The sequence below is a fragment of the Citrobacter sp. Cf088 genome, from assembly GCF_030334295.1.
Classification (GTDB): Bacteria; Pseudomonadota; Gammaproteobacteria; order Enterobacterales; family Enterobacteriaceae; genus Citrobacter; species Citrobacter freundii.
This window is the reverse complement of record NZ_JAOWEE010000053.1, coordinates 745,595-976,280: the sequence shown is the minus strand read 5'-3', so window position 1 is coordinate 976,280 and position 230,686 is coordinate 745,595. Positions and strand designations below refer to the sequence as shown.

Genomic DNA, 230,686 nt, shown 5'->3' with positions numbered 1-230,686 from the left:
GCGCCGTTGCCAGCGGTATTCTGGATGAGCTGATTACCGCCGAACAGTTTGCCGCAGACGAAAAAGAACAGGTTGTGAGTCGTCTGCACGGTACGACTTCGCTACCGGAGATTGCTGCGTGCGGGTTACTGATTGAAGCGATCCCGGAGCGGCTCGAGCTCAAGCACGCGTTGTATGCGCAACTGGAAGGTCTGATCGCGCCTGAGGCCGTCATTGCCAGTAATACCAGCGGCCTGCCGCCGGATGCGCTGGCAGAAAAGCTCGTCCATCCTGAGCGGCTGCTCATCGCCCATTTCTGGCACCCGCCACATTTTATTCCGCTGGTCGAAATTGTCCCCGGCACCGCCACCAAAGCGGAATACCTGCGAGAGCTGCAACAGTTGCTGCTCTCGATGCAACTGGAAGCCGTCGTGCTCGATCGCGCCGCACCAGGGTTTGTCGGCAATCGACTGCAGTTTGCTTTGCTGCGTGAAGCGCTTCATATCGTTAAAAGCGGCATCGCCAGCGCAGAGGTGGTGGATCAGGTCATGCGCGCCTCGCTCGGACGTCGCTATGCGATGGTTGGTCCGCTGGAAGCGGCAGATATGACCGGGCTGTCTACGGTACAGGATATTTGTCGGCATCTGCTCCCGGAACTGGCAACCGGCAGCGAGATGATGTCGCTGGTCGCTGACAAGGTAGCCAACGGTGATACCGGTTTACGCAGCGGTCAGGGATTTTATCGCTGGGATGATTCGCGCAAGGATTACATCCAGCAACGCAGAGAGCATCAACTGCGTTTTGCCCTGAAACCATAACGTCTCTTTCTGTACCCCAATATAATAATAAGGAGTCATGATGAGTGTTTTAATCGCCCTGGCAGCGCTGGGCCTGCTGATGCTTGCAGCCTATCGCGGATACAGCGTCATCCTGTTTGCCCCCATCGCGGCATTAGGTGCTGTATTACTCACTGAACCCAGCGCCGTCGGCCCTGCTTTCACCGGCCTGTTTATGGAAAAAATGGTCGGTTTTGTGAAGCTTTACTTCCCGGTGTTCTTGCTGGGTGCAGTGTTTGGCAAGTTAATCGAGTTATCTGGATTCTCACGTTCCATTGTTGCCGCCGCTATCAACATCCTCGGCCGTCGTCACGCTATTCCGGTGATCGTGCTGGTGTGCGCGCTGTTAACCTACGGCGGGGTTTCGCTGTTCGTCGTGGCGTTTGCGGTGTATCCATTTGCTGCGGAGCTGTTCCGCCAGAGTAATATTCCTAAGCGCCTGATCCCGGCCACCGTTGCGCTGGGCGCATTCTCTTTCACCATGGATGCTCTGCCAGGCACGCCGCAGATCCAGAACATTATTCCGACCAGCTTCTTTGGGACTAACGCCTGGGCTGCGCCGTGGCTGGGGCTGATAGGCTCGCTGTTTATTATTTTCGTCGGTCTGGTTTATCTCGAACGTCAGCGTCGTAAAGCGCAGGCAAAGAATGAAGGCTATGGCACTGAACTGTTAAACGAGCCGGAAACGCCGGATAACATTAATCTGCCGAACCCGATCATCGCGATCTCTCCGCTGATCCTGGTTGGGGTATTTAACCTGCTGTTTACCCGCTGGATCCCACAGTGGTACGGCGCCACGCATCAACTTGAACTTCCGGGGCTTGCCAAACCGATTACCACCGAAGTCGGTAAAATCACCGCTATCTGGGCAGTGGAAGCGGCGCTGATTTCTGGGATCCTGCTGGTGGTGCTCTTCGGCTACCGCAACATTAAAGGTCGCCTGGCGGAAGGCAGCAGAACGGCGGTAGGCGGCGCGATCCTTGCGGCGATGAACACCGCGTCAGAGTACGGTTTTGGCGCAGTGATCGCCGCCCTGCCGGGCTTCCTTGTGCTGTCAAAAGCGCTGGCGGCTATTCCTGACCCGCTGCTCAATGAGGCTATCAGCATTACCACGCTTGCCGGGATCACCGGTTCGGCGTCTGGCGGGATGAGTATTGCGCTTGCCGCCATGTCTGACACTTTCATCGCTGCCGCACATGCCGCCAATATCCCACTTGAAGTCTTCCACCGCGTGGCATCTATGGCCAGCGGCGGTATGGACACCCTACCGCATAACGGCGCGGTCATTACCTTATTGGCTATCACCGGCCTTAGCCATCGTCAGGCGTATGGCGGAATTTTCGCTATTACCATCATTAAAAGTCTGGCCGTACTGTTTGTCATCGGCGTCTTCTACACCACCGGAATTGTTTAAGGAGAATCATCATGAACTTAACGGGAAAAACCGCCCTTGTTACCGGCTCGACCAGCGGTATCGGATTAGGTATCGCACAGGTGCTGGCGCAAGCTGGCGCCACCCTGATCCTCAACGGGTTTGGTGATGTTGATGCCGCCAAAGACGCTGTTGCGCAGTATGGCAAAACGCCAGGATATCATGGCGCGGATCTGAGCGATGAAGCGCAAATTGCCGACATGATGCGCTATGCAGAGAGCGAATTCGGCGGTGTGGATATTCTTATCAATAACGCCGGGATCCAGCATGTTTCACCGATAGAAACCTTCCCGGTTGATAAATGGAACGCGATTATCGCGATTAACCTCTCCTCCGTTTTTCACACCACGCGTCTGGCGCTTCCCGGTATGCGCGCGCGAAACTGGGGGCGCATCATTAATATCGCTTCTGTTCATGGCCTGGTGGCTTCAAAAGAGAAATCTGCGTACGTAGCAGCGAAGCACGGTGTGGTGGGATTAACCAAGACCATCGCGCTGGAAACCGCGCAGACGGAAATTACCTGCAATGCGCTGTGTCCCGGCTGGGTGCTAACGCCGCTGGTCCAGCAGCAGATCGATAAGCGTATTGCCGAAGGCACAGAGCCTGAGGCTGCCCGTGACGCCCTGCTGGCTGAAAAGCAGCCGTCGCGCGAATTCGTTACCCCAGAGCAGTTAGGGAATCTTGCGTTATTCTTATGTTCAGACGGTGCGGCGCAAGTGCGTGGCGTAGCGTGGAATATGGATGGCGGTTGGGTAGCGCAATAACATCATCAGGTGCCGGATAAGAACTGGTCACATCCGGCACGACTTTATTAAGACTTCAGTTTGTAATCCAGCGTTATTTCCGCTTTCAGAACCTGAGATACCGGGCATCCGGCTTTTGCTTTCTGGATGATGCCGTCAAACGTGGCGGCGTCTATCCCCGGCACGCTCACCTGGCTATGCAACGCGACTTTAGTGATCGCAAACCCGGCATCTACCTTATCCAGAGAAACATCGGCAGTGGTATCAATGGCATCTGGGGTAAACCCTGCTTCACCCAGCATCAGTGAAAGCGCCATCGAGAAGCAGGCTGCATGGGCCGCGCCAATCAACTCTTCAGGATTGGTACCTTTCTCACCTTCAAATCGTGTATTAAACCCATACGGTTGCTGATTCAACACGCCACTTTCGGTCGACACAGTGCCTTTGCCGCGCTTAATGTCGCCTTCCCAGTGTGCCTGACCTTTCTTATGGATAGTCATTACCGCTCTCCTGTGTTGTCGTCGGAGTTACTAGTATAGGACGCCCGGGAAAAAGCATGTTACATACGGGATAGTTCTCATTTGCCGCTTAAGCATTGACCTTTCAGATAAAATGACCGACCATCCAGAAAGCCGTTATGTTGAACATCGGCTTTATATCAGGTTGTATTTCGTCCGTTCTCATACGGGCTCGCCCTTGAAACCAGTAACAGGATTAAGGAGTTAGAATGAAATCGAACCGTCAGGCCCGTCATATTCTCGGACTGGACCACAAAATCTCAAATCAACGTAAAATCGTGACCGAAGGTGACAAAACCAACGTGGTCAACAATCCTACTGGAAGAAAGCGCCGCGCTGACGGCAAGTAGCCTTTCGCACGTCTGACTGAGTAACGAGATAAACACCATTGCAACCGCAGTGGTGTTTTTGCTTATAAAACCCCTTAACCCATTCACAATGCTTTATACTTCGCCCGTTTCCCTGGCGAACAGGCCACATACGATCATAAAGAGCGCCAGGGACGGTTATTCAAAAAAGAGTGAGTGACATGGAAAACGAAACTAAAAAACTGCGTTCCCTTTACATCCCTTACGCTGGCCCGGTACTGCTGGAATTCCCTTTACTGAATAAAGGGAGCGCCTTCAGTGTGGAAGAACGCCGTAACTTCAACCTGCTGGGGTTACTGCCAGAAGTCGTCGAAACGATTGAAGAACAGGCTGAACGCGCCTGGATCCAATATCAGGGCTTCAAAACCGAAATCGACAAACATATTTACCTGCGCAACATCCAGGACACCAACGAAACCCTGTTTTACCGACTGGTGCATAATCACCTGGATGAGATGATGCCAGTTATCTATACCCCAACGGTCGGCGCAGCCTGTGAGCGTTTCTCTGAGATTTATCGTCGTGCGCGCGGCGTGTTTATCTCTTATCAGAACCGCCACAATATGGACGATATCCTGCAAAACGTCCCTAACCACAATATCAAGGTCATCGTTGTCACCGATGGCGAACGTATTTTAGGTCTTGGCGATCAGGGGATCGGCGGGATGGGCATTCCAATCGGTAAACTGTCGCTGTATACCGCATGTGGCGGAATTAGCCCGGCCTATACACTTCCGGTGGTACTGGACGTGGGGACCAACAACCAGCAACTGCTGAACGATCCGCTGTATATGGGCTGGCGCAATCCGCGTATCACTGATGATGAATACTACGAATTCGTTGATGAATTCATCCAGGCCGTGAAGCATCGCTGGCCGGACGTGCTGTTGCAGTTTGAAGATTTCGCCCAGAAAAACGCTATGCCACTGCTGACCCGTTATCGCGATGAAATTTGCTCATTTAACGACGATATTCAGGGCACCGCGGCGGTTACCGTCGGTACGCTGATTGCGGCTAGCCGCGCGGCCGGAAGCCAACTGAGCGAACAAAACATCGTCTTCCTCGGCGCGGGTTCCGCCGGATGCGGGATCGCCGAGCAGATCATTGCGCAAATCCAGCGAGAAGGTTTAAGCGAAGAAGCGGCGCGTCAACGCGTATTCATGGTCGATCGCTTCGGCCTGTTAACCGACAAAATGCCGAACCTGCTCTCCTTCCAGACCAAACTGGTGCAAAAACGCGAAAATCTGCAGCACTGGGATACACAAGAAGATGTCCTGTCGTTGCTCGATGTGGTCCGCAACGTTAAACCTGACATCCTGATCGGGGTTTCCGGACAGGTTGGTCTGTTTACCGAAGAGATCATCCGCGAAATGCACAAGCATTGTCCGCGTCCGATCGTCATGCCGCTGTCTAACCCGACTTCTCGTGTAGAAGCCACGCCGCAGGATATCATCGCCTGGACCGAAGGTAACGCGCTGGTTGCGACCGGTAGCCCGTTTGCACCGGTAGTGTGGAAAGAGAAAACTTACCCGATCGCCCAGTGTAACAACGCCTATATCTTCCCGGGTATTGGCCTTGGCGTGATTGCTTCTGGCGCGTCGCGCATCACTGATGAAATGCTGATGTCGGCCAGTGAAACGCTGGCACAGTATTCACCGCTGGTGCTCAACGGTGAAGGACTGGTGCTACCGGAACTGAAAGATATTCAGACGGTTTCTCGTGCCATTGCCTTTGCCGTCGGTAAAATGGCCCAGCAGCAAGGTGTGGCGGTGAAAACCTCCGCCGAAGCGCTGCAACAGGCTATTGACGATAATTTCTGGCAGGCGGAATATCGCGACTACCGTCGTACTTCTATCTGACGGTTTGCCCGGCGGCACATTGCTGCCGGGCGTGCAAAGTTTGCGCGAAAGTGTAATTTGCGATTACACTTTCGCTACCGATCAACACTCTGAAAAACAAAAGGAGGATACTTATGCTGTACTGTGAACGTTTTATCGTTTCACATGCTTTTGGCGATCGCCAGTGCTCAAGCGTTATCGGTATCGTGCTGCGATAACTTCTGCTTGAGCGAAGCTAACTTCTAAATCCCCTTCTCTCGGGCTTACCGGGTTATCGTCAGCGATGTTTGACGAGGCGTTTTTACGCCTGTAACTCTTGAGTAAGCAACAATGAGCACATTACTAACCGCACAATCCTTACACGTTGATACGGCATTCGGCACGCTATTCGACGATCTTTCCTTTACCCTGAAAAAAGGCGACCGCATCGGGCTTATCGGTTACAACGGCTGCGGCAAAAGCACGCTGTTAAAACTGCTCGATGGCACGATTTCGCCCACCAGTGGAGCAATCGCGCAAGCGAATCACTGCCATCTCGCGCGTGTAGAACAACATCTACCTGACGATATATTGCCTCTTACACTGCAGGAAGCCGTTCTCGCTCAACTTCCTGAGCATGAGCGTGCGGCTCAACAATGGCGGGTTGAAGCGCTGCTTGCCGAAATGGGTTTCACACCAGAGAATTTATCTCTGACAGCGCAAACGTTGAGCGGTGGCCAGCACACACGCTTGCTATTAGCGCGGGCGTTGATGCGTAATCCTGACCTGCTGCTGCTGGATGAACCGGGTAACCATCTGGATTTGCCAACATTACTGTGGTTGGAGCAGTTTTTACAGAACTGGTCTGGCAGTTTTGTGGTGGTTTCCCACGACCCGCAGTTGCTGGACGCGGTGACTCACGGAACGTGGATCCTACGCGATCGCACTCTCCATGCCTTTGATCTACCTTGTAGCGCGGCACGTCAGGCGCTGGCAGAAAGAGACGTCAGCGATGCTCTGCGCCACAAGGCTGAGCAAAAAGAGATAGACCGGGTTACCGCCAGCGGCAAACGGCTGGCAACCTGGGGGCGGGTCTACGACAACGAAGATCTCTCCCGCAAGGCCAAGCAGATGGAAAAACAGGTGCAGCGCCTGAAAGAGGTGCAGACAGAAGTGACGGCAGGAAGTCAGTGGACACTAACATTGCAGGGTGATTCCCTGCGTGCAGATCGTTTGCTGGAGATGACCAGTCTGTCTGTAGCCCCTGCTCCCGACGCAGATACACTGTTTTCCATTGCCGGTATCCGGTTAAAAAGCGGCGATCGCGTGGCAATTGTCGGGCGTAATGGTTGCGGTAAATCATCGCTGTTAAGGCTTATCTGGCAACAGTTTCAGTCACCGCTGGCATCGACTTCACTGGTGTTGCACCCGCGAGTTACGCTGGGCTATTACGATCAGACGCTGCATCAGCTTGCCGATAACGATTCATTGTTTGACGCGCTGGAAGCGTTTGCCCCGCAGCCAGAGATTCGCAAGATGGCGCTGATTAGCGCGGGTTTTCCGTGGATTCGTCATACGCAGAGGGTCAGTACATTAAGCGGCGGTGAGCGCTCCCGGCTGCTGTTTGTGGGGCTGACGCTTGCGCGCTACAGTCTGCTGATGCTCGATGAACCGACCAACCATCTGGATATGGAAGGTAAAGAGGCGCTGGCAGAAACGCTACAAAGCTATAACGGCGGCGTGTTGCTGGTCAGTCACGACCGGCAGCTTATCAGCCAAAGCTGTAACCGGTTCTGGTTAATCGACAATGGCGAACTCAGTGAATGGCACGATCTGGAGGCGGTTAATGCGCGTATTAGGGAAACGTCCGCGGAGATAACCGTTCCCAAAACGGTGGTCGAAGCGAAAGCTGAAATAAGCTGTGACAGCGATGGATTGCTGGAACAACTCCTCGATCTGGAACAGCGTCTGGCCGACGATCTCGCCCGCAAGCCGAAACATCAAAAACCGCTGTTACAGGCGCAATGGCGTAAAGAGATTGAGCGTTTGAACTCACAACTGGAGTAATCTTTATTGCCGGATGGCGCAAGCTTATCCGGCCTACACCAGCAAAATGCGCGTGTAGGCCTGCCATCCGGCATACCATTTATTGCTGTGATTTTTTCTCTTTCCAGGCATCCCAGGCCTGTTTGATCTCTTGCTTTGCCGTAGCGGCGTCGTTGAAACCGTTTAATTCGACCTTCTTGCGCCCTTCCGGCAGATCTTTGTACACGCGGAAGAAAGATTCCAGACGTTGAACTTCAATCTTGGGCAGATCGCTCAATTCTTTGATGTTGTCATAAGTGGGGTCAATTTTACTGGCCGGCACGGCGACAATTTTGTCGTCCTTTTCACCGCCGTCGATCATCTTCAGGACGCCTATTGCGCGCAGCTTAATTAACGTCCCCGGGGCCAGCGGCGCACGAGTATAAAAGATAACATCCAGCGGGTCGCCGTCACCGGCTAAAGACTGGGTTAGTGAACCGTAGTTGGCGGGATAGGCAACCGGCATTGACTGGAAGCGATCGGCAACGATAAACCCGGTTTTGGCGTCGGTTTCATATTTAATCATTCCACCTGCCGGGATCTCGGTTACGGCATAAAACTCTTCCGGGTTATTCTCCGGCTGAGGAAATTCGAGGATGTTCTGCGCCTGAGCTGAAGCACAAAGAAACACGCTGACTGCGAGTAGTTTTTTCACCAGATGCATTGTCTTTTAACTCTTCTATTATCGGAAAGACAACACCTTACGTTCAGCAGATGACAGAAACATGACGTTTTTTTGGCAAAAAAATGGCGCTACCGATGTAGCGCCATTGCGTAGAGGGAACATCAGGGATTAGTTAACCCCTTCCTCGCTCTCTTTTTTCGCTTCTTGTCTTTCAACTTCGCGATACCAACGTGGGTGATGTTTCTTCGCCCAGCGACGGCTCACCTTCCCTTCAACCATGCCTTTAATCGAACCTTTCACCCAGAATGCCATATACATATGGATGAGGATGGCGTGCATCAGGATAATCCCCGCCGCCGCATGGATCAGCAGGCTATAGCGCACGACCTGCATTGGGAAGAACTGTGCAAAGTATGGACGCCAGATAATAATACCGGTAATCAGCAGCACGAAAATCATGCTCATGATCGACCAGAACATCATTTTCTGCCCGGCGTTGTACTTGCCCACATCCGCCACTTTGTGTTCATTGCCTTTCAGCACTTCCACAATGTTTTTCAGCCACGGAATATCTTTTTTATCCGGGATGTTGTGGTGCACAAAGCGCACAAACATGAACATTAGCGCGACGAAGATCAGTATGCCGAAGAACGGGTGCAAAATGCGTCCCATCTGCGGCGTACCGAAGGTTTGCGTCAGCCATTGCAGAGTCGGGAAGAAGAACGAAATCCCCGACAGCGCCACCAGGAAGAAGCAGATCACCACCGTCCAGTGACAGGCGCGGTCGATAAACTTCGTGCGCACAATCATTTTAGACTTACTCATGATGTTCCTCCTCGTCGTCGTCCACTTCCTTATTCGGACCGATACCAATGTAGTGGTAAATCAGCCCGGCGAAGGTGGCGATAAATCCGGCAGCGGCCAGCGGTTTCAGCGCCCCTTTCCACAGATTGATAGAGGTATCGATCTGCGGATCTTTCGGCAGGCCGTGATACAACTCCGGCTGGTTGGCATGATGCAGAACGTACATAACGTGCGTACCACCCACACCTTCCGGGTTGTAGAGACCGGCGTGTTCGAAACCGCGTGCTTTCAGTTTTGCCACACGCTGTTCGCCCATTTCCAGCATTTCCTGCTTGGTGCCGAAATGTATTGCCCCGGTCGGACAGGTCTTCACGCAGGCAGGTTCCTGCCCGACGCTGACCCGGTCGACACACAGCGTACATTTATACACGCGGTTATCCTCTTTATTGAGGCGCGGAATATTAAATGGACACCCGGCAATACAGTAGCCGCAGCCAATACAGTGTTCTGACTGGAAATCGACAATCCCGTTGGCGTACTGGATGATTGCCCCGGCAGACGGGCATGCCTTCAGGCAGCCCGGATCTTCACAGTGCATACAGCCGTCTTTACGAATCAGCCATTCCAGCTTGCCGTTCTGTTCGGTTTCGGTAAACCGCATCACCGTCCAGGACTTGGCGCTGAGATCGGCGGGGTTGTCATACACCCCGACGCAGTGGCCAACTTCATCGCGGATATCGTTCCACTCTGAGCATGCCACCTGACAGGCCTTGCAGCCTATACAGGTGGAAACGTCGATCAGTTTCGCGACCTCGGCTTTGTAATCACGGGCCTGAGGTGGCGGCGTGATGGAGTTTGTTGCGGACCGTTTGATGATGTCCTGCGTTTCCATAGACATATGTTCGCCTCCCTTACGCCTTCTCGATGTTAACTAAAAACGCTTTGTATTCCGGCGTTTGCGAGTTTGCATCACCGACATTCGGCGTCAGGGTGTTGGCGATAAAGCCTTTACGCGCGACTCCTTCAAAGCCCCAGTGGATTGGGATCCCAACCGTTTCAACCTGCTGACCGTTGACGTTCAGGGTACGCAGACGACGGGTCACCACGGCAACTGCGCGAATAAATCCACGTTTACTGCTAACTTTCACGTGATCGCCGTTGTTGATCCCTTTCGCTGCCGCCAGCGTTTCGCTGATTTCCACAAACTGCTCTGGCTGGGCAATCGCATTCAGCAATGCGTGCTTGGTCCAGGTATGGAAATGTTCGGTCAGACGATAGGTCGTCCCGACGTACGGGAAGTCCTGTTTCGTGCCCATACGGAGTTTATCCGCCTCGTACAGACGCGCTGCCGGGTTGGAGATCACATTCGGGTGCAGCGGGTTAGTACCCAGCGGCGTTTCCATCGGCTCGTAGTGTTCCGGGAACGGACCTTCCGCCATCTTATCGATAGCAAACAGACGCCCCAGCCCTTCCGGCTGCATGATAAATGGATTGGTGCCACTGCCCGGTGCCGCGGTATTGAAGTCCGGGATATCGTTACCCGTCCACTTCGTACCGTTCCACTGGATAAGCATGCGTTTTGGATCCCACGGTTTACCCTGTGGATCCGCCGAAGCGCGGTTATACAGCACGCGACGGTTCAGCGGCCATGCCCAGGCCCAGCCCAGCGTATTACCCAGACCTGACGGATCGGCGTTATCGCGATTGGCCATCTGGTTGCCCTGCTCGGTCCAGCTACCGGTATAAATCCAGCAGGATGATGACGTAGAACCATCATCGCGCAGCAACGCAAAGCTGTTGAGCAACTGACCTTTCTTCGCAACCAGTACACCGTTGGCATCATAGAGATCTTCCAGCGCATAGCCGTTGTTCTCTTTCGCCACTTCCTCTGAGTGCGGTTCGTCCGGCTGCTTATAGTTCCAGCTCATTTTCAGAACGGGTTCTACAGCTTTACCGCCTTCAGTGCGATACATGTCTCGCAGACGGTGGTAAATACCGGCCAGAATTTCGCCGTCGTTGCGGGCTTCGCCCGGTGCGTCCTGACCTTTCCAGTGCCACTGCAGCCAACGGCCGGAGTTGGCGATGGAGCCGTCCTCTTCCGCAAAGCAGGTAGAAGGCAAACGGAAGACTTCGGTCTGAATCGACGCAGGATCAACGTCGTTTGACTCGCCGTGGTTCTGCCAGAACGTTGAGGTTTCGGTCACCAGCGGATCGATAACCACCAGATACTTCAGTTTGCTGAGGCTCTGCACCACTTTGTTTTTGTCCGGGAAGGACGCAACAGGGTTAAAGCCCTGACAGATGTAGCCGGTGACTTTACCGCTATCCATCATGTTGAAGTATTTGATGACGTCGTAGGACTGATCCCACTTCGGCAGCCACTCAAAGCCCCAGTCGTTTTCTTTCTGTGCAGCATTGCCGTAGAAAGATTTCATCAAGCTGACGAAGAACTTCGGATAGTTGCCCCAGTAGTTAACCTGATCGGCCAATGTCGCTTTTGGCGTGTTCGCGGCCAGATAGGTTTGCAGGTCTGTCTGTTTCTCTGACGGCAGCGTCAGGTAGCCCGGCAGGCTGGTAGAGAGCAGACCTAAGTCGGTTAACCCTTGAATGTTGGAGTGACCGCGCAAGGCGTTGACACCGCCACCTGCCATCCCCATGTTGCCGAGCAGCAACTGGATCATCGCCATGGTGCGGATGTTCTGTGCCCCGACGGTATGCTGAGTCCAACCCAACGCATACAGGAACGTGGTGGTGCGATCGGCTGCGCTGGTGGAAGCCAGCACTTCGCAGACTTTCAGGAAGTCTTCTTTCGGCGTACCACAAATGTTTTCCACCACATCCGGCGTGTAGCGGGAAACGTGCTGTTTTAGCAGGTTCCAGACACAGCGAGGATGGCTTAACGTTTCATCGCGTTTCGCGTAGCCATTTTCATCGAACTGGTAGTTCCAGGACGATTTATCATATTGGCGTTTGTTTGCGTCATAACCGCTGAACAGACCGTCTTCGAAAGCAAAGTCATCCCGCACCAGCAGGCTGGCGTTGGTGTAATGCTTAACGTATTCAGCGTTGATTTTGTTGTTTTCAATCAGGTACAGCAAGACGCCGGACAGGAACGTAATGTCCGTGCCGGAACGAATTGGCGCATAGATATCCGCCACCGAAGCTGTACGTGTAAAACGAGGGTCAACAACAATCAGCGTGGCATCATTGTTGTTTTTTGCTTCCATCGCCCAGCGGAATCCCACCGGATGTGCTTCAGCGGCGTTACCGCCCATCACCATCACGACGTTAGCATTTTTAATATCAACCCAGTGGTTGGTCATCGCACCGCGACCAAATGTTGGAGCAAGACTTGCTACCGTTGGTCCGTGTCAGACGCGCGCCTGGTTGTCTACTGCCAGCATGCCGAGTGAGCGCACAAATTTTTGCGTCAGCATACCGGTTTCATTACTTGCCGCCGATGCACACAACATCCCAGTTGAAAGCCAGCGGTTTACCGTTACGCCCTGCTCATTCTTCTCGATAAAGTTGGCGTCACGGTCAGTTTTCATCAGCTTCGCGATACGGGTGAATGCTTCATCCCAGCTGATACGTTGCCATTTGTCGGAACCAGGGGCGCGATATTCCGGGTAACGCAGACGGTTTTCACTGTGCACGTAATCCAGTAATCCTGCGCCCTTAGGACATAATGCCCCGCGGCTCACCGGATGATCCGGATCCCCTTCAATATGGTAAATCGACTCTTTGGCGTTTTTTGCTCCATCTCCCAGGCTATACATTAATAGCCCGCAACCTACGGAACAGTATGTGCAGGTGTTTCGGATCTCTTTGGCGCGTAACAGCTTATAGTTTCGCGCCTGAGCCAGTGCCATTTTGGGTGCAAAACCCAAAGCGGCCACTGTTGTTCCCGCCATACCGCCCGCGCAGATTTTAAAAAATTGTCTGCGGCTGACGTCCATTGCTTTCCTCTTTTTTGCAGGGGTTCGTACATGAAATCTCTCAAATTGCGCCAGCGCAGCAGTCTGAAAGATGCCATGTACAACTTCGCGACGAAACTATCAGCTATATCCATATTTTTTTTGCGTCAAATCAATAACGAAACGGTTCCGCTACTAAATAGTGCACTTTGTTTAACCCTTGTACCCATAAGGGAGTATGGGAAAGGCAATTAATTAGCGCGCTACGGTATAAAAGTGCTATAAATTTCAGCTTAAATTTTTGCCAGTACCATGGACAGACAATCAGAATGACAAAACAAAAGGCAACGTTAATTGGGCTCATTGCCATCGTGCTCTGGAGCACGATGGTCGGACTCATGCGTGGGGTAAGTGAAGGACTGGGTCCTGCGGGCGGCGCAGCAATGATTTTTTCGTTAAGTGGTCTGTTGCTGATTTTTACCGTCGGCTTTCCGAATATCAGAAAAATTCCTGTGCGCTATTTAATCGCTGGTAGCGTGCTTTTTGTTACTTATGAAATATGTTTAGCGTTGGCTCTCGGTTATGCGGCTACTCGTCACCAGGCTATTGAAGTCGGTATGGTCAATTATCTCTGGCCGAGTTTGACGATATTGTTTGCTATTTTATTTAATGGTCAAAAAACAACCTGGCTGGTAATCCCTGGATTAATTATCGCATTGACCGGGGTTTGTTGGGTATTGGGTGGTGAAAACGGTCTTAACCTTGATGAAATTATCAGCAATGTTGCCAGCAGTCCGCTGAGCTATTTTCTCGCCTTTCTCGGCGCTTTTATCTGGGCAACGTATTGCACGGTGACCAATAAATATGCAAAAGGCTTTAACGGCATCACCGTGTTCGTTTTACTAACAGCCGCAAGTTTGTGGATTTACTATTTTATGACTCCGCAACCAAAAATGATTTTCAGCACTTCGGTGACTATTAAAATGTTCTCAGCGGCATTAACGTTAGGATTTGCCTATGCGGCGTGGAATATTGGCATTTTGCATGGCAACGTGACCATCATGGCCGTAGGATCCTATTTTACCCCTGTGCTCTCTTCTGCACTGGCTGCTGTGTTACTCAGTGCACCGCTTTCGCTATCTTTCTGGCAGGGCGCACTGATGGTTTGCGCGGGATCGCTACTTTGTTGGCTGGCAACGCGCCGCGCCTGAAAAAAAAGGCGGGTTTTATCACAAACAAATAAAACCCGGCTATACTTTAGACAAATTGATGAATAATAATTGTTCATTCCACTTGCGATTTATGTTCGTATTTGTTTAATTAAATGTTAAATATATGGTAATTAGTTAACACGCGAAAATATTATGCGGTTATCTATATCCCTTCATATGCATATATTACACATGCGAAACTAACGCTATTTAAATCATAGCCCTGACAATAGTCCCCTACGTAAATATACCCATTCAGATTTGTCACATATAAAGATTAATACAATCAGCTATATTATGTAGATCTGGATCACACAACTTCAAATATTTCGCAATATTATGAAACTTATTATTGAACTTATACCACTGCGTCATTTAAAAATAGTTTGCCATTGACGAACCCCTTCGTTTAGCAATGGTTTAGGAAACACACCAAGAAAAAATTATAAGGATTATTTAGAATGAAACTTAAATTAGTTGCAGTGGCAGTGACTAGCCTGTTGGCGGCAGGTGCGGTAAACGCAGCTGAGGTATATAACAAAGACGCAAACAAACTGGATATCTACGGAAAAGTTCACGCTCAGCACTACTTCTCTGACGACAACGGCAGCGATGGCGACAAAACCTACGCGCGTCTGGGCTTCAAAGGCGAAACTCAGATCAATGACCAGTTGGTTGGTTTCGGTCAGTGGGAATATGAATTCAAAGGCAACCGTTCTGAATCCCAGGGCTCTGAAGCAGACAAAACTCGTCTGGCATTCGCTGGTCTGAAATTCGCTGAATACGGTTCTTTCGACTACGGTCGTAACTACGGCGTGGCCTACGACATCGGCGCATGGACCGACGTTCTGCCAGAGTTCGGTGGCGATACCTGGACCCAGACTGACGTATTCATGACTGGCCGTACTACCGGCGTTGCAACCTACCGTAACACCGATTTCTTCGGTCTGGTTGAAGGTCTGAACTTTGCTGCTCAGTACCAGGGCAAAAACGACCGTTCTGACGTCAAAGAAGCTAACGGCGACGGTTTTGGTCTGTCTTCTACTTACGAGTATGAAGGCTTCGGCATTGGTGCAACCTATGCGAAATCTGACCGTACTGATTCTCAGAACAACCACATCGGTCAGTTCAAAGCTGACGGTAAAAACGCTGAAGTTTGGGCTGCTGGCCTGAAATATGATGCGAACAACATCTACCTGGCAACCACCTACTCCGAAACCCGCAACATGACCACCTATGGTTCTAAAGTTAACGGTATCGCAGATAAAGCACAGAACTTTGAAGTTGTTGCTCAGTACCAGTTCGACTTCGGTCTGCGTCCGTCCGTTGCTTACCTGAAATCCAAAGGTAAAGACATCAACGGTTACGGCGACCAGGATCTGGTTGAATACGTAGATCTGGGTGCTACCTACTACTTCAACAAAAACATGTCTACCTTCGTTGATTACAAAATCAACCTGCTGGATGACAATGCCTTCACCAATGCTGCCGGTGTAAGCACTGACAACATCGTTGCTGTTGGTCTGAACTACCAGTTCTAATTTTGTTGTAGTCTGAATACAAAGCCAGTCCTTTAAGGGCTGGCTTTTTCTCTTGATGTAGACTCGGTCATAAGGAGTATGCCGTGCAGACATTCACTGGTCGTTGTCTTTGCGGACAGAGTCATTTTACCGTTGACGTTGAAATGCTGGATGTCTATGCCTGCCACTGTACGCTGTGTCAGAAATGGTCAGGCGGCATCGCCATGTATCTGGAAGCCTGCGCTCACCCGCTGATGTCGCCAGAATCGGCAGAACCGTCGCACTTTCCTTCCTCAAATCGTGGTGAACGGTTCTTCTGTTCCGGCTGCGGATGCCCACTGTGGTTTACGTTGACGGACAGCGATCGCTACTTTATTCCATGGACACTTCTGGAACTTAATGAGGTAGATCGCCGCCGCCTGATATTAGCGGCAGAGATCTATACGGAAACACAGCCTGCGTTCTGGAGATTGACGGGGCAATACGCTCGACTGAGTGGGAAAGAAGTCGAAGAGATGGATTACCCCTGTCATTTAGCTCACTAGTTATTAACGTTGTACCTTTGCCAGACTGAACCACATTCCTATCGCTAATACGATAAGCATGCTGCCGGCGCTGCTTAAGGCCACGCTATGTGACCAGGTGAACGCTTCTCTGGCAGCCGTCAGCAATGCCTCACTCAGTGACGACGGGAGCGAGTGTGCCAGTTGTACCGCCTCCCCCATTGACGATGAGGCACGTTCCATTTCCTGCGCATTAAGTCCGGCTGGCGGCAGAATCGATGCAGAAAAGCTACGGCTCAACAGCAAACCAAAGATAGCGATCCCAAGTCCGGCTCCCAGTTCATAAGCCATTGTCTCGATGGCACCCGCGGCCGCGGCTTTTTCCGCAGGTGCTGCTGCCATGATAGCCGCTGTTGAAGCCAGAAGCGCACTGGCGGCGCTGAAGCCGAGCAAAGCCATCAAAATCCAGGCTTGTACCTGTTGACTACTGAAATCCGTCATCGCCAGACCGTAAAAGCTAACAGCGCTCAGCGCCATGCCCGCCGTTGCCACACAACGTAATCCCAGACGTGAAACCAACATACCGGCAATCGGTCCGCTGAAACCACTTGCCAGCATCACCGGCAGCATGAACAACCCTGCCTGATACGGTGTTAAGCCGTGGACAAACTGTAGCTCCTGAGCCATCAGTAACTCGAAACCCACCAGCGTTATCATCGCGGTCATCGCCATCACTACGCCACTTAAGATTATGCGATGCGTGAACAACCGCATATCAATCATCGGGCGGGCTGCCGCAAGCTGGATGCGGACAAACTGCCACAATAGCAAAGCGCCGGTTAACAGCGTCAGAGCGATAGCAACGGTCGCCGTATGCCCTTTCAGCGCGGTTTTGGCGCTGTATACCAGCAGCAGAATGGCGACAATCAGCATTATCGCATGACCAAAATTTAACGATTGATCGCGACGTCCAGCCTGGCGCGGCACTAAGCGTGCGGTTAAGGCCATTACCACCAGGACAATCGGTACATTAATTAAGAATACTGATCCCCAGTAGAAGTGCTCCAGTAGCATCCCGCCAACCAGTGGGCCAAACGCCGCACCGCCGGAACCAACCGCGGCCCAGACGCCGAGCGCCATATTACGATGCCGTTGCTCAGCGAAAGTGGCGCGAATCCCCGCAAGCGTTGCCGGCACAATCATCGCCGCGCCAATCGCCAACACGGCCCGGGTGACAATCAGCCAGCTGGCGCTATGAGCAAAAGCGGCCGCCAGCGATGCCAGACCAAACAAGCCTCCACCTAACAGCAGCAAGCGTTTAAAGCCAATGCGATCGCCCAGCGCCCCCATGGGCAACACCATACCGGCCATTACCAGAGAATAAATATCAATGATCCACAGCAGCTCGTTACCACTGGCACCCAGCGTCATACTCAGCGTGGGCGCGGCAACGTGCAGCACCGTTGCATCAATCGCAACAGGGATGTAGACCAGCACAATAATCACTAACGTTAACCACTGACGAAACATAAAACTCCCTTCAAAACTGAAACTGGACACACGTCCAGGTTCGGCGATCCTACGGAAATTTGAACGTATGTCCAACTTTTTGTTAGACTGCGTGCTAAACGGGTATGGGAGTAACGATGAGCTATCTAAATCGGGATGAACGTCGGGAATTGATTCTGCAGGCGGCAATGCGCGTCGCGCTTGAGGAAGGATTTGCCGCCATGACGGTGCGGCGTATTGCCACGGAAGCTCAGGTGTCAACCGGCCAGGTGCATCATCACTTTACGTCTGCCGGCGAGTTAAAATCCCTCGCTTTTGTGCAACTGATCCGTACTCTTCTGGATGCCGAACTGGTCAGCGCAAACGCCAGCTTCCGTGAACGGCTGCATGCCATGCTGGGCAGCGAAGATGGCGGGTTCGAACCCTATATAAAACTATGGCGTGAAGCGCAGGTTCTGGCGGATAAAGATCCGGAAATCAAAAGCGCTTACCTGCTGACCATGCGGATGTGGCACGAAGAAACCGCCGCTATCATCTCTCAGGGACAGAAAGCCGGTGAGTTTTCTTCACGCCCGGATGCTGCTGATGTGGCCTGGCGTTTAATTGCGTTGGTATGCGGTCTGGATGGCATCTATGTATTAGGCATTGAGGAAATGGCCGATCCTGCATTCGAACGCCACCTGGATCGTATGATTACGTTAGAGTTAGTTAATTGATGTTATAGATGAATTAATAATACATCTTTTATATTTACAATTGGTAACACTTAAGCAACGTGTAATTCCCTCATCACGCCGCGTTATTGCGCTTTTTTATCTATTCTTTCAGTCAATATTCCCAAAACTTTTCAATAGTTTCTAAAAGAACTCGCGCGGCGCTGTATGCGTTTATTTCTTTTTCATGAACGGCATGTGCATGGAGAATAATATGTCAGCATCAAATGAGAAAAATAATCGTTATCTTTTAACTGACTGGAAACCCGAAAATCCTGCCTTTTGGGAAAACAAAGGTAAGCACATTGCCCAAAGAAACCTCTGGATATCAGTGAGTTGCTTGCTGCTTGCGTTTTGCGTCTGGATGTTGTTCAGCGCTGTTGCTGTCAATCTGAATAAAATTGGTTTTAATTTTACCACCGATCAACTGTTTTTATTAACGGCATTACCTTCTCTTTCTGGTGCAATATTGCGCGTTCCCTACTCCTTTATGGTACCTATATTTGGGGGGCGCCGCTGGACCATTTTTAGCACCGTCATTCTGGTTATTCCCTGCGTCTGGCTCGGTTTTGCCGTGCAAAATACCGCTACTCCGTTTGGCGTATTTATTATCATTGCGCTGATGTGTGGGTTTGCTGGCGCTAACTTTGCCTCCAGCATGGGCAATATCAGTTTTTTCTTCCCCAAAGCGAAGCAAGGCAGCGCACTAGGCATTAACGGTGGCCTCGGCAACCTCGGTGTCAGCGTGATGCAGTTGATCGCGCCGCTGGTGATCTTTCTCCCCATTTTTACCTTCCTGGGCGTGCAGGGCGTACCACAAGCTGACGGATCGTTACTGTCACTGGCCAATGCCGCATGGATTTGGGTGCCGCTACTGCTGATAGCGACCGTGGCAGCGGGCATAGGAATGAACGACATTGCCAGTTCGAAGGCCTCAATTGCCTCCCAACTACCGGTCCTCAAGCGTTTTCATTTGTGGTTATTAAGTCTGCTGTATCTCGCCACCTTCGGTTCATTTATCGGTTTTTCAGCAGGCTTTGCCATGCTGGCGAAAACACAGTTCCCTGACGTGAATATTCTGCAACTGGCGTTCTTCGGGCCCTTCATCGGTGCGCTTGCGCGATCGGCGGGCGGTGTTATCTCTGACAAGTTTGGTGGTGTGCGGGTCACCTTAATTAACTTCATCTTTATGGCACTGTTCAGCGCCCTGCTGTTTCTCACTTTGCCCGGCTCGGGCGAAGGAAGCTTTATCGCGTTTTACCTGGTGTTTATGGGCTTGTTCCTGACCGCGGGTCTGGGCAGTGGTTCGACCTTCCAGATGATTGCGGTGATCTTTCGCAAAATCACCATTTACCGGGTGAAGCTGCACGGTGGTACTGAAGAACAGGCCCAGCGTGAGGCGGTAACCGATACCGCCGCCGCCCTGGGATTTATCTCCGCAATTGGCGCTGTCGGGGGCTTCTTTATCCCGAAAGCGTTCGGTTCATCGCTGGCGCTGACCGGATCTCCGGTAGGCGCCATGAAAATATTCCTTGTGTTCTACATCGTCTGCGTGCTGGTGACCTGGCTGGTTTACGGCCGTAAATCACAAAAAAAATAGTCATCTTTTGGCCTGTGTAGGCAACGTTATTCGAAGCAGGAGTTATGTCATGAGTAAACTGTTAGACCGCTTTCGCTACTTTAAACAAAAGGGCGATACGTTTGCCGAGGGGCATGGGCAAGTAATGCACACCAACCGGGACTGGGAAGACAGCTATCGTCAGCGCTGGCAGTTCGATAAAATTGTGCGATCTACCCACGGCGTTAACTGTACCGGCTCATGCAGCTGGAAAATCTACGTCAAAAACGGGCTGGTAACCTGGGAAACTCAGCAAACCGACTACCCGCGTACCCGCCCTGACCTGCCAAATCATGAGCCCCGTGGCTGCCCACGCGGCGCAAGTTACTCGTGGTATCTCTACAGCGCTAACCGCCTGAAATATCCACTGGTGCGTAAACGCTTAATCGAATTGTGGCGCGACGCCCTGTCCCGCCAGCCCGATCCGGTGCTGGCCTGGGAATCCATTATGAACGACCCGCAAAAATGCCAGAGCTACAAGCAGGTACGCGGGCGCGGTGGGTTTATCCGTTCCAACTGGAAAGAACTTAATCAACTGATTGCTGCTGCCAACGTCTGGACGGTGAAAACCTACGGCCCGGATCGTGTGGCCGGATTCTCTCCCATCCCCGCAATGTCGATGGTCTCCTATGCCGCAGGTACGCGCTATCTCTCGCTACTGGGCGGAACCTGTCTGAGCTTCTATGACTGGTACTGCGACTTACCGCCCGCGTCACCGATGACCTGGGGCGAGCAGACCGACGTTCCTGAATCCGCCGACTGGTATAACTCCAGCTATATCATCGCCTGGGGCTCTAACGTGCCGCAGACCCGTACCCCGGACGCGCACTTTTTTACTGAAGTTCGCTACAAAGGCACCAAGACAATTGCCATTACGCCAGACTACTCGGAAGTCGCCAAACTGTGCGACCAGTGGCTGGCACCGAAACAAGGGACAGACAGCGCGCTGGCAATGGCGATGGGCCACGTCATCCTGAAAGAGTTCCATCTCGACAATCCCAGCGATTATTTCCTCAATTACTGTCGTCGCTATACCGATATGCCGATGCTGGTGCTGCTGGATGCCCGCGAAGATGGCAGCTACGTGCCTGGGCGCATGATGCGCGCCTCAGACCTTGTCGATGGTCTGGGTGAAAGCAACAATCCAGAGTGGAAAACGGTGGCTTTCAACCGCGAGGGCGAACTGGTTGTCCCGAACGGATCTATCGGTTTTCGCTGGGGCGAGAAAGGCAAATGGAACCTGGAACCCCTGGCGGCTGGTGCTGAAACAGAGCTTTCCCTCTCGCTGCTTGGCCAGCATGATGACGTGACCGGCGTGGCATTCCCCTATTTTGGCGGCAACGAAAACCCACATTTTCGCAGTGTAAAACAAGAACCGGTGCTGATCCGTCGACTACCGGTAAAACATCTCACCCTCGCTGACGGTAGCCGTTGCCCGGTGGTGAGCGTCTATGATCTGGTGCTGGCGAATTACGGCCTCGATCGTGGTCTGGATGACGTTCATAGCGCACAAGATTACAGCGAAGTAAAAGCCTACACCCCGGCCTGGGGCGAGCAAATTACCGGTGTGCCACGCCGTCATATCGAACAAATCGCCCGTGAGTTTGCCGATACTGCGCACAAAACGCATGGCCGTTCGATGATCATCCTCGGGGCTGGCGTTAACCACTGGTATCACATGGATATGAACTACCGCGGGATGATTAACATCCTGGTGTTCTGTGGTTGCGTAGGACAAAGCGGCGGCGGCTGGGCGCACTATGTGGGTCAGGAGAAGCTGCGTCCTCAAACCGGTTGGTTGCCGCTGGCCTTTGCGCTGGACTGGAACCGTCCTCCGCGTCAGATGAACAGCACTTCGTTTTTCTACAACCACTCCAGTCAGTGGCGTTATGAAAAACTCACCGCGCAAGAACTCCTCTCTCCGCTGGCCGATGCGTCGAAGTTTAGCGGACATTTGATTGACTTTAACGTACGTGCTGAACGAATGGGCTGGCTACCCTCTGCGCCGCAGCTTAACCTTAACCCATTGACCGTCAAAGCGAAGGCAGAACAAGCTGGGTTATCTCCTGCGCAATACACTGCCCAAGCGCTGAAGTCGGGTGATATTCGTTTTGCCTGTGAGCAACCGGATAGCGGCAAAAACCACCCACGCAACCTCTTCGTCTGGCGCTCTAACCTGCTCGGTTCCTCCGGTAAAGGGCATGAATACATGCTCAAGTATTTACTGGGTACCGAAAGCGGGATCCAGGGGGAAGCGCTCGGTTCAAGTGAGGGTATTAAACCTGAAGAGGTTGAATGGCAGTCCGCGGCGATAGAGGGCAAGCTCGATCTGCTGGTCACGCTCGATTTCCGTATGTCCAGCACCTGTTTGTTCTCCGATATCGTTTTGCCAACCGCTACCTGGTATGAAAAAGACGATATGAATACCTCGGATATGCATCCGTTTATTCATCCGTTGTCCGCGGCGGTCGACCCGGCATGGGAATCGAAGAGTGACTGGGAAATTTATAAAGGCATCGCCAAAGTGTTCTCTGAGGTATGTGTGGGACATCTTGGGCAAGAGACGGATGTGGTGTTGCAACCACTGCAACACGACTCTCCGGCAGAGCTGGCGCAGCCGTTTGACATTCTGGACTGGCGCAAAGGCGAATGCGATCTCCTCCCGGGGAAAACGGCACCGAATATCGCCGTTGTGGAACGTGACTACCCCGCTACCTACGAACGCTTTACTTCACTCGGTCCGCTTATGGACAAGCTTGGAAATGGAGGGAAAGGCATTGCGTGGAATACCCAGGCGGAAGTCGATTTCCTCGGCATGCTGAACTACACCAAACGTGAAGGCCCGGCAAAAGGCCGACCGCTGATTGACACCGCACTGGATGCCTCTGAGGTGATCCTCGCCCTGGCGCCGGAAACCAACGGTCAGGTGGCGGTGAAAGCCTGGGAAGCGCTGGGGGCGATGACCGGACGCGACCATACGCATCTGGCGTTGAACAAAGAAGACGAAAAGATTCGTTTTCGCGATATCCAGGCGCAGCCGCGCAAAATCATCTCCAGTCCTACCTGGTCCGGCCTTGAAAGCGAACATGTCTCCTATAACGCAGGCTATACCAACGTCCACGAGTTGATCCCATGGCGTACCCTGTCCGGTCGCCAGCAGCTGTACCAGGATCACGCGTGGATGCGTGCGTTTGGTGAAAGTCTGGTGGCGTATCGTCCGCCTATTGATACCCGTAGCGTCAGCGAAATGCGCGAAGTTCCGCCTAACGGCTTCCCGGAAAAAGCCCTCAACTTCCTTACGCCGCATCAGAAATGGGGGATCCACTCTACCTACAGTGAAAACCTACTGATGCTGACGCTTTCGCGCGGCGGCCCCATTGTCTGGATCAGCGAGACCGATGCCAAAGAGCTGGGCATTGAGGATAACGACTGGATTGAAGCCTTCAACGCCAACGGTGCGCTCACCGCGCGTGCAGTGGTGAGTCAACGCGTGCCGCCGGGAATGACCATGATGTATCACGCTCAAGAGCGAATCATGAATATCCCAGGCTCGGAAGTCACCGGAATGCGTGGCGGGATCCATAACTCGGTCACCCGCGTCTGCCCGAAACCCACGCACATGATCGGCGGCTATGCGCAACTGGCATACAGCTTCAACTATTACGGGACGGTCGGCTCTAACCGCGATGAGTTCATCATGATTAGAAAAATGAAAAACATTAACTGGCTGGATGATGAAGGTCGCGATCAGGTACAGGAGGCGAAAAAATGAAAATACGCTCACAGGTAGGCATGGTTCTTAATCTGGATAAGTGCATCGGTTGCCACACCTGCTCCGTCACCTGTAAAAACGTCTGGACCGGGCGTGAAGGGATGGAATATGCGTGGTTTAACAACGTCGAGACTAAACCGGGGATTGGTTATCCGAAAAACTGGGAAGATCAGGAAGAGTGGCAAGGCGGCTGGGTTCGCGATGTCAACGGCAAGATAAGACCGCGTCTGGGCGGTAAGATGGGCGTGATCACCAAAATTTTCGCCAACCCGGTGATCCCGCAAATCGATGATTACTATGAACCGTTTACCTACGATTATCAGCATCTGCATAGCGCGCCGGAGAGCAAGAATCAGCCCACCGCGCGTCCGCGTTCGCTGATAGATGGTAAACGGATGGACAAGATTATCTGGGGTCCAAACTGGGAAGAACTGCTTGGCGGCGAATTTTCAAAACGTGCCCGCGACCGTAACTTCGAGAAGATGCAAAAGGAGATGTACGGTCAGTTCGAAAACACCTTCATGATGTATTTACCGCGCCTGTGCGAGCACTGTCTGAACCCAAGCTGTGTCGCCACCTGCCCGAGCGGTGCTATCTATAAGCGTGAAGAAGACGGCATTGTGCTGATCGACCAGGACAAATGTCGCGGTTGGCGCTTGTGCATCAGCGGCTGTCCGTACAAAAAAATCTACTTTAACTGGAAGAGCGGTAAGTCAGAGAAGTGCATTTTCTGCTACCCGCGTATTGAGTCCGGCCAGCCGACGGTGTGTTCAGAAACCTGCGTTGGGCGTATCCGTTATCTCGGGGTATTGCTGTACGACGCAGACCGTATCGAGGAAGCAGCGAGCACCGAGCATGAAACCGATCTCTACGAGCGTCAGTGCGATGTGTTCCTCAACCCGAACGATCCGGCGGTGATTGAAGAGGCGCTAAAACAAGGTATTCCACACAACGTCATCGAAGCAGCTCAGCGCTCGCCGGTTTACAAAATGGCGATGGACTGGAAGCTGGCGCTACCGCTGCACCCGGAGTATCGCACCCTGCCGATGGTCTGGTATGTGCCGCCATTGTCACCGATTCAGTCGGTCGCCGACGCGGGCGGACTGCCGCACAATGGCAACATTTTGCCTGCGGTTGAGTCGCTGCGAATTCCGGTTCAGTACCTCGCCAATATGCTCAGTGCGGGTGATACCGGTCCGGTGCTGAGGGCGCTCAAACGGATGATGGCCATGCGCCACTATATGCGTGCGCAAACCGTAGAAGGCGTCACGGACACCCGCGCGATTGAGGAAGTGGGTCTGAGCGTTGAGCAGGTCGAGGAGATGTATCGTTATCTGGCCATCGCCAACTATGAAGACCGTTTCGTGATCCCGACCAGTCACCGCGAAATGGCGCGTGATGCCTTCCCGGAGAAAAACGGCTGCGGCTTTACCTTCGGTGACGGCTGCCATGGCTCAGATACCAAATTCAACCTGTTTAACAGTAGCCGTATTGATGCCATCGACATCACCGAAGTGCGCGATAAAGCGGAGGGTGAATAATGCAAATCCTGAAGGTTATCGGCCTGCTGATGGAGTACCCCGACGAGCTGCTATGGGAGTGTAAAGACGACGCGCTGGCGCTTGTGGCCAGCGATGCCCCCACGCTGAATGATTTTAGCCAGGAGCTGCTCAATGCGCCGTTACTGGATAAACAAGCCGAATGGTGCGAAATATTCGACCGGGGTCGGGCCACCTCACTGCTGCTGTTTGAGCATGTGCACGCCGAGTCCCGTGACCGGGGCCAGGCGATGGTTGATTTGTTGGCGCAGTATGAAAAGGTCGGGCTGCAGCTAAACTGTCGCGAACTGCCGGATCACCTGCCTTTATATCTTGAGTACTTAAGCGTGTTACCTGAAGCTGAGGCCAAAGAAGGACTGCAGAACGTCGCACCAATTCTGGCGTTGCTTGGCGGGCGCTTAAAACAGCGCGATACGCCGTGGTATCAACTGTTTGATGCCCTGTTGCAGCTTGCCGGAAGCCCTCTTTCGAGTGACAGTGTCACTAAGCAGGTTGGCGCGGAAACACGCGACGATACCCGACAGGCGCTGGATGCAGTCTGGGAAGAGGAACAGGTGAAGTTTATTGAGGATAACGCCACCGCCTGTGACAGTTCACCGTTACAAAACTATCAACGACGCTTTAGCCAGGACGTGGCACCTCAGTATGTCGACGTCAGCGCGGGAGGCCCGAAATGATACAGTACCTGAACGTCTTTTTTTACGATATCTATCCGTACCTGTGCGGTACGGTGTTTATCCTCGGCAGTTGGCTACGCTACGACTATGGGCAATACACATGGCGCGCCTCTTCCAGCCAGATGCTGGACAAACGCGGTATGGTGTTGTGGTCAAACCTGTTCCACATCGGCATTCTGGGGATCTTTTTCGGTCACCTGTTTGGCATGTTAACGCCGCACTGGATGTATGCCTGGTTCCTGCCGATTGCGGTAAAGCAGCAGATGGCAATGATTGCCGGCGGACTTTGTGGCGTGCTCACACTGGTGGGTGGCGCTGGCCTGCTTGTGCGCAGGCTCACTAACCCGCGCATTCGCGCAACCTCCTCGACCGCCGATATTTTGATCCTCTGCGTTCTGCTGATTCAATGCATCCTCGGTTTAACCACTATCCCGTTCTCTGCACAGCATCCTGACGGCAGTGAAATGCTAAAACTGGTCGGTTGGGCGCAGTCGGTGGTGACCTTCCAGGGCGGTGCGTCTGCGCATCTGGATGGCGTGGCGTGGATTTTCCGTGTGCATCTGGTTCTGGGGATGACCATTTTCCTGCTGTTCCCGTTCACCCGACTGGTCCACGTGTGGAGTGCGCCGTTTGAGTACTTTACCCGCCGTTATCAGATAGTGCGTTCGCGTCGCTAATTTCCTCTGCTGCCCGGTAGCGCTAGCGCTTACCGGGCCTGGATCGCTATCCCGCTTTTTGTACGTTATGATGCTTCTCCATCCCAGGGAGAACGCTAATGAAACCACAGGTTTATCACGTCGATGCCTTTACTTCAGTACCCTTTCGCGGCAATTCAGCGGGAGTGGTGTTGCATGCTGACGGATTGAGCGAAGCACAGATGCAACTTATTGCTCGCGAGCTGCGTCATTCGGAAACCGCATTCCTGCTGACCAGTGACGACAGCGATGTTCGCATTCGTTATTTCACGCCGACGGTCGAAGTTCCTATCTGTGGACACGCTACCGTCGCCGCACATTATGTGCGCGCCAAGGTGCTGGGTCTGGGCAACAGCACCGTCTGGCAAACCTCGCTCGCCGGTCGTCATCGGGTCGATATTGAAGCAAGTGACAATGACTATCGCATCAGCCTTGAACAAGGCGTACCTGGATTCGAAGCTCCGCTGGAAGGTGCTGTACGTGCCGCGATAATCGATGCACTGCACCTGAGCGAAGACGATATGCTGCCCGGATTACCCATTCAGGTAGCCACTACCGGACACTCTAAAGTAATGATTGCGCTGAAGCCTGAGGTGGACCTCGACGCCCTTTCCCCGGATTTGCCTGCCCTGACCGCTATCAGCAAGCAAATTGGCTGTAACGGTTTCTTCCCTTTTCAAATTCGCAAGGGCGAAAACGCCACCGATGGCCGCATGTTCTCGCCTGCTATTGGTATTGTGGAAGATCCGGTTACCGGCAATGCCAACGGTCCAATGGGCGCGTGGCTGGTTCAACATGGGTTGATGCCGCATGACGGAAAAACGCTACGTGTTCAGGGGCATCAGGGCCGCGCGCTCGGGCGTGACGGTATTGTTGATGTGACGGTGGCTATCCGTGAAAACCTGCCGGAAAAAGTGACCATTACCGGTTCGGCAGTGATCCTGTTTCACGCCGAATGGGCGATAGATTTTTAATGGTTCCCGTAGGCCGGATAAGGCGATAACGCCGCATCCGGCATGACTTCCGATGCCCCTATTTCCCCGCCTCCGGATGCGTATCAAACGCCGCCATGACCGTCGCCAGCTCATCTTCGGTAAACCCATGCTTCACGTCATCTACGCCCAGTCCAAACTGTTCCTGCAGCAAGGCATACAGGCTGGCGACATCGGGCAGATTAATCTGCTCTATCGCCCGACCATCCTGATAACGGGTGAAATGAAAATTGGTCAACGTCAGCTTACCGCCGTCCGGAAGATGACGACACATCAGCAAATGATGACGAAAATGCGATTGTGGCCAGTGCGCGGACCAGAAATTGCCCATCAGATAATCGCTCTGGTGCTGCACGACCAGGTCAAAACGGTACATTGATTGCCAGTGATCGTGATGGCGGAACTGCAGGATCCAATCGTCCCCCTCCTGAACCAGACGATATTCGCCGTGTGGCGTTTGCTGCTCAATGTCGGCCTGCAGACGAATCGGCGCCGTCAGCGTTTGCCCGCCGAAGCCAACGTCGGCGATCCACTGCTCTCCCTGTAATTCAACCAGCAACAGACGATGCGTGCGCGGCGGCAGACTTGACGGATTTGCCAGTACCACACGACCGAGAAGGCTGCGTACGTTAAAACCGATTTCGCGTAACGCGCGCTCAAACACTCCATTCTGTTCAAAGCAATAACCGCCACGATGCGCCGTCACCAGCTTCTCTTCCAGCGACAAATCGTCAAGCTGCATCTCTCTTGGCAGTAATACATCCAGGTTTTCAAACGGAATCGCGCCGTTGTGCAGTAAATGCAGCGCTTTTAAAGTTTCAATGTCGACGCTGGCCGAATCTGACCAGCCAATACGGGCAAAATAAGCGGTTAAAAAAGGCGTCATAGGGAGTTCCTGTTCGATTAATGCAGTACTTATAACTCATTTTTAATTTTACGCCGTCGATTTTGTGCGTTGTTCCTCCAGACGAGGCGACAAAATCGCTAATACCGTTAATATCTATATCTATTGTGGTGTGTTATCTCTCAGCCCAGGAGCATCCATGAACCATTTCCGTTCAATCGAATTAAAACATGCCAGTCGGCTGCTTAACCACGGCCCTACGATACTGATCACCAGCCGGGATGAGCATACCGAGCGGCGCAATGTGATGGCGGCAGCATGGTCAATGCCGGTGGAATTTGAACCGCCGCGGATTGCAATTGTTGTTGATAAGACTGCCTGGTCGCGTGAACTGATTGAGCGTAGCGGCAAGTTCGGTATTGTTATTCCGGGCGTGGCCGCTACCAACTGGACTTACGCGGTGGGCAGCGTTTCCGGTCGCGTGGAAGATAAATTTAACTGCTACGGTATTCCGGTGGTAAAAGGTCCGGTGCTGGGATTACCGTTAATAGAAGCGAAATGCCTAGCCTGGATGGAGTGTCGTCTGCTGCCTGCAACGGCGGCACAGGAAAAATATGACACCCTGTTTGGGGAAGTGGTCTCGGCTGCCGCTGATGAGAGAGCTTTCGTGGAAGGACGCTGGCAGTTTGATGATGATAAACTCAATACCCTGCATCATCTTGGCGCCGGAACGTTTGTCACCAGCGGGAAACGCATAACAGCGGCTGAATAATACGGGCGCAATAATCGCCCGTTTTCTTTCACATGCTGTAGCCGGGTTTTTTAATCAGCCTCGTCATCTGTGGTGCGATTTCCGCATCCCATACCGCCTGCCAGGCATCCGGCTCAACTTCATTCAGCGCCACGCTCACTGAACTCTCTTTGCTTTGTAAATGACGAATAATGACTTCGGTAATATCCGTCGCCAGTGCGGCCTTCTCTTCTTCGTTCAAATCGCGAGGAAAACATTTGATATCAACGTGCGGCATGACAGGTTCCTTATTGTTTTGGGATGCAAGTAACTTATGCGGACTCTCTTCAACCAGGTGAAATCCGACATCAATAATATCGTCTTCACGTGGAATTTGTTCGATACGATCGGCAAACAGAGAGGCGACGCGTTGTCCAATGGCCCGTCGGAGTTCGCCCGCTGTTCCGGGATTTGCACTCCTGCGGAACAGCGTTTTTTTATTCAAATAATCTTATTGCTTTTCAGTACAGTACGCAGCCTCGGATGCTGACAAACTGCATCAGCGATAGCGCTAATATTCGGCGTGTTGTCCTGAAACCAGTCATGCCCAGGTCCCCAGCTGCGCATAACGGCAATATATACGTCCAGTAGTGTTAGCTGATCCCCGAATGCGTACGGCTCGGCGTTTAGCTGATCGTTCAGCCACATATAGAGGGATTTACGGTACTCAATGCAGTTCTTTTTCAACTGCGCCGGGGCGTCCGGTACCCAACGTTCTGGATAGTCGGCATAGGTAAACGTGGGATAGACATTTGCTACCAGCCATATCAACAGACGCTGAAACTGCTGGCGTTCGGCGTGTCCAACGGGTGGTGAAAGTTCAGGGCGACGATCGAGAATCATCAGCGCGATCGCCGCCGTTTCTGTCATCACACTGCCATTTTCCAGTACCAGCGTGGGCACCTGGCATAGTGGATTCATCGTCTTAAGCAACTCCCGCTGAGGGCCGTCACTGTCAAAACCGTCGACATTAATAAAATGATAAGGGATCTCCGCCAGTGTGAGCATCACTTCACTGATGGCCGATCCCCAGCCCGGTACCCCATAGACCTTAATCATGCTGCAATCCCCAAAGTTAAAACCCTAAGTGTAGAGCAGCATTCGGCAACCTATGCAGACATGATTATTACTTTCATAATAACAATGGTCGAATACCGGGGGAGAATAAGCCATGCGTTCCAGTATGTTTGAATATATGAACATTTTTGTACAGGTTGTTGAGCAAGGTGGATTTGCCAGAGCAGCAGACGTGTTACACCTGCACCGCCCTGCAGTGACCAAAGCTATCCAACATCTTGAAGACGATCTGGGAGCAAAGTTGCTTAACCGCACGACTCGTAAAGTGAGTCTGACAGAAGAAGGTGACGCTTTTTACCAACGCACAAAAATCCTGCTCAGTGACGTTGATGACATCATGGCTTCTTTCTCACCCACTCGCCCTCCGCGCGGAAAACTCAGGGTGAATGCCCCCCTGTCGCTGGCTCACTCGGTATTAGTCCCGGCCCTGAACGATTTCCAGTCGCGCTACCCGGATATTGAGATTGTCCTCACCTCCACCGACCGCAGAATCGATCTGCTTGCCGAAGGTATCGACTGCATGATTCGCATTGGCGAGTTACAAGACTCTTCTCTGATTTCACGGCGGCTTGGTGAGGTAAAAATGGTGACATGCGCGTCCCCGAATTATTTGCAAAAACACGGCGTACCGCAGACGCCAGAGGATTTATCCCGACATCAGGCAATTAACTTCTTCAGTGAACGTCATCGTGAAGCACTGGAATGGTCCTTCGTCCGTGAGGGTGAAACCGTGTCGTTTATCCCTACAGGTCACATCTGCGTTGATAACTCCGACATTCTTTTGACAGGCTGTTTATCCGGACTCGGTATCATCCACGGTGTGCACGCGGTACTGGCCCCCTGGATCCAGTCGGGCCAGCTCGTTGAGGTGCTGGCTGATTATGCCGGGGAATCAAAACCGGTTTCTGTGCTTTACCCCGACAGACGTCATCTTGCCCCCCGCGTTCGGGTGTTTATTGACTGGCTGTGTGCGCTTTTTACCGAGCAAAAATCGCGCCTACAGGGATTATTATAATCTGAGTAATAGTGAAGTTCCGCAACTGCGGTTTTTCACCCTCATCTGAGCCGTTAAATTGTGCAGACCCAATACAGAACAATTTACAGAGGTTTGCTATGTCTAAGGTCGTGGTTTTTAATCAACCAGGCGACGCTGACGTCCTGACAATCCAGGATATGCCAGTTTCTGCTCCTCGCGCGGATGAAGTTCAGATACGCGTACGCGCAATCGGCATTAACCGTGCGGAAATTATGTATCGTACCGGCCAGTATATTTACCAACCCAAATTTCCGGCTCGTCTGGGCTATGAGGCTTCTGGCGTTGTTGAATCCGTGGGAGACAACGTGCGTGAGTTTGCGCCCGGCGATAGCGTCAGCGTCATCCCGGCTTTCAGCTTCCATGAGTATGGTATGTACGGTGAAGTCGTCAATGCTCCAGCCCATGCTGTCGTCAAACATCCTGAGAATCTTAGCTTCGAGGAAGCCGCGGCGAGCTGGATGATGTATGTGACCGCTTTCGGTGCGCTGGTTGAATATGCGGATATTAAGCCTGGTGATAACGTGCTGATCAATGCTGCTTCCAGCAGCGTCGGACTGGCGGCAATTCAGATTGCTAACATGCGGGGAGCAAAACCGATTGCGATGACGCGCACCAGTGAGAAACGTGCCCAGCTTCTGCAACTTGGCGCGGCAGAGGTTATCGCCAGCCAGGAGCAGGATCTGGTGGCGGAGATTAACCGGATCACTGACGGCAAAGGTACCCGCGTGGTCTTCGATCCGGTCGGTGGCCCTGGCGTGGCAAAAATTGCCCAGGTGATGCCAGCCGGCGGACTCTTTTTCCAGTATGGCTCTCTTGATGCGCGAGATTTGTCGATTCCGGTAATTGAGATACTCGGTCGTCATCTGACCTTCCGCGGCTATGAGATTTTCGAAATCACCACGAACCCGGAAAAACTGTCACGTGCAAAACGGTTTATCTTTGAAGGACTGCAATCCGGCAAGCTCAAACCGCTGATTGATAAAACCTTTGCCTTTGATGATATCGTTGAAGCACATCAATACATGGAAGCCAACGGTCAGGTGGGCAAAATCGTCGTCACCCTGTAATCCTTGTGCGGCACAGTCTTGTGCCGCAATGTAACTCAAAGCACTTTCGACAAAAACTGCTGGGTGCGCGTGTGGCGTGGATGATTCAGTACCTGCTCGCTGCTGCCCTGCTCGACGATTTTGCCATCGACCATAAACACCACCTGATCTGCCACCTCCCTAGCGAAGCCAATCTCGTGCGTCACCACCACCAGCGTGGTTCCCGACTTCGCCAGCGCTTTAATGACATCCAGGACTTCGCCCACCAGCTCAGGATCCAGTGCAGATGTAGGCTCATCAAACAGCATGACGCGCGGATTTAGCGCCAGTGCACGGGCAATAGCGATACGCTGCTGCTGACCGCCAGATAAGTGACGCGACCAGGCATCGGCTTTATTGCGCAACCCTACCGCATCAAGCAGCGTTAATGCCCGCTCGGTGGCGGCTTTACGCGATGCCAGTCCGTGCGCAATGGGCGCTTCAGTCAGGTTCTCCAGCACCGTTAAGTGCGGGAACAGATTAAAGTTCTGGAACACATAGCCGACGTTAACCCGCTGGCGCAAAATTTCCGCCTCTTTCAGCTCATACAGCTTGTCTCCCTGCCGACGATAGCCAATGTAATCGCCATCGATTTGAATAAAACCCTCATCGACGCGTTCCAGATGGTTGATGGTACGCAGGAGTGTGGATTTCCCTGAACCGGACGGCCCGAGAATGACCGTTACCGTTCCGGGAGGGATCTCCAGCGACACATTATCCAATGCTTTGTGGCGACCAAAGTATTTGCTGACGCCGGTAATAGAAATATGGCCTTCAGGCGAGTGGGACATGGACGGCCTCCTGCTGTGGACGTTGACGACTGCGTTTTTCTGCACGGCTCACCCGGACTGTGTTGATCGCTGAACGTCGTTCGCTGCGTGCCAGCGTGCGTTCGACCAGATGCTGAATAAGCGACAGAATGCTGGTGATCACCAGATACCACACCGCACCCACCATCAGCAGCGGGATCACTTCCTGCGTGCGGTTGTATATCATCTGGATGGTGTAGAACAGCTCCGGCATTGCCAGCACGTATACCATCGCCGTCCCTTTCGCCAGGCTGATGATTTCATTGAAGCCAGCAGGCAAAATGGTGCGCAGCGCCTGCGGCAGAATAATCCGCAGCGTACGTCGCCCTGCCGGTAAGCCCAGTGCTGCCGCTGCCTCGTACTGACCGTGATCAACCCCCAAAAATCCACCACGTATAATCTCAGCGGTATAGGCGCTTTGCACCAGCGTCAGGCCAACCACCGCAGTGGAAAACTGACCGAGTACATTGATGGTCTCAAAACTTCCCCACTGAATGGGAGTAAACGGAATACCAATTGTCAGCGTGTCGTATAGATAGGAGAAGTTGTACAGAACGATTAGCACCACAATCAGTGGTAACGAACGAAACAGCCAGATGTACCCCCAGGCCAGACAGTTCAACAGCCAGGAAGATGAAAGCCGCGCCAGCGCCAGCAGACCGCCGATGAGAATACTCAACAGCGTCCCGATAAGTGTCAGTAACAGCGTTTGTCCAAGACCAGACAAAATCACCGGATCGAAGAACCAGCGGGCAAACACACTCCATTCCCAGCGCGGATTAAACGCCACAGACTGGAGAATCACCGCCAGGGCAAACAAAGCAATGACCGCGCCAACGGTGCGCATGGGGTAACGCGCCGGTACGACTTTAATGCTATCTGTCGTTTTCATCTTCTCTCCTCAGGCGATTCTGGCCTGACCGGCAATAGTCAGCAGTTTGGTAAAGCGCAGTCGTCCATCAAACGGTGGCTGGCTGTACTCTTCTGGATTGCGCGTCGTATCAAATTGCGGATCGTAGCCCTGGCTTAAATAAAGTCTGACGGCCTCCGGCTGGCGAAATCCTGTGGTCAGATATATCCGGCTGTAGCCCGCGAGTAGCGCCCGACGTTCCAGTTCCTGCACTACACGCGCCGCCAGTCCCTGCTGACGCAGGCTGCTTTTTGTCCAGATACGCTTAATCTCGGCAGTGTCCTTGTCGTAAGGTTTGTAAGCCCCGGTGGCGATAATTTCGCCGCCACGCTCCAGGACCACAAAAAGTCCCTGCGGTGCCAGATACCATTCGGTCAGTTCCACTTCAGCGTCACGAGAAAAATAATCGCCATAGCGGGCAGCATACTCACCGAACAGACCGTTCAAAATGGGCTGTAGCTCGCTGGCTTCAGGTGAGACCACGCGAAATTGATCGCTCACGATGACCTCCTTAGTCGCCTAAACCGGCCGGGTTGATTTCAGATTGCGGAATGCGTTCCACCCCTTCTCCCCAGCGATTCAGCACCTTGTCATAATCGCCGTTGCCAATCACGCCGTTGAGGGCGGTTTGTACCGGCAGAACCAGACCGCTGTCCTTTTTCAGCGTCACAGCAATGTGTGCCGCTTTTGGCCAACCGCCATCAACACTACCCACCAATTGCGTTTTACCGTTGAGTGCAGCTTTCCATGCGCCGATTACATTAGGGCCGAAGTAGGCATCGGCGCGGCCTGACTGTAGGGCCAGGGTTTGCGCGGCATCATCTTTGGTATACACCGGCGTAAACGGCTGTAACCCTTTCTTCACGTTCTCATCGTTCCAGGCCAGCAGGATGGCTTCCTGGTTCGTCCCTGAACCGACGATAATGCGCAGTCCAGCGATATCTTCCGCCTGCTCGATTTTCTTCAGCTTGCTACCGGTTTTGACATAAAAGCCAAGAGAGTCCTTCCGATACGTCGCGAAATCGAATTTTTCTTTGCGTGCTTTGGTGACGGTAATATTGCTGATCGCGGCATCGTATTTGCCGGAAGTGACGCCCAGCGGCCAGTCTTCCCATGACGTAGGTACGACGTTGAGTTCCAGCCCCAAACTGTCAGCCACCAGACGCGCGATGTCCGCCTCGCTGCCGATCAGCGTCTTATTGTCATCGGCAAAGACGGTCAGCGGTGGTTGGCTGAGCCCGGCAATCGCCACGGTGAATTTGCCCGGTACGGCCAGGTGCAGGTTTGCGGGCAATTGCGCAATCGCCTGCGGATTCTTTGCCGTATTGATCGGCGTTTTATTGGCTTCCAGACTTACGCCCGTGCCGTTAATCGTCACATCATTTGCCCAGACAGTCGCGCTGAAAGCCAGCGACAGCGCGAGGAATACTGATTTTTTCTGCATAGCTTTTTTCTCTTATTGTGTGAATTGATTTGCAGGTGTCGTTAATCCCAGGCTTGCGCGCAGGGTCGTACCGGGATATTCATGGCGGAACAGGCCCCGCGCCTGAAGCACAGGGACAACCTGTTCGACAAAACGCGGGAAGGTATCCGGCGTTCCGCCCTGGATAATAAAACCGTCTGCGGCTTTCTCGTCGAACCACTGCTGCAGGCCGTCGGCGACCTGTTCCGGCGTGCCGCTGAAACGCGGACGTGGGCTGGCCGCTTCCAGAGCAACCTGACGGAGTGTTAAGCCACGCTCGCGCGCGTTGCGTTTGATCTCATCAGTCGTACTGCGAAAGCTGTTTTGTCCGAGAGAGCCAAGATCCGGGAACGGTGCGTCCAGCGGATATTGGGCAAAATCATGATGTTCAAAGTAGCGGCCAAGATAGTTCAGCGCGTCGGTAACGGAGACCAGCGCAGCGGTAGTCTGATACTGCTGCTCAACATCCTCTGCGCTGTCGCCAACAATAACGCTGACGCCCTGGAATATATGCAGTTGATCGGGATGTCGTCCGGCGATTTTCAGCTGACTTTTTACATCCTGATAGAACGCCTTAGCCTCTGCCAGCGACTCCTGATGGGTAAAAATGGCATCAGCATGCTGCGCCGCTAATTTCTTGCCATCTGCTGAAGCTCCCGCCTGAAATATAATCGGACGACCTTGTGGCGTACGCCCAATATTTAACGGCCCGGCGACCTGGAAATAATCTCCATGATGGTTTAGCGTGTGCAGTTTATGCGGATTAAAAAATTCCCCGCTTGTTTTATTACGGGTAAAAGCATCGTCTTCCCAGGAATCCCACAGTCCTTTCACTACCTGTAAATATTCATCGGCAATACGATAACGCTGGGCATGCTCCGGGTGCTGAGCGCGAGAATAGTTTTTTGCCGATCCTTCCAGAGGCGACGTAACCACGTTCCAGCCCGCACGCCCGTTGCTGAGATGGTCCAGGCTGGCGAACTGTCGTGCGGTCGTAAACGGCTCGCTGTATGATGTGGACACTGTGCCAACCAGTCCCAGATTCTGGGTGATGCTGGCCAAAGCGGATAATACTGTTAGCGGCTCAAAACGATTTAAAAAGTGCGGGATTGATTTTTCATTAATATACAGACCATCGGCGACAAAAATAAAATCCAGCTTCCCTTTTTCCGCAATAAGCGCCGTCTCTTTGACAAAATCAAAATTAATACTGGCATCGGCCTGAGCCGCCGGGTGGCGCCATGCGGACATATTTCCCGATGCGCCATGCAGAATAGTTCCGAGCCGTAGTTGCCGATTTTCAGCCATAATAACCCCTACCCAACAGGTAAACTTAAAGGTGTGCGAATGCCGTTTTTGCTAACTGCGCAAAGTAATGTGCGGCAGGTTCAATTAAACGTTCGTCTGGATTAAATCCCGGGTGATGTAATCCGTATTCACTGGCGCTGCCAATACTGACAAATGCGCCTGGGGTATTTTGCAGGTAGACGGCAAAATCCTCCCCGCCCATATGCAGGTCAGCATGGTGAGTGGTGTAGCCTGACTGTTTCGCCACCGTGGTGGCGATATCGGCCCAACGCGCATCGTTCACCAACGCGGTCGGCCCCGCATGCCAGATAACGTCTATTTGTGCGCCAAAGGCATGGGCAAATCCGGCAGCGATGTCATTAACCCGTGCTTTAACCTGCTGCTGTACCTGAGTCCGGTGCGTTCTGAGCGTCCCTTCCAGCTCAACGGACTCTGGCAGTACGTTCCATGTATTTCCTCCCTGAATACGGGTCACGCTGAGTACCACCGAATCCAGCGTGTTAACGTCGCGACTGGCAACGCTTTGCAACACGGTTACCAACTGGCTGGCAAGCAGGATGGCATCTTTGCCTTCATGCGGACGCGCCGCATGTGCGCCCTTGCCATTTATGCGCAGCACGAAGCGATCGACATTGGCATAGAACGCACCGCCGCGTGTGGCAAATTCGCCCACCGGCAAACCGGGCTCATTGTGCATACCAAAAATAGCCGCTACGTTTTGCAGCGCACCGGCGCGGATCAACGTTTTTGCGCCGCCGAAACTCTCTTCAGCTGGTTGAAACAAAATACGTACTCGACCCGGTAAGGTTGTTTCCTGTTGTTTAAGCAGCAGTGCTGCTCCAAGCATCACGCTGGTATGGACGTCATGCCCGCAGGCATGCATCACGCCCGGTGTGAGGGAGCGAAACGGAACATCGGCGCTTTCTTCTATCGGTAGCGCATCGATATCCGCTCGCAGCGCGATGACATCTTCTCCCTTGCCGATTTCCGCGACCAGACCGGTTTTCAGCTCGAACGGCAGAATGTCGACATCCGCAGAGTGCAACCAGGCCTGAATGCGCCTGGTGGTTGCTTCCTCCTGCAGGGAAAGCTCCGGGTGCTGATGTAATTCACGACGCCAGTTGATAAGCGTTGAGCTGAGGGTCATCAGAGCACCTCCACGGCATTATGGACTTGTGCCAACAAACGCAGCGATGTCAGACGCGCGTGGCCCTCCGCCACTGGCGTGTCGATAATGAACTCATCAATACCAAATTGCGTATGCAGAGCATTCAGCTTTACCATCACCTCTTGAGCGGTGCCGTGTAACAACGCCAGTTCACGACGCGCGATTTTGCGTGGCGAACTACCCGCCTGTACGGCGAATGCCAGGGCTTGCTCTTCGCTGGCGACTGTAACGCGTTGACCATTTTCCAGCTCAACGCCCCAGATTTGGACGTTTTCCGCCAGTTGCGCAGCTGTATCGTGACTGTCAGCCACAATCACCTGAACGGCGACTATCGTCGGGCGGTCGCTGTGGGTCTGCCAGAAGGACAAAACCTCACGTAATAACGCTTTGTCACCGTTGAGGTGCGCAGCGAAGATAAAATTCCAGTCGGATTGCGCTGCTAACTGTGCGCTTTGCACACTGGCTCCGAGTACAAATCCTTCTGGCGGTATTGGTGGGATTGGCGTCGGGAATACCGTTTCCCCGCTTTCCGTTCCGTTCAGCGCCAGCCAGCCGTTAAGCTGAGAAAGCTGATCGGCAAAACTGCCTTTTTCTTCCTGATGCAGTCCATGCTGTAACGCCTGAGTCGACAACGGTAACCCGCCAGGGGCCTTCCCTACGCCGAGGTCGACACGTCCAGGAGCCAGTGATGCCAGAAGATTGAAGTTTTCCGCCACTTTGTACGGGCTGTAATGTTGCAGCATCACGCCGCCGGAACCAACGCGGATACGCTGGGTTTGCCCGAGGATCCAGGCGATCACCAGCTCCGGCGATGGACTGGCCAGCTGTGGCGTATTATGGTGTTCCGCGATCCAGAAACGATGGTACCCCCACTCTTCCGCCAGTTGCGCCAGGCGCAACGTCCGGGAAAGCGCAGTCGCGGCAGTTTCACCTTCCCCGATGGGGCTTTTATCCAGAACACTCAGGCGATATGACATGTTACGAGCCTATGTTTGTTAACATGTCTTTATTATTAATTTATCAAATAGCCATACTGAAACATTTAATTCACATTTGCTCAGCTAAAAAGTAGATAACAAACCCTACCGCAGCCAGGGTTAAAATTTGGATCGCCCAGTACCGCTAAACTGAAAAACACCCGCAATTAATAGCCTACAAAATATAATAGGGTCGTTGATATCACGGTAATAACATCAAAATCTTTTCATGCCAGTTTTCTTTTTTCGAAATGGTTTTTTAGCGCAATTTACGTTAAGTCAGTTTAAACGACTTGTAACGTTATGCGCTTGTATTAATTGTTTCACTTTTATGACGCGGGATGAATGATTTACATGGAAATTTTTATTTTAACTACTTCCACAGAAATGATGATTAGTAGAGAATGCAACGTTTCTTATTAAAACGGTTTAAAACAGATTTCTAATATCCCCCGATTTCATTGCGGGGATTTTTGTATGGATTATACATAGCATCATGGGACCTCTATGAAAAGTAACATGCCCGTTACACAAATTGAGCACGCACTTAACGATAAAACGACGCTGCTTTCTACGACAGATAAAGAAAGTCATATTACCTACGCCAACTCCGCATTTATTGATGCCAGCGGATTTAACGAACAGCAATTAATGGGCGAACCGCATAATATTATTCGCCATCCTGATATGCCTCCCGCGGCGTTCGCCGATATGTGGTACACGCTACAGCAGGGAGACAGCTGGACGGGGATGGTGAAAAACCGTCGGCAGAATGGCGACCATTACTGGGTTCGCGCCAACGTTACACCGGTCTGGCACAATGAAAAACTCACTGGCTACATTTCAGTGCGTACCGTTCCTTCGCGCGATGAAATAACTCAAAGCGAAAGTTTATATCAAAAAATTAATAGCCAGCAGTTTAAAGGGTTTCGACTTTTTAAAGGCATTATCATTCGCCGCGGCATATTGTCATGGGCATCAATGTTTAAATGGCTGAGCATTAGCCAGCGCGTCAATTATTCTTTAGGGGTAATCGCCCTGCTCGCAGTGCTATTTCTTTTTGCTCCTGTTAATCCATTTATTCAGGCGGGAGGGTTGCTGTTCTTATTTCTGATGCTTGCTATTTACCTTAAGTATCAAATTTGTCAGCCAGTTAATACGCTACTGATGCAAATGAAGAAAGTGGTATCCGGGAGAAAACCTGATAACTGTCATTTAAATCGGGTGGATGAAATCGGAATGCTGATGCGTCTGGTTAATCAGTCCGGGCTTAATCTGAATTCACTGGTCGATGATGTCAGTACGCAAATATCCGGTATTCGCGCTATCAGTCAGCGAGTATCAAAAGAAGGTACGGCGCTGCATAAGCGTTCCGAAGAAACCTCCGCCGACCTGCAACAAACCGCTGCCGCCATTGAAGAAATTGGTAGCGCGGTACAGCAAACTGCTGAGACTGCGGCACATACTATGACCATGGCCGATAAAACCAGCGCCAATGCGGCAGAAGGCGGCGATATCATGAAACAAACTATCGCCATGATGCAGGCGATATCGCGTGACAACGGGCAGATCGTCGACATCATCGGCGTCATTGATAGTATCGCCTTTCAGACCAATATTCTGGCGCTCAATGCCGCGGTCGAGGCCGCGCGAGCCGGAGAGTCAGGACGCGGTTTCGCCGTTGTGGCGGCAGAGGTCCGTAATCTGGCACAGCACTCAGCGTCTGCAGCAAAAGAGATCAAACAGTTGATTGAGAAGAACGTCGCCAACGTGAATAGCGGCGTCAAAATGGTAGAACAAACGGAGACGCATCTTACCGGGATGATTGGCGATGTCCTGCAGATGTCGATGATGATCAAAGATATTAATCTGGCGACGCGTGAGCAAACCCTGGCGCTGGATCTGATTAACGATTCGATTTCACGCGTTGGCACCATGACACACAATAATGCCGAGATGGTGGAACGTGTCACCGATGCTACCGCCGATCTGACTCAACGTTCATCGCGCTTACAGCAGGCCGTTCAGGTCTTTGGCGTATCAGCATAACCTTACGGCGCTTATCGGGTGAATGTCTCGATAAGCGCACTCCTCTCCAGGTATTTACGCCCTTCTCTTTTATTGGCTGAATCGAGGCCACACCGCGCCAGTGCAGGCTGTACAAAAATGCTGAATTCTTGTTATCGGGGCTTTGCGGAACCGAACAATTGAATGTAGGATGCTCGGCCGGCAGTTTTCCCCCGTAACACAATGAAGGGTAAGGCTGTTTTCGCCGCAGCAGGTGCGGCAAAAAGGATTTGTATTTTTGTCAGGTCAACAGGAAAAGTAATGAACACAAACAACACGCAAGCCGCGGAACAACATGCGGCGAAACGACGCTGGTTGAATGCCCACGAAGAGGGGTATCACAAAGCGATGGGAAATCGACAGGTACAGATGATCGCCATTGGCGGCGCAATTGGTACCGGGTTGTTTTTAGGGGCTGGCGCACGCTTGCAGATGGCTGGTCCTGCTTTGGCGCTGGTTTATTTGGTGTGCGGTATTTTTTCGTTCTTTATACTGCGCGCGCTTGGCGAACTGGTTTTACATCGCCCTTCCAGCGGCAGCTTTGTCTCCTATGCCCGTGAATTTTTAGGTGAGAAAGCCGCCTATGTGGCTGGCTGGATGTACTTTATCAACTGGGCGATGACCGGCATTGTCGATATCACCGCGGTGGCGTTGTATATGCATTACTGGGGCGCATTTGGTGATGTACCGCAGTGGGTATTCGCCCTCGGCGCGCTGGCCATTGTCGGCACCATGAACATGATCGGCGTGAAGTGGTTCGCGGAGATGGAGTTTTGGTTTGCACTGGTCAAAGTGTTGGCGATTGTGATTTTCCTGGTGGTGGGTACCGTCTTTTTAGGCACTGGAAAGCCATTGGATGGTAACGCCACGGGTTTTCACCTGATCACCGACAACGGTGGATTCTTCCCACATGGCTTGCTGCCGGCGCTGGTACTGGTTCAGGGGGTGGTTTTCGCGTTTGCCTCCATTGAACTGGTGGGCACCGCTGCTGGAGAATGCAAAGATCCACAAACCATGGTGCCGAAAGCGATCAATAGCGTTATCTGGCGTATTGGTCTGTTCTATGTGGGTTCTGTCGTGCTGCTGGTTCTGTTACTGCCGTGGAATGCCTATCAGGCAGGGCAAAGCCCGTTTGTTACCTTCTTCTCCAAACTGGGCGTGCCGTATATCGGCAGTATCATGAATATTGTGGTGCTCACCGCGGCACTTTCCAGCCTTAACTCTGGGCTGTACTGTACCGGACGTATTTTACGTTCCATGTCGATGGGCGGATCGGCGCCGAAATTCATGGCTAAAATGAGCCGCCAACAGGTACCCTGGGCTGGGATCCTCGCCACGCTGGTCGTCTATGTCGTCGGGGTATTTCTGAACTATCTGGTGCCGTCGCAGGTGTTTGAGATCGTGTTGAACTTCGCGTCGTTGGGCATTATTGCGTCGTGGGGCTTTATCATGGTCTGTCAGATGCGTCTGCGCCGGGCCATAAAAGAAGGTAAAACGGCAGACGTTAGCTTTAAACTGCCGGGCGCTCCGTTTACCTCGTGGCTAACCCTGGTGTTCCTGCTGAGCGTGCTGGTGTTGATGGCGTTTGACTATCCAAACGGCACCTACACTATCGCGTCATTACCGTTGATTGCCATCCTGCTGGTTGCAGGCTGGTTCGGCGTGCGTAAACGCGTCGCGGAAATCCACCGCACCGCGCCGTAATGGCTGAAGGCCTGACAGGTTAACCCTTCAGGCCTTCTTTTTTAGTTCGCTTCAATCAACTGCGCTACATCGTTGCTGTTAATTTCCCGCGCGTTTCCATCCTGATCGGTATAGCTGGTCATTCCCGTATCTTTATCCAGTTTTGGCTTACCCTGGGTGGTAATGGTTTGTCCGCTTTTGGTCGTCATGACGTAATCAGTGGTGCATCCTGCCAGGGTAAACAGCATTACGCCTGCACAAAGACAGATAAATGGCTTTTTCATGGTATTCCCGTGTTATTCAGTTAGCCGTTGAGGGCGTAGTGTAAGTCCCTGAAGTGGGTCGGGCTACTGGCGGGGTGTAACGAGGCGTATCGTGGGGTTTAGAGAAATGACAGGAGGGGTTTCCCCCTCCGGATTTTTTACAGCGCAATACGAATAACATCGTCCGGCTGGGTAGCTTCCTGCTCGCGGGTAGATTTCTGTTTCACGCTGACGTACAGGGTTTTACCATCGGCAGAGAGCGCCAGGCTATTCGGGAATGTTGGGGTATCAAACGTTTTGACGACTTTATAGCTTTTCGCGTCGATCACACTTACTTTACCGGCCTGGCGATGAGTCACGTAGGCTTCATTACGCGTCGGGTTGAACAGCACGGCAAGGGATTCCGGCGCGGCGACTTTTGCCAGTACGTTGCCGTTACGGGTGTCGATTACCAGCACTTCCGCCGCTTTAGAGTCGGTGACAAATGCACGGTTGCCCGCTGTGTCCAGGCTCAGGTTGATAAAGAAATGCTCTTTCCCATCATCCAGCAGTTTTTTGCGGCTGATAATTTTGTTGGTGGTGGTATCGATGGTAATGAATTCACCGTCCGCATTGGCGGTGTACAGGCGCTTAGCCTTGCTGTCGACAGCCAGAGCGGTGCTCATTTTGCCGGTATTTTGGATGGTGTCCTTCAGTTTAATGGCGTCGCCGTCCACCACCCAAATCACGCTCTCTTTACCAATACCGCTAATGTATACCGTGTTAGTGGCGTCATCTGCGGCCAGCTCACGCGGCTGCAGCGGGCGAACATCTTCAGAACGCTTACGCGCATCCAGCACCAGACGTCCTTTCACCGCGCCCGTTTTAGCATCCATCGCCGTTACCGCGCTATTTACCGTGTTGCCGAACCACAGCGTTTGCGTGGCGTTATTGATGGTGGCACCAAACGGTTTGAGATCGTTATGAATCACCTGAGTCACTTCGAGGGTGACCGGGTCAAGGCGGTAAACCACCCCGCCGGTATCCAATTTGCGGCTCTGTGAGGTCGCCAGCCACAGCGCGTTCTCTTGTTGGCTGTACGCCATTTCATAAGCGCCTTTACCGACGGCTTTGCGCAGCAGTTCTTCTGCAGCCTGCGTAGTAAAAGATGATGCAACGAGCAGTGAACCTAACAGTAAAGAACCACGCAGACGCGGTGAAAACAGATGACGTAAAGACATGACGACTCCCTTTGATAAATTCGTTTGTTACTGCTTCACATAGCTTCAATGAGCAAAATCATGGTTTTGCCTTTTTAAGAATGAGAATAGTAATCATTATTTATCTCAATGTGGAGTATTTATTCGCTTTCGGGTTGTAACCTTCTTATTTTCTCCATGAATAATCGCTTTTCATCCAGATAACGTCATTGGCATTTTACCAGGCCTACATTTCGTACGAAGCAGGCCTGGTTACAGACATTCACCGTCTTCCGCTCTTACGCATCAATCCTCAGCAAGACGAATAACTACCTTGCCGAAGTTTTTGCCGGTCAGCAGACCGATAAAGGTTTGTGGCGCATTTTCCAGACCGTCGGTCACCTGCTCGCGGTAGTGGATTTTGTCCTCTTTAAGCCAGCGCCCCATCTCCCGCTGAAACTCCTGAATGCGGTGACCATAATCCTGACCAATGATAAAACCCTGCATCCGGATACGCTTTTTCAGCAGCGTTGCCATTAACAGCGGTAATCTGTCAGGTCCGGCCGGAAGAGACGTTGCGTTATAACCACTGACCAGGCCACAAAGCGGAATCCGCGCTGAAGTATTGAGCAATGGCAGAACGGCATCAAATACTTTTCCGCCGACGTTTTCATAATAAATATCAATTCCTTGCGGGCAAGCTTTTGCCAGTTGTTGCGCAAAATCTTGTGCGTGGTGATCGAGGCAAACATCAAAGCCCAGCACCTCTGTGGCATGTCGGCATTTCTCTGCCCCACCTGCCACACCGATTACCCGGCAGCCTTTAAGCTTACCGATCTGCCCAACCGTTGCGCCAACCGGCCCGGTTGCGGCGGCTACCACCAGCGTTTCTCCCGCTTTCGGCTGACCGATATCCAGCAGACCCATATAAGCGGTAAACCCCGGCATACCCATAACACCCAGCGCCCAGGAGGGATGTTCTGGATGAGCGCCAAGCTTCACCAGTCCGTTACCGTCGGAGATGTCATAGTCCTGCCAACCGTTGTAGCTCAATACCCATTCGCCTGGCTGGTAGTCCGGATGGCGGGATGACACCACGCGACTTACGGTACCACCCACCATAACACCACCAATCTCTACTGGTGGTGAGTAAGATGGCTCATCGCTCATGCGGCCACGCATGTAGGGATCGAGGGAAAGATAAACAGTGCGCAGCAAAACCTGGCCTTCGCCCGGGGATGCCACCTCATCTTCTTCAAGACGGAAGTTCTCTGGGACTGGCGCGCCATGTGGACGGGAAGCCAGTACCCAGCGACGGTTACGATTAGTCTGTTGACCCATGATGTGCTCCTCTGCTTTTGGCATGAATCCATCAATAGTAGCAGTCTGCGCCTGCTATTTAGCTGACGACGTGGTTTAACCGCACAACCAGGTAAACGCAGGGTTTCGCGGTTTCATTGATAAACCGACAGTCATTCGGCGGGCCAAGTTCCAGGCAATCACCTGCCTGCATTTCATGGCGTATGTCCCCTTCCACAAAGACTAATTCCCCCTGCTGTAACCAGATAAGTTGTCTGGCCTGCACATAGGAAGAAGCTGGCATCGGGATATCACTTCCGGCGGGTAATTCAATCTGCACCAGATCGATAGGTAGATCGCTGCGCGGTGAAACATGGCGGCGCAGATAGTGGCTTTGCGGATCGTGCCAGACGGGCTGGTCAGCGAAGCGCAGCAGCTTGCCCTCCTGCATTTCAGCCCGCGCAATCAGGGTAGACATGCTGATGCCAAACGCACCGGAAAGTCTACCCAGCAGCGTAGCCGTTGGACTACTCTCGCCGCGTTCTATTTTATGGATCATGGCCCGCGACACGCCCGCGCGCTCGGCAAGTTCCGTGAGTGACCAACCGCGAGATTCCCGCTCAATGCGAATTCTTGCACTGATCCGTTGATTTATACTGTCTTCAATAGTATTCATATTGTAATACTATAGTGAACAAGCCCTGAGGTTCAACATGTCAATTCGATTTGCCAGCAAAGAAGACTGCGCCGCCATTGCAGAAATCTACAACCATGCGGTACTGCATACGGCGGCTATCTGGAATGATCAAACGGTCGATGCCGAAAACCGTATTTCCTGGTATGAATCCCGACAATTGATGGGGTATCCGGTACTGGTGAGTGAAGAGAATGGCGTGGTTACGGGATACGCCTCCTTTGGCGACTGGCGTAACTTTGATGGCTTCCGTCATACCGTTGAACATTCGGTGTATGTCCATCCAGAACATCAGGGAAAAGGATTCGGACGAGCACTACTCAGCAGACTGATAGACGAAGCCCGCGCATGCGGCAAGCATGTAATGGTGGCAGGGATTGAGTCTCAGAATCAGGCATCACTGCATCTGCACAGCTTGCTGGGCTTTAAAACCACCGCGCAAATGCCACAGGTTGGAACCAAATTTGGGCGGTGGCTGGATCTGACTTTCATGCAGTTGCAGTTAGACGATCGTCGTGAACCGGATGCCCTTAGATGAACCAGACGCTGACCCTCTCCTTTCTGATTGCCGCTGGTATTGGTCTGGTGGTGCAAAATACCTTGATGGTACGCATCACGCAGACGTCCTCGACGATCCTTATCGCCATGTTACTTAACTCGCTGGTCGGGATCGTGCTGTTTGTCAGCATATTGTGGTTTAAGCAAGGTTTAGCAGGGTTTGGTGAATTGGTTTCCAGCATACGCTGGTGGACACTCATCCCCGGCTTGTTGGGATCGTTCTTTGTTTTCGCCAGCATTAGTGGATATCAAAATGTAGGCGCTGCCACGACGATTGCGGTACTGGTTGCCAGCCAGTTAATCGGCGGGCTGGTGCTGGATATTCTGCGCAGTCACGGCGTGCCGCTGCGGGCGCTGGTGGGGCCGGTCTGTGGTGCGGTACTGCTGGTAGTCGGGGCATGGCTGGTGGCGAGACGTTCGTTTTAATTGCCTGATAGCACTTCGTTTATCAGGCCTACAGAACGTTCCTGTTGGCCTGATAAGGGAAAATCAGAGGATTGTGCCACCTTTGGTCAACTGTTCGCGACGGGCTTCCATATCTTCTTTATGCTGACGGCCATGATGCGCGATAGCCGTACGCAAACGCTGTTGCTGGGTATAGCGGTCTTCCCGGCTCAACGCGACATCATCGCTGAGCTCAATCAGCAATTCATTCATATGCGTAATGACGCTCTCCTCAATGGCGGCATCAACACGTGCGCTGACCTCATCCAGATGCGACATAACCTCTCCTTAACTCATTAATTTAATTTTGCTTTTGAAAAATCACTGCCCATCAGGCTAACGCTGTATCCGCTGACGTTGCTACGCGTAGCGTAGAACGTTTTACCGTTTGCCAGGGCTATCCACGGAGCCTGCTGGTAGAAAATCTCTTGTGACTGCTGGTAAAGCGCGGCGCGCTCTTCCGGTTTGCTCACCAGTTTCGCCTTTTCAACCAGCGAATTATACTCTTTATCGCACCAGCGCGCGGCGTTAGATCCGGTTTTTATGCTGTCGCAGCCCAGCAGCACATCGGCGAAGTTATCCGGATCGCCGTTGTCTGACATCCAACCAAACAACGCGGTGTCGTGCTCACCTTTACGCATTCCGGAGAGATATTCACCCCACTCGTACGACACAATTTTCGCCTTCACGCCCACCTTTGCCCAGTCGCTCTGGATCATCTCGGCAATCCGTCGGGAGTTCGGGTTGTATGGGCGCTGGACCGGCATTGACCACAGCGTCGCTTCAAAGCCATTTTCCAGCCCAGCCTGCTTCAGCAGGTCTTTCGCTTTTTGCGGGTCGTAAGCGTAATCCTGCAGATCTTTATTGAACCCCATCATATTCGGTGGAATCGGCGATTTTGCCACCGTACCGGAACCTAAGAAGACGGCGTTAATAATGGCCTTTTTATCAGTCGCGTAGTTTAGCGCCTGACGCACCAGTACGTTATCAAACGGTTTTTTCTCGGTATTAAATGCCAGATACCCGACGTTCAGCGCGTCAACCGAATGCAGCGTCAAATCTTTATTCTTTTTAATCTCGTCAAACTGTACGGGCGCAGGTGCTGGGATTATCTGGCATTCATTGGTTTGTAGTTTTGCCAGCCGCGTCTGGACGTTTGGCGTGATTGAGAAGATCAGGTGCTTCGTTGGAACGGCGCCATCCCAGTAGTTAGGGTTGGCAAGATAGCGGATTTGCGAGTCCTGCTTGTACTGCTGCAGCACGTAAGGCCCGGTGCCAATCGGCCAGTTGTCGACGTTTTCCGGTGTACCTTTTTTTAGCATCGCGTCGGCATATTCCGCAGAGAGAATCGAGGCAAAATCCATTCCCCAGTCGGCAAGAAACGCAGCGTTAGGTTCATTCAGGACAAACTGAACGTGATAATCATCGAGCTTCTTCACTTCTTTAATCAGTTTATCCAGACCGACATCGTTAAAGTATTCATAGCTTCCCTGAGAAACCTTGTGATACGGATGATCGGCATCTTTCTGCCGTAATACCGAGAAAATCACGTCGTCAGCGTTGAAGTCGCGGGTCGGTTTAAAGAATTTATTACTGTTGAATTTCACGCCTTGACGCAGGGTAAAGGTGTAAGTCTTTCCGTCCGGAGAAATCGTCCAGTCCGTTGCCAGAGATGGTACCGGGGTATTCTTTACCGGATCAAAGTTGATGAGTCGGTTGTAGAGTACTTGTGAACTGGCCACAAATGAGGGTCCGGAACTGGCAATTTGCGGGTTAAATGACTCCGGCGATGCTTCCGAGCAATAGATGATGGTGTCAGTATTGGCCGCGAACGCAACACCTGACGGAATGACGGTGCTGAGAGCCAGCGCGAGTAACGTTTTCCTTGCAATCATGGTTATAAGCCTTCTTATTTTATTATTAACCGAGATATCAGAGCATAGCTGACAAAAACTGACCAATAACAAATCACTATCAGGTTATTCTAATCCGGTGTATTTCGCTGAATAATTCATCACCCTAAGCGAATTAATTTCCCTTAAGTCTTTTTCAAAACGTCAAGATTTTTCCCGGCACTCTATGCCATGAAAATTAGCCCCTTTTTGCCTCTCTTTCTCCGTTTGCTCGTTTTTATAAAACGTAAAGTAGATACGTGAAGAAGTCTAAGGGGTAACAACGTGGCAAAAACTCTCTTGCGCAGCGGCAATTTGGATGACTATCAGGCCGTGGGCGGCGGTGGTCAGGCCGTGTTTGATTCAGCATTGCAAATTCGTGAAACGCTTCGTCTGCGTAAACAGCAGGCGATGGTGGATTGTTTGGCGATCCCACAAATTAACGACAACGGCGATCGGGTTGACTGGTATTCCCCGATAGAAGGGAAAGCCGTGGCGTGGAAAGCCGCTGATGAAGAAGCACGTTTTCGTGCGCTACGCTATCTGGGAAGCACGCTGGAAAATGCGGCGGCTCTGAGCCGTAAAAGCCTGCAGTCGGGAAAAACCTCCCTACAGCTGTTTGGCTCTCTGCTCGAAAAAGCCATCCAGTTTCCCGGTGAAAACCACGTGTTTCTGGTTGATGGCAAACCCGTTATTACGTTCTGGGGCTTCGTTAATCTGAATGAAAATCCCCGCGACGATGTGCTCGATTGCCTGCGAGTTGCCGATATTCCCCCTGTCGTTACCGTAGCAGAGCCGGAACAGGAAGAAGAAATCCCCCCGGAAATCACCTTCGCCGAGGCTGATGCGCCTTTATTAACGCCAGTCGTCGAGCTGGCTAAACCGGCTGAACCTGAGCCACAGCCACCGGTTATAGTTAACGAACCGGAGGTTACACCGCCGCTGGCACAAGAGAAACCTGCGCGCCGCCTGCCTCTGTGGAGCCTGCCCGTTGCCGCAGTCATCATTGCCGCCATCGTTGGGCCGCTGCTGTGGAAGCAACAGACCACCCAGCCCGTACCCGCAGCCGCCGCTGTTGAAGTCGCTAAGATTGATATGGCACCGCTGCCAGCACTGGCATCTGCACTGCCCCTGCATCGTGCTGAAGTGACTCCAGCTGCGAAGAAAGAGAAACCTGTAGAAGGACCGGTGGTGATCGCCGCGATTCCAAAAGATGCGCTGGTGATGGATGCCAATCAGATGAAGGCAGGAACGACGCGTTTCCTCAATGGTAACTGGCGCGTCCTGGTCGATGTTAAAGATCCGGTGAGCGGCAAAGCGCCGTCGCTGCGCTATCAGATCCAGGCTAATAAAGGCACTGCTCGCGTGGTTCATGGTGACAATATTGTTTGTCGTGCCGAGATTTTCTCCGGTTTGCACCAGTCGGGTGAATTAATGATTAAGAGTCGCGGCAATGCCCGTTGTACAGACGGGTCACGTTATCCGATGCCTGAAATTACCTGCAAAGCGGGAACCAACGACGTCGCCGCCTGTACCGCGCGTTATGACGATCACGCGGAAATCCCTCTGACAATCAAAAAGATAGGTGCCTGATTCTATGTTGGTGAATCTGTGTGATTACAAGCAGAGCGTGACGCTCATCGCCAATAGCGGTGTTCAATTCCTGGATTTTGGCCTGACGCCGCAGGAATCTGCGCACCATGGCCGCTTTGTGCGCAAAACGGCAAACGGTCCCCTGCTACGGCTGGATTTCGATCTGGCAACGGGTCGCTATACCTTGCCTGGCAGCACTGGCGGTCAGCCCGAAGTGGTGAAACCGGAAAGTACCCAGACGCTGCATTATTCTCTGGATGTCCTCGACGGTGTCTGGCTGCCGCTGCCGTTTCTGCGCTTTAACCCACCGCGCACGTTTGTTGAAGGCCCGGATAACTGGGCGCGCGTGCAGGTACGAAAACTGGCGCAACCCGACAGCGCGGGCAACACCCACCGCGTTACCGTGGCGCTGGATAGCCAGCTCACTGAAAATGCCCCTGCAGCGTTAACGCCTAATGAAAACGACCTGCTCAACGGGACACGATTCGCGCTGGCCTGGCATGACAGCGAAATTGCTGATTTCCTTGACCAGACCTGGATTGACGGCTGGTTGCGCGAATCTTTTATGCACCATGTCACCCAACATGAGAATCGCTCAGAACAAGAGATCCAGCTGGCGCTGCGTAACTTTGAATACCAGGCGCACTGGCTGAATGTGCTGACCCTGTTAGGCGAGCAGCTTTCTGTCCCGGAAGTGAAACTGGTTACACATACCCTTAGCACACCCGCTATTCCCGTCGATCTTATTTTAGATATCGGTAATACCCATACCTGTGGCGTCCTGATTGAAGATCACGGGGATGCCAATGACGGGCTGCGTCAGACCGCTGAATTGCAGGTCCGTTCGTTAAGCGAGCCGCAGTTCCTCAACGATCCGCTGTTCACCAGTCGGCTGGAGTTTTCCGAAGCTCGCTTTGGTAAGCAGCATTTTTCCGTTGAGAGCGGACGTGATGACGCCTTTATCTGGCCGTCGATTGTGCGTGTGGGTGATGAAGCCCGTAAGCTGGCAATGCAGCGTATGGGCACCGAGGGCAATAGTGGGATCTCCAGCCCGCGCCGTTATCTGTGGGATGAAACGCCGGTGTTACATGACTGGCGCTTTAGCCAGATGAATGGAAAAACCCAGCGCGAACCGCTGGCTACCGCCTTCCCACTGATGAACCTGATGAACGATGACGGGCAACCGCTGTTCAGCCTGCCGCAGGACGATCGTCTGCCGGTATTCTCACCGCAATACAGCCGCAGTACGCTGATGACGCATATGTTATGCGAAATACTGGCCCAGGCGCTGGGGCAAATTAACAGCGTAGCGACGCGTTTGCGCCTCGGATTCCCGGCATCTCCTCGTCAGTTACGGACGCTGATCCTGACCCTACCGTCGGCGATGCCCAAACAGGAACGCGAGATTTTCCGCCTGCGCATGTTTGAAGCTATTGCCCTGGTCTGGAAAGCAATGGGCTGGCACCCGCAGGATGAAGACTTCACTACCCGTAAACAGCAGGAAAAGAGTGTGGTTCCCGTACCTGAAATTCAGATGGAATGGGATGAAGCCAGCTGCGGGCAACTGGTGTGGCTGTATAACGAGGCTATCTCTCACTACGATGGCCACACCGAATCATTCTTTAACGCCCTTGCCCGCCCGGACCGTTTGCCGGAACCCGGTGAGACTAAAGGTCGGGCGCTGCGCGTGGCATCGATCGACATTGGCGGCGGGACAACGGATATGGCCGTCGTCCATTATCAGCTTGATGACGGCGTCGGCGCGAACGTTAAAATTACCCCGCATTTGCTGTTCCGTGAGGGTTTTAAGGTGGCAGGCGATGACATGCTTCTGGACGTGATTCAGCGTTGCGTGTTGCCTGCGCTGCAAACCCGCTTACAACAAGCTGGCGTGACCGATGCCGCTGCATTGCTGGCCACGCTGTTTGGCGATTCCGGTCGTATCGATACCCAGGCGATTTTGCGTCAACAAACGGCATTGCAGCTCTTTATGCCACTCGGTCATGCGGTACTCAGTGCCTGGGAACAAAGCGATATTAACGATCCGGTCGCTGGTCTGCATGCCACATTCGGAGAACTCCTGAGCCAACGACCAACGCGCAACGTGATGAACTACATCCAGCAGGCTATCGACCATGCGATGCCAGCAGGTTCGCCAGCATTTGATGTTCTGAGCGTGCCGTTGCAGGTACAGTTCAGGCAGTTACAAGAAGCTCTGTTAGCGGGGCAATTTACCCTGACTTCCCCGCTGCACGCGGTTTGTGAGGCTATTTCACATTATCGCTGCGATATTTTATTAGTGACCGGCAGGCCCGCCTGTTTACCGGGCGTACAGGCGTTGATCCGCCATCTGCAACCTGTTCCGGTTAACCGTATGATCTGGATGGATAACTACCGCGTGCATGAGTGGTATCCGTTCAGCCAACAAGGGCGGATTGGTAATCCCAAATCCACCGCGGCAGTCGGCGCCATGCTGTGCAGCCTGGCGCTGGATTTGCGTTTGCCGCGTTTTAACTTTAAAGCTGCCGATATCGGCGCTTACTCGACCGTACGTTATCTTGGCGTACTGGATAACACGGTCAATACCCTGCGCGATGAGAACATCTGGTATCACGATATTGATCTGGATAAACCCGGTGCGAAGCTGGATGCCCGGTTGCACTTCCCGTTACGTGGCAACGTGACGTTAGGATTCCGGCAACTGGCAAACAGCCGCTGGCCTGCCACGCCGCTGTATACGCTCAGCATAAATTCTGCCGAACTGGCAAAAACCATCGCCGGAGATGGCGTGTTGAATGTACGGCTGCAGCTACGCGGCGGCAGCAAAGAAAGTGGTCCAGAATTCTTCGTCCTGAGCGATGCCTGGTTACAGGATGGCACCCCCGTTGCCGCCAATGCCTTAACGTTAAAACTGAATACGCTGGCAGACCGTCGCCATAGCGGAAGCCATTACTGGATTGATAGCGGGAGCGTGTACCTGAAATGAGTAAGATGTTAAATACCGCGCAGGCCGCCATCGAGTGGGTGGTAGATACCCGTCAACGTGCGGCGCGTCTTGATGATGAAGCGGATGCCCTGCTGGCACAGCTTACGCTAGCCGCAGTGAGTGAATCTGCGCTGGAGACAACCTTTTCATCGCAAGGATGTATAGGGTTATACGGACATTCACAATCGGCAAAAGCACATCTGCTTGCGGCATTGTGCAGCAATGCCACTGGCAAAGTGAATATTGTTACTCCGGATCGCAGCTTTGATTATTTCTCGCATATTAATCCTGGCCATGCGCCAACCAATATGGTGATCCGCTTTACGCGCGATGAAAATCAGCATGATAGCGAATGGCCGTTGCGTCTGCGGTTACTCAGTGAAGCGGAACTGGTACAGCTATTTATCGCCCAGTTCAGCGCGCTCCCGGATAACCGGCAGGTCGAGAAATCGATTATTGAGGCGCGCCTGGAAAAATGGCAAACGCTGCGTCAGCGTCACCCTGTGCCGGGCATTACCGCACATGATGTTGCGGCAATCGGTCGTTTCTGGCGCTCCTGCGTACCGGCAAACCAGCAGCAAATTGACGATGCGCTATGGCACCAGTTTGCCACGTTGCTGCCCGCACTGGATCTGACTACCCGGGCAAACGCCTGGGCACTACTGTGGGGAGAACAACCAGAATTGACACAGCAGTGGCTGACTCTGGCGCACACGTTGCAACAAACCGGACACGCGCAAGAATTAGCGGCCCCGCTGAGTCTGCTGGTTGATCATTTTGGTTTACCTGCCGAAAGTTTCCTGACCCAGGTGGCATTGACCGGCAATAATGAGGCGCAAAGCGATGTGGTGGTTCATCCGATTGAAAATCATCAGTTGCTCAATGCAGTCAGCCTTTCTTTGTCGTCACTGGCGCTGCTCACGCGCGAACTGGTCCTGACGGTTGAAGACGCGGTGCTGGAGAATGTCGATCTGCTCGATATTCCCCTCGCCCCGGATACTCACCCGCATCCACTGTGGCAGGCAAAATTAGGCTGGATGCTGGAACATTACCGCCAACACCTGCAACCGGATGTGCTCTTAATCTGCAACGCTGTCTCTACCCGCGCCCAGACGCCCACCATCACCCGCAAGCTATTGGGCTGGGTTAACGATACTCAACCCGTCCACGACGCCGCATTGCCAGGCGTGGTCTGGGCCATTACCCCGCAGGATGCGCGTTTTAGTACCCAGCAAAATCTTGACGAATCTGTGCAGCAATTAATGGGCAAACCCGGACTGCACTGGGGCACGCTGCAGGCGCTGGATAAACACAGCTTACAACGCCTCGTCGAATGGTTGACTCAGGCAACCTCACCACAGCAGCGCCAGGCCAGGCTGACCTCCCTGCGTGAACAGCATCAGCAGCGCGTACGCGAAACCCTAATCGGCTGGATTAATCCCGTTGAGACCGAATCAGCAAGCAATGAGTCAGTGATCCGCCAGCTACAGGCTCAGGCGGCAAAGCATGGCGAACTGCTGGATGGTTTGCTCCCGCCGATGCGCATTTTTGAATCGCTGCTGCGTATTCAGCAACCGCGCGAGGAGCAGGTAAGTGGTTTATTTAATGAAGAGATTGACCTGTTTGCCGAGGTGCGTGACACAATGCACTCACCGGAAAGCCAGGAGACCGGATATCAGGCTCACAAAATGTGGATTAACCACGTGCGCCAGTGGTGTCGCGATGAAAATAATGCCCGCCGTTTACGACTCGATCCCCGTACGTTAAGGCAGGTTGCCGACATCCTCGTCACCACCAGCTATCGCCTGGAGATGCCGCAGCGCTTACAGCGCATTATGCAGCGCGAAAACGTCTGTGCCGCGCAGCTATACGCCGATATCGGTGATTTTATTACCTGGCTTGGATTTGCCGACGTTGCTGAGGATCAACGCCCTGCCAGCAGGATTCAGAAAGGATCGGCTATTTTTAGCGCGCCGAAGCAACAGCCGATGTTACGCCTGACGAAGTTGGATGAACAACCTTCGCACGGCGCAAGCCGCTACGTATACGACTGGCTAGTCGCTTTGTATACCCGTGCGAATGAGAACGTGGGGTATCAGCATCCACAGGATGTCAGCGAAGTCGACAAAAAGCGATTAGATGCCCTGCTTTCCGCCTGAAGCGGCGTTTACGCCGTCATCAGAAGAGAGAGAACATTAACGCGACGGGAAAACTCATCGGCCAGGTCGCACCGACTAATACCGCGCTGAGAAAGCGAATTCGCTTTTTATCGCGGGAAAGAAACCAGGTGATGATTGCCGTGATAACGGCCATCACCGCATAAAAAACCAACATTTTTTGGTACAAAGACATGTAAGGCATCCGGGCCGAAAGGTGAAATCGCGCGCAATATGCTCTTTTTCATGACTTACATCAAGTTTTATTAATTAATTTAAGAAAAGCGGCTGTAAAACAACCCATTTTCATTATGTTCAGAATTCGTACTATTGCGGATAGTTATAACCCGTACTATACCCATATGGGTTAAAACGAAAGGTGGCACAAATGAATGTTTCCAGTAAAACGGTGGTGCTGATAAATATATTTGCTGCTGTAGGACTTTTCAGTCTGATTTCCGCAAGGTTCGGCTGGTTTGCTTGATGTAACTCTTCTTGATTAATTGCAGCGTCCGCTGGCAGAGAGGTTCATCTCTCTGCCATCAGTAAACGATCTTCCCACTCTGCCATCACCAGGTAAATTATCCTTAATATGTAATACCCCTAATCCTTCTGCGGCATTATATTGCCTGAATAACGGCCTGGCGTTGTGCCGGTATGCTGATGGAAGAAAGCAATAAAAGCACTGTCGCTGACAAACTCCAGATATTGCGCGACCTGGCTGATATGGCATCCGTCAGCCAACATCTCCATGGCTTTTAACAGCCTAAATTGCTGCCGCCAGTCCTGATAATTCATCCCGGTATCCCGGGTAAATATTCGACCTATTGTCCTTTCACATGCCCCAACCTGTCGGGACAATTGATTCAGTCGTGGTGGCAGTTCGCCCATGCGTAATCCTTCAAGCCACACGTTAAGTCGCGGATCTGAGGGATACTGCAATGTCCAGTTTTCACTGTGGGCGGCACGCATTTCCTCACAAAATACGGTTATGAGACTGGTCTGCTGCGCGGCAGGCATCTCCCATGACCAGAAAGACATACGTTCTATCACCTCAAAAAAGAGAGGGTTAACGTCGACTATCTGCAGCGGTAAATCAGATAACGGCAACGTGGTTGAGAAGTACAAAGAACGATAAGCCATCACGCCGCGCATTATGGCGCGATGTACCGTACCGGCTGGGATCCAGACCGCACGACGTGGCGGTAGCAGACACAACGCCTGTTCCAGCTCAATCGTTATGCTTCCCGCTGCCGAATAAAGTAGCTGATGACGAAGATGGCTGTGCCGTCCTGAATCGTGTACGCCCATCTCGGAAGCAATCCCGATTACCGGTTTATCAAAGCTGTCCGCATCAAAAGCATCATCCGGGGCAATTTTCATCTTCTGTCCGATATTTGACATTTAAAGTCCTGATAATGGTAATGCGACATTTTCCTTTCAGCAATAATGCCCGCCTGTTTTCTGTTTCTCTGGATATTGCTATGAACACACTTCATCGACCGCCGCTGTGGCTTCTCACACTCCTGATTATGTTTCCACAACTGGTGGAAACCATTTACAGCCCGGCATTGCCAGGTATTGCGACGTCTTATCACGTCAGCAGTGAGCGCGCGGCTCAAACACTCTCCGTTTATTTTGTTGCCTTCGCCGTCGGCGTGGCGATGTGGGGATGGCTGAGCGACTGCATCGGACGACGCCGGGCGATGATGGCTGGACTCCTGTGCTACGCCACGGGTTCCCTCATGGCCGTTGTTGCCACTGATTTCAGCGTTCTGCTGCTGGCACGGATGGTCTCGGCCATTGGAGCGGCTGCCGGATCTGTAGTGGTACAGACCATGCTAAGGGACAGCTATGAATCAACTGCGCTATCCCGCGTCTTTTCTGTGATGGGCGCCGCGTTGGCATTGAGTCCGGTTTTCGGTCTGCTAAGCGGAGGATGGTTGGTCAGTTTGTATGGTCATACCGGGGTATTTGTTGCCCTTGTGCTGCTGGCGCTACTACTGCTGATGCTGACCATAACCATGCTGCCAGAAACCCGGCCCGAACATACGCTCAGACCAAGGCTTGCTGCGCTACTCTCCCGCATGGCGCGTGACTATGAGCTGTGGAAAAACGCCATGCTGGTTGCTCTACTGAACACCATGCTGTTTAGCTATTACAGCCTGGCGCCGTTTCTTTTTGGGCAACTGGGATGGAGTTCCAGAGCCTTTGGCTTGACGGGGTTGCTACTTGCGTTTGCTTCTCTGTCGGGTAGCCTGCTGAACCAAAAACTGTTAACGACAGGTCTGACGCCGGAGCAACTGGTACGTTATGCCTGTGCGCTGGCAGCGTTGTCAGGTCTCGTAGCGTGGTGCTTACAGCACTCTGCGTGGATCCTGATTCCGGTATTCGGCGTGGTGATTGCCTATGGTATCGCCATTCCCAATGTGCTGAGTCAGGCGCTGCGTCATTATCGTGAACAGGCCGGAGCCGCGGGGGCATTGTTTGGATTAAGCTATTACCTGTTGCTGGGAATGATGCTGGGATTTGCAGGCATGGTGCAACAACTGGGGCTAGTACTGAGCGTCTGTGCCCTACTCGCCTGGCTTTGCAGCCTGGGCCGCTGATAAACCCGATGGCGCTCCTGAAAGCACAAAGCCCCGGCAATATGCTGGGGCTTTATTTTATCAATTAGCCTGACCTCGCGGATATTTCCAACTTACCGCCGTCCGATGGCGACGAGGCCAGTGGCGCGAATAGTATAGGCACACGTTTGCCGAGATTTAGCTATCCGTGCCCCATTTACCGCTCGCGCTTAAAAGATTACTCATGCTTGATCATGACATGGCGAACAATCGTGTAATCTTCCAGCCCATAAACCGACATATCCTTGCCATACCCAGACTGTTTTTGCCCACCGTGCGGCATCTCGCTAACCAGCGTGAAATGCGTATTGACCCAGGTGCAACCATATTGCAGGCGAGCGCTAAAGCGATGCGCACGCCCAACATCCCGGGTCCAGACGGAAGATGCCAGTCCGTATTTCGAATCATTTGCCCACGCCAGCACCTGGTCTTCATCATCAAATACGGTCACGCTGACCACCGGGCCGAAAACTTCCCGCTGCACGATGGCATCTTCTTGCTTCGCCCCGGCCAGCAGCGTTGGGGCAAAGTAGTAGCCTGCGCCATCCACTTTCTTGCCGCCGGTGATAACTTTGATATGCCCCAGGGCTTTGGCCTCATCGACCGCTTTAGTCACGCGATCAAGATGTGCCTGCGAACTTACCGGTCCCAGTTCCGTCGATTCGTCGTTCGGCGCACCAATTTTCAGGCTGGCAACCGCGGCGCCGAGTTTCTCAACCAACGCGTCATAAATGCCTTTTTGGGCATAGATTCGACAAGCGGCGGTACAGTCTTGCCCGGCATTGTAATAACCAAAGGTCCGCACGCCGCTCACTACCGCATCCAGATCGGCATCATCAAAAATGATCACCGGGGCTTTGCCGCCCAGTTCCATATGTGTGCGCTTAATTGACGGCGCGGTGTGCTGAATAATGTGTTCACCGGTTGCAATGGAGCCAGTCAGAGAAACCATGCGGACTTTTTCATGGCCGGTCAGCGGATCGCCCACCGTTTTACCGCGACCAAACAGGACGTTGATAACGCCAGCCGGGTAAATATCTTTGGCAAATTCGGCCAATTTAAGCGCCGTCAGCGGGGTAATTTCTGATGGTTTAATCACCACACAGTTTCCCGCTGCCAACGCTGGAGCCAACTTCCACGCCGCCATCATCAGCGGATAGTTCCACGGAGCAATAGAGGCCACCACGCCGAGCGGATCACGGCGAATCATCGACGTATGTCCTTCCAGATACTCTCCGGCCGCCTGTCCTTGCAGAGTTCGAGCCGCCCCGGCAAAGAAGCGAAAAACGTCGACAATAGCTGGAATTTCATCGTTGAGGACACAGTGCAGTGGCTTACCGCAGTTAAGTGATTCCAGCTCAGCGAAGGTTTGCGCGTTATCGGCAATAGCGTCCGCCAGTTTCAGCAGCAATTCAGAGCGGATTTTCGGCGTGGTTTGCCCCCAGGTGGCAAACGCGGTGTCTGCCGCACGCACCGCGGCATCAACCTGCATGGCTGACGCCTCGGCAATCTCCAGAATGAGTTCACCAGTGGCAGGGTTATAGACTGGCTGCTTTTCACCTTCACCGTTGACCAGCTCGCCATTAATCAGTAATTGATGTTGCATAGCAATTTCCCATATCGTCGTTTATTTACCGTTTCCGGCGAGAGTGTCGCCTTCACGCGTTAGCCACCAGGCCCCTAAAATTGGCAGTGTTGTCACCAGCATTACCAGCAATGCCACAACGTTGGTGACCGGCACATCCCGTGGACGGCCCAATTGATTGAGCAGCCACAGAGGAAGTGTTCTTTCATGTCCGGCGGTGAACGTTGTCACGATGATTTCATCAAACGACAAGGCAAACGCCAGCATCCCGCCCGCCAGTAGTGCCGATGCCAGATTGGGCAGCACGACGTAACGAAAGGTTTGCCAGCCGTTGGCGCCAAGATCCATAGACGCTTCAACCAGACTCCATGAGGTACGGCGAAAACGCGCCACAACGTTGTTAAACACCACCACCACGCAAAACGTCGCATGGCCCACTACGATCGTGAGAAAACCCGGTTCCAGGTTGATGGTTTTAAACGCTGTCAACAGCGCAAGACCGGTAATAATGCCCGGCAGCGCGATCGGCAACAGTAGCAACAGCGATATTGCACTTTTGCCAAAAAAGTCCCTACGCCACAGCGCGGCCGCGGCCAGCGTCCCCAGAACAAGGGCAATAGCGGTCGACAACGCAGCGATCTTAAGTGACAACGTCACAGACTCCAGGATATCGCTACGCTGCGCCGCAACGCTAAACCACTTCAGCGTTAATCCCTGCGGTGGAAAACTAAAAGCAGCCTCCTCAGTATTAAAAGCATAGGTGGCGATGATGAGGATGGGAAAGTGCAGGAAAATAACCCCACCCCATGCCGCCAGTTTGAGTAACCAGGGCGCGCGTTCAGAGTGCATCAAAAGCTCCCAGACGCTTCACGAACGCCAGATACAGTGCGATTAACACAATCGGCACCAGAGTAAATGCCGCCGCCATCGGCATATTGCCGATCGCCCCTTGTTGCGAATACACCATGTTGCCGATGAAATAGCCCGGTGGTCCCACCAACTGTGGCACGATAAAGTCGCCCAACGTCAGAGAGAAGGTAAAGATAGATCCCGCAGCGATACCGGGTATTGCCAGCGGAAGGACCACATAGCGGAAGGTTTGACGCGGACGCGCCCCCAAATCAGCGGAGGCCTGTAACAGTGACGGCGGAAGTCTCTCCAGCGCGGCCTGTACCGGCAGGATCATAAACGGCAGCCAGATGTATACGAACACCAGAAAGCGCCCTAAGCCTGAAGTCGACAACGTATTGCCGCCTACCGCAGGCAGCGTCAGGAACGAAAGCAGTAGCGGCTCCAGCCCAAGATGGGTTAAAAACCACTGCGCCACACCGTCTTTAGCTAACAGCAGCGTCCACGCATAGGCTTTAACGATGTAACTGGCCCACATTGGCAACATTACGGCAATGTAAAAAAAGGCTTTCATTTTGCCGCTGGTATAGCGCGCCATATACCACGCCATCGGAAACGCCAGAATCGCGCTGGCAATGGTGACCGCCACCGCCATCGTCAGGGTACGCAAAATGATGTCGTAGTTAGCAGGATTAAACAGCGCCTGCAAATTCGCCAGCGTCAGGTCCGGCGTGACCGACATAGTGAAATCGTCGAAGGTATAAAAACCTTGCCACAACAGCGTCAGTAATGAGCCGAAGTAGACAATGCCAAACCACATCAGTGGTCCAAGGAGCAGCAAAAACAGCCCCATCCCCGGATTACGCCAGAAGTAACCTGAGATCCGGTTCAGGCTTGTCGACTGTGGAGGCGAATGTAAGACGTTCATAGCCATTCACCTCTCCTCAACCAGCGGTACCATCACGTCGCGGGACCACGATGCCATCACCTGCTGACCCGGCGACAACGTTGACGGTAGCATTTCTCCCGTCAGGTTCGCCTGGCTAACCAGCAGTTTTTCCCCTCCGGCAAGTTTCAGCTCAAACCGCGTCGCCGCCCCCTGATACTGCACCGCCTGAATAACACCCCGGGCCTGGACTTCTCCTCCGTCATCATTCAAGCGAATATGTTCGGGACGTAGGGAGAACATACCCTGTAGCCCACAAACGTTCGCCGACATCGTCGCATCAAAGACATTTGACGTTCCGACAAAACTTGCCACAAACGGCGTCCGCGGACGCATGTAAAGTTCACGCGGAGAATCCACCTGTTCGATGCGACCGTTATTAAACACCGCCACCCGATCGGACATCGACAAGGCTTCACCCTGATCGTGGGTGACAAAGATGAAGGTGATGCCAAGGGATTGCTGTAATTTTTTCAGCTCCAGTTGCATCTGCTCACGCAGTTTGAGATCCAATGCTCCGAGCGGTTCATCCAACAGCAGGACGCGCGGTTCATTGACCAGCGCCCGGGCAATCGCCACACGCTGACGTTGCCCACCGGAAAGCTGCGACGGTTTACGTTCATAAACAAAACCGAGTGCGACCTTATCCAGTGCTTCACGTGCTTTCGCGTGGCGTTGTTTTTTATCAATGCCTTTAACCATCAGCCCATAGGCGACGTTGTCGAGGATCGACATGTGCGGGAATAACGCGTAATCCTGAAATACCGTATTGACGTCTCGTTCCCAGGGCGGCAATTCGCTGGCCTGTTTACCAAAAATAGTGATTGCGCCGCCTGACAGTTGCTCAAACCCGGCAATCAGGCGCAGACAGGTGGTCTTGCCGGAGCCGGATGGCCCCAGCATAGAGAAAAACTCACCGTCGTTAATCGCAATACTCACCCCATCCACTGCACGAACATCCCCATACAAACGCGAGACGTTATGAAACTCCACTGCGTACGTCATAAAACCCCCAGCGGAATTAACGACCACCCATAATGGCGATGTAATCCTGCGTCCAGCGACTGTAAGGAACGAATTTTCCACCTTCGGCAATCGGCGTTTTCCAGAAGGCAATTTTGTCGAAATAGCTATAGCCGTTGGTTTCACAGCCTTTTTCACCCAGTAACGGGCTGGCTTTACAACCTTCAGGCACCACTGGCAGAGAACCAAACCAGGCCGCTACGTCGCCCTGTACTTTCGGGGTTAATGACCAGTTCATCCATTTGTAAGCGCAAACCGGGTGTTTCGCTTCACTGTGCAGCATGGTGGTATCAGCCCATCCGGTAACCCCCTCTTTTGGGAAGACCGTGGCAATTGGCTGACCTTCACCTTTCAAGGCGTTAGCCTGATAAGGCCAGGCGCTTGACGCCACTACGCCTTCGTTTTTGAAATCGCTCATTTGCACGGTGGTATCGTGCCAATAGCGATGGATCAACGCGTGCTGATCGCTCAGGACTTTGATCACCGCCTGATACTGTTTTTCAGTGAGCTGATAGGGGTCGGTAATACCCAACTGCGGCTGGGTGGCTTTAACGAATAATGCGGCGTCGGCAATATAGATCGGGCCATCGTAAGCCTGAACGCGACCTTTATTGCTTTTCCCGTCAGGCAGATTTTGTTCAACGAATACCACGTTCCAGCTGTCCGGCGGCGTTGGGAAGGTTTTGGTGTTATACATCAGCAGGTTTGGTCCCCACTGGTATGGCGAACCGTAAACTTTACCGCCAACGTTAAACCACTCCCCTTTTACCACTCGCGGATCAAGGGTTTTCCAGTTAGGGATCAGCGCAGTATTAATCGGCTGAACGCGTTTTCCCATTATCAGGCGCAGTGAGGCATCACCAGAAGCGGTTACCAGATCGTAACCGCCTTTAGCCATCAGGCTGACCATCTCATCAGAGGTGGCCGCCGTTTTTACATTGACCGCACAGCCGGTATCTTTCTCAAACTGCGAGACCCAGTCATATTGTTTATCGGTTTGCCCACGTTCGATATAACCCGGCCAGGCAATAATATCCAGGCGGCCTTCCGGTTTATCTAATGATGTGGGGGGTTCGGCTGCCTGCGCAGTCATCAGCGTCATGCTGAAGGCACACAGGCTACTGAGGGCAAGTTGCTTGCTCATAACGTCTTACTCCTGTCGAAAAAATATTGAGCGGCAGCCTTGCCGTAAATATATGTCCTTTTCTAAAAATAGTCGGGGTGTGGTAAGCGTTCCTGCTGGTGCAAGGAAATTTAATCAGGTTGTGAGCTAACGCTCATTACGCTACAGACTCTGACCTGGGGGTAATCTTCTGGAGTATAGACAAGGAGTTAGACGCAGAGGTGGCAATAGTATTAACTATTGATATTTTGTATGGCCGCACCCGATATAAATAATACCGTGGTTCAGCATTCACTATTTCGAAAATAAGAATGCGCTATTCATTTATATTGAATAGCGCGTTATGGTTTATTTCATCATTTCACGAATTAATTTGCCAAGCTGTTTTACGGCCTGCTCTTCGCGCTCTCCCCAGTGCCATGCAGTATTAAAACGAAAAAAACGTGTCCAGCTTCCCGAGGTCGAGAACATTTTCCCCGGCGCAATGCTGATGTGGTGTATCAGCGCATGGGTACTGAGCACACCAGCATCAAGCGGTTCCGGCAGCTCCAGCCACAGAAAATAACCACTGTCGTTGTGGTGAATTTTGACTTCCGCCGGAAGATGACGCAGCAGAGTTTGCCAGGCCTGTTGTTTACGTTCCGCCAGTTGCCGACGCAAGCGTCGCAAATGCGCGTCATAGCGCCGGGTTGAAAGATAATCAACAAGTGCAAGCTGCATGGGCGAACTGGTAGATAAAGTACTCATTAGCTGGAGTCGCTGAATACGCCGGGCATGTTTCCCTGCTGCCACCCAGCCAATACGAAATCCTGGCACCAGACACTTCGAGAAAGACGAACAATGCAGAACGCTGTCGGCGCGATCCCAGGCTTTGGCTGGTAGCGGTTTTTCGCGGCCAAAGTACAGCTCGCTGTAAACATCATCTTCAATCAGCATTACGTGGTATTTTTCCAGCAAGGCAACCAGACGCGCCTTTTTCTCTGCGCTGAGCGTAAAACCCAGCGGATTTTGGCTGTTGGTCATTAGCCAGCAGGCTTTTACCGGATATTCCTGCAACGCCTGCTCCAACGCAGCAAGATCGATCCCCTCGTTAACGTCGGTGGCTACCGACAGCGCCTTCAGACGTAATCGCTCCAGGGCCTGCAACGCCCCATAAAAACAGGGGTTTTCGACAATCACCCAGTCACCCGGTTCAGTGACTGCTTGCAGGCTCAGGTTGAGGGCTTCCAGCGCGCCGGTGGTGATGACGATTTCGTCCGGTGAAATGGTCATCCCCTGTTGAGCATAGCGACGGGCAATGGCATGACGCAGCTCAGCATTCCCCGGGGGCAGGTTTTCAATCACACTCATGGCGGTGGCGGTTTTACTCACCTGCGCCAACGAGCGGTTCAACTGTTGAAGTGGAAACAGACGCGGGTCGGGGAATGCGGAGGCAAAGGGCATCACTGACGCATCCCGGCTGGCCTGCAACATATCAAAAATATAGGTATTGATATCCACCGCTTCGTCGCGCGTGACCTGCACCTGCGGCGCTGCCAGTTCACGTTCGGGGCGCGCGGCGACATAATAACCAGACTGCGGCCGGGCGATAATCCGCCCCTGGCTTTCCAGCAACTGGTATGCGTGTCCGACGGTCATAAAACTCATTCCGCTGCTGACCACTTGCTCACGCAAGGAAGGCAAGCGATCGCCTGGCTGCCATACACCAGACGCAATTTGATCGCGAATTTGCTCTGCCAGTCGCTGGTACTTTTTCATTTTTGATCCTGATTACCGGTGTCGGTGACAATCATTGTGTATATCAGTTTACATAATCAGGGTGTTTTTTATAACTGTTATAGTTAACAGTTTTACAACATCGTTAACGCCAGCTCTTTGCCTAAGGCGCGCGCAGCAATCTGCACGGCATCAATTTTTGTCGTGTGCTTTAAATCAAATAAACGGGTGATCTCCTGCTTAGGTCTGCCGATCCTGTTCGCCAGCTCCTGCTGGGTGATTTTTGATTCAAGGAAGGCATTCAGCAGAAGAACCTTAGACGCAACGCTCAGCGGTATTTCTACGTAGTCATCTTCAGCGCTAACCGCCGAAGGGAGTGGAATCGCCTCGTTGTCGTCGAAATAGAATTCAAAAGCGGTAATCAATGCCGCCCGCGCGGCCTGCAAAGCGTCATGGCGAGTATTTCCCTGAGTTAATGCTTCCGGAATATCCGGGAAAGAAACCACAAACCCACCTTCCACTGCCGGAGTTAGAGTAACAGGATAACGCATAGGATTTTCAAAATCTCTCATATAATCAACCTTGTAGTGATGATGATTACTGTAAGTCAAGCTGCTTAATAATCGCTTTTCGCAAGGCTTCTTTTATTTCATCACCTGGATGTCTGGGCATAACGCTACGCCTTCCCTGATATCTCAGTTTCAGATGATTTGAGCCGTTTGTAACAGCAACTCCCTGAGATTCAAGCCAGCGTCTAAACTCACTTTGCTTCACTGCGCCTCCCTGTCGTCTATTATACACACAAAGTAAACATTTATGATTACCTTTTAATTACCTTGCTATTAATATCGCAAAATCACTAACGTGGGGAGGACGCTATTTAATAACAGGAATCCAGCTTCCAGATTTCATATCAGCGTGTACAACCTATAACAGCACTGCAACTGTTATGGTTAAAAAGAACTGTTCTGTTTCTGCCCCGCATTGCTTCTCAGGCTTAGAATTGCGCCAAATCAATTTTGCCTGCGGAGTTAAGCATGTTCGGTCTTGACGCGTTTCACCTGGCGAGGATCCAGTTCGCGTTTACGGTATCCTTTCACATCATCTTTCCGGCCATTACCATCGGCCTCGCCAGTTATCTGGCAGTACTTGAGGGGTTATGGCTAAAGACGAAAAATCCCACCTGGCGTTCGCTATACCATTTCTGGTCGAAAATATTCGCCGTAAACTTTGGTATGGGTGTAGTTTCCGGGCTGGTGATGGCTTATCAGTTTGGTACCAACTGGAGTGGTTTTTCCGAGTTCGCCGGTAGCATCACCGGGCCGCTTCTAACCTATGAAGTGCTCACCGCCTTCTTCCTTGAAGCAGGTTTTCTCGGGGTAATGCTGTTTGGCTGGAACCGGGTTGGTCCAGGGCTTCACTTCTTTGCCACCTGCATGGTCGCACTGGGTACCATTATTTCAACCTTCTGGATCCTCGCCTCTAACAGCTGGATGCAGACACCGCAAGGCTATGAAATAGTTAACGGCCAGGTCGTTCCCGTTGACTGGCTCGCCGTTATTTTCAATCCTTCATTCCCTTATCGTTTACTGCATATGTCCGTTGCCGCTTTCCTCAGCAGCGCGTTGTTTGTTGCAGCGTCAGGTGCATGGCATTTATTGCGCGGGAATAACACCCCGGCTATTCGCGCGATGTTCTCAATGGCGCTATGGATGACGTTAATCGTCGCCCCGCTGCAGGCTTTGATTGGCGATATGCACGGTTTGAATACGCTGAAGCATCAGCCGGCAAAAATTGCTGCGATTGAAGGGCACTGGGAAAATCCGCCCGGCGAACCAACCCCGCTACTACTCTTCGGCTGGCCGGATATGGAGCAGGAACGCACCCGCTATGGGCTGGAAATCCCGGCGCTGGGCAGTCTGATTCTGACCCATAGTCTGGATAAACAGGTCCCGGCACTAAAAGAGTTTCCTAAAGAAGACAGGCCTAACTCAACTATGGTGTTCTGGTCGTTTCGCATAATGGCCGGGCTAGGCATGCTGATGATCCTGCTGGGCGCTCTTGCCCTGTGGCTGCGCTATAAGCAGCGTTTATACACCTCGCGCCCTTTCCTGCGCTTTGCCTTGTGGATGGGCCCCTCAGGTCTGATTGCCATCCTTGCCGGTTGGGTGACCACTGAAGTTGGCCGTCAACCGTGGGTGGTTTACGGTCTGCAACGTACGGCGGATGCGGTTTCCGCACATGGTGATTTACATATGAGCATCAGCCTGCTGTCCTTCTTTGTGGTGTACAGCTCAGTGTTTGGTGTGGGTTACAGCTACATGATACGCCTGATCCGCAAGGGGCCACATGAAGATGACCCAACAATTCCGCCAACCGGCACGCCTGCCCGGCCGCTTTCGGCTGCTGTCCTTGATTCTCAACCGGAGGCTCATCGCTAATGGGTATCGATTTATCAGTTATCTGGTTTGTGATTATCGTGTTCGCCACGCTGATGTATATCGTGATGGACGGTTTTGATCTCGGGATTGGCATTTTATTCCCCGCGATTCAGGACGCTGATGACCGCGATGTGATGGTTAACAGCGTCGCTCCCGTATGGGATGGGAATGAAACCTGGCTGGTGCTGGGCGGGGCCGGGTTATTTGGCGCGTTCCCGCTGGCCTATGCGGTGATTGTCGATGCGCTGACGATCCCGTTGACCCTGATGCTAATCGGCCTGATTTTTCGCGGCGTCGCGTTTGAGTTTCGCTTCAAGGCCACGCCGGCGCATCGACCATTCTGGGATAAAGCCTTTCTCAGCGGTTCAATTCTGGCGACATTCACCCAGGGCGTGGTGGTGGGTGCCGTACTCAACGGATTTTCCGTTACCGGACGCAGCTACAGCGGCGGTCCTTTCGACTGGTTGACTCCGTTCACGTTGTTCTGCGGCGTTGGTCTGGTTGTAGCCTATGCCCTGCTGGGGGCGACATGGCTGGTGATGAAAAGTGAAAATCCGTTGCAGGATAACATGCGTCGCGTGGCCAAAAAACTGCTGCTGGCAATGTTGATTGTGATTGCCATTATCAGCCTGTGGACACCACTGGCGCATAGCGCGATTGCCGAGCGTTGGTTTAGTCTGCCCAACCTGTGGTTCCTGATGCCGGTTCCGCTGCTGGTTGCGCTTATCAGTATCTGGCTGTGGCGTTCACTGGGGCAACATAACTGCCATACGCTGCCTTTTGTATTGACACTGGGGCTGATTTTCCTCGGGTTTAGCGGACTGGGGATCAGTATCTGGCCACACATCATTCCGCCGTCCATTACGCTCTGGCAAGCGGCGGCTCCGGCGCAAAGTCAGGGCTTTATGTTGGTTGGCGCACTGCTGATTATCCCGATAATCCTGGTGTACACCTTCTGGAGCTACTACGTTTTCCGTGGCAAAGTTCAACATGGTGAGGGGTATCATTGATGCAACAAACAATCTGGAAACGCCTGATGTGGCTGGTGATCCTCTGGGGCGGCAGCGTGCTGGCCCTCGCCGCTGTTGGCATGTTCTTTCGTCTCCTGATGACGGCCGCCGGATTTAAGTCCTGAATCTCTCCCTGATAACACCCGGGCAGCGCTGCACTGCCCGGGTGTTACAAATCCCAACATCGACTAAACAAAAATGTAAAAAACATCGAAATGACAAAACAGAGATTGTCATTATCCCGATTAAAATATTGAATAGTCACCAGGCGAAATTATCGCCAATTCCGCAGCTAACGTACCAGAGGGTGCATGATGTTTAAGAAAGGGTTAACAGTGTTATTGCTGGCCAGCGCGCTTTTTTCCGGTCAACTTTTCGCTACTAATCAGGGACATGAATATCTTCAGGTGCAGGATGCCGATCATTTACTACGACACACGGCCGACAGCGATGAGCTGCGAGTGACGGCGGAAGAATCCGCCGCCGATCTTCGTGAACACCATCACTGGCAAAAATCACGCAAACCCGATACGCATCTGAGCTAACGATTAACCTTTACGCTTCGGCAGTGTCTTCATCAGTTCTTCCGGACTGACCGAAGCCACAACGCTACCCGGCAACGGCATCTTCAGAATGTGATGTTTCATCTTGCCGATCACGTGCATTTCGCACGGTCGGCAATCAAATTTCAGCGTCAGGACTTCATCGCCGTTAACCAGTTGCATCGGTGTCGCTTTCCAGCTCTTGATGTTCCCTTTCGCCTGTTTCGGACACAGGTTAAAGGCGAAACGCAGGCAATGTTTGGTGATCATCACCGGTACTTCGCCCTTTTCTTCATGCGCTTCATAGGCTGCATCAATCAACTGAACGCCATAACGGTGATAAAACTCACGCGCTTTTTGGTTGTAGACGTTAGCCAGGAAACTCAAGTGCGTTTGCGGATAAACCGGCGCAGGCTGGGATACTGGTGTGCGGCTACCGCGCTTATAGCTTTGCAGGCGCGCTGCATCCAGCATATCAACGGCTTCACGTCGTAACTGATTTAGTTGACCGTTTGGCACGAACAGCGCGCCCGGCAGATTCACCTGAATATTGCGGGCGTAGTACATCGTCTGCCCAAGTTTTGCCAGTCCGTCCTGTAGGTTACTCAACGCTTTTTCCGCATTGTTCGCTTCCTCAAACTGGCCATCCAGCGTATGGGTAATGCTCACGCCCTCTTCACTGGTGAGCGTCAGAATCAACTGCTCCTGCCAGCCGCCGAGCTCAATATCGATCGCAACACGGCGTTCGCTGGAGGTTTTGGTTAACGCTTGCTGCCAGTTATGATCGAGGTTGCGATTCAGCGGATGATGCGGACGCACTTTGTGCAGATCGGCAGGCATTTCATTCGGCCATACCCGATAACGATTGTTCCCCGTTTTTTCCACGGTGTTGGCGCGGAATCCAACAACCTCACGTTTGATTAACACGTTCAGGCCATCCCCGTTAGCCAGCGGTTCTGTTACCTCAACATCGAGATGATCTTTCGCCACCTCCAGGACTTCGCCGACCGGCAAACCGATAAACTTTGGTGAGTCGAATGCGCCGATATCCCCTTTACGGGCATTCACAAAATAATCGGTGCTGCCACGATGGAAGGTTTTCTCCGTGGATGGAGTAAAGAAATGTTCGGTACGTCCCGCTGATGAACGGGCCAGGTCGCCGCGCTCTTCAATGATGGCATCGAGCATCTGGCGATAATGCGCGGTAATATTCTTTACATAACTCATGTCCTTATAGCGCCCTTCAATTTTGAAGGAACGCACACCTGCGTCAATCAATGCGCCGAGGTTGGCGGTCTGATCGTTGTCTTTCATCGACAGCAGGTGTTTTTCATAGGACACCACGCGTCCCTGATCGTCTTTCAGGGTATACGGCAGACGGCAAGCCTGGGAACAGTCGCCACGGTTAGCACTGCGTCCGGTTTGCGCATGTGAAATATAACACTGACCTGAATAGGCAACGCACAGCGCGCCGTGAATGAAAAACTCAATGGTCGCATCGGTAGCCTGATGGATGGCGTTAATTTGTTCAAGGCTCAGTTCGCGCGCAAGGACAATCTGGGTGAATCCGACATCAGCAAGAAATTTCGCCTTCTCAACGCTGCGAATATCACATTGGGTGCTGGCATGCAGTTCAATCGGGGGAATATCCAGTTCCAGAATCCCCATATCCTGTACGATCAGAGCATCAACACCGGTCTGATACAAATCGGTAATTAACCGCTGCGCGGGTTCCAGTTCATCATCGTGCAAGATAGTATTTAGCGTCACAAAGATTTTCGCCCCATAGCGATGGGCGAAAGGCACCAGTTCGGCGATATCTTTCAGGCTATTACTGGCGTTATGGCGCGCGCCAAAACCCGGTCCACCAATGTAAACGGCGTCTGCGCCGTGCAAAATGGCTTCGCGCGCAATGGCGGTATCCCGAGCCGGGCTTAACAATTCAAGGTGATGAGGCTGCTGGCGCATACAGTTGTTACCATCCACAAGCGGTAAAAATGGCGGCTATTGTAGTCACAAGCGCAGCTTTTCGGAATAGTTTTCCCGATTAACTGCGCGGGTAATGGATCAGCGAATGAAAGTGCACCGTTTGTTCGCTGCTGTTACGGTAACTGTGTGCCATATCTCCGGCGAAACGGACACCCTCACCAGATTTAAGGGCGCGCCACTGCCCCTCAATACACATATCCAGCAGACCATTAATCACCACCACGTGCTCTATTACGCCGATCTCATGCGGAGTAGATTCACTGAGCGCACCGGGCGCCAATAGTATCGAAAAATGATCGAAGCACAGTTGAGGATCCCACGGGAACAACGGCGTGACGACCATTGCCTGCTGCTGGGGATCGAATGTTAGCGTGCCGTCTGACTCTGGTGGTGAAATAAACGTTGAAAACGGGACGTTCAGCCCAGTGGCGATTTTCCACAATGTCGCCACCGTTGGACTGGATTCATTACGTTCAATCTGCCCCAGCATCGCTTTTGAGACGCCAGTTTCCTCCGCCAGACGCGAAAGACTCCATTCCCGCTGGTGACGTAATGTCCTGAGCGTTGTGGCCAGATAGTGGGTTAAGTTGTCCATTTTCTCCTTCGTCGCTCTCCTTACTCGGAGCTACAGTTTAGCACTTGTACGCTATAACGCACAGTGCTACAGTGATTGACCGTTATAACGCACACGGAGTGAATATGCGTGCATTCTCCATCCCCCTGCCCACTGTATTATCGGGTTTTGTGGCGGTCCTGGTTGGCTATGCCAGTTCGGCGGCCATTATCTGGCAAGCGGCACTCGCCGCAGGTGCGACTACCGGGCAAATTGCAGGTTGGATGACCGCACTGGGGTTAGCTATGGGGGTCAGTACGCTGGTGCTGACATTGTGGTATCGCGCTCCTGTTCTTACCGCATGGTCAACGCCCGGTGCCGCGCTGCTGGTGACGGGCCTGCACGGGGTATCTATTCAGGATGCCATCGGCGTTTTTATCGTGGCTAACGCGCTGATTGTGCTGTGCGGCGTAACCGGACTGTTTGCCCGCCTGATGAAAATCATTCCCCACTCGCTGGCATCTGCCATGTTGGCTGGGATCTTACTGCGTTTTGGTTTGCAGGCATTTAATAGCCTGAACAGTGAGCTTATTTTGTGCGGTAGTATGCTGGTGGCATGGCTGGTGCTAAAAGTTATTGCCCCAAGATATGCCGTTATCGCTGCGATGTTAGTGGGTATTGCCATCGCCTTGATGAAAGGTGACATTGTCACTAATGATGTTAATCTGTCACCGGTTATCCCAGCGTTTATTACCCCGCACTTTTCATTAGCCCACAGTATCAGCATTGCACTACCGTTATTTCTGGTCACTATGGCTTCGCAAAATGCCCCCGGTATTGCGACCATGAAAGCATCAGGATATTCGTTACCCGTTTCCCCTCTGATTGTTTTTACGGGTCTACTGGCGCTGCTATTTTCACCTTTTGGCGTCTATTCCATCTGCATCGCCGCCATAACCGCCGCAATTTGCCAAAGTCCTGAAGCGCATCCGGATGCAAATCGGCGCTGGCTCGCCGCAGCGGCAGCAGGCGTCTTCTATCTTCTGGCTGGGGTGTTTGGCGGTTCGGTTACAGGACTGATGGCAGCCCTGCCCGTAAGCTGGATCCAGATGCTGGCTGGTCTTGCATTACTCGGCACGATTAGCGGTAGTTTATATCAAGCCTTACATAATGAAGCTGAACGCGATGCCGCCATCGTGACTTTTCTGGTTACGGCCAGTGGTCTGACGGTATTTGGCATTGGGTCTGCATTCTGGGGGCTGGTTGTCGGCGGTATTTGCTACGCAGTGTTGACGTTATTTCGCCGCGCGTAGCTGCGTTGGTGTTTTACCTGTCACTTGTTTAAACCGGTTACTGAAATGACTCGCCGAGCTAAATCCGCAGGCCATTGCAATATCCGACAGGCTGCGTGATGAATAACAGACCAGTTGCTGCGCCAGTGCCATACGGCGTTGCATGACGTACTGATGCGGCGCCATATTCATCGACTGGCGAAACATTCTGGCAAAATGGAATTCGCTTAGCGCTGCCTCACCAGCCAGATCGCTCAACGTTATGGGATACGCCAGATGTGCTTCAATATAGGCCAGCACGTTGCGCAAGGTGGCAGGCGCAAGCCCTCCGGTGACAACGGGAAGTCGCCATTGAACGTTGCTGTAATGCTGGATCAGATGCGTTAACAGTAGTGAAGATGCCGCGCTAAGCGTGAGGTGATTAGCGGGTTGCAGCCAGTCGTTACCAAGCAAAAACTGACGGTAAACCGCCGTGATCCCCGGGTCACTACCAAAAGTATGCTCGTCCAGCGTGAAGCTATAGGGGCTTTTGTCCCAAACTTTTTCACCCACTTCGCGCAGGTGAGCATCGGTACAATAGAGATGAACAAAGGAAAGATCGTCGCGAATATCCCAACTGGATTCGCTCTCTTTTGGCATCAGGCAAAAACGATCCGGTCCGCCGCCATTCTTCCAGCCTTCCGCCGTTTTGTGATAACTCTCGTAGCCATCCGCGATGTATAAACTGAGCGTGTGGTGATCGCAATACTGGGTAATGGTGTCGCGCTTGTTTGACCAGGCAGCCAGTTGGATCCCCGAATGTAACGCAACCGACTCGTGCAGCACGGCATTGTGTTTGCGTAAGTTTTCAAAGGCACCGTAGGGCTGAGACATACCATCACATTCAAAATAAGTTAGCAGGCTTTCAGTCTATATCAGCTACATATCGTTAACAGCTTCCTTTTCACCTTTACACTAAAAAAAGCGCAAGATTTTGCAAGTCCACCGCAAGCCGATGAAAGCCCCCTGCTACCCGACGTGGCACAGTGTGCGCCTGAAGACCAAAAAGAGAGAGTTGTATGAACGGACTGTTGTACTGCCTGGTGGTGGTGATTTGGGGAACGACATGGATTGCGATTTACCTGCAACAAGGCCCGGTTGCGGCGCCAGTTTCCATCTTCTGGCGCTTTGCCATCGCCAGCACCGTGATGATAGCCATCCTGCTGATCAGCGGGAAATTGCGTAAGCTTTCCGGACGCGATCATCTGTTTTGTCTGTTACAAGGTGGATGCGTTTTTTGCTTTAACTTCTGGTGTTTTTACACTGCCGCTGCGTGGATCAATACTGGTCTCGAATCCGTCATTTTCTCGATGGCGGTCCTGTTCAATGCGGTTAATAGCTACCTGTTTTTTGGTCAAAAACCACCAGGACGCTTTTATGTTGCCGCCGGGCTGGGGCTGACAGGTATCGTCACCTTGTTCTGGCAGGATTTGGTCAACAGCGGGTTGAATCACTCGCTGCTGCTGGGGATTAGTTTAAGCGCCCTCGGCACTTTTGGTTTCTCACTGGGCAATATGATAAGTCTGCGTCATCAGAAAAAAGGTCTCGAGGTGATGACCACCAACAGTTGGGCGATGCTGTACGGCACTGTGTTGATTGCTACCATTGCGCTGGTGCGCGGCGACAGCTTCACGCCACAGTGGACCTTCAGTTATCTCAGTGCGCTGTTGTATCTGGCTATTTTTGGTTCGGTAATCGCCTTCGGCGCCTATTTCACGCTGGTCGGACGCATTGGTCCCAGTAAAGCGGCATACAGTACACTGCTTTTTCCACTGGTGGCGCTAACGCTGTCTACGTTGTATGAAGGGTATGTCTGGCAGGTTAATGCGATTGTGGGATTAGTATTGATTTTGCTGGGGAATCTGGTGATGTTTGCCCGACCAGAAACGCTGATGGGTAAACTCGTATATCGTCGCCGGGCGGCATAAAAAAACGCACCATCCAGGGATGGTGCGTTCTTCGTTATTATTGTTTTTTATTTACGTCAAACATGGAAGCATCAGTCGCCATGTCATCAACAACTTTCTTCAACGTTTCGAACGCCATCGGCGTACTTTCGTTGTTCAGGTCTTTACCTTCACCCTGACGTACAACTTTAATGACAGGTTTATTGGTTGCCGCATCAATCAACTCACCTTCGAAAAAGAGGTGCGTGTCCATGGTAGGGTGCCCCGTCGCCATTTGCGTACCCGCAACGAGCAGTGCAACCGGGACCACTTCATAGAACTGCAGCCCTTCTTTGCTGGTAGCAACACCGGTGATTGCCCCGCGGAAAATCAGACTGCGCGAGCCTGGCGTCGTAACCAGCGGTTTACGTTTTGCCAGGGCAGTTTTCATTTGGGTATTGGTATAGCTCAACAGCTTATCAAGAACCTGCTGACCGACCTGGGTGGTTGGTTTAGGAACCGGATAATACGTGATCGGGTTATAAACGATGTTATCGTATTTAGACTCATTAAAGTTGGGATCAACCCAACGCAGCACCGGCTGTCCGGTTGCAGATTTTGTTTCCTTCAGGCCGGAGTAATCTTTTAAAAAACCTGAATATTTATCAGGCTGCGTAATTTTTGAAGCACAGCCTGATAACGCCAGTAAACCCGTAAGCACTGCAACTTTAAATAAAGTTTGAGCACGCATGGAACGATCCCTTAGTATTTGCAGATATGCATCTGAAATAATAGCAAAAGGAAATCATTTTGGATGAACTAAAAATGGTAAGGCCCGCACAATTTTATCTTAACGTTTTCTTAATATTCAGCACGAAAAAAATGCTGAACGTAGAAAGAGTTATCACAAATGGGCAGGTCAGACCGTTTTACGCGCCAGCATTGTTGCAAAGCGTAGTTTAATTCGGTTGCCGTGCTCATCCGTACGATGAAGTTCACCTACGTCTTCGTTATATTTCAGCAGATCCCAACCTGTGTAGTAGCGGCGTAACTCCCCTGTTTTAAACGCAAACGGGAACCCAACGGTGCACGGAAAATCATCGGTATCCATTGCCGCGACAATCAGGTTATACCCACCTGGGTTGGTGCAGCGCTGCATATTTTCAATCAGGCCCGGGATGGTTTTCGCGTCCAGGAACATCATCACCACGGTAGAAAGAATAAAATCGTATTCACCGTCAAAGTTTAGCGCATTGAGATCCGCCACCTCAGCGTGCAGATTAGTCAGCCCTTCCGCGTTTTTAATGCGTTCCAGATTGGCGATGCTCATCGGATTCTTGTCCCATGCGGTAACGTCATAACCGTTGGCCGCCAGGTACAGACTGTTACGGCCATTCCCGCAGCCCAGATCTAACGTTTTGCCCGGGGCAACAATTTTTGCCGCGTCGACGACATCGGAATGCGTGCGGGTCAAATCATATTTCTCAGTAAAGTAGTTTTCGTCACAACGGATCATTATTTATCCTCAGATTTCAGTAATGCAGCACGTTCGGTGCGAATAAGCAGTTTTCCCTGCATCAGCAATGCAAACGTACGTATCAGTAATAGCGCAATGATAAAATTGGTAAAAATAAACAGCGGGATCGCCAGCGTATGAAAAAAACCTGACTCGCTGCCGTGCCCTAAATGCAGCCCCGTAGTCGCCAGTGCCGACACGCCGAACGAGAAGCTCCAGAAAGACGCATTAAACGGCTGTGACAAATACCACGGCATCAGGCGTAGCATAAACAGAAGTTGCAGCAGACCATAGCCGAACAGCATTTTGGCTAACGTATCTCCCTCGCCACCGTTCACACTAAGCCACGCGCTACAGGCGACCAGCGCGGGTGCCAACTGTATACCAAGTGAAGTCCGTAAAACCGTCGGCAGCTCGCCGCAGCTTCGTAAACGCTGCAGAATAACCGGTTCGAGGCTGAGCCAGGAAAATACCCCTGCGCCCAAAAACACCAACCCGGCATCGTTGAAGCCAAGCGCACCACAGGCCATGGCGCTGATAAAGTTATTGGCAACGGTTGGCAGATACAGACCCGGAGTGGTGGCCTCTTCCGGGTGCTCGCCACGCCATAATCCAGCCGTTTGCCAGGCCGCATACGCCAGCTGTATCACAACGCCGATGCTGAACAACACAATCGCCAGCGGTCGATACCACGGGACAAAACCAATCGCGACCAGCATCGTTGTAGCCGGAAACAGACTGACAAAACTGCTCATCACCGGATGACGAATTTCCGCCAGTACGCTATGAGGAAAACGCAGTAAACGACTAATAAAGGCCAGCGTCAACAATCCCCAGATGACCATCGCAAGGATCACTAAACCGTCGCCAATCCAGTGGCTTACAGGCCATACCTGGCTGGCATATCGCCACGCGAACCCCATCCCGATGATGCCCAGTACCATGCCAAAATAACCGGCCGGAAGATTGAGGACTCGCTCACTTTGCTTGCTCTTACTCATTTTGTTTATTTTTTAAAGTATATTTGAAATGCATTTTATGGAATTTCCACGAATTTAGCCAGTACGGAAAACTTTGCTACGTTTAACTAAGGTGCGCAACATGGAAATGAGCTATGACCAAATATCGTCTGGGCGATGAACCTCGCGCCTTTAGTTACCAGGATAATGGCAATAAAAAGAGCGTATTACTACGCCAGATAATTGCGCTCATTGATTTTAATGATGTTAAAGCCGGTACGCTCGGTGGCTGGATTGATGATGAAAGCGTGCTTTCGCAAAGTGGTGATTGCTGGATTTACGATGAGAATGCGCTCGCGTTTTCCGGCGCGACGATATCCGGAAATGCCCGTATTACACAGGCAAGCGTGGTCAGAGATGGCGCGCAGATTGGTGATGCCGCCTGGATTGACCGAGCAGAAATCAGCGATAACGCGCAAATACGTGACAACGTCACCATTCGGGATTCTGTTGTTCGCGGTGAGTGCCTTCTCTGCGGTGATGCGCGCATTGTGTGTGACTCTGAAATTATCGCCGCCAAAGGACTAACTCGTGAAAACGACCAGCTCCTGCAAATTTACGATCGGGCGACAGTCAGCAATTCACGCGTGGTGCATCAGGTGCAGATCTATGGTGATGCGATGATTAACTATGCCTTTATAGAACATCGGGCTGAAGTTTTTGATTTTGCACGGGTAGAAGGTAACGAAGAGAATAATGTCTGGATCTGCGATTGCGCTAAAGTCTATGGACATGCGCGTGTCATCGCCGGAACTGATGAAGACGCCATTCCTACCCTGCGCTATAGCTCGCAGGTGGCGGAACACGCGGAGGTTGAAGGTAACTGTGTGCTGAAGCACCATGTGCTGGTCGGGGGGCATGCAAAATTACGCGGCGGCCCAATTCTGCTGGATGGGCACATCCTGATTGAAGGCCACGCCTGTATTCTGGGTGAAGTGCTGATCGAGCATCATATTGAGATAACCGGTCAGGCCCAAGTTGAAGCCTTTGATGGCGATGCGATCCATCTGCGCGGGCCAAAAGTGATCAACGGCGAACAACGTATTACGCGCACCCCTATCGCCGGTTTATTCTGAAGAGTCATCAATGATGCGGGCATAGAGATTCACATCATAGTAATCGCCATTGAGGAACTCCGCTTGTCGTAAGCATCCTTCCAGTTGGAAGCCATTACGCAACGCCACCTGGTTGCTCTTGACGTTATCTACACGACATTTAATCACGAAGCGGCGAATCTCCTGGCGCTGCGCATAATGCTGAATCAATGCCTGTAGCGCCTGAGACAGAATACCTTTGCCCTGGTGATCTTCGTCCAACCAATAACCAATATAAGCGGCTCTGTTCAGCGGTTCTATCTGGTTAAACGAGATAACGCCAGCCACCTCCCCTTGTTCGAAAATAAGGAACATTTTGGCGTAGCCGCGCTGGTGCAACATCATATTGCCCTGCACATTCTTGCGGGTGTCCTCCACAGAAGTCACAAACTGCGGCCAGTTCAGCGACTGCTGGAGCCAGACTTTATTTTTAAGCACCAACTGATGCAGAGGGGTGACGTGTTGTTCTTCGACGGCACGCAGTTCCAGCGCGTCACTAACGATTATTATTTCTGACATGTTTATCTCCTTTGCAATCGTAAACGGGGCATTTCTGACTGGCAGTAGCCGATATTACTCTGTTTAGAGTCGGGGAAGTCTTATTTTTATGCTGTAACAGCAATCACTTAGAAAGAATCTCTGGCGTGGAACCCGTTACTCTGGTGATCCGGGTATCCCTTCATGGATAGACCGTAATGATGACAATAACACTTTCACTTTATTGCTAAGGAGCAAGCATGGCAGCACCTTTGGGTCGTTTAGCACTTATTCCGCTTTTACTGATTACCGCCTGTCACCAACCCGTTTCCTCCACTCAAGCAGGCCCCGTTCCCTTTGCAGTCAATCAGCAACAGGTCGTGGATAATACCACGCTGGAAATTTCCCGTAGCGCACTGGAATATAACATTCATAAAGTTCAGCAACTGCTGGCAGATAAAACCCGGATGTGCGCCATTCTTAAAGGAGACGCGTATGGCCACGATCTCTCACTGGTAACACCGGTGATGATGCAAAACGGCGTGCAATGTATTGGTATCGCCAGCAATGAGGAGATTAGAACCGTTCGCCAGTCAGGCTATACATCACAGCTCATGCGCGTTCGCAACGCGACGGAAAAAGAGATGCGCCAGGCAGCGGACTTCGATACCGAAGAGCTGATCGGTAATCTGGATATGGCTAAGCGTCTGAGTGCCATTGCTCAGGAGAAAGGTAAAATCATTCGTATTCATCTGGCACTGAACTCTGGCGGTATGTCGCGTAACGGTCTGGAAGTCAGTACCGCTGCAGGTCTGGAAGAAGCCCGCGCCATTTCCGCATTACCCGGCCTGAAAATTGTTGGCATCATGTCGCATTTCCCGGAAGAAGATGCTGCGGTGGTTAGACGCGATCTGGCCCGTTTCAATAAGCAATCGGCCCAGGTACTGAAAATTACCGGGCTTAAACGCGAAGATGTCACCCTGCATGTCGCGAATACGTTCGCCACCCTGACCGTTCCTGAATCCTGGCTCGACATGGTCCGTGTTGGCGGTATTTTTTATGGCGATACCATCGCCAGCAGCGAATACAAACGCGTCATGACATTTAAATCCGCCATCGCGTCGGTAAACCATTACCCCAAAGGAAACACCGTCGGATATGACAGAACCTATACCCTTAAACGTGATTCCGTTCTGGCCAATATCCCGACAGGTTATGCTGATGGTTATCGCCGTGTATTCAGTAACGCGGGACACGTGCTGATCCGCGGCCAGCGGGTTCCGGTCCTGGGTAAAACATCCATGAATACCGTGATCGTCGATGTGACCGATTTACCGCAGGTTGCATCTGGCGATGAAGTGGTACTGTTCGGTAAACAGGGAAATGCGCAGGTTAGCGCAGAAGAAGTCGAAGAAATTAGCGGCGCGCTGTTCACTGAAATGTCGATCCTCTGGGGGGCGACGAACAAACGCGTGATGGTCGATTAACACCTAAAACAGGAAGGGCTTCCTTTTCTCGCTGGAAGCCCTTTTACACAGCAAGCGCCATTCTACTTAGCTCTCACTGACACTCTCTCTTTGCAAAATTTTGAGCAAATCTTCCTTCAGGTGGAGTTTCTGTTTCTTAAGACGAACAATGTCCAAGCTATACCCCCGACCATCCGAACCTTCCAGTCTGGAGATCTCATGATCAAGGCTGTTGTGTTTTTCGAATAAGGACAGAAAGCGAGGGTTCTCGGATTTCAGTCGGGAAATAAGGTCTCTATATTCTGGAAACATACTTTCTCCCTGTTAGTGGACAAGAACGTGTATAAGAAATACACACTCACAGAGTACCCATTTGCCATACAGAAAAATGCGAACAGGATCGAGTAAATAGTGTACAGAATCGTTATGAGGATGAATGCAGATACGGCTCCCCATCAGGAGAGCCGTAAAGAGAGTGATTAACGCATCTCGCGGTCGTCAACGTACTGACGTTTATCCGGCGCTGGTGGGAAGTACTGATACAGCCAGGTTTCGCTGATGGCGTCACCCTGACAACGCAGGAACATACGCATATCTACCGGATCGGTTGAGTCAGAGGTCGGATACCAGTCAAACTGAATGCGATAACCGTCGATTGGTTCCACGTAGAGGATCTCAATCTGTTTCGCTTCACCGCTTGAGAGCGTAATCACCGGTTCAATGCCTTTCGGCGCAGCAGCTTTTAGATCGCCACCAACAAAATCAACGGCAAAACGGCGCGCCCATTTTTCCGGGTAGTGCTCGCCCGGCGCCCATCCTTCCGGAAAACCGCCCATGCCTGTCCGGGTCGCCATCACGCGAGCCAGCGGTGAACGCACCGGCGGCTGAGCACTCCAGTACAGGCGATATTTGAATTCCAGCTCATCGCCGGCTTTGATCTTCTTCTCAGGCTGCCAGAAGCAGACAACGTTATCCAGCGTTTCGCCGGTCGTCGGGATCTCCATCAGGCCGATGGTCCCCTTGCCCCACTGGTTGCGCGGTTCGACCCACAGGCTTGGACGCTTGTTATACCAGCCCATGATGTCCTGGTAATGGGAGAAGTCGCGATCGAGTTGCAGCAAGCCAAACCCTTTCGGGTTGTTATCGGTATAGGCGTTGAACTGCAGCTTTTGCGGGTTATTCAGCGGGCGGCAGATCCACTCGCCATTGCCCCGCCACATCGCCAGACGATCGGAGTCATGAATTTGCGGGTGAATAGTGTCGCACATCCGACGCTCATTGTTGCCGCAACTGAACATGCTGGTCATCGGCGCAATGCCGAGCTGTTTGATGTCTTTGCGCGCATAGATGTGGTTTTGTACATCCATAATCACCTGCGTTTTCTCGCAGTGGATCACGAACTTGAATGCACCGGTTACGCTTGGGCTGTCGAGAAGTGCATACACGGTAAAGGAGGTTGCGCCCGGTTTAACCGTTTCGAACCAGAAAGAGGTGAAATCAGGAAATTCTTCTTTGCTGTCGGTGTAGGTATCTACCGCCAGACCGCGGGCCGATAAACCGTACTGATAGGTGTCATCCACGGCGCGGAAATAGCTGGCCCCCAGGAAAGAAACGACATCGCGGCGGGCCAGTTCTGGCGCTTTAAAAACACGGAACCCGGCGAATCCGAGGTCAGTCTGCCCTTCCAGCTGTTTGGTATCCACGCCCGCATCGTTATATTTAAACAGTTCCGGACGGAAGTGAATTTCACGCGCCATATGCGTACTGCCATCAACCGAGAACATACGTACACGGCGACGAAAACCCATTCCCACGTGGAAGAACTGCGCATCAAGCTGACGATTTTCAACGTTGTTCCACAGAGACTGCTCTGCGTCATATTGAATGCTGTTGTAGGCCTGCGGCGTCAGTTTCGCCAGCGTGTCCGGTAACGCGCGCGGTGCGCCGCCCCAGGGTTTCTGTGCTAAGTCATGGGCCATCGATTGCAGAACGGAAAAATCAAAACGTACGGTTTTTCCGTCTGCAATGTCAGACTCTGCCGCAAAGGCGGCGCGGGAAAAGAGTGATGCAATACCACTGGTTCCGCACACGGCGGCCATTGCCATTGAACCTTTAATAAATCGTCTGCGATTCATGCCTGAAAGTGAGTCCTTCTGGTCGTGTAAATGGTCCCGCGCCGGTCAAAATCAGCGGCAAGAGAGTGCACATTTCTGACCGCTCACTCTAGACAAAATTCATTAATAATCCAATTGTTGGTCGCCGATTATCTGTACAAAATCGAAAATATTTTATGTCGATGGGAACAGACCGAATCCCATGTAAATTCCATTAAAGTAAACCACACCGACGTTTACTTCGCTCTTGCGCTTCCTGATACAGCGCAAACTCGTCATAAACCGCGCAACCCAGCGCCTGTTCAAACGCGTCGCGGCTGGAATTCCCGTGGCTGCGAGCCTGCGTTTCATTCCCCAGATTGGACTGGAAAATCCCTGCGGCGCTCACGGGTAAAAAATCTTCGTAGGTGATGGGTTGCGCAACCAGCCACCCTCGCTCAATGAGCGGTTGCGGGTCGTCATCCGGACGGATTGCCTGGCGATGCGCTTCGCCTGATGGCGTCAGTCGATAACGAAACCAGGCGAGTCCCTGCTGGCGCAGCAGAAACTCACTGTCCGGGAACGCCTTGAACACCTCCTGAAGATGTAACTGGTGCGTCAGATTGTCTTTCCCCGTTCCCGCTTTATTCAGCAATTCGTCGTATAACGCTCTGCCTTTCGGCGTCAGGGCCACACCGCGCTGTTCGATTTCACCGAAACGTGCCGTGTGAGTGCCGCGCATTTCACCGGCAAACAACACCGGTTCTTCCAGCGCTTTGAAACTCGTCTGACGTAATAAAATGGGCACCTCGCGGCGTGGCGGCCCTTCAATCAGTATTTTCGGTTCAATGCCGCATTCCGGCATCATCGACTGCACCCGGTCGATATCCAGCGTACGCGGCGTCAGGTGGTTGATATGGCAACCGGGGAAACACACTACATCAGCAATCAGCCGGTGTTCGTTATGCAATGCGTGATAGGTCTCTTCATCGACCGTGGCGTGCTGATGCCAGCGGAATGTTTCCAGCGCTTCATGCACAAACTCTTGCGCCTGTTCAGATGTAAAACTGCCCTGCGCATCAAATTCATCCAGCAGCTCGTGACAACGGCGAGTGAAAATATCGCGTTTCGCGAGGATCTCAGCGGCTTTTTGCCGCAGCGCGGCGTTTTCGATTAGTTCGAGCCGTAATAACGAGGTGAATACCCGAAACGGGTTGCGCGATAGCGAGGCATCGTCGATGGGACGAAAGGCTGTGGAATGTACGGGGACGCCTGCCTGGGAGAGATCGTAATAACTCACCGGATACATGCCCATAACGGCAAACATTCGGCGCAGCGTAGAAAGCTCCTGCGCGGTACCCACTCGAATAGCGCCATGGCGCTCAACGTTTAGCCGGGCCAGTTCATCCGCATTCGCCAGTTTTTCATGCAGCGTCGGATTATTTTCCAGTACCGCCAGATTCACATCAGCGACAAGTTCCAGCAACGTGCCGTATTGCGGGACTTCCTGCTGGTACATTGCTGACATTGCCTGCGAAAATTGTTCCCGAATCTCATCTGCCGTGATGGTGTTCGCCATAATGTCATGCCTCCAGTGAATATTACCTGGAGTGTAGAAAACACCGCTGACTCCGGTGGGAAGAATTTACAAAGTGTGACCCCGCGTAAACTTCCCACCCATATAAACGATGAACAGTACCTACTGACGGGGTTTCAAATGACTTTCCAGCCAGGGGAGCATCTGTTTTTTACGGCTAAGCATACCTTCTACCTTGCAGGGTTGCGGAATGTCTGAAAGTTCTGCTCCAGCAAACCACAGGCTGGTGTCACCCAGATTGATGTCGGTAAGCATCAGCACGACCAACGCAGCATTCTTTTCCTCTGCATAGCGCGCCATTTCCTGGCGGAGATCGTCCAGCACCGCATCCACCTGTTGCAGCGCATACAGTTCAAGCTGCGCTACACAGACTGAATGTCCATGGATGGTGAAGGTTTTAATGTCTTTCTGCAAAAGTTCGCGGGCGCTCATCTCTTCCACGCTTGTTTTGGCTGACAGCAGGTCGCGACTGAAAGCGTCAAGATCCACTCCGGTTTTTTGGGCCAGCGCATCAACCGCCAGGCGATCGTCAGTGGTGGTCGTTGGTGAACGAAGCGTGACAGTGTCACTCAATACGGCGCCGAGCAGTAAAATAGCCTCAGCGGAAGATAACTGGTTGCGTTCATCTTCCGTCATCAGTTGCCACAGCAGGGTTGCGCTACTGCCGACGGGCTTCACCCACACTTCCGGTGGCAGACGGGTGACTAACCCACCAAGTCGGTGATGATCGATAATTCCCACCACGTTACTTTCTGTCAACGATTCCGGCCCCTGGGCAGGCTCGGTGAAATCGACCAGCCAGACGTCACGATCGGTCAGTTCAAACGTCAACCGTTCAGGCATCGTCAGCCCCGCATGCTCAAAGATAAACTGCGTTTCGCGGTTAGGCTCGCCCAAACGCCATGCCGTCGCCTGCTGGCCACGTAAACTAAGCCAACGAGCCGTCATTGCGGCGGTGCAGATGGCATCGCTATCGGGATTAAGGTGCCCTATTACATGTATCATTCATCAGTGCCTTGTGAAGAGAAATCGTTCAAAAGTAAACAATAACCAAAGTATAACGACTGAACATACTCCCTTCCATGATCCCACCACCCAGCAACGCTGTACAAAACATAAGCAAAATAAATCAGTTGTAAGTAAAACATGATAAATGTTAATAATATTTTGCTATCAGGTTATCAAAAACAAACAACTTTACTTGTCACCGATACGGCTCTGTTTTTAACATCGCTTATGGAAAAAAATGTTCTGTTCAATCAGCGCATTCGCTTGCGCCATCTTCATACTTTTGTCGCCGTTGCACAGCAGGGAACGTTGGGGCGCGCGGCTGAGACCCTTAACCTGAGTCAACCGGCTCTCTCCAAAACGCTAAATGAACTGGAGCAACTGACCGGGACCCGGCTCTTTGAGCGTGGCCGCCTTGGCGCGCAGTTAACGCTGCCAGGAGAGCAGTTTCTTACCCACGCGGTAAGAGTGCTGGATGCGCTCAACACTGCCGGGCAAGCGTTAAATCAGCGCGAAGAATCGCAGACTGATGTCGTACGGATTGGGGCCTTACCCACCGCGGCACTGGGCATTCTGCCTGCGGTAATTGGTCCTTTCCACAAGCAGCAAATGGAGACCACGCTGCAGGTTGCCACCATGAGTAACCCAATGATCCTGGCGGGTTTAAAGTCCGGAGAAATTGATCTCGGCATTGGTCGCATGGCCGATCCGGAATTAATGGTCGGTCTGAATTATGAATTGTTGTTTCTGGAATCACTTAAACTGGTCGTGCGCCCTAACCACCCGTTGTTGCAGGAAACCATCACATTAAGTCGGGTAATGGAGTGGCCGGTGGTGGTTTCGCCAAAAGGAACCGCGCCTCGCCAGCACGCAGAAGCATTGTTGCAAAGTCAGGGTTGTAAAATGCCGCCAGGCTGCATTGAAACACTTTCAGCATCGCTCTCCCGCCAACTGACGGTTGATTACGACTATGTATGGTTTGTCCCTTCAGGTGCGGTTAGAGAGGATTTACGCCAGGCGACGCTGGTATCGTTGCCGATACCTACCCACGGGGCGGGTGAACCCATCGGGATTCTTACTCGTGTCGATGTGCAACTCTCTCAGGCCGCGCAGATCCTTATCGCCGCAATACGCAAAACCGTACCATTTTGATGCCAAAAATAAAGGGACCAGATGGTCCCTTTATTGATGATTAAAACGTTTCCCAATTATCGCCGCTGGCCGTTGCCGCCTGCGGACGTGAATGACCCGGCGTAGTAGTTACCGGAACGCGTTTTATTGCGCTTGTCCCGGTTAAACGGAATGTGCCGACGGCTTCCGTTAAACGTGCGGCCTGCTCTTCAAGAGAGGCCGCAGCAGCCGATGCTTCTTCAACCAATGAGGCGTTTTGCTGCGTGACCTTATCCATCTCTGAAATCGCCTGGCTTACCTGGACGATGCCCCGGCTTTGTTCATCAGAGGCCGCCGCAATTTCCAGCATAATGTCGGTCACGCGTTTTACCGCATCGACAATATCCGTCATCGTATTGCCCGCCGCGACGACTTCTCCAGAGCCCTGGTCAATCAGTCGGACTGATTCGCTGATCAATCCTTCTATCTCTTTTGCCGCCTGAGCGCTGCGGCTTGCCAGCGTACGGACCTCACTAGCCACCACTGCAAACCCACGCCCCTGCTCTCCTGCCCGCGCCGCCTCAACCGCCGCGTTCAGCGCCAGGATATTGGTCTGGAAGGCAATGCTGTTAATAACGGCGGTAATTTCAGAGATTTTCTTCGAGCTCGTTGAGATATTGCCCATGGTTTTCACCACACCAGAGACCATCTGACCGCCCCGGCTGGCCTTGCCGGACGCATCTTCCGCCAGCGTACTCGCATGATGCGCGTTGTCGGCGTTTTGCTTCACCGTAGCCGTCAGCTCTTCCATGCTGGCCGCCGTTTGTTCAATCGCCGCGGCCTGTTGTTCGGTACGTGAAGACAGATCGGTATTACCCGCCGAAATCTCACTGGTACCGCGGTAGATTTCTTCCGCGCCCTGACGTACCGTGCCCACTGTTTTCGCCAGCGACCGTTGCATTGTCTGCAGATGACGGCTCAGGCGCCCAATTTCGCTGCGTCCGGTGGGTTCCTCTGGCATTGTCAGGTCCCCTTCTGAAATTTGCTCAATGCGCTGGGCCGCACGTAACAGAGGATGAATAACGGTACGGCGCAGAACAATAAACGTCATCACGGTCAGTGCCAGCGCAAGAACGAATGCCCCCAGCATAAAGGCCATGCCAAGCTGTGTACGTTGGTGCGCCTGTTCGCTTAACTGATTCGCCCTGGCGGTACGAATATCGATCGCCTTTAACAATACCTTGTTGTAAGCAGAGTCCAGCGGTCTGGCCTGTTCATTTTCATGGTTGATGATCGCCTCGAACATGCCGTTTTTAGCGTACTTGAGCATAGGCTGTAAGCCATCGATATAGGCTTTGAAATTGGCGCTCAGTTCAGCGTCTAACGCCTCTCCGGCAGTAGTTTTCACCGCACGAGCCATATAAGTATTGAAACCGTCCTGCGATTGCTTAATACGTTTTTCTGCCTCGGCAATATTGGCCTTCATGTCATCCATTTCAGCAATACGGCTCGCCGCACCAGCATGGATCATGTTGATACGCGCGGTGCGTAAGTGGTTAGAGCTGTTAGATAACCCCATCCGGACCTGAATCTCATCGGTTACATCGCGCTGATCGCGATCGGCCTGCATAAGAAAATAACCTGCCAGCCCGGAACTTAAGGCGAATAGCAGAAGGATGCCACCGAGAATGGAGGAAAACAGCGGAACCAGTCGGATTTGATGCAGAAAGCCCAGTTTATGCAGGGCTTGCATCGATGTAGTGTTGTCCATGACCGTCGACTCTCTTGTAGGGTTTATGCGTGAAAACACGCCCGTTAGATAGTCATCGGCAATCCGGGAAGTTTACTTACCGTGAAAAGCGCCGGATTCGTCACACTTTCACAACATAATTCTAAAAAATTCAGGAAAGTGCCAGCGGTGAAATCCGCTGGCCAATGAATCAGTTATCACCAAAATGGATAACAGTACGGATGGATTTACCCTGATGCATTAAATCGAACGCTTCGTTAATCTGCTCCAGAGGCAGGCGATGCGTAATAAACGGATCTAACTGAATTTTTCCGCTCATTGCTTCTTCGACCATACCCGGCAACTGAGTGCGCCCTTTTACGCCGCCAAACGCGGAACCGCGCCACACGCGACCGGTTACTAACTGGAACGGACGTGTTTTGATCTCCTGACCGGCACCCGCCACCCCAATGATGATGCTTTCGCCCCACCCTTTATGGCAACACTCCAGCGCCGCACGCATCACGTTAACGTTGCCGATACACTCAAAGCTAAAGTCCACGCCACCGTCGGTGAGCTCAACAATCACGTCCTGCACAGGCTTACCGTAATCGTTCGGGTTGATGAAATCGGTCGCGCCCATTTCACCAGCCAATTTGAATTTCTCCGGATTGGTATCAACAGCCAGAATACGCCCGGCTTTTGCCTGCACCGCGCCCTGAATCACCGCCAGGCCAATACCGCCCAGACCAAATACGGCTACGGTATCGCCTTCCTTCACTTTCGCGGTGTTATGGACCGCTCCGATACCGGTGGTCACGCCACATCCCAGCAGACACACTTTATCCAGCGGAGCCTGCGGGTTAACCTTCGCCAGCGAGATCTCTGCGCAAACGGTATATTCGCTGAAGGTACTGGTGCCCATATAGTGATAAATCGGCTCGCCGTTATACGAGAAGCGCGTTGTGCCATCAGGCATCAGACCTTTGCCCTGTGTCGCCCGCACGGCCTGACACAAGTTAGTTTTACCCGATTTACAGAACTTGCACTCGCCGCACTCTGCGGTGTACAGCGGGATCACATGATCGCCCGGTTTCAGGCTGGTGACGCCTTCCCCCACTTCAACCACAATGCCGCCGCCTTCATGGCCCAGTACCGCCGGGAACACGCCTTCCGGATCGTCGCCTGAGAGGGTAAAAGCATCAGTATGGCACACGCCGGTGTGGGTAATTTTAACCAGCACTTCACCTTTCTTTGGTGGTGCGACGTCGATTTCAACAATTTTTAACGGTTGGCCGGGGCCAAATGCAACTGCTGCACGTGATTTCATTTGTCTCTTCCCATTATTGCAAGGTGATGGTGTTATTTTAGATAAGCACGCAGAAGATGGCCGATCTCAGCCATGCGCACAGCTCGCTGGTCTGGTGTTGTCTCCCCACTGACCAGTTCATCTTTCAGGTGGATCTCAACCATTTCGCCCATCAGACCATTGGATGCGCCGCGTACGGCGGCAATTTGTTGCAGGATCGACAGGCATGGTTCGCCAGATTCCAGTGCGCGCTCAAGCGCATCAACCTGACCGCGAATACGGCGTACACGAGTGAGAATGCGTTTTTTATCTTCGGGTGAATGCGGCATACGCCCTCCATATACTATAGGGGGGTATACTATCAGAATTTTTATGTAATTGTAAAAAACTAACATCTATTTAATGAGGGGGTGACGACCAGGCCTCGTCAGATGAGCCCTGGTCGCCAGGTCACTGAATGGCTTTCTGAACTAATTTTTCCAGATTTTTTAAGGGTTGAATTGCCGCAGTATCTGGTCCATAAGTCTGTAATATCTCAACCGGATGATATCCAACGACTACACGTCCATCCGACTCTTCCCGAATCAATACTCTAAAGGGAAGATCGAGCGCCATATCAGGATATGCCTGCATTAATGGTGTGCCACCTTTAGGATTGCCAAAAATAATGACTGTTGTGGGTAACATGGTTAGTCCAGCATTTTTAGCCTCTTTCGCATGATCAAATTCGCCAAAAAAAACAAGATTATTACTCTCAATGGCAGCAATGAGATGCTCTCTGGTCTGCTGGTAATTATAAGTACTATACGTTTTGATCATGGTATTCCCGGTGTTGGCAGCATGACTGGTTACCGTCATAAGCAGATACAGTGCAACTGTGATAAATATATTTTTTAGAGACCGAAGCATCACAACATCCTTAATTTAACGATAGTCTGGAAAGCTATCTAAGACCAGCGGATACTTTGCCGGTATAATCTCTCTCGTGCTGATTCTGTGCAAGGATACATTTGGCAGAATGCACCATCGCAATAAGACCCGCAGCCATCATTATCGTGTCTTTTAAGACCAGTCGCCCGGCGCCAGAAAGATAGGGAAACCCGGTGTGAGAATCCTGGCCACTTACCCATGTTTCTGGTGTAAATATCAGGAATGTCAGAGTGACAAAAGGAGTTAAGAAGGCAAGTGTTGCCCCCCAAAAACCGATTTTTGGTGATACATAATGAGCAAGAATTAATAATGAAAAAATGACTTCAACAATACCAAGTCCGGTAGAGTACCCATAAGTATTATTCGCATGATGCCATGCGCGGTTAGCCTCTATTAATTCGCCTTCATGGTTCATGAACTGAGTATAATTACTCGGATCGTTATAAAAGAAAGACATAAATGGGCTATTAGCTACAAAAGGAACGATGCTATCTGCTTCATAGGGAATGAACTTCAACAATCCTATCCACATAAATACAATGGCAATAGAAATGCGACAAAGATTTATTCCCACGTTTTCTTTCGTTGAAACATATTGGTATAGTTTATCCATCATATCCAGAGGTCCTGTGTTGTAGAAATCACGACCTTTATAACCTTGTTATTTATATGCCTATATGTTCAGGAATCTATAATTTTTGTTTGATCGTCTGGGAAGGTCAAAATATAGACTATGGATAAGTTCGGTTGAGTGGAATGAACTCCTTGTTTTCGGTTTGGCTATCAAACTACTCGTAGCAAATCGTTGTATAACGTGGTGAAAGCATGTCTCTCTTCATCGCCCACGGTTGCTGTATCCCTTGTCCGACAAAGTAGAGCGTTCCTTTACCCTTTTCCCAGATACCTCCATCAGTTTATCGCTGTTACGCCACAGCGTTAGGTTGTCGTCAAAAAGATTCAGTTCGCCGTACGTATCGGCAACCAACCTGACATGATCAATTTTTACCAATCCATAACCCTGGCTTACAGCATTAATATTCTCTCACGTCAATAACCACTAAAAGTTAATGGTTTATAAAACAATTTAACCTTACAATAACCATACTTTTTCATGTCTTAAGTTTAAGCTGGAGAAAAAAATGGAGCTCAGCCGGAGGCAGTTCTTTCGAATCTGCGCGGGCGGTATGGCAGGAACAACTGTTGCATCTCTCGGATTCTTATCATCTTTTTCCGTTCACGCGGAAACCCGTCAATACAAACTCTTAAAAGCAAAAGAGACACGTAATAACTGTACGTACTGCTCAGTAGGCTGCGGCATGCTGATGTACAGCCTTGGCGATACAGCCAAAAACGTCAAAGAAAGTATCTACCATATTGAGGGCGATCCGGATCATCCGGTGAGCCGTGGATCGTTGTGCCCTAAAGGCGCTGGCGTGCTGGATTATATTCATAGTGAAACCCGTCTGCAGTATCCCGAATATCGCGCACCGGGTTCGGATAAATGGCAGCGCATTAGCTGGGATGATGCGATTAATCGTATTGCCCGACTCATGAAAGATGACCGCGATGCCAACTTTATAGAGAAAAATGCCCAGGGCGTTACCGTCAACCGATGGTCCACCACGGGCATGCTATGCTCCTCAGCGGCAAGTAATGAAACCGGGATCCTCGACGGTAAATTTGCTCGCGGACTAGGTATGGTCGCTATCGACTGTCAGGCACGGTTATGTCATGGTCCCACCGTTGCTGCTCTTGCACCAACGTTTGGACGTGGTGCGATGACCAACAACTGGGTCGACATTAAAAATGCCAACGTAGTGCTTATTATGGGCGGCAATGCCGCTGAGGCACATCCGGTAGGCTTTAAATGGGTAGTCGAAGCGCAAACTAAAAATGACGCCACCGTGGTGGTAGTCGACCCGCGTTTTAACCGTAGCGCCGCCGTCGCCGATCTGTATGCGCCAATACGCGCTGGTTCCGACACCGCATTCCTGCTCGGTGTAATCCGTTATCTGCTGGAAAACGACCAAGTGCAGCACGACTATGTGCGCCATTACACCAACGCCAGCCTGATTATCCGTGATGACTATCAGTTCGACGACGGCTTGTTCAGCGGCTATGACGACAAAAAACGCCAGTACGATAAATCGAGCTGGTTCTATCAGCTTGACGAACAGGGTAATGCCCTGCGTGATGAAACATTGTCTCACCCACGCTGCGTGTGGAATTTGCTGAAAGCCCACGTCGACCGCTATACGCCAGAAATGGTTAACCGGTTGTGTGGGACCTCAGTGGCAGATTTCAATCGTATCTGCGAAATTCTCGCCAGCACCAGCGTGCCTGACCGCACCGCTACTATTCTGTATGCGCTGGGTTGGACACACCACTCCGCCGGGGCACAGATTATCCGCGCCGCCGCTATGCTCCAGTTGCTACTGGGCAATATAGGCATGGCGGGCGGTGGCGTTAACGCCTTACGTGGCCACTCCAATATTCAGGGCTATACCGATCTTGGCTTGTTGTCGACGAACCTGCCGGGCTATATGCCGCTGCCGTCGGAAAAACAGCCTGACTACCAGACCTATATTTCGCAAATCACGCCGCCTGCGCTAGGCGTGAATGAGGTCAATTACTGGCAAAATACGCCGAAGTTCTTTGTTAGCATGATGAAAAGTTTCTGGGGCGACAATGCAACAGTGGGAAATAACTGGGGCTACGACTGGCTACCTAAATGGGATCGCCTGTATGACGTAATGACCCAGGCTGAATTGATGCTCGAAGGGAAGATTAATGGTTACATCGTTCAGGGCTTCAATCCGCTGGCGGCGTTTCCGGATAAAAACAAATCAACTCGCGCGCTTTCAAAACTGAAATATATGGTGGTTATCGATCCGCTGGTCACTGAGTCGTCCAATTTTTGGCAAAATCATGGCGAGATGAACGATGTAAACCCGGCAGATATTCAGACCGAAGTTTTCCGTCTGCCCTCTTCCTGCTTTGCTGAAGAAAATGGTTCAATCGCTAACTCCGGGCGTTGGTTGCAATGGCACTGGGCTGCGGCAGAACCACCAGGTGAAGCCTTACATGACGGGAAGATCCTCGGTCGCCTGTTTATGCGGCTGCGCGAGTTGTATCAACAGGAAGGTGGAGCGAATCCGCAACCCTTGTTGAATATTGCCTGGAATTATAAAGATCCATACGACCCACACCCAGAAGAGATTGCGCGTGAAGCAAATGGCCAGGCGCTTGAAGACCTTTATGATGACAAAGGCCAGCTTATAGCCAAAAAAGGCCAGCAGCTCAGCAGCTTTGCACAGTTGCGCGATGACGGCTCGACCAGCAGTTTCTGCTGGGTCTACTGCGGAAGCTGGACAGAACAAGGCAACCAGATGGCCAATCGCGACAACAGCGATCCGTATGGTCTGGGCTGCACACCGGGCTGGGCGTGGTCATGGCCTGCCAACCGCCGTATTCTCTACAATCGCGCTTCGGCCGATCCATCAGGAAAACCGTGGGATCCCAAACGAACCCTGCTGCATTGGAATGGCAAAAAATGGGTCGGTATGGACGTAGCCGACTACGGCCAGGCCGCACCGGGCAGCAACGTTGGTCCGTTTATCATGAATCCGGAAGGCGTAGCGCGTCTGTTCTCCATCGACAAAATGAACGACGGGCCATTCCCGGAACATTACGAACCCATTGAGTCGCCTATTGGTACCAACCCGCTGCACCCGGATGTCGTATCCAGCCCGGTTGCGCGTATCTACCATGACGATATCGCCAATATGGGTAAAGCGGATGCCTTCCCGTACGTCGCCACAACTTACTCCATTACCGAACTGTTCCGCCACTGGACCAAACATGCGCTGCTCAACGCCATTGCTCAACCCGATCAATTCATCGAAATCGGTGAGGCGCTGGCGAGCAAAAAAGGCATTGCGGCAGGTGATACGGTGAAAGTGATGTCGAAACGCGGCTTTATCAAAGCGAAGGCGGTGGTCACCAAACGTTTGCAAACGCTGACGATCGATGGTAAGCCGGTCGATACTATCGGTATCCCTTGTCACTGGGGCTTTGAAGGCGCCACACGCAAAGGGTTCCTCGCCAATACGTTAACGCCATCGGTGGGTGACGCGAACTCGCAAACACCGGAGTATAAAGCGTTTCTGGTCAACATCGAGCGAGCGTAAGGAAGGGAACTCATGGCTATGCAATCACAAGATATTATTAAACGCTCGGCGACGAACAGCATCACGCCACCGCCCCAGGCGCGGGATTACCGTGCAGAAGTGGCAAAATTAATTGATGTCACTACCTGTATTGGCTGTAAAGGCTGTCAGGTCGCCTGCTCAGAGTGGAACGATATTCGCGATGAAGTGGGCTACTGCAACGGCGTCTACGACAACCCGACCGATCTCAGCGCTAAGTCCTGGACGGTGATGCGCTTTAGCGAAACCACCCAGAACGACAAGCTGGAATGGCTGATCCGCAAAGACGGCTGCATGCACTGCGCCGATCCAGGCTGTTTGAAAGCCTGTCCATCCGCTGGAGCAATCATTCAGTATGCCAACGGGATTGTCGACTTTCAGTCCGAGCACTGTATTGGCTGTGGCTACTGCATTGCTGGCTGCCCGTTCAATATTCCCCGGCTTAATCCCGAAGATAACCGGGTCTACAAATGTACGCTGTGCGTTGACCGGGTCAGCGTGGGCCAGGAACCGGCCTGCGTGAAAACTTGTCCGACCGGCGCTATCCAGTTTGGCACCAAAAAAGAGATGCTCAATGTAGCGGAAACTCGCGTGGCGCAGTTGAAAAAACGCGGCTATGCCAATGCGGGCATCTACAACCCGCAAGGGGTCGGCGGCACCCACGTGATGTATGTACTTCATCACGCGGATCAACCATCGCTGTACCACAATCTGCCGGATGAGCCAAAAATCGCCGCACCAGTGAACCTCTGGAAGGGGATTTTAAAACCACTCTCCGCCGCCGGATTTATCGCCACCTTTGCAGGGCTGATTTACCACTACGTGGGAGTCGGCCCAAACAAAGAGACGGATGATGATGAAGAGGAGAACGGTCATGAGTAAAAGCAAAATGATTCTGCGCACCAAATTCATCGACCGTGCTTGTCACTGGACGGTGGTAATAAGCTTCTTCCTGGTGTCGCTTTCCGGTATTGCGCTGTTCTTCCCGACGTTGCAATGGCTCACCGAAACTTTCGGTACACCGCAAATGGGACGAATTTTACATCCGTTTTTCGGGGTGATGATTTTCATCGTGCTGATGTTTATGTTCGTCCGTTTTGTACACCACAACATTCCCGATAAACAGGACCTTCCCTGGATTAAAGGGATCGTTGAGGTACTTAAAGGCAATGAGCATAAAGTCGCTGATGTGGGGAAATACAACGCAGGGCAGAAAATGATGTTCTGGAGCATCATGAGTCTAATTCTGGTATTACTGATTACCGGCGTTATTATCTGGAGGCCCTACTTTGCCCATTATTTCTCAATTAACATTGTTCGTTGGAGTTTGTTAATCCACGCGACAGCAGCCATTGTGCTGATCCACGCCATTCTGATCCATATGTACATGGCGTTTTGGGTAAAAGGTTCAATTAAAGGTATGATCGAAGGGAAAGTGAGTCGACGCTGGGCGAAGAAACACCATCCTCGCTGGTATCGTGAGGTTGAACTTACTGAAGAAAAAGCACCGGAATTAGAGTCTAAATAAAATCAATAAGACCGCTGTTATTCAGCGGTCTTATTCTCTCAATGACCCAGTGATATACTGCGGCGCTGCGAGACCTGATTATCAGGCGAATAAAAGGCCCTCCATTCAATGATGAACAAACCCTACCCAACCCGCAGCAAATCACTGTATCTCGTGGTATAACGCGGAGAGAGCATATCTCGCTTCATCGCCCACGGTTGTTGTATACCTTGTCCGGCAAAATAGAGCGTTCCTTTACCCTTTTCAGCATTGAGCGTATCCAGAACGGCCATCAGCTTATCGCTGTTATGCCGTGGAGCGTTGTTATCAAAAAGATTCAACTGTGCAACACCTGAGCTAAAAAAATCGCCCAGCATGACCCCTGCTTTTTGATAACGTAGCCCCTCTCGCCATATTGCGTCCAGGCTACATGTGGCCGCCCTTATAATTTCCCGACTATCCTGGGTTGGTGTCAGCAGTTTTATCGATGCGCTGTTACCGTAATACGGTTCATTCAGGGAAAATGGGCTGGTTTTGATAAACGTAGAGATAAACCGGCAGAACTGGTGCTCTCTGCGCAGCTTTTCCGCAGCACGTGAAGCATAGGTACAAATTGCCTCTCGCATCGCGTTGTAATCCGTGAGTTTTTCACCAAACGATCTTGAGCAGATAATTTCCTGCTTAACTGGCGCAAACTCCTCCAGCTCCAGGCAAGGTTCACCGCGCAATTCCCGCACAGTGCGCTCAAGCACAACGTTGAAATGTTTGCGGATAAAGCGAATATCGGTATCTGCCAGGTCGCAGACCGTTTTAATGCCCATAGCGTCAAGTTTTTTACTGATACGGCGTCCAACACCCCAGACTTCATCAACCGGGAGCGCAGTCATCAGCTTACGCTGGCGCTCAATATTCGAGAGATCCACCACCCCGCCAGTCTGTTCCTGCCACTTTTTGGCCGCATGGTTAGCCAGCTTGGCCAGGGTTTTGGTCTGGGCGATACCGACCCCAACCTTGAGGCGTGTTTTTTGTAAAATGGTTGCTCTGATTTCCCGACCAAAATCCGTCAGATCCCGGCAGTTTCGCACGCCCGTTAAATCGCAAAAGGCTTCATCAATACTGTACATCTCCACGCGCGGCGACAGCTCCTCCAGAATCGACATCACCCTGCTGCTCATATCCGCATACAATTCGTAGTTCGAACTAAAACAGAACACGCCATAGCGCCTGAACAGATCTTTCTGTTTGAAATATGGTGCGCCCATATTAACGCCAAGCGCTTTTGCCTCCGCGCTACTGGCAATGACACAGCCATCGTTATTTGAAAGAACGACAACGGGTTTACCCTTCAGATCGGGCCGGAATGCCGACTCACAGCTGGCATAAAATGAATTAACATCCACCAGCGCAAACATAATCAGCCCGCAGATTTAATGATGAATGTCACTACGCCAAATATATCCAGCGTGTCCTCGCTGCCGATCATGATCGGCGCGTAGGCGCTGTTCTCTGGCTTCAACATCACCACCGGATGCAATTGCAGGCGCTTAACGGTGAATTCGCCTTCAATAGCAGCAACCACAATGTCTCCGTGGGCCGCTTTTCTGGCACTGTCGACTACCAGCAAGTCGCCAGCACCGATCCCTGCCCCCATCATGGAGTCGCCAGACGATTTAACAAAATAGGTTGCACTGGGATGCTGCACCAACAGATCGTTGAGATCGATACGTTTCTCAACGTAATCCTGCGCAGGAGAGGGAAAACCGCAGGGCACGAGATCGCTAAATAGCGGGAAATGTTTGATTTCGCGGCGTTCAACTGGCTGGAAAAACAACATAATAATCTGCCTCTCATATAACTGTATTTATATACAGTAGTTTTAATGAAGACAGTGATCAAGTGACAAGTGTGGCGAATTGAGCGTTGTTTAACCATCTTGTCGATAAGCTTTTATGATGTCTGGAAAAATAATCGGCTAAAAAAATGCCCCACATTTGCGGGGCATTACCTCAGGAGCGTTTTCGCGGCATCATGCGCAACAACGTATTGTCCTTCCAGAAATAGTGATGCATCAGGGCAGCAGCAGCATGCAGAGCAATAACAAAATAACCCAGGTTTGCCAGCGTCACGTGCCAGGACTTCAGCATATCCACTAAATCAAAGTTGGCCTCTGCCGCATGCGGCATAACGATGCCGAATGCAATCCACGGGTTACCCCGGTTGTACATCATCACCAGCCCAATAATCGGCAGGACAATAAACAACAGATAGATAACCAGATGCCCCAGATGCGCCATTCCGGTCATCATCGGCTTCGGTTTTGGCACAATCGGCGGAGCCGGGTATTTCAGCCTGACCAGCAGACGCGCCACCATCAGCGTTAAAATAGTGATACCGCAGGAGACGTGCACCATGTTGAACAAGGGGCGATAGCTGCGCGGGAAAAATCCGCGAAACTCCATGGCGCTGTACGCCACAATAACCAACAAAAAGACCAGCCAGTGAATACCGATTTGCAGGCCAGAATACTTATTCCCCATAACACTTCCTGAATAAAAACAATAATGCGTCAACATAACGGGCTTTTGTTAAAAATTCATTAACTTTTGTTCACCCATTTTCAGTCGCTTACGCTTAACCGCAAGAACCGCTATTGCCGAGGATGCCTGTCTGGACTAAGCCTGGTAGGGAAAATATGTCGTACCGCCTCATCCTGACAGGAGAAAACCATGAGTAAAATTGGCATTAACGGTTTTGGTCGTATCGGTCGTCTGGTATTGCGTCGACTACTGGAAGTCAAAAGCAACGTGGAGGTTGTGGCCATTAATGACCTCACCTCGCCCAAAATTCTCGCCTATCTGTTAAAGCACGATTCAAACTACGGCCCGTTTCCCTGGAGCATCGACTTTACCGAAGACGCGCTGATTGTCGACGGTAAAAAAATCGCGGTTTACGCAGAAAAAGAGGCCAAAAATATTCCGTGGAAAACGACTGGCGCTGAGATAATCATCGAATGCACCGGTTTTTATACCTCGACAGAAAAAGCCAACGCGCACCTGGATGCAGGGGCCAAAAAAGTGCTGATATCCGCCCCGGCTGGCGATATGAAAACCATCGTCTTTAACGTCAACGACGATACAATGGATGCGAACGATCGGATTATCTCGGTCGCATCGTGCACCACTAACTGCCTCGCACCGATGGCGAAAGCCCTGCACGACAGCTTCGGTATTCAGCTTGGCACCATGACCACCATTCACGCCTACACGGGAACGCAGTCGCTGGTTGATGGACCTCGCGGGAAAGATCTGCGCGCCTCACGGGCAGCAGCGGAGAATATCATTCCCCATACCACCGGAGCCGCCAAAGCCATTGGTCTGGTCATTCCGGCATTGAGCGGAAAATTAAAAGGCCACGCCCAGCGTGTTCCGGTGAAAACAGGATCCGTCACGGAACTGGTATCGGTATTGGGGAAAAAAGTCACTGCTGAAGAGGTCAACAACGCGCTGAAAAAAGCCACGCAAGACAATGAGTCATTTGGTTATACCGATGAGGAAATCGTCTCGTCAGATGTCATTGGCTCGCATTTCGGTTCGGTATTTGATGCGACACAAACCGAAATTACCGAAGTGGGCGATCTGCAACTGGTAAAAACAGTCGCCTGGTACGATAACGAATACGGTTTTGTCACCCAACTTATTCGTACACTGGATAAATTTATCAAGCTCTAATGTTCTGGCGGAGGCTCGCCTCCGCCCTCTTTCATTTCCCGCGAATTCAATACGTTGTGAGTCTCTCCCCGTTTTCGATTCACTGACTGTGCTATAGCTAACCTTTGCCACTGAGGGAGCATAGTAATGGAAGCACTGAGTCGTGAAACGTTAGAAAACATGATGGAGCAAGCCGTTGCTAAGGCCACCACCGTCTCATTCTGGCCGCAGGGTGAAGCCCCCGGAGCAAAAAACAGCGATGCGGTGTTTACGCCTGAACCCCGACATACAGGAACATCTCAGTATGATCGTGCGGTCACCGGTATTCGCGCCCCGGAAATTACCGTTTATGCCCCCGCAAAACCTAACGGCATAGGGATCCTTGTCACGCCAGGCGGCTCTTATCGTCGCGTGGTGATGGATAAAGAAGGCAGCGTACTGGCACCGTTCTTTAACGCTCGCGGTTATACCCTGTTTGTGATGACCTACCGCATGCCGGGTGATGGCCATGAGGAAGGCGCAAACGCGCCGCTGGCCGATGCCCAGCGCGCCATGCGCTACATTCGCGCCAACGCCCATGAATGGAAAATTAACCCTGATCGTATCGGTGTGTTGGGCTTCTCTTCCGGTGGTCACGTGGCCGCCAGTCTGGGAACCCGGTTTGCCGAAACGGTTTATACGCCGATAGATAACGTAGACGAGCAACCTGCGCGCCCTGCGTTTATGGCACTGGTGTACCCGGTTGTCACTCTGCGCGAAGACATCGGTCACCCGGGATCTCGTCTTGAGCTGGTTGGCGCTAAGCCAGAAAAGGAAGATCTGCGCCACTATTCTCTGGAAGAACGCGTGGATAGCACAACGCCGCCGACATTCCTGCTACACGCCATTGACGATCCGGCGGTGAAGGTAGAAAACAGCCTGGTCTTCTTTAATGCGCTACGTGAGCAGGGCGTTCCGGTCGAAATGCATCTGTTTGAACGCGGTAAGCACGGATTTGGTATTCGTGATGCGCAAGGGTTACCGCTGGCAATCTGGCCGGAAATGATGATGAACTGGGTAGCCACTAAAGTGTGAAGATTGCGCCGGGTGGCGTACAGACTCACCCGGCGAAAAACTTAGGACTGCAGATACACCACTTGCGTTTGCAGGTATTCGTTCAGACCATGTTTACCATCAGCCCCCCCAATCCCGGACTTACGCCAGCCAGCGTGGAAGCCCTGCATCGCCTCGAAGTTTTCACGATTAATATAGGTTTCGCCAAACTTCAGCCCCTTAATCGCCTTCATTGCCGTATTCAGATTCTGCGTATAGATCGATGAGGTCAGACCGTAGTCGCTGTCATTGGCCATTGTCAACGCCTGTTCCAGCGTATCAAACGCTACCACCGGCAGCACCGGACCAAACGTCTCCTCGTGCATAATCGCCATCTCCTGGCGCACGTCTAGCAGTAACGTCGGCGGGTAGTAATAACCTTTGCCGACAACAGCCTTACCGCCCAGCACCACTCTGGCCCCTTCCTGCACCGCTCGTGCGACTTTCTGCCCCACACGATCCAGCGCAGCGGCGTTAATCAGCGGCCCCATCGCAATGTCATTGCGTTCGGCCGGATTGCCAAACTGCACGGCTTTCATCGCCTCACCCAAACGATTAACGAACTGGTCATAGATACCTTTCTGAACGTATACGCGCTCAGCACAGTTGCATACCTGTCCGGTATTGATCACCCGCGAGTCAACAATGGCCTTCACCGCCAGCTCAAGATCAGCATCGTCCATCACGATAGCCGGAGCTTTACCACCCAACTCCAGACAAACTTTAGTGATGTTTTTGGCCGCTGCGGCCATAATTTTCTCGCCCGCGCCGACGCTGCCGGTCATACTCACCATCGCCACTTTGGGGTTTCCGGCCAGCTCCTGACCGACCGTTTCACCGCGTCCCAGCACCAGATTAAAGACCCCGCGCGGTAAACCAATGTCATCAACAATTTTGGCAAAGGCGATGGCGTTATTCGGTGTGAATTCACTCGGCTTAATGACAATGGTATTCCCCGTCAGCAAGGCGGGAGCCAGTTTGCGGGCAATCAGGAAAAACGGGAAGTTCCACGGCAGAATGCCCGTCGTCACGCCCAGTGCACGCTTAAACAGCAGAATATTCTCACCCGGGCGATCGCTTTGCAGGATCTCGCCTTCATAGCGACGCGCCCACTCCGCCATGTAATCGATATAGTCGGCGGTAAACGCGACTTCAACGTCAGCCAGTTGTCGAATTTTTCCACCTTCCGCCACAATCAACGCGCTGATTTCATCGGCTCGCTGGCGGATACCCGCAGAAATTTTGCGTAACCAGTTTGCCCGTTCAATGGCAGGCAACGCTTCCCATTGCGGCTGAGCGCGATCCGCGGCATCGATCGCTTTACGTGCGTCTTCGGCACGCCCATCGGGAATACGCGAGATAATCTCTTCCGTGGCCGGATTGACGACATCAATCCAGGCGTCATCGTGCCAGGTCACAAACTGCCCATCGATATACATAGGATGTTGTACGGGTACTGACATGCGGCTCTCCTGTGATTGATTTGTTTTTAACAAGTAAAATCATTGTTAATTAATATCAATCATGCATGGCGCATTACCGCTGGAGTGGCGGTTCTGTGAACTGCTTCATAAAAGCGTCTGGAAAAGTGATGATGAAGAGAAAAAACAGGTGGGCTTTCTGCCCGTTTGCCGTAAAACGCCGACAAACGGGCAGAAGGGATTACAGAGAACGGCTCTCAAGTAAGTCGGTCAGCGCGGTATCATTTTTTAGCTGCTGCCAGGCTTGCTCAACGTCCTGAGGAATATCAACATGGGCGATAAAATCGCGGCCGCAAGGCCCGTAGCCGGTTGCATCATCACGCAGGCGCGGAAGCTCACCGGTAATGAGAGACAGGTAACGATCCACCGACCACAGACCTTCGGTGGTCGGGGCAAAATCCACGCCGTCGCCCTGCTCAGTCAACTCGGGGACAAAACCGGGGAAACTGATCCAGCGTGGAGCCTGCGGATCGTCACGCGTGACGCGTTCAAATGTCGCCATGGTGCGGCGCTGCATAGTAGGGTCCTGCACCACAATGACGGTCTCCATGGTTTGGGCCGCCTGACGCAGTAACGCACAACTGAACCGGGCGTTTTCCCCACTGTTGGTGGACTGATCCTCCACCCAAATTTTCTCACCGGGAATGTGCCAGAACTGGTGCGCGATATCGGCAAGGATCGCCGCTTCCGCGCGACCGGTGGTACGAATCGTGTGGTAGCGTGGATGCTCTGCGATGGCAGCATACAGAAAGGTCGTTGAGTGACCGATACCACCGCTAATCAGTAAGGGAACCTGTTGCTCTTTCGCTACCCGACAGGCTGCATCGATGGTCGGGATCACTGCGTTCCCGGCCAGAATCACGCAATCTGTCTGCACCGTGATATTTTCAGCGAAATCATTTTGCGCCAGCCATTGCCCCACGGTGTTAATCGCCGCAAGGGTGGTGGCGGAAAGTGGCGGAAACTGTCTCATGTTCATGACTCCTGGAGTTTGTTCTTTACCGGATACAGATGCCGGATGGCGGCTACGCCTTATCCAGTCTACGGTCCAGCACTGCGTTAACCCGTAATCTGATCCATTGCCTGCAGGATACGCTTATCCGAAATCGGATACGGCGTGCCAAGCTGCTGGGCAAAGTAGCTGACGCGCAGCTCTTCTATCATCCAGCGGATCTCTTTGACATCGTCATCTTCGCGGCGCGCGGGCGGCAGTTTATTGAACCACTGCTGCCAGGACTGCTGCACGCTGTCCACTTTCAGCATCTGCGCGCGATCGCGGTGCGGATCGATGGCCAGTTTCTCCAGCCGTTTTTCAATCGCCTGCAAATAACGCAACGTATCGCCCAGACGTTTGAAACCGTTGCCGGTAACAAATCCGCGATACACCAGTCCGCCCATTTGCGCTTTGATATCCGCAAGCCCCAGCGCCATGGTCATATCCACGCGCCCTTTCAGACGTTTGTTGATATTAAACACTGCGGTCAGGATCTGTTCGACCTGCTTCGCAATCTCCACCACCGTATCGTTCAGTTCAGCCCGCACTTTTTCATGCAACGCCGCAAAGCCTTCTTCGGTCCACACCGGACCACCGTTGGCGTCAATTAACTGATCCACACCGCAGGAGATACAGTCGTCTATCAAATCCAGAACTTTACCGTACGGGTTAAAGTACAGTCCCAGCTTGGCTTTATTGGGCAGCTTCTCGTGCAAATATTTGATTGGCGAAGGAATATTCAGCAGCAACAGGCGGCGTAAACCGCACCACATCACCTGCTGTTGTTCCAGCGGATTATCAAACAGTTTGATGGCAACGCTGTCACGCTCATCGACCAGCGCCGGCCACGCTTTCACCTTATAGTTACCGCGTTTTTGTTCGTAACTTTCCGGAAGCCGGCCGAAGCTCCAGATGTGCAATCCACTCTGTTCGATACCGTCATCGGCCACCGCAGACAATGTTTCCTGAACTTTGCCCTTCAGCGCATCTTTCAAATCCTGTAGCGAACGCCCTTCCTGCAGCTTCTTGTTCTTATCATCCACCACCCGGAAGGTGATTTTTAGGTGATCGGGCACCTGATCCCAGTGCCAGTCTTCACGGTCAACGGTGACGCCGGTCATGCGGCGCAGTTCACGCTCCAGCGAGTCCAGCAGCGGCAGTTCCAGCGGCGTCACTCGGCCTAAAAACGCTTCCGCATAGTTCGGTGCGGGTACAAAGTTGCGTCGTACCGGTTTTGGTAACGACTTAATCAGGGCGATCACCAGTTCGCGGCGCAGCCCTGGAATTTGCCATTCAAAACCGCTCTCGTCGATCTGGTTGAGCAGCGGGAGTGGAATATGTACGGTCACACCGTCCGCATCGGCTCCGGGTTCGAACTGGTAGCTCAGGCGCAGCTTAAGGTTACCCTGATGCCAGAAGTTCGGATAATCCAGCTTACTGATTTTCTCCGCGCCCTCTTTGATGAGCATGCTCTTTTCAAAGTTGAGCAGATCCGGTGTTTCACGGCTGACCTTTTTCCACCAGCTATCAAAGTGACGAGCAGAAACCACCTCATGGCTGATACGTTGGTCGTAGAACTCAAACATCGTTTCGTCATCGACGAGAATGTCACGGCGGCGTGATTTGTGCTCTAACTCTTCCACCTCCGCTCGTAGTTTCAGGTTATCGCGGAAAAACGCATGGCGCGTTTGCCAGTCACCTTCCACCAGCGCATGACGAATGAACAGTTCACGCGATAACGCAGGATCGATCTGACTGTAATTCACCTTACGGGCCGCAACAATCGGTAAGCCGTAGACAGTGACTTTTTCTGTCGCCATCACAGCACCCTGCGCGCGTTCCCAGTGCGGCTCACTGTATGAACGTTTGATCAGATGCTGGGCTACCGGCTCCACCCATTCAGGATCGATACGCGCGGCAATGCGTCCCCACAAGCGGCTGGTTTCCACCAACTCCGCTACCATCGTCCACTTCGGCGGTTTTTTGAATAAACCTGACCCCGGGAAGATCGAGAAGCGAGCGTTACGCGCCCCGGTAAACTCCTGTTTATCGGTATCTTTCATCCCGATATGAGACAGTAAACCGGTCAGCAACGCGACGTGGATCTCCCGATATTCAGCAGGTTCGCTGTTAACCGGAATACCCAACTCTTTCACCACCTGGCGCAGTTGCGTGTAGATATCCTGCCACTCTCGCACGCGCAGATAGTTCAGAAAGTCGACTTTGCACTGGCGACGAAACTGGTTTGACGACAACGCTTTTTGCTGCTCGCCGAGATAGTTCCACAGGTTCACAAACGCGAGGAAATCAGACTCTTTATCGTGGAAACGGCGGTGCTTCTCGTCGGAAGCCTGCTGCTTGTCCATTGGACGCTCGCGCGGATCTTGAATGGACAATGCCGAGGTAATGATCATCGCCTCACGTACGCAGCCATGTTTTTGCGCTTCCAGCACCATGCGCGCCAGACGCGGATCCACCGGCAGTTGCGACAGTTGACGGCCCAACGGCGTTAACTTGTAAGCGGTTGCCTGTTCGTCGGTGGTTATCGCCCCCAGCTCTTCGAGCAGGCGTACACCGTCCTGAATATTGCGCTTATCCGGCGCTTCAACAAACGGGAACGCCGCGATATCGCCCAGCCCCAACGCGGTCATCTGCAAAATAACGGATGCCAGGTTGGTACGCAGGATCTCCGGGTCGGTAAACTCCGGACGCGACAGGAAATCGTCTTCGGAATACAGACGAATACAGATCCCTTCCGACACACGACCGCAGCGGCCTTTACGCTGGTTGGCAGAAGCCTGCGACACCGGTTCAATCGGCAAGCGCTGAACTTTGGTGCGGTAACTGTAGCGACTGATACGCGCGGTGCCCGGATCAATTACGTATTTGATTCCCGGAACGGTCAGCGACGTTTCTGCCACGTTGGTCGCCAGCACGATACGGCGACCACTGTGCGACTGGAATACACGGTTCTGCTCACTGTTTGAAAGACGCGCATACAGCGGCAACACTTCGGTGTGGCGTAAATCCAGTTTATTCAGGGCATCGGCGGTATCACGGATTTCACGTTCGCCGCTCATGAAGATCAGAATGTCGCCCTGACTTTCACGGCCTAACTCATCTACGGCATCAAAAATCGCCTGCAGTTGGTCACGCTCGGTGTCATCTGCATCTTCAACAATCGGGCGATAGCGCACTTCCACCGGATACGTTCGGCCGGAGACTTCGATAATCGGCGCGTTATTGAAATGCTTTGAAAAGCGTTCAGGATCGATGGTCGCCGAAGTGATGATAATTTTTAGATCCGGGCGACGCGGCAGAAGTTCTTTCAGATAGCCGAGCAGAAAGTCGATATTCAGACTGCGTTCATGCGCTTCATCGATGATGATAGTGTCGTACTGCATTAGCAGCCGATCCTGTTGGATTTCCGCCAGCAGGATACCATCCGTCATCAGCTTGACCATGGTGTTATCACTGACATGATCGCTGAAACGAACTTTATAACCAATACAGCCGCCCGGCTCGGTCTGCAGCTCTTCCGCAATACGGTTCGCCACGGTGCGCGCCGCCAGACGACGCGGCTGGGTATGGCCGATCAGCCCTTTTACCCCGCGCCCCAGTTCCATACAGATTTTGGGTAACTGGGTGGTTTTCCCCGAGCCGGTCTCGCCAGCAACAATCACCACCTGATGATCGCGAATTGCGTCCAGAATATCCTGTTTTTTCTGGCTGACGGGTAGGTTTTCCGGATAGCTGATTTCCGGACGCGCCGCTTCACGCAGCACAACTTTACCGGCTGCCTGCTCAATCTCTTTCGCCATCTCCTGGTAAATGGCCTGTTGTGCATCAGGATTTTTAACCTTCTTCACACCGTGCAGGCGGCGGGCAAAACGCTGTCTGTCACGCAGCATCAATGAATCCAGCTGTTGCTGCAACATGTTGAAGGTTAATTTTTGTTGTTCTGTCATAGCGTTAAAAGGCAGTGCTCTGCCGGGTTAAATCTCTTTTAGATGATGGGTATAGAGTACCACATCGGCGCTTTTCATGTGTTGTTCAATAATTTCGAACATAGGATTCGATATATTGCGCTATCACTGCGACAGGATTGTGAATAAAGTGTCAACAAGCAACGGGGCTCTCCCCCTTCAAACACATAAAAGGAAACACCCATGAGCAAGGTATTAGTTCTTAAATCCAGTATTCTGGCAGGGTACTCTCAGTCTGGTCAGTTGTCTGATTATTTTGTTGAACAGTGGCGTGAAAAGCACTCTGCTGATGAAATCACTGTCCGTGACCTGGCTGCAAACCCTGTACCGGTACTGGATGGCGAACTGGTGGGTGCGATGCGCCCGAGCGATACACCGCTGACGCCGCGTCAGCAGGAAGCGCTGGCGCTGTCCGATGAGCTGATTGCTGAGCTGAAAGCGCATGATGTGATTGTTATCGCCGCGCCGATGTACAACTTCAACATCCCAACGCAGTTGAAAAACTACTTTGACCTGATTGCCCGCGCTGGTGTGACTTTCCGTTATACCGAGAAAGGCCCGGAAGGTCTGGTGACGGGTAAACGCGCTGTGGTGCTGACCAGCCGTGGTGGTATCCATAAAGATACACCAACCGACCTGATCACGCCGTACCTGAACGTATTCCTGGGCTTTATCGGCATCACCGACGTGAATGTCGTCTTTGCTGAAGGTATTGCTTACGGCCCGGAAGTGGCGTCTAAAGCACAATCCGACGCGAAAGCCGCTATCGACAGCGTAGTCGCTGCCTGATAATTTCCCCTCTCACCGTCCGGTGAGAGGGTTTCTCCGGCCGGCACTTACTTCTTTACCTGTACCCGTATCTGTTTGCCGTGAATGCGATTAATATCACGCCAGATGGTTGCATAATCCCTGCATTTCGCCAGATTCTCTTCCCAGCAATGAAGCAAAAATTGTTCAGGCTCCGCGACATCCCGGCTTAACAGTTTGAATACCCAACGATTCCAGACATACCACTTGAGAAGCCACATGATTTCACCCCACAACGCGACCGGTGTTGGACTATATCAGCATCCATTTTATGCCGTGTGGCAACTATTGCGATGTCGATGAGTAAGTCAGCGTCGTGACCAGGGGTTGTGTACAAAGAGATTTATTCTTTCCGCAACCACTTACCATTTATACCCTGGACGTATTCACCCGGTTTAGCGCGAGCAACCAGCTTTTGCCCGGCCATTTTTGCTACTTCATCTGGCGGAATATTATTGCTCTCTGCCAGTTGCTGATAGCTGGCGTTACGCGCTTTATTAATCTCACTCACCAGTGCCTGCGTTTCGGCATCGGTTTGCAATGCAACCAGATAGCCATTGAGCGTTTCTCCTACTCGACCCTGAGTTCTGGCTTCATTCAGGGTCAATGCCCACGCATTGCTACTGAGTAAACTCAGGACGACCAGCGCCACTGCAAACTGTTTTCTCATCATGACCTCAGAACAAATCGCTGCGCGATTTCAATAAGCTTTCGACGTCTTTATCAACTTTGATATGGATCTCATGCTCGATTTTGACGTTCATATTAATAGTGATGGGCTCTTTTGGCGCAGCCACTTCGATTCTGGGAGTGCACCCTACCAGCAGAGATGAAGCCAGCAGACCCAGCATGGCAGCTATCGTTTTCATTGTTGTTCCTCACATTCCTTGCCTTCCGGGCAATGGGTTTCCGGCAGCGCTGCATTTTGTTCAAGCCATGCCTGTAAATTGTCGCCAAAACGCAAGCTGCGCCATAGCGTAAAGACGTTTTCTTCGTGGGTATAATTCAAATTAACTGTACCTACTTTGCCATCCACCCGACTATTGCCAGTCACGGTTGACTGCATGGTTAAGACACCGAGGTTATCCAGATTTATTTTCGTCCACGAATGGCTTATTTCCATATAACGCAGCCAGTTAATGGCCGCCCCCGCCGCCATGTTATCTTTGACGACCGCATCCGCGGTGTCCTTATCAATACGCAACGTCATCGGCCCCGGATTAGTCAACCAGCCGTCTTTGATGATCCATTTTTCGTTATCCAGCCATAATGGCAACGCGCCACTGACCGGGCCAGACATGGCGAACTGTTTGGGGTTAACCGCACTGATAAGCTCGCTGGAAGAGATATTCTGCACTCGCAATAAGGCCGGATCGTGCTGCGGCATCCGCAGTTGCTGCATGATGATTTTACCCCCCAGCAGATCAGCGCTGACATCGCTCAACAGTAACGGGTTGTTTTCACTCCAGGGGTACGCCCCCTGCAGATCGGCGGCGATATTTTTCACCGTCACCTGATTCACCACTTCCGCAATACGCAGTGAAATAGGTCCACGCGTACCCAGTTGCCATGCACCTTCACTAAACCGGAAAGGCAATACAAAATCGACACCGTTGATTTGGTTATCGGGCATCCAGGCGCTACCGCCTTTTAACACTCCATGACCGCCCGCTTCAAAGCCCTGCTCCGGGGCTGCCGAAAACGCGACCTGCGCATACAGCTCACCTTCTCGTAGCTTCATTTTCCAGTCAGGTGGGATCAGAGGTTGGAATACGGTGAGCGATTGTTTTGGCCACCAGGCCTGTCCGCGCAGGCGGATACCGTCCCAACGACCATTCAGCTGTACGGGCCCAATCGCCCCAGCGTGAAGCTGGCCTTTGAACTGGAAGATTGTCGGATCGCTACCATCGACGCTGAACTTCAGCGTCGATGGTGGTAACACGCTTCCCCCGGTGAAGGTGGTGTTCCCTGCGTCCAGCGATAGCGCGCCGCTAAATGTCGGTTTGGTTGCATCCCGCACCCAGACTATCGGTTCGTCCATCACCAGGCGTGGGTTTTCCACCTTCATCGTGCCGTATTGCAGATGATCAAATCCGGTGGAAAGATCAAATAGCTTCAGGGTATTGTCATGCCATTCCCCCTTACCCGCTACGTCCCAACGGGCATGCATCGGCGTAAAGCTGCCTTCACCCCAATATCGCCACTGCCAACGACCAGCATCAGGAAGAAAATCATTTGCCAGGCCATCCAGATGCAGTTCAAAGCCCCCCATCTGGTTTTCATGCGCACGTAAAATAGCCTGCAGACGCCCATCGACACCGCGTTGCGTGACTTTTACCCCTGCCAGCGGCCAGCGAATCTCGTCAATATCCAGCGAATCAATCACCCGCCCACGTGAGCGCAGCAGCGCCCCTGGCTCGAAAGCCAATTGCGGATCGTTCAGACTTCCGGTGAGTCTCGCGGGTAATTTCGCGTAGAAGATCAGATCGCCCTGTTTCGCTTCACCGGTCAACTGTAGCGGCATCTCGCTACTATCCATGCAAAGCTTACCCGGCCCCAGCGTTAATACGGCATTTCCTTTACCGGCGTCGCCATGCGTCAGAACGTTCAGACGCCCACTCACCACCGCGTTTTCCAGTCCTCCCTGCCAGTTTTCAACTTTCATGCCCAGCCGGCCACTTAACGGGAATCCCTGATAAGGCCAGTTCCAGCGTCCGTCGCTGATGGTCAGTTGCTGGCGTGTTATTTCCCACGGAAGGTCAAGCAGCGGATCGGCATTATCCCGCGCCATGACGATCAGTTGTCCGCTGTTTTGTTGCCACTCCAGTTCGGCGTCCACAAGCGTAGGTTCTTGCGGCAAACTTAACGTCGCAACCGCATGACCGCTTACCGGCAGTCCATCGGGCACCAGTGGCATAGTAAATTCACCGACCAGTCTTACCGGCGGCTGGCCTTCAAATGCCGCAACATCCAGCTCAGTTACTGTGAGGTTTTGCCCGTGCAAACGCCCCTGGAATTTAACTTTTTCCCCCTGGTAACGCAGCTGTTGAGTGGAGGGAGTGAGCGAGAGTGACAGTTTTCCCTGCCATTCCTGCCATGGAGAGAGAATAAGTTTGTCGATGTTAATCCAGGTATTAGGCAGCATTGACTGCCATTCAGCCAGCGTTTTGGGCGCTACTGGCGACGGCTCTGTCTGTGGCAATTTGGCCAGGCAAGCTGAGTCCAGCTCGATGGTCCCGACATTCAGCAACCAGCGACTGGGGTGAGACAGATCCGCCTGAGTAATACGCGCTAGCGGACAATCTTCAACCAGATAGCGGAGTTCAGGTATATGTAACCCATGCCGTGTCAGCCGCGGGCTCTCGTCCAGCGCGATGCGTGTTCCAACGGGTAACCAGATACCCACCAACGTAGGCACCCACAGGCCAAGCGTCATCACTAGCGTCAGCGGCACGAGAATCAATAATAAGAGGAGTGCCAGAACGGCTTTATATTTACCCTTCATGGGTAGTTAATATCCTGATTTAGCAAAAATTTAAGCCGGTTTAGGCCCGTATTGTGGCATGTTTAACTGGATATGCCCACATTAAGGATAGATAACCGTTTTATAGGCACGCTGTTACACGTGCCGTCGGGGATATTAAGATTCAGACTCAATGGGGCCTCAGTTGTCCATCGCTATGTTTAGGTCCTATACGACCTGCTTCTATCAGAATTTCTTCAATGAGTTCTTCGAGGCACTCCCTACCATGATGATCGCAGACCAGATGTACCTGCCGGGAAATCTCATCAGGTTTCATACCATCGCATAATGCCGCCTTCAGCATTAAGGTGGCCCATCGTTTTGCTTCAGAGTGAGTTAACATGACTCCTCCCGATATTTGCTACCTGTATAAGCGTAGCTGTCAGGATGTGATTCGGCTGGCTTTTTAACCACGTTGTCTTTACCGGCATGAGCTGGATGAAAATTATCCAGTTGTTGAAAACGCGTAATCTGCCCACACTAACCAGATATACGTTGGAATTATTCATTACGTCCATGACTATCAATAACTTTTTATATTTTGTAAAATAATTTGAATTGGATTAATGTGACGTCAAAATCACTGGAGAAAGTCTTATGAAACTCGCCATCTATAGTACAAAACAGTACGACAAGAAGTATCTGCAGCAGGTTAACGAGGCTTTTGGTTTTGAACTTGAATTCTTTGACTTTCTGCTGACGGAAAAGACAGCGAAAACCGCCCATGGCTGTGAAGCCGTGTGCATTTTCGTTAACGACGATGGTAGCCGCCCTGTTCTGGAAGAGCTGAAAAAGCATGGCGTGAAATATATCGCGCTACGTTGCGCCGGGTTCAACAACGTCGATCTCGACGCTGCAAAAGAGCTGGGTATGCAGGTCGTACGTGTGCCAGCCTATTCACCGGAAGCCGTCGCTGAGCATGCGATTGGCATGATGATGACGCTGAATCGCCGCATTCACCGCGCTTATCAGCGTACCCGTGATGCCAACTTCTCTCTTGAAGGGCTGACCGGCTTTACCATGTATGGCAAAACAGCTGGGGTGATCGGTACTGGTAAAATCGGTATTGCGGCCCTGCGGATCCTGAAAGGTTTTGGTATGCGCCTGCTGGCGTTTGATCCCTACCCAAGCGCTGCTGCGCTGGAGTTAGGTGTTGAATATGTCGATCTTAAAACGCTATTTGCCGAGTCCGATGTCATCTCTCTGCACTGCCCGTTAACACCGGAGAATTATCATCTGCTCAATCACGAAGCCTTTGAGCAAATGAAAAACGGCGTGATGGTTATTAACACCAGTCGTGGGGCGTTGATCGATTCGCAAGCCGCTATCGATGCGCTGAAAAACCAGAAAATTGGTTCTCTGGGTATGGACGTGTATGAAAACGAACGCGATCTGTTCTTTGAAGATAAATCCAATGACGTGATTCAGGATGATGTGTTCCGTCGCCTGTCGGCCTGTCATAACGTGCTGTTTACCGGGCATCAGGCGTTCCTGACCGCCGAAGCGTTAACCAGCATTTCTGAGACTACGCTACAGAATCTGGCACAAATCTCCAAAGGCGAAACCTGTCCAAACGCCCTCTTCTGATTTCCGTGCTCCCCTGGATTCAGGGGAGCATTTTCAGACAATCACCGATGATAAAACACTCAGTATCATTATTATATTGAATGTATTCCCGTCACAAACCCAGAGAAATAGAATGAAGAAAGTTGTCACGTTGATTGCGCTCAGCATGCTGATGGCTGGCTGTGTGAGCAATGGAAAAGTGTCCGTCAATCGCGAACAGTTGCAGCATCACCGCTTCGTTTTGCAGAGCGTCAATGGCAAACCGGTAACCGTCGCCAATAACCCACCTGAATTAAGTTTCGGTGAAAATATGACAGTGTCGGGAAAAATGTGTAATCAGTTCCATGGTCAGGGCAAGCTGTCCGACGGTGAATTAAAAGTGAAAGACATGGCAATGACGCGCATGATGTGCGCCGATCCACAGCTTAACGCGCTCGACGGCATCGTCAGCGAGATGTTTAAGCAAGGCGCACAGGTTGATCTGACTGCTGACCAGTTAACACTGGCTACGGCAGAACAAACGTTGACGTTTAAACTGGCAGATTTAATGTAGTAAAAACAGTGGCTCAATAATTCCCACAGCTTCCGGCGGCAAGCGACTGCTCACTACAGCGTTTGCCGTTAGGTAATGCACACATGCCGATGGCAGAACCATCCAGTTGGCGTGCCACGGAGAGCGAACCTCCAATCATGGCGCAATTTGCCTCTCCAGAACTGGACATTGCGGCCTTCATCCCCGGTGCGACATGAGCGGCGGTTGCCTGCTGAACAGGTTCACTGCTGCACGCCGATAATAATAACGCGGCACACCCTACCCAAAACGCTGCGCGCATCTTACTCCCCTCTGAATATTAACCAAACGACACAGCCATAAATAATAGGCAGCGGAAACATTGCCGTCGAGAGGCAAAATGCGCATTTATGCGTGCTGTTTACATTTTCTGGCAATTTTTTGGCTACTCCTTTGATCAAACCATTCATTCTGATTATTCCCAGGACACAAAAGCGAAAATCTGTCTTTAGCGCTTTTGCTAAAATAGAAAGATAACTACAGGATTCGCCGCGGTTACGCGGGTCCCTCTTTTTGCGCAATGTAAGGGTGTCAGTATGATCACAATTGACGGTAATGGTGCGGTTGCTTCAGTCGCATTTCGTACCAGCGAAGTTATCGCCATCTACCCGATTACGCCCAGTTCGACGATGGCTGAACAGGCAGATGCCTGGGCCGGAAACGGGCTTAAAAACGTCTGGGGAGATACCCCTCGCGTCGTAGAAATGCAGTCAGAAGGCGGCGCAATCGCGACCGTTCACGGTGCATTGCAGACCGGTGCGCTCTCGACGTCGTTTACCTCATCGCAGGGCCTGTTGCTGATGATCCCAACGCTGTACAAACTGGCCGGTCAGTTGACGCCATTTGTGCTGCACGTTGCCGCGCGTACCATTGCTACTCATGCGCTGTCTATCTTCGGCGACCATTCCGACGTAATGGCAGTGCGCCAGACAGGGTGCGCGATGCTGTGTGCCAGCAGCGTGCAGGAAGCACAGGACTTTGCGCTCATTTCACAAATGGCCACTCTGAAAAGTCGTGTTCCGTTTATTCATTTCTTTGATGGTTTCCGCACATCGCATGAAATCAATAAAATTGTGCCGCTGGCCGATGACACGATCCTCAGCCTGATGCCGCAAGCTGAAATTGATGCGCATCGTGCCCGCGCGCTGAACCCTGAACATCCCGTTATTCGCGGGACATCTGCGAACCCGGATACCTACTTCCAGTCGCGTGAAGCGACAAACCCCTGGTACAACGCGGTTTACGAAAACGTCGAACAGGCGATGAACGACTTCGCCGCGGCGACGGGCCGCCAGTATCAACCCTTTGAGTATTACGGTCATCCACAGGCGGAACGTGTCATTATCTTGATGGGTTCTGCAATTGGTACCTGCGAAGAAGTCGTCGAAGAGTTACTTGCTCGTGGAGAGAAAGTTGGCGTCCTGAAAGTTCGGCTGTTCCGCCCATTCTCTGCCAAACATTTACTGCGCGCCCTGCCGGAAACCGTACGCAGCATCGCCGTTCTGGATCGCACTAAAGAGCCGGGTGCCCAGGCAGAACCGCTATATCTGGATGTAATGACCGCGCTGGCGGAAGCCTTTAACTGCGGCGAGCGGGAAACCCTACCGCGCGTAATTGGCGGGCGTTATGGCCTTTCTTCCAAAGAGTTTGGCCCGGACTGCGTCATGGCGGTCTTTACTGAGCTGAGTAGCGCGAAGCCGAAACCTCGCTTTACGGTTGGTATCTATGATGATGTCACCAACCTGTCACTACCGCTACCGGAAAACACCCTGCCCGGTACCGCGAAGCTCGAAGCGCTGTTCTACGGTCTGGGCAGTGACGGCAGCGTGTCGGCCACCAAAAATAATATCAAGATTATCGGTAACTCGACGCCGTGGTATGCGCAGGGTTATTTCGTGTATGACTCGAAAAAAGCAGGCGGTCTGACGGTTTCTCATCTGCGCGTCAGCGAGCAGCCTATTCGATCAGCGTATCTGGTTTCACAAGCCGATTTTGTTGGCTGTCACCAACTGCAATTTATCGATAAGTATCAGATGGCCGAGCGCCTGAAACCAGGCGGGATCTTCCTGCTTAATACGCCTTACAACGTGGATGAAGTCTGGGCGCGTTTGCCGCAGGAAGTTCAGGCAGTACTGAATCAGAAGAAGGCCCGTTTCTACGTGATTAATGCGGCTAAAATCGCTCGCGAATGCGGTCTGGCAGCGCGTATTAACACCGTTATGCAAATGGCATTCTTCCATTTGACGCAAATCTTACCCGGCGACAGCGCGTTGGTTGAATTGCAGGGAGCGATTGCGAAAAGCTATAGCAGTAAAGGTCAGGATCTGGTTGAACGTAACTGGCAGGCGTTGGCTCTGGCGCGTGAATCCGTCGCCGAAGTGGCACTCCAGCCAGTTGACCCGCACAGCGCTAACCGCCCACCGGTGGTTTCTGATGCCGCGCCGGATTTCGTGAAAACCGTTACCGCGGCAATGCTCGCCGGTCTGGGTGATGCTCTTCCCGTATCCGCGCTGCCGCCAGACGGCACCTGGCCAATGGGCACCACGCGTTGGGAAAAACGCAATATCGCCGAAGAGATCCCCATCTGGAAGGAAGAGCTGTGTACCCAGTGTAACCACTGCGTTGCCGCTTGCCCGCACTCGGCAATCCGCGCCAAAGTGGTTTCACCAGAAGCGATGGAAAACGCCCCTGCCAGCCTGCATTCTCTGGATGTGAAATCACGCGATATGCGCGGTCAGAAATATGTCCTGCAGGTTGCGCCTGAGGATTGCACCGGTTGTAATCTGTGCGTCGAAGTGTGTCCGGCGAAAGACAGGCAGAACCCGGAGATCAAGGCCATCAATATGATGTCGCGCCTTGAGCATGTTGAAGAAGAAAAAGTTAACTATGACTTCTTCCTCAATCTGCCGGAAATAGACCGTACTAAACTGGAACGCATTGATATTCGTACCTCGCAGTTGATAACGCCGCTGTTTGAATATTCCGGCGCCTGCTCGGGCTGTGGTGAAACGCCGTATATCAAGCTGCTTACGCAACTGTACGGCGACCGCATGCTGATCGCCAATGCGACCGGCTGTTCATCAATTTATGGCGGTAACCTGCCCTCAACACCGTATACCACCGACGCTAACGGTCGTGGGCCCGCGTGGGCAAACTCACTGTTTGAGGATAACGCCGAGTTCGGGCTGGGCTTCCGTCTGACGGTAGATCAGCACCGTGTGCGCGTTATGCGTTTATTGGAACAGTTTGCCGACAACATTCCGGCTGAACTGAATGACGCCCTGCACGCTGAAGCGACGCCAGAGGTTCGCCGTGAGCAAGTTGCCGCGCTGCGCCAGCACCTGAAAGATGTCGATGGCGCACAGCAGCTGTTAACCGATGCCGACGCGCTGGTCGAGAAATCCATCTGGCTGATTGGCGGCGATGGCTGGGCTTACGATATTGGTTTTGGCGGTCTGGATCACGTCCTGAGTCTGACCGAGAACGTCAATATTCTGGTGCTGGATACTCAATGTTACTCCAACACGGGTGGGCAAGCGTCGAAAGCCACGCCGCTCGGGGCTGTCACCAAATTTGGCGAACACGGCAAGCGCAAGGCGCGTAAAGATCTTGGCGTCAGTATGATGATGTACGGGCATGTTTATGTCGCGCAGATCTCTCTGGGCGCACAGTTGAACCAGACGGTGAAAGCGATTCAGGAAGCGGAAGCCTATCCTGGTCCGTCGCTGATTATCGCCTATAGCCCATGTGAGGAGCACGGTTACGATCTCGCGCTAAGCCACGATCAGATGCGCCAGCTGACGGCGACCGGATTCTGGCCGCTGTACCGCTTTGATCCGCGTCGTGCAGATGAAGGTAAATTGCCGCTGGCGCTGGACTCTCGCCCACCGTCAGACGCGCTGGCCGAAACATTGCTTAACGAGCAGCGCTTCCGCCGCCTGAATGCCCAACAGCCAGAAGTTGCTGAGCAACTGTGGAAAGACGCCGCCGCCGATCTGCAAAAACGCTACGACTTCCTGGCCCAACTGGCAGGTAAAGCAGAAAAGAGCGGTGCCGAGTAATACATTTATCTCAGTATTTGCCTGGAACCAAAAAAAAGCCCGAACAGTTGTTCGGGCTTGTCAATTTATTCGCTGGCTAATTAATAATTACCATCAATATACCAACAAAAAATAAAACGTGACAATAAAGGCATATAACACGCGCAGAATAACCCAACAAAATTCAATTGTATAATTTTTATTTTATATATATTTCAACCAATTCATTCATGATATCTATTACCATTTCCGTAGAATTATTTGTTTAAGGTTTTACTTAAGGCGTAACAATTCATATTTATCTCTTTACGGAACTTCTCCTTTAGCATGCTTTTACTCCCTACATGGGTAGTCACAGGTTAATAAAAAAACTAAAGGATTATTTCAATGAACAGAAAAGTATTGGCTCTCATAATTCCTGCCCTGCTGGCTGCAGGCGCTACTCACGCTGCTGAAGTTTATAATAAAGACGGCAACAAATTAGATCTCTACGGTAAAGTAGACGGCCTGCGTTATTTCTCTGATGATGCCAACAAAGATGGCGATCAGACTTATGTTCGTGGCGGCTTCAAAGGCGAAACTCAGATCAACGATATGCTCACCGGTTACGGTCAGTGGGAATATCAGGTCAATGCCAACACCACTGAAGGCAACCGCAACAATAATTTCACTCGTCTGGCCTTTGCCGGTCTGAAATTCGGCGACTACGGCTCATTCGACTACGGCCGTAACTACGGCGTACTGTACGACGTAGAAGGCTGGACCGATATGCTGCCTGAGTTCGGCGGTGACTCCTACACCTATGCTGATAACTTTATGACCGGCCGTGCTAACGGCGTAGCGACCTACCGTAACACTGACTTCTTCGGTCTGGTGAACGGTCTGAACTTTGCACTGCAGTATCAGGGCGCGAACGAGCAAGCGGGTGATGAGCAGGAAGGTACCGGTAACGGCAGCGATCGTAACGTGCAGAACTCTAACGGCGACGGTTTCGGTATCTCCTCTACCTACGATCTGGGTATGGGCGTAAGCTTCGGTGCGGCTTACTCGACTTCTGACCGTACTAACGATCAGGTTAACGCTGGTAAAGCTGGCGGCAACGTTGCCGGCGGTGATACAGCTGACGCATGGACTACCGGCCTGAAATACGATGCAAACAACATCTACCTGGCAACCATGTACTCCGAAACCCGTAACATGACTCCGTACGGCGACAGCGGCGTGGCGAACAAAACTCAGAACTTCGAAGTCACTGCACAGTACCAGTTCGACTTCGGTCTGCGTCCGGCTGTGTCTTTCCTGATGTCTAAAGGTAAAGACCTGAACGCTACCGACGGTGACAAAGACCTGGTTAAATATGCTGATATCGGCGCTACCTACTACTTCAACAAAAACATGTCCACCTATGTTGATTACAAAATCAACCTGCTGGACGAAGACGACAGCTTCTACACTCGTAACAACATCTCTACTGATGACGTAGTTGCATTAGGTCTGGTTTACCAGTTCTAATCCGTCAGCCCGCTGGCAACAGCGGGCTATCCTTTCTTTGATAACCAATCTGTTTTATCCAGATCGAAATATTATATCTATTGTATTAAAACACGCCTTTGATAGATGATATCTTGCATTAAGACCTGTAGTAGAGGATACCTGCAATGAATCATCATCCTGTAAAATCATCCCGTATTGCATCCGTCGGCTATGACGAATCCTCTCACACGCTGGAAATTCGCTTTCACCAATTGGCTACCCTGCAATATCAGCCTGTCCCTGCCCGTATTTTTCGTGATTTCCTGAGCGTGGTCTCGAAAGGTCGATTTTACGACGGCGTAATAAAAGGCAAGTTTCCTGAAATCAAAATAAAGTGATGCCAAAATGTGATCTTTGTCATTGTACATAAAGTGCCATTACGCGGTAAGCTTTAGGTGGATACTTAAACAGGAGGTTTTATGAACAGAACGATTCTTGTACCCATCGATATTTCAGACTCAGAATTAACTCAACGCGTTATTGCCCATGTTGAAGCAGAGGCCAAAATTGACGATGCGCAGGTCCATTTTCTGACCGTAATTCCGTCACTGCCCTATTACGCTTCTCTGGGACTGGCCTACTCGGCAGAGTTACCGGCCATGGACGATCTGAAAGCCGAAGCAAAATCTCAACTGGAAGAGATTATCAAGAAGTTCAATATCCCAACGGACAGAGTGCACATTCATGTCGCAGAAGGTGCGCCGAAAGATAAGATTCTGGAGATCGCCAAAAAATTACCGGCTGATATGGTCATTATTGCCTCACACCGACCTGACATCACCACCTACCTGCTGGGCTCTAACGCCGCAGCAGTAGTGCGTCATGCGGAGTGTTCGGTACTGGTAGTCCGCTAAGCTTTCAGGCCCGCACATCGCTGCGGGCTTTTTGTTTCTACCACTTATACCCCACGATTCCTGTCCTAAATGTGCTGACATTTTTCCCGCTTATCCGTACCATACACGCCACAGTTTTTATATCAGACTTCTTTTGCCGGACTATCCGGCGTGATGCATACTCTTCTGATGCCACACTATGAATTGAGCCTCTATTAAATGTCGCAAAATCAAGATATTAGCAAGAAAGAACAATACAACCTGAACAAATTGCAAAAACGTCTGCGTCGTAACGTGGGCGAAGCCATTGCCGACTTCAATATGATCGAAGACGGCGATCGCATTATGGTGTGTCTTTCCGGCGGGAAAGACAGCTATACCATGCTGGAGATCCTGCGTAATTTGCAGCAAAGCGCCCCGATCAGTTTTTCCTTGGTTGCGGTTAACCTCGATCAAAAACAACCCGGCTTCCCAGAGCACATTCTGCCGGAGTATCTGGAACAGCTGGGCGTTGAGTACAAGATTGTCGAAGAAAACACTTACGGGATCGTCAAAGACAAAATCCCTGAAGGCAAAACGACCTGCTCGCTCTGCTCTCGCCTGCGTCGCGGCATTCTGTACCGTACGGCAACCGAGTTAGGTGCCACCAAGATTGCGCTCGGCCACCATCGCGACGACATCCTGCAAACGCTGTTTTTAAACATGTTCTACGGCGGAAAAATGAAAGGTATGCCGCCGAAGCTGATGAGTGATGACGGTAAGCACATCGTGATCCGCCCGCTGGCTTACTGCCGTGAGAAAGATATCGAGCGCTTCTCCGAAGCGAAAGGTTTCCCGATTATTCCGTGCAACCTGTGCGGCTCACAGCCTAACCTGCAGCGTCAGGTCATTGCTGACATGCTGCGTGACTGGGACAAACGCTATCCAGGTCGGATTGAAACCATGTTCAGTGCGATGCAGAACGTTGTGCCTTCACATCTGAGCGATATCAATCTGTTCGATTTTAAAGGCATTAAGCACGGTTCAGAGGTTGTGGACGGCGGTGATTTAGCGTTCGATCGTGAAGAGATCCCGCTGCAGCCTGCGGGTTGGCAGCCAGAAGAAGATGATGCTCAACTGGATGAGTTACGCCTGAACGTGGTGGAAGTGAAGTAAGTCGATTATGTAAACGCCCTATCAGGCCTACAACGAGCATATGCCCGTTGTAGGCCTGATAAGCGGAGCGCCATCAGGCACTCCAATGGGTATTTATTTCAATAAACGAACTCGACAAGTCTTGCCTTTAATCTTACCGTTTTGCAATTGTTTCCACGCCTTGTGCGCTATGTTCTGGCGAACGGCGACATAGACGTGTGCCGGATGAACGGCAATTTTGCCGATATCGGCGCCATCCAGGCCAATATCACCGGTCAGAGCCCCCAGAACATCACCAGGACGCATTTTAGCCTTTTTGCCACCATCAATGCATAATGTCGCCATCTCTGCTTCCAGCGGCAGGATTGACACGTTAGCTGGCGCTGGCAGCCAGTTCAGCTTCAATTGCAGCATTTCAGAAAGAATATTGGCACGCTGTGCTTCTTCCGGCGCACAGAAACTAATCGCCAGACCGCTGTTACCGGCTCGCGCGGTACGTCCGATACGATGGACATGAACCTCCGGATCCCACGCCAGTTCGAAGTTAACTACCAGTTCGAGTGATTTAATATCCAGGCCACGTGCGGCCACATCGGTGGCAACCAGAACGCGTGCGCTGCCGTTGGCAAAACGCACCAGCGTCTGGTCGCGATCGCGCTGTTCAAGATCGCCATGCAGTGAAAGTGCGCTTTGCCCCGCCGCATTCAATGCGTCACACACGGCCTGACAGTCTTTTTTGGTGTTGCAAAAAACGACGCATGAAGCAGGCTGATGCTGGCTGAGCAATTTTTGCAGCAGCGGAATTTTTCCGTGGCTGGAGGTTTCGAAAAACTGCTGTTCAATCGCCGGTAACGCATCGACCGTATCAATTTCAATGGTTAATGGATTTTGTTGCACCCGGCCACTGATGGCGGCAATGGCTTCCGGCCAGGTCGCAGAAAACAGCAAGGTCTGGCGAGATGCTGGTGCAAAGCGAATGACATCATCAATTGCATCGCTAAAGCCCATATCCAGCATGCGGTCGGCTTCATCCATAACCAGCGTATTCAGGGCTTCCAGAGAAACGGTGCCTTTTTGCAGGTGGTCGAGTAAACGCCCCGGCGTGGCGACAATAATATGAGGTGCATGCTGCAGAGAGTCACGCTGTGCACCAAAGGGCTGCCCACCGCACAGCGTTAAGATCTTGGTGTTTGGCAGAAAGCGCGCTAAACGACGCAGTTCACCCGCCACCTGGTCGGCAAGCTCTCGGGTTGGGCACAGCACCAGAGACTGCGTCTGAAACAGCGCGGCATCAATATGCTGTAATAGCCCAAGACCAAAAGCAGCCGTTTTGCCACTGCCGGTTTTAGCCTGCACGCGAACATCTTTACCCGCCAGGATTGCCGGTAATGCAGCAGCCTGAACAGGCGTCATTTCAAGATAACCCAGCTCGTTAAGGTTCTCGAGTTGAGCAGCAGGTAAAACATTCAGGGTTGAAAAAGCGGTCACAATTTAATCTCGCGGTAAAAACTCACATTCAGCAGGCGCGTATCCTCGCAGATCTACGCCCACGATGCGACAATTTAATAGGTTCTTCATCCGGCGGCGGATCCGGCATTGGCTGCGGACGAGGAATGGGATCGGGAATGGGAACCGGGTCAGTCGGGAGCGAATCCGTGTGCGCAGTTGCAATCAGACAGGTCATATACTCCTCCAGTCATTCAGGTTGACTCTTTTAGGGTAGACGCTGATTTCCTGCAGGCAAAAAAAAGCCGACTAATCTAAGTCGGCGTCGTACGAATCAATTGTGCTATGCAGTAATTCAAAAAAGGAAGTAAGACAATATGGAGCGCAACGCCCATCGCTTGACGTTGCATTCACCTGCGAGAGAGATATTGCCCCGAATAGGTAGATGGTTTATTGACCTCGCTCAAAATTCAGGACGTTTTCATGCGCAAAAGTCACTAAAAAACGTTGTTGTTACAACCATTTACTACGATGCAACCATAAAGTAACACCACCAATCAGGACCACTAACAGAATACAAAAAAGTGAGAAACCGAACTGCCAACCACCGCCAGGGATACCGCCGAGGTTAACGCCGAAAAGCCCGGTTAAGAATGTGCTGGGAAGAAAAACCATTGCCATCAATGACATTGTATACGTTCGGCGAGCCAGAGACTCCTGCATCACCTGCGCAATTTCATCCGCCATGATACCGGTCCTGGCAATACAGGCATCGATTTCATCCAGTCCTCTCCCCAATCTGTCAGCGATATCCTGCATCCGTCGCCGATGGTCGTCAGTCATCCAGGACAACCGTTCGCTCGCCAGGCGGGCATAGACATCACGCTGTGGCGCCATATAACGGCGCATCACAATTAACTGCTTACGCAGTAATGCCAGGAAGCCACGCGGCGGGATCTGCTGATCGAGCAGGTTATCTTCCAGATCGATAATTTTGTCGTGCAACTGTTCGATAAATTCGCTGGCATGATCGGTCAGCGCATCACAAACATCCACCAGCCAACCGCCACAATCAGCTGGCCCTGTACCTTCCTGGAGGTCGCTGACCACGTCATCCAGTGCCAGCACTTTGCGCTGACGCGTTGAGACAATCAGACGCTCATCCATATATAAACGCATCGCTACCAGTTGGTCAGGCCGCTCGTCGGTGCTACCGTTGATACAGCGCAGCGTAATTAACGTACCTTCTCCTACCCTGCTGACACGCGGGCGTGTGCTTTCACCCGCCAGCGCATCACGCACGTTATTGGGGAGTAAGGGCGTTGTCGCCAGCCATTGCGCACTTTCAGGATGAGTATAATTAAGATGCAGCCAGCAGGGATGCTGAGTGTCGATAACATCGTTATCTTCCAGTGGTTTCACCCCACCACGCCCATCCAACAGCCAGGCAAACACGGCATCCGGCACATTAACATCCGTTCCCTTAATGGCTTCCACAGCGCCTCCACAAACATTCAGCTTTTTTCGTTAGTCTAGCCGTCAGAATATGTTAAGCAATATCTCATTGTCCCATTGTGCTGAAATGACTCATAAAAGTATCTGATAACAAAAAGCGCCGACAAATGTGGCGCTTGTTGTGAGGTACCCTGTTAAGCCCGCTGGCGTCTCTCAGATTCAAAAGCGTGACTTAAACGAAACTTGTGCGTTCGTGACTGGAGGTCAGTCACTTGATTTTTCAGAATATCCGAAGAGTCAGACAGCTCATCCACCATAATGGCGTTACTCTGGGTAACGTTTTCCAGTTCCGCGAGCGCATGAGTAATACTGATGATCCCTTTCTCCTGCTCCTGCGTAGTGGTTAATATCTCGCCCATCAGTTGGTTTAATTGCCCGGCGCCACCAACAATATCCTGCATATTTTTTTCAGCTTCACGCACAATAGCCGCGCCTTGCTGAACGTTTTCATGAGTTTGGGCAATCAGATGTTTAATATTCTTAGCGGCATCTGCGCTACGGTGCGCTAGCATTCGTACCTCTCCGGCCACCACGGAAAAACCTTTGCCATGTTCTCCCGCTCTCGCCGCTTCTACGGCGGCATTCAATGCCAGAATATTTGTCTGGAATGCTATACCATCTATCAGGGTAATAATTTCTGTCATCTGCTGGGCGCACTCGGTGATCGACTGCATATTGGTTGCGACCTGCACCATTAAATCACCGCCCTGCCGGGCAGATAGTGTTGCAATATTGGCCTTAGCACTCGCCATTTGCGTATTCTCTGCATTGTTACGCGTGCTGACCGCTATTTCATCCATGTTGGCAGCCGTTTGCATTAATGCTCCGGATTGCTGCTCTGTTTTTACTGATAACTCAGCGCTGCGTTCCGCGAGCTGCTCAGAGAGCGCCATCGCCGTTTGCGAAGATGTTCTGATCTCATTAACGAGTGTTGAAATATTACTTGATAAACTATTAATGCCCGGTATTAATCTCCCCGCACAGTTATTGCCAAACTCTGGAATACTAATCGCCAGATTCCCGGAGGTTACCTCCTCAATGCTTCTTTTAACCGTATTAATTGGCACAACCAAATATTTCGTCATGTACCACCACAAACATAATATAGAAGTAAAACTGACCAAATTAGTTCCAATGATAATTACCAGGGGAGCAGAAAATATCATTTCAAAAAAATTCAGAGCGACCGCCGTAATGAGCAGAAAAAAAATAATAAAGGTTCTGACGCTAATATCATTTAACATTTTAGTCCTGTGCGCTAAGAAATAACGTGGATATTATTTTTTATAGCATCTGCAATGCAGATTTCCATAACGCGGAGACGAAAGACGAACTTTCAATGAGAGTCTGCAATCCTTTCACTTAAGACAGGCAATCACACTATTAATTTACATTAACCAGGTGTTTTATCCTGCAAAGGATGATGCTGACGCTTGTCGCTAGATTATTGTGATGGCAAGCACGCTGTGTGCATAAAATGCACAGAATTATAAATCTGATGAATATTTGTATAAGTAAAGGTCTATCATTTTCGATGTTTGCCCCTTCCCTCTAATAGTCATTGTAAAAACACAAGAACATCCCAGGTTTTATCAGGTTAACTGGACAAAACCTGCTAAATTTATCATCACGTCTTTTTTTTGATAGGTAGTAAGATGTTGCACGTGTCGTGGGACCCTGTATTGATTGGGATTTCCTTTATTGTCGCGTTTATTGCCTCCTTTATTGCTCTCGACAGCGCGGGCAAAGTGGCAATTTCCAGCAGACGTGAATCTACCTTCTGGCGACTCTCTGGCGGTGCTACGCTGGGTATGGGGATCTGGTCGATGCATTTTATCGGTATGCTGGCCATGAAAATGAGTATGCCAATAAATTACCATTTATCCCTCACCGCGTTTTCGTTCTTTATTGCGCTCATTTCTGCGACAGTCGCCATCAATATCGCCATTTCTGGTAATACGCTATCAACAAAACGCCTGCTCATTGCTACCAGCATATTAAGTGCCGGTGTTGTTACAATGCACTACGTTGGTATGTATGCCGTTATCGAACATGTGGCTATAACCTGGGATCGCTCGCTGATCCTGCTCTCCGTGATTATTGCCGTCGCTGCGTCTGGCGTGGGTTTGTGGCTGGCCTTTCACTTACGCCAAAATAGCCGTCGAGCGCTAATAAATCGGCTTATTGCTGCCTTTATTATGGCGCTGGCAATAGCATCTATGCATTACACCGGTATGGGAGCCGCTACGTTCACCCATTTTGGACACACTGCGCACGATGGTCTCAGCACGCTGGAACTTTCTATCTGGGTCTGCGCCGTCACGCTTGTTATTTTGGGGATCATGCTGGTGGTTTCGATGGTGGATTCGCAACTCCGTACCTCCCGACTGGCTGACAATCTGCATCAGTTGAACTGCCAGCTTGAGCATCAGGTTCACTTCGACGCGCTGACCGGTCTCGCTAATCGTACGCAAATAGACACCTGCTTACTGGCCTGCCTGCGGCATTCTAAACTGCATCAGCAGCATTTCGCGTTGGTATTTATCGACCTCGATCGTTTTAAAGTCGTTAACGATACCTGGGGACATCACATTGGCGATCAGCTACTGATAGCCAGTACACAGCGAATCTTCACTTGCCTTGATGACTCAATGACGCTGGCAAGACTGGGGGGCGATGAATTTATCCTACTGGTTCCAGACTGCAACCAGCAGGATATCTCCGCCCTGCTGACGCGGATTGCCGATGTGATCGGTGAACCCTTTACCTTGTTCGAACATACCATTCGGGTTTCGTTAAGTGCGGGGAGCAGTATTTACCCTGAGCATGGCTCAACGCTGCATGAGCTAAAAGTGAAGGCCGATATGGCGATGTATCATGTCAAACAGGCGGGCAGAAACGGCTGGGCTATTTATCATCCGGAAATGGAAGCTATCGCGGATACACCGCCGACATTTTTACAAGAATTGTCGCAAGCGCTTGAACGCAACCAGTTTGAGCTATGGTATCAGCCTAAATATACCGCTGGAGATCATTCCCTGACCGGTTTTGAAGCATTATTACGCTGGCATCATCCGGAACGCGGCATGCTGCTGCCAGCCGAATTTCTTTCTGCGTTGGAAGATACGGGCCTGATTATTCCCGTTGGGAAATGGGTTATCCAGCAGGCATGCCTGCAGTTGCATCAATGGAAATTACAGGGAAATACAGAATGGACGCTCGCCGTTAACCTCTCACCCGCCCAGTTTGAACAGCATGATATTATTGATGTTGTTTGTAATGCCCTGGCGCAGTATCAACTGTCACCTGCCTGCCTCACGCTGGAACTCACTGAAAGCACCGCCCTTAAAAATTTGAAACGCAGTGTGGAAGTCCTGAATGCTTTTTCTGCTTTGGGGATCACCGTATCTATTGATGATTTCGGTACAGGTTATTCAAATATATTGATGCTGAAGTCTCTTCCGGCGCGCGAATTAAAAATTGACAGGATATTTGTCAAAGATATCAGCGAGAACAGCAAAAACACAAAAATTGTGTCTACCATTATTGACATAGCTCACTCCATGAATATGCGTGTGGTGGCAGAAGGAATAGAAACCCAGGAACAGGAAATACTCCTTACTCAGATGGGGTGTAGCATGCTGCAAGGTTTCTTGTTTGCAAAACCGCTGCCAGCACATAAGATTCATGAATTGATACAACAAGAAAACAGCATCAAGCAAAAGCCAATTGTACCCCCCTTGTCTCACCGACAATCAATAACATTGTGAGACGTAATATCTAAAAATATTCGCCATTTAACAGGCAACACAGCAGATAAAAATAACGGGATTATCGATGAGCACAACCGAGCTGCATTCACTGGATTTATTAACCATTCCGGTGTGGATTGTTTTGCCACATACCGAAGAGCTGGTGTTCGCTAATAACGTTGCACGGGAGCTAATGCAGGGTCTCTGTTTTTCCCCGCTCCGCAAGGGAACATTTTCAACGCATGCTCAAAATGATTTAACTATGTATCTCAGCGACTTGAGAAATCATCACCATGTAGTGGAAATTCTCACGGTTTACCGCGACGGTGAAGAGATTGCGATGGCAAGTCGCCTTTCCATTAAACCCCTACCAGGCATGGGTGAAGTCATCCTTTTCGAAGGCATTGAGACGCCTACTGCACAGGGTCTGAAAGCGAGCCGTTCAGCAACCTATCAGCGGAAAAAGCAGGGATTTTATGCACGCTTCTTCCAGACTAATTCCGCGCCAATGTTACTTATTGATCCGTCACGCGATGGGTTGATCGTGGATGCAAACCTCAGTGCGCTCAATTTTTATGGATACACTCATGATGTGATGTGTCAGAAACATACATGGGAAATCAATATGCTGGGCCGCCATATACTTCCGGTGATGCATGAAATCGCCCATCTGCCCGGTGGCCATAAACCTTTGCATTTTGTCCATAAACTGGCTGATGGGACTTCCCGTCATGTGCAAACCTACGCTGGACCGATCGAAATTTACGGTAATAAACTGATGTTGTGCATTATTCATGACATTACCGAGCAAAAGCGGCTGGAACAGGAGCTGGAGCGTGCGGCCCTGCGAGATGTTTTAACGGGATTACTTAACCGCCGACATTTTTATCAGATAACCGAGCCGGAACAGACGCATGCGATATCATTGACGCAGGACTACAGCCTGTTGTTGATCGATACGGATCGCTTTAAAAGCATTAACGATCTGTTTGGCCATTTAAAAGGCGACGAAGTGCTTTGTGCTCTGGCACGCACCCTGGAATCCTGTGCGCGAAAAGACGATCTTATTTTTCGCTGGGGTGGTGAAGAATTTGTGCTGCTCCTGCCGCGAACGTCGCTGGATGTCGCTCTCAACCTCGCAGAAGTGATCCGTGCGACGGTGGCAAAGGTGACTCTCCCTGGCCTTCCCCGCTTTACCGTCAGCATTGGTGTAGCACGGCACGAAACAAATGAAAGTATCGATGAGTTATTCAAACGTGTTGACGACGCGTTGTACAAAGCCAAGAACGAAGGCAGGAACAGAGTGCTGGCCGCCTGATGTTTACGTCGTTCAGCGACTACGTTTAGCGTGACGCTCCCAGTTATCCTGTTTTGCCTGCGCGGTTTTACGCAATGCCACATAGCATGCCCCGCTGCCGCCGTGATGCGGCAGTGCGGCGCAGTATGCTTGCACGTCGTCAAATTCCGTCAACCAGCGCGCTACGTAGCTGCGAATAATATTGGCATGAGAATTATCGTCACGTCCCTTGCCGTGTATCACCAGCACATTACGCAACCCTTCTTGCTGCGCCTGCAGAATAAAGCTAAAGAGCATCTGACGACATGTTTCAACAGGTTGGCGAATAAGATTAAGACTCGCCTGCTGCGGATATTTTCCGTTTCGCAGCTTGTCAGTCACACCGTTCTGTAAACCTTCGCGACGAAACTCGAGCGGCACACTTAACGGGACAATATCGAGAAATCCCGTCGAGAGAAAATTATCCAGTTGAAGCGTATCGATACGCGCCGGAGTGCGAAGATTACGCATGGGCTGCCAGTGTACATCGGTATGGCTTTTCAGCGGTTGAACATCCCCCATAGCGTCAAGAAACAACGATGCATCATCAAGGTTCATGTTTCATCCTCCAGCGTATTGCGACGGGCATTATCATAACCGCGCACTATTATACCGACAACTATACCGGTAACGGTTTACGGTTATTTCCAATAATTAACCGGATCCGTCGCGCTGAACCGATCTACTCACAACAAGTTGATATCCATTTTTAGAGGTATAGCTGCGACGGTCACTGGCGTGATAATGTGTAGCCTCGCCTGAATGCTGTAATGAGAGAAACGGATGCTTAACTTACTGGAAGACACCATCGACACGCCGCTGGGCCCGCTGTGGGTTATTTGTGATGAGCAATTTCGCCTGCGCGCAGTGGAATGGGATCAGCACAGCGATCGCATGGAACAATTGCTGGATATTCATTACCGCACAGAAGGTTACCAGCGCATTACCGCCAAAAACCCAGGTGGATTAAGCGACAAACTCGCTGAGTATTTTGCCGGAAACCTCAGCATCATTGACACGCTGGAAACGGCAACCGCTGGGACGCCTTTCCAGCGTGAAGTCTGGCAAGCGTTACGCACTATCCCCTGCGGGCAGGTCATGCATTATGGTCAACTGGCCGAACAGTTGGGACGCCCCGGTGCTGCAAGAGCCGTCGGCGCAGCTAATGGCTCCAATCCAGTAAGCATTGTGGTCCCCTGTCATCGCGTCATTGGACGTAACGGCACCATGACCGGATATGCCGGTGGCGTACAACGAAAAGAGTGGTTATTGCGTCACGAAGGTTATTTGCTACTCTAGATTCCAGGCAATTAATGCCTTATCCATCACACTTCCGCATAATGTGACCCCAAATTAATTGTGGTTAATCAAGCAGATACAAACATTCACTCCAGTTATGCCTGAATTATTCTCTATTGGGAGTAGCTCAGGCTTACGTGCTCACCAAAAAGATGTTAAAATTGACAAATATCAATTACGGCTTGAGCAGACCTATGATCCCGGAAAAGCGAATTATACGGCGCATTCAGTCTGGCGGTTGTGCTATCCATTGCCAGGATTGCAGCATCAGCCAGCTTTGCATCCCGTTCACACTTAACGAGCATGAGCTTGACCAGCTCGATAACATCATCGAGCGCAAAAAGCCTATCCAAAAGGGGCAGACGCTCTTTAAAGCAGGTGATGAGCTTAAATCACTCTATGCTATCCGCTCCGGAACGATTAAAAGCTATACCATTACCGAACAAGGCGATGAGCAGATTACTGGCTTCCATCTGGCGGGCGATCTGGTCGGTTTTGACGCGATTGGCAGCGGACATCACCCGAGCTTTGCTCAGGCGCTGGAAACCTCAATGGTATGCGAAATTCCTTTCGAAACCCTTGATGACCTGTCCGGCAAAATGCCAAATCTGCGTCAGCAGATGATGCGTCTGATGAGTGGCGAAATCAAAGGCGACCAGGATATGATCCTGTTGTTGTCGAAGAAAAACGCTGAAGAGCGCCTGGCGGCCTTTATCTACAATTTGTCTCGTCGCTTTGCCCAGCGCGGATTCTCGCCTCGTGAATTCCGCCTGACCATGACCCGTGGCGACATCGGTAACTACCTCGGTCTGACGGTTGAAACCATCAGCCGCCTGCTGGGTCGTTTCCAGAAAAGCGGTATGCTGGCGGTGAAAGGCAAATACATCACTATTGAGAATAGCGACGCGCTGGCAGTTCTTGCTGGCCATACGCGTAACGTAGCGTAATCTTTCCGCAAGCATCTCTGTTATCCTTCTGTCAAATCGCTAAATTATCCCGATTTATTGATCTGGCAGGAGGTTATTCCCTGTTTCAAACCACATTATTGGGTTACTCTTTTAGTTACAAACTGCGATGACAGTTGTAAGGAGACCCTGTATGGCTATGTATAAAAATATGCTGGTCGTCATCGACCCGAACCAGGACGATCAACCAGCATTACGGCGAGCTGTTTATTTGCATCAACGGATTGGTGGCAAAATTAAAGCCTTTTTGCCGATCTATGACTTTTCCTATGAGATGACTACCCTGCTGTCGCCCGATGAGCGTACGGCAATGCGTCAGGGGGTTATCAGCCAGCGAAGTGCATGGATACGTGAACAAGCGAAATACTATATCGAAGCAGGGATCCCTCTGGAGATTAAAGTGGTCTGGCATAACCGACCCTTTGAAGCCATCATTCAGGAAGTCATCAGCGCCAAGCATGACCTGGTCCTCAAGATGGCGCACCAACACGACCGCCTCGAAGCCGTAATATTTACACCAACCGACTGGCATTTATTGCGTAAATGTCCAAGTCCGGTATGGATGGTGAAAGACCAGCCATGGCCTGAAGGGGGTAAAGCACTGGTTGCAGTAAACCTCGCCAGTGAAGAGGCTTATCACAACGCGCTCAATGAAAAACTGGTCAAAGAGACGCTACAGCTTGCAGAACAGGTTAACCATACCGAAGTGCATCTGGTAGGCGCCTACCCTGTTACGCCAATCAACATCGCGATTGAACTGCCTGAATTTGATCCCAGCGTTTATAACGACGCAATCCGTGGACAGCATCTGCTGGCCATGAAGGCGCTACGCCAGAAATTCAGTATTGATGAGAAAGTGACGCACGTTGAAAAAGGCTTACCTGAAGAGGTCATTCCTGATTTAGCCGAGCACCTACAGGCAGGTATTGTGGTATTGGGGACCGTCGGACGTACCGGTATTTCTGCCGCGTTCCTTGGTAATACCGCGGAACAGGTTATCGATCATCTACGCTGTGACCTGCTGGTCATCAAGCCAGATGAATATCAGACGCCAGTTGAACTGGACGACGAAGAAGACGATTAACCACATAATAAAATGCCGGATGGCGATATCATCCGGCATTTTAAACGCCTAGTGTTGCTCCTCGCCGCCGAGGAAATAGATACCAAGCGGGATAGCCAACAGAATCGTAAACACCATGCTGTAGACACAAATCATTGCAGATTGAATGGCATACATTGAAGCGGTCCAGTCGGATAGCGGAATGTCATACTGTTCAATAACGCCGCCGATCGTCGCGCGCGTCACGACCGACGCTGCGATAATAAACACTCCAAGCAGGCACAACAGAAACTTCCGTCCCTTCGCTGTTTTCAGCTTAGCCATGATCATAGTACTGTCCTTTTGCAGATGAAAACCTTGTTACTTTGAGCTAACAATACCATGACATCAACTGACTGTCTGCTACATAAACCGCATACAGGGTTGACGTCAGCATTATTTCGCTGAAAATAACGCTGATTGCATTATTTATCTCTCCTTTTGATTAATGATCTGACCACCCTAACTGAGTAAAATATCCGGGGATTAAGATGTCAGATGATATTTAGATAACATGGAGTTGCCAGGAAGAATCATGATCGCTGAACTGTTTATGAATAATGCGTTTAATTTGACGGTAATTCTCAGTTGCTGTGCCGCGCTGGTCCTGATGAGCGTCTGGTATCATCGTGAAGAGCGTCGCTGCAAAGGATTCATATTTCATGCCGCACAATTTTTTGTCTATGCCATTATCATTGGGACGTTTGGCAGCATTGCTAATAACGTTATCGAAAGTTACAGCCTGAAATTTATCTCCCCCAGCGTGGTCGACTTTATCTGCACCTCATTGATTGCGTTAATCCTGACGATCAAACTTTTTCTGGTGATTAATCAGTTTGAAAAGACGCAGATTAATAAAGGCAGAGATATCACCAGCGCGAGGATCCTGTCGCGTATCATCAAGATTACTATCGTGGTTGCCATCATTTTACTGTATGGCGAACACTTCGGTATGAGCTTATCCGGCCTGTTAACCTTTGGCGGCATTGGCGGTATCGCTGTGGGTATGGCGGGGAAAGATATTCTGAGCAACTTCTTCTCAGGCATTATGCTCTATTTCGACAGACCGTTTAGCATCGGCGACTGGATCCGCTCCCCGGACCGCAATATTGAAGGCACTGTGGCCGAAATTGGCTGGCGAATGACTAAAATAAACACCTTCGACCATCGTCCGTTGTATGTGCCAAACTCGATTTTCTCCTCCATCAGCGTAGAAAATCCAGGGCGCATGACCAACCGGCGTATTAAAACGGTGATCGGGTTACGATATGAGGATGCCGATAAAGTCGGTGCTGTTGTCGAGTCGGTCAGAGAAATGCTGCAAAACCATCCAGGAATAGACCAGAAACAAACTCTGTTGGTCTATTTTAATGAATTTGCCGATTCATCGTTGAATATCATGGTGTATTGCTTCACGAAAACCACCGTCTGGAAGGAATGGCTCGCGGTACAGCAAGACGTTTATTTAAAGATTATCACGATAGTCCAGGCAAATGGCGCCGACTTTGCGTTCCCCAGCCAGACGCTGTATATGGATAATCCTGAAGCATCGCCGTCGACACACTAACAAAAAAAAGACGCGGAAGTCCGCGTCTTTTTTGTACTTATTTCAATGAGGCAATATCAATTACAAAGCGGTATTTCACATCGCTTTTCAACATCCGCTGCCAGGCATGATTAATATCCTGAATATTGATCACTTCGACATCGGCGGTAATACCATGCTGACCGCAAAAATCGAGCATCTCTTGCGTTTCGGCAATACCGCCAATAACTGAACCCGCCACAGACCTACGTCCAAGGATCAGGGGAACCGTATTCAGAAACGGATCCAACGCACCGAGATAACCAACCAGCACCAGCGTACCGCTTAGTGCCAGGGTTGGGATATACGGGTTCAGGTCATGAACGTAGGGCACAGTATCGATAATCAGATCAAACTGATTCGCTGTCGCTTTCATCTGCTCACTGTCAGTGGAAAGCACAACATGACTGGCACCCAAACGTCTGGCATCAGCTTCTTTGCCCGGTGAACGCGTAAACAGCGTAACTTCCGCGCCCAGCGCATTTGCAAGTTTGATTGCCATATGCCCAAGTCCCCCCAGACCAACAACCGCGACTTTACTGCCCTCGCCTACCTGCCAGTGGCGCAGAGGCGACCATGTCGTGATCCCGGCGCAGAGCAGCGGTGCCGCACCGCGTAAATCGATCCCTTCAGGAACCTTCACCACAAACTTTTCAGTAACGACAATTTTGTCAGAATAGCCGCCGAAAGTGGGCAGACCGTCATGACGGTCGATATCGTTATACGTTAGCGTGTTGCCTTCTTCGCAATATTGTTCCAGCCCCTGTTCACAGGCGCTACAGTGTTGACATGAATCAACCATGCAGCCTACCCCTGCGAGATCGCCCACGTTGAATTTCGTTACCGATTTACCAACATGCACCACGCGGCCAATGATTTCATGCCCTGGTACCATCGGATATTTAGCACCGCCCCAATCGTTGTAGGCGTTGTGGATATCCGAGTGGCAAACACCGCTGTATAAAATATCGATAACCACATCATCTTCACGCGGGTCACGACGAACAAAACTATGGGGGACTAAATCTTCTTTCACTGCCAGAGCAGCATAACCCTTCACGTTCATGACCATTGAGATCTCCTCAGGGATTAGGTGTTACCAGAACCAGCATAGTTCAGGGCAGCAGGTTGTACTCAGCGTCGCTAACCGGTTCCAGCCATTCGTTCGACGCGCCAGGGGCCGGGATTTCCACGGCGATATGGGCAAACCAACTATCACGCGCAGCGCCATGCCAATGTTTCATTCCCGCCGGAATATGCACGATATCACCGGTTTCCAGCTCGCGCGCCGGTTGATTCCATTCCTGATACCAGCCTCTACCACCGGTCACCAGCAATATTTGTCCGCCCTCATGATGAACATGCCAGAAGTTACGACAACCCGGTTCAAATGCGACATTGCCAATTACCACACCTTCCATGGAGAGCATGGTCAGATAGCTATCACCAGTGAAATACTTCGCATAAGCATCATTTTTCTCGCCTCGCGGAAAGACGCTGTTACCATCAAATTGTTGATTCATAATCTCCGCGCTGGCGCTGGGCGCGGTATTCAGTTGATTTTGCATTTCGATTCTCCAAAACGGTGGCGGCATGCGCCACCGGATGCTGAAAACTATAAAAATTATAGAGACTCGACAGGCTGGTGATTAGAGGTGGAAAGAAGGACAAACTTATGAATCATGTTCATTAATAATAAGCGTACGATTTATCCCATGGCGCTTGCTTTAAGCCCTACGCCACAATTTCAATCAGGTTACCGTCCGGATCGCGTATCACCGCTTCGTAATAACCATCGCCCGTAGTGCGCGGACCTGAGACTAATATCCCCTGTTCCTGCGCTTGCATTGCAACGGCATCAACATTTTCATTGCCGCCAACAGAAATGGCGAGGTGTACCCATCCGCAACGATTATTGTCAGGTTGCTGCCCGACAAGACCCGGTTTGGTCATTAACTCAATTGCAATATCCTCGCCAATTTTGACAAAATAAGATTCAAACCCAGGGTTGGTTTTACTGCAGTATTTCTCGTTGATCTTACCGTCAAAAAATGAAACCCAGAAGCGAGCTTGCTGCTCGAGATCCTGTGTCCATAACGCCATATGCGCAATCTTCATAGCGAACCTCTTCCCGTTGTATCCAGAATAGTACGATCCCTGTAAGGGATGTTGACATCGTTAATCATAATGCACGATCATGCACTTTATTGCTCGATGTTTATTTTACCTGGAGTATCTATGCTCGATTACGCCGCATTCCCGGAACAGCGCCAGGCGCTTATCTATCAGATCCTGCAAGAAAACGGCAGAGTCATTTGTTCTGAACTCGCGAACCGATTAGGCGTTTCTGAACATACAATTCGTCGTGACTTGCATGAATTGAGCAAAGATGGCGTATGCAAGAAGGTCTATGGTGGCGCGGTAATTGCACTCCCTGAATCCGAAGACATTGCCGTGCGCAAGGGTATTAATGTGGCCAAAAAGAGCAACATCGCGCAGCGATGTGCCAGACTGGTCAAATCCGGAAGCTGTATTTTTATCGACACGGGTAGCACCAATCTGGCGATGGCAGAAGCTCTGCCCGCCGAACTGGCGTTAACCGTGGTGACAAATTCACCGGAGATTGCCGCCGTTTTGCTAAAAAAACCGCTGTTTGAGGTCATTATGCTGGGCGGCGCGGTACAGAGATCTTCAGGCGGGTGTGTGGGAGCTTCCGCCATCGCACAAGTGCAGGACATTTTATTCGATCAGGGATTTATTGGCGGCTGTGCGATGTCGCCTGAATCCGGCTTAACGGGGTTTGATTACGCGGATTGTGAGTTCAAAAAAGCGGTGATCAAACAATGTAATGAAACTATCGTCGCGCTAACCGCTGAAAAAATCCCAGCCATCGCCCGATATGTCGTTACCGAAAGCAGCAATATTGATGTAATTGTTGTAGAGGACAACATCAGCAAAGAGTACGCCACAGCATTCCAGGCGCACGACATTCGGATTTATACCGTCTAACCGCGGCAGGCTCTCTGAAAACTTACTGTGCTAAACGTCGCTCCTGGCGTCAGCGCGGTGATAGCTGACAGACAATCCAGACGGATTTTTTGCTGATTTTCAGATTGCCCCACTACCAGAAATTCTTCTTTTTCCACGGTGGTACACGTCGTCAACGCTTTAGCATCAAAACATGTGCCATCCGTTAGTTCAATGCGCAACCAATAGTGGTACATGCAGGCGATTTCCAGATAATCATGAAGATCGCAATCTATCGGGTGATACTCTTCGGTCGTGTTCATCGCGTTACCTTCCCCAACGTCTTGTATATTCGGGAAATCACCAACGCAACTTCCCGAACTATCCAGCTATTTCAACGCTTCAATGGGAGCGCCAAAATTAATATGCAGCACATTGCCGTCAATCACCAGCGCCGGAACAGATTTCACGCCAGCCACTTCAGCCTCGGCAACCCGATCAGGATGCTCTCCCAGATGAACCACATCGATTTCAACATCCGCAGACAAGTGCTGCAGAAGAGTCTGTTCTGCGGAAACACAAACCGGGCAACCTGCATGATAGAAACGAGCTTTAGTCATGATACATCTCCTATAAATTATAGTATCGATTCGATACTATAATTTATAGTACGTTGCTTTTATTCTTTGTCAATATAGTTTTTAATCGATACTATATGCCGAGGAGGATTTGTTATGCCCGACATGTCACTTTTCGACGTACTTGACCGGCTTTCCAGCCTGACACGGATGTGGTTTCGCCAGCATCCTTTACTGGTGGATCTTCAGCCAGTACAACTTAGTGCGTTAATGTATCTGGCCCGTTGTAACCGTTATTCCAATACGCCGCTTGGCGTGACAGACTACCTTGGTCTCACCAAAGGTACCGTGTCACAATCGCTGAAGCTGTTGGAAAACAAAGGGTTGATTGTTCGTAAGCCGGATGACCGTGATAAACGTAGCGTCCATCTCCACTTAAGTGAGTCTGCCAATACCTTACTGGAAGCCCTGCTGCCCCCCACGTTTTTAGTGGAGGGTGAATCGGCAATGGGTGAACGGGCGAGCGTACTCAGAGAGCTGCTGTTAGAACTGTTACGCGGGATCCAGAGGACCAACAATGTGCCTGGCTTTGGTCTTTGCCATAGCTGTCGGTTCCACCAAAAAATTGATGGTCAGGGATTTTGTAATCTGACGAAAGAGAGATTAAGTGAAGAAGATTCGTTGCTGATTTGCCGTGAGCATCAACCGCCGGAAACGTAGAATGGCTGATGCAAAATCACACCAGCCATTATCTCTGTCAGTGCTTAACGATATACATTGTGCGGCTATAGGCCACATCTTCAGGGTTAGTAATCGGATACCCTTTCAGCCATGGTTTAATTAAACGCCCATTAGTGTACTGATAGATCGGCGCAATAGGTGCCTGTTCCATCAGAATCTTCTCCGCAGCGTTATAATCAGCATTGCGCGCTTTTTCTGTATTCTCCAGAGTAGCCTGGGTCAACACTTTATCGTATGCCGGATTATTAAAGCGGGAGATATTGCCCGTATGGGTCGATGTTAATAATGACAGGAACGTAGAAGGCTCATTGTAGTCGCCCACCCAGGAGGCACGGATCACATCAAAATTACCGGTATTACGGCTGTCGATATACGTTTTCCATTCCTGGTTCTGCAGTTTCACGTCAACACCGAGGTTTTTCTTCCACATAGAAGCCACTGCGATAGCAATCTTCTGATGATTTTCTGAGGTGTTGTACAGCAGCGTCAATTTAAGCGGTTTCTGTGGGCCATAACCCGCCGCACGCAGCAGCGTTTTCGCCTGCGCATTCAATTCTTCCTGACTCATTTGCTCAAACGGTGAAGGTTCCGGCACAAATCCTGCCGTTACATCCGGCGTAAAATGCCATGCAGGCTTCTCACCGGTACCCAACACCTTCTCCGCCATCAGGCGACGATCGATAGTCATGCTGAGCGCCAGACGCACTCGTGAATCGGCAGTCGGTCCCTTCTGGGTATTAAAGGCATAATAATAAGTACCAAGCTGCGGCGGGGTGTAAACCTGACCCGGGATATCCTTCAACAGTTTCTGATACAGATTTTTCGGGAAGGATTCCGTGATATCAATATCACCAGCAAGATAGCGCTTGGTCGCTGCCGATTCCTGGTTAATTGGCAGGAATGTGACTTTTTGCAGCACTGTTTTGGCGTTGTCCCAATAATGCGTGTTCGGGACAACTTCCAGTTTTTCGTTCACGACGCGATTTTTTAGCACATAGGCGCCGTTACCAATCAGGTTACCCGGTTTGGTCCACTCTTTGCCGCTCTCAACGTTGGCTTTTTGTACCGGATAAAATGCAAAACTCGCCGTCAGATTGGCAAACCAGGGCAGCGGTTTATCCAGTTGAACTTTCAATGTCCGTGCATCGACAGCGCTAACGCCAAGTTTATCAGGCGTGGCTTTACCATCGATAATAGCCTGAGCATTATTAATGCCCGCCAGCGCAGCAAACCAGGCAAACGGCGACAGCGTTTTTGGATCAACCAGACGCTGCCAGCTGTAGACAAAATCCTGCGCCGTTACGGGCGTACCATCCGCCCATTGCGCATTGTCGCGCAGCGTAAACGTCCAGATGCGGTTATCATTACTCTTCCACTGGGTAGCGACGCCAGGTACGATCTCACCCTTCTCATTCTGGTTGACCAGCCCTTCAAATAAATCACGAATTACCTGAATCTCAGGGAGCCCGACGGCCTTTGCCGGATCAAGCGACGCCGGTTCGTCTTTTATATGACGCACCAGTTCTTGTTTCTCTGCCAGTACCGTTCCGCTGGGAACATCAGCAGCCCAGGATAAAGAAATGCTGCTAACCAACAACGCACAACAGGTTACTGAAACAGAATGCTGCATAAGATACCCTCGATTCCGGCTACTAAGTGAATGTGTAATTATTTGTATCGCCAGCAGGAAATGCAATTAACTTCCGACAAGAAAGTGATATTACACCTGAAAAGATAAGTGTGTGAAAACGATTTGATTATCCATACATTTTGCACAACACTGCGAGTAACAATCCAAGCATTCAGAGATGACTATGACCGTTACCCGTCCCCGTGCCGAGCGCGGCGCATTCCCACCTGGAACCGAACATTACGGACGTTCATTGTTAGGCGCACCGCTAATCTGGTTTCCTGCACTGGCAGCCGATCGTGAAAGCGGCCTGATACTGGCGGGAACGCACGGCGACGAAAACTCCTCGGTCGTTACCCTTTCCTGCGCATTGCGTACGCTTAACCCTTCCCTGCGTCGCCATCATGTGGTGCTAGCCGTAAACCCTGACGGTTGCCAGCTTGGGCTGCGCGCAAATGCGAACGGCGTCGATCTTAACCGTAACTTTCCCGCCGCAAACTGGAAAGCAGGCGAAACGGTGTATCGCTGGAACAGTAGCGCAGAAGAGCGTGATGTGGTGTTGTTGACTGGCGATCATCCGGGCTCGGAACCAGAAACCCAGGCATTGTGTCAGCTTATTCACCGAATTCATCCCGCCTGGGTAGTCTCTTTTCACGATCCACTGGCCTGTATTGAAGATCCCAGAAGCAGCGAGCTGGGCGCGTGGCTGGCACAATCGTTTGAATTGCCTCTGGTCACCAGTGTAGGTTATGAAACGCCCGGCTCTTTTGGTAGCTGGTGCGCAGACCTAAACTTACACTGTATAACAGCCGAATTTCCGCCCATTTCATCGGATGAAGCGAGCGAAAAATACCTGCTAGCCATGTCCAATCTCCTGCGCTGGCACCCTAGAGATGGAGCTGCCCGGTCGTAAAATGCAGGGCTGGCGCCGCATCGGTGGCAAGCCACGTTGGGCCATCAAGATCCGCAAAGCTAACCAGTGGCGTAAGGGGTAACGCCGCGCCGATCGCCCGGGAGGTACACAGCATGCAGCCCAGCATCAGCGCAAATCCCTGCTCGCGTGCTTCGGTTGCCAGCGCGAGCGCTTCCGTCAGGCCGCCTGTTTTGTCCAGTTTGATATTGACCATTTCATAGCGTCCGTGCAGTGCTTTCAGACTGCTACGGGTGTGGCAGCTTTCATCTGCGCAGATGGGCAGCGGATGTACAAAATTCTCAAGCGCGGCATCATCCTGCGCCGGCAGCGGCTGCTCCAGCATCGCAACCCCTAAATCAGCCAGCAGCTGACAGCGTGCCGCAAGGCCTTCTGCCCGCCAGGATTCGTTGGCGTCGACAATAATCGTGGCGTCAGGAACAGCTGCACGAATGGCAACCATTCGCTCACTAATCAAGCGAGCATCCAGTTTAACTTTCAGCAATTTCGCGCCATTTTCCCACAGCGCAGCCGCGCTCGCAGCCATTTGTTCCGGCGAGCCAATCACTACGGTTTGCGCCGTAGTCACCACTTCCGCTAGTTCACTTCCCACTAATTCCGCCAGCGACTGCTGCTGTTGGCGCGCGCTTAGATCCCACAACGCGCAATCCACGGCATTACGCGCTGCCCCCGCTGGCAGCTGCTTTTGCAGCTCTTCACGCGTCATTCCGTTTTCCAGTTGTGGCGCAATGCTCATAATTTGCGCCAGCACTGAGGCATCGCTTTCACCGTAGCGCGGGTACGGTGTGCACTCGCCAATACCTGTGACGCCGTTTTCTTCCACTTCGACAACCACCACATGCGCTTCGGTCCGGCTCCCACGGGCAATGACAAAGGGAGTGTGCAGCGGCCAAGCTTCCTCATATACCTTAACTGTTCTCATTTGTTTTCCTTAATGCAGTCCCTGAAGCGGATATCCGCAAATAGCGTTTGCCGTGTTAACTGCTGATGGCATAAACTAGCCTCGACGTTAACTATATGTAAACAGGAAGATAACCATGTCACAAACCGTTCATTTCCAGGGCAACCCGGTTGCAGTCGCCGGCTCTATTCCTCAGGCTGGAAGCAAAGCTCAGGCTTTTACCCTTGTGGCTAAAGACCTGTCTGACGTTACGCTGGGCCAGTTCGCAGGCAAGCGCAAAGTGCTGAATATTTTCCCAAGCATCGATACCGGCGTTTGCGCGGCATCGGTACGTAAGTTTAACCAACTGGCGACAGAAATCGACAATACCGTCGTACTGTGCATCTCAGCCGACCTGCCATTCGCCCACTCTCGTTTTTGCGGCGCGGAAGGTCTGAGCAACGTTATCACGCTGTCCACCCTGCGCAACGCAGAATTCCTGAAAAACTACGGTGTTGAAATCGCTGAAGGCCCGCTGAAAGGCCTGGCCGCACGTGCCGTGGTCGTTATTGACGAAAATGATAACGTTGTTTTCAGCCAGCTGGTCAATGAAATCACCAACGAACCAGACTACACTGCTGCGCTGGACGTACTGAAAGCGTAAGCTGCGTCTGCATACAAAAATGCCTCCGCATGGAGGCATTTTCATTTACGGCATTACTCTTCGCTTTTTTTCTGCTGGCTCAGTCCATACTCACGCAATTTGTTAGCAATCGCAGTATGCGAAACGCCGAGGCGCTTGGCCAGCTTGCGCGTGCTGGGATAATTCATATACAGCTGCGTCAACACGGAGCGTTCAAAGCGGCTGGTGATTTCATCCAGCGACCCTTCCATCACCTCTTCTCCGACAGCAACCGTTGCCGCATCGTAATCCGGCAGCAAAATATCCTGTGGTCGTAGCTCATAGCCTTCTAGCTGGGTCAGCGCCCGGTAGATCGCATTTTTAAGCTGACGCACGTTGCCCGGCCAACCATAACGAGTTAGTACCGTGCTGAGATCTGCAGACAGTTTCGGACGCGGCACGCCCTGCTCGTCGGCAAAACGCGCCACAAACAGTTCGGTAAGCGGCATAATATCTTGTGGGCAATCGCGCAGCGGCGGCAGGTTTAGCGTTAGTACATTCAGACGATAATAGAGGTCTTCACGGAAAAGTCCTTTCTGCACCAGTTCCACAAGGTTCTTTTGCGTTGCGCAAATCACGCGAACATCAACATGAACTTCGTGATCTTCTCCCACGCGACGGAATGTGCCGTCATTGAGAAAACGCAGCAATTTGGTCTGCATACGTGGCGACATTTCGCCAATTTCATCTAACAGAACCGAACCGCCATTCGCCTGCTCAAAGAAGCCTTTTTTACCTTCCGGCGCATGGCCAAACAGCTCGCTTTCAACCGCATCTTCAGGAATTGACGCGCAGTTCAGCGCCAGATACGGTTTTGACGCACGCGGACTTGCCAGGTGGCAGGCATGAGCAAAGAGATCTTTGCCGGTGCCGGTATTACCGGTAATCAGCAGCGGCGCGCTCAACGTCGCCAGCTTGCGCGCCTGTTCCACCACGTGTTTCATTTTGGCGCTGACGGCAATAATCTGGCTAAACGCGCTGAGATCCTGCGTAGTCATATTTTGCAGCTGGCGTCCCATTCGGATAGTGGAGCGCAACATCACCACCGCACCGGTCAGCATCTGCTCCTGATTTTCGCCCTGCAAATGGACAGGCGTAATTTCCATCAGGAAATTCTGTCCGTTAATTACGACATGTTCGCTCTGGGAATCCTGCGGATTGCTTTCCAGCCAGCGCTGGAAGTTAAACCCATTGATTAGCTGGGCGGCGGTATGATTGCGCATCCGATCCTGCGTATGCGCGAAAAGCTGACAGCTCGCAGGGTTCGCCATCTCGACTTTGCTTTTCATATCCAGAGAAAGGACCGGTTCTGGCAACGCTTCAAGCAGCGCACTAAGCGCCAGATGTTCACGTTCGGAAGGCATCCAGGGTACGGTACGCACATCCGTAACCCCTGAAATACGGCGGATTTCAGCCATCAGACTGCTGAAGTTGGTGAACTCCAGCTCCGCAAAATTAAGGTAAATTCGCCCGATGGGGTCAATCTCGATACCGCGTAAATCAATGCTTCTCAGCACCAGTAAATCGAGCAGTTCGCGGGTCAGACCAAGACGGTCTTCACAAAAGACTTCCAAACGCATAGGAACCTTCACCTGGACAAGGGATTATGTGTTAAATGATAAGCCAGTATTTGGTTTGCAGGAAGAACTCTGTCAACAAATATTGACAGCGAGCTGGAAAATTGGGCGCCGGAGCGTAAAGTTAAACGATCGGCGCCTGTTTTATAGCTAACTTTCGCGCGGAGATTTATTCTTTTGTAAGGTCTCTTTCACCTGACCAATCAGTTGGCGGCGGAAATCACCCAGCCGAGGCTTATCATCATCAATCCACGGTAGCGGTCGGCATAGTTCCATGGCTTTGATCCCCAGACGCGCCGTTAATAACCCCGCGCCAATGCCCTGAGCTGCACGTGTCGATAAGCGGGCGGCTAAATCCTGCGACATCCAGTCCATCCCTACTTCCCGCACCAGTTCACTGGTCCCGGCAAAAGCGATATTCAACAGCACCAGACGGAACAAACGCAGGCGGCTGTAATAACCCAGCTCAATGCCATACAGCGAAGCAATACGATTAATCAGCCGCAGATTGCGCCAGGCGATAAACGCCATATCCACCAGCGCCAGCGGGCTGACGGCAATCATCAACGTGGACTCTGCCGCTGAACGGCTAATCTCACGCCGGGCTTGCGCATCCAGCACCGGCTGCACCAGATGGGCGTATAGACTGACCACTTCGCGATCGTTCTGCGTTTCATGAATTGAGGCATACCAGCGCTGCAATGCCGGATGAGACTGATCGATGCCCGCCTGCTGCGCCAGCTTTTCACAGAATGCACGACCTTTTCCGGTTCCATGGCTGTGGAGTAGATCTCGCGCTTCATCACGTTCGTGCGCGCGCTGACGCAATCGCCATAGCCGACGCCATTCGGTCGCCACCGATCCAACCCCTGCACCGATAATCAATGCGCCTGCGGCACATCCTCCCAGCGCGACCCAGTCCTGAGTCTGCCAGGCATTCATAGTCCACTGCACACCCTGAGCGACAACGCTCACGCCAAACAGCGCCAGGCCACCCATCACCATCTTACGCCACAGACTGCGTTTAGGGCGAAGGGCCGCATCAATAACGGCTTCTGCCTGACCTTCGTCTTCCAGTGGTTCATCCACTGTCGCCGGAGAAAAAGTCTGCGCCTCCGTTTCGTTAAACATCTGCTGCGCTTTAAACGCCGTGTTTTGTTCCACGTCCAACGGACCTGAGAAATCGATACGCGGTTTTAACGGCTCGCTCATCGCAATTTATCTCCTATTAAAAACTCCAGCGCGGCATCAAGACGGATATGCGGTAAGGGCTTATCGACATCCATCACCTGCGGGCGAAACGCCTCAAACTGAAAGCCCTGGTTGTCCCAAAATGCCTGTCCAGGTAAACGCGCGGGCACTTCCCCCGGATAAACGGTTAGCGGTTCGCCATCGCTCAGACGATTACCACGCAGCGCGGGGATCTTTTCACCTTTCACATCGATCAGGCCGCTGGTGGTTGCCTGCACCGATGCCAGCCCCAGACAATCCATGCTGATACCTTCGAACGCAGCGTTTTGCCAGGCATCCTGAATTAACTGCTGCAATAGCGACACCATATTGGCGTGCTGATCGACGGTGACGTGGTCGGCTTTGGTGGCGGCAAACAGCAGTTTGTCGATCACCGGAGAAAACAGCCGACGAAACAGCGTGCGCTGTCCATAATGGAAACTTTGCATCAGTTGGGTCAGCGCCAGACGCATGTCGTTAAACGCCTGTGGCCCGCTGTTGAGCGGTTGCAGGCAATCGACCAGCACAATCTGACGATCAAAGCGCAGGAAGTGATTCTTATAAAATCCCTTCACGACTTTTTCACAGTAGTAATTAAACCTGTCGCGCAGCATGCCCGCATTGGTGTGTTTATCTGCCTGCGCCAGCTTCGATTCTCCCCAGGCATCAACGTCCGGCCACGGGAAGAATTGCAACGCAGGCGCGCCCGCCATATCTCCTGGCAGAACAAAACGGCCCGGCTGAATAAAGTGCAGTCCCTGCTGCTTGCATTGATGCAGATACTCCGTCCAGGCAGCAGCAATTTCCGCCAGACGGTTTTCGTCAGCAGGTGCCAGTGGATCCAGCCCGTGGCTTAACTGCCGCCATTTTGCCGACCATTCGCCACGCTGACCCTGTAATAATCCGGTCATTTGCCGCGACCAGCTCAAATAATCCTGGGCCAGCATCGGTAAATCGAGCAGCCACTCCCCCGGATAATCGACGATTTCCAGGTACAGCGTGGAGGTGTCTTTAAAGTGGCGCAGTAATGAGTCATTAGACTTGTAACGCAGCGCCAGACGAATTTCACTCACACCGCGCGTTGGTGTCGGCCAGGTCGGCGGAGAGCCATACAGCTGCGCCAGTCCTTCATCATAGGTAAAGCGCGGAATACCAAAGTCGCGTTGTGGAACTCGTTTCACGCCAAGCAGACGCTCTTCGCGCACGCAACTGAGCAACGGCAAACGCGCCCCGGCATGAATATTGAGTAACTGATTTACCATTGCGGTGATAAACGCCGTTTTACCGCTCCGGCTAAGTCCGGTGACAGCCAGGCGTAAATGCCGGTCTACGCCGCGATTAACCAGCGAATTGAATTCATTTTTAAGTCGCTTCATCGCCATCCCGTTTTGCTGAAGGAACCGAAGAAATTATAACAAACAGGAAGTAAAGATAGGGGTCAATTCTTACTTATCAACTACCTGAGCTGTATCAGGCGGCATTATTCTTACCGCCTGTAGCAGAATGAATGCGGGTGGTTTATTTATTCTCTACTTTAGGAAGCGCTATCTGATTGATGCCACCTTCGTTGGTCACCTGCGTGTAGCCCATTTCAGTCAGCATATCTTTCGCCTGCCCTGATTGACGCCCAGAGTTGCAATAGAGCTTCACGGTATCGCTCTTATCTGGAACTTCAGTTACGATACGCGCCTTGATTTCTTTTAACGGGATGTTGACAGCCCCCTGAATATGCTGCTGTTGGTACTGTTCAGGAACGCGAACATCAATCCAGTGCTCGGCAGCATAAACCGGCATGCCAATAACCAGTGCCAACGCTAATACGCTTTTCTTCAACATAATATCTTCCTGACTGATAGTTGGATTTAACCCCTACACTATACGCCAGTTCTTAAGAAAATATTGCGACCGCATTATCACCGTCCGCACCCGTGGACGATTGTTCCTCAGCACGCACATAGTGCGGTTAGCCTTTTGATTTTCCTACCCGCATTCCGAGATTGTTGTCATTCGCCACTTAACTCCATAATATGTCCGCCATTGACTCTCGGACGGAGCTTGGGATCTATGTCTCCTACCATTTATGATATTGCACGAGCCGCTGGTGTATCAAAATCCACGGTATCGCGCGTGCTTAATAAGCAAACCAACATCTCGCCGGAGGCGCTTGAAAAGGTGCTGCGCGCAATTGATGAGTTACAGTATCAGCCGAATAAACTTGCTCGCGCGCTTACCTCTTCCGGGTTTGATGCAATAATGGTGATATCCACCCGTTCTGCAAAAACAACTGCCGGTAATCCGTTTTTCTCTGAAGTATTGCATGCAATTACTGCCAAGGCTGAAGAAGTCGGTTTTGATGTCATATTGCAGACGTCGCGAAGCACCGAAGATGATTTACAAAAATGTGAGAGCAAAATTAAGCAGAAGTTGATCAAAGGGATCATTATGCTGAGCTCTCCTGCCGATGAATCATTTTTTGCTCGGTTGGATAAATACAACGTCCCGGTTGTGGTTATCGGGAAGGTTGAAGGTGACTACACTAATGTCTATTCTGTAGACACCGATAATTATCGCGACAGTATTACGCTGACAAATGCGCTGATTGAGAGTGGCCACCGTAATATTGCCTGTTTGCATGCACCGCTTGACGTTCATGTTTCTATCGATCGCGTTAACGGTTATAAAGCCAGCCTTCAGGCACATAACATTAAAATGCGCGATGAGTGGGTTATTGACGGGGGGTATACTCATGAAACCGCCCTACTTGCTTCTCGAAAATTACTTAGTCAGCAACCGTTACCCGATGCCGTATTTGCGACAGACAGCTTGAAGTTAATGAGTTTATATCGCGTAGCGGCCGAGAAAAATATTTCCATTCCAAAGCAACTTGCCGTTGTAGGCTATAGTAATGAGCTACTTTCTTTTATGCTCACACCAGTTCCTGGTGGAATTGATGTACCTACTCAGCAGTTGGGTGAACAAAGTTGTAATTTATTATTTAATCTGATTGCAGGTGAAAAAGGGTTACAGAATATCACGGTGAGCACGCAAATATCATTGGCGGACTCACTGGTGTAAAAACAGGGGCATAATAATGCCCCTGTTCATTTTTAGAATGCGTAGTTCACGCCTATGCCAGCATAATGGAACCTGTCGCTTTCACCTTCGTCATGATCTTCCCATTCATAAGCATACTCCAGAGACATTGATAAACCGTTCTGGAAATCATACGCATACAATAAACCGAGGCGATTGAAATCATGGCCTTCGCGTTCAGGATCATCCTGCCAGTCCCAGTTTGACCAGCGATCAAGCCCGATACGGGTATACGGCGTCAGGGTTGTATTGCCGAAGGACAGAGGCAGATAAGCCCGAATTTCCTGGGTTGAGAACTCACCATTATTACGCGAGTCCGCCAGATTAAAGCCGCGTTCAAGGTAATAGTTGACCGTTAATCCTACTGTTTCGTTAAACGTATAATTCAACCCGCTCTCACTTTCGACGCGGCTATCAGAGTAGCCGGTGGTGCTCAAATCATTAACGAATTGATACATCGCAAACCAGCCGCTAAAGCGCAGGTCATCAGTAAGTTTAACATCCCAATCTGGCTGCACTTTCCAGCGCTGCATATTAGCAGTGTCTTTTCCGGGTTCATTGACATAGTGATAACCGTAATTACGGAAGCCACCGGTCAGACCGAAATTAACATTTTCGCTTTCAAGGAATTGATAGCGGACTTCCAGTTCAGGGCGGTCAAACCATGTACCGCGCTTGCCCTCGCTGTAATCAACCGGTCCTTCCTGGTAATAGGCCAGCGATATTTTCCACGGCCCATTGGACGCATTAAAATAGACGGACGGCTCAGCCAGTCCATCCATATCTTCGCCCTGACCTTCAACGTTTTCTATTTCGTACATAGCACCGATATTAAAGTGCCAGTCATTCTTTTCAGCAGCCTGCGCGCAGGCCATTCCTGCGCTCATAATCAGCGCAGTCGCGGACAGTAGGGTTTTCATTATTATTCCTTGTTAAAATACTCGCAAAATGCCCCAAGGCTTGGGGGGGGATCCCCCCGAAATTTTATTGAATAGCAACTTCAGTTTCAGCATCAAAGAAATGGCATTTCGCCATATCAAAATGAATAGTGATATTTTCTCCTGCGTGATAATCATTCACTGCACCGGCACGGACCACCAACTCATGCCCCCCAACAATGGTATAAAGCATAAATTCAGCGCCAGTGAGTTCTGCAACGCTAATTTTTGCTGATACACTATTTTCATTATTAAGCTGCGGATGGATATCCTCAGGGCGAATACCCAGCGTGATCGCCTGATGTTCATAACCCTGCGTTTTTAATTGTGCTAATTTATTTTCTGGAATCGTTAATTTTAGTGTTTCAGTAACAAACTTATCACCGTCAATCGCGCCACGAATAAAGTTCATGGCCGGTGAGCCAATAAATCCTGCGACAAACATATTTGCTGGGTGGTTATAAACTGTTTTCGGCGCACCAACCTGCTGAACAATACCATCCTTCATAATCACAATACGCGTCGCCATCGTCATGGCTTCTGTTTGATCGTGGGTAACATATATCATGGTGGTATTGAGTTTCTGATGCAGCTTGCTGATTTCTGCCCGCATCTGTACGCGAAGTTTGGCATCGAGATTCGATAAGGGTTCATCCATCAGGAAGACCCCTGCCTCACGAACAATCGCACGCCCCAGTGCCACACGTTGACGCTGACCACCGGATAACGCACCCGGTTTACGTTGCAGATAATCGCGCAGGCCAAGGATTTGCGCCGCCCAGTTGACACGTTCCTCAATCACGGCAGGGGCAATTTTCTGCATTTTCAGGCCAAACGCCATGTTGTCATAGACTGTCATGTGCGGGTACAACGCGTAGTTCTGAAAGACCATCGCAATGTTGCGCGATTTCGCCGGCACATCGTTCATCCGTTTACCGTCAATCAGCAGATCGCCACCGCTGATCTCCTCCAGACCGGCGATCATGCGCAACGTCGTTGACTTCCCACAGCCTGAAGGGCCAACAAAAACAATAAACTCTTTGTCTTCAATTTCCAGATTGAAGTCTTTAACGACGTGTACCTGGTTGTCGTAAATTTTTTGAATGTGTTGCAACGAAAGCTGTGCCATGTTGAATCCTTTACTTGTCGTGTTGCCAGAGAGCCGATAAGCACGGCCACGTCAGAAATTCGGTTGAAGGAAGTTGCAAGCTTGCTCCGTTCAGCCCCGTACCAATGCCAACAGAGAGCATGCCGCAGGCGTTGATCGCATCAATACCCGCCTGAGCATCTTCTATGCCAATACACTGCTGTGGGTCAGCGCCAAGGCCCGCACAGGCTGCCAGAAAAATCTCCGGATCCGGTTTCGAGCGAGAAATTAGCGCGGCATCCGCACAGAAATCAAAATAAGATTTAAGATCAATCGCTTGTAAAATCGCAGGGGCATTGAGCGACACAGAGGCCAGCCCCACCGGAATCCGCTCTTCCCGCAACGTCATCAGCAGCTCACGTATTCCCGGCAATACCGAGTTCACCGTCAACTGGCGCAAAGAATGGACATACAGTCTGTTTTTTCTCTCGGCCAATTGTGCGCAAACCTCAGGTGTAAACTCCCCCGCTTTCCCGCCATATTGCAAAATACGCTGTAGCGATTCGCCGCGACTAATCCCTTTCAGGCTGTCATTAAATGCCTCGTCAATCGCAATCCCTATTTCACCGGCTACCTGCCGCCAGGCGAGAAAATGCAAATGTGCAGTGTCGGTAATCACGCCATCTAAATCAAAAATGATGGCCTGTGGTTTGAGGATCATTCATCATCCCCTTTCGTGGAAGCGGTCCCATAAGTGGGCGAAATAATGGCGTCATTGCAGATAACTATCTCCCCCTGAACAGAGATCTTTTCCCCTTTTACCCAAAGAGTAATCTGCTCGGCGCTGTTAATGCGGATTTCAGTTGCATTGATGGTTACCTGCAAATCGATACCCTGCCAGCGCAGTGGGAAAGACAGTGTTTGCCAATGTTCCGGTAATGCAGGGGCAAGATGTAACTCCCCATGGCGAACATTCACTCCGGCAAATCCCTGGATAGCGCCCAACCAGATTGCGCCCGTTGCCGCCGCATGAATACCATCATCGCAGCTGTGCGGGTCATCCCCGAGATCGATTAGCGAACCTTCGCGCCAAAACCGATATCCCTGAGCCGAATCACCACAACGCGCAGCCACAATCCCGTGAATCGCCTTACTCAAAGAGGAGTCGTGAATCGTACGTGGCTCGTAATAACGCAGGTTAGCCAGACAGGTTTGCGGGCTAAATTGCTCCGGCAACATGTAGGTCAGCATCACGACATCAGCCTGTTTAAGAATTTGCATCTCATTGACTTCTGCACGGGAGTAATCGAGCAAAATGGTCTGCTTGCCCGCTTTGGCTTTGTACTGCGACAGATCGATAACCGGTTTGTTCAGGAAGGTATCATCCTGAGGAAGCACGCCATCGGGCTGCACTTCCGGTCGCCAGAGATACTGTAAAAAATGCTCTGCGCGATGAATAAACGTGCCATCGCCACAGCCCAACCGACGGGCAAAACCCAGCGCCTGCTCTACGTTGTACCAGGCCATGTAGTTGGTGAACGCATTGTTGTTCACATGCTCAGTGTATTCATCCGGGCCAATCACATCGTGGATCTCTAAACGATCGTTGACCATGACAGCCCTGCTAATCCAGAACTTCGCCGTTTCCAGCAGCAGCGTCATGCCCTCACGGGTCATGAAGTTTAGATCCCCTGTGGCATGCCAGTAATTGATTACCGCCCAGGCAACATCCGCCACGAGGTGATGTTCAGCCTGTGCGGAGGCCACTTTTTGTCGCAGCCCGGTACGGATGTTGATCGCCGCGAATTCAGGCGTTTCCTCATCACCGCTGCGAGCGCTTTCCCACGGGAACAGCGCGCCCTGCCAACCGTTACGGCGGGCTTTCTCACGCGCGCCCGGCAAATTATGCCAGCGGTAACGCAATAGACTTCTCGCGGTTTTCGGTTCGGTAAACAAGTGAAACGGTAACAAAAAGACCTCAGTATCCCAGAAGATGTGGCCTTTATACCCTTCACCCGTCAGACCTTTGGCCGCAATACTGCTGCGCTCATCATGGTCTGGGGTCATCACACGCAGATGATAGAGCGCATAGTCCAGCGCGCGCTGATCGCTAATATCAGAGCTGGTAACCTGAACGCGACGAGTTTGCCACCAGGCATGCCAGTTGGCGCTCGACTCAACCAACAGAGCGTCATATCCCTGTTGCGCGCATGCTTCAATGTTACGCAGCGACTGGCGTCCCCAGGTCTCAAGCGACAGGTTGCGTTCGCTCGTCCAGTCAACCCAACTCATTTTCGTCAGCGTGACACGCTGCCCGGCTTGCGCCTGCACGGTGTTGTGTTGTAACAACCGACGTTCTTTCGCGGTGAAGCAGCGCTGCGCTGTGCCGTCGACGTCACAATATGAAGTGATCGCGATATCGTTGCGATTGTCCTGGGTTGTGTAGATGCCCTGCAGAAGATGTTGACCAAATACTCTAATCTGTGTTTCATCCAGATGCTGACGACCATGATTGGTGATCGTGGCATCAATACCGGTTGAGATACCAATGCTGGCATCGGCATCCAGCGGCGTTACGACCACTTCCATAGCAAACAGCAGCAGCTTCTGTGCCGAGACAAATCGCCGACTCTCAATAGCGAAACGTGCCCCGCCAGGTGCACGCCAGATAAGCGCACGACGCAATTCCCCGCTGGCAAAATCCAGCTCGCGATGCCAGCTTTCAATCACGCCGCTGGTTAGCGAGAAAATCTCGCCATTAAGCGTGATCTCCACTCCGACTACATCAGGTAGATTAACCAGTTCATTAATTTCGCCTTTACCCGCACGGTGATACAACCCAGCCAGATACATGCCGCGAGTCTGTAAGGTGTAAGCTTCCTCGTGGCTGGCGCGAATTCCCATATACCCGTTACCGGTCGTCATGAGTGACGCATATTTATTCAGGCTATGTGGGCAAAAAGCCGGTTCAGTTAGCATTACTGGCTTCGTCATAAGTCTACGTAGGTCCCTGTTTCAGCCGATTGGTACAGTGCGGCAACCAGTTGTTGAATAACGACGCCCTGCTCTGCGTCAGCAATAGTGACAGGCTCGCCCTGGACATGGTTAACGAAGGCTTCCATGCTACGATAATGACGGTTGTCATCAGCCATCTCGCGCGCAAGCAGCACGTCAAGCGTACCATCACGGTCGGTGTAAACCTGGGCCGGGAATAACGTCGCCCCCGCCAAATCGCCGCAGAAATTAACGTTCATAATCGATTGTTCAGGAATATTCAGCGCGAAAGAGGTTTCCAGGCGCAGGATACCGCCGTTATGAAATTCAATCGTGCCGAACAAAGAATCCTCCACGGTATATGTGGTGGGATCCCATTTCCCAAACTGACCGCTGTTTTTAAGCGTGCCAATGCGCTGATAGCTGTGCGCGTTAACACGCTTTACCGCCGGGAACCCCAGCACATACATGGCGGCATCAAGCATATGAATACCAAGATCAATCAGCGGCCCGCCGCCCTGCAGTTCTTTGTTGGTAAACACTCCCCAGCCGGGCACGCCGCAGCGGCGCAAAGCGCGGACATTGGTGACATAGATTTCACCCAGAATACCGGCCATCACCTGCTCACGAAGCAGTTGCGTATCCAGCGCAAAACGATGATGAAAATCATAAGCCAGTACTTTTCCCACCCGACGCGCCGTTTTACACATTTCCAACGCCTCGTCTGGCGTCATTGCCGGAGGTTTCTCGCACATCACATGGCATCCAGCGTTCAATGCCAACATGGTGTGTTCATAATGAAAGCGATTGGGCGAGCAGATGCTGACGATATCTGGCTTAGCTTCGCGTAACATCGTTTGCGGATCGTCCCAAACCTGCGGATTACCGTATTTTTCTGCAAACAACCGCGCCTGTGACAGGCGGCTGTCGCAGACAGCCACCAGTTCCAGATCGTTGCGGGTGCAGTAGTACGAAGCATGAACTTTATCCGCCACCTGCCCGGCGCCAATAATGGCGACACGTAACGGAGCGCTTGTCAGTGCACTTTTCACGGAAATCCTCTTAGCAAGTACGCAGCCAGGCCAGTGACTGACGATACGCTTCCGGCAGATTCTCTGCTCGCACGCGCCCTTCGTACACAACGTAGCCCTGATAATTATCTTCACGTAACTGGTCAAACAGTGCAGTGAAATCCAGCGTACCGCTTCCCGGCTGATAACGATGGTTATCCGCAATATGGACGTGACCCAGCAGATCGCGATTGTCGTGCAGCGCCTGTGCCATATCGTCTTCTTCGATATTCATATGGTAAAAATCACCAATGATTTGCACATGCTTCAGATTATTTTCCACGATATAGCGACGGGCATCCGCCAGGGTGTTGATCATATGATCCTGATAGCGGTTGAGCGGCTCCAGATACACCACCGTACCCGTACGATGGGCAACTTTATCAAGATAAATCAATGAATCACTGATAGCTTTACGATCGCCTTCCTGGCTACGCGGAGAGGTCATCGGCGGTAGGCGGAAGGTAAACATGCCCCATGCAGCAGGTACAATAATGCCTTGTCCGCCGACTTCGGCCAGCGCTTCGAGAATGCGGGTAATCTGTTGTAACCCTTTCAAACGACGCTCTTCGATAAAATCACCGATCCAACCGTCATATCCTCCACAGGCAGTGGTAACAGGCAAACCTGTTTCTTTGATCGCCGCTTTTACTTCATCAAGGTTATTGACCAGCAACTTACCGTCAATTTCAAAACCATCAAACCCCATCTCTTTGATGTAACGGAATTTCTCGAGAATATTTTCCGGGAAAAAAGCCTGATTCTGTGTTCCAATTTTCATCTTCTGCATTCCTTAATTAAAACGTCACGCCCATTTTGATGCTTTTTTCCGGATGGCGATCGACATACTGCATATAGCTCTCCGGGCTGTTGGCGAAAGTCACTACCGGGTCAATGAGTTCTTCACAGTCCAGGTAACCGTTCATCAACAGTTCCCAACAGGTTTCCTCGATGCGCTTGCGGCTCCAGCGCGGATAATCTGGATTAGGTTCACTACCAGCACGTGAGAAGACAATTTTGGCATTGTTGAAGTGCGCTTCACGCCCCAGGTTGAAACCTTCAGCAAAAGGTTTCGCGAAAGCGACATAGGAAATGGTTCCACCATAGGCCAGACCGCGTAACGCCGACTGCAGCGCATCTGCATAGCCGCTGGTTTCGATGATCACATCTGCGCCCTGCTTACCGGTCAGCTTCTTAATTTCCATGCCTACATCGGTGCCAATCGGATTCAGGCAGAAATCCGCGCCATGGCGACGCGCGATATCGCAGCGATGGGCAATAGGATCGACGCCGATGACCACTGAGGCTCCCGCTTTCTTAGCCAGTTGCACGGCAATCTGGCCAATTGCGCCTAAGCCCACGACGACCACAAAGTCACCGACGCGCACATTGGCGTCGCGCACACCGCTCATGGCGAACTGTGCCGGGTCATAGCACACGGCATTTTTCCACGAACTGCCTTCAGGCATTTTGCGTAGTTTGTAGTTGTTCACCGCATTAAAAATAACCGTTTCTGCCAGAGGACCGTATCCGCAAACTGAATCGCCAACGGCGTATTCGGTCACATCGCTGCCACACTCAATAACATCGCCCACCACCATATTGCCAAGCTGGAATTTACCGAATTCGATTCCGCGTGGAGCCCCTTCCGGACGCGGCATAAACATTTGCCATTCACCGTTAAAATCTTCGTCAATAAACGGGCTGGCAGCACGAAAATCGACCACTTCTGTGCCATGTTTCGGCGCACCAAAGCGAACGCGAACTTTAACTTCATTGGCCGATACCGCTCTGTCTTCATATTCCACCAACGCTGCAACGCGCGGTTCTGTGGCAACTAACTTCTTCATTTACAACTCCTTAATTAAACTGGCCGCTTAGCCTTTCACGCCGCCTGCGGTCAAACCACTTTTAATAAAACGTTCGGAAAGCGCATACATAATGACCACCGGTAATGCGGTGACTAACGATGCGGCCATCATGCGTCCCCAGATGTAGTCAGGCGTACTGAACAGCGCGTTCAGACCGACCGGTAAGGTAAAATTGCTGGCGCTGGAAAGGAAAATCGAGGCAAACAGATAGTCATTCCACGCCACCATAAAGCAGTACACAAAGACCGAAACCAGACCAGACATTGCCAACGGCACGGTAATACGAAAGATGATCTGCAGACGGTTCAACCCATCCATCATCGCGGCTTCTTCGATCTCATCCGGAATGGTGTCGAAATAGCTTTTCAACATGAACACTGCGGTCGGCAGCGTCTGGGTGACCATAGTGATAATCAACGCCATTTCGGTGTCGTAGATGCCGAGTGCCGTAATGATCTTGAATAACGGCACCACCAGCAGGATCCCCGAAAACATATACACCGTGTAAAAACTGGCATTGATGGTCATTCGTCCCTTAAAACGCAGGCGGGAAAGCGCATACGCCCCGAGCACGCCCAGAAATACCGCCACCACCGAAGAAGTCACCGATACCACCAGGCTATTACGGAAGTAGTCAACAAACGGGAAAATCATCGGGTTGAAGATGTCGATGTAATGTTCCAGCGTCCATTGCTGCGGTAACAGCGTCGGATGCAGCGAAATCGCCTCTTTTGCGCTTTTAAATGAGGTCATCAGCATCACAAAAAATGGAAATAGCGTGATACCCAGGAAGACAATTAATCCACAGTAAAAGCCGATGCGGCCAAGCGTGCGCTTATTTGTTGCCATTGAGGTTCACCCGTTTTCTGGTCAGCAGGATAACAGCGAAAATGATGACGAAGAGGACGACAGAGATCGCGGCCGCTTTGCCTAAGTCATTAAATGCAAACGCTGTTTTATAGAGATAGACCCCGAGAATATCGACTTTAGTGGTCAGCAGATAAACATCGGCGAACATATAAAACATCCAGATCGTACGCAGTGTGACTACGGTCGCCAGTACCGGCATGATCGCTGGCAGCGTGACGATGCGAAACCGTTGCCAGGCGTTCGCGCCATCCATTTCTGCCGCCTCATACAACGATTTATCAATAGTCTGTAAAATCGCCAGAAACGAGATAAAGGCATAGGGGAAGTAGCGCCAGATGGCGAACAACACGACCAGCGCGAAGCTGCTACCGGGATTGTCGAACCACAGCGGAGCCTGATCGTAGAGATGCAACAGATCCACGCCGAGGTAGTTCACAATGCCGTAGCCGTTGTTGAACATGTATTTCCAGGCAAACACCAGCGAAATTGATGGCGTTACGTAAGAGAGGATGACCAGTGAGCGCGCCGTTTTCCGCAGACGAAACTCACGGTTAAAAAACATCGCCACTCCCAGCCCCAGCACCGTGCTCCCTGCCACAACCAGCGCGGTATACCAGACCGTCATCCACAGCGAATGCCAGAATCCGGGATCGGATAAGATACGGATATAGTTGCTCAGCCCGACAAACGTAGACTCAATTTGCGGATTAAGCGGCAAACGCATAAAGCTGATTTCGATGTTAGATATCATCGGCCACGCCACTAAACCGCCCAATAACAGCAAGCTGGGCGCCAGCAGCAGCATGGCAAATGGCATATCAGATCGACCTGAAAAGAACTTATTCATCACGGCTTTCCATTTCCCCATTAGCGCTGTTCAACGAGGTCATCCAGTTTTGTCTGGCTTGCCTTGATGGTCGATGAAAGGTCAGCTTTTCCTACCGTGACGTTGTGCACCATGGTACTCACGATGCCGGAGCCGGTTACGTCGCCCATGCGGGTAAAGTTCTTATCACCGACGGCGCCAAAGACCTGAATATTTGGCAGTTCGGCAATCAGTTGATCGGGTAATTCACCCAGCGCTTTGATAACAGCGTTATCTTTCCACGTCGAAGTATTCACCACCGCTTTGTTGACCGGCAGCGCCGCCCCTGGCGACATCATGACCCAGTCCGCAATGTTGTCTGCCTGCTCCATAAAGGTGACAAATTTCTCTGCCGCTTCTGTTTCTTCGGTTTTTTGACCTGCGGTAATGGTCAGCGACGTCAGCATGCCGTAAACAGCGGAATTTTTTTCCGTCGGCACCATAAAGCCAACATTATTAGGATCGCCCTCTTTGATCACCGCCGGGAGGATATAGGTGGAATAAATCGCCATTGGCGCCGTGCCGTTCATGAAAGCATCTTTGACTTCCATGATGTCGTTCGAGCCAGGCATAGTGTTCATGGCAAGTTGGCGGTAATACTGCAACGCCTGCGCCATTTCAGGTGTGTCGAGCGTAATCTTTCCCTGCGCATCAAAAACATTGGCCTGGTTAGAGAGCGCAAACTGGGAGAATGACTGTTCGGTCAAAACGCTTTCTGCCGTCGGCAGCGCAATGCCGTATTTCTTACTGCCAGGATTGTTGAGCTTCTGCGCCACGTTTAGCAATTGCTGCCAGTCTTTTGGCTCTTCCAGTCCGGCTTTTGCCAGCACATCTTTGCGGTACCAGATCCCGCCAATCCAGGCGCTGACCGGAACCCCGGTCCATGCACTACCGTCTTCAGTGCGTACAATACGCAGGACGCCATCATAAAAAGTACCCTCACCTACGCCGTTGATGACCTGCGCTACCGCTTTACGGTCAATGAGGGATTCTTTATCCATAACTTTCGCGTAGTCATGGCTGGTTTCGATAACTTCAGGTAGTGAACCGCTGCGCGCCAGAGTGATGACCTTGGTGTTGTAAGCATCTTCTTCCACAGGAACCTGTTTGACGCTGATGCCCGGGTTTTCTTTTTCAAAACGCTCAATCAGTTTTGCAATGACCGCCTGCCGCTCCTGCTCAACAGAAGAGTGCATAAATTCAATCGCGACAGAGGACTTTTTATCATCCTTACACCCAGAAACCAGGGCGCAGGAAACCAGTGCTGAAATCAGCACAATTTTAGCTTTAAGCATGAAATGTTCCTTTTTATTACTTAACCCACATAACCTGCCAGGCGTACAACGTTAATTCCTTACCGGAAATAGCTTTACCGCCAATCAAATCAACTCCATTTTCAATATCAATACGAATGGTTTGAGTATGACCGCTGACATTAAATAACCCGGTAATTTTCTCACCTGTTTCCGCCGTACGTTTAATTTGCATTACGGCCGGTGTAATACTGTTAATTTGAAAATCACTATCAGGATGAAATGCTTTATTATTACGACGTATTACAATTAGTCGGGAAAACTCATGATAAATAGCGTGACGTAAACTGGTTTCATCTGCCAGCTCCGCTTCTATTTGTCTCACCTGATATTTTTTGCGGTTGATCGCGCGGTTATAACCGAACGTCTCAACACCTTTATAATCATTGCGTGAGCCAAGTATGCTTTGAATGTAAACCGCCGGCACGCCTGGAAAACTCAGCAAAATGGCATGTGCGAGAATAAAGCGAGAAAACCGTTCGGCATCGCTACAATTACTAGGGGTTAGCGCATCCATATATGTCACGTTAATTTCATACGGACTGCGACTGCCATCAGGGTTATTTTTCCAGTTAACCAGCGCACCTTCCTGTTGTAGTTCTGTCACCAGCCGCATGATCTCGTCTTCAGGCAACAAACCGCGTAATGGGTTGAGACCAATGCCATCATGCGATGCGAGAAAATTAAACCAGGTTGTCTCACCAGACGGCAGCTCCAGTGATTGCGCCCACTGGCACAATATCGACGTGTCCTGGCGTTGTACCGCATGCAGCACCAGCGGCGGCAGCGAGAACTGGTACACCATATGCGCTTCATCATGGCCATTACCGTAGTAGGACACGTTATCCTTATGCGGGACGTTGGTTTCGGTAATAATCGCCGTACCAGGCGCCGCGCAGTCCGCAATAGCGCGGAATAGTTTGATAAGCTGATGCGTTTTTTCCAGATGAATACAGCTCGTTCCAGGCTCTTTCCACATAAAGCCAACCGCATCCAGGCGAACATAATCTGCGCCCTGCTCAAGATAGCTCAGCAGCACATCGACCATCGCCAGTAACACCACCGGGTTGGCATAGTTGAGATCGATCTGGTCATCGCTGAACGTCGTCCATAAATGGCGCACGGTGTTATCTTTTAGCGTAAATGGTGTCAGTAACGGTAATGCGCGTGGACGTGTGACGTTGCTCAGGTCCGTATCAGGATCCATTGCAATAAAGAAATTTTCATAACCGTCAAGCTGTTGCAAATAATTATTAAACCACTCGCTTTTAGCTGACATATGGTTACAAACAAAATCAAACATCAGTCGACTGGACTCACCTAATTCCTTAATATCATTCCAGTCACCGGTTTCTTCGGCAACCTGATGGTAATTAATCACGGAAAAACCATCATCCGATGACCACGGATAAAATGGCAGAAGATGCACATGAGAAAATGTCGACTTAAACCATTCATTATAAAACTGATTAAACGTCGACAACGGTTTTTTACCAACCCCGTGGAATTGATCGGCGTAGGTAATAAGCACCACATCGCCCTCATCCCAATGCGCTTTACGGATTTTTTTAATTAATCCCTGTGATTTCTCTAAACGTGCAAACAGCGCTTCATAGTGGCATGAAGTAAATGTATGACCATAAACTTCTGTCAGGCATTTTTGGATTTTTTGGTTCACCTTCGATTCTCGTGGTAGCGGTCCCATGAACCAGAAGACTACTCTGCGGAAAATAAGCTGTCAATTAGCTGAGGTGGTCTGGAGGGGGGTAAAAAAAGAATTTTGGCAGCCAAAAAATCGTATTTGTGAGCTGCCGCAAATTAACTGAGGGAATGTTGATTAATTGTTGCTTGCTTTTACTGATTCAAATATCAGGTTCGATTACCGGAATATCGTTTCGACAATTTTGCCGCAGCCCGACTCAACACAGGTTCCAGAACCAACGCCAGCAGCATTTTTAGCGGGCGTCGGGCGACGGATTTCACCGCCCACCCTGCTACCCCCGCCGGGCCGTAGCGAAGCGCCGTTAAAAGCACCAGCTTACCTGCTATTTTAAAGCCCGGCTTAACCCTTTGCCCGGCACGTTGCCAGCGATTGTTCATTTCTAACCTCACAATTGGCGGAAACGACTACGTAAGGAAAAAGTATCGGACGTCACATAACGTTCCATTTCACGCAAACGCTTTTCACTAGCCGCCAGCTCGCGATCGACGGCATCCAACAGCTCACCGCTTGATGGCTGCTGCTCGCCGGAAACCACATTATCCGGCATCGGATCCAATACAAACGTCAGCACGATGTAAGCGACGAAGGTGAAAAAGGCCAGACCAAAAAAGACTGACAGCACCACCAGGATCCGTACCAGCTTCACAGGCACATCGAGATAATGCGCAATACCCGCACAAACCCCCTTCACCATGCCCTGCTGCGGAATACGCCACAGTTTTTTGTTCAGATTAACGCCTCCCATTAGCGGTCCCTCCAGTTTGGATGTTCAGCATCAAGGATGTCTTCCAGCGCCTGAATGCGCTCACGCATCCGCTGTGCGTCATCGTTGAGTTCGACCAGACGTTGCTGTTCACTTTGCGACAGTTCGCCACGACTGGAACGGTTGCTGTAATGCAGCCAGAGCCAAATCGGTAAAACAAACAGCACAAAGATGGTTAACGGGATAGCCAGAAATAGCGCGCTCATGAGTACTCCTTACAGGTGATGAGCGGCGGCGCGATCGGGCACCGCCAGATGTTATTATTGCTTGTCTTGCTGCATTTTGGCTTTAAGTTGCGCCAGCTGCTCGCTGATTTCATCATCTGCTTTCAGGTCAGCAAATTGCTGATCCAGGGACTTCTGTTTACCGAAATTATGGCTTTCAGCCTCAGCTTCCATCTGATCGATACGACGCTCGAAAGATTCAAAGCGCGCCATCGCTTCATCAAGTTTACCGCTGTCCAGTTGACGACGAACATCACGTGAAGAACTCGCTGCCTGATGACGTAGCATCAGCGCCTGCTGACGAGCACGGGTTTCACTGAGTTTATTTTCCAGCTCACCAATCTCTTTTTTCATACGCGCCAGCGTATCGTCAACCAGCGTGACTTCATGCTCCAGAGAGGTAATCAGGTCAGTCAATTTCTGTTTTTCGATTAACGCAGAACGCGCCAAATCTTCTTTCTCTTTGCGCAGCGCCAGCTCAGCTTTTTCTTGCCACTCTGCCTGTTGCGCGCTGGCCTGTTCGATACGACGAGATAATTGTTTCTTTTCTGCCAGAGCGCGTGCGGAGTTTGAACGCACCTCAACCAGCGTATCTTCCATTTCCTGGATCATTAACCGCACCAGCTTCTGCGGATCTTCAGCCTTTTCCAGCAACGCATTAATGTTGGCGTTCACGATGTCGGCAAAACGAGAAAAAATACCCATAATGTAATCCTCACTTACTGTTCTGATATCGGGCTATGCCCTGCTGATTTCGTAATGCACTTGGCGTGCCAACTTTTTATCCCATTGATTTTAATAATTATATCTAATTTTACCTGGCGAGAGAATTAGGGTAAATTGGTGAATAACACTAACAAATGGTGAATTTCATCATGGCAGGATACAAAGATAATCTTCTGGGTGAAGCAAACAGCTTTATTGAAGTGCTGGAGCAGGTTTCTCATCTGGCACCGCTGGATAAGCCTGTCCTGGTTATCGGTGAGCGAGGTACTGGGAAAGAGCTTATTGCCAACCGCCTGCACTATCTGTCCACCCGTTGGCAAGGCCCGTTTATTTCGCTTAACTGCGCAGCACTCAACGAGAACTTGCTTGATTCCGAACTGTTTGGTCACGAAGCAGGTGCCTTTACCGGGGCGCAAAAACGCCATCCAGGGCGTTTCGAACGCGCCGACGGCGGTACGCTGTTTCTTGATGAACTGGCAACCGCCCCAATGCTGGTGCAGGAAAAACTGCTGCGCGTTATTGAATATGGAGAGCTGGAACGTGTTGGCGGCAGCCAGCCGTTGCAGGTTAACGTACGACTTGTTTGTGCAACCAATGCCGACTTACCTCGCATGGTCAACGAAGGTACTTTTCGCGCGGACCTGCTGGATCGTCTGGCCTTTGACGTAGTGCAACTCCCACCGTTACGCGAACGCCAAAGCGACATAATGTTAATGGCCGAGCATTTTGCCATTCAGATGTGCCGCGAGATCGGGTTACCACTGTTTCCAGGGTTTAGTGCCGAAGCCAGAGAAACGCTCCTCCACTACCGTTGGCCGGGCAATATTCGTGAACTGAAAAACGTCGTGGAGCGATCCGTTTATCGACATGGGACCAGTGATTACCCGCTGGATGAGATAATCATTGACCCCTTCCGCCGCCATGTCGTGGAATCTCAGGTGCAGGAAGCAAAACCAGCATCTGTAGCATTACCGCTGGATCTGCGTGAATTCCAGCAGCAACAAGAGAAAGACTTTCTACAAACCAGTTTACTGCTGGCTAAATTTAACCAGAAAAAAGCCGCTGAATTACTGGGTCTGACTTATCATCAGCTACGAGCCTTGCTGAAGAAGCACCAGATCTAGCACGCATTTGCAAGTGTCATACTGGCGGGTTTGACGCATAACCTCATCTAAGCTACGCCAATTTTTCGAAAGTCGTGTTGGAAAAGTGTGAGCTGCGGGAGAACCGCTGGATGGGGACTCAGGTACTGGGTGCGACATTCAGTGGCTCAGATCTCTCCGGCGGCGAGTTTTCTACTTTCGACTGGCAAGCAGCAAACTTCGCACATTGCGATCTGACCAATTCGGAGTTAGGTGACTTAGATATTCGGGGTGTTGATTTACAAGGCGTTAAGTTAGACAACTACCAGGCATCGTTGCTCATGGAGCGGCTTGGTATCGCTGTGATTGGTTAGCCCAGCGTTTACACCGGGAGATGCGTTTGACGATTTACTTTTAACCAGTACGACTCCTGGCAAGCATTGTGAAACGTTTTCTCCAGTGGACGAATATCCTGACCTGCCGCATCAACGACATGCCATCTAATGCTGCATTCTGGACATGCATTTGATGAATATTTAACCAATTCATTTTCGCGAGAACAACGAATAACCACTCCCGAATCATGAAGCCATGTCTTATTTATAATCTCAACTTCAGCCATGTCATCCCGTTTACTGACATCCTCAATACAAATAACATTTTTGCCTATTTTTATAGCATTGACATAATCCGCTAAGTTGCTCATTTATTAAATATTCCCGTTGATTCGTACACTAACGCATTGTAATCGCTTACGCATTTTGTCACAGCGAGGAAACCGTAACAAATTACGCCAACTGTCCACATCCTGCACCGCGTTTATAGCAAGTCAGATGGGGCATGAAAATGCTAAGATAGTTAATAGAGTATCTTCAAAGTGGATAGCAGGTATGAATTTTGACCATGCCGCGATATTGAATTCGCGGTTATCACTCTTGCAACCCCCAACACAAACGGTAATGGCAAATGTCATTAAGTATTAGTAAGATAGCCACTTTATATATAACCCTTTAAAATTATGCGCCTGGTTTTATCATCTCTGATCGTGATGGCTGGATTTCTGAGTGGTCAGGCTGCTGCTGCGCCTGAGCAAGCTTCGCACGCTGATATCCGTGACAGTGGGTTTGTCTATTGCGTCAGCGGGCAGGTCAATACGTTCAACCCGCAAAAAACGAGCAGTGGTCTCATCGTCGACACGTTAGCGGCCCAATTGTATGACCGACTGCTTGATGTAGATCCCTACACCTATCGACTGGTGCCTGAGCTGGCTGAAAGCTGGGAGGTGCTGGATAACGGCGCAACCTACCGCTTCCATCTGCGTCGTGACGTACAGTTTCAGAAGACTGCCTGGTTCACTCCCACCCGCAAACTGAATGCAGACGATGTGGTGTTTACCTTCGAGCGCATCTTTGATCGCCACCATCCGTGGCACAATGTGAACGGCAGCAATTTCCCCTACTTCGACAGCCTGCAGTTCGCCGATAACGTCCAAAGTGTGCGCAAACTGGACAACAACACCGTTGAATTCCGCTTAACTCAACCTGATGCCTCCTTTATGTGGCATCTTGCCACACACTATGCCTCCGTAATGTCGGCGGAATATGCGGCTAACCTGGCAAAACAGGATCGTCAGGAACTGCTCGACAGACAACCTGTCGGCACAGGACCGTACCAACTTTCGGAGAATCGTGCCGGCCAATATATTCGGTTGCAGCGGCATGAAAAATTCTGGCGTGGCACTCCTCTGATGCCGCAGGTGGTAGTGGACCTCGGTTCTGGCGGAACCGGACGGTTATCAAAGTTACTGACCGGCGAATGTGACGTTTTAGCCTGGCCTGCCGCCAGCCAGCTCAGCATATTGCGTGATGACCCTCGCCTGCGTCTGACGCTGCGCCCGGGGATGAACATTGCCTATCTGGCGTTCAACACCAATAAACCGCCGTTGAATAACCCTGCCGTGCGGCATGCGCTGGCGCTAGCGATCAACAACCAACGGTTAATGCAGTCTATCTACTACGGGACGGCAGAAACCGCGGCATCTATTTTGCCTCGCGCCTCGTGGGCTTATGATAACGAAGCTAAAATTACAGAGTACAACCCGGCAAAATCGCGCGAGCAGTTAAAAGCACTGGGGCTGGAGAATCTGACGTTACAACTTTGGGTCCCTACCAGCTCTCAGGCCTGGAACCCCAGTCCGCTGAAAACCGCAGAGCTGATTCAGGCAGATATGGCTCAGGTGGGTGTGAAAGTGAAGATCATCCCGGTAGAAGGCCGTTTTCAGGAGGCAAGATTAATGGATATGAACCATGATCTGACGTTATCCGGCTGGGCGACGGACAGTAACGATCCTGACAGTTTTTTCCGGCCGTTGCTCAGCTGTGCCGCCATCAATTCACAGACCAACTTTGCCCACTGGTGTAATCCGCAGTTTGACAGCATTCTGCGCAAAGCCCTCTCTTCGCAGCAGCTTTCATCGCGAATTGATGCCTATGACGAAGCGCAAAATATTCTTGCGCAAGAGTTACCGATCCTGCCGCTGGCCTCTTCACTGCGTCTACAGGCTTACCGCTACGACATCAAAGGGCTGGTGCTCAGTCCGTTCGGCAATTCCTCTTTTGCCGGGGTATCCCGGGAAAAGAAAGATGAGGTGAAAAAACCATGATTATCTTCACCCTGCGTCGATTTTTGCTGCTACTGGTCACCCTGTTCTTCCTGACTTTTATTGGATTCAGCCTGAGCTATTTCACACCTCATGCGCCGTTACAGGGAGCATCGTTGTGGAACGCCTGGGTATTCTGGTTCAATGGTCTCATTCACTGGGATTTCGGCGTATCCAGTATCAACGGTCAGTTGATCTCAGAACAGCTGAAAGAGGTGTTCCCGGCCACAATGGAACTGTGCATTCTTGCCTTTGGTTTTGCACTAATGGTCGGGATCCCCGTTGGTATGCTGGCAGGTATCACGCGCAACAAATGGCAGGATCGTTGCATCAGCGCATTGGCTCTGATGGGGTTTTCTATCCCCGTTTTTTGGCTGGCTCTGCTGCTGACATTGCTCTTCTCACTGACCCTCGGCTGGTTACCCGTTTCCGGGCGTTTTGATCTTCTCTACGAGGTGAAACCCGTTACCGGTTTTGCCATTATTGATGCGTGGATCTCCGATTCACCCTGGCGCGATGAAATGCTGGTCAGCGCTATCCGTCATATGGTGCTCCCGGTGCTAACGCTCTCCGTTGCGCCCACCACCGAAGTCATTCGCCTGATGCGTATCAGCACCATTGAGGTCTTTGATCAGAACTACGTCAAAGCGGCGGCCACACGCGGTTTGTCACGCTTAACGATTCTGCGCCGTCACGTTCTGCACAACGCCCTCCCGCCGGTGATCCCACGCCTGGGCTTACAGTTTTCCACCATGCTGACGCTGGCGATGATCACCGAGATGGTCTTTAGCTGGCCTGGTCTTGGCCGTTGGTTGATTAACGCGATTCGCCAGCAGGATTACGCGGCGATTTCAGCGGGCGTTATGGTGATTGGCTCACTGGTTATCATCGTCAACGTTATCTCTGATATTTTGGGTGCTATGGCTAACCCTCTGAAACATAAGGAATGGTATGCCTTACGATAGCGTCTATAGCGAAAAACGCCCGCCAGGTACGTTGCGCACCGCATGGCGCAATTTCTATGGTGATGCAACTGCGATGATCGGCCTGTACGGCTGCGCGGGATTGGCTGTTTTGTGTATTTTTGGTGGTTGGTTTGCCCCTTACGGCATCGATCAGCAATTTCTCGGCTATCAGCTTTTACCGCCGTCATGGTCACGCTATGGCGAAGTCTCTTTCTTCCTCGGAACTGACGATCTGGGACGAGACGTTTTAAGTCGTCTGCTCAGCGGCGCGGCCCCGACCGTTGGAGGCGCGTTTGTCGTCACTCTTGCCGCCACACTGTGTGGCCTTGTATTGGGCGTAGTTGCCGGTGCGACGCACGGCTTGCGCTCCGCAGTGCTGAACCACATTCTGGACACCCTGCTGTCGATCCCTTCTCTGCTGCTGGCGATTATTGTGGTGGCCTTTGCCGGACCGCATCTGACACACGCCATGTTTGCGGTCTGGCTGGCGTTGCTGCCGCGCATGGTGCGCTCCGTTTACAGCATGGTGCATGACGAGCTGGAGAAAGAATACGTCATTGCCGCTCGCCTGGATGGTGCAACCACACTGAATATTCTGTGGTTTGCCGTTCTGCCGAATATTACCGCCGGTCTGATTACTGAAATCACCCGCGCACTGTCGATGGCGATTCTGGATATCGCCGCGCTGGGTTTTCTCGACCTTGGCGCACAGCTGCCATCCCCGGAATGGGGGGCCATGCTCGGTGACGCGCTGGAGCTGATTTATGTCGCACCGTGGACGGTCATGCTGCCAGGCGCAGCAATTATGATAAGCGTGCTGCTGGTTAACCTACTGGGTGACGGCGTGCGCCGCGCAATTATTGCGGGGGTGGAATAATGCCATTACTGGATATCCGCAACCTGACGATTGAATTCAGAACCGGTGACGACTGGGTTAAGGCAGTTGATCGCGTCAGCATGACCCTCAACGAGGGTGAAATCCGCGGGCTGGTCGGCGAGTCGGGTTCCGGCAAAAGTCTGATCGCTAAGGCCATTTGCGGCGTCGCTAAAGATAACTGGCGCGTAACCGCAGACCGTATGCGTTTTGATGATATCGATCTGCTACGCCTTTCCGCGCGTGAACGACGCAAACTGGTCGGTCATAACGTCTCCATGATCTTTCAGGAGCCACAGTCATGTCTCGATCCGTCTGAGCGGATCGGACGGCAGCTAATGCAAAATATTCCTGCCTGGACTTACAAGGGCCGCTGGTGGCAACGCATCGGCTGGCGCAAACGCCGTGCGATTGAACTCTTACACCGCGTCGGGATAAAAGACCATAAAGATGCCATGCGCAGCTTCCCGTATGAGCTAACCGACGGCGAATGCCAGAAGGTCATGATCGCTATCGCATTGGCGAATCAGCCGCGTTTGCTGATTGCCGATGAACCGACGAACGCGATGGAGCCAACCACCCAGGCGCAAATTTTCCGTCTGCTAACCCGTCTGAATCAAAACAGCAATACCACCATTTTGTTGATAAGCCATGACCTGCAAATGCTCAGCCAGTGGGCTGACAAAATCAACGTGATGTACTGCGGACAAACGGTGGAAACCGCGCCAAGTAAAGATTTGGTGACCATTCCGCATCATCCTTATACTCAAGCGTTGATTCGCGCTATTCCTGATTTTGGTAGCGCAATGCCGCACAAAAGCCGCCTGAATACCATGCCAGGAGCAATTCCATTGCTGGAACAATTACCCATCGGCTGTCGTCTGGGGCCGCGCTGCCCTTATGCACAACGCGAATGTATTGAAACCCCAAGACTGACCGGAGCAAAGAATCATCTCTACGCCTGTCATTTCCCGCTGAACATGGAGAGAGAGTGAGATGGTAGAAACCCTGCTCGAAGTTCGTAACCTGAGCAAAACCTTTCGCTACCGGACAGGTTTATTTCGCCGCCAGACCGTTGAGGCCGTCAAGCCCCTGAGTTTCACCCTGCGCGAACGTCAGACGCTCGCCGTCATTGGTGAAAACGGTTCAGGGAAATCTACGCTGGCAAAAATGTTGGCGGGTATGATTGAACCTACCAGCGGTGAGCTGCTGATTGACGATCATCCGTTAAAATATGGTGATTATTCATTTCGTAGTCAGCGGATCCGTATGATTTTCCAGGATCCGTCAACATCGCTTAATCCTCGGCAACGTATCTCGCAGATCCTCGATTTTCCGCTACGACTGAATACCGACCTCGAGCCTGAGCAGCGTCGTAAACAGATCGTGGAGACCATGCGCATGGTCGGACTGCTGCCCGATCACGTAAGCTATTACCCGCATATGTTAGCGCCGGGGCAAAAACAGCGTCTGGGCCTTGCCCGTGCGCTCATTTTACGGCCCAAAGTCATTATCGCCGACGAAGCCCTGGCTTCTCTGGACATGTCGATGCGTTCGCAGCTCATCAATCTGATGCTGGAATTACAGGAAAAACAAGGGATTTCATATATCTATGTGACTCAGCATATTGGCATGATGAAGCACATCAGCGACCAGGTATTAGTCATGCATCAGGGCGAAGTTGTTGAGCGCGGCAGTACAGCGGACGTTCTGGCCTCCCCGTTGCATGAACTTACCCGTCGCCTGATTGCAGGTCATTTCGGCGAAGCGCTTACCGCCGACGCCTGGCGGAAAGATCGCTAACAAACGACTGCCCCCTCAACCGGGGGGCATTCTGCCATCAGTGACACAACGTAGGTAAGAGCAGCGTATCAACTTCGGTAAACGTGACTGACGGATAAAGGGCACCCTGCATTGCCCAGACACCTGCAGCACTGGCCTCGTCGACAAGTTGTGCTGTTTCGACTCCCTTCACTACAACACGGTCGCAATATTCCCTGATATTTTTGATCAGCACCGGGAACATCGGTTTTTCTACCTGTTCCAGGAAAAAACCGCGATCCAGTTTAACAACGTCAAAATGACCGCAAACCAGCGGGCTGGCCCCTACGCTGCCGGAGCCAAGATCGCCTAACCACAATGCGTTTGGGCCGTCGCGAAGTGAATTAATCAACAGACTATTCAGGCACACTGTATTCGTCAGAAAACGTTCTGAAAGTTCCAGTGCAATAAATGGTAGTGCCTGTAAGGCCGACTTGATGGCTGGATCACCAATCGCCAGCAGCGCCATTTCGTCAATGAGTTTCAGGGTACAAATAAGGCTGTTACGCTCAAACCAGTCACGCTTTTCGGCAATTAATCGAATTTGCTCGAGCATGAAATTACGCTTTTGTTCGCTATCCCACGCTGAAATGATGAAATCTGGATGCAACGGTTGAACCGTATCTGAAGTAAACCGGGCGTTCATCTCCACACCCAGTAATTTATCTGTTGTGTCTCTCATCGTTTCCGCGATGAAATGGTAGTGCATAAGACCACTCCAATTGATCATAACATCCTGATAATGCACTTCTAATCACAATCAATCAATAATATCGATCAATGTATCGATATTGATCGATAAAAACAATATATCATAACAAGCTGAATATTGTCATATTTTTTGTTTTAAGAAAGTTCCTACCTTGCTATGTTTATTAACATCAGCTAGCAATGAAATAATACCATTTCAATGCCTTTGAAACCTTGCATTTTCTCTGCTTCACCGACGTTAAATGCCTGAACGAAGCATAACCTGTGGGGGATGATATACTCCCCACATGCAATGAAGTGACAGGTCACGTGAGGTTGATAACAATTCCTCAGGGAAAAGGCGTGGGATATAATTTCAGACCAATTTCGAGTGAGCTTAACGCGTCAATCATAATTCATTGATTGGTAAAAGATAAGTGTTAACAAAAAGGATTAAAGCCATGGGTTTTTTATCAGGTAAGCGTATTCTGGTGACAGGCCTTGCCAGTAAATTGTCTATCGCATGGGGAATCGCTCAGGCGATGCATCGCGAAGGTGCTGAACTGGCGTTCACCTACCAGAACGACAAGCTGAAAGGTCGTGTGGAAGAATTTGCAGCGCAATTAGGCTCCAACATTGTTTTGCAGTGTGATGTGGCTGAAGATGCCAGCATTGACGCCATGTTTGCTGAACTGAGCAAAACCTGGCCGAAATTCGACGGTTTCGTACACTCAATCGGCTTCGCACCTGCTGACCAACTGGATGGCGATTATGTGAACGCAGTTACCCGCGAAGGATTTAAAATTGCGCATGACATTAGCGCTTACAGCTTTGTTGCGATGGCAAAAGCATGTCGTTCCATGCTAAACCCTGGCTCTGCGCTACTGACGTTGTCCTATCTGGGCGCAGAGCGTGCAATCCCTAACTATAACGTCATGGGCCTGGCGAAAGCCTCCCTGGAAGCGAACGTCCGTTATATGGCTAATGCGATGGGGCCTGAAGGCGTGCGTGTGAATGCCATTTCCGCAGGTCCAATCCGTACACTCGCCGCTTCTGGCATTAAAGATTTCCGTAAAATGCTGGCGCACTGCGAAGCGGTTACACCGATTCGCCGCACCGTTACCATTGAAGATGTGGGTAACTCCGCTGCATTTCTGTGCTCCGATCTCTCTGCCGGTATCTCTGGTGAAGTCGTACACGTTGACGGTGGCTTCAGCATCGCCGCAATGAACGAGCTGGAACTTAAATAATCCTAAGACCTCGATGGGCGGTCTTGCGCCGCCCATGACACTCCTCTCAGCTACCACATATGCCTTTCTGATATTTATTATCACGTAACAATCTTTCATCCCCTCATCTGCTTACGTCAGGATATTGCAGCGCAAACGATCCGGCGTAGTAGTATGACGACGAGTCCGGGTCGCCACTTTTAGACCAAGGAACGCCCATGGAACAACGCCGAATTGAAGGCAAAAGCCACTGGTATCATGAGACGCAATCCAGCACGTATCCGCAAGATGTTCTGCCGCTGGTCCCGGAAGCCGCTCATGTCGACGACAGTTTTTTACTGGATCTGACATTACCTGATGACGCTCTTTCGCCCTTTCAATCCTGGTTAACCCCTGCCCGTAAACTTGCCCAGACGCTCTTCCCGGCTCATGTAAACCTGAATCAGATGCATACGTTCAGCGCTTATGAACGGATGAGTACAGCCCTGACCGTCGCTCAGGTGTATGGTGTGCAGCGATTATGTAATCACTATGCCGCGCGTTTAACACCGCTTCCCGGTCCGGACTCCTCGCGGGAAAGTAACCATCGACTGGCACAAATCACCCAATATGCTCGCCAACTTGCCAGCTCTCCTGCCGTGATAGGCGAACGCGACCGTCAGCATCTGGAGGCGGTCGGACTGACCACCAGCGATAATATTCTGATGAATCAAATCATCGGCTTCGTCGGTTTTCAGGCCCGAACCGTGGCCCTGTTTCAGGCCTGGTCTGGTCATCCGGTACGCCGAATACCGGGGCTGGATATTCAGCAATTTGCTCACGCTTCGTTATTTAACGCCACAAAGACAACCTGGCATGCTGCACCATTCCCGATCGAAAAATATCCCCCCCATGATGAGAACGCTGCCAGAGGATATCCCGATGAACTGCAAGCGCTGGTGCCATTATTGATACATTCACCGGTCATTTTAGATTTACTCACGACGCTGATTTCCAGTGCCCGGCGCAGCGCTGTATCAGTACAGGCATTTTCACTGGCAGCGCTGATGACGTCACGAATTAACGGCAGCGTGGCCTGCTTTAACGAGCAGGCGTATACAGCAAATGAATTAGTCGACGTTATCGCCCTGCTTCGCCTGGATGAACGTGAATTACAACGTTGGGAACAACGACATCCGGTTGAGCGCGTTACCCTACAGGCGGTACAATGGCTGACCCGGGCGCCCGACCGCTTTAGCACCGCACTGTTAACGTCTTTGTTCGATCAGGGAATCTCTTCAGAGCAGGCCATTAACCTGCTAGCCTGGAGTGGATTGTGCGGATGGTTGAATCGCTTGAAAATCGCGCTGGGCGACACTGATTAACCTATCCACTTACTGAAAGAGCGCTTGCTGCCACTGGCAGAATCGCGTAAAACTGTCAGCCGCTCTTTTAGCCACGAAAATAGACAATTATGCTTCAGGACAACCCGCTGCTAGCGCAGCTTAAACAGCAACTACATTCCCAGACGCCACGTGCTGAAGGGGTGGTAAAAGCCACGGAAAAAGGCTTTGGCTTCCTGGAAGTCGATGCACAAAAAAGCTATTTCATTCCACCGCCGCAGATGAAAAAAGTGATGCATGGCGACCGCATTGTTGCGGTTATCCATACAGAAAAAGATCGTGAGTCTGCAGAGCCGGAAGAACTGATCGAACCCTTCCTGACGCGCTTCGTGGGTAAAGTTCAGGGCAAAAATGATCGTCTGTCCATCGTGCCGGATCATCCGTTACTGAAAGATGCTATTCCATGTCGAGCCACCCGCGGCGTTGAACATGAATTTAAAGAAGGCGACTGGGCGGTTGCAGAAATGCGCCGTCATCCGCTGAAAGGCGATCGCACCTTCTACGCCGAGTTAACCCAATTTATCACTTTTGCTGATGACCACTTTGTCCCGTGGTGGGTCACACTGGCACGCCATAATCTGGAAAAAGAAGCACCGGACGGCGTAGCAACCGAAATGCTGGACGAAGGCCTGGTTCGTGAAGATTTAACCGCCCTCAATTTCGTCACCATCGACAGCGCCAGCACCGAAGATATGGACGATGCGCTGTATGCTGAAGAACAAGCTGACGGCACGCTACAATTAACCGTCGCCATTGCCGACCCAACAGCCTGGATTGCAGAAGGCAGTAAGCTGGATAAAACGGCAAAAATTCGCGCGTTCACCAATTATTTACCGGGGTTCAATATCCCGATGTTGCCACGTGAATTGTCTGACGATCTCTGCTCTCTGCGCGCGAACGAAGTGCGCCCAGTTTTAGCTTGTCGTATGAGCATTACCGCCGATGGCACGATTGAAGACAACATCACCTTCTTCGCTGCGACAATTGAGTCAAAAGCGAAGCTGGCCTATGACAATGTTTCCGACTGGCTGGAAGGTACGGGCGATTGGCAACCAGAAAACGACGCGATTGCGGAACAAATCCGTCTACTGCATCGTATTTGCCTGAGCCGAGGAGAGTGGCGTCATAACCACGCGCTGGTCTTTAAAGATCGCCCGGATTACCGTTTCGTTCTCGGTGAAAAAGGTGAAGTACTGGACATCGTCGCTGAGCCACGACGCATCGCAAACCGTATCGTGGAAGAATCCATGATTGCGGCAAATATTTGCGCCGCTCGTGTGCTTCGCGACAAACTGGGTTTCGGTATTTATAACGTCCATATGGGATTCGACCCGGCCAACGCCGACGCTCTGGCCGCGCTGCTGAAAACCCACGGTATGCACGTCGATGCCGAAGAAGTCCTGACTCTGGAAGGTTTCTGCAAACTGCGCCGCGAACTGGATGCTCAGCCATCCGGCTTCCTCGACAGCCGAATTCGCCGCTTCCAGTCCTACGCTGAAATAAGTATTGAACCAGGTCCACACTTTGGGCTGGGTCTGGAGGCATATGCCACCTGGACTTCCCCAATCCGTAAGTATGGCGATATGATCAACCACCGTCTGCTTAAGGCCGTCATCAAAGGCGAAACCATCGCCCGACCTCTGGATGATACCACCGTGCAAATGGCAGAACGTCGTCGCCTGAACCGGATGGCTGAGCGTGACGTGGGTGACTGGCTATACGCCCGTTTCCTGAGTGATAAAGCCGGTACCGACACCCGCTTTGCGGCCGAGATCATTGACGTCAGCCGCGGTGGCATGCGCGTGCGCTTAGTTGATAATGGCGCTGTTGCATTTATTCCAGCACCGTTCCTGCACGCCGTTCGTGATGAACTGGTATGCAGCCAGGAAAGCGGCACCGTGCAAATTAAAGGTGAAGTTGTTTACAAAGTCACGGATGTGATTGACGTAACTATCGCTGAAGTACGGATGGAAACCCGCAGCGTTATCGCGCGTCCAGCCGCGTAACACGCATAAATCAAGCGACCTTTCTCATTTTTGAAAGGTCGTTTTCTTTTTACCTCCCAAATTTCAACCGCGCACTACACTTCTTTCATCCAGTCAAAAAATTTATTTACTATTTTTCAGTTCCGTTGGCTTTGCTTTTTACGGATTCTGGATTACACATAAATATATAAAAAAAACAATACGTTCAGCCATAATCACCCTGAATGAATCATGGCTACCCATACTTTTGAGGCTCTATGCGCTTTAAACGGGATAGTACACATCATGAAAGACGTCCGGGAGCTGATTACGTTGTATAGCTATGTGGGCACTAATAACCCTTACTGGCGTTTGTCAGAGGATTGCAACATCCTGCATTTCTCTGTCGAAGAAACGTCAGAGGCCGATCAGACCATCGAATTATCCCCGGAACAAGCCGAACGCATTCGCGAGATGACGGTAATTACGTCAAGTTTATTAATGACGTTACCGATTGAAGATGACAACATTCCCGTGCATCTGGTCGGCCGAAAAATCAATAAGCGTGAATGGGCCGGTAGCGCATCCGCCTGGGATGACACCCCTTCCGTCGCCCGTGACCTGGCTCACGGCCTCTCTTTTGCCGAACAGGTGGTTTCTGAAGCCAATTCAGTTATTGTCATTCTTGATCGCATGGGCAACATTCAGCGGTTTAATCGACTGTGCGAAGAGTATACCGGACTCAAAGAACGTGAAGTCATTGGCCAAAGTGTATTTACATTATTTATGAGTCGACGTGAAGCTGCCGCGTCACGACGCAATATTGAGGTCTTTTTTCGCGAAGGTAACTCATATGAAGTTGAACGCTGGGTGAAGACCTGCAAAGGACAGCGTCTGTTTTTATTTCGTAATAAATTTGTGCATAACGGTAGCGGCAAGAACGAAATATTTCTGATCTGTTCCGGGACCGATATCACTGAAGAACGCCGCGCCCAGGAGCGTTTGCGGGTGTTGGCGAATACCGACTCTATCACTGGATTACCCAATCGCAACGCTATTCATGATCTGATCAGCAATGCGATTGAGAACGCGGGCGATACTCAGGTCGGGATTGTGTACCTCGATCTGGATAACTTCAAAAAGGTAAACGATGCCTACGGGCATATGTTTGGCGATCAGCTTTTGCAAAGCGTATCGCTGGCAATACTCAGTTGCCTTAGCGAAAACCAGTTACTGGCACGGTTTGGCGGCGATGAGTTTATTGTCCTTGCCACCGAAACATCCCAGGGTTCACTGGAAGCCACCGCGTCGCGTATTCTGACACGCCTACGTCAACCTTTTCGCATCGGCCTGATTGAAATCTATACCGGATGCTCTATTGGTATTTCCCTCGCTCCACAACATGGTCAGGACTGCGAGAGCGTCATTCGTAACGCCGATACGGCCATGTACACCGCGAAAGAAGGTGGCCGCGGACAGTTTTGTGTTTTCTCTCCGGAAATGAATCAGCGGGTATTTGAATATCTGTGGCTGGATACTAATCTGCGCAAGGCGCTGGAAAACGATCAACTGGTCATCCATTATCAGCCAAAGATAACCTGGCGAGGCGAAGTGCGCAGCCTGGAGGCGCTGGTTCGCTGGCAGTCTCCGGAACGTGGCCTCATTCCACCACTGGAATTTATCTCTTACGCCGAAGAATCAGGGCTTATCGTTCCTCTGGGTCGCTGGGTTATTCTGGACGTTGTGCGTCAGATAGCAAAATGGCGCGCAAAGGGAATCAATCTGCGCGTGGCGGTAAACGTTTCTGCCCGGCAGCTCGCCGATCAGACGCTATTTACCGATCTCAAGCAGGTGCTTCATGAACTCGACTTTGAATATTGCCCCATCGATGTCGAGTTAACGGAAAGCAGTTTAATTGAAAATGAGCAACTGGCACTGTCCGTCATTCAGCAGTTTAGCCAGATGGGGGCGCAAATCCATTTGGATGATTTTGGTACCGGTTATTCGTCACTGTCTCAACTGGCCCGGTTCCCACTTGATGCAATTAAACTGGATCAAACCTTTGTCAGGGATGTACACAAACAACCTGTTTCGCAGTCGCTGGTACGTGCCATTGTTGCGGTCGCACAGGCACTCAACCTACAGGTCATCGCCGAAGGTGTTGAAAGCGCGAAAGAGGATGCGTTTTTAACCAAAAATGGCGTCAACGAGCGTCAGGGTTTTTTGTTTGCCAAGCCAATGCCAGCAGTTGCATTTGAACGTTGGTATCGACGGCACCTGAATAAAAAAACACGCTAATGCAGTGGGATCAAACGTTGAGAATAGCCATAAATGGACATTACGTAACGATCCTATCTGCATGTAATCACAGAATATATAATATTCTTCTATCGTTGAAGTTAATACTATTTTTCCCTTCTCTTTTGCCATGAAATTCTGCATCATGAAATTCAAACTCTATTGCCATTAGGATGATAACCATGTCTGATATCGACGCTCAGCGTCTGGCCGAACGCATTGATACTGTGCTGGATATCCTCGTTGCAGGTGATTACCACTCAGCTATCCATAATCTCGAAATTCTGAAGGCTGAGCTGCTAAACATGACCAAAGAAGATGCCGAATCTTTGCCCAAAAAGCACAAGGCTCCCTGGGAGATCTGATGGCATTAACCCTTTAATGTCGCTGCTGTAAGCAAACTGCACGTGAGGCAGTTTCCGTTTAATTTCCGATACGATATCGCAATAAAATTAATATTATGAATTCCCGACAACAATCTATTTTGCAGATGGTGACTGATAAAGGTCAGATGAGCGTTGCCGAACTGGCAAAAATCACCGGTGTCTCAGAAGTGACGATTCGACAGGATCTGAACACACTGGAAAAACAGAGTTATTTACGCCGAGCGCACGGTTTTGCTGTTTCATTGAACAGCGATGATGTGGAAACGCGCATGATGACTAATTTTACGCTGAAGCGTGAGCTGGCTGAATTCGCCGCATCGCTGGTAAGCCCAGGCGAGTCCGTATTCATTGAAAACGGCAGTAGCAATGCGCTCTTAGCCAGAACGCTCGCGGAGCAAAAAGATGTCACCATCATTACCGTCAGCAGCTATATAGCCCATCTGCTGAAAGAAACCCCTTGCGAAGTGATTCTTCTTGGCGGCATCTATCAGAAAAAAAGCGAAAGTATGGTTGGGCCCTTAACTCGCCAGTTTATCCAGCAGGTACACTTCAGCAAGGCCTTTATCGGCATTGATGGCTGGCAGGCTGACACCGGCTTCACCGGACGCGACATGATGCGTTCTGATGTGGTTAACGCGGTGCTGGAAAAAGGTGCAGAAGTTATTGTGCTTACTGACAGCTCAAAATTCGAAGCCATTCACCCGTACACGCTGGGTCCATTAGAGCGATTCAGCCGCGTAGTCACGGACTCCAGACTTAGCGCCAGCGTACAAATGCAGCTTGAGCACTCCGGATTAACCGTCAATATCATTGATGCCCACGCGTAACATCTTCAGCAGATGATTTGTCAGTTGGCAAATCATCTCCCCTCTGAGAGCTATCTGACAGCCCAATTAAGACTTTTTACCTGTCGTTAACAGGATTAAGTCGTAAAATTAATGTTAGCGATATAACAGGAACGAACCTCCAACTTCAGGATAGTGTTTGTAATGCCTTCGCTAAACGGTTTCACGGAAATATCTTCGTTAGCCTAAATTTAGCGCTATTCTTAAAGAACACTGGATTCCGTGAATCAATAATTCAGGAGAAAGTATTATGTTAGTAACGAGCAAAAAAATGACCGCTGCCATTCTGGCGATTACTCTGGCAATGTCGCTGAGCGCCTGCTCTAACTGGTCCAAACGCGATCGTAACACCGCAATCGGTGCTGGTGCAGGTGCAATAGGTGGTGCAGTCCTGACTGACGGCAGCACGCTGGGTACGCTGGGTGGTGCTGCAGTAGGTGGTATCATTGGCCACCAGGTGGGTAAATAATCTACGGTTGAACGGCTCGATATAATAATACGTTTACTTTTTCAGGTCTGTATTATTAAAAAGCCACGGAAAAATTCCGTGGCTTTTTTATTAACCGCCAGCCAGTTTAACTTTCATTCCTTTGGCTTCCAGCAGCGATTTAATCAGGTCGCGTTTATCACCCTGTATCTCAATCACGCCATCCTTAACTGCCCCGCCGCAACCACATTTTTTCTTCAGTTCCGCAGCTAATTTGGTCAGTTCGGCATCATCTTGATCAATACCGGTAATCAAACACACGCCCTTGCCTTTGCGGCCACTGGTCTGGCGCTGGATACGGACAATGCCATCGCCTTGTGGACGCACAGGAGCAGCTTTTGGTTCATCAATGCGCCCGGAGTCGGTTGAGTAGACCAGGCGAGAGTTTGAGTCGTTCATTTACGCACCTCGTTTCAGTGAGGCATTAATCATCTTCAGCGTCTGAGCCGGATCTGCCGACTGCGTGACCGGACGACCAATAACCATATAATCCACACCAGCTAACTGTGCTTGTTCCGGCGTCATAATGCGACGCTGGTCGCCCGCCTCGCTGCCTTCAGGACGAATACCCGGCGTAACCAATTTAAATGCCTGGCCAAACGCCTGCTTGAATCGCACCGCTTCCTGCGCGGAGCATACAACGCCATCCAAACCACAATGCTGGGTTAAGCGCGCCAGCCTTTCAGCATGTTCTGCAGGTGACAACGTCACGCCGAGATCGGCGAGGTCGCTGGCTTCCATACTGGTCAGAACCGTTACCGCAATCAGCAACGGTGCGTCCTTGCCAAAAGGTAATAAGGCTTCACGTGCGGCGGTCATCATACGCGCCCCACCAGAAGCATGAACGTTAACCATCCACACGCCAAGCTCAGCCGCTGCAGCAACGGCATGCGCGGTAGTGTTGGGAATATCATGAAATTTCAAATCAAGAAAAACGTCAAAGCCACGCTGTTGTAAATCGCGAACCAACTGAGGTCCAAAAAGCGTGAACATCTCTTTGCCCACTTTCAAACGGCAATCACGAGGATCAATTCTGTCGACAAAAGCTAATGCTTTATCACGATTGGAATAATCGAGAGCGACAACGACAGGAGAATCAGTAACAGCACGAGAAGAAGATGAAGCAGTAAACGTCATGACCAGACCTTCTTGAGGATGGGCGCCGACAGTAGCGCGAAATGGGTAAACGGCGTGCATTCTACCTGCGGTAATAGAAAATTAACAGGCGCGATTCCATTTCTGCCAGGCGAATTTGGCAACGGCGGCTGAGGATGGCTTTGTTACTCATCATAAGTATGTTGTAACTAAAGTAAGATTTTTTTAAAAATTACAACCCATCAAGTCCGCGAATAGGCTTAATGGTTGACCATGAGCGACAAGATGGGCAGTGCCAGTACAGTGTATATGCGGTAAATCCGCACTTCTGGCAACGATAGCGCGGCTTGCTGCGCACCTGCTCCCCGACCATATCGCGCAGAACCATCAGGCTCTCTTTCGCGCGCCCTTCTTCTGCTTCGTTAAGATGGTAATCCATTAATTTGTGGAACACGCGCATCGTAGGATGGCGTTGTAGTTGGCGGGTAATATAAACCTGAGCGGTATCAGTCCCCTCACGCGCTTCAAGAATATCGGCCAGCATCAGCTCGGCGGCGGCGCCAGTATTCTCTTCAACGGCCCGACGTAAAAACTCTGCCCACTCATCGGTTTTCCCCAGATGCTGGTAGCAGCTTTGCAGCATTTCCAGCGTTTCGCTGACCAGTTCTTTATCCTGAGAAATCACGCGTTGCAGACTTTCAACGGCCTTCGCGTACTCGCCTTTCACCATGTACACACGGCCCATCATGATGGAAACCCGGGCACTGTTTTTGTCTGCCGCAGCCCCTTTTTTCAACAGCGTCATGGCGCGATCCATATCGTCACTGCCCATCTGCTGTAAGGCCAGTTCGCAGTAGAAGTGGGCTATCTCAATACGCTGTTTATCTTTGCCTAGCTTCACCAGACGTTCTGCGACATCAATGGCTTTCTGCCAATCGCTGGTCGCCTGATAAATTTGCAGCAGTTGCTGTAATGCACCGACGCGAAAATCTGTTTCATCGGTAAGCTGATTGAACATGTCTTCCGCGCGGTCGTACAGACCTGCGGCCATGTAATCGCGCCCCAGCTGTTGTACGGCCAACAAACGCTGCTCGTAGGTCAGCGAAGCACTTTCCATTAACGTTTGATGGATGCGGATTGCGCGGTCGACTTCACCGCGCGAGCGAAACAGGTTTCCGAGAGTGAGATGAGCCTCAACGGTGCCCGTATCCTCTTTTAGCATATCGAGGAACAGATCCACCGCTTTGTCTTGTTGGTTGCTCAGGAGGAAGTTAACCCCGGCGACATAGTCACGGGAAAGACGGTTAGCTTCATCCTGCTTGGTTTGTTGCGCACTTCTGCGACCCATATACCACCCATAGGCAGCGGCTACAGGTAAAAGCAGAAACAACAACTCCAACATAAATAATTATTCCTTCACAACCGACGAATCGGCAGAAACCGCAACGTCGGTCGCAGGCGTAAGCTGGTTTTCCAGTCGTTTGATTTTACGTTCGGCGCGCGCAAGAGACACACGAACCTTCAGCCAGAAAAGGCCGCAAATTAACCAACCAATCGCAAAACCTGCGGCAAACAATACAGCAAGCAGCGTAGAGATACGATACTCACCCTGAGCCAGCAGGTAATTAAACGTAACCTGTTGATCGTTTTGCGCACCTAATGTCACCGAAATAACAAAAATCGCCAACACCAGTAAGAAAATGAGTAAATATTTCACATTACTTCCCGTTATGTGGTTTAAGCGAATAAATCGTGTACAACTTACCGCGTTGAGCCCTTTAAATTACCATTTTCACAACGAGTGCGAAATGGAAAAGCGCTTTCCGCTTTCTGATTTAAGGGCAAAATTTGAAAAATCAATCATAGCTAGCTTTCTTGCTCGCGTTGCGCGATTTCTTTTGCCTCCTGCACAGGCGGCGTAAGTGGTCCGCATACTCGCTGCGCGAGCCAGGTCGCCAGCGTTACCAGCAGCCATGAAATCAGCGTTGCAACGACCAAATCACGCGGCCAGTGCATGCCCAACAGCAAGCGGCTACCCATAACACTTGTCGCCCAGATAAGCAAAAACACAATCGTCAGCGTACGTCTGCGTGGCCATAACAGCCCTACTGCCAGTAAAGCCCAACTGGCAGCAAACATCGTATGTCCTGACGGAAAGGCAAAACCCGTTTCTTTTTGCCAGTGCTTACGTAGAAACGTCGGAATATCCTGTTGTTCGGCCAATTGCTCTTTAACTAAGTTGCCACGATCTTTACGTTTTAAAGTGTAGAACTCATCAACCGGGATATGGTGCGTTTTTTCCAGCCATACGACAAAGGGCCTAGGTTCCTGCACCCTGTCTTTAACCCAGGACTTCACTCCCTGACCGACTAAAATTGCCGCGGCCAGGATCGCAAACAGCATTACCGCAGCTTTCAGACGAAAACGCAGACACCACAGAAACCATGCGCAGAGCACAACGTGAGTGATAATCCCCCACGGCTGCGTCACTGTTTCCGTTACCCAGTACAGAGATTTTAGCCACCAAACGTTGTGTCCCGGCTGCCAACTCCAGCCCGATACCCATACAGCAACCGGCATAATAAGTAGCAGCCCGGCCCCGACCGCAGTGCGCTTTGCAATTGACAGCATTGCCTCTCCTTTCGTCGATAAGTCTCACAATCATAACTGAAAAAAGTGCATGCCGGGAAAATTGACATTTTTGTGCCATTCCAAAGGCGAATCCGTTGTCGCGATTAGGTGAACATCGTTGCCTTATGGCAAAATAGTGCAATACAGAACAAGAAGCCAACAGGCGACGGCACGACAGTGCCAGCATAATCTGGAGAATTACATGCAGCTTAAACGTGTGGCAGAAGCCAAACTGCCAACCCCCTGGGGTGATTTCCTGATGGTGGGATTTGAAGAACTGGCAACCGGACACGATCACGTCGCACTGGTTTTTGGCGATATCACTGGTCAAACGCCTGTTCTGGCGCGTGTCCACTCCGAATGTCTGACTGGCGATGCATTGTTTAGCCTGCGTTGCGATTGCGGCTTCCAGCTCGAAGCGGCTCTCACCCACATTGCTGAAGAAGGGCGCGGTATCCTGCTTTATCATCGTCAGGAAGGACGCAATATCGGCCTGCTCAATAAAATCCGCGCCTACGCGTTGCAGGACCAGGGTTATGATACCGTTGAGGCTAACCATCAGTTGGGCTTTGCGGCAGATGAGCGTGATTTCACGCTGTGTGCGGATATGTTCAAGCTGCTGGGCGTGGACGAAGTTCGTTTGCTGACCAATAACCCGAAAAAAGTGGAAATTCTGACCGAAGCGGGAATCAATATTGTTGAACGCGTGCCGCTGATTGTGGGTCGTAACCCGAACAATGAACATTACCTGGACACCAAAGCCGCCAAGATGGGGCATTTGCTGGGCAAGTAATGGTTGTTACCGCCGATAAAAAAGCCTGCTCTCGCAGGCTTTATACATTTTAATTCAACATATTACGAATCACGTAGTGCAGAATACCATCGTTTTGGTAGTAAGTTAGCTCCGTCGCGGTATCGATACGGCAGCGGCATAAAATCACCTCTTTACGTCCATCTGAGCGAACCATATTCACCGGTACTGTTGCGCCCGGCTTGATGTTTTGCAGGTCCGTAATATCGATCGCTTCCTCACCTGTTAGCCCCAGCGTTTTGCGCGTGACGCCCTGCGGAAATTCCAGCGGCAAAATCCCCATACCAATCAGGTTAGAACGGTGAATTCGCTCAAAGGACTCAGCGATAACTACGCGAATCCCCAGCAAGCGCGGGCCTTTTGCCGCCCAGTCGCGACTGGAGCCAGAGCCATACTCTTTCCCGGCAATAACCGCCAGGGGGATATTCTCCTGTTGATATTGCATAGCCGCATCATAGATAGCCACTACCTCGGTTCCCGGCAAATGACGCGTCATCCCACCTTCCACGCCGGGTACCATCTCATTACGAATACGAATATTGGCAAAGGTACCGCGCATCATCACTTCATGATTCCCGCGTCGTGAACCATAGGAGTTAAAATCTTTACGCTCAACGCCGTGGCTTTGCAGATAACGACCTGCCGGGCTATCCGGCTTAATACTGCCGGCAGGAGAAATATGGTCGGTGGTGACGGAATCCCCAAGCATCGCGAGGATACGCGCACCATGAATGTCCTGGACCGGATCCGGCGTAGCCTGCATGCCATCGAAGAACGGCGACAAGCGGATATAAGTTGAGTCAGACTGCCAACCATAGGTATCAGCCCGATCAACCTGGATAGCTTTCCATTCTGGCGTGCCTTCAAAGACTTCAGCGTACTCTTTATGGAACATGGCGGTAGAAACCTGCTCCACGGCACGGGCAATTTCCTGAGCCGTCGGCCAGATATCTTTCAGATAAACGGGATCGCCCTTTTTGTCATGGCCTAACGGATCTTTCGTCAGATTGATATTCATATTCCCTGCTAGCGCATATGCCACCACCAGCGGCGGAGACGCCAACCAGTTGGTCTTCACGAGCGGATGGATACGCCCCTCAAAGTTTCGGTTGCCGGAAAGTACGGCGCCAACGGTGAGATCGCCTTTTTTGATGGCTGTCTCGATAGGATCGGGTAACGGACCCGAGTTACCAATACAGGTGGTACAGCCATAACCTACAAGGTTAAATCCCAGCTCATCAAGGTACGGCGTGAACCCAGCCTGCGCCAGATAATCAGACACCACCTTCGAACCTGGCGCCAGCGAGGCTTTCACCCAAGGCTGACGTTTCAGACCAAGTGTCACTGCTTTTTTCGCCAGCAGTCCCGCCGCCATTAATACGCTTGGGTTAGAGGTGTTGGTACAGGAAGTTATAGCTGCTATCACCACCGCACCGTCCGGCAGCTTATACTGCTGGCCGCTCATGGTGTAGTCCACGGGCTGACGGTCTTTCAGCGAGCTATTTACTTCGAGTTCATTGCTCGCCGAAAACGCTTTCGGAACATCAGCCAGTGCCACCCGATCCTGCGGGCGCTTCGGTCCGGCAAGACTAGCTTCCACACTGCCCATATCCAGCTCCAGTGAACTGGTAAATACGGGTTCATCCCCTGGATTACGCCACATTCCCTGCGCTTTAGCATAGGCGCTGACCAACTCAACCTGCTCCTCACTGCGTCCACTCAGACGCATATATTCAAGAGTGATGCCATCGATCGGGAAGAAACCGCAGGTTGCGCCGTATTCCGGCGACATGTTAGCAATGGTTGCCCGATCGGCCAGCGGTAAGGTGTCGAGGCCATCACCATAGAATTCAACAAATTTACCGACCACGCCGTGCTTACGCAGCATCTGGGTAACGGTTAAAACCAGGTCGGTAGCGGTGATACCTTCCCGCAGTTTGCCCACTAGTTTAAAGCCCACAACATCCGGGATAAGCATAGAGACCGGTTGACCCAGCATTGCTGCTTCAGCCTCAATGCCTCCAACGCCCCATCCCAGCACACCGAGACCATTAATCATTGTCGTATGGGAATCGGTACCGACCAGCGTATCGGGATAAGCCACCCACTCACCGTCCTGTAACTCGCTCCAGACGGCTTTGCCAAGGTATTCAAGGTTTACCTGGTGGCAAATCCCCGTTCCCGGCGGTACAACGCTGAAGCGACTAAATGCCTGCTGTCCCCATTTCAGGAACACATAACGTTCATGGTTACGTTCCATTTCCAGGCGAACGTTTTCTTCGAAAGCATCATCATCACCAAAACGGTCCACCGTTACCGAGTGGTCAATGACAAGGTCCACTGGCGAAAGCGGATTCACTTTTGCCGTATCTCCCCCCAGACGTTTCACAGCTTCGCGCATGGCGGCAAGATCGACCACCGCCGGAACGCCGGTAAAATCCTGCATCAGAACACGAGCGGGTCGATAGGCAATTTCACGATCGGCGTGGGCGGTCTTCAGCCAATGTGCGAGAGCATGAATATCATCTTCGGTAACGGAATTACCATCCTGCCAACGAAGCAGGTTTTCCAGCAACACTTTTAGCGATTTGGGTAGTCGGGTGATATCACCCAGTGATTTAGCGGCCAGAGGTAAACTGTAGTAGCGGTAGGTTTTATCTTTAACCTGCAATGTGTCCATACTGGCTTCTCGTAGGGTCGACGACATAGCTCCTCCTTAAATGACAGGGTTGGATCCCCTGATTTTCCTCAGGGTTAGTATTAAAGATAACACAAACAAAATGTAACGCTTTGATAACAACTCAAAATGATAAAAGTAGCGGGCGATATAAAAGCGCGAACTGAGGTCGATGGTGAGGAGGAAGGTCTAGCCGTGTAGATTAATAGGATGAATATTCAGCAGGCAATAGAGCAATGGATAATACGTTGATTAGGTTGTTGATGACGATTACATGGATAAATGATTCGATATTCAAGGCCACAAGGTAATCGTTATTATAAAATACGTACGAATTATTGTTTCTGTTCATCATCATCAGTTAACAGATCAATAAACGCCCGTTGCTCAGGAGAAAGGTTCCAGGATTCGGGTACCTTCTGCCCCTTCTCTGCGACGGTTTTGCTCTCTTGTTCATGGTCATGAGGCGATAGCGTTTCGGTAGAGTGCTGCTCTGGTGCGGACATACTTACCCCCACACATTCCAGGCCACGAGTGCGACAATAATCCAGAATATCGCAGAACCAAGAAATACGGCGAACCAGGCTTTACGTTTCATCACCGGATCCCTGCGTGCTGGCTGGTTTCCTGAAGGCATCGCTAACCTCATACTATCGAAATCACTTATCATTTAGGCACCAAACAATCGGTACAATTAATCATCAGATAGGAGGAATCCTAATAAAAAAGGCGAAAAAAAGCCAGTTAATTTTCAGACTCGTCCTGATAAATAAATCGATTGTTTGATCGGTTATAAATATTTGAAAGGAATTTTTGGCAAGCTGACTAATTTGAAACTACTTTAGAGAACTTTTTCCATAAACTATATATGGTTAATTTATTCACGGTAAATTATCAATTAATTCAGTGTTTCCCGTCGGTATCGCTTTATGCTTATGGATACCGACGAGGTTACAGCCGTTATTATTTCTCAGGCAATTTAATATCTTTAAACATGGCTTCAATATCATCGTTGGAACGCAGCGCCACCGCCGTGTCCACCACATCACGCGTCAAATGCGGCGCGAAACGTTGAATGAAATCATACATGTAACTGCGTAAGAAGGTGCTGCGACGAAAACCAATTTTGGTGGTGCTATGGCTGAAGATATCGTGAGCATCCACGCGTACCAGGTCAGGATCGGAAACAGGATCAACCGCCATACTGGCAATTACACCCACGCCAAGGCCCAGACGAACATAGGTTTTAATGACATCAGCATCGGTCGCGGTAAAGACAATACGTGGCTCCAGACCCGCGCGGTTGAACGCGGTGTCCAGCTCCGAGCGTCCGGTAAAACCAAACGTGTAGGTCACCAGCGGATACTGTGCCAGTTCCTCAATAGAAACCGAAGATTTTCCCGCCAACGGATGATCCGGCGTGACGACGATTGAGCGGTTCCAGTGGTAGCAAGGTAACATCACCAGGTCGTCATACAGGTGCAAAGCTTCCGTCGCGATAGCAAAATCTGCATTTCCTTTCGAAACGGCTTCGGCGATTTGCGTCGGCGATCCCTGGTGCATATGCAATGAGACGCGAGGATAGCGCTCAATAAAACCTTTAATCACGTTCGGTAAAGCGTAACGCGCCTGAGTATGCGTAGTGGCGATATATAACGAGCCTTTGTCCGGCCAGGTATGTTCGCCAGCAACGGACTTAATGGCATCCACCTTCGACAGAACTTCTCGCGCAATACGAATAACTTCCTGCCCTGCTGGCGTAACCTGCGTCAGGTGCTTACCGCTACGGGCGAAAATCTGGATGCCAAGTTCATCTTCCAGCATACGAACTTGCTTACTGATACCGGGCTGCGAGGTATAAAGCCCTTCCGCTGTTGAGGAGACATTAAGGTTGTGGTTCACCACCTCAACAATGTAGCGAAGCTGCTGTAATTTCATGTTATGCCATCCCGATTCGCGCCATCAAATCATCGTTTCAATGCAGGCTCGCGGGCGCTGCTAATACGATTTAATAATAAAAAGTCTGTTAACTATAACCACTATATCATTTCTATGTACGCTGTATAGGTATGACAAAAAATAATATGCGAGAAACAAAAAGGGCCGCTTACGCGACCCTTTGAGGAGAAATTCAGCCGAAACGCTGTTATTTCTTCCCTTCTACCCATTTGCCGTCAACGAAGAACGCGGACCAGCCAGTCGCCTTACCGTCTTTCTCAGCGGCAACGTATTGCTGCTTGGTTTTACGGCTGAAACGAACCATGGACTTGTTACCATCCGGATCAGTTTGCGGCGCATCTGCCAGATAACGCAGTTTTTCCGGCAGGCGATCGCGGAAGCGGTACAACTCTTCCACCAACGGCGCACGAGTCTCACGTGATTTCGGGAACGTATTGGCCGCCAGGAAGATACCTGCAGCACCATCACGTAACACGAAATACGCGTCAGATTTTTCACACGGCAGTTCCGGCAACGGAACCGGGTCTTCTTTCGGCGGAGCGACTTCACCGTTACGCAGGATCTTACGGGTGTTTTTGCACTCGTCGTTAGTACACGCCATGTACTTGCCGAAACGTCCCATTTTCAGGTGCATTTCAGAACCACATTTTTCGCACTCGACGATAGGACCGTCATAACCCTTGATACGGAACTCGCCCTCTTCGATCTCGTAGCCGTCGCAGGTTGGGTTATTACCACACACATGCAATTTACGCTTAGGATCGATAAGATAACTGTCCATTGCCGTACCGCACTTCTGGCAGCGGCGTTTGGCGCGCAATGCGTTCGTTTCCGCGTCGTCGCCTTCCAGCACGTTCAATACTTCGTTTTCCGGCACCAGGTTAATGGTGGTTTTGCAACGCTCTTTCGGGGAAAGTGCGTAGCCGGAGCAACCAAGGAAAACGCCGGTACTGGCGGTACGAATACCCATTTTGCGTCCGCAGGTCGGGCAATCAATGCTGGTCAGCACCATCTGGTTCGGACGCATACCGCCTTCTTCAGGATCTTTCTCGGCTTTATCCAGTTGCTGAGTAAAATCAGTGAAGAAGTTGTCGAGTACGCCCTTCCATTCGGCTTCTTTATTCGCCACCTGGTCGAGGCTATCTTCCATCTGCGCGGTAAAATCGTAGTTCATCAGTTCGCGGAAGTTTTCTTCCAGACGATCGGTGACGATTTCACCCATTTTTTCAGCGTAAAAGCGACGGTTTTCAACGCGAACATAACCGCGATCCTGAATCGTAGAAATGATCGACGCATAGGTAGATGGGCGACCAATGCCACGCTTTTCAAGCTCTTTAACCAGCGAAGCTTCACTGAAGCGCGCAGGCGGTTTAGTAAAGTGCTGTGCTGGCGTCAGTTCGATAAGCGTCAGGGTATCGCCTTTGTCCACCGCCGGTAAGATGCGATCTTCATCGCCTTTACGCAACGCTGGCATCACTTTCGTCCAGCCATCGAAGCGCAGAATACGACCGCGCGCCTTCAGGCGGAAATCACCCGCACCCACGGTGAGCGTGGTGGAATCGTATTTAGCTGGGGTCATCTGACAGGCAACAAACTGGCGCCAGATCAGCTGATACAGTTTTTGCGCATCAGCTTCCATATCTTTCAGCGATTCCGCCTGTACGGCGACATCAGAAGGACGGATAGCTTCGTGCGCTTCCTGCGAGTTCTCTTTGCTGGCGTACTGGTTCGCGTTTTCCGGCAAATATTTTTTACCAAAATTATCGCTGATGTAATCGCGAACCATGGTCACTGCATCCTGGCTCAGGTTGGTTGAGTCAGTACGCATGTAAGTGATGTAACCCGCTTCATACAAACGCTGCGCCATCATCATGGTTTTCTTCACACCGAAGCCGAGACGCGTGCTCGCAGCCTGCTGTAGCGTGGAGGTAATGAACGGTGCGCCCGGCTTGCTGCTGGTCGGTTTATCTTCACGTTCCAATACGCTATAGCGCGCTTTTTCCAACAGGCTAACAGCGGCAAGCGTTTGTTCCCGATTTACGGGACGGAACGGCTTATCATTTTGATGCGTCACCTCAAGCGGCAACGCGTCGCCGCCCGGCGTGGTCGTATTAGCATCAATTTCCCAGAACTCTTCTGGAACAAATGCTTTGATTTCGCGTTCACGCTCAACCACCAGGCGCACAGCCACAGACTGTACACGACCAGCTGACAGACCGCGTGCAATTTTTTTCCACAGCAGTGGCGACACCATATAGCCCACAACACGGTCCATAAAGCGGCGCGCCTGTTGCGCATTAACACGATCGATGTTCAACTCGCCCGGTTTTTCAAACGCCTGGCGAATAGCATTTTTGGTAATTTCATTAAACACCACGCGGCTGTAGCGGGTGTCGTCGCCACCGATGACTTCCCGCAGGTGCCATGCAATGGCTTCCCCTTCGCGGTCAAGGTCAGTTGCGAGATAGATGTGGTCGGCTTTTTCAGCCAGTTGCTTCAGTTCAGAAACAACTTTCTCTTTACCAGGCAGCACTTCATAGCGCGCATCCCAGTTGTGCCACGGGTCAACACCCATACGGTTGACGAGAGCGCCACGTTCATCCTTTTTGGGCTTTTTAGCCGTTTTGGTGGAGGTTGAGTCGGCGCTCTTTTTAGTTGCTGAGCCACTGGTCGGCAAATCACGGATATGACCGACGCTGGATTTCACCACGTAGTCATTACCCAGATACTTGTTGATCGTTTTGGCTTTTGCCGGGGACTCAACGATGACAAGAGCTTTACCCATATTCACCTTTACCTAATTTGATTCTTCCAGAATGCGTCGCACGTTGATTCACCTTCCACTGGCGACGAGACATCGATATGGTCTCTGCGTCGGCGGATATCAACCCTTTAAACTGATTCGCGCTTGTAATGTAACTCTCATGTAACTGAGTTAACAGGCTTTTTTTCTCACAAACGCTCTAGCACGACGAAGTATTGGTCGAATGTCAAGCAAATCTGTTGCCAGATTGACGAAAGCGTCACACTGTACCTGATAAAATGCGTTACGCAACTTTATTAGCATGCAAAAACAAATCTCGCCAGTTGCAACACTGTCGTAAAACCTTCATTTATGTCAGGGAATATTTGCCCATAAGGCGGGCTCAGCGTAGACTAATGTCCTTGTTTAAGGAGTAAATCATGCATAAAGACACTCAACCCATCGATCGCGAAACACTGCTGATTGAAGCCAACAAAATCATTCGTGAGCATGAGGACACGCTGGCGGGGATTGTCGCCACCGGCGTTACGCAGCGAAACGGCGTGCTGGTTTTCAGCGGAGATTACTTTTTAGACGAACAAGGGCTACCAACGCCCAAAAGTACGGCGGTGTTTAATATGTTTAAACACCTAGCGCACGTACTTTCCGAAAAGTATCACTTGATCGATTAACACGAGTAATAATTTGCCGGATGGCGGCATCGGCTTATCCAGCCTATATTGATGCATATTTGTAGGCCGGATAGGAGATATGTGAGCATCGCTATCCGGCAATGACAATTTTACATCAGTGGCTTCTGCCCCCGCTGCCACCAGCGCATCAGCAAACGATCGGCGCTCTCCGCCGCACTACCGGTAAAACGATCCATCAGCTTTTTACGCTGCAGATAGCGAACGTTCAACACTTCACGACCGTCCATCAGCCCGAGGATCACCTCATCGCTGGTATTGATCTCATCCACCAGCCCATTTGCCAGCGCCTGTTGACCAAACCAGTGTTCACCGGTGGCAACCTGCTCAATGTCCAGAGTCGGACGCATGCGCTGCACAAAATCTTTAAACAGATGATGCGTTTCGTTCAGATCTTCGCGGAATTTCTGCCGCCCTTCTTCCGTGTTTTCACCGAGTAAGGTCAACGTACGCTTATACTGTCCGGCAGTGTGCAGTTCGATATCAATATCTTTCCCTTTCAGGAAGCGGTTAAAGTTCGGGATCTGCGCCACCACGCCAATTGAGCCGACGATAGCAAACGGCGCCGAGACAATTTTATCCGCCACGCAGGCCATCATATATCCGCCGCTCGCAGCGACTTTATCTACCGTAACGGTCAGCGGGATCTGCTTATCGCGCAGACGTTGTAACTGGGACGCAGCCAGGCCATAACCATGTACCACACCACCCGGACTTTCCAGACGAACCACCACTTGATCCTGAGGTTTAACAACCGCCAGCACAGCCGTCACCTCTTCGCGTAATGCGCTGACCTCATGGGCATCCATACTGCCTTTAAAATCAAGCACCCATACACGAGGTTTATCTGATGACGTACTGTCACCCAGTTTCGCTTTTGCCTTAGCCGCTTTCGCCTCTAGCTTTTGTTTCTTTTTCTGCGCCTTATGCCAGAATTTTTGCTGATGCCCATCCAATAAGGCTAGCGACAGGTCTTCCTTCATCTCTTTATATTGATCGCTGAGGTTAATAACCCGCAATTCCCCACGCTGACGTTTGCGTTGTGTCGCGTTTACGATCAGCATCACCACCACTGCAATAGCCACCACGACAGTGACAATTTTTGCCAAAAACAACCCATATTCAGACAACAATTCCACGAGATCCACCTTGGTTAAACAACGCGACTTCCGCTCAGTGTACAACAGGCGTGTCACCTCGTCTTGCTTCATACATCCAGTGCTGAATCAGTAAAAAGCATGACAAAGCGTTCATTTTGCGGTGTTATTGCCTTTGGCTGATTGAAAAAGTACAGGGTTTAAGGCATAAAGCCCAAAAGTTATCGCGAACGAGATATCCAGGACGTCGCCGAGGAGTTGCCGTGCATTACCAACCTAAACAAGACCTTCTACAGGGCCGCATTATTCTTATCACCGGTGCCAGCGATGGTATCGGACGCGAGGCCGCGCAGACCTATGCACGCTATGGCGCGACAGTTATCCTGCATGGGCGTAACGAAGAAAAACTGCGTCAGGTTGCCCGCACTATCGCCGATGAAAACGGAACACAACCACAGTGGTTTACACTGGATCTACTGACCTGTACCTCTGAAGAATGTCACCAGCTTGCGCAGCGCATTGCTGCACATTTCCCGCGTCTGGATGGCGTACTGCATAACGCCGGATTACTCGGCGATATTTGTCCAATGAGTGAACAAAACCCGCAGATCTGGCAGGATGTGATGCAGGTAAATGTAAATGCCACTTTTATGCTGACTCAGGCATTGCTGCCGTTGTTACTCAAATCCGATGCCGGATCGCTGGTCTTTACCTCTTCCAGTGTCGGTCGCCAGGGACGCGCCAATTGGGGAGCATATGCCACCTCAAAATTTGCGACCGAAGGGATGATGCAGGTTCTGGCTGATGAGTATCAAAACCGTCATCTGCGCGTAAACTGTATCAATCCTGGTGGGACGCGAACTGGCATGCGAGCCAGCGCATTCCCAACGGAAGATCCGCAAAAATTGAAAACTCCCGCCGATATTATGCCGCTCTACCTGTGGCTGATGGGCGATGACAGCCGCCGTAAAACCGGTATGACTTTTGATGCCCAGCCGGGCCGTAAACCAGGAATTGCCCAATGAGTGAAGAACGCTATCAGCAACGTCAACAGCGCGTAAAAGATCGGGTTGACGCACGCGTTGCCGCAGCGAAAGATGAGCGCGGAATTATCATCGTGTTCACCGGAAATGGTAAGGGTAAAACCACCGCCGCATTCGGTACCGCCACGCGCGCGGTGGGCCATGGTAAAAAAGTCGGCGTCGTACAATTTATTAAAGGTACGTGGCCAAACGGAGAACGTAACTTACTTGAACCCCACGGCGTAGAGTTTCAGGTTATGGCGACAGGATTTACCTGGGAAACGCAGAACCGCGAGTCTGACACCGCAGCCTGTATGGCCGTGTGGGAACATGGCAAGCGGATGCTGTCCGACGATGAACTGGATATGGTGATACTGGATGAGCTGACCTACATGGTGGCATACGACTATCTGCCGCTTGAAGAGGTCATCAATGCCCTGAACGCGCGCCCAGCCCATCAAACGGTCATTATCACCGGCCGTGGATGTCATCGCGATATTCTGGAGTTAGCAGATACAGTCAGCGAGCTGCGCCCGGTCAAGCATGCGTTTGAAGCGGGCGTGAAAGCCCAACCAGGGATCGATTATTGAGTGTAGGCCGGATAAGGCGTTTGCGCTGTATCCGGCTCCACGCTAACGCCTGATGGCGCTTTGCTTATCAGGCCTGGTTATGATTAACCGTTGTTGCTGCGACCACCCGGACGACGGCTGCTGCCAACCTGAGAGTGGCGCTTCACCGCACGACGGATCTGATTCGCCTTCATGCGACGACGATCTTTCTCGACGGCCACTTTAGAGGTCGTTTCCGGCTTCAGCTCCACCAGTTCACGCAGATAGTTGGTCTGAGCAAGATCAAGCTCTGTCCAGCCACCACGCGGCAGGCCTTTCGGCAGCGGGATATCACCGTAACGGACACGAATCAGACGGCTTACCTGTACACCTACAGCTTCCCACAGGCGGCGGACTTCACGGTTACGCCCTTCGGTCAGCGTGACGTTATACCACTGGTTGATCCCTTCACCACCGCTGAACTTGATCGTTTTAAATGCCGCCGGACCATCTTCCAGCTGCACGCCACGACTCAGATCGCGCAGTTTTGCATCATCAACCTGACCAAACACACGTACCGCATATTCACGCTCAACTTCGCGGCTTGGGTGCATCAGACGGTTAGCCAGTTCACCATCGGTGGTAAACAGCAGTAAACCGCAGGTATTCACGTCCAGACGCCCTACGGCAATCCAGCGCGCATCACGCAGTTTTGGTAAACGATCAAACACGGTCGGACGACCTTCTGGGTCGTTTCGGGTACACAGTTCGCCTTCTGGCTTGTAATAGGCCAGAACACGGCAGATTTGCTCCGCAGACTCTTTAACCGAAATCAGATGACCGTCGATACGGATTTTCAGACCCGGAGTGACTTCAACGCGATCGCCGAGCGTGGCAATTTTGCCATCAACGCTCACGCGACCCGCGGCAATAATAGATTCGATTTCACGGCGAGAACCGTGGCCAGCACGCGCCAGCACTTTTTGTAACTTTTCGCTCATAGAGCTTCCTTTAGGTGTCGCCTTCACAGGCGTCGAACAGGAGAATCAACGGCGCCAGTCAGCGCCATTTTAAGGCCGCGTAGTATAGCGGTTCGCGCCCTTATAAGAAAGGTTTAACGTCACCGACGCCTTCACGCAACACCACCGGAGAATCGTCGGTTAAATCAATGACCGTGGTCGGCTGCTGGCCGAGATATCCGCCGTGGATAATTAAATCCACCTGTTTCTCCAGGCGGTCTTTAATTTCTTCCGGATCTGACTCGGTAAATTCGCTACCCGGCAGCATCAGTGACGTGGAGAGCATCGGCTCGCCCAGCGCTTCAAGCAGCGCCAGTGCTATCGGGTTTGAGGGTACGCGCAGGCCGATGGTCTTACGTTTTTCTTGCAACAAGCGGCGCGGAACCTCTTTCGTCCCCTTCAGAATGAAGGTGTAGTTGCCCGGCGTGTTGTTTTTAATTAAACGGAAGGCCACGTTGTCGACAAATGAATAGGTCGACAGTTCAGACAGGTCACGGCACATCAGCGTAAAGTTGTGCCCGTCCGGCAGGTGACGGATGCGGCAAATGCGCTCCATTGCGCCTTTATCTTCAATTTTGCAGCCCAACGCATAGCCGGAATCGGTTGGATAGACGATCACCCCACCTTTACGCACGATTTCAACGGCCTGATTGATCAGGCGCTGCTGCGGATTTTCGGGATGAATATAAAAAAACTGGCTCATACTTTCCTCTCTGTGATCTCGGGCTGCTCCCAAAGTTGCCAGACGCCTTCTACGCCTGCGGGCAACCAAAGTTTACGACCCAACTCAATCCACGGGCAGGGTAGATGAAAATCAGACCCTTGCGATGCCCACAATTGATGCTGACGCGCAAGCGTCGCCAGATGGGTGCGTTCATTGGGAGACTGCTGACACTGCGCTACTTCCATCGCGTCGCCGCGATGTTCAGCAAAATGTGCAACCAGTCTTTTCAGCCACTTAGCGCTAAGATCGTACCGCCCAGGATGAGCCAGAACAGCCTTACCGCCAGAATGATGAATGACATCAATAGCTTGTTCTATTGTACACCACTGTGGCGGAACGTAACCGGTTTTCCCACGGGCAAGATATTTTTTAAAGACATCCGCCATGGTTGTGGCTTTGCCACATTCCACCAGGAAACGCGCAAAATGGCCCCGCGTAACCGCCCCGCCATCAGCCAGGCGCAACGCCCCTTCCCACGCGCCGGGGATATGCGCTTTGTCGAGTCGTTCGGCAATCAGGCGCGCACGCTGCTGACGACGTTCCGTTTGTTGCGCCAGAAAATCGCACATCATGGGATGGGCGATATCAATGTTCAGACCCACTATATGGATCTCATGGTTTTCCCAGACAGTTGATATCTCGACACCAGGGATCAAATTTAACGCTAATCCCGAACGTGAAATTTCTTCTCTTGCCGCCGCAATGCCCGCCGTGGTGTCATGATCGGTGATCGCCAGTGTACCGACTCGCATCTCTACCGCACGGTGTACTAAGGCTTCTGGGGTTAATCGCCCATCGGAGGCTGTAGTATGACTATGCAGGTCATAAATCACTGCGTAATTCGTGTCGCTCAAGGCGGCTCCCGTTTCAATAAATGTCGTAACACGCCCATCATAGCGGTTTCGGCAAATATACTGAAATCAGGTGTTGACTTTATCCCACCGAACTAGTTAACTAGTACGCAAGTTCACATGAAGAAGGTATCTGCAATGAAAGCAACATTTTTTCTGCACGGTTGGTGGCGCACTTCCTGATTTCGGGCAGTGTCTTACGTCTGCAATTTGCAACCAGATACCCGGCCCGCCTAATGAGCGGGCTTTTTTTTGAACAAAATTAATGAGAATAACGATGCAAACACAAAAACCGATACTCGAACTGCTTGCCTGCGATGCCGCCTACCGTGAGAATCCGACATCGCTGTTTCATCAGGTGTGTGGCGCACGTCCGGCAACGCTGCTGCTGGAATCTGCAGATATCGACAGCAAAGACGATCTGAAGAGCTTGCTGCTAGTCGACAGCGCATTGCGCATTACCGCTCTCGGTGACACTGTCACTATTCAGGCGTTATCCACAAACGGCGCATCGCTGCTGCCCTTGCTGGATGCTGCCCTGCCCGCTGGCGTTGAGAATGAAAAACAGACGAATGGTCGTCATCTGCGATTCCCTGCCGTCAGCCCGCTGTTGGATGAAGACGCCCGTTTATGTTCTCTTTCCGTATTTGATGCTTTTCGCTTACTGCAGGGGCTGGTGAATGTTCCTGTGCAAGAACGTGAAGCGATGTTCTTCGGCGGTCTGTTTTCCTACGACCTGGTTGCCGGTTTTGAAGATTTACCTCAGCTTGAAGCGGGCAACCGTTGTCCTGACTACTGCTTCTATCTGGCAGAAACGCTGATGGTTATCGACCACCAGAAAAAAAGCACCCGAATTCAGGCCAGTGTTTTTACCCCCAATGATGCGGAGAAACAGCGTCTTAACGCCCGTCTGGCGCAGCTGAGCCAACAGCTTACCGAGCCTGCGCCGCCGCTGCCCGTTACTGAAGTCCCGCAGATGCGCTGCGAATGCAATCAGAGCGATGAAGAGTTTGGCGCCGTGGTGCGTGGGATGCAAAAAGCGATTCGCGCGGGCGAAATTTTCCAGGTAGTTCCGTCCCGCCGTTTCTCGCTACCCTGCCCGTCACCGCTGGCAGCCTACTATGTGCTGAAGAAAAGTAACCCCAGCCCATACATGTTTTTCATGCAGGACAACGATTTTACGCTGTTTGGCGCCTCCCCGGAAAGCTCGCTGAAATACGATGCCACCAGCCGCCAGATTGAGATCTATCCGATTGCCGGCACTCGTCCGCGCGGTCGTCGTGCGGACGGTTCGCTTGACCGCGACCTTGACAGCCGTATCGAGCTGGAAATGCGTACCGACCATAAAGAGCTTTCTGAGCACCTGATGCTGGTTGACCTTGCGCGTAATGACCTGGCGCGCATCTGTACGCCTGGCAGCCGCTATGTTGCTGACCTCACCAAAGTCGATCGTTACTCCTTCGTTATGCACCTGGTTTCACGCGTGGTCGGCGAGCTGCGTAACGATCTGGATGTGCTGCACGCTTACCGCGCCTGTATGAATATGGGCACGTTAAGCGGAGCGCCAAAAGTTCGCGCTATGCAGCTTATCGCCGAGGCAGAAGGTCGTCGCCGTGGCAGCTACGGCGGCGCGGTAGGTTACTTCACGGCTCATGGCGATCTGGATACCTGTATTGTCATTCGTTCCGCCCTCGTGGAAGACGGTATTGCCACCGTACAAGCCGGTGCCGGAATTGTTCTGGATTCTGTACCGCAGTCTGAAGCCGATGAAACCCGTAATAAAGCGCGCGCGGTTCTGCGTGCTATCGCCACCGCGCACCACGCACAGGAGACCTTCTAATGGCTGACATTCTGCTGCTCGATAATATCGACTCTTTTACCTATAACCTGGCGGATCAGCTGCGTACTAATGGTCACAACGTGGTGATTTACCGCAACCATATTCCGGCCCAGACGTTGATTGACCGCTTAGCAACGATGAAAAATCCTGTGCTGATGCTCTCTCCAGGCCCAGGTGCGCCAAGCGAAGCAGGTTGCATGCCGGAGCTGTTAACCCGTCTGCGCGGCAAGCTGCCAATCATCGGCATTTGTCTGGGACATCAGGCCATTGTTGAGGCCTATGGTGGATATGTGGGCCAGGCTGGAGAAATCCTGCACGGCAAAGCGTCCAGCATTGAACACGACGGTCAGGCAATGTTTGCTGGTCTGGCTAATCCGCTGCCGGTGGCACGCTATCATTCGCTGGTTGGCAGCAACGTTCCGGCAGGATTAACCATTAACGCCCACTTTAACGGCATGGTGATGGCGGTGCGTCACGATACCGATCGCGTCTGCGGCTTCCAGTTCCATCCGGAGTCCATTCTGACCACCCAGGGCGCGCGTCTGTTGGAACAAACGCTGGCCTGGGCGCAACAGAAGCTTGAACAAACCAATACGCTGCAACCAATTCTGGAGAAACTGTACCAGGCGCAGACGCTGTCTCAGCAGGAAAGCCACCAGCTGTTCTCCGCCGTGGTCCGCGGTGAACTGAAGCCGGAACAACTGGCTGCGGCGCTGGTGAGCATGAAAATCCGTGGCGAACACCCGAATGAAATTGCCGGTGCGGCAACCGCGCTACTAGAAAACGCCGCTCCGTTCCCGCGTCCTGATTATCTGTTTGCCGATATTGTCGGTACCGGCGGCGACGGCAGCAACAGCATCAATATTTCTACCGCGAGCGCCTTTGTTGCAGCGGCTTGCGGACTGAAAGTTGCCAAACACGGCAACCGCAGCGTCTCCAGCAAGTCAGGCTCTTCGGATCTGTTAGCGGCATTTGGCATCAATCTGGATATGAACGCCGACAAATCACGTCAGGCGCTTGACGATCTCGGCGTGTGTTTTCTGTTTGCGCCGAAATACCACACCGGTTTTCGCCATGCCATGCCGGTACGCCAGCAGTTGAAAACCCGCACGCTGTTTAACGTGCTCGGCCCGTTGATTAACCCGGCACATCCGCCGCTGGCGCTGATCGGCGTTTACAGCCCGGAGCTGGTGCTGCCGATTGCCGAAACGCTGCGCGTGCTCGGATATCAGCGGGCAGCCGTAGTGCACAGTGGTGGCATGGACGAAGTTTCGCTGCATGCACCGACCATTGTGGCAGAGTTGCACGATGGGGAAATCAAGAGTTATCAACTGACGGCAGAAGATTTTGGCCTGACGCCTTACCACCAGGAACAGCTGGCTGGCGGCACGCCGGAAGAAAACCGTGACATTCTTAGTCGCTTGTTACAAGGTAAAGGTGAAGCCGCTCATGAAGCCGCTGTTGCCGCGAATGTCGCCATGTTAATGCGCTTGCACGGTGAAGAAGATTTAAAAGCCAATGCGCAAACCGTGATTAATGTACTGCGCAGCGGTGCGGCCTATGACCGTGTCACTGCACTGGCAGCAAGAGGGTAAATGATGCAAACCGTTTTAGCGAAAATTGTCGCAGACAAGGCGATTTGGGTAGAAGCCCGCAAACAGCAACAACCGCTGGCCAGCTTTCAAAATGATGTTCAACCCAGCTCTCGTGATTTCTACGATGCGCTGCAAGGTGCGCGCACCGCCTTTATTCTGGAATGTAAAAAAGCATCTCCGTCAAAAGGCGTGATCCGTGATGACTTCGATCCGGCACAGATTGCGGGCGTATATAAACATTATGCTTCCGCGATTTCCGTACTGACCGATGAGAAATATTTCCAGGGCAGCTTTGATTTCCTGCCCATCGTCAGCCGCATCGCGCCGCAACCTGTTCTGTGTAAGGACTTTATTATCGATCCTTACCAGATTTACCTGGCGCGTTTCTACCAGGCGGACGCCTGTTTGTTGATGCTGTCGGTCCTCGATGATGAACAATATCGTCAACTCGCCGCCGTCGCCCACAGTTTGAAAATGGGCGTACTGACCGAAGTCAGTAATGAAGAAGAGCTGGAGCGTGCTATCGCACTGGGCGCCAAAGTCGTTGGTATCAACAACCGCGATTTACGCGACTTGTCGATTGATTTGAATCGCACCCGCCAGCTTGCGCCGCGACTGGGCCACGGTGTGACCGTCATCAGCGAGTCCGGGATCAATACCTATGGACAGGTGCGCGAACTCAGCCACTTCGCCAACGGTTTTCTGATTGGTTCCGCGCTGATGTCGCATGATGATCTGCACGCTGCCGTGCGTCGCGTACTGCTCGGCGAGAATAAAGTCTGCGGTTTAACCCGGGCTCAGGATGCCAACGCGGCGTATAAATCTGGCGCGATTTATGGCGGACTGATTTTTGTACCCACATCGCCACGCGCGGTTAGCGTTGAGCAAGCGCGAGAGGTGATGACCGGCGCGCCGCTGCAATACGTCGGGGTGTTTCGCAACACAGATATTATCGACGTACGTGAAACAGCGGCTGCTCTGGGACTCACGGCCGTGCAACTGCATGGTAGCGAAGATCAGGCCTACATAGACGCGCTACGCAATGCGCTACCCGCACAGGTACAAATCTGGAAGGCGCTCAGCGTCAGCGATAAGTTGCCAGCCCGGGATTATCAGCATGTCGATAAATACGTATTCGACAACGGTCAGGGCGGCAGCGGGCAACGCTTCGACTGGTCACTTTTAGGCGGACAATCGCTGGATAACGTATTACTGGCTGGCGGACTTGGCGCAGATAACTGCGTTGACGCGGCAAAAACCGGCTGTGCCGGTCTCGATTTCAATTCTGGCGTAGAGTCACAGCCGGGCATCAAAGATGCACGTCTTCTGGATTCGGTCTTTCAGACGCTGCGCGCATATTAAGGAAAAGGACATGACAACATTACTCAATCCGTATTTTGGTGAATTTGGCGGTATGTATGTGCCACAGATTCTGATGCCTGCCCTGCGCCAGCTGGAAGAAGCTTTTGTCAGCGCGCAAAAAGATCCTGAATTTCAGGCGCAGTTTACAGACCTGCTGAAAAACTATGCGGGTCGCCCAACCGCACTGACCAAGTGCCAGAACATTACTCAAGGCACCAACACGACGCTGTATCTCAAGCGTGAAGATTTGCTGCACGGCGGCGCGCACAAAACCAACCAGGTGCTGGGCCAGGCGTTGTTGGCGAAGCGCATGGGTAAAACGGAAATTATCGCCGAAACAGGCGCGGGGCAGCACGGTGTTGCATCTGCTCTCGCCAGCGCACTACTGGGGTTGAAATGCCGTATTTACATGGGCGCGAAAGATGTTGAACGTCAGTCGCCGAACGTTTTCCGTATGCGTTTGATGGGTGCAGAAGTTATCCCCGTTCACAGCGGTTCCGCAACGCTGAAAGATGCCTGTAACGAAGCGCTGCGCGACTGGTCTGGCAGCTACGATACCGCGCACTATATGCTCGGTACAGCGGCAGGTCCGCACCCCTTCCCGACTATTGTGCGTGAGTTCCAGCGGATGATCGGTGAAGAAACCAAGGCGCAGATTCTGGAAAAAGAAGGTCGTCTGCCGGACGCCGTTATCGCCTGCGTGGGTGGCGGTTCTAACGCCATCGGTATGTTCGCCGATTTTATTAATGAAACCAGCGTCGGTTTGATTGGCGTAGAGCCAGGCGGTCACGGGATTGAGTCTGGAGAACACGGCGCGCCGTTGAAACATGGTCGTGTCGGGATTTACTTCGGCATGAAGTCCCCGATGATGCAGACCGAAGAAGGACAGATTGAAGAGTCTTACTCTGTTTCCGCCGGGCTCGATTTCCCGTCGGTCGGGCCACAGCATGCGTACCTGAACAGCATTGGTCGCGCCGATTATGTTTCAATAACCGATGATGAAGCACTGGAAGCCTTCAAAACGCTGTGTCTGCACGAGGGGATTATTCCGGCACTGGAGTCCTCCCATGCCCTGGCGCACGCGTTGAAAATGATGCGTGAAAATCCGGAAAAAGAGCAGTTACTGGTGGTTAATCTCTCCGGTCGCGGCGACAAAGACATTTTCACCGTACACGATATTCTGAAAGCGCGAGGGGAAATCTGATGGAACGTTACGAAAACCTGTTTGCACAGCTGAAGGACCGCAAAGAAGGTGCTTTTGTCCCCTTCGTAACCCTGGGCGATCCATCTGTTGAGCAGTCACTGAAAATCATTGATACGCTGATTGAAGCTGGTGCCGACGCGCTTGAACTCGGCATTCCGTTCTCCGATCCGCTGGCCGATGGCCCAACCATTCAGGAAGCCACTCTGCGTGCGTTTGCCGCCGGCGTCACACCATCGCAATGCTTTGAAATGCTGGCGCTGATTCGCCAGAAGCATCCGACGATTCCCATTGGGTTGCTGATGTATGCCAACCTGGTCTTCAGCAAGGGCATTGACGAGTTTTACGCCCAGTGCGAAAAAGTGGGTGTGGATTCTGTGTTGGTAGCCGATGTCCCTGTTGAGGAGTCTGCGCCATTCAGAACTGCTGCACTGCGTCACAACATCGCACCGATTTTCATCTGCCCGCCGAACGCTGATGAAGAACTGCTACGCCAGATTGCCTCTTACGGTCGCGGCTACACTTATCTGCTTTCACGTGCAGGCGTGACCGGTGCCGAAAATCGTGCGGCATTACCGCTGCATCATTTGGTTGAAAAGCTGAAACAATATGATGCTCCGCCTTCTTTACAGGGCTTCGGTATCTCTGCGCCTGAACAGGTAGCCGGAGCTATTGAAGCCGGTGCTGCCGGTGCAATTTCCGGCTCGGCAATTGTGAAAATCATTGAGAAAAATGTTGCGGCACCGGAACAGATGCTGGCTGAGCTGAAAGCGTTTGTCAGCACGATGAAAGCCGCCACCCACCAGTAAGTTAAATCAACCGCCAGAGACGTCTGGCGGTTTCACCCTTCTTTCGTGTGCTTCATTCTATACATAGCGCTATCCGCATTCTGAATGGCCACATCCAGTTCACCGTTCACCTCTGCAATTCCCCACGATACTGACAATGGCACGGTATGCCCATCCACCACAAACACATGACTGGTCACCTGCCCGCTAATACGTTGCGCTATTGCTATGGCGTCAGTTGCCTGCGATCGAAACAGCAGGATCATAAATTCATCCCCGCCGGTACGAATCACAATATCGTGGCTGGTGCGGGTGTTTGACAGCATCCTGTTGGCGATAATTTGCAACGCGCGATCGCCTGCCGCGTGGCCCCAGGTATCATTGACGGCCTTAAATTTATTGCAGTCCAGTAGCACCACCGAACAGTGTGATAAATCCCGACGCTTGATAATGTCGAGTATTCGGCGGTTAAAACAGCCAGTCAAAGTATCGATATAAACCTTGAGGTCGCTTTCGTTTAGCCATGACTTTAACGAGAAGCTAATGATGATGAAAAAGAACGGCGCCAGCAGGATAACAATCCCGGCATGTGTATCGCGCGCCATAAAACGGCCTAATGAAAGCGAATAGTGCAGCGCATATTTCTCCGAAAAATTGCGCACCAAATAGCTGGATTGCCCCGCACATTTGCCGGATAAGCAGAGGCTCTCTTTGTTGGTCAGATTCACCAACTCCACGTTCAATCCGGGAAGGATTTGATTATCAAACGCCTCGGCTAACGCTTCCTGCAGCTCAGGCTTCGAATGATCATAGACCAGATAGGCAACGATTTGGTCTGATATCTCCTTACCCGACAGATCGTAGATATAGCTCACTACGCTGTAGGCTTTTTCACCGGTAATTTTATCGGTATAGAAGTTTGTTGAACTGAGAGCTTTATTTTTGACGTTTTTTTGCAACAACCGGGTATAGAAATCGGTGGGCGGATAGAAAAAATGCGTTATATCCATCGCCATTTCGGAGTCAGAAAAACTGAAATTACGCGAGTCAGAAGCCATAAACCAATAAAAATAATCTGAATTGCTGGCGATAATGTAACGGTGCGCATCGAAGCTGCCTGGATTTAGCTCATTAACCATTCCGCGAATGAACTCCGCCGCAGTATACATACACAGCGCATTATGGCTGGGTTGCTGAGCAATAATCGTCCCCGTTGCAGAATGAACCCGCTTTGGGTCGGCGTTAATTCCCCATTCATCTTTGTTTCGCGGAACAAACTGCGCCATAACACCACACTGTTCGCCGGTTTTGATGTGGTAATAACGCTCGCCAATCGCATCGGCAATCAGTTCATTATCATTAAAAATGTCCAACATGTGAGCTTGCAGGCGGCTAACGCCTTCACTGGCGGCCGCCATACGCTGTTCATAAATGATAAACAGAAACAACGAGGTAAAAATCAACGTAATGAGCCCGGATACTAGCAGAGCCTGCCTGTTTCTGAGCTTATCCTGCACAATCTTCACGAGTCCACCCTGATAGTTAACAGTATTGCCAAATCGGTTACCCGTTTATGTTGTTGCATAACAGCGTTGTACGTTGATAGAGAATGTTTGCCACTCCGAAGCAGGTACGTTGATGTAGCCCGCAATCGCGCGCTTAGGTTACAGATTTATACAACAAAAGCACATATTTGTTAACATAAGCGCAAACTAATCATCACCTTCGATAGGATACCCTGCCCGCCGGATGGCCTCGCGGCAGTCGTTTACGCCTGCGGCATAGCCCGCCTCAATCTCACAAACCGGACTTGCGCTGCAATAAGGTAGTGTAACCGGAGTCGCAATAAGTTTCTCCAGCGCCTCAGTTTTATCCATGTAAAGCAATAATTCACGTGCAACACTCACGGCAAACGCTGCCGTTTGATCCTCGTAGAACGGTTCCAGAAGTGTGATTTTTTGCTGTAGCAGATGGCGGGTCAACATCATCAGCAATTCCCTCAAAGTTGGTTTGCTTAAAGAGTAGCACTACATCAAAGGGGAGAAAGGCAGGATGTTTTCCCCAGAATTTTTTAAATGAAGAACGAGGGGAATTTTTCCTGGTTGCTAACCACGGGCAGGTATGCCCGGAATCTATACAGTTCAGTCGTTTTGGTTGTGCAACCATTAATGAAGTTGACTTCAAAAAGTCCCTTGCGAGACACTGAAGTAAAGCATGCCAAATATGGGTGAACTTGTTGAGACATCTGTTGATTAAATTAGTTATGTTAAGCGTTGGATTTTTAAGCGCTGGGGACATACTGGCAAATACTCCGGAACAGGTAATCACCGCTTTCCAGAGGGATTATAAATATTGGAATGACCAGTCATTTCAGAGAAATCAGAACTACGGAAAGCAAGAAGTTATGCTCCTGGCCCAGAAGGGTTGGAATGAGCTTTTGAATAAATATACAAAACCTGGTTTTCAGGGCGAGCCTATAGCTTTTGGTTCTGAGTCTAGTCATGATCCTGAGCAAGAGAACATCATATCGGTTCAGATTTCTGAAAAAGTAGCGACCGTGACGACCAGATTATCGAGGCAGTATTATTCACCTATTTATGAATATCAATTGTCCAAAGAGAATGATACCTGGTACCTATCTCAGATATTTTTAGTTGATGATGATGGAAAATATCCGAGTTTGTAATAAATAGTGCACTCATTACAACTTTATGAGTTAAAAAAATCTGCCATAATGACAGATTTCTTTAATCTATCATTAGAGATTTGCAACGTTATGATATACTTTTTGAACATCATCGTCATCTTCAAGAGCATCAACAAGCCCTGCAAAGACTTCTAAATCTTCTGGTGAAAGTTCAATTTCTGATTGAGCAATCATTTCTAATTCTGTGGTTGAAAACTCAGTAATTCCTGCTGCTTTTAGAGCTGCAATGCCTTTGTGAAGATCTGTAGATTCAGTATAAATAACGATGTTTCCTTCTTCCTCGGTTACATCACGAACATCTACTTCAGCATTAAGCAGAATTTCAAAAATATGGTCAGGGTCTGTCCCTTCAAATACAATTACTCCGGTATTGTCAAACATATAGCTGACAGAACCCGCAGCTCCGATATTCCCGCCTTTTTTATTAAAAATTGAGCGGACATTAGCAATCGTACGGTTAACGTTTGAAGTCAATGTTTCAGCGATAATCAGTGAGCCACTGGGACCAAAGCCTTCATAACGCCCTTGCACGAACGTTTCATCGCTGCCGCCTTTGGCTTTATCAATGGCTTTATCAATAACGTGTTTTGGAACCTGCGCTTGTTTCGCACGTTCAATAACGAATTTTAAAGATGTATTTAATTCTGGGTCTGGTTCGCCTTGTTTAGCAGCAGCATAAATTTCTACACCGAATTTTGCATATACATTAGACGTTGCACCGTCTTTAGCTGTTTTTTTAGCAACAATATTTGCCCACTTACGTCCCACTGGAATGATCTCCTCGAAAATTCATTTACATTATTGAATGGTAAATAATCTGCCATCACATTATATCATGATGTATAAACCTTAGTCCATGAAAAATAAAATATCCAAATTTTACGATATGTTACTTTAATTTTATCAATAGTTAACATTTTGGATAAGTTATCCCCTTATTATCTGCAGGTTCTTTTTTGTACGTAATAAATGAGCCGCAGCAATAATGCATAAGAGAATAGAAACAAAAGCGATATTCCAGATAAACACACAGGCTATTAAAGTTACCGCGGTACTGCTTAAAGAGAGCGCTACAAGTCATCTTGCACAGCGCCTTATTTGATAGTGTGTTCGTTTAGTACCGGGACAAGATACTTAGCCTATATTTACTCCACCACTACAACAAAGGGAAATGCTAAATGGGTGGAACGGTACAACCAGCATCTCTGACTGATGCGTTCAGAAGCACACGTGACTCAGTTGACTACGGCTGGTCAAAACAACAATACGCGTGGAAAAGAATGGAAAAAACTGGTCATTTGATGACCAGTTTTGCAGAGGAGTTTTGCAGAAGAACTTAAAAACGATAACCCGCAGAGAACATAAACACCCACGGATCGAGGCGTACACTGTCGCGCTGCTGGACGCCACCCATTTTATAGCTTGCAGTGGTGTCGATATCCATGTACCAGACCGACATGTTAATCAGCCAGTCGCGGTTAATCAGATAGTCCATACCGACTTGCCCTGCTGCACCCCAGGAATCTTTCAGACTCAGGTCCGATAATCCTGTTTCTTTACCGTTATCGTTAAAGCCTTCATCGAAGAAGGTCGTGTAGTTCACACCAACACCTACGTACGGACGCAGTTTACTGCTGGAGTCACCGAAGTACCACTGTGCCATTAACGTCGGCGGCAAATGATGTACGGTGGCAATATCACCCGTTGCTGCAGTGCCAATTTTATGGCGGAACGGCGTAGCCGCCAGTAATTCAACACCGATATTGTCGGTTGCCATGTAGGTAAATGTCAGACCCAACTGCGTGTTATTGCTGACATCAAAGCCACCTAAGCTGCCCAGCGTACCACCTGCACCTTCCGTCGGTCTGACGGTGGCTGAACCTGCACGAATAAAGAACTCTCCAGCTTCATGCGCAAATGCGTTACCAGAGAGAAGAGTTGTTAAAGCCAATGCTGCAACTGTTAATTTTTTCATGTCCGCTCCATCGTTATGGTTATAAAAGCGGAATGAATATACCCACTTCGGAGTAATAAATGATCTAACATAGATCACATTGACTTTGATAATTTAACATTTATTGATCCAGATTAAGTTAGAACTTGCATTCAAAATCCTGGTTAAATTAATTCAGATCAATTTTGATATATTTTCAATGTGCAAGTACCTCCACTCATTGCTGATGGGTGATGGTTATCTGCACGCGATGCGCAGATAACAAACAGCGTTCATGCACGACGCTGAAGTCATAGCCAAAAATTACCGCAGCTTTACAAAGATATGCTTTTCCATACATCGCGCGATGCTGCCACTGTAGAGTTATCCAGGGTACAATTGCCCGCAAATGAACACCTGCAAAACTCAAGGAGAGTGCATGTCTATCACGGCGAAATCCGTTTACCGTGACACGGGAAACTTTTTCCGTAATCAATTCATTACCATCTTGCTGGTATCGTTGTTGTGCGCGTTTATCACAGTGGTGTTAGGGCATGCCTTTTCCCCCACTGACGCACAAATTGCGCAACTCAGTGAAGGCGATCAGTTAACCAGCAGCGTGGGGTTGTTCGATCTGGTGCAAAACATGACCCCGGAGCAACAGCAAATTTTGCTACGCGCTTCCGCGGCGTCTACGTTTTCCGGTCTGATTGGTAATGCCATCCTCGCCGGTGGTGTCATCCTGATGATTCAGCTGATTTCAGCAGGTCATCGGGTCAGCGCATTACGTGCCATCGGCGCCAGTGCGCCAGTGTTGCCAAAGCTGTTTATTCTGATTTTTTTGACTACTCTGCTGGTGCAAATCGGTATTATGCTGGTTGTTGTTCCCGGTATTCTGCTGGCCATCCTGCTGGCACTCGCACCTGTGATGTTGGTACAGGACAAAATGGGTGTCTTTGCCGCGATGCGCAACAGTATGCGTCTGGCGTGGTCGAATATGCGACTGGTTGCGCCGGCAGTAATCGGTTGGTTGCTGGCAAAAACGCTGCTGTTGCTTTTTGCGCCAAGTTTTGCAGTACTTACGCCGAATGTAGGCGCGGTATTGGCGAATACGCTGAGCAATATGATCTCCGCGGTGTTGCTGATCTATTTGTTCCGCCTGTACATGCTGATTCGCCAATAAACCCTGAACGCATTCCGGGCTTGTACCCGGTGCTTTTGATGACGGAATCGAAGAATGAAGCAGTTTCTTGATTTTTTACCACTGGTTGTCTTTTTTGCTTTTTATAAGCTTTACGACATCTATGCGGCGACCTCGGCGCTGATTGTCGCGACGGCTGTAGTGTTGATTTACAGCTGGGTTCGCTATCGCAAGGTCGAGAAGATGGCGTTAATCACCTTTGTCCTGGTGGCCGTATTTGGTGGCCTGACTATTTTTTTCCACAACGATGAATTCATTAAGTGGAAAGTAACGGTGATTTACGGGCTGTTTGCTGGTGCATTGCTGGTAAGCCAGTGGGTGATGAAAAAGCCGCTGATCCAGCGCATGTTAGGTAAAGAACTGACCCTGCCGCAGCCAGTGTGGTCGAAACTAAATTTAGCCTGGGCAGTCTTTTTCATCCTGTGTGGTCTGGCGAATATCTATATTGCATTTTGGCTACCGCAGAACATTTGGGTCAACTTCAAAGTGTTCGGCCTGACCGCCCTGACTTTATTCTTTACGCTGCTGAGTGGAGTCTATATTTACCGTCATCTGCCGCAAGAAGATAAATCGTAATACATGCTCGCCAGATCTGCGGATCTGGCGAATTTTTATCCCCTCGCGTTCCATAGAGCTGACAACCTGACTTACATCTGCTCTGCATGCCGCATCCCCTCTGTTCTCGACGCACAAATTCTAGTAGCATCGCGCCTGTAATCTTTCTCTATAGTCGGTTCTACAATGACAACAACGAATAACACTCCCCAGGGTGAACTGGTTTTACGCACTCTGGCCATGCCTGCCGATACCAACGCGAACGGTGATATTTTTGGCGGCTGGCTGATGTCACAAATGGATATAGGTGGCGCGATTCAGGCCAAAGAGATCGCACATGGTCGTGTGGTAACGGTGCGGGTTGAAGGAATGAGCTTTTTGCGCCCGGTCGCCGTAGGTGATGTAGTGTGTTGCTATGCTCGCTGTGTGAAACGCGGGACAACCTCAATCAGCATCAATATTGAAGTTTGGGTGAAGAAAGTCGCTTCTGAACCTATTGGCCAGCGTTATAAGGCTACCGAAGCTCTGTTTATCTACGTTGCCGTTGATAAAGACGGGAAACCGCGTCCAATCCCCACGTTGGCCTGATAGCACACGCCAGTAATGCTATCCGGCAATCATCACTCTTGATCATTGCCGGACGGCCTGATGCTTACTCGATCTGCGTTGTGCCGTTTAATTTGAAAACAATATTTACCACGAGTCCGGAACCGGGTTTACCTGCTTCATAACGCCATCTACGCATCGCGTTTTTCACTTCACGCTCAAACATATTGGCAGGCTGCGCAGACAGGATCTCCACATTTTCAACCCGACCATCCGGCGTTACGTTAAATTTGACCTTTACCCGCCCTTCAATGCGCAGCGCCTGAGCTCGCGCCGGATACTGAGGCTGATTACGGCTTAAAGCACGTGGACCCGATGGCGCACTGACCACCGGTTTGCTGGTAGTTGCCGGCGCGGTATTGGTCATTGTGCGCGTAGGTGCCGTATTTTCCAGCGGGGAGGCCAGGCGCGGTTCTGCTGGTTTAACATCGCGTTTCGGCTGTTCTTCCACCTTTTTCACCGGTTTTGGCTTTGGTTTAGGCTTAGGCTTCGGTTTTTCAATCACCACCGGCGCCTCTTTTGGTGGCTCTGGAATCGGCTCTGGTTCCGGTTCAGGCTCGACAACAGGTTCCGGCGGCGGCTGAACGGCCTGAGGTGGTTCGAGATCGGCAGGCGCGACCATCGTGACAGAGATCGGCTGCGCTGGCGCAGGCAGTTCAATAACCTGATGTACCGAGGTATACAGCAAACCAGCCACTACGGCACCATGAATGCCGACAGACAGTAACGTTGGCCAGGGAAAGCGACGAGGTAAATCAAGGGTCATTGAAGTCATAATCGTTTCAGTAAAAAAACCAGGCCCTGATTTTAAATGCAAATAGCAATCATATTCAATAAGCCCGTGGCGGTAACTGACATTTAAAACGCGATTTTATGATAAAAAACCACTTTCAGAGTATGGCCTTAACATATCAGTTATCTTTCCGTTGCAGTTGTTAGGCCTTTCCAATAACGTTATTAACGACTTTTACCGTTCAAGGAGTTCTACCCGTGCTGTATGTTATTTACGCCCAAGATATCGCAGACTCTCTCGAAAAACGTCTTTCCGTGCGCCCTGCTCATCTGGCTCGCCTGCAACTCCTTCATGACGAAGGTCGTTTGCTCACGGCGGGCCCCATGCCAGCGGTCGATAGTAACGATCCCGGTGCGGCGGGTTTTACCGGCTCGACGGTGATTGCCGAATTTGAATCTTTGGAGGCGGCACAGGCGTGGGCGGAAGCCGATCCGTATGTTGCAGCGGGCGTTTATGCTCAGGTTTCAGTAAAACCGTATAAGAAAGTATTTTAATAAAACAAATAAAATTCAATCTGATAAAACCAAAAATGAGGATGTGTTTAGGGAGTAACAAATCTCAATCATCCTCGTTTTTTGCCATCAACCATGCAGCAAGTCTCCTATCAGGCCTCAAGATTTTTTTGTGCGCCGCCTTCTTTTGGTCTTCGTCAATAAGGACCATTTCCGTTTCTAGCTGAACAAGCAAATCTCAATATCCCATATAGCCACAAGCTAAATGGCCTGTTCGTAGCCCCTTCAAAGATAAGGGTACACCCTTGATCCGCGGGTAGTGAACTACCATAACCATGCAAGGAAACTGAGAGAAGAGAGAGATATTAAATCAACTTTTAGTTATCCGCATGCCCAGAAAGCCCATGATGGGATAAATGTCTAACGTATGCGAATTTGCCAGTACTATCGATTTTAATTCATATATATTGACATCTGTCAATGCAAACCATTTCGCCTTCCATCCTTAGAGAAGATATTTGTCAAGTTAAAGTGTCGATAAAACAGAATGTTGGTGGTAGAATTCAGAACTTTCTCAATCCAATGATTAACCAAATGTTAAAGTTGTTCGCAAAATACATATCTATTGGTGTCCTGAACACGCTGATTCACTGGATAGTATTTGGTGTATGCGTTTATGTACTTAAGATAAATCAAGCTCCTGCAAACTTTGCTGGCTTCGTAGTTGCTGTCTCATTCAGTTTTTTCGCGAATGCAAGGTTCACTTTCAATGCCTCAATAACAACTATGCGTTACATGATGTATGTTGGATTCATGGGAATTTTGAGCGCTGTCATAGGATGGGTAGCAGACAATTTCAGTCTGGCACCGATTATTACTTTAATTACATTCTCATTAATCAGCCTTATTTGCGGTTTTATTTATTCAAAGTTCATTGTTTTTAGGGATATAAAATGAAAATATCTTTACTTGTTCCTGTCTTTAATGAAGAGACTACAATACCGATTTTTTACAAATCAGTGCGCGAGTTCGAAGGATTAAAGCAGTATAAGGTTGAGATTGTCTTCATCAATGATGGAAGTACTGATGCAACCGAATCAATAATTAATTCAATTGCTGCGACAGATCCCCTAATCATTTCTCTGTCGTTTACACGCAACTTTGGTAAAGAACCTGCCCTATTTGCAGGTTTAGACCATGCAACAGGCGATGCAATTATACCAATAGACGTTGATTTGCAGGATCCAATCGAGGTGATCCCGCACTTGATAGAAAAATGGCAGACTGGCGTTGACATAGTGCTCGCTAAACGTACAGATCGCTCCACCGATGGCCATCTTAAGCGAAAAACCGCCGAATGGTTTTACAAATTACATAATAAAATAAGCAATCCGAAAATTGAAGAAAATGTTGGTGATTTTCGACTGTTATCACGTGAAGTGGTAGATAATATAAAACTGCTGCCTGAGCGTAATCTGTTCATGAAAGGTGTACTTTCTTGGGTTGGAGGAGAAACAGATATCGTTGAATATTCACGTGCTGAACGCGTTGCTGGCGAATCAAAATTTAATGGATGGAAGCTATGGAACCTTGCACTCGAAGGTATAACCAGTTTTTCAACATTCCCGCTGCGTATATGGACATATATTGGTTTACTTGTTGCTGGATTATCATTTATTTATGGTACATCAATGATATTCGAAACGCTTATGTTCGGTAATCCTGTCAGAGGTTATACATCTTTGCTAGTATCGGTTCTTTTTCTTGGTGGAGTGCAGTTGATTGGCATCGGTGTCCTGGGAGAATATGTAGGCAGAATTTATATCGAAAGTAAAGTTCGCCCACGATATATTTTAAAAGGAAAAAAAAGTGAGAAATTTTAACTTAGGAAAAATTCTTTTCCCTGTTGTTGTGATTACAGCAATACTAATAAGTATTGTGATGTACATTAGTTTTAACAAGGTCATCTATCTACCAGAATTCAAACTTGAGTCAATTAAAAGTGATAGCTTCGCTGGTGGTATTGATGAGTGTGTAATAGAAGGTGATACTATTTTTGTTTCTGGATGGGCTGTAGATCCCAGAGACACGAGTGACATGTATAGGGCAAATAACTACGCAATAATAAAAGTTGGAGATGACTTCTTCAAGTTAAGGCCAACAAGATCAGTCAGAACAGATGTCAGTTCTTTCTTTAAAAAAACAGGTTCGTTTGATTACACAGGTTTTGAAGCTAAAGGGAAATTAAGTTTCAACCCTATAACAACCGACAAAAAGATTAGCAAAACAATATATCTTGTTTCAGACAATGGAATTGTATTAAAAGGCATATCTCATGAATGCAAGTAAAAGATTAAACATAATTCTCGCTGTGGTGTCCGTCATTCTTCTTATGCTTTTGTTTTTTAGTATTAAACCGGCTGGAATGTATGATGACCTATACTTCTCGAAGGCACTAAAAGACTCAACACTTTTGTCATTTTTAAGTATGAGATATGAGACGTGGAGCGGAAGAGTTCTAATTGAAGCCATACTTATTAAAACAATAAATATTAAATATTTGCCGGCGACAATTATCACGTGTTCTTTTGCCCTACTGGCATTTGCCATGGCTAAGATAGCCACAAATGATACACCATCTGTAGGTTGTTGGTTAATAGCAATGATTTTAATTCTTTGCTGCTCTCCATCCGCTGTACAGGCTGTATTTTGGGTGACTGGTGGTTATAACTATTTGCTTCCTTTTTGTCTGGGTTTTACTTCTTTCTTTGGTTTTTTTAAGAATAAAAAAACAAAACCCATCGAGTTAACATGTCTTACTCTCGGATTCATCGCTGCAAACAACGAAATGTTCGGAGCTTTCGCGATACTATTAATGCTACCGGTCATAGGCAGAAAAATAGTTAGGAAAGAGAATGTTAAATTTGAAACAATATATTTTTTAACTCTTTCATTGAGTTTGGCACTTTGTATTATGGCACCAGGGAATTCCAGCAGATTTTTCATTGAGATGTCTACATGGATGCCTGATTTCAAATATTATAATTTTTTAGATAAAATTACATTGGGTGTTGATAGATTGAACTCGGGGGTCAACCAAAAATATAATTTTGCATATATAATATGTTGCGCAACAACTGCTCTATTCATATATCTAAAGAAAGAAAAAGTTGCATTTGACTGGCTAATTCTTTTAACCATTCTAATTCCTGTGTTACATATTTGCTTTGCAAATTTAGGAATCCAAACCCCACTGGATAATATAATAAGAGGGGAATATATGACTGGTAAGGCGTATGACGACTATGGAATGTACTTGTCATACTCAATAACCATTCTGATCATTGGTGGTATCATTAGTTATTTATATATACAAAGTAAAAATGATTTCACACTATACTTCTGCGCATCCTGCTTACTTTCATCAGTTGGGGCTGTCGTCGCTATTGGACTCTCCCCAACGGTACAGGCTAGCGGGGTAAGAATAATGTTTATATTAGATATAGCCTTTGTAATGTCATCACTGGCAATGTTAAAAAAAATTTTCAAATAAACAGGTACTTTGCTAGCTATATTTTAAATTCTGTCTGATGTAAATCAATGGACATGACTAAGCAAAAACCAGACTTTGGGCACCGCCAGCGGTGCCCTTTTGGGATCAGATGCTGTGGATCGCAAACAGCAACGAGTTGCGTTGATGGTTGAGAATGCACTTTCTGATAGTGTGGATACGCATATTACGACGCGATTGTCCTTCAAGCCAACGTGCTTTACGGCGGCTAGCCTGACGCAGCATCCGCCAGCGTCCCACTTCCGTTCTACTACGCTTCATGTTTACTACTCTTTCAGTCACTGAGTGGCCATTATAACGCCACACCGAATGCAGACCAGCGGTTTTCCCGTGTTTTTATTTGCCAGATTAATCCTGATGCGTAAACTCTTAACAATACGCTTTCAAAAGGATTTTTAAATTTATGACAACCTTCTACACCGTGGTGAGTTGGCTGGTCATTCTGGGTTACTGGGTACTCATTGCTGGCGTAACATTACGCATTCTAATGAAACGACGCGCAGTGCCCTCGGCAATGGCCTGGCTTTTGATCATCTATATTCTGCCATTGGTAGGGATCATTGCTTATCTGTCCTTCGGTGAGCTCCACCTGGGTAAACGCCGCGCCGAACGCGCCCGGGCAATGTGGCCGTCAACGGCCAAGTGGCTGAACGATCTTAAAGCCTGTAAGCATATTTTTGCGCAGGAAAACAGCAGCGTCGCCTCCTCCTTATTTAAACTGTGCGAGCGTCGTCAAGGAATCGCCGGCGTTAAGGGTAATCAGCTGCAGCTGCTCACCAGTTCAGATGACGTGATGCAGGCGCTGATCCGCGATATTCAGCTGGCGCGCCACAACATCGAAATGGTGTTCTACATATGGCAGCCAGGCGGTATGGCCGATCAGGTAGCCGAGTCGTTAATGGCTGCCGCGAGGCGTGGCATTCACTGTCGCCTGATGCTGGACTCCGCCGGCAGCGTGGCGTTCTTCCGCAGCCCTTGGGCGGCGATGATGCGTAACGCAGGTATCGAGGTTGTAGAAGCGCTGAAGGTGAACCTGATGCGTGTATTTTTACGCCGTATGGACCTGCGTCAGCACCGCAAAATGATCATGATCGACAACTACATTGCGTATACCGGTAGCATGAACATGGTCGATCCGCGCTTCTTCAAACAAGATGCAGGCGTTGGGCAATGGGTTGATTTAATGGCAAGAATGGAAGGCCCGGTAGCCACCGCTATGGGCATCGTCTATTCTTGCGACTGGGAAATTGAGACCGGAAAACGCATTTTGCCCCCGCCGCCGGACGTCAATATCATGCCGTTTGAGCAGGCCAGCGGGCACACCATTCACACAATTGCCTCGGGTCCTGGTTTCCCAGAAGACTTGATTCATCAGGCGCTGTTAACCGCAGCTTATTCAGCGCGCGAATATTTAATTATGACCACGCCTTACTTTGTACCCAGCGACGATTTGCTGCATGCAATTTGTACGGCAGCGCAGCGTGGGGTCGACGTCAGTATCATTCTTCCACGTAAGAATGATTCCCTGCTGGTTGGCTGGGCAAGCCGGGCCTTTTTCACTGAGTTGCTGGCAGCTGGCGTTAAAATTTATCAGTTCGAAGGCGGCCTGCTGCACACCAAGAGCGTACTGGTCGATGGCGAGCTGAGCCTGGTCGGTACCGTTAACCTGGATATGCGCAGTCTATGGCTCAATTTTGAAATCACGCTGGTCATTGACGATGCTGGATTCGGCGGCGATCTCGCCGCCGTGCAGGATGATTATATTTCGCGTTCCCGCCTGCTTGATGCCCGTTTGTGGGTAAAACGACCACTCTGGCAGCGGATAGCAGAGCGACTGTTTTACTTCTTTAGTCCGTTGCTGTAAAACGTGCCCATCAGACAGTAAACAGGTAGTCATTATGGATATGGATTTGAACAATCGCCTGACCGAAGACGAAACGCTTGAGCAGGCTTACGACATTTTTCTCGAACTGGCTGCGGATAACCTCGATCCGGCAGATATCATTCTGTTCAATTTGCAGTTTGAAGAACGCGGCGGTGCCGAGTTATTCGATCCGGCAGAAGACTGGCAGGAGCATGTTGATTTTGACCTGAACCCTGATTTCTTTGCCGAAGTGGTGATTGGTCTGGCAGATACAGAAGACGGTGAGATTAACGATATTTTTGCGCGCGTTTTATTATGTCGCGAAAAAGATCATAAGCTCTGCCATATTCTCTGGCGCGAATAATCAAACAAAAAAGCTGCTCTCGCAGCTTTTTTTATTTTTAGCCCGGTAGTTTGCTTCCGCAACGGTTACAAAACTGCGCGCTATTTTCGTGCTGCGCCTGCTGACAGTGGGGACATTTTCGTTGGTGCCCGCGATGCTGGAACGCACTGCTCATGTGCGTGGTAATCAATCCCGTCGGTATGGCAATCACCGAGTAACCAATCAGGATAAGCACGGACGCCACCATGCGCCCCAACGGAGTGTGCGGCGTAATATCGCCATAGCCGACGGTGGTTACAGTAACAATCGCCCAATACACTGACGCATTCAGCGTAGTAAATCCATATTTTGGCCCTTCAATCAGATACATCATCGCACCAAAAACCACCATCAGAATGGCGATAAAGGAATAGAATAACATCAGCTGATGTCGGGCACTTTTTAACGCATTCCAGAACACCCGTAGAGAAGGCATAAAGCGCAACAGCTTGAGAATACGCAGGACGCGCAGGACACGCATCGCCCGCCAGGCGAAAACATAACTCAGACTGATTTCCGGCCATAGCCACATCACATACAGCGGCAGAATGGTGGCAAGGTCAACTATCCCCCAGAAACTAAACACATATTTGGCGGGATTGGCCCAACAGCATAAGCGCAGAAGATATTCGAGAGTAAAGACCAGAGTAATAAAGATCTCCAGCCAGACAAAAACGCGCCATTCCTCAAAGGTTAAATGGTATTGCGTCCCTACTCCGGACTCAATGAAGATAACAATGACGCTGAGCAAGGCGAATAGCGCGCACATACCTTCAAAGCGACGCCCTGAACGGGTGTTTAAATCGAATAATTTGCGAAAGAGCGCGCGGCGGACAGAAGAGACTAAACCTGGCACAGATACCTCACCAAAAAAAAGGGCTGACTTTTGTCAGCCCTCGGAATTATAGCGGGTCTACTTTCAGGCAGGAAACTGCGTGTCGGAAACTTCCTTCGAGAACCGGGCGCGTTTTTGCGCATTCCGGCCCTGCAATCGGGCAGCGCGTACGGAACACGCAACCGGAAGGAGGGTTAATCGGGGACGGTAACTCGCCTTCCAGCAACTGGATAACCTTGTTCCTTTCCTGATCCGGATCGGGGATCGGCACCGCAGACATCAGCGCTTTGGTATAAGGATGCAGCGGGTTATGGTACACCTCGTCATAGGTCCCTAATTCCACCGCATGTCCGAGATACATAACCAGCACACGGTCGGAGATATGTTTAACCACCGCGAGGTCGTGGGCAATGAAGATTAACGATAATCCCATTTCTCGCTGAAGTTGTTGCAGCAGGTTAACCACCTGGGCCTGGATTGACACGTCCAGCGCCGAAACGGGTTCATCGCAGATAATCAACTTCGGTTCGAGGATCAGCGCGCGGGCAATACCAATACGCTGACACTGGCCACCTGAAAACTCATGTGGGTAGCGGTTAATCAGGTTGGGCAGTAATCCTACCTTCATCATCATCGCTTTCACACGATCGCGGACTTCCTGACCAGGAAGATTCGGATGATAAGTTCGCAGCGGTTCGGCAATGATTTCACCAATGGTCATGCGCGGGTTTAACGATGCCAGCGGATCCTGGAAAATCATCTGGATATCGCTGCGTACTTCCCGCCACTCATCGGGTTTCATGCCGAGTAAATCTTTACCCAGCCAGGCAACCTTTCCATCGGTGGCCTTCACCAAGCCGATAATCGCACGGGCAAAGGTCGATTTCCCGCAGCCTGATTCACCGACCACGCCCAGGGTTTCGCCCTCATACAGTCGCAGGGTTACGCCATCAACTGCCTTCAGGGTTTTAGATGGTTGCCAGAACCACTGTTTGCCATCTTTAATATCGAAATGGACTTTAAGGTCAGCAATCTCAAGGAGCACTTTACGTTGTTCGGTTACCGCATTCATACCAGTTCCTCCACCGGCTTAAAGCAGGCGCGCAAACGGCCTGGACTAAATTCCTCCAGTGGCGGAGCACTGCTACAGATTTCCATCGCATGCGGGCAACGCGGCTGGAATGGACAGCCTTTTGGCAGACGCAGCAGGTTCGGTGGGTTGCCCGGGATCGTGAGCATCTCTTCCCCTTCTGCATCCAGACGAGGTACGGCATTCAGCAAACCAATCGAATACGGATGAACGGGCTTATAAAAGACATCCCGCGCACTGCCGTATTCCATCGTACGACCGGCGTACATCACCAGAACTTTATCGCAAATACCGGCAACAACCCCCAGATCGTGGGTGATCATGATAATCGCGGTGTTGAATTCGCTTTTCAGTTCATTCAGCAGCGTCATGATTTGCGCCTGTACCGTCACATCGAGCGCAGTGGTCGGTTCATCGGCTATCAGTAATTTGGGCCTGCACAGCAACGCCATAGCGATCATAACGCGCTGACGCATACCACCGGAGAATTCATGCGGATACATTTTCATGCGCTTACGCGCTTCCGGCATTTTCACCGCATCCAGCATTCTGACCGACTCTTCAAAAGCTTCCGCTTTGCTCATGCCTTTATGCAGCATCAGAACTTCCATCAACTGCTCCCCGACCCGCATGTACGGATTGAGAGACGTCATCGGGTCCTGGAAAATCATCGAGATTTGCTCAGCACGCAGTTTGTTCAGTTCACGTTCCGGTAAGTTCAGAATTTCACGTCCGTTGAACGTTGCGGAGCCCCCGATACGACCATTAGCCGCCAGCAGGCCCATCAGGGCAAAGGCCGTTTGCGATTTACCTGAACCGGATTCTCCGACAATACCCAGCGTTTCTCCAGCTCGCAGAGAAAAGTTTAAATCGTTGACCGCAGTTACATCGCCGTCGGGGGTAGCGAACGTCACACGCAAATCTTTTACGTTCAGCAGTGCGTTAGCCTGTTGTTGCGCGAGCGGCGCGGTTGAGGTTTCAATTACGCTCATGGCTGCACTCCTTAACGGTCTTTCGGGTCGAGGGCATCACGCAAGCCATCGCCAATAAAGTTAAAACAGAACAAAGTGACCACCAGGAAACCTGCCGGAAACAGCAGCAGCCATGGTGAGACTTCCATTGAGTTGGCACCATCACTGAGCAGAGCGCCCCAGCTACTTAACGGCTCCTGCGTACCTAATCCCAAAAAGCTCAGGAAGGATTCAAACAGGATCATGCTCGGCACCAGCAATGAAGCGTATACCACCACCACACCCAGCACGTTCGGCACAATATGGCGGATAACGATACGCACGGTAGACACCCCGCCCACTTGCGCCGCTTCAATAAACTCTTTGCGCTTGAGGCTCAGCGTTTGTCCACGCACGATACGCGCCATATCCAGCCAGGAGACCATCCCGATAGCGACAAAAATCAGCAGGATATTTTGCCCAAAGAAGGTGACCAGCAGGATCACGAAGAACATGAACGGGAAGGAGTTGAGAATTTCCAGCAGACGCATCATCACCGAGTCGATTTTTCCGCCGAGGTAGCCCGACAGAGAACCGTACAGCGTACCGACAACCACCGCGACCAACGCCGCCGCAATGCCGACCATTAGCGAGATGCGCCCGCCAATCGCCACGCGCACCAACAGGTCGCGTCCCGACGAGTCAGTACCGAAATAGTGGCCTGATTCCGTATCCGGCGCGCTGGACATCATGCCCCAGTCAGTATCGAAGTAGGTAAACTGCGACAGCATCGGCGCGAGCGTCACGAACAGCGCAATAATTACCAGCACCACCAGGCTTGCTACCGCAGCTCGGTTATGCATAAAGCGTCGACGCGCGTCCTGCCACAGGCTGCGGCCTTCGACCTCCAGCTTTTCACTGAAATTCTCCAGCGCTTCGCTGTTTTTCTTACTTAACATCATAGCGAGCTCCAGTATCAGTAACGAATTTTCGGGTCGATAACGGCATAAAGCACATCGACAATCGCGTTAAACACGATGGTCAGAGTACCCACCAGTATGGTCAGACTCAGAACCAGCGAATAGTCGCGGTTTAACGCACCGTTGACGAACAACTGACCAATGCCAGGTAAACCATAGATGGTTTCAATAACCATCGAACCAGTGATAATGCCGACAAATGCCGGTCCCATATAGGACAGCACTGGCAACAGCGCAGGTTTTAACGCATGGCGGAAAATAATCCGCCGCATCGGCAGCCCTTTGGCGCGCGCGGTACGAATAAAGTTAGAGTGCAGCACTTCAATCATCGAACCACGAGTAATACGAGCGATACTGGCGATGTAGGCCAGTGACAAGGCCACCATTGGCAGGATCATAAATTTCAACGCCCCACCGTTCCAGCCCCCGCCGGGCAGCCATTTCAAGGTTATGGCAAATATCATGACCAATAAGGGAGCGACCACGAAACTGGGGATAACTACCCCAGTCATTGCCACCCCCATCACCGTGTAATCCCAACGTGTATTTTGCTTCAGCGCGGCTATCACCCCGGCGCTAACGCCGACGAGTACCGCCAGAATAAAGGCTGCCGCACCCAGCTTCGCAGAAACCGGAAAACTCGAAGCAACGAGGTCGTTAACCGTGTAGTCTTTATATTTAAAGGATGGTCCAAAATCGCCATGCGCCAGCTGTTTCAGATAGCTGAAATACTGCGTCGAGATAGGATCGTTAAGATGATATTTCGCTTCAATATTCGCCAGCACCTCTGGCGGTAACGCGCGTTCCCCGGTGAATGGGCTTCCGGGCGCAAGGCGCATCATAAAGAATGAAATCGTAATAAGAATAAACAGCGTCGGAATCGCTTCCAGACAGCGACGTAATATGAATTTTAACATTGCCCGTACCTTCTGGCGTGTGCCTTTATACCTCTTTAACCCCGACGTTCAGGTAAAGCGGTATTAATAGTTCGAAGAAAAAAGACACTGTGGGGCAAAAATGATTGCCCCACGTCTTGCCATTAATGCTTGATAATATACAAGTCTTTAACGTGGATATTATCCATCGGGTCTTTACCGGAGTATCCGCCAACCCATGGTTTCACCAGGCGGGCATTAACATAGTAATAAACCGGTACAATCGCAGAATCTTTATCCAGCTGCTGTTCCGCTTTCGAATACAGTTCGCTGCGCTGCGCTTCATCCGTCACTTTCAGCGTATCCGCAATCAGCTTATCAAATGCCGGGCTCTTATAGTGGACGGTATTATTGGAGCTGTCGGACAGCACCATATTCAGGAAGGACGTCGGTTCGTTATAGTCCGCACACCAGCCCGCACGTGAAACATCATAGTTGCCCTGATGGCGCGTATCGAGGAACGTTTTCCATTCCTGGTTTTCCAGCTTCACATTAGCACCCAGATTTTTCTTCCAGATAGATGCCGCGGCAATAGCCAGCTTCTTATGCAGGTCTGAAGTGTTATACAGCAGGTCAAAGGTCAGCGGTTTCTCAGCGGTATATCCGGCCTCAGCCAGCAGTTTCTTCGCTTCTTCATTACGTTTTTCCTGAGACCACTTGAACCACTCTGGCTCAACCAGTTTCGCGCCATCGGTGTATGGAGGAGTAAAGCTATACGCCGGCAGGTCACCCTGGTTTTTCACTTTATTGACGATAATGTCACGATCCAACGCCAGCTTCAGGGCGGTACGAACACGAACATCGTTGAACGGTGCTTTCTGGTTGTTGATTTCGTAATAATAGGTGCACAGATACGGGTCAACGTGGACTTCGTTCGGGATCTCTTTTTTCAGTTTCTGGAATAACTCAATCGGCATGTTGTTATAGGTCATGTCGATTTCACCGCTGCGATAGCGGTTAACGTCAGTCACTTCAGAAGAAATAGGTAGGTAGGTTACCTGGTTAATAACCGTTTTGGCGTTGTCCCAATAGTTGGTATTACGCTCAAGCACAATGCGCTCGTTCACAACCCAGTCTTTCAGTTTATACGCACCGTTAGTAACGATGTTAGCGGGCTGGGTCCACTTCTCGCCGAATTTTTCAACAGCAGCTCTAGGAACTGGTGAAACAGAAGAGTGCACAAGCAGTTTGTAGAAATAAGGAACAGGTTCACTGAGGGTGACTTCAAAAGTATGATCGTCGAGAGCTTTTACACCGAGATCGGTGATCGGTTTTTTGCCGGCGATAATATCATCAATATTGACGATGTGACCGTACTGCAAATAACTGGCGTACGGTGATGCAGTATTTGGATTAGCCAAACGTTGCCAGCTATACACGAAATCTTGCGCGGTAACAGGCGTGCCGTCAGACCACTTAGCATCTTTACGCAGATGGAATGTCCAGACTTTAAAATCTTTATTTTCCCATTTTTCAGCCACGCCGGGCGATGGTTTGCCATCGACATCACTGATTAATAAACCTTCAAACAGGTCACGGTTAATGTTGGATTCAGGTACACCTTCGATTTTGTGGGGATCGAGTGACTGCACTTCCGAACCGTTATTACGCACCAGAGTCTGCTTTTCAGCAAGCTGCACACCCGCTGGCACTACTGCCGCCGTGGCAACATTTCCAGCGACTAGCGCAGTTAAGATCCCCGCAGCTACTAAACTTTTTTTAGTGATGTTAGTCATTGTGTTGTACTCCCTCATTATTATGGCTGGTTTTTTAACCAGACTGTTAATCCTGTCAGGATCACTGTACGGCACCGGAGATTTTCTGCCGTCAGGTCGTTTTTTGTTTTACTGCTTGCTATCACCGACTTTATTTATTCTGGCGGTTCGTATGACCGCCTTTCGTCGATTATCTACGTGCCTCCCCTGCCGGAAACACGCTATTACCCTGTTGAGAGAAACTAACTGCAAATGATTCTCATCAACGTGAATTCTTCTGCATAATACCTGGCCGGAAAGTATCAAATGCGTTTCTTAACCGCCAATACATTTTACAAATTTGTTAACCAATTCTCTTTTATTGGAAATAAATCTCACAAAGAAAGTCTTACGAATGAAGGTTTTTTACAATAAACCCATAAAAAACAATAAATTACATCAAGCCGGGTGTTAACTACCCTGTCAGGTGTCAACACCACGTCAAAATGCACATAAATTTAACAATTGGTTATTAATTAGCACATTCAACTGAAAAAAACGCTGAAATAACTAATAACATTTCGATAATCCTTCAGCAAGCCCCAGAGTATGATGTTAATTAAATAACAGCGATATCAGGCTCTCTCTGGCAGATGGATGAGCGTTACATTCATAAAATCAATGAATAAACAAATGAATAACCATCAGCATTTTTTATTATCACTATGCTGATTTTCAACTTTAGTGAGAAGTTTTACTGATAATGAAAGGAAACGGAGCCGGGACCGACTCCGTTTGTACAGAAGAGAGATATCAGGCCAGCAAACCAGGGAAAATGGATTTGATACCTGTAACAATGAATTCGATACCCAAGGCCATTAACAGTAGCCCCATAATACGCGTAATGACGTTGATGCCAGTTTGTCCCAACAGTCGTACCAGCCATGGCGCCATGCGAAACAGCCCCCAGCAGCACAGGGCAAACAGCGCAATCGCGACAAAAAAGCCAAACAGGTTAATCGCACTGTGATATCGCGTACCCCAAACAATAGTTGAGCTTATCGCCCCCGGGCCCGCCATCAACGGCAATGCCAACGGTACAACGCCGATACTCTCACGAATTGCAGTTTCTGATTTTTCCTGTTTGTTTTGTTTATCTTCCCCTAGTTTTCCGCTAATCATTGACATCGCGATAGTCACAACCAGAATGCCGCCGGCAATCCTGAACGAATCTATTGAGATACCGAAAAGTTGCAGAATACCATCACCAAGAAACAGCGAAGTCCACAGAATGATAGCGACCGACAGGTTTGCCGTAAGGTTGGTTTTGTTTCGCGCTGCAGCAGTTTGATAACTGGTCATACTGATAAAGACAGGGATGATCCCTACCGGGTTGACCAACGCAAATAACCCAATGAAAAATTTAAAATAGACAGGAAAATCAAATAGCGTTTGGATCACGGTTAGCTCCGAAGCGTTAGCCGGATAAAATGAGTCATAAAAATTGATAAAATCCGCGCTGAAGATACGCCTTTTGTCAGCATACTTCACCTTCTATCTTCGTATATCTACGTAAATACGCTACCAATACTCAGTGTTATTAATATGTATGAATTATGCTAACGTTATTAGCATTCATTACGTCAATTTATTAACACTTAACGAGAAACGCTAAAAGGGCCTGCTGAAAGGTGTCAGCTTTGCGAATTTTTGATCCAGATCACGCAATTACTACTCAGAAGTGAGTAATCTTGCTTACGCCACCTGGAGGTAACGCGTTAGAGTTAACTGGCACTAGCGTATAAGCTCTTTTAGTAAATCAAAGTAAAGTGGACGTTAATTAACCGTTTGATTTTCAAACCGTTACACAAATTTTCGTCGGTCTGTCTATACTCTCGTATCGAGCAGATGATTTACTAAAAAAGTTTAACATTATCAGGAGAGCATCATGGCTGTTACTAATGTCGCTGAACTTAACGCACTTGTAGAGCGCGTAAAAAAAGCCCAGCGTGAATATGCCAGTTTCACTCAAGAACAGGTTGACAAAATCTTCCGCGCCGCCGCTCTGGCTGCCGCAGACGCTCGAATCCCTCTCGCGAAAATGGCCGTTGCCGAATCCGGCATGGGTATTGTCGAAGATAAAGTGATCAAAAACCACTTTGCTTCTGAATACATTTACAACGCTTACAAAGATGAAAAAACCTGTGGTGTGCTGTCTGAAGACGACACTTTCGGTACCATTACCATTGCGGAACCAATTGGTATCATCTGCGGTATCGTTCCAACCACTAACCCAACTTCTACCGCTATCTTCAAATCGCTGATCAGCCTGAAGACCCGTAACGCCATCATCTTCTCTCCGCATCCGCGTGCAAAAGATGCAACTAACAAAGCAGCAGACATCGTTCTGCAAGCTGCAATCGCTGCTGGCGCACCGAAAGATCTGATCGGCTGGATCGATCAACCTTCCGTTGAACTGTCTAATGCGCTGATGCACCACCCTGACATCAACCTGATCCTTGCGACCGGTGGTCCAGGCATGGTTAAAGCGGCATACAGCTCCGGTAAACCGGCTATCGGCGTAGGCGCAGGTAACACCCCTGTTGTTATCGACGAAACCGCTGATATCAAACGTGCTGTTGCATCTGTTCTGATGTCTAAGACCTTCGATAACGGCGTAATCTGTGCTTCTGAGCAGTCTGTCGTCGTGGTTGACTCTGTATATGATGCAGTACGTGAGCGTTTTGCGACTCACGGCGGCTACATGCTGCAGGGCAAAGAGTTGAAAGCAGTCCAGGACGTTATCCTGAAAAATGGCGCGCTGAACGCAGCTATCGTTGGTCAGCCGGCATACAAGATTGCTGAACTGGCAGGCTTCTCCGTACCAGAAACCACTAAGATTCTGATCGGTGAAGTGACGGTTGTCGATGAAAGCGAACCGTTTGCTCATGAAAAACTGTCTCCGACGCTGGCAATGTACCGTGCGAAGGACTTCGAAGACGCAGTCATTAAAGCTGAAAAACTGGTTGCGATGGGCGGTATCGGTCATACCTCTTGCCTGTACACTGACCAGGACAACCAGCCAGAACGTGTTGCTTACTTCGGCCAGATGATGAAAACCGCACGTATCCTGATTAACACCCCAGCTTCTCAGGGTGGTATCGGTGACCTGTACAACTTCAAACTCGCACCTTCCCTGACTCTGGGTTGTGGTTCCTGGGGTGGTAACTCCATCTCTGAAAACGTTGGTCCTAAGCACCTGATCAACAAGAAAACCGTTGCTAAGCGAGCTGAAAACATGTTGTGGCACAAACTTCCGAAATCTATCTACTTCCGTCGTGGCTCTCTGCCAATCGCACTGGATGAAGTGATTACCGATGGTCACAAACGTGCGCTCATCGTGACCGACCGCTTCCTGTTCAACAACGGTTATGCAGACCAGATCACCTCCGTTCTGAAAGCTGCTGGCGTTGAAACCGAAGTGTTCTTTGAAGTTGAAGCTGACCCAACTCTGACCGTTGTTCGCAAAGGTGCTGAGCTGGCTAACTCCTTCAAACCAGACGTAATCATCGCGCTGGGCGGCGGTTCCCCGATGGACGCCGCGAAAATCATGTGGGTTATGTACGAGCACCCGGAAACTCACTTCGAAGAACTGGCGCTGCGCTTTATGGACATCCGTAAACGTATCTACAAGTTCCCGAAAATGGGTGTGAAAGCGAAGATGGTCGCCGTCACCACCACTTCCGGTACCGGCTCTGAAGTGACTCCGTTTGCGGTTGTTACTGACGATGCAACTGGGCAGAAATACCCGCTGGCAGACTATGCGCTGACTCCGGATATGGCGATTGTTGACGCCAACCTGGTGATGGATATGCCGAAGTCCCTGTGTGCGTTTGGTGGCCTCGATGCCGTCACTCACGCTCTGGAAGCTTACGTTTCCGTACTGGCTTCTGAGTTCTCCGACGGTCAGGCTCTGCAAGCGCTGAAACTGCTGAAAGAAAACCTGCCGGCGTCCTACCATGAAGGTTCTAAGAACCCGGTAGCACGTGAGCGTGTACACAGTGCAGCAACCATCGCCGGTATCGCGTTCGCTAACGCCTTCCTGGGTGTATGTCACTCAATGGCGCACAAGCTGGGTTCTCAGTTCCACATTCCTCACGGTCTGGCGAACGCCCTGCTGATCAGCAACGTTATTCGTTATAACGCGAACGACAACCCGACTAAACAGACTGCATTCAGCCAGTACGACCGTCCGCAGGCACGCCGTCGCTACGCTGAAATCGCAGACCATCTGGGTCTGAGCGCACCGGGCGACCGTACTGCCGCGAAAATCCAGAAACTGCTGGGCTGGCTGGAAGAAATCAAAGCTGAGCTGGGTATTCCTAAGTCTATCCGTGAAGCTGGCGTTCAGGAAGCTGACTTCCTGGCACACGTGGACAAACTGTCTGAAGATGCGTTTGATGACCAGTGTACTGGTGCAAACCCACGTTACCCGCTGATTGCTGAACTGAAACAGATCCTGCTGGATACATACTACGGTCGTGAGTACAGCGAAGGCCAGACCACCGCTAAGACTGAAGCAGTAGCTGCACCGAAAGCAGAAAAGAAAGCGAAGAAATCCGCTTAATTTTCTCAGATAAGTTTTAGTTTCACTATAAACGGTCCCAGTTGGGACCGTTTTTTTTCGTCTTGTGTTATGAAAATTGAGTGCTCCCCAATTTAACCATGTGAATAGAATGGCACGGTAAGAGATGTATTCAGGAAGATGTGAGAATAGCCGTCAGAAGAGAGTCTGACAGGGTAGAGAATATTGACGAATGTCCCGGCCTACCCTGTATTTATAAGCGCTCAGAAGCCTGCAGGTTAATCGTGGCTGTGTCGTTCTTGTATCGCCGTCAGAGAGCCCT

The 230,686-nt window shown here is 50.9% G+C and carries 217 protein-coding genes, 4 pseudogenes and 1 other annotated feature (2 of these 222 cut by a window edge); of the genes and pseudogenes, 98 read left to right on the top strand and 123 right to left on the bottom strand.

Annotation, left to right across the window (positions count from 1 at the left end; genetic code table 11):
* The 3 genes in view from OGV71_RS17575 to OGV71_RS17565 are tightly spaced (at most 37 nt apart) and all read left to right on the top strand, a layout consistent with a single transcriptional unit that may run on beyond the window.
* On the top strand, positions 1-797 hold the 3' portion of the coding sequence (locus OGV71_RS17575) for a 3-hydroxyacyl-CoA dehydrogenase family protein (protein ID WP_204583507.1). It extends 127 nt beyond the left edge of the window; 797 of the gene's 924 nt are visible here — the last part of the coding sequence; its start codon lies beyond the left edge, outside the window; its stop codon occupies positions 795-797.
* A 37-nt stretch (positions 798-834) separates the two neighbouring features.
* The gene (locus tag OGV71_RS17570; protein WP_196491835.1) at positions 835-2,229 is read left to right on the top strand and encodes a GntP family permease; all 1,395 of its coding nucleotides are present in this window, start codon (positions 835-837) and stop codon (positions 2,227-2,229) included.
* A gap of 11 nt (positions 2,230-2,240) precedes the next feature.
* A complete protein-coding gene (locus tag OGV71_RS17565; protein ID WP_204583505.1) occupies positions 2,241-3,011 on the top strand; it encodes a 3-hydroxybutyrate dehydrogenase in 771 nt (256 codons plus the stop codon).
* Between the two features lie 47 nt (positions 3,012-3,058).
* Here the strand turns inward: OGV71_RS17565 and osmC are convergent, their stop codons facing one another.
* Complete coding sequence (gene osmC, locus OGV71_RS17560) at positions 3,059-3,490, bottom strand: peroxiredoxin OsmC (protein ID WP_003020036.1); 432 nt, start codon at positions 3,488-3,490, stop codon at positions 3,059-3,061.
* Between the two features lie 227 nt (positions 3,491-3,717).
* On the opposite strand from osmC, the gene sra reads away from it, so the two are divergent.
* The 3 genes from sra to OGV71_RS17545 all read left to right on the top strand — a co-directional run bounded on the left by sra (position 3,718) and on the right by OGV71_RS17545 (position 7,760).
* Positions 3,718-3,858 (top strand): stationary-phase-induced ribosome-associated protein, encoded by a 141-nt coding sequence (gene sra, locus OGV71_RS17555; protein WP_003020039.1) that lies wholly within the window; start codon positions 3,718-3,720, stop codon positions 3,856-3,858.
* A 179-nt stretch (positions 3,859-4,037) separates the two neighbouring features.
* A complete protein-coding gene (gene maeA, locus OGV71_RS17550) occupies positions 4,038-5,735 on the top strand; it encodes a malate dehydrogenase (RefSeq protein WP_003836239.1) in 1,698 nt (565 codons plus the stop codon).
* Between the two features lie 309 nt (positions 5,736-6,044).
* Positions 6,045-7,760, top strand: a complete 1,716-nt coding sequence (locus tag OGV71_RS17545) for an ABC-F family ATP-binding cassette domain-containing protein (protein WP_204583503.1) — start codon at positions 6,045-6,047, stop codon at positions 7,758-7,760.
* A gap of 79 nt (positions 7,761-7,839) precedes the next feature.
* On the opposite strand, the gene OGV71_RS17540 is transcribed toward OGV71_RS17545, so the two are convergent.
* From OGV71_RS17540 to fdnG (OGV71_RS17525), 4 genes are all read right to left on the bottom strand, one after another.
* Positions 7,840-8,442, bottom strand: a complete 603-nt coding sequence (locus tag OGV71_RS17540; protein WP_054528391.1) for an inorganic diphosphatase — start codon at positions 8,440-8,442, stop codon at positions 7,840-7,842.
* A 129-nt stretch (positions 8,443-8,571) separates the two neighbouring features.
* Positions 8,572-9,228, bottom strand: a complete 657-nt coding sequence (gene fdnI, locus OGV71_RS17535) for a formate dehydrogenase-N subunit gamma (protein ID WP_003020054.1) — start codon at positions 9,226-9,228, stop codon at positions 8,572-8,574.
* Positions 9,221-10,105 (bottom strand): formate dehydrogenase N subunit beta, encoded by an 885-nt coding sequence (gene fdnH, locus OGV71_RS17530; RefSeq protein WP_003836226.1) that lies wholly within the window; start codon positions 10,103-10,105, stop codon positions 9,221-9,223. Before fdnH ends, fdnI (OGV71_RS17535) begins: the two co-directional genes overlap by 8 nt.
* 13 nt (positions 10,106-10,118) lie before the next feature.
* Positions 10,119-13,166, bottom strand: a complete 3,048-nt coding sequence (gene fdnG, locus OGV71_RS17525; RefSeq protein ID WP_096890184.1) for a formate dehydrogenase-N subunit alpha — start codon at positions 13,164-13,166, stop codon at positions 10,119-10,121.
* Between the two features lie 287 nt (positions 13,167-13,453).
* Here fdnG (OGV71_RS17525) and yddG point away from each other — a divergent pair, with 287 nt between their 5' ends.
* The 3 genes from yddG (at position 13,454) to OGV71_RS17510 (ending at position 16,400) form a co-directional block, all read left to right on the top strand.
* On the top strand, positions 13,454-14,335 hold the full coding sequence (yddG, locus tag OGV71_RS17520) for an aromatic amino acid DMT transporter YddG (protein ID WP_204584309.1): 882 nt from the start codon (positions 13,454-13,456) through the stop codon (positions 14,333-14,335).
* Between the two features lie 461 nt (positions 14,336-14,796).
* Positions 14,797-15,876: a porin OmpD gene (gene ompD / locus OGV71_RS17515; RefSeq protein ID WP_177711997.1), complete on the top strand. Its 1,080-nt coding sequence runs from the start codon at positions 14,797-14,799 to the stop codon at positions 15,874-15,876.
* Between the two features lie 83 nt (positions 15,877-15,959).
* Complete coding sequence (locus OGV71_RS17510; RefSeq protein WP_071696113.1) at positions 15,960-16,400, top strand: GFA family protein; 441 nt, start codon at positions 15,960-15,962, stop codon at positions 16,398-16,400.
* A 3-nt stretch (positions 16,401-16,403) separates the two neighbouring features.
* Here the strand turns inward: OGV71_RS17510 and OGV71_RS17505 are convergent, their stop codons facing one another.
* Positions 16,404-17,888, bottom strand: a complete 1,485-nt coding sequence (locus tag OGV71_RS17505; protein ID WP_003020091.1) for an MFS transporter — start codon at positions 17,886-17,888, stop codon at positions 16,404-16,406.
* Positions 17,889-18,004: 116 nt separating this feature from the next.
* Between OGV71_RS17505 and OGV71_RS17500 the strand changes: the two genes are divergently transcribed.
* From OGV71_RS17500 to OGV71_RS17470, 7 genes are all read left to right on the top strand, one after another.
* The gene (locus OGV71_RS17500; RefSeq protein WP_071696149.1) at positions 18,005-18,583 is read left to right on the top strand and encodes a TetR family transcriptional regulator; all 579 of its coding nucleotides are present in this window, start codon (positions 18,005-18,007) and stop codon (positions 18,581-18,583) included.
* Positions 18,584-18,794: 211 nt separating this feature from the next.
* On the top strand, positions 18,795-20,180 hold the full coding sequence (locus OGV71_RS17495; protein WP_286533752.1) for a NarK family nitrate/nitrite MFS transporter: 1,386 nt from the start codon (positions 18,795-18,797) through the stop codon (positions 20,178-20,180).
* 49 nt (positions 20,181-20,229) lie between these two features.
* Positions 20,230-23,970, top strand: coding sequence for a nitrate reductase subunit alpha (locus OGV71_RS17490; protein WP_286533750.1), 3,741 nt, complete (start codon positions 20,230-20,232; stop codon positions 23,968-23,970).
* Positions 23,967-25,511: a nitrate reductase subunit beta gene (narH, locus tag OGV71_RS17485; protein ID WP_003020103.1), complete on the top strand. Its 1,545-nt coding sequence runs from the start codon at positions 23,967-23,969 to the stop codon at positions 25,509-25,511. The genes OGV71_RS17490 and narH overlap by 4 nt, the downstream gene beginning before the upstream one ends.
* On the top strand, positions 25,511-26,206 hold the full coding sequence (narW, locus tag OGV71_RS17480) for a nitrate reductase molybdenum cofactor assembly chaperone (RefSeq protein WP_071696116.1): 696 nt from the start codon (positions 25,511-25,513) through the stop codon (positions 26,204-26,206). Before narH ends, narW begins: the two co-directional genes overlap by 1 nt.
* The gene (narI, locus tag OGV71_RS17475) at positions 26,203-26,883 is read left to right on the top strand and encodes a respiratory nitrate reductase subunit gamma (protein ID WP_003020109.1); all 681 of its coding nucleotides are present in this window, start codon (positions 26,203-26,205) and stop codon (positions 26,881-26,883) included. The genes narW and narI overlap by 4 nt, the downstream gene beginning before the upstream one ends.
* Before the next feature lie 98 nt (positions 26,884-26,981).
* Positions 26,982-27,875, top strand: coding sequence for a PhzF family isomerase (locus OGV71_RS17470; protein WP_016150259.1), 894 nt, complete (start codon positions 26,982-26,984; stop codon positions 27,873-27,875).
* Positions 27,876-27,933: 58 nt separating this feature from the next.
* On the opposite strand, the gene nhoA is transcribed toward OGV71_RS17470, so the two are convergent.
* Positions 27,934-28,779 carry an N-hydroxyarylamine O-acetyltransferase gene (nhoA, locus tag OGV71_RS17465; RefSeq protein WP_048217737.1) on the bottom strand — a complete coding sequence of 282 codons (846 nt, stop codon included), beginning with the start codon at positions 28,777-28,779 and terminating at the stop codon, positions 27,934-27,936.
* A gap of 157 nt (positions 28,780-28,936) precedes the next feature.
* On the opposite strand from nhoA, the gene OGV71_RS17460 reads away from it, so the two are divergent.
* Positions 28,937-29,509 carry a flavin reductase family protein gene (locus OGV71_RS17460; protein ID WP_286533748.1) on the top strand — a complete coding sequence of 191 codons (573 nt, stop codon included), beginning with the start codon at positions 28,937-28,939 and terminating at the stop codon, positions 29,507-29,509.
* A gap of 28 nt (positions 29,510-29,537) precedes the next feature.
* Here OGV71_RS17460 and pptA read toward each other — a convergent pair whose 3' ends face one another.
* From pptA to OGV71_RS17445, 3 genes and pseudogenes are all read right to left on the bottom strand, one after another.
* Positions 29,538-29,765, bottom strand: a complete 228-nt coding sequence (gene pptA / locus OGV71_RS17455) for a tautomerase PptA (RefSeq protein WP_003836197.1) — start codon at positions 29,763-29,765, stop codon at positions 29,538-29,540.
* A gap of 48 nt (positions 29,766-29,813) precedes the next feature.
* Positions 29,814-29,915: pseudogene (locus tag OGV71_RS17450) on the bottom strand (GntR family transcriptional regulator); the annotation flags it as partial.
* A gap of 53 nt (positions 29,916-29,968) precedes the next feature.
* On the bottom strand, positions 29,969-30,586 hold the full coding sequence (locus tag OGV71_RS17445; protein ID WP_003836190.1) for a glutathione S-transferase family protein: 618 nt from the start codon (positions 30,584-30,586) through the stop codon (positions 29,969-29,971).
* 112 nt (positions 30,587-30,698) lie between these two features.
* Between OGV71_RS17445 and OGV71_RS17440 the strand changes: the two genes are divergently transcribed.
* Complete coding sequence (locus tag OGV71_RS17440; protein WP_257651203.1) at positions 30,699-31,619, top strand: LysR family transcriptional regulator; 921 nt, start codon at positions 30,699-30,701, stop codon at positions 31,617-31,619.
* Between the two features lie 98 nt (positions 31,620-31,717).
* A complete protein-coding gene (locus OGV71_RS17435; RefSeq protein ID WP_044702319.1) occupies positions 31,718-32,707 on the top strand; it encodes a zinc-dependent alcohol dehydrogenase family protein in 990 nt (329 codons plus the stop codon).
* A 35-nt stretch (positions 32,708-32,742) separates the two neighbouring features.
* Here the strand turns inward: OGV71_RS17435 and OGV71_RS17430 are convergent, their stop codons facing one another.
* Genes OGV71_RS17430 through OGV71_RS17405 form a run of 7 tightly spaced genes read right to left on the bottom strand, consistent with a single transcriptional unit; the run spans position 32,743 to position 39,359 of the window.
* Entirely contained in the window at positions 32,743-33,516 is a 774-nt protein-coding gene (locus OGV71_RS17430) for an amino acid ABC transporter ATP-binding protein (RefSeq protein WP_286533747.1), read from the bottom strand.
* Positions 33,500-34,426 (bottom strand): amino acid ABC transporter permease, encoded by a 927-nt coding sequence (locus OGV71_RS17425; RefSeq protein WP_044710795.1) that lies wholly within the window; start codon positions 34,424-34,426, stop codon positions 33,500-33,502. Before OGV71_RS17425 ends, OGV71_RS17430 begins: the two co-directional genes overlap by 17 nt.
* A 9-nt stretch (positions 34,427-34,435) precedes the next feature.
* Positions 34,436-34,945: a GNAT family N-acetyltransferase gene (locus OGV71_RS17420; RefSeq protein WP_048217555.1), complete on the bottom strand. Its 510-nt coding sequence runs from the start codon at positions 34,943-34,945 to the stop codon at positions 34,436-34,438.
* A 10-nt stretch (positions 34,946-34,955) separates the two neighbouring features.
* The gene (locus OGV71_RS25615) at positions 34,956-35,888 is read right to left on the bottom strand and encodes an ABC transporter substrate-binding protein (protein WP_006684496.1); all 933 of its coding nucleotides are present in this window, start codon (positions 35,886-35,888) and stop codon (positions 34,956-34,958) included.
* Positions 35,889-35,900: 12 nt separating this feature from the next.
* A complete protein-coding gene (locus OGV71_RS25610) occupies positions 35,901-37,214 on the bottom strand; it encodes an LLM class flavin-dependent oxidoreductase (protein ID WP_502873631.1) in 1,314 nt (437 codons plus the stop codon).
* A gap of 25 nt (positions 37,215-37,239) precedes the next feature.
* Positions 37,240-38,361, bottom strand: coding sequence for an amidohydrolase (locus OGV71_RS17410; RefSeq protein WP_003843712.1), 1,122 nt, complete (start codon positions 38,359-38,361; stop codon positions 37,240-37,242).
* Positions 38,361-39,359 (bottom strand): MsnO8 family LLM class oxidoreductase, encoded by a 999-nt coding sequence (locus OGV71_RS17405; protein ID WP_032949336.1) that lies wholly within the window; start codon positions 39,357-39,359, stop codon positions 38,361-38,363. Before OGV71_RS17405 ends, OGV71_RS17410 begins: the two co-directional genes overlap by 1 nt.
* 507 nt (positions 39,360-39,866) lie before the next feature.
* On the opposite strand from OGV71_RS17405, the gene OGV71_RS17400 reads away from it, so the two are divergent.
* Both OGV71_RS17400 and ansP read left to right on the top strand, forming a co-directional pair.
* Positions 39,867-41,408 carry a methyl-accepting chemotaxis protein gene (locus OGV71_RS17400; RefSeq protein WP_286533746.1) on the top strand — a complete coding sequence of 514 codons (1,542 nt, stop codon included), beginning with the start codon at positions 39,867-39,869 and terminating at the stop codon, positions 41,406-41,408.
* 279 nt (positions 41,409-41,687) lie between these two features.
* Complete coding sequence (gene ansP / locus OGV71_RS17395) at positions 41,688-43,130, top strand: L-asparagine permease (protein WP_003843715.1); 1,443 nt, start codon at positions 41,688-41,690, stop codon at positions 43,128-43,130.
* Positions 43,131-43,171: 41 nt separating this feature from the next.
* On the opposite strand, the gene OGV71_RS17390 is transcribed toward ansP, so the two are convergent.
* From OGV71_RS17390 to OGV71_RS17375, 4 genes are all read right to left on the bottom strand, one after another.
* Positions 43,172-43,393 (bottom strand): YgdI/YgdR family lipoprotein, encoded by a 222-nt coding sequence (locus tag OGV71_RS17390; protein ID WP_003020157.1) that lies wholly within the window; start codon positions 43,391-43,393, stop codon positions 43,172-43,174.
* A 137-nt stretch (positions 43,394-43,530) separates the two neighbouring features.
* Entirely contained in the window at positions 43,531-44,592 is a 1,062-nt protein-coding gene (gene yncE, locus OGV71_RS17385) for a 7-bladed beta-propeller protein YncE (RefSeq protein WP_032949341.1), read from the bottom strand.
* A gap of 264 nt (positions 44,593-44,856) precedes the next feature.
* The gene (gene curA / locus OGV71_RS17380) at positions 44,857-45,891 is read right to left on the bottom strand and encodes an NADPH-dependent curcumin/dihydrocurcumin reductase (protein ID WP_286533744.1); all 1,035 of its coding nucleotides are present in this window, start codon (positions 45,889-45,891) and stop codon (positions 44,857-44,859) included.
* A gap of 58 nt (positions 45,892-45,949) precedes the next feature.
* A complete protein-coding gene (locus OGV71_RS17375; RefSeq protein WP_003020168.1) occupies positions 45,950-46,525 on the bottom strand; it encodes a helix-turn-helix domain-containing protein in 576 nt (191 codons plus the stop codon).
* Positions 46,526-46,562: 37 nt separating this feature from the next.
* Between OGV71_RS17375 and OGV71_RS17370 the strand changes: the two genes are divergently transcribed.
* Both OGV71_RS17370 and OGV71_RS17365 read left to right on the top strand, forming a co-directional pair.
* Positions 46,563-47,081, top strand: a complete 519-nt coding sequence (locus OGV71_RS17370) for a GNAT family N-acetyltransferase (protein WP_071696125.1) — start codon at positions 46,563-46,565, stop codon at positions 47,079-47,081.
* Positions 47,078-47,527, top strand: coding sequence for a DMT family transporter (locus tag OGV71_RS17365; protein WP_071685588.1), 450 nt, complete (start codon positions 47,078-47,080; stop codon positions 47,525-47,527). The genes OGV71_RS17370 and OGV71_RS17365 overlap by 4 nt, the downstream gene beginning before the upstream one ends.
* Before the next feature lie 63 nt (positions 47,528-47,590).
* Here the strand turns inward: OGV71_RS17365 and OGV71_RS17360 are convergent, their stop codons facing one another.
* Both OGV71_RS17360 and OGV71_RS17355 read right to left on the bottom strand, forming a co-directional pair.
* On the bottom strand, positions 47,591-47,824 hold the full coding sequence (locus OGV71_RS17360) for a YdcY family protein (protein WP_003020183.1): 234 nt from the start codon (positions 47,822-47,824) through the stop codon (positions 47,591-47,593).
* A gap of 17 nt (positions 47,825-47,841) precedes the next feature.
* On the bottom strand, positions 47,842-49,440 hold the full coding sequence (locus tag OGV71_RS17355) for an ABC transporter substrate-binding protein (RefSeq protein ID WP_048217763.1): 1,599 nt from the start codon (positions 49,438-49,440) through the stop codon (positions 47,842-47,844).
* 282 nt (positions 49,441-49,722) lie between these two features.
* On the opposite strand from OGV71_RS17355, the gene OGV71_RS17350 reads away from it, so the two are divergent.
* Genes OGV71_RS17350 through OGV71_RS17340 form a run of 3 tightly spaced genes read left to right on the top strand, consistent with a single transcriptional unit; the run spans position 49,723 to position 56,175 of the window.
* The gene (locus OGV71_RS17350) at positions 49,723-51,030 is read left to right on the top strand and encodes an SrfA family protein (protein ID WP_286533741.1); all 1,308 of its coding nucleotides are present in this window, start codon (positions 49,723-49,725) and stop codon (positions 51,028-51,030) included.
* A gap of 4 nt (positions 51,031-51,034) precedes the next feature.
* Complete coding sequence (locus tag OGV71_RS17345; protein WP_286533739.1) at positions 51,035-54,016, top strand: virulence factor SrfB; 2,982 nt, start codon at positions 51,035-51,037, stop codon at positions 54,014-54,016.
* Complete coding sequence (locus OGV71_RS17340) at positions 54,013-56,175, top strand: virulence factor SrfC family protein (RefSeq protein ID WP_286533737.1); 2,163 nt, start codon at positions 54,013-54,015, stop codon at positions 56,173-56,175. Before OGV71_RS17345 ends, OGV71_RS17340 begins: the two co-directional genes overlap by 4 nt.
* 19 nt (positions 56,176-56,194) lie before the next feature.
* Here the strand turns inward: OGV71_RS17340 and OGV71_RS17335 are convergent, their stop codons facing one another.
* A complete protein-coding gene (locus tag OGV71_RS17335) occupies positions 56,195-56,368 on the bottom strand; it encodes a GhoT/OrtT family toxin (RefSeq protein ID WP_003020198.1) in 174 nt (57 codons plus the stop codon).
* A gap of 192 nt (positions 56,369-56,560) precedes the next feature.
* On the opposite strand from OGV71_RS17335, the gene yncL reads away from it, so the two are divergent.
* Complete coding sequence (gene yncL, locus OGV71_RS17330) at positions 56,561-56,656, top strand: stress response membrane protein YncL (protein WP_071524268.1); 96 nt, start codon at positions 56,561-56,563, stop codon at positions 56,654-56,656.
* A gap of 119 nt (positions 56,657-56,775) precedes the next feature.
* Here yncL and OGV71_RS17325 read toward each other — a convergent pair whose 3' ends face one another.
* On the bottom strand, positions 56,776-57,555 hold the full coding sequence (locus tag OGV71_RS17325) for an AraC family transcriptional regulator (protein ID WP_071696151.1): 780 nt from the start codon (positions 57,553-57,555) through the stop codon (positions 56,776-56,778).
* 101 nt (positions 57,556-57,656) lie between these two features.
* Between OGV71_RS17325 and OGV71_RS17320 the strand changes: the two genes are divergently transcribed.
* Entirely contained in the window at positions 57,657-58,781 is a 1,125-nt protein-coding gene (locus OGV71_RS17320) for a multidrug effflux MFS transporter (RefSeq protein ID WP_286533734.1), read from the top strand.
* Positions 58,782-58,977: 196 nt separating this feature from the next.
* Here OGV71_RS17320 and patD read toward each other — a convergent pair whose 3' ends face one another.
* From patD to OGV71_RS17280, 8 genes are all read right to left on the bottom strand, one after another.
* Positions 58,978-60,405 carry an aminobutyraldehyde dehydrogenase gene (patD, locus tag OGV71_RS17315; protein ID WP_286533732.1) on the bottom strand — a complete coding sequence of 476 codons (1,428 nt, stop codon included), beginning with the start codon at positions 60,403-60,405 and terminating at the stop codon, positions 58,978-58,980.
* A 21-nt stretch (positions 60,406-60,426) separates the two neighbouring features.
* Positions 60,427-61,233 carry an ABC transporter permease gene (locus OGV71_RS17310; protein ID WP_003020204.1) on the bottom strand — a complete coding sequence of 269 codons (807 nt, stop codon included), beginning with the start codon at positions 61,231-61,233 and terminating at the stop codon, positions 60,427-60,429.
* The gene (locus tag OGV71_RS17305; RefSeq protein WP_003843727.1) at positions 61,223-62,167 is read right to left on the bottom strand and encodes an ABC transporter permease; all 945 of its coding nucleotides are present in this window, start codon (positions 62,165-62,167) and stop codon (positions 61,223-61,225) included. The genes OGV71_RS17310 and OGV71_RS17305 overlap by 11 nt, the downstream gene beginning before the upstream one ends.
* Entirely contained in the window at positions 62,168-63,184 is a 1,017-nt protein-coding gene (locus OGV71_RS17300; RefSeq protein ID WP_071696128.1) for an ABC transporter ATP-binding protein, read from the bottom strand.
* 16 nt (positions 63,185-63,200) lie between these two features.
* Complete coding sequence (gene ydcS, locus OGV71_RS17295; RefSeq protein WP_061548295.1) at positions 63,201-64,346, bottom strand: putative ABC transporter substrate-binding protein YdcS; 1,146 nt, start codon at positions 64,344-64,346, stop codon at positions 63,201-63,203.
* A gap of 327 nt (positions 64,347-64,673) precedes the next feature.
* Positions 64,674-66,083: an aminotransferase-like domain-containing protein gene (locus OGV71_RS17290; protein WP_286533730.1), complete on the bottom strand. Its 1,410-nt coding sequence runs from the start codon at positions 66,081-66,083 to the stop codon at positions 64,674-64,676.
* Between the two features lie 92 nt (positions 66,084-66,175).
* A complete protein-coding gene (locus OGV71_RS17285; protein WP_128298791.1) occupies positions 66,176-66,592 on the bottom strand; it encodes a type II toxin-antitoxin system HicB family antitoxin in 417 nt (138 codons plus the stop codon).
* 46 nt (positions 66,593-66,638) lie between these two features.
* Complete coding sequence (locus OGV71_RS17280) at positions 66,639-66,815, bottom strand: type II toxin-antitoxin system HicA family toxin (protein WP_003020221.1); 177 nt, start codon at positions 66,813-66,815, stop codon at positions 66,639-66,641.
* A 263-nt stretch (positions 66,816-67,078) separates the two neighbouring features.
* Here OGV71_RS17280 and OGV71_RS17275 point away from each other — a divergent pair, with 263 nt between their 5' ends.
* The 4 genes from OGV71_RS17275 (at position 67,079) to OGV71_RS17260 (ending at position 70,037) form a co-directional block, all read left to right on the top strand.
* On the top strand, positions 67,079-68,482 hold the full coding sequence (locus OGV71_RS17275; protein WP_286533728.1) for a cytochrome ubiquinol oxidase subunit I: 1,404 nt from the start codon (positions 67,079-67,081) through the stop codon (positions 68,480-68,482).
* Positions 68,482-69,492: a cytochrome d ubiquinol oxidase subunit II gene (cydB, locus tag OGV71_RS17270; RefSeq protein WP_286533725.1), complete on the top strand. Its 1,011-nt coding sequence runs from the start codon at positions 68,482-68,484 to the stop codon at positions 69,490-69,492. Before OGV71_RS17275 ends, cydB begins: the two co-directional genes overlap by 1 nt.
* Entirely contained in the window at positions 69,492-69,617 is a 126-nt protein-coding gene (locus OGV71_RS17265) for a DUF2474 domain-containing protein (RefSeq protein WP_003020230.1), read from the top strand. Before cydB ends, OGV71_RS17265 begins: the two co-directional genes overlap by 1 nt.
* A gap of 189 nt (positions 69,618-69,806) precedes the next feature.
* Positions 69,807-70,037 carry a DUF2554 family protein gene (locus tag OGV71_RS17260; RefSeq protein ID WP_003020233.1) on the top strand — a complete coding sequence of 77 codons (231 nt, stop codon included), beginning with the start codon at positions 69,807-69,809 and terminating at the stop codon, positions 70,035-70,037.
* Positions 70,038-70,040: 3 nt separating this feature from the next.
* Here the strand turns inward: OGV71_RS17260 and OGV71_RS17255 are convergent, their stop codons facing one another.
* Both OGV71_RS17255 and OGV71_RS17250 read right to left on the bottom strand, forming a co-directional pair.
* Positions 70,041-72,002: a peptidase U32 family protein gene (locus OGV71_RS17255; RefSeq protein ID WP_286533723.1), complete on the bottom strand. Its 1,962-nt coding sequence runs from the start codon at positions 72,000-72,002 to the stop codon at positions 70,041-70,043.
* Positions 72,003-72,081: 79 nt separating this feature from the next.
* Positions 72,082-72,618 (bottom strand): helix-turn-helix domain-containing protein, encoded by a 537-nt coding sequence (locus OGV71_RS17250; protein WP_286533721.1) that lies wholly within the window; start codon positions 72,616-72,618, stop codon positions 72,082-72,084.
* 104 nt (positions 72,619-72,722) lie between these two features.
* Here OGV71_RS17250 and OGV71_RS17245 point away from each other — a divergent pair, with 104 nt between their 5' ends.
* Positions 72,723-73,889, top strand: a complete 1,167-nt coding sequence (locus OGV71_RS17245; protein ID WP_003020244.1) for a benzoate/H(+) symporter BenE family transporter — start codon at positions 72,723-72,725, stop codon at positions 73,887-73,889.
* Here the strand turns inward: OGV71_RS17245 and OGV71_RS17240 are convergent.
* Complete coding sequence (locus tag OGV71_RS17240; RefSeq protein ID WP_044702351.1) at positions 73,872-74,741, bottom strand: AraC family transcriptional regulator; 870 nt, start codon at positions 74,739-74,741, stop codon at positions 73,872-73,874. The two genes, OGV71_RS17245 and OGV71_RS17240, sit on opposite strands and share 18 nt — an antisense overlap.
* 185 nt (positions 74,742-74,926) lie before the next feature.
* On the opposite strand from OGV71_RS17240, the gene OGV71_RS17235 reads away from it, so the two are divergent.
* Positions 74,927-75,835, top strand: a complete 909-nt coding sequence (locus OGV71_RS17235; RefSeq protein WP_048232094.1) for a DMT family transporter — start codon at positions 74,927-74,929, stop codon at positions 75,833-75,835.
* A 37-nt stretch (positions 75,836-75,872) separates the two neighbouring features.
* On the opposite strand, the gene OGV71_RS17230 is transcribed toward OGV71_RS17235, so the two are convergent.
* From OGV71_RS17230 to tehA, 3 genes are all read right to left on the bottom strand, one after another.
* Positions 75,873-76,544: a DUF3313 domain-containing protein gene (locus tag OGV71_RS17230; RefSeq protein WP_286533718.1), complete on the bottom strand. Its 672-nt coding sequence runs from the start codon at positions 76,542-76,544 to the stop codon at positions 75,873-75,875.
* Positions 76,545-76,712: 168 nt separating this feature from the next.
* Positions 76,713-77,309 carry a tellurite resistance methyltransferase TehB gene (tehB, locus tag OGV71_RS17225; RefSeq protein WP_003836119.1) on the bottom strand — a complete coding sequence of 199 codons (597 nt, stop codon included), beginning with the start codon at positions 77,307-77,309 and terminating at the stop codon, positions 76,713-76,715.
* The gene (tehA, locus tag OGV71_RS17220) at positions 77,309-78,310 is read right to left on the bottom strand and encodes a dicarboxylate transporter/tellurite-resistance protein TehA (protein WP_003020259.1); all 1,002 of its coding nucleotides are present in this window, start codon (positions 78,308-78,310) and stop codon (positions 77,309-77,311) included. Before tehA ends, tehB begins: the two co-directional genes overlap by 1 nt.
* Positions 78,311-78,423: 113 nt before the next feature.
* Here tehA and ydcK point away from each other — a divergent pair, with 113 nt between their 5' ends.
* The gene (gene ydcK / locus OGV71_RS17215) at positions 78,424-79,404 is read left to right on the top strand and encodes a YdcK family protein (RefSeq protein WP_032949359.1); all 981 of its coding nucleotides are present in this window, start codon (positions 78,424-78,426) and stop codon (positions 79,402-79,404) included.
* Here the strand turns inward: ydcK and rimL are convergent.
* Positions 79,396-79,941 (bottom strand): 50S ribosomal protein L7/L12-serine acetyltransferase, encoded by a 546-nt coding sequence (gene rimL, locus OGV71_RS17210; protein WP_003836113.1) that lies wholly within the window; start codon positions 79,939-79,941, stop codon positions 79,396-79,398. The genes ydcK and rimL overlap by 9 nt on opposite strands.
* A 218-nt stretch (positions 79,942-80,159) precedes the next feature.
* Between rimL and alr the strand changes: the two genes are divergently transcribed.
* Positions 80,160-81,386 carry an alanine racemase gene (gene alr, locus OGV71_RS17205; protein ID WP_286533716.1) on the top strand — a complete coding sequence of 409 codons (1,227 nt, stop codon included), beginning with the start codon at positions 80,160-80,162 and terminating at the stop codon, positions 81,384-81,386.
* Between the two features lie 66 nt (positions 81,387-81,452).
* Here the strand turns inward: alr and OGV71_RS17200 are convergent, their stop codons facing one another.
* From OGV71_RS17200 to OGV71_RS17185, 4 genes are all read right to left on the bottom strand, one after another.
* Positions 81,453-81,677, bottom strand: coding sequence for an HP1242/YdcH family protein (locus OGV71_RS17200; protein ID WP_003020276.1), 225 nt, complete (start codon positions 81,675-81,677; stop codon positions 81,453-81,455).
* Between the two features lie 167 nt (positions 81,678-81,844).
* Entirely contained in the window at positions 81,845-83,500 is a 1,656-nt protein-coding gene (locus OGV71_RS17195; protein WP_003836107.1) for a glucan biosynthesis protein D, read from the bottom strand.
* A 193-nt stretch (positions 83,501-83,693) separates the two neighbouring features.
* A complete protein-coding gene (hglS, locus tag OGV71_RS17190) occupies positions 83,694-85,037 on the bottom strand; it encodes a 2-oxoadipate dioxygenase/decarboxylase HglS (protein WP_003020282.1) in 1,344 nt (447 codons plus the stop codon).
* A gap of 120 nt (positions 85,038-85,157) precedes the next feature.
* Entirely contained in the window at positions 85,158-86,060 is a 903-nt protein-coding gene (locus OGV71_RS17185) for a manganese-dependent inorganic pyrophosphatase (protein ID WP_286533713.1), read from the bottom strand.
* A gap of 231 nt (positions 86,061-86,291) precedes the next feature.
* On the opposite strand from OGV71_RS17185, the gene pcaQ reads away from it, so the two are divergent.
* Positions 86,292-87,215 carry a pca operon transcription factor PcaQ gene (gene pcaQ / locus OGV71_RS17180; protein WP_003020288.1) on the top strand — a complete coding sequence of 308 codons (924 nt, stop codon included), beginning with the start codon at positions 86,292-86,294 and terminating at the stop codon, positions 87,213-87,215.
* Between the two features lie 40 nt (positions 87,216-87,255).
* Here pcaQ and OGV71_RS17175 read toward each other — a convergent pair whose 3' ends face one another.
* From OGV71_RS17175 to OGV71_RS17150, 6 genes and pseudogenes are all read right to left on the bottom strand, one after another.
* A complete protein-coding gene (locus OGV71_RS17175; protein WP_032949364.1) occupies positions 87,256-88,944 on the bottom strand; it encodes a methyl-accepting chemotaxis protein in 1,689 nt (562 codons plus the stop codon).
* Between the two features lie 169 nt (positions 88,945-89,113).
* A complete protein-coding gene (locus OGV71_RS17170) occupies positions 89,114-90,232 on the bottom strand; it encodes an S-(hydroxymethyl)glutathione dehydrogenase/class III alcohol dehydrogenase (protein ID WP_286533710.1) in 1,119 nt (372 codons plus the stop codon).
* 32 nt (positions 90,233-90,264) lie between these two features.
* Positions 90,265-90,540: a metal/formaldehyde-sensitive transcriptional repressor gene (locus tag OGV71_RS17165; RefSeq protein ID WP_003020296.1), complete on the bottom strand. Its 276-nt coding sequence runs from the start codon at positions 90,538-90,540 to the stop codon at positions 90,265-90,267.
* A 121-nt stretch (positions 90,541-90,661) separates the two neighbouring features.
* The gene (locus OGV71_RS17160; protein WP_174329896.1) at positions 90,662-91,120 is read right to left on the bottom strand and encodes a DUF302 domain-containing protein; all 459 of its coding nucleotides are present in this window, start codon (positions 91,118-91,120) and stop codon (positions 90,662-90,664) included.
* Between the two features lie 34 nt (positions 91,121-91,154).
* Positions 91,155-91,754, bottom strand: a complete 600-nt coding sequence (gene rclC / locus OGV71_RS17155) for a reactive chlorine resistance membrane protein RclC (protein ID WP_032939118.1) — start codon at positions 91,752-91,754, stop codon at positions 91,155-91,157.
* Between the two features lie 175 nt (positions 91,755-91,929).
* Positions 91,930-92,105, bottom strand: a pseudogene (locus OGV71_RS17150) (DUF4113 domain-containing protein); the annotation flags it as partial.
* 175 nt (positions 92,106-92,280) lie between these two features.
* On the opposite strand from OGV71_RS17150, the gene fdnG (OGV71_RS17145) reads away from it, so the two are divergent.
* From fdnG (OGV71_RS17145) to fdnI (OGV71_RS17135), 3 genes are read left to right on the top strand one after another with little or no spacing between them, the layout of a single operon-like run.
* On the top strand, positions 92,281-95,331 hold the full coding sequence (gene fdnG / locus OGV71_RS17145; protein ID WP_286533708.1) for a formate dehydrogenase-N subunit alpha: 3,051 nt from the start codon (positions 92,281-92,283) through the stop codon (positions 95,329-95,331).
* A 12-nt stretch (positions 95,332-95,343) separates the two neighbouring features.
* On the top strand, positions 95,344-96,231 hold the full coding sequence (gene fdxH, locus OGV71_RS17140; protein ID WP_003020306.1) for a formate dehydrogenase subunit beta: 888 nt from the start codon (positions 95,344-95,346) through the stop codon (positions 96,229-96,231).
* Entirely contained in the window at positions 96,224-96,877 is a 654-nt protein-coding gene (fdnI, locus tag OGV71_RS17135; RefSeq protein WP_003020312.1) for a formate dehydrogenase-N subunit gamma, read from the top strand. The genes fdxH and fdnI (OGV71_RS17135) overlap by 8 nt, the downstream gene beginning before the upstream one ends.
* Positions 96,878-96,999: 122 nt before the next feature.
* Here fdnI (OGV71_RS17135) and OGV71_RS17130 read toward each other — a convergent pair whose 3' ends face one another.
* The 3 genes from OGV71_RS17130 to cybB form a co-directional block, all read right to left on the bottom strand.
* Positions 97,000-98,268 (bottom strand): Y-family DNA polymerase, encoded by a 1,269-nt coding sequence (locus OGV71_RS17130; protein ID WP_286533706.1) that lies wholly within the window; start codon positions 98,266-98,268, stop codon positions 97,000-97,002.
* A gap of 2 nt (positions 98,269-98,270) precedes the next feature.
* Positions 98,271-98,690 carry a translesion error-prone DNA polymerase V autoproteolytic subunit gene (locus OGV71_RS17125; RefSeq protein WP_286533704.1) on the bottom strand — a complete coding sequence of 140 codons (420 nt, stop codon included), beginning with the start codon at positions 98,688-98,690 and terminating at the stop codon, positions 98,271-98,273.
* 172 nt (positions 98,691-98,862) lie between these two features.
* The gene (cybB, locus tag OGV71_RS17120) at positions 98,863-99,393 is read right to left on the bottom strand and encodes a cytochrome b561 (RefSeq protein WP_003020322.1); all 531 of its coding nucleotides are present in this window, start codon (positions 99,391-99,393) and stop codon (positions 98,863-98,865) included.
* Positions 99,394-99,582: 189 nt separating this feature from the next.
* Between cybB and gap the strand changes: the two genes are divergently transcribed.
* Both gap and OGV71_RS17110 read left to right on the top strand, forming a co-directional pair.
* Positions 99,583-100,584, top strand: a complete 1,002-nt coding sequence (gene gap / locus OGV71_RS17115) for a type I glyceraldehyde-3-phosphate dehydrogenase (RefSeq protein ID WP_003020325.1) — start codon at positions 99,583-99,585, stop codon at positions 100,582-100,584.
* A 126-nt stretch (positions 100,585-100,710) separates the two neighbouring features.
* Positions 100,711-101,637, top strand: coding sequence for an alpha/beta hydrolase (locus tag OGV71_RS17110; RefSeq protein WP_003840844.1), 927 nt, complete (start codon positions 100,711-100,713; stop codon positions 101,635-101,637).
* A gap of 41 nt (positions 101,638-101,678) precedes the next feature.
* Here OGV71_RS17110 and aldA read toward each other — a convergent pair whose 3' ends face one another.
* From aldA to hrpA, 3 genes are all read right to left on the bottom strand, one after another.
* Positions 101,679-103,118: an aldehyde dehydrogenase gene (gene aldA, locus OGV71_RS17105; RefSeq protein WP_086551263.1), complete on the bottom strand. Its 1,440-nt coding sequence runs from the start codon at positions 103,116-103,118 to the stop codon at positions 101,679-101,681.
* 199 nt (positions 103,119-103,317) lie between these two features.
* Positions 103,318-104,115: a YdcF family protein gene (locus tag OGV71_RS17100; protein WP_286533702.1), complete on the bottom strand. Its 798-nt coding sequence runs from the start codon at positions 104,113-104,115 to the stop codon at positions 103,318-103,320.
* 80 nt (positions 104,116-104,195) lie between these two features.
* The gene (gene hrpA / locus OGV71_RS17095) at positions 104,196-108,098 is read right to left on the bottom strand and encodes an ATP-dependent RNA helicase HrpA (protein ID WP_286533700.1); all 3,903 of its coding nucleotides are present in this window, start codon (positions 108,096-108,098) and stop codon (positions 104,196-104,198) included.
* 201 nt (positions 108,099-108,299) lie between these two features.
* Here hrpA and azoR point away from each other — a divergent pair, with 201 nt between their 5' ends.
* Complete coding sequence (gene azoR, locus OGV71_RS17090; protein WP_003020341.1) at positions 108,300-108,905, top strand: FMN-dependent NADH-azoreductase; 606 nt, start codon at positions 108,300-108,302, stop codon at positions 108,903-108,905.
* Between the two features lie 47 nt (positions 108,906-108,952).
* Here the strand turns inward: azoR and OGV71_RS17085 are convergent, their stop codons facing one another.
* The 4 genes from OGV71_RS17085 to OGV71_RS17070 form a co-directional block, all read right to left on the bottom strand.
* The gene (locus OGV71_RS17085) at positions 108,953-109,144 is read right to left on the bottom strand and encodes a hypothetical protein (RefSeq protein WP_003020344.1); all 192 of its coding nucleotides are present in this window, start codon (positions 109,142-109,144) and stop codon (positions 108,953-108,955) included.
* 122 nt (positions 109,145-109,266) lie between these two features.
* The gene (locus OGV71_RS17080; protein ID WP_003020347.1) at positions 109,267-109,593 is read right to left on the bottom strand and encodes a YdbL family probable chaperone protein; all 327 of its coding nucleotides are present in this window, start codon (positions 109,591-109,593) and stop codon (positions 109,267-109,269) included.
* Between the two features lie 7 nt (positions 109,594-109,600).
* Positions 109,601-109,792, bottom strand: coding sequence for a YnbE family lipoprotein (locus OGV71_RS17075; protein WP_003020350.1), 192 nt, complete (start codon positions 109,790-109,792; stop codon positions 109,601-109,603).
* Complete coding sequence (locus tag OGV71_RS17070) at positions 109,789-112,428, bottom strand: YdbH family protein (protein WP_286533698.1); 2,640 nt, start codon at positions 112,426-112,428, stop codon at positions 109,789-109,791. The genes OGV71_RS17075 and OGV71_RS17070 overlap by 4 nt, the downstream gene beginning before the upstream one ends.
* A 615-nt stretch (positions 112,429-113,043) precedes the next feature.
* On the opposite strand from OGV71_RS17070, the gene OGV71_RS17065 reads away from it, so the two are divergent.
* Positions 113,044-114,033, top strand: a complete 990-nt coding sequence (locus OGV71_RS17065; RefSeq protein ID WP_003020354.1) for a 2-hydroxyacid dehydrogenase — start codon at positions 113,044-113,046, stop codon at positions 114,031-114,033.
* A gap of 112 nt (positions 114,034-114,145) precedes the next feature.
* Positions 114,146-114,565: a heat shock protein HslJ gene (gene hslJ, locus OGV71_RS17060; protein ID WP_003840829.1), complete on the top strand. Its 420-nt coding sequence runs from the start codon at positions 114,146-114,148 to the stop codon at positions 114,563-114,565.
* Between the two features lie 13 nt (positions 114,566-114,578).
* On the opposite strand, the gene OGV71_RS17055 is transcribed toward hslJ, so the two are convergent.
* Positions 114,579-114,845 carry a putative hemolysin gene (locus OGV71_RS17055; protein WP_003020360.1) on the bottom strand — a complete coding sequence of 89 codons (267 nt, stop codon included), beginning with the start codon at positions 114,843-114,845 and terminating at the stop codon, positions 114,579-114,581.
* A gap of 274 nt (positions 114,846-115,119) precedes the next feature.
* Between OGV71_RS17055 and nifJ the strand changes: the two genes are divergently transcribed.
* The 5 genes from nifJ (at position 115,120) to ttcA (ending at position 122,144) form a co-directional block, all read left to right on the top strand.
* Positions 115,120-118,644, top strand: coding sequence for a pyruvate:ferredoxin (flavodoxin) oxidoreductase (gene nifJ, locus OGV71_RS17050; protein WP_286533695.1), 3,525 nt, complete (start codon positions 115,120-115,122; stop codon positions 118,642-118,644).
* A 366-nt stretch (positions 118,645-119,010) separates the two neighbouring features.
* Complete coding sequence (gene ompC / locus OGV71_RS17045; RefSeq protein WP_032949379.1) at positions 119,011-120,135, top strand: porin OmpC; 1,125 nt, start codon at positions 119,011-119,013, stop codon at positions 120,133-120,135.
* Between the two features lie 146 nt (positions 120,136-120,281).
* A complete protein-coding gene (locus OGV71_RS17040; RefSeq protein ID WP_003020366.1) occupies positions 120,282-120,494 on the top strand; it encodes a KTSC domain-containing protein in 213 nt (70 codons plus the stop codon).
* A gap of 81 nt (positions 120,495-120,575) precedes the next feature.
* A complete protein-coding gene (gene uspF / locus OGV71_RS17035; protein WP_003020369.1) occupies positions 120,576-121,010 on the top strand; it encodes a universal stress protein UspF in 435 nt (144 codons plus the stop codon).
* A 198-nt stretch (positions 121,011-121,208) separates the two neighbouring features.
* The gene (ttcA, locus tag OGV71_RS17030; RefSeq protein WP_003833209.1) at positions 121,209-122,144 is read left to right on the top strand and encodes a tRNA 2-thiocytidine(32) synthetase TtcA; all 936 of its coding nucleotides are present in this window, start codon (positions 121,209-121,211) and stop codon (positions 122,142-122,144) included.
* Positions 122,145-122,237: 93 nt separating this feature from the next.
* Here the strand turns inward: ttcA and dbpA are convergent, their stop codons facing one another.
* The 4 genes from dbpA to OGV71_RS17010 form a co-directional block, all read right to left on the bottom strand.
* Complete coding sequence (dbpA, locus tag OGV71_RS17025; RefSeq protein WP_003843930.1) at positions 122,238-123,611, bottom strand: ATP-dependent RNA helicase DbpA; 1,374 nt, start codon at positions 123,609-123,611, stop codon at positions 122,238-122,240.
* Positions 123,612-123,639: 28 nt separating this feature from the next.
* Positions 123,640-123,807, bottom strand: coding sequence for a proline-rich small protein YnaL (gene ynaL, locus OGV71_RS17020; protein WP_085951593.1), 168 nt, complete (start codon positions 123,805-123,807; stop codon positions 123,640-123,642).
* A gap of 275 nt (positions 123,808-124,082) precedes the next feature.
* On the bottom strand, positions 124,083-125,066 hold the full coding sequence (gene zntB / locus OGV71_RS17015; RefSeq protein ID WP_003020379.1) for a zinc transporter ZntB: 984 nt from the start codon (positions 125,064-125,066) through the stop codon (positions 124,083-124,085).
* 152 nt (positions 125,067-125,218) lie between these two features.
* The gene (locus tag OGV71_RS17010; protein ID WP_286533693.1) at positions 125,219-126,328 is read right to left on the bottom strand and encodes a methyl-accepting chemotaxis protein; all 1,110 of its coding nucleotides are present in this window, start codon (positions 126,326-126,328) and stop codon (positions 125,219-125,221) included.
* Between the two features lie 411 nt (positions 126,329-126,739).
* Between OGV71_RS17010 and OGV71_RS17005 the strand changes: the two genes are divergently transcribed.
* The gene (locus OGV71_RS17005) at positions 126,740-128,854 is read left to right on the top strand and encodes a putative bifunctional diguanylate cyclase/phosphodiesterase (protein WP_286533689.1); all 2,115 of its coding nucleotides are present in this window, start codon (positions 126,740-126,742) and stop codon (positions 128,852-128,854) included.
* Between the two features lie 67 nt (positions 128,855-128,921).
* Positions 128,922-130,154, top strand: a complete 1,233-nt coding sequence (locus tag OGV71_RS17000; RefSeq protein ID WP_071697425.1) for a sensor domain-containing diguanylate cyclase — start codon at positions 128,922-128,924, stop codon at positions 130,152-130,154.
* A 12-nt stretch (positions 130,155-130,166) separates the two neighbouring features.
* On the opposite strand, the gene smrA is transcribed toward OGV71_RS17000, so the two are convergent.
* Positions 130,167-130,730 (bottom strand): DNA endonuclease SmrA, encoded by a 564-nt coding sequence (smrA, locus tag OGV71_RS16995; protein ID WP_003843940.1) that lies wholly within the window; start codon positions 130,728-130,730, stop codon positions 130,167-130,169.
* A gap of 225 nt (positions 130,731-130,955) precedes the next feature.
* On the opposite strand from smrA, the gene ogt reads away from it, so the two are divergent.
* The 3 genes from ogt (at position 130,956) to uspE (ending at position 133,520) form a co-directional block, all read left to right on the top strand.
* A complete protein-coding gene (gene ogt, locus OGV71_RS16990; protein WP_003020394.1) occupies positions 130,956-131,471 on the top strand; it encodes a methylated-DNA--[protein]-cysteine S-methyltransferase in 516 nt (171 codons plus the stop codon).
* Positions 131,472-131,665: 194 nt separating this feature from the next.
* A complete protein-coding gene (fnr, locus tag OGV71_RS16985) occupies positions 131,666-132,418 on the top strand; it encodes a fumarate/nitrate reduction transcriptional regulator Fnr (RefSeq protein ID WP_003020397.1) in 753 nt (250 codons plus the stop codon).
* A gap of 151 nt (positions 132,419-132,569) precedes the next feature.
* Positions 132,570-133,520, top strand: coding sequence for a universal stress protein UspE (uspE, locus tag OGV71_RS16980; protein WP_003020400.1), 951 nt, complete (start codon positions 132,570-132,572; stop codon positions 133,518-133,520).
* 48 nt (positions 133,521-133,568) lie between these two features.
* Here the strand turns inward: uspE and OGV71_RS16975 are convergent, their stop codons facing one another.
* The gene (locus OGV71_RS16975; protein ID WP_003020403.1) at positions 133,569-133,829 is read right to left on the bottom strand and encodes a DUF2534 family protein; all 261 of its coding nucleotides are present in this window, start codon (positions 133,827-133,829) and stop codon (positions 133,569-133,571) included.
* A 244-nt stretch (positions 133,830-134,073) separates the two neighbouring features.
* Here OGV71_RS16975 and OGV71_RS16970 point away from each other — a divergent pair, with 244 nt between their 5' ends.
* Entirely contained in the window at positions 134,074-135,105 is a 1,032-nt protein-coding gene (locus OGV71_RS16970) for a mechanosensitive ion channel family protein (RefSeq protein WP_003020406.1), read from the top strand.
* A gap of 37 nt (positions 135,106-135,142) precedes the next feature.
* Here the strand turns inward: OGV71_RS16970 and OGV71_RS16965 are convergent, their stop codons facing one another.
* From OGV71_RS16965 to OGV71_RS16955, 3 genes are all read right to left on the bottom strand, one after another.
* A complete protein-coding gene (locus OGV71_RS16965; protein WP_044700101.1) occupies positions 135,143-136,195 on the bottom strand; it encodes an NAD(P)-dependent alcohol dehydrogenase in 1,053 nt (350 codons plus the stop codon).
* 43 nt (positions 136,196-136,238) lie between these two features.
* Positions 136,239-136,646 (bottom strand): cupin domain-containing protein, encoded by a 408-nt coding sequence (locus OGV71_RS16960; RefSeq protein ID WP_264859784.1) that lies wholly within the window; start codon positions 136,644-136,646, stop codon positions 136,239-136,241.
* Positions 136,647-136,857: 211 nt separating this feature from the next.
* The gene (locus OGV71_RS16955; RefSeq protein WP_048217815.1) at positions 136,858-137,241 is read right to left on the bottom strand and encodes a VOC family protein; all 384 of its coding nucleotides are present in this window, start codon (positions 137,239-137,241) and stop codon (positions 136,858-136,860) included.
* 120 nt (positions 137,242-137,361) lie between these two features.
* Here OGV71_RS16955 and OGV71_RS16950 point away from each other — a divergent pair, with 120 nt between their 5' ends.
* On the top strand, positions 137,362-138,132 hold the full coding sequence (locus tag OGV71_RS16950) for a DeoR/GlpR family DNA-binding transcription regulator (RefSeq protein WP_048217816.1): 771 nt from the start codon (positions 137,362-137,364) through the stop codon (positions 138,130-138,132).
* Here OGV71_RS16950 and OGV71_RS16945 read toward each other — a convergent pair.
* The gene (locus OGV71_RS16945; RefSeq protein ID WP_003843950.1) at positions 138,129-138,413 is read right to left on the bottom strand and encodes a Rho-binding antiterminator; all 285 of its coding nucleotides are present in this window, start codon (positions 138,411-138,413) and stop codon (positions 138,129-138,131) included. The two genes, OGV71_RS16950 and OGV71_RS16945, sit on opposite strands and share 4 nt — an antisense overlap.
* A gap of 66 nt (positions 138,414-138,479) precedes the next feature.
* Positions 138,480-138,710: a glutaredoxin family protein gene (locus OGV71_RS16940; RefSeq protein ID WP_003020425.1), complete on the bottom strand. Its 231-nt coding sequence runs from the start codon at positions 138,708-138,710 to the stop codon at positions 138,480-138,482.
* A 114-nt stretch (positions 138,711-138,824) separates the two neighbouring features.
* Here OGV71_RS16940 and OGV71_RS16935 point away from each other — a divergent pair, with 114 nt between their 5' ends.
* A complete protein-coding gene (locus OGV71_RS16935) occupies positions 138,825-139,388 on the top strand; it encodes a MarR family winged helix-turn-helix transcriptional regulator (protein WP_044700109.1) in 564 nt (187 codons plus the stop codon).
* 37 nt (positions 139,389-139,425) lie between these two features.
* Here OGV71_RS16935 and mppA read toward each other — a convergent pair whose 3' ends face one another.
* Positions 139,426-141,039, bottom strand: coding sequence for a murein tripeptide ABC transporter substrate-binding protein MppA (mppA, locus tag OGV71_RS16930; protein ID WP_044710876.1), 1,614 nt, complete (start codon positions 141,037-141,039; stop codon positions 139,426-139,428).
* 184 nt (positions 141,040-141,223) lie between these two features.
* On the opposite strand from mppA, the gene mpaA reads away from it, so the two are divergent.
* Positions 141,224-141,952 carry a murein tripeptide amidase MpaA gene (mpaA, locus tag OGV71_RS16925; RefSeq protein WP_003020433.1) on the top strand — a complete coding sequence of 243 codons (729 nt, stop codon included), beginning with the start codon at positions 141,224-141,226 and terminating at the stop codon, positions 141,950-141,952.
* Here the strand turns inward: mpaA and ycjG are convergent.
* A complete protein-coding gene (gene ycjG / locus OGV71_RS16920; RefSeq protein WP_003020435.1) occupies positions 141,927-142,892 on the bottom strand; it encodes an L-Ala-D/L-Glu epimerase in 966 nt (321 codons plus the stop codon). The genes mpaA and ycjG overlap by 26 nt on opposite strands.
* Before the next feature lie 115 nt (positions 142,893-143,007).
* On the opposite strand from ycjG, the gene tpx reads away from it, so the two are divergent.
* A complete protein-coding gene (gene tpx, locus OGV71_RS16915) occupies positions 143,008-143,514 on the top strand; it encodes a thiol peroxidase (protein ID WP_003020437.1) in 507 nt (168 codons plus the stop codon).
* Between the two features lie 53 nt (positions 143,515-143,567).
* Here tpx and tyrR read toward each other — a convergent pair whose 3' ends face one another.
* The 4 genes from tyrR to pspE all read right to left on the bottom strand — a co-directional run bounded on the left by tyrR (position 143,568) and on the right by pspE (position 148,175).
* A complete protein-coding gene (tyrR, locus tag OGV71_RS16910) occupies positions 143,568-145,112 on the bottom strand; it encodes a transcriptional regulator TyrR (protein ID WP_003020438.1) in 1,545 nt (514 codons plus the stop codon).
* Between the two features lie 147 nt (positions 145,113-145,259).
* A complete protein-coding gene (locus OGV71_RS16905; RefSeq protein WP_286533687.1) occupies positions 145,260-146,321 on the bottom strand; it encodes a YcjF family protein in 1,062 nt (353 codons plus the stop codon).
* Positions 146,318-147,715: a YcjX family GTP-binding protein gene (locus OGV71_RS16900; protein WP_003020444.1), complete on the bottom strand. Its 1,398-nt coding sequence runs from the start codon at positions 147,713-147,715 to the stop codon at positions 146,318-146,320. The genes OGV71_RS16905 and OGV71_RS16900 overlap by 4 nt, the downstream gene beginning before the upstream one ends.
* A 142-nt stretch (positions 147,716-147,857) precedes the next feature.
* Complete coding sequence (gene pspE / locus OGV71_RS16895; protein ID WP_286533685.1) at positions 147,858-148,175, bottom strand: thiosulfate sulfurtransferase PspE; 318 nt, start codon at positions 148,173-148,175, stop codon at positions 147,858-147,860.
* Positions 148,176-148,403: 228 nt separating this feature from the next.
* Between pspE and OGV71_RS16890 the strand changes: the two genes are divergently transcribed.
* Positions 148,404-149,414 (top strand): LacI family DNA-binding transcriptional regulator, encoded by a 1,011-nt coding sequence (locus OGV71_RS16890; protein ID WP_003843961.1) that lies wholly within the window; start codon positions 148,404-148,406, stop codon positions 149,412-149,414.
* Positions 149,415-149,446: 32 nt separating this feature from the next.
* On the opposite strand, the gene OGV71_RS16885 is transcribed toward OGV71_RS16890, so the two are convergent.
* From OGV71_RS16885 to pspA, 15 genes are all read right to left on the bottom strand, one after another.
* Positions 149,447-150,352: an OmpG family monomeric porin gene (locus OGV71_RS16885; RefSeq protein WP_046670756.1), complete on the bottom strand. Its 906-nt coding sequence runs from the start codon at positions 150,350-150,352 to the stop codon at positions 149,447-149,449.
* A gap of 64 nt (positions 150,353-150,416) precedes the next feature.
* Complete coding sequence (locus tag OGV71_RS16880; RefSeq protein ID WP_044700116.1) at positions 150,417-151,499, bottom strand: ABC transporter ATP-binding protein; 1,083 nt, start codon at positions 151,497-151,499, stop codon at positions 150,417-150,419.
* 10 nt (positions 151,500-151,509) lie between these two features.
* The gene (pgmB, locus tag OGV71_RS16875) at positions 151,510-152,178 is read right to left on the bottom strand and encodes a beta-phosphoglucomutase (protein ID WP_286533683.1); all 669 of its coding nucleotides are present in this window, start codon (positions 152,176-152,178) and stop codon (positions 151,510-151,512) included.
* Positions 152,175-154,451, bottom strand: a complete 2,277-nt coding sequence (locus tag OGV71_RS16870; protein WP_286533681.1) for a glycoside hydrolase family 65 protein — start codon at positions 154,449-154,451, stop codon at positions 152,175-152,177. The genes pgmB and OGV71_RS16870 overlap by 4 nt, the downstream gene beginning before the upstream one ends.
* Positions 154,448-155,503: a D-glucoside 3-dehydrogenase gene (gene ycjS, locus OGV71_RS16865; protein WP_044710888.1), complete on the bottom strand. Its 1,056-nt coding sequence runs from the start codon at positions 155,501-155,503 to the stop codon at positions 154,448-154,450. The genes OGV71_RS16870 and ycjS overlap by 4 nt, the downstream gene beginning before the upstream one ends.
* 10 nt (positions 155,504-155,513) lie before the next feature.
* Complete coding sequence (gene ycjR, locus OGV71_RS16860; RefSeq protein WP_286533678.1) at positions 155,514-156,302, bottom strand: 3-dehydro-D-guloside 4-epimerase; 789 nt, start codon at positions 156,300-156,302, stop codon at positions 155,514-155,516.
* Between the two features lie 16 nt (positions 156,303-156,318).
* Positions 156,319-157,371, bottom strand: a complete 1,053-nt coding sequence (gene ycjQ / locus OGV71_RS16855) for a D-guloside 3-dehydrogenase (RefSeq protein WP_257651164.1) — start codon at positions 157,369-157,371, stop codon at positions 156,319-156,321.
* Between the two features lie 27 nt (positions 157,372-157,398).
* On the bottom strand, positions 157,399-158,241 hold the full coding sequence (locus OGV71_RS16850; RefSeq protein ID WP_003020474.1) for a carbohydrate ABC transporter permease: 843 nt from the start codon (positions 158,239-158,241) through the stop codon (positions 157,399-157,401).
* Positions 158,228-159,109: a carbohydrate ABC transporter permease gene (locus OGV71_RS16845; RefSeq protein ID WP_003840754.1), complete on the bottom strand. Its 882-nt coding sequence runs from the start codon at positions 159,107-159,109 to the stop codon at positions 158,228-158,230. The genes OGV71_RS16850 and OGV71_RS16845 overlap by 14 nt, the downstream gene beginning before the upstream one ends.
* Before the next feature lie 20 nt (positions 159,110-159,129).
* A complete protein-coding gene (locus tag OGV71_RS16840; protein ID WP_174500855.1) occupies positions 159,130-160,422 on the bottom strand; it encodes an ABC transporter substrate-binding protein in 1,293 nt (430 codons plus the stop codon).
* A gap of 16 nt (positions 160,423-160,438) precedes the next feature.
* Complete coding sequence (locus OGV71_RS16835; protein ID WP_286533675.1) at positions 160,439-162,145, bottom strand: sugar phosphorylase; 1,707 nt, start codon at positions 162,143-162,145, stop codon at positions 160,439-160,441.
* A gap of 164 nt (positions 162,146-162,309) precedes the next feature.
* On the bottom strand, positions 162,310-162,540 hold the full coding sequence (gene pspD / locus OGV71_RS16830; protein WP_003020493.1) for a phage shock protein PspD: 231 nt from the start codon (positions 162,538-162,540) through the stop codon (positions 162,310-162,312).
* A gap of 8 nt (positions 162,541-162,548) precedes the next feature.
* Positions 162,549-162,908: an envelope stress response membrane protein PspC gene (gene pspC, locus OGV71_RS16825; RefSeq protein WP_003020497.1), complete on the bottom strand. Its 360-nt coding sequence runs from the start codon at positions 162,906-162,908 to the stop codon at positions 162,549-162,551.
* Positions 162,908-163,132, bottom strand: a complete 225-nt coding sequence (gene pspB, locus OGV71_RS16820) for an envelope stress response membrane protein PspB (protein ID WP_003020509.1) — start codon at positions 163,130-163,132, stop codon at positions 162,908-162,910. The genes pspC and pspB overlap by 1 nt, the downstream gene beginning before the upstream one ends.
* A gap of 54 nt (positions 163,133-163,186) precedes the next feature.
* Positions 163,187-163,855: a phage shock protein PspA gene (gene pspA / locus OGV71_RS16815; RefSeq protein WP_071697414.1), complete on the bottom strand. Its 669-nt coding sequence runs from the start codon at positions 163,853-163,855 to the stop codon at positions 163,187-163,189.
* A gap of 155 nt (positions 163,856-164,010) precedes the next feature.
* Here pspA and pspF point away from each other — a divergent pair, with 155 nt between their 5' ends.
* Positions 164,011-165,000, top strand: coding sequence for a phage shock protein operon transcriptional activator (gene pspF, locus OGV71_RS16810; RefSeq protein WP_176691736.1), 990 nt, complete (start codon positions 164,011-164,013; stop codon positions 164,998-165,000).
* 44 nt (positions 165,001-165,044) lie between these two features.
* Positions 165,045-165,332: pseudogene (locus OGV71_RS16805) on the top strand (pentapeptide repeat-containing protein); the annotation flags it as partial.
* Positions 165,333-165,340: 8 nt separating this feature from the next.
* Here OGV71_RS16805 and OGV71_RS16800 read toward each other — a convergent pair.
* The gene (locus OGV71_RS16800; protein WP_003840736.1) at positions 165,341-165,664 is read right to left on the bottom strand and encodes a hypothetical protein; all 324 of its coding nucleotides are present in this window, start codon (positions 165,662-165,664) and stop codon (positions 165,341-165,343) included.
* A gap of 312 nt (positions 165,665-165,976) precedes the next feature.
* Between OGV71_RS16800 and sapA the strand changes: the two genes are divergently transcribed.
* Genes sapA through sapF form a run of 5 tightly spaced genes read left to right on the top strand, consistent with a single transcriptional unit; the run spans position 165,977 to position 171,259 of the window.
* Entirely contained in the window at positions 165,977-167,620 is a 1,644-nt protein-coding gene (sapA, locus tag OGV71_RS16795; RefSeq protein ID WP_003840735.1) for an ABC transporter substrate-binding protein SapA, read from the top strand.
* The gene (gene sapB, locus OGV71_RS16790; RefSeq protein ID WP_003020545.1) at positions 167,617-168,582 is read left to right on the top strand and encodes a peptide ABC transporter permease SapB; all 966 of its coding nucleotides are present in this window, start codon (positions 167,617-167,619) and stop codon (positions 168,580-168,582) included. The genes sapA and sapB overlap by 4 nt, the downstream gene beginning before the upstream one ends.
* Positions 168,569-169,459, top strand: coding sequence for a peptide ABC transporter permease SapC (gene sapC, locus OGV71_RS16785; protein ID WP_003020550.1), 891 nt, complete (start codon positions 168,569-168,571; stop codon positions 169,457-169,459). Before sapB ends, sapC begins: the two co-directional genes overlap by 14 nt.
* The gene (gene sapD / locus OGV71_RS16780) at positions 169,459-170,451 is read left to right on the top strand and encodes a peptide ABC transporter ATP-binding protein SapD (RefSeq protein ID WP_003020556.1); all 993 of its coding nucleotides are present in this window, start codon (positions 169,459-169,461) and stop codon (positions 170,449-170,451) included. The genes sapC and sapD overlap by 1 nt, the downstream gene beginning before the upstream one ends.
* Before the next feature lies 1 nt (position 170,452).
* Positions 170,453-171,259 carry a peptide ABC transporter ATP-binding protein SapF gene (gene sapF / locus OGV71_RS16775; RefSeq protein ID WP_003020558.1) on the top strand — a complete coding sequence of 269 codons (807 nt, stop codon included), beginning with the start codon at positions 170,453-170,455 and terminating at the stop codon, positions 171,257-171,259.
* A gap of 37 nt (positions 171,260-171,296) precedes the next feature.
* Here sapF and OGV71_RS16770 read toward each other — a convergent pair whose 3' ends face one another.
* Positions 171,297-171,986, bottom strand: coding sequence for an EAL domain-containing protein (locus OGV71_RS16770; protein WP_008322387.1), 690 nt, complete (start codon positions 171,984-171,986; stop codon positions 171,297-171,299).
* A gap of 442 nt (positions 171,987-172,428) precedes the next feature.
* Here OGV71_RS16770 and fabI point away from each other — a divergent pair, with 442 nt between their 5' ends.
* The 7 genes from fabI to osmB all read left to right on the top strand — a co-directional run bounded on the left by fabI (position 172,429) and on the right by osmB (position 180,540).
* Positions 172,429-173,217 carry an enoyl-ACP reductase FabI gene (gene fabI, locus OGV71_RS16765; protein WP_003020565.1) on the top strand — a complete coding sequence of 263 codons (789 nt, stop codon included), beginning with the start codon at positions 172,429-172,431 and terminating at the stop codon, positions 173,215-173,217.
* 197 nt (positions 173,218-173,414) lie between these two features.
* On the top strand, positions 173,415-174,560 hold the full coding sequence (locus tag OGV71_RS16760) for a carboxymuconolactone decarboxylase family protein (protein ID WP_071697413.1): 1,146 nt from the start codon (positions 173,415-173,417) through the stop codon (positions 174,558-174,560).
* Between the two features lie 89 nt (positions 174,561-174,649).
* Positions 174,650-176,584, top strand: coding sequence for an exoribonuclease II (locus OGV71_RS16755; protein ID WP_286533672.1), 1,935 nt, complete (start codon positions 174,650-174,652; stop codon positions 176,582-176,584).
* A gap of 264 nt (positions 176,585-176,848) precedes the next feature.
* A complete protein-coding gene (pdeR, locus tag OGV71_RS16750) occupies positions 176,849-178,840 on the top strand; it encodes a cyclic di-GMP phosphodiesterase (RefSeq protein WP_061547990.1) in 1,992 nt (663 codons plus the stop codon).
* Positions 178,841-179,022: 182 nt separating this feature from the next.
* Positions 179,023-179,205, top strand: coding sequence for a YciZ family protein (locus OGV71_RS16745; protein ID WP_003020577.1), 183 nt, complete (start codon positions 179,023-179,025; stop codon positions 179,203-179,205).
* Between the two features lie 95 nt (positions 179,206-179,300).
* Positions 179,301-180,053: a DNA-binding transcriptional regulator YciT gene (gene yciT, locus OGV71_RS16740; protein ID WP_003020580.1), complete on the top strand. Its 753-nt coding sequence runs from the start codon at positions 179,301-179,303 to the stop codon at positions 180,051-180,053.
* 268 nt (positions 180,054-180,321) lie between these two features.
* Entirely contained in the window at positions 180,322-180,540 is a 219-nt protein-coding gene (osmB, locus tag OGV71_RS16735; protein ID WP_003020583.1) for an osmotically-inducible lipoprotein OsmB, read from the top strand.
* 90 nt (positions 180,541-180,630) lie between these two features.
* On the opposite strand, the gene yciH is transcribed toward osmB, so the two are convergent.
* The 5 genes from yciH to pgpB all read right to left on the bottom strand — a co-directional run bounded on the left by yciH (position 180,631) and on the right by pgpB (position 184,284).
* A complete protein-coding gene (yciH, locus tag OGV71_RS16730; RefSeq protein ID WP_003843984.1) occupies positions 180,631-180,957 on the bottom strand; it encodes a stress response translation initiation inhibitor YciH in 327 nt (108 codons plus the stop codon).
* Positions 180,958-181,695: an orotidine-5'-phosphate decarboxylase gene (pyrF, locus tag OGV71_RS16725; RefSeq protein WP_103856625.1), complete on the bottom strand. Its 738-nt coding sequence runs from the start codon at positions 181,693-181,695 to the stop codon at positions 180,958-180,960.
* A gap of 190 nt (positions 181,696-181,885) precedes the next feature.
* Positions 181,886-183,055, bottom strand: coding sequence for a lipopolysaccharide assembly protein LapB (lapB, locus tag OGV71_RS16720; RefSeq protein ID WP_071685615.1), 1,170 nt, complete (start codon positions 183,053-183,055; stop codon positions 181,886-181,888).
* A gap of 6 nt (positions 183,056-183,061) precedes the next feature.
* A complete protein-coding gene (locus OGV71_RS16715) occupies positions 183,062-183,370 on the bottom strand; it encodes a LapA family protein (protein WP_003020595.1) in 309 nt (102 codons plus the stop codon).
* A 149-nt stretch (positions 183,371-183,519) separates the two neighbouring features.
* Entirely contained in the window at positions 183,520-184,284 is a 765-nt protein-coding gene (gene pgpB / locus OGV71_RS16710) for a phosphatidylglycerophosphatase B (protein WP_003020598.1), read from the bottom strand.
* 202 nt (positions 184,285-184,486) lie between these two features.
* On the opposite strand from pgpB, the gene ribA reads away from it, so the two are divergent.
* A complete protein-coding gene (ribA, locus tag OGV71_RS16705; RefSeq protein WP_003020601.1) occupies positions 184,487-185,077 on the top strand; it encodes a GTP cyclohydrolase II in 591 nt (196 codons plus the stop codon).
* 49 nt (positions 185,078-185,126) lie between these two features.
* Here the strand turns inward: ribA and acnA are convergent, their stop codons facing one another.
* From acnA to topA, 5 genes are all read right to left on the bottom strand, one after another.
* Positions 185,127-187,802: an aconitate hydratase AcnA gene (gene acnA, locus OGV71_RS16700; RefSeq protein ID WP_193863366.1), complete on the bottom strand. Its 2,676-nt coding sequence runs from the start codon at positions 187,800-187,802 to the stop codon at positions 185,127-185,129.
* A gap of 305 nt (positions 187,803-188,107) precedes the next feature.
* Positions 188,108-188,278: a YciX family protein gene (locus OGV71_RS16695; protein ID WP_008322403.1), complete on the bottom strand. Its 171-nt coding sequence runs from the start codon at positions 188,276-188,278 to the stop codon at positions 188,108-188,110.
* A 2-nt stretch (positions 188,279-188,280) separates the two neighbouring features.
* The gene (locus OGV71_RS16690) at positions 188,281-188,421 is read right to left on the bottom strand and encodes a YmiA family putative membrane protein (protein WP_213083937.1); all 141 of its coding nucleotides are present in this window, start codon (positions 188,419-188,421) and stop codon (positions 188,281-188,283) included.
* Positions 188,422-188,735: 314 nt separating this feature from the next.
* Complete coding sequence (gene cysB / locus OGV71_RS16685) at positions 188,736-189,710, bottom strand: HTH-type transcriptional regulator CysB (protein WP_003020610.1); 975 nt, start codon at positions 189,708-189,710, stop codon at positions 188,736-188,738.
* A 208-nt stretch (positions 189,711-189,918) separates the two neighbouring features.
* The gene (gene topA, locus OGV71_RS16680; RefSeq protein WP_003840713.1) at positions 189,919-192,516 is read right to left on the bottom strand and encodes a type I DNA topoisomerase; all 2,598 of its coding nucleotides are present in this window, start codon (positions 192,514-192,516) and stop codon (positions 189,919-189,921) included.
* 398 nt (positions 192,517-192,914) lie between these two features.
* Here topA and OGV71_RS16675 point away from each other — a divergent pair, with 398 nt between their 5' ends.
* Positions 192,915-193,166 (top strand): YciN family protein, encoded by a 252-nt coding sequence (locus tag OGV71_RS16675; protein ID WP_003020616.1) that lies wholly within the window; start codon positions 192,915-192,917, stop codon positions 193,164-193,166.
* Positions 193,167-193,276: 110 nt separating this feature from the next.
* Here OGV71_RS16675 and sohB read toward each other — a convergent pair whose 3' ends face one another.
* Positions 193,277-194,323 carry a protease SohB gene (gene sohB / locus OGV71_RS16670; RefSeq protein WP_032934880.1) on the bottom strand — a complete coding sequence of 349 codons (1,047 nt, stop codon included), beginning with the start codon at positions 194,321-194,323 and terminating at the stop codon, positions 193,277-193,279.
* Between the two features lie 221 nt (positions 194,324-194,544).
* Between sohB and OGV71_RS16665 the strand changes: the two genes are divergently transcribed.
* Together OGV71_RS16665 and cobO are read left to right on the top strand one after the other, a co-directional pair.
* Positions 194,545-195,306 carry a YciK family oxidoreductase gene (locus tag OGV71_RS16665; RefSeq protein ID WP_003840709.1) on the top strand — a complete coding sequence of 254 codons (762 nt, stop codon included), beginning with the start codon at positions 194,545-194,547 and terminating at the stop codon, positions 195,304-195,306.
* Positions 195,303-195,893 carry a cob(I)yrinic acid a,c-diamide adenosyltransferase gene (gene cobO, locus OGV71_RS16660; protein ID WP_177711915.1) on the top strand — a complete coding sequence of 197 codons (591 nt, stop codon included), beginning with the start codon at positions 195,303-195,305 and terminating at the stop codon, positions 195,891-195,893. The genes OGV71_RS16665 and cobO overlap by 4 nt, the downstream gene beginning before the upstream one ends.
* Before the next feature lie 83 nt (positions 195,894-195,976).
* Here cobO and rluB read toward each other — a convergent pair whose 3' ends face one another.
* The 3 genes from rluB to rnm all read right to left on the bottom strand — a co-directional run bounded on the left by rluB (position 195,977) and on the right by rnm (position 198,448).
* Entirely contained in the window at positions 195,977-196,852 is an 876-nt protein-coding gene (gene rluB / locus OGV71_RS16655; RefSeq protein WP_003020625.1) for a 23S rRNA pseudouridine(2605) synthase RluB, read from the bottom strand.
* 100 nt (positions 196,853-196,952) lie between these two features.
* Positions 196,953-197,573, bottom strand: a complete 621-nt coding sequence (locus tag OGV71_RS16650) for an L-threonylcarbamoyladenylate synthase (RefSeq protein WP_003020628.1) — start codon at positions 197,571-197,573, stop codon at positions 196,953-196,955.
* Complete coding sequence (rnm, locus tag OGV71_RS16645) at positions 197,570-198,448, bottom strand: RNase RNM (protein ID WP_032949412.1); 879 nt, start codon at positions 198,446-198,448, stop codon at positions 197,570-197,572. Before rnm ends, OGV71_RS16650 begins: the two co-directional genes overlap by 4 nt.
* A gap of 135 nt (positions 198,449-198,583) precedes the next feature.
* Between rnm and trpL the strand changes: the two genes are divergently transcribed.
* The 6 genes from trpL (at position 198,584) to trpA (ending at position 205,252) form a co-directional block, all read left to right on the top strand.
* Positions 198,584-198,628, top strand: a complete 45-nt coding sequence (gene trpL / locus OGV71_RS16640) for a trp operon leader peptide (RefSeq protein ID WP_191229385.1) — start codon at positions 198,584-198,586, stop codon at positions 198,626-198,628.
* Positions 198,605-198,699 (top strand) — a sequence feature (Trp leader region). (Overlaps the previous gene by 24 nt.)
* Before the next feature lie 23 nt (positions 198,700-198,722).
* Entirely contained in the window at positions 198,723-200,285 is a 1,563-nt protein-coding gene (locus OGV71_RS16635; protein ID WP_071697396.1) for an anthranilate synthase component 1, read from the top strand.
* On the top strand, positions 200,285-201,880 hold the full coding sequence (trpD, locus tag OGV71_RS16630) for a bifunctional anthranilate synthase glutamate amidotransferase component TrpG/anthranilate phosphoribosyltransferase TrpD (protein ID WP_003020639.1): 1,596 nt from the start codon (positions 200,285-200,287) through the stop codon (positions 201,878-201,880). Before OGV71_RS16635 ends, trpD begins: the two co-directional genes overlap by 1 nt.
* 3 nt (positions 201,881-201,883) lie before the next feature.
* Positions 201,884-203,242: a bifunctional indole-3-glycerol-phosphate synthase TrpC/phosphoribosylanthranilate isomerase TrpF gene (gene trpCF, locus OGV71_RS16625; protein WP_286533807.1), complete on the top strand. Its 1,359-nt coding sequence runs from the start codon at positions 201,884-201,886 to the stop codon at positions 203,240-203,242.
* 10 nt (positions 203,243-203,252) lie between these two features.
* The gene (trpB, locus tag OGV71_RS16620) at positions 203,253-204,446 is read left to right on the top strand and encodes a tryptophan synthase subunit beta (RefSeq protein WP_003841283.1); all 1,194 of its coding nucleotides are present in this window, start codon (positions 203,253-203,255) and stop codon (positions 204,444-204,446) included.
* Positions 204,446-205,252 (top strand): tryptophan synthase subunit alpha, encoded by an 807-nt coding sequence (gene trpA / locus OGV71_RS16615; protein WP_003020647.1) that lies wholly within the window; start codon positions 204,446-204,448, stop codon positions 205,250-205,252. Before trpB ends, trpA begins: the two co-directional genes overlap by 1 nt.
* Positions 205,253-205,284: 32 nt before the next feature.
* Here the strand turns inward: trpA and OGV71_RS16610 are convergent, their stop codons facing one another.
* Together OGV71_RS16610 and OGV71_RS16605 are read right to left on the bottom strand one after the other, a co-directional pair.
* Complete coding sequence (locus OGV71_RS16610) at positions 205,285-206,757, bottom strand: GGDEF domain-containing protein (protein ID WP_003841287.1); 1,473 nt, start codon at positions 206,755-206,757, stop codon at positions 205,285-205,287.
* A gap of 186 nt (positions 206,758-206,943) precedes the next feature.
* A complete protein-coding gene (locus OGV71_RS16605; RefSeq protein ID WP_003020652.1) occupies positions 206,944-207,219 on the bottom strand; it encodes a hypothetical protein in 276 nt (91 codons plus the stop codon).
* A gap of 260 nt (positions 207,220-207,479) precedes the next feature.
* On the opposite strand from OGV71_RS16605, the gene OGV71_RS16600 reads away from it, so the two are divergent.
* Positions 207,480-207,917 carry a hypothetical protein gene (locus OGV71_RS16600; RefSeq protein ID WP_226794989.1) on the top strand — a complete coding sequence of 146 codons (438 nt, stop codon included), beginning with the start codon at positions 207,480-207,482 and terminating at the stop codon, positions 207,915-207,917.
* A 72-nt stretch (positions 207,918-207,989) separates the two neighbouring features.
* On the opposite strand, the gene OGV71_RS16595 is transcribed toward OGV71_RS16600, so the two are convergent.
* Together OGV71_RS16595 and ompW are read right to left on the bottom strand one after the other, a co-directional pair.
* Positions 207,990-208,706, bottom strand: a complete 717-nt coding sequence (locus OGV71_RS16595; protein ID WP_003020658.1) for a YebC/PmpR family DNA-binding transcriptional regulator — start codon at positions 208,704-208,706, stop codon at positions 207,990-207,992.
* Between the two features lie 568 nt (positions 208,707-209,274).
* Complete coding sequence (gene ompW, locus OGV71_RS16590; protein WP_003833354.1) at positions 209,275-209,913, bottom strand: outer membrane protein OmpW; 639 nt, start codon at positions 209,911-209,913, stop codon at positions 209,275-209,277.
* A gap of 282 nt (positions 209,914-210,195) precedes the next feature.
* Between ompW and OGV71_RS16585 the strand changes: the two are divergent.
* From OGV71_RS16585 to yciA, 4 genes and pseudogenes are all read left to right on the top strand, one after another.
* Positions 210,196-210,282 (top strand): annotated as a pseudogene (locus tag OGV71_RS16585) (YkgJ family cysteine cluster protein); the annotation flags it as partial.
* Positions 210,283-210,310: 28 nt separating this feature from the next.
* Positions 210,311-211,054 (top strand): YciC family protein, encoded by a 744-nt coding sequence (locus tag OGV71_RS16580; RefSeq protein ID WP_003020663.1) that lies wholly within the window; start codon positions 210,311-210,313, stop codon positions 211,052-211,054.
* A gap of 54 nt (positions 211,055-211,108) precedes the next feature.
* A complete protein-coding gene (locus OGV71_RS16575; protein ID WP_003020667.1) occupies positions 211,109-211,648 on the top strand; it encodes a septation protein A in 540 nt (179 codons plus the stop codon).
* A gap of 165 nt (positions 211,649-211,813) precedes the next feature.
* Positions 211,814-212,215 (top strand): acyl-CoA thioester hydrolase YciA, encoded by a 402-nt coding sequence (yciA, locus tag OGV71_RS16570; protein WP_003020670.1) that lies wholly within the window; start codon positions 211,814-211,816, stop codon positions 212,213-212,215.
* A gap of 64 nt (positions 212,216-212,279) precedes the next feature.
* Here the strand turns inward: yciA and tonB are convergent, their stop codons facing one another.
* The gene (tonB, locus tag OGV71_RS16565; RefSeq protein ID WP_257651151.1) at positions 212,280-213,008 is read right to left on the bottom strand and encodes a TonB system transport protein TonB; all 729 of its coding nucleotides are present in this window, start codon (positions 213,006-213,008) and stop codon (positions 212,280-212,282) included.
* 215 nt (positions 213,009-213,223) lie between these two features.
* Between tonB and OGV71_RS16560 the strand changes: the two genes are divergently transcribed.
* From OGV71_RS16560 to OGV71_RS16540, 5 genes are all read left to right on the top strand, one after another.
* A complete protein-coding gene (locus tag OGV71_RS16560) occupies positions 213,224-213,520 on the top strand; it encodes a YciI family protein (RefSeq protein ID WP_003020675.1) in 297 nt (98 codons plus the stop codon).
* Positions 213,521-214,072: 552 nt separating this feature from the next.
* Positions 214,073-214,435: a GtrA family protein gene (locus OGV71_RS16555; protein WP_194858142.1), complete on the top strand. Its 363-nt coding sequence runs from the start codon at positions 214,073-214,075 to the stop codon at positions 214,433-214,435.
* Positions 214,432-215,361, top strand: coding sequence for a glycosyltransferase family 2 protein (locus OGV71_RS16550; protein ID WP_194857686.1), 930 nt, complete (start codon positions 214,432-214,434; stop codon positions 215,359-215,361). The genes OGV71_RS16555 and OGV71_RS16550 overlap by 4 nt, the downstream gene beginning before the upstream one ends.
* Positions 215,348-215,827 carry a hypothetical protein gene (locus tag OGV71_RS16545; RefSeq protein WP_194857685.1) on the top strand — a complete coding sequence of 160 codons (480 nt, stop codon included), beginning with the start codon at positions 215,348-215,350 and terminating at the stop codon, positions 215,825-215,827. The genes OGV71_RS16550 and OGV71_RS16545 overlap by 14 nt, the downstream gene beginning before the upstream one ends.
* Complete coding sequence (locus OGV71_RS16540) at positions 215,814-217,031, top strand: DUF6056 family protein (RefSeq protein WP_286533665.1); 1,218 nt, start codon at positions 215,814-215,816, stop codon at positions 217,029-217,031. Before OGV71_RS16545 ends, OGV71_RS16540 begins: the two co-directional genes overlap by 14 nt.
* Positions 217,032-217,136: 105 nt before the next feature.
* Here the strand turns inward: OGV71_RS16540 and OGV71_RS16535 are convergent, their stop codons facing one another.
* The gene (locus OGV71_RS16535) at positions 217,137-217,310 is read right to left on the bottom strand and encodes a YciY family protein (RefSeq protein ID WP_003020684.1); all 174 of its coding nucleotides are present in this window, start codon (positions 217,308-217,310) and stop codon (positions 217,137-217,139) included.
* Between the two features lie 142 nt (positions 217,311-217,452).
* Here OGV71_RS16535 and cls point away from each other — a divergent pair, with 142 nt between their 5' ends.
* A complete protein-coding gene (gene cls, locus OGV71_RS16530; protein WP_003020687.1) occupies positions 217,453-218,913 on the top strand; it encodes a cardiolipin synthase in 1,461 nt (486 codons plus the stop codon).
* 34 nt (positions 218,914-218,947) lie between these two features.
* Positions 218,948-219,277, top strand: a complete 330-nt coding sequence (locus OGV71_RS16525; protein ID WP_003020691.1) for an HI1450 family dsDNA-mimic protein — start codon at positions 218,948-218,950, stop codon at positions 219,275-219,277.
* Positions 219,278-219,314: 37 nt separating this feature from the next.
* Here the strand turns inward: OGV71_RS16525 and OGV71_RS16520 are convergent, their stop codons facing one another.
* From OGV71_RS16520 to ychE, 7 genes are all read right to left on the bottom strand, one after another.
* On the bottom strand, positions 219,315-220,151 hold the full coding sequence (locus OGV71_RS16520) for an ion transporter (RefSeq protein WP_194857682.1): 837 nt from the start codon (positions 220,149-220,151) through the stop codon (positions 219,315-219,317).
* Positions 220,152-220,197: 46 nt separating this feature from the next.
* The gene (oppF, locus tag OGV71_RS16515) at positions 220,198-221,202 is read right to left on the bottom strand and encodes a murein tripeptide/oligopeptide ABC transporter ATP-binding protein OppF (RefSeq protein ID WP_003020696.1); all 1,005 of its coding nucleotides are present in this window, start codon (positions 221,200-221,202) and stop codon (positions 220,198-220,200) included.
* Positions 221,199-222,212, bottom strand: coding sequence for a murein tripeptide/oligopeptide ABC transporter ATP-binding protein OppD (oppD, locus tag OGV71_RS16510; RefSeq protein WP_003833364.1), 1,014 nt, complete (start codon positions 222,210-222,212; stop codon positions 221,199-221,201). The genes oppF and oppD overlap by 4 nt, the downstream gene beginning before the upstream one ends.
* Positions 222,213-222,223: 11 nt before the next feature.
* Positions 222,224-223,132 (bottom strand): oligopeptide ABC transporter permease OppC, encoded by a 909-nt coding sequence (oppC, locus tag OGV71_RS16505; RefSeq protein ID WP_003020701.1) that lies wholly within the window; start codon positions 223,130-223,132, stop codon positions 222,224-222,226.
* Between the two features lie 14 nt (positions 223,133-223,146).
* Positions 223,147-224,067 carry an oligopeptide ABC transporter permease OppB gene (gene oppB / locus OGV71_RS16500; protein WP_003020708.1) on the bottom strand — a complete coding sequence of 307 codons (921 nt, stop codon included), beginning with the start codon at positions 224,065-224,067 and terminating at the stop codon, positions 223,147-223,149.
* A 122-nt stretch (positions 224,068-224,189) separates the two neighbouring features.
* Positions 224,190-225,821 carry an oligopeptide ABC transporter substrate-binding protein OppA gene (oppA, locus tag OGV71_RS16495; RefSeq protein ID WP_003020712.1) on the bottom strand — a complete coding sequence of 544 codons (1,632 nt, stop codon included), beginning with the start codon at positions 225,819-225,821 and terminating at the stop codon, positions 224,190-224,192.
* Between the two features lie 771 nt (positions 225,822-226,592).
* Positions 226,593-227,240: an NAAT family transporter YchE gene (gene ychE, locus OGV71_RS16490; protein ID WP_003020714.1), complete on the bottom strand. Its 648-nt coding sequence runs from the start codon at positions 227,238-227,240 to the stop codon at positions 226,593-226,595.
* Positions 227,241-227,727: 487 nt separating this feature from the next.
* Between ychE and adhE the strand changes: the two genes are divergently transcribed.
* Entirely contained in the window at positions 227,728-230,406 is a 2,679-nt protein-coding gene (adhE, locus tag OGV71_RS16485) for a bifunctional acetaldehyde-CoA/alcohol dehydrogenase (protein WP_003020717.1), read from the top strand.
* Between the two features lie 236 nt (positions 230,407-230,642).
* Here the strand turns inward: adhE and tdk are convergent, their stop codons facing one another.
* Positions 230,643-230,686, bottom strand: partial view of a thymidine kinase gene (gene tdk, locus OGV71_RS16480; RefSeq protein ID WP_003020720.1) — the final stretch only. The gene runs 574 nt beyond the window's last position; 44 of the gene's 618 nt are visible here — the last part of the coding sequence; its start codon lies off the right edge, out of view; the stop codon is at positions 230,643-230,645.

Bases quoted from the DNA above. Each gene is read 5' to 3' on its own strand.
- OGV71_RS17565 (WP_204583505.1), top strand. From the start codon at position 2,241: ATGAACTTAACGGGAAAAACCGCCCTTGTTACCGGCTCGACCAGCGGT.
- OGV71_RS17175 (WP_032949364.1), bottom strand. From the start codon at position 88,944: ATGGACAACACTACATCGATGCAAGCCCTGCATAAACTGGGCTTTCTG.
- oppD (WP_003833364.1), bottom strand. From the start codon at position 222,212: ATGAGCGTAATTGAAACCTCAACCGCGCCGCTCGCGCAACAACAGGCT.
- OGV71_RS17490 (WP_286533750.1), top strand. From the start codon at position 20,230: ATGAGTAAACTGTTAGACCGCTTTCGCTACTTTAAACAAAAGGGCGAT.
- OGV71_RS17500 (WP_071696149.1), top strand. From the start codon at position 18,005: ATGAGCTATCTAAATCGGGATGAACGTCGGGAATTGATTCTGCAGGCG.
- oppC (WP_003020701.1), bottom strand. From the start codon at position 223,132: ATGATGTTAAGTAAGAAAAACAGCGAAGCGCTGGAGAATTTCAGTGAA.
- hslJ (WP_003840829.1), top strand. From the start codon at position 114,146: ATGAAGAAAGTTGTCACGTTGATTGCGCTCAGCATGCTGATGGCTGGC.
- cybB (WP_003020322.1), bottom strand. From the start codon at position 99,393: ATGGGGAATAAGTATTCTGGCCTGCAAATCGGTATTCACTGGCTGGTC.
- OGV71_RS17470 (WP_016150259.1), top strand. From the start codon at position 26,982: ATGAAACCACAGGTTTATCACGTCGATGCCTTTACTTCAGTACCCTTT.
- OGV71_RS16940 (WP_003020425.1), bottom strand. From the start codon at position 138,710: ATGACTAAAGCTCGTTTCTATCATGCAGGTTGCCCGGTTTGTGTTTCC.
- curA (WP_286533744.1), bottom strand. From the start codon at position 45,891: ATGGGTCAACAGACTAATCGTAACCGTCGCTGGGTACTGGCTTCCCGT.
- OGV71_RS16550 (WP_194857686.1), top strand. From the start codon at position 214,432: ATGAAAATATCTTTACTTGTTCCTGTCTTTAATGAAGAGACTACAATA.
- lapB (WP_071685615.1), bottom strand. From the start codon at position 183,055: ATGTTGGAGTTGTTGTTTCTGCTTTTACCTGTAGCCGCTGCCTATGGG.
- OGV71_RS16605 (WP_003020652.1), bottom strand. From the start codon at position 207,219: ATGATGTTGACCCGCCATCTGCTACAGCAAAAAATCACACTTCTGGAA.
- OGV71_RS17240 (WP_044702351.1), bottom strand. From the start codon at position 74,741: ATGTCTCAGCCCTACGGTGCCTTTGAAAACTTACGCAAACACAATGCC.
- narI (WP_003020109.1), top strand. From the start codon at position 26,203: ATGATACAGTACCTGAACGTCTTTTTTTACGATATCTATCCGTACCTG.
- nhoA (WP_048217737.1), bottom strand. From the start codon at position 28,779: ATGACGCCTTTTTTAACCGCTTATTTTGCCCGTATTGGCTGGTCAGAT.
- OGV71_RS17110 (WP_003840844.1), top strand. From the start codon at position 100,711: ATGGAAGCACTGAGTCGTGAAACGTTAGAAAACATGATGGAGCAAGCC.
- tonB (WP_257651151.1), bottom strand. From the start codon at position 213,008: ATGACTTCAATGACCCTTGATTTACCTCGTCGCTTTCCCTGGCCAACG.
- pspF (WP_176691736.1), top strand. From the start codon at position 164,011: ATGGTGAATTTCATCATGGCAGGATACAAAGATAATCTTCTGGGTGAA.
- gap (WP_003020325.1), top strand. From the start codon at position 99,583: ATGAGTAAAATTGGCATTAACGGTTTTGGTCGTATCGGTCGTCTGGTA.
- OGV71_RS16850 (WP_003020474.1), bottom strand. From the start codon at position 158,241: ATGGCAACAAATAAGCGCACGCTTGGCCGCATCGGCTTTTACTGTGGA.
- pspB (WP_003020509.1), bottom strand. From the start codon at position 163,132: ATGAGCGCGCTATTTCTGGCTATCCCGTTAACCATCTTTGTGCTGTTT.
- OGV71_RS16950 (WP_048217816.1), top strand. From the start codon at position 137,362: ATGCTCGATTACGCCGCATTCCCGGAACAGCGCCAGGCGCTTATCTAT.
- OGV71_RS17340 (WP_286533737.1), top strand. From the start codon at position 54,013: ATGAGTAAGATGTTAAATACCGCGCAGGCCGCCATCGAGTGGGTGGTA.
- OGV71_RS17300 (WP_071696128.1), bottom strand. From the start codon at position 63,184: ATGACGTACGCAGTGGAGTTTCATAACGTCTCGCGTTTGTATGGGGAT.
- alr (WP_286533716.1), top strand. From the start codon at position 80,160: ATGGCAGCACCTTTGGGTCGTTTAGCACTTATTCCGCTTTTACTGATT.
- OGV71_RS16755 (WP_286533672.1), top strand. From the start codon at position 174,650: ATGCTTCAGGACAACCCGCTGCTAGCGCAGCTTAAACAGCAACTACAT.
- sapB (WP_003020545.1), top strand. From the start codon at position 167,617: ATGATTATCTTCACCCTGCGTCGATTTTTGCTGCTACTGGTCACCCTG.
- OGV71_RS16970 (WP_003020406.1), top strand. From the start codon at position 134,074: ATGATCGCTGAACTGTTTATGAATAATGCGTTTAATTTGACGGTAATT.
- OGV71_RS17275 (WP_286533728.1), top strand. From the start codon at position 67,079: ATGTTCGGTCTTGACGCGTTTCACCTGGCGAGGATCCAGTTCGCGTTT.
- OGV71_RS16960 (WP_264859784.1), bottom strand. From the start codon at position 136,646: ATGAATCAACAATTTGATGGTAACAGCGTCTTTCCGCGAGGCGAGAAA.
- cydB (WP_286533725.1), top strand. From the start codon at position 68,482: ATGGGTATCGATTTATCAGTTATCTGGTTTGTGATTATCGTGTTCGCC.
- hrpA (WP_286533700.1), bottom strand. From the start codon at position 108,098: ATGACAGAACAACAAAAATTAACCTTCAACATGTTGCAGCAACAGCTG.
- tehA (WP_003020259.1), bottom strand. From the start codon at position 78,310: ATGAGTAAGAGCAAGCAAAGTGAGCGAGTCCTCAATCTTCCGGCCGGT.
- mpaA (WP_003020433.1), top strand. From the start codon at position 141,224: ATGACCGTTACCCGTCCCCGTGCCGAGCGCGGCGCATTCCCACCTGGA.
- osmC (WP_003020036.1), bottom strand. From the start codon at position 3,490: ATGACTATCCATAAGAAAGGTCAGGCACACTGGGAAGGCGACATTAAG.
- ycjG (WP_003020435.1), bottom strand. From the start codon at position 142,892: ATGAGAACAGTTAAGGTATATGAGGAAGCTTGGCCGCTGCACACTCCC.
- sapA (WP_003840735.1), top strand. From the start codon at position 165,977: ATGCGCCTGGTTTTATCATCTCTGATCGTGATGGCTGGATTTCTGAGT.
- OGV71_RS17290 (WP_286533730.1), bottom strand. From the start codon at position 66,083: ATGAAAAAGTACCAGCGACTGGCAGAGCAAATTCGCGATCAAATTGCG.
- OGV71_RS16935 (WP_044700109.1), top strand. From the start codon at position 138,825: ATGCCCGACATGTCACTTTTCGACGTACTTGACCGGCTTTCCAGCCTG.
- rimL (WP_003836113.1), bottom strand. From the start codon at position 79,941: ATGTCAGAAATAATAATCGTTAGTGACGCGCTGGAACTGCGTGCCGTC.
- OGV71_RS16540 (WP_286533665.1), top strand. From the start codon at position 215,814: ATGAATGCAAGTAAAAGATTAAACATAATTCTCGCTGTGGTGTCCGTC.
- OGV71_RS17160 (WP_174329896.1), bottom strand. From the start codon at position 91,120: ATGCTTCGGTCTCTAAAAAATATATTTATCACAGTTGCACTGTATCTG.
- yciA (WP_003020670.1), top strand. From the start codon at position 211,814: ATGACAACAACGAATAACACTCCCCAGGGTGAACTGGTTTTACGCACT.
- OGV71_RS17375 (WP_003020168.1), bottom strand. From the start codon at position 46,525: ATGAATACTATTGAAGACAGTATAAATCAACGGATCAGTGCAAGAATT.
- OGV71_RS17440 (WP_257651203.1), top strand. From the start codon at position 30,699: ATGCGTTCCAGTATGTTTGAATATATGAACATTTTTGTACAGGTTGTT.
- OGV71_RS17365 (WP_071685588.1), top strand. From the start codon at position 47,078: ATGAACCAGACGCTGACCCTCTCCTTTCTGATTGCCGCTGGTATTGGT.
- OGV71_RS16760 (WP_071697413.1), top strand. From the start codon at position 173,415: ATGGAACAACGCCGAATTGAAGGCAAAAGCCACTGGTATCATGAGACG.
- OGV71_RS17445 (WP_003836190.1), bottom strand. From the start codon at position 30,586: ATGATTAAGGTCTATGGGGTACCGGGCTGGGGATCGGCCATCAGTGAA.
- adhE (WP_003020717.1), top strand. From the start codon at position 227,728: ATGGCTGTTACTAATGTCGCTGAACTTAACGCACTTGTAGAGCGCGTA.
- OGV71_RS16880 (WP_044700116.1), bottom strand. From the start codon at position 151,499: ATGGCACAGCTTTCGTTGCAACACATTCAAAAAATTTACGACAACCAG.
- OGV71_RS16745 (WP_003020577.1), top strand. From the start codon at position 179,023: ATGTCTGATATCGACGCTCAGCGTCTGGCCGAACGCATTGATACTGTG.
- pdeR (WP_061547990.1), top strand. From the start codon at position 176,849: ATGAAAGACGTCCGGGAGCTGATTACGTTGTATAGCTATGTGGGCACT.
- OGV71_RS16690 (WP_213083937.1), bottom strand. From the start codon at position 188,421: ATGAGGTTAGCGATGCCTTCAGGAAACCAGCCAGCACGCAGGGATCCG.
- sapD (WP_003020556.1), top strand. From the start codon at position 169,459: ATGCCATTACTGGATATCCGCAACCTGACGATTGAATTCAGAACCGGT.
- OGV71_RS16945 (WP_003843950.1), bottom strand. From the start codon at position 138,413: ATGAACACGACCGAAGAGTATCACCCGATAGATTGCGATCTTCATGAT.
- OGV71_RS25610 (WP_502873631.1), bottom strand. From the start codon at position 37,214: ATGGCTGAAAATCGGCAACTACGGCTCGGAACTATTCTGCATGGCGCA.
- OGV71_RS16525 (WP_003020691.1), top strand. From the start codon at position 218,948: ATGGATATGGATTTGAACAATCGCCTGACCGAAGACGAAACGCTTGAG.
- OGV71_RS17070 (WP_286533698.1), bottom strand. From the start codon at position 112,428: ATGAAGGGTAAATATAAAGCCGTTCTGGCACTCCTCTTATTATTGATT.
- sapC (WP_003020550.1), top strand. From the start codon at position 168,569: ATGCCTTACGATAGCGTCTATAGCGAAAAACGCCCGCCAGGTACGTTG.
- narH (WP_003020103.1), top strand. From the start codon at position 23,967: ATGAAAATACGCTCACAGGTAGGCATGGTTCTTAATCTGGATAAGTGC.
- OGV71_RS16835 (WP_286533675.1), bottom strand. From the start codon at position 162,145: ATGGGACCGCTACCACGAGAATCGAAGGTGAACCAAAAAATCCAAAAA.
- ycjR (WP_286533678.1), bottom strand. From the start codon at position 156,302: ATGAAAATTGGAACACAGAATCAGGCTTTTTTCCCGGAAAATATTCTC.
- OGV71_RS17170 (WP_286533710.1), bottom strand. From the start codon at position 90,232: ATGAAATCACGTGCAGCAGTTGCATTTGGCCCCGGCCAACCGTTAAAA.
- OGV71_RS17265 (WP_003020230.1), top strand. From the start codon at position 69,492: ATGCAACAAACAATCTGGAAACGCCTGATGTGGCTGGTGATCCTCTGG.
- OGV71_RS17405 (WP_032949336.1), bottom strand. From the start codon at position 39,359: ATGTCATATCGCCTGAGTGTTCTGGATAAAAGCCCCATCGGGGAAGGT.
- trpD (WP_003020639.1), top strand. From the start codon at position 200,285: ATGGCTGACATTCTGCTGCTCGATAATATCGACTCTTTTACCTATAAC.
- OGV71_RS17370 (WP_071696125.1), top strand. From the start codon at position 46,563: ATGTCAATTCGATTTGCCAGCAAAGAAGACTGCGCCGCCATTGCAGAA.
- OGV71_RS17570 (WP_196491835.1), top strand. From the start codon at position 835: ATGATGAGTGTTTTAATCGCCCTGGCAGCGCTGGGCCTGCTGATGCTT.
- patD (WP_286533732.1), bottom strand. From the start codon at position 60,405: ATGCAACATCAATTACTGATTAATGGCGAGCTGGTCAACGGTGAAGGT.
- OGV71_RS17245 (WP_003020244.1), top strand. From the start codon at position 72,723: ATGCGTGCATTCTCCATCCCCCTGCCCACTGTATTATCGGGTTTTGTG.
- OGV71_RS17345 (WP_286533739.1), top strand. From the start codon at position 51,035: ATGTTGGTGAATCTGTGTGATTACAAGCAGAGCGTGACGCTCATCGCC.
- OGV71_RS17195 (WP_003836107.1), bottom strand. From the start codon at position 83,500: ATGAATCGCAGACGATTTATTAAAGGTTCAATGGCAATGGCCGCCGTG.
- pptA (WP_003836197.1), bottom strand. From the start codon at position 29,765: ATGCCGCACGTTGATATCAAATGTTTTCCTCGCGATTTGAACGAAGAA.
- ogt (WP_003020394.1), top strand. From the start codon at position 130,956: ATGCTTAACTTACTGGAAGACACCATCGACACGCCGCTGGGCCCGCTG.
- rluB (WP_003020625.1), bottom strand. From the start codon at position 196,852: ATGAGCGAAAAGTTACAAAAAGTGCTGGCGCGTGCTGGCCACGGTTCT.
- uspE (WP_003020400.1), top strand. From the start codon at position 132,570: ATGGCTATGTATAAAAATATGCTGGTCGTCATCGACCCGAACCAGGAC.
- hglS (WP_003020282.1), bottom strand. From the start codon at position 85,037: ATGGCGAACACCATCACGGCAGATGAGATTCGGGAACAATTTTCGCAG.
- OGV71_RS16840 (WP_174500855.1), bottom strand. From the start codon at position 160,422: ATGCTTAAAGCTAAAATTGTGCTGATTTCAGCACTGGTTTCCTGCGCC.
- pyrF (WP_103856625.1), bottom strand. From the start codon at position 181,695: ATGACGTTTACTGCTTCATCTTCTTCTCGTGCTGTTACTGATTCTCCT.
- OGV71_RS17400 (WP_286533746.1), top strand. From the start codon at position 39,867: ATGAAAAGTAACATGCCCGTTACACAAATTGAGCACGCACTTAACGAT.
- uspF (WP_003020369.1), top strand. From the start codon at position 120,576: ATGAACAGAACGATTCTTGTACCCATCGATATTTCAGACTCAGAATTA.
- fdnI (WP_003020054.1), bottom strand. From the start codon at position 9,228: ATGAGTAAGTCTAAAATGATTGTGCGCACGAAGTTTATCGACCGCGCC.
- yciT (WP_003020580.1), top strand. From the start codon at position 179,301: ATGAATTCCCGACAACAATCTATTTTGCAGATGGTGACTGATAAAGGT.
- OGV71_RS17505 (WP_003020091.1), bottom strand. From the start codon at position 17,888: ATGTTTCGTCAGTGGTTAACGTTAGTGATTATTGTGCTGGTCTACATC.
- fdnI (WP_003020312.1), top strand. From the start codon at position 96,224: ATGAGTAAAAGCAAAATGATTCTGCGCACCAAATTCATCGACCGTGCT.
- OGV71_RS17010 (WP_286533693.1), bottom strand. From the start codon at position 126,328: ATGTTAAATGATATTAGCGTCAGAACCTTTATTATTTTTTTTCTGCTC.
- OGV71_RS16900 (WP_003020444.1), bottom strand. From the start codon at position 147,715: ATGAAGCGACTTAAAAATGAATTCAATTCGCTGGTTAATCGCGGCGTA.
- yciH (WP_003843984.1), bottom strand. From the start codon at position 180,957: ATGAACGACTCAAACTCTCGCCTGGTCTACTCAACCGACTCCGGGCGC.
- OGV71_RS17410 (WP_003843712.1), bottom strand. From the start codon at position 38,361: ATGACCCTCAGCTCAACGCTTATCAACTGGCGTCGTGAATTACATCAG.
- OGV71_RS17320 (WP_286533734.1), top strand. From the start codon at position 57,657: ATGAACACACTTCATCGACCGCCGCTGTGGCTTCTCACACTCCTGATT.
- trpB (WP_003841283.1), top strand. From the start codon at position 203,253: ATGACAACATTACTCAATCCGTATTTTGGTGAATTTGGCGGTATGTAT.
- OGV71_RS17355 (WP_048217763.1), bottom strand. From the start codon at position 49,440: ATGATTGCAAGGAAAACGTTACTCGCGCTGGCTCTCAGCACCGTCATT.
- OGV71_RS17540 (WP_054528391.1), bottom strand. From the start codon at position 8,442: ATGCATCTGGTGAAAAAACTACTCGCAGTCAGCGTGTTTCTTTGTGCT.
- oppA (WP_003020712.1), bottom strand. From the start codon at position 225,821: ATGACTAACATCACTAAAAAAAGTTTAGTAGCTGCGGGGATCTTAACT.
- tyrR (WP_003020438.1), bottom strand. From the start codon at position 145,112: ATGCGTTTGGAAGTCTTTTGTGAAGACCGTCTTGGTCTGACCCGCGAA.
- mppA (WP_044710876.1), bottom strand. From the start codon at position 141,039: ATGCAGCATTCTGTTTCAGTAACCTGTTGTGCGTTGTTGGTTAGCAGC.
- topA (WP_003840713.1), bottom strand. From the start codon at position 192,516: ATGGGTAAAGCTCTTGTCATCGTTGAGTCCCCGGCAAAAGCCAAAACG.
- OGV71_RS17360 (WP_003020183.1), bottom strand. From the start codon at position 47,824: ATGTCGCATCTGGATGAGGTCAGCGCACGTGTTGATGCCGCCATTGAG.
- nifJ (WP_286533695.1), top strand. From the start codon at position 115,120: ATGATCACAATTGACGGTAATGGTGCGGTTGCTTCAGTCGCATTTCGT.
- pspE (WP_286533685.1), bottom strand. From the start codon at position 148,175: ATGTTGAAGAAAAGCGTATTAGCGTTGGCACTGGTTATTGGCATGCCG.
- fdnH (WP_003836226.1), bottom strand. From the start codon at position 10,105: ATGTCTATGGAAACGCAGGACATCATCAAACGGTCCGCAACAAACTCC.
- ompW (WP_003833354.1), bottom strand. From the start codon at position 209,913: ATGAAAAAATTAACAGTTGCAGCATTGGCTTTAACAACTCTTCTCTCT.
- fabI (WP_003020565.1), top strand. From the start codon at position 172,429: ATGGGTTTTTTATCAGGTAAGCGTATTCTGGTGACAGGCCTTGCCAGT.
- narW (WP_071696116.1), top strand. From the start codon at position 25,511: ATGCAAATCCTGAAGGTTATCGGCCTGCTGATGGAGTACCCCGACGAG.
- pspD (WP_003020493.1), bottom strand. From the start codon at position 162,540: ATGAACAATCGCTGGCAACGTGCCGGGCAAAGGGTTAAGCCGGGCTTT.
- OGV71_RS17055 (WP_003020360.1), bottom strand. From the start codon at position 114,845: ATGCGCGCAGCGTTTTGGGTAGGGTGTGCCGCGTTATTATTATCGGCG.
- OGV71_RS17390 (WP_003020157.1), bottom strand. From the start codon at position 43,393: ATGAAAAAGCCATTTATCTGTCTTTGTGCAGGCGTAATGCTGTTTACC.
- OGV71_RS17185 (WP_286533713.1), bottom strand. From the start codon at position 86,060: ATGATACATGTAATAGGGCACCTTAATCCCGATAGCGATGCCATCTGC.
- oppF (WP_003020696.1), bottom strand. From the start codon at position 221,202: ATGAATGCGGTAACCGAACAACGTAAAGTGCTCCTTGAGATTGCTGAC.
- OGV71_RS17305 (WP_003843727.1), bottom strand. From the start codon at position 62,167: ATGGCTATGAACGTCTTACATTCGCCTCCACAGTCGACAAGCCTGAAC.
- OGV71_RS16770 (WP_008322387.1), bottom strand. From the start codon at position 171,986: ATGCACTACCATTTCATCGCGGAAACGATGAGAGACACAACAGATAAA.
- OGV71_RS17230 (WP_286533718.1), bottom strand. From the start codon at position 76,544: ATGCGTGCTCAAACTTTATTTAAAGTTGCAGTGCTTACGGGTTTACTG.
- OGV71_RS16575 (WP_003020667.1), top strand. From the start codon at position 211,109: ATGAAGCAGTTTCTTGATTTTTTACCACTGGTTGTCTTTTTTGCTTTT.
- OGV71_RS16535 (WP_003020684.1), bottom strand. From the start codon at position 217,310: ATGAAGCGTAGTAGAACGGAAGTGGGACGCTGGCGGATGCTGCGTCAG.
- OGV71_RS16955 (WP_048217815.1), bottom strand. From the start codon at position 137,241: ATGAAGATTGCGCATATGGCGTTATGGACACAGGATCTCGAGCAGCAA.
- trpCF (WP_286533807.1), top strand. From the start codon at position 201,884: ATGCAAACCGTTTTAGCGAAAATTGTCGCAGACAAGGCGATTTGGGTA.
- OGV71_RS17310 (WP_003020204.1), bottom strand. From the start codon at position 61,233: ATGCACTCTGAACGCGCGCCCTGGTTACTCAAACTGGCGGCATGGGGT.
- OGV71_RS16890 (WP_003843961.1), top strand. From the start codon at position 148,404: ATGTCTCCTACCATTTATGATATTGCACGAGCCGCTGGTGTATCAAAA.
- ynaL (WP_085951593.1), bottom strand. From the start codon at position 123,807: ATGACCTGTCTGATTGCAACTGCGCACACGGATTCGCTCCCGACTGAC.
- OGV71_RS16650 (WP_003020628.1), bottom strand. From the start codon at position 197,573: ATGAGCCAGTTTTTTTATATTCATCCCGAAAATCCGCAGCAGCGCCTG.
- OGV71_RS17085 (WP_003020344.1), bottom strand. From the start codon at position 109,144: ATGTGGCTTCTCAAGTGGTATGTCTGGAATCGTTGGGTATTCAAACTG.
- OGV71_RS17335 (WP_003020198.1), bottom strand. From the start codon at position 56,368: ATGTCTTTGTACCAAAAAATGTTGGTTTTTTATGCGGTGATGGCCGTT.
- aldA (WP_086551263.1), bottom strand. From the start codon at position 103,118: ATGTCAGTACCCGTACAACATCCTATGTATATCGATGGGCAGTTTGTG.
- OGV71_RS17495 (WP_286533752.1), top strand. From the start codon at position 18,795: ATGTCAGCATCAAATGAGAAAAATAATCGTTATCTTTTAACTGACTGG.
- osmB (WP_003020583.1), top strand. From the start codon at position 180,322: ATGTTAGTAACGAGCAAAAAAATGACCGCTGCCATTCTGGCGATTACT.
- azoR (WP_003020341.1), top strand. From the start codon at position 108,300: ATGAGCAAGGTATTAGTTCTTAAATCCAGTATTCTGGCAGGGTACTCT.
- OGV71_RS17235 (WP_048232094.1), top strand. From the start codon at position 74,927: ATGAACGGACTGTTGTACTGCCTGGTGGTGGTGATTTGGGGAACGACA.
- acnA (WP_193863366.1), bottom strand. From the start codon at position 187,802: ATGTCGTCGACCCTACGAGAAGCCAGTATGGACACATTGCAGGTTAAA.
- OGV71_RS17005 (WP_286533689.1), top strand. From the start codon at position 126,740: ATGTTGCACGTGTCGTGGGACCCTGTATTGATTGGGATTTCCTTTATT.
- cysB (WP_003020610.1), bottom strand. From the start codon at position 189,710: ATGAAATTACAGCAGCTTCGCTACATTGTTGAGGTGGTGAACCACAAC.
- OGV71_RS16845 (WP_003840754.1), bottom strand. From the start codon at position 159,109: ATGAATAAGTTCTTTTCAGGTCGATCTGATATGCCATTTGCCATGCTG.
- tehB (WP_003836119.1), bottom strand. From the start codon at position 77,309: ATGATCCGTTGTGACGAAAACTACTTTACTGAGAAATATGATTTGACC.
- OGV71_RS25615 (WP_006684496.1), bottom strand. From the start codon at position 35,888: ATGCAGAAAAAATCAGTATTCCTCGCGCTGTCGCTGGCTTTCAGCGCG.
- OGV71_RS17080 (WP_003020347.1), bottom strand. From the start codon at position 109,593: ATGAGAAAACAGTTTGCAGTGGCGCTGGTCGTCCTGAGTTTACTCAGT.
- OGV71_RS17040 (WP_003020366.1), top strand. From the start codon at position 120,282: ATGAATCATCATCCTGTAAAATCATCCCGTATTGCATCCGTCGGCTAT.
- ttcA (WP_003833209.1), top strand. From the start codon at position 121,209: ATGTCGCAAAATCAAGATATTAGCAAGAAAGAACAATACAACCTGAAC.
- yncL (WP_071524268.1), top strand. From the start codon at position 56,561: ATGAATGTTTCCAGTAAAACGGTGGTGCTGATAAATATATTTGCTGCT.
- yddG (WP_204584309.1), top strand. From the start codon at position 13,454: ATGACAAAACAAAAGGCAACGTTAATTGGGCTCATTGCCATCGTGCTC.
- sapF (WP_003020558.1), top strand. From the start codon at position 170,453: ATGGTAGAAACCCTGCTCGAAGTTCGTAACCTGAGCAAAACCTTTCGC.
- OGV71_RS17460 (WP_286533748.1), top strand. From the start codon at position 28,937: ATGAACCATTTCCGTTCAATCGAATTAAAACATGCCAGTCGGCTGCTT.
- trpA (WP_003020647.1), top strand. From the start codon at position 204,446: ATGGAACGTTACGAAAACCTGTTTGCACAGCTGAAGGACCGCAAAGAA.
- OGV71_RS17250 (WP_286533721.1), bottom strand. From the start codon at position 72,618: ATGGACAACTTAACCCACTATCTGGCCACAACGCTCAGGACATTACGT.
- ansP (WP_003843715.1), top strand. From the start codon at position 41,688: ATGAACACAAACAACACGCAAGCCGCGGAACAACATGCGGCGAAACGA.
- OGV71_RS17255 (WP_286533723.1), bottom strand. From the start codon at position 72,002: ATGCGCCAGCAGCCTCATCACCTTGAATTGTTAAGCCCGGCTCGGGAT.
- OGV71_RS17125 (WP_286533704.1), bottom strand. From the start codon at position 98,690: ATGTTGTTTTTCCAGCCAGTTGAACGCCGCGAAATCAAACATTTCCCG.
- pgpB (WP_003020598.1), bottom strand. From the start codon at position 184,284: ATGCTGTCAATTGCAAAGCGCACTGCGGTCGGGGCCGGGCTGCTACTT.
- OGV71_RS17100 (WP_286533702.1), bottom strand. From the start codon at position 104,115: ATGAACATGAGACAGTTTCCGCCACTTTCCGCCACCACCCTTGCGGCG.
- OGV71_RS16965 (WP_044700101.1), bottom strand. From the start codon at position 136,195: ATGGTCATGAACGTGAAGGGTTATGCTGCTCTGGCAGTGAAAGAAGAT.
- OGV71_RS17065 (WP_003020354.1), top strand. From the start codon at position 113,044: ATGAAACTCGCCATCTATAGTACAAAACAGTACGACAAGAAGTATCTG.
- ydcK (WP_032949359.1), top strand. From the start codon at position 78,424: ATGACCAAATATCGTCTGGGCGATGAACCTCGCGCCTTTAGTTACCAG.
- OGV71_RS17430 (WP_286533747.1), bottom strand. From the start codon at position 33,516: ATGTCCCACTCGCCTGAAGGCCATATTTCTATTACCGGCGTCAGCAAA.
- OGV71_RS17285 (WP_128298791.1), bottom strand. From the start codon at position 66,592: ATGCGTTATCCTGTTACTCTAACTCCGGCAGTGGAAGGTGGGTTTGTG.
- OGV71_RS16675 (WP_003020616.1), top strand. From the start codon at position 192,915: ATGCATAAAGACACTCAACCCATCGATCGCGAAACACTGCTGATTGAA.
- OGV71_RS16975 (WP_003020403.1), bottom strand. From the start codon at position 133,829: ATGATCATGGCTAAGCTGAAAACAGCGAAGGGACGGAAGTTTCTGTTG.
- maeA (WP_003836239.1), top strand. From the start codon at position 4,038: ATGGAAAACGAAACTAAAAAACTGCGTTCCCTTTACATCCCTTACGCT.
- OGV71_RS16885 (WP_046670756.1), bottom strand. From the start codon at position 150,352: ATGAAAACCCTACTGTCCGCGACTGCGCTGATTATGAGCGCAGGAATG.
- sra (WP_003020039.1), top strand. From the start codon at position 3,718: ATGAAATCGAACCGTCAGGCCCGTCATATTCTCGGACTGGACCACAAA.
- cls (WP_003020687.1), top strand. From the start codon at position 217,453: ATGACAACCTTCTACACCGTGGTGAGTTGGCTGGTCATTCTGGGTTAC.
- OGV71_RS17545 (WP_204583503.1), top strand. From the start codon at position 6,045: ATGAGCACATTACTAACCGCACAATCCTTACACGTTGATACGGCATTC.
- fdxH (WP_003020306.1), top strand. From the start codon at position 95,344: ATGGCTATGCAATCACAAGATATTATTAAACGCTCGGCGACGAACAGC.
- OGV71_RS17165 (WP_003020296.1), bottom strand. From the start codon at position 90,540: ATGCCGCATTCACCCGAAGATAAAAAACGCATTCTCACTCGTGTACGC.
- pspC (WP_003020497.1), bottom strand. From the start codon at position 162,908: ATGGGAGGCGTTAATCTGAACAAAAAACTGTGGCGTATTCCGCAGCAG.
- OGV71_RS16635 (WP_071697396.1), top strand. From the start codon at position 198,723: ATGCAAACACAAAAACCGATACTCGAACTGCTTGCCTGCGATGCCGCC.
- OGV71_RS17200 (WP_003020276.1), bottom strand. From the start codon at position 81,677: ATGTTTCCAGAATATAGAGACCTTATTTCCCGACTGAAATCCGAGAAC.
- OGV71_RS17435 (WP_044702319.1), top strand. From the start codon at position 31,718: ATGTCTAAGGTCGTGGTTTTTAATCAACCAGGCGACGCTGACGTCCTG.
- pgmB (WP_286533683.1), bottom strand. From the start codon at position 152,178: ATGATCCTCAAACCACAGGCCATCATTTTTGATTTAGATGGCGTGATT.
- OGV71_RS17425 (WP_044710795.1), bottom strand. From the start codon at position 34,426: ATGAAAACGACAGATAGCATTAAAGTCGTACCGGCGCGTTACCCCATG.
- pcaQ (WP_003020288.1), top strand. From the start codon at position 86,292: ATGGAAAAAAATGTTCTGTTCAATCAGCGCATTCGCTTGCGCCATCTT.
- tpx (WP_003020437.1), top strand. From the start codon at position 143,008: ATGTCACAAACCGTTCATTTCCAGGGCAACCCGGTTGCAGTCGCCGGC.
- cobO (WP_177711915.1), top strand. From the start codon at position 195,303: ATGAGTGAAGAACGCTATCAGCAACGTCAACAGCGCGTAAAAGATCGG.
- OGV71_RS16695 (WP_008322403.1), bottom strand. From the start codon at position 188,278: ATGTCCGCACCAGAGCAGCACTCTACCGAAACGCTATCGCCTCATGAC.
- OGV71_RS17325 (WP_071696151.1), bottom strand. From the start codon at position 57,555: ATGAAAATTGCCCCGGATGATGCTTTTGATGCGGACAGCTTTGATAAA.
- fdnG (WP_286533708.1), top strand. From the start codon at position 92,281: ATGGAGCTCAGCCGGAGGCAGTTCTTTCGAATCTGCGCGGGCGGTATG.
- ribA (WP_003020601.1), top strand. From the start codon at position 184,487: ATGCAGCTTAAACGTGTGGCAGAAGCCAAACTGCCAACCCCCTGGGGT.
- pspA (WP_071697414.1), bottom strand. From the start codon at position 163,855: ATGGGTATTTTTTCTCGTTTTGCCGACATCGTGAACGCCAACATTAAT.
- fnr (WP_003020397.1), top strand. From the start codon at position 131,666: ATGATCCCGGAAAAGCGAATTATACGGCGCATTCAGTCTGGCGGTTGT.
- ompC (WP_032949379.1), top strand. From the start codon at position 119,011: ATGAACAGAAAAGTATTGGCTCTCATAATTCCTGCCCTGCTGGCTGCA.
- OGV71_RS17130 (WP_286533706.1), bottom strand. From the start codon at position 98,268: ATGTTTGCGCTGGTGGATGTTAATTCATTTTATGCCAGCTGTGAGTCG.
- ydcS (WP_061548295.1), bottom strand. From the start codon at position 64,346: ATGAGCAAGCAACTTGCCCTCAGTAGCCTGTGTGCCTTCAGCATGACG.
- yncE (WP_032949341.1), bottom strand. From the start codon at position 44,592: ATGTCTTTACGTCATCTGTTTTCACCGCGTCTGCGTGGTTCTTTACTG.
- OGV71_RS16580 (WP_003020663.1), top strand. From the start codon at position 210,311: ATGTCTATCACGGCGAAATCCGTTTACCGTGACACGGGAAACTTTTTC.
- OGV71_RS16555 (WP_194858142.1), top strand. From the start codon at position 214,073: ATGTTAAAGTTGTTCGCAAAATACATATCTATTGGTGTCCTGAACACG.
- smrA (WP_003843940.1), bottom strand. From the start codon at position 130,730: ATGAACCTTGATGATGCATCGTTGTTTCTTGACGCTATGGGGGATGTT.
- OGV71_RS16870 (WP_286533681.1), bottom strand. From the start codon at position 154,451: ATGACGAAGCCAGTAATGCTAACTGAACCGGCTTTTTGCCCACATAGC.
- rclC (WP_032939118.1), bottom strand. From the start codon at position 91,754: ATGGATAAACTATACCAATATGTTTCAACGAAAGAAAACGTGGGAATA.
- OGV71_RS16800 (WP_003840736.1), bottom strand. From the start codon at position 165,664: ATGAGCAACTTAGCGGATTATGTCAATGCTATAAAAATAGGCAAAAAT.
- ycjQ (WP_257651164.1), bottom strand. From the start codon at position 157,371: ATGAAGAAGTTAGTTGCCACAGAACCGCGCGTTGCAGCGTTGGTGGAA.
- OGV71_RS17075 (WP_003020350.1), bottom strand. From the start codon at position 109,792: ATGAAAACGATAGCTGCCATGCTGGGTCTGCTGGCTTCATCTCTGCTG.
- OGV71_RS16905 (WP_286533687.1), bottom strand. From the start codon at position 146,321: ATGAGCGAGCCGTTAAAACCGCGTATCGATTTCTCAGGTCCGTTGGAC.
- ompD (WP_177711997.1), top strand. From the start codon at position 14,797: ATGAAACTTAAATTAGTTGCAGTGGCAGTGACTAGCCTGTTGGCGGCA.
- OGV71_RS17000 (WP_071697425.1), top strand. From the start codon at position 128,922: ATGAGCACAACCGAGCTGCATTCACTGGATTTATTAACCATTCCGGTG.
- oppB (WP_003020708.1), bottom strand. From the start codon at position 224,067: ATGTTAAAATTCATATTACGTCGCTGTCTGGAAGCGATTCCGACGCTG.
- OGV71_RS17260 (WP_003020233.1), top strand. From the start codon at position 69,807: ATGTTTAAGAAAGGGTTAACAGTGTTATTGCTGGCCAGCGCGCTTTTT.